Raw genomic sequence first — 230686 nt, 5'->3', positions numbered from 1 at the left:
CAGTCGGAAGATACGGAAGAAACGAGTCACCGAATTTTAGATTTGTCAGATCAAATGGACTCACTCGCTATTCTATCAAATGACATGAACGTATTATCAAAACAAACAGGTCAATCAACTATACAAGGAATGACAGAAGTAAAAAAACTGCGTGAACATAATGAAGCTACGAACGACATGAATGAAAAGGTACAGCAACAAATTGAAACACTGACCACTAAAATAGCGGAAATAAATCAAGTTATTGCATCGATTCACGGCATCACTGCACAAACGAATTTGCTTGCACTCAATGCTAGTATTGAAGCTGCACGTGCTGGTGAGCATGGAAAAGGCTTCGCTGTCGTAGCGGAGGAAGTACGAAAACTTGCCGAGCAGTCTCGCTTAGAAACAGATGTTATTCAACAAACGGTTCAAGAAATATTACTAGAGTCACAGCAGACTGTTTCTATTATTACAGCGAATATTCAATTGATGGAAGGCCAAAACGAATCTGTATCAAGTACAGAATCTTCCTTTACCCGCAATGCGGAACTTGCTGAACAGATGGGTGGTTCAATAGACGAGTTAGCCACTAAACTCGCCGATATGATGGAACATAAAGACCAAGCGATGTTGGCAATTCAGAGTGTCTCCGCTATTTCGGAAGAAACTGCTGCTTCAGCTGAACAAGTCAGCGCCTCAGCCGCCGCGCAACAGGGTGAGCTTGAACGCGTCGCAGAATCGACCAATCATATGAATAAAATTGCTCAAGAACTGCAAGAAGTCGTCGATCGATTTAAATTATCATAATCAAGGACCTAAATAAGATTTGCCTGCCCAGTCAAGATTGTTTCTGGGCAGGCTTTTTAGATGGGTGTCATTAACGTGATTCCCAGCTATATAGTCGGCACTTAACAAATAGATTTTTTCCAACACCGCTTTGTCGCTAGATTTGTTCGTTATACTGGCGAGTTATACCACCTAGTTAACCCCAAATAAGTAGTGTCAAATATATACTGTGTATGTTGAAATAATGAATACCCACTGAATTCGCTACGGCGCTCGGGGATACCTCCGGTTAACCCTGTAAGGCGCCTTCGCTCAGTTTATATATAGCGTTAAATCTATCTATCGATTTATCGTTGTAGGCATACTACTTACCTTCGAATCTTTTTCCATCATCCATTTCAACGTTGCCTTTATTCCCTCTTGATATGGCGTTGTAGGCACCGGACCAATTTCAGTTTCATATTTCTTACCACTTAATATAACGGGTGTTTCTGTTAAATACATCATTTCCACCATTTCTTTCATGAACGGCTGAAACATTCCTAGGAAACGAATCATCGTTTTTGATACTGTCCTAATCGATTTTTGGTATCCCGTTTCTTCACGTATCATCTTAATCACTTCTCCGCCCGTTATCGGATATACTGCCGGGATATTCCAATTTTGATTGTAAGCATCATCTCGCAGTGCGAGCTCCACCATTGCCTTCGCGCCATCGAACGTGTATAGATATTCCCTCGCTACCTGAACGCCGCCAACGAAATTCGCCGACTTATTTCGAACAACATTCTTAAGTGTTTCGTAAAGCATCGTATTTTCTGCATAAGGTCCATAAAAATCTGGAAAATGAACAATTAAAGAAGGGACATTACTGTCTTTCAATTTATCTTCCATCGCTAGACGAATCTCCCCCTTTTTCGTATGTGGCTCTTTCTGTGCATCTTCCGAAATTTTTTCTTTATGTTGCGCCCCGTATGCATAAATATTATCCACTAGCGCAATTTTTGCTTGCTGCGCTTCCGCTATACGAATCAAAATATCCATACATATAAGATGTGTGACATTCCAAACCGGGTAAGGAAAATTTATGGCGTGAAAAATGACATCCACTCCTTGAGCCGCCTGAGATACTTCACCTTCTGTTAATACATCCCCAGCATAGATCGTTACCTTTGACTCCTTCTCAAAAAGTGCTTTCATCTTTTCTTTTCCTCTAGCAAAAGCGACAACATCGACTCCTCGAGAAACCAATTCCCTCACCAATGCGTACCCCATTCCCCCTGATGCCCCTAACACTAATGCCTTCTTCATACACATTCCCTCCCCCTCTATTAACCACTGGTCAATAATTATTAAAAAAAGTGTCATGCTCTATATCAATGTACGATGTAGAGCATTCACTTAGTTAAATAAGCCTTTTAAAATAAATTCCACATGTGATTCAGCCGATACTTTTGCTTCATCAAAATTGATAACGAATCCACGATGATGGACAACAAAACCATGAAGCGCAAGAAATGCAGACCATACGTCTTTCATAGCAAGCCTTTTCTTCGATAAATTTTGTACAGACTCAGCAAACTTTTGATAGCTAACATAGGCGGCCTCCTGAGACAGACTATCCACTTCAGCATATCTTGCTACGAACATGAATTCATACTGACTTTGATTGTTCAAACCAAATTCAATAAAGCGAAGAAATACATTGTTCAGCTTTACCAAGTCTTCTTCAGCACCTTGAGCAGTATCTTCCAAAAGATCATTCAGCCTAGAAAAATCGACTTTTACAATTGCATCAAACAATTCTACTTTATTTTTAAAATGGTAATAAAGTGCACCATGCGTGCAACCGACTTGCTTAGCGATGCTTCGCATAGAGACATCTTGAAAACCTTTTTCAATGAACAAGGCACGAGCTTGTTGTACAATCATTTCTTTTGTTAACTCTTGAGATGCGGATTTATGAGAAGACATCGTCTCGCCCCCCTTTTGACCACTGGTTAGTTGAAGTGTAACTCTGTTTAGCAATATTCACAAGTACTAACTAAACCAGATAATAAGAAATTTCCTGTTTCGACACCTATGGAGATATCCCTTTCATTACTGTATATGTTAGACAAATGAATATCTCTATGAACTAAGCGAAGGCGCCTTACAAGGGGCAGCCGAAGCCCTAAGACTGGCGGCAATGCTGCTTGGCTTAGGGGGGGAGGCATCCCCTAGCGCCGAAGAGAATTCAATGGAATACTTTATTTCAACATATATAATATTGTAATTCCAATCCTCCCGCAACACTCTTGTAATCTACCTGTAACACAAATGTAATTTAACAGTCTATTGTTCTAGTTCTATTAATCAGATAGAATACATATATAGAACTGTTTGTCGTGGAGAGGGGAAAATAGATGCAAAAGAGAGCTTTTTCGGTGCTGGCAGCGTTTGCCCTAGCGGCGTTTATCTCAGTCGGGAGCGCGGATGCAGCAACTGAATCATACACCGTCAAGCCCGGTGACACGCTATGGCAAATTGCTACAAAGCATAAATTAACTGTGGACGAACTTAAAAGTCTAAACAGTCTTGCTTCCGATTCGATTAAAACCAATCAAAAATTGGCCGTTTCTGCAAAAAATGCGGTTGGTCAAAAATCTGGAGTAGTCAGTTCACCTCCAGTAAAAACAGCAAATACGAAAGTTACCACTGTACTAAAGGAGACTTCTTCCACTAACTCATGGAAGAATGCCGTTGCAACAACTGTGAAGCCAAAAGAGTTGAATCTTCCCTCTAAAAAGGTATTACTTAATGCCGTCGAAGTTTCACTTCCACTTTTGGATACACCGTATGTTTGGGCTGGCGCAACTAAAGAAGGCTTCGATTGCAGCGGGTTCATTTATTATGTATTTAACGAGGCAGGACTTACTATACCAAGACTAGATACAATTGGTATGCATACCAATTCTTTTAATGTGGACAAGCCTATACCGGGCGATTTGGTGTTTTTCGCAAATACATACCGTAGTGGCATTTCGCACGCTGGAATTTATTTAGGTGAAGGTAAATTCATCCATGCCGCTACGCAAAAAGTTGAAGTTTCTTCAATTGATTCAGTTTACTGGAAAGACAAATTCACAGGCTTCAAACGTTTTAATCAGCTTAATTGATAGTTAACAGCTTTCCTATTAGTGGGGAAGCTGTTTTTTTACATTGCGTTAGTGTCGTACAGTTCGTCCTTCTTCTTGTACAATCTTCGACTTTTTTCATCCCATCGAAAATTCTATCTATTCCCTAAGCCAAATGTAAGTTATAATTGAATTGACACCTGTCAAGACACACCATTATACATTGTGTCGTTCTGGGCATATGCCTCATACGATAAAAAAAGGGGGAACTAATTCATGAAGAAAAACAGCATGTGGTCGCTTAACTTCACGACTGCCGCACTCGTCCTTATTCCAGCAGCTATCGGCATCAACTACCTTGGAAAGTTGTTTGCTGGTCTGCTTAAATTGCCGCTATGGCTCGATTCAATTGGCACAGTGCTTGCTAGTATGCTAGCAGGTCCGATTATCGGTGCCATTGCAGGGATTGTGAACAATATTATTTACGGCTTCACTGCCGATCCGATTTCATTCGTCTATGCAATTACATCGGCAGTCATCGGTCTTGTCGTGGGAATCATGGCGTATAAAGGGTGGATAGCAAACGTAGGAAAAGCACTTGTCCTCGGACTTGTCGTCGGCTTAATCGCTGCCACAGTCTCAACTCCGCTTAATATCATGTTTTGGGGTGGGCAAACCGGGAATGTATGGGGTGATGCACTTTTTGCAACAATGATGGCACAAGACATGCCGCTTTGGTTTGCATCATTCGCAGACAGCATTGTCGTTGACGTGCCTGATAAAATGGCAACGGTTCTAATCAGTTTCCTTCTCTTCAAAGGATTGCCTAAAAATTTGACGCATATGTACGACAACCGTTCGGAAATAGAACGTCTTTAAGGACTATGTAAGCGGCCTGCTTCACTGGGCCGCTTACACTAGATTATACTGTTAGGAGGATTCCCGTGAAAAACATGACACTGTATGTAGATAAAGATTCGTTCATCCACAACATCGATCCGCTTACTAAGCTCTTATTCGTCTTCATATCAATCGCATTGACATATATCCTCCCGACTCATTTATTCGTCATCTGTGTCTTGGCATTTACGCTTCTTCTTCTACTTACCGGCAAAGTGTTCAAGTACATTTTGCCGGTTATTGGTGTCAGCCTGCTGTTGATTGTTTCTATCATCATTGTTCAAGGTTTCTTCCATCCCGACCGTGCTACACTTCTTTTTGAAATTGGACCTCTTCCTATTTATAAGGAAGGATTCGCATTCGCACTGCTACTTACCCTCCGTATCATTAATATGGTGTGTGCGTTCGGTGTTCTCATTTTGACGACGAAACCAGATGACCTTGTCGAATCACTTATCGATAAGGGAATGTCTCCTAAAATCGGCTACGTTTTTCTATCAGTTTTACAAATTATCCCGCAAATGATTGCAATGACTAGTAAAATTACCGATGCTCAGCGGGCACGTGGAATGGAAACAGAAGGGAATTTACTTACGCGTATCAAGTCATTTATCCCACTTCTCGGTCCAGTTGTTCTCAATTCATTAAACGATACGCGTGAAAGGTCTATTGCGCTTGAAATACGCGGCTTCAATGCGAAAGGAACAAAAACATTTTTGAATGAATCCTTTCATTATAAATACGGTCTCCTCTTGAAAATTATACTTGTCATCCTATTAATCGCCGCTATCGTCTGGAGGGTTGCCTTATGAACAGTATCCGTGTCGAAAATCTAAAATATAAATACCCGAACACCGATACTTTCGCGCTTGACGGTATTTCATTCACAGTTAAAAAAGGAGAATTCGTTGGTATAGCCGGCATGAATACTGCAGGAAAAACGACACTATGTTATGCACTCAGTGGCCTGGTTCCCCATTTTTTCAAAGGTGCGTATGGTGGGGATGTTTTCATTGGCGACATGGACGTGCTTGCACATGAAATCAGCGACATTACAGCGAAAGTTGGACTCGTTTTTGAAAACCCATTTTCACAAATGACTGGTGCAAAATTCACGGTTTACGATGAAATCGCCTTCGGACTCGAAAACTTAGGCATCCCTCGTGACGAAATGCATAGGCGTATTAAGGAAAGTATGCAATTTCTCGATATCGAAGCTTTACGGGATAAAAATCCGTTCTCCTTATCTGGCGGGCAAATGCAACGTGTCGCAATCGCCAGTGTTATCGCCATGAAACCGGATATTTTAATACTTGACGAACCGACATCCCAGCTCGATCCTCAAGGTTCTGAGGAAGTTTTCCGCATCGTTGAAAAACTGTCGAGAGAAGGTATGACGATACTAATGGTTGAGCAGAAAATGGAGAAACTTGCCGCCTATTCCGATCGTATTTTTCTCATGCACGAAGGTAAATTGATAGATTCTGGACCGCCTGCTGAAATATTTTCACGTGATGATTTACAGACTTTCGGAGTCGAACCACCTGTTTATACTTCAGTCGCAAAAGCGCTTCATTTAAAAAACGAGTTGACTGGCCTCTATCCGATTTCACTCGAAGAAATGCCTGCAAGTGGAATTACGAGTGGGGATATACGAGCAGTCACCGAATCCTCAACTTCAACAAAAATGGCTAGTCCTGAAATCTCCGTAAAGGATCTACAGTTCAGCTATAACAAGGATACCCCAATATTGCGCGGAATTAGCGTGATGTTAAGTGGTGAACCTACAGCCATTATTGGACAAAACGGTGCGGGAAAAACCACTTTCGTCAAATTATTGAAAGCTTTATTAAAGCCAAACGCTGGCGAAATCATCATAAATGGCTCGAATACGAAAGACACAACCGCGGCAAAACTTGCGGGCACTATCGGACTCATTTTCCAAAATCCAAATGACCAGATTTTCAAAAATAATGTCTTGGATGAAGTAATGTTCGGGCCGCTCAATGTTGGACAAACGCCTGAAATTGCACGTGTGAATGCCGAAAAAATGCTTAACCGCGTTGGACTATTAACTAAAGCAGAAGAAAATCCATATGATTTAAGTCTAGCCGAGCGAAAAATGATTGCTGTTGCATCCATTCTTGCAATGGATACAGATATCGTTATTTTCGATGAACCGACAATGGGGCAAGATGCAAGCGGTAAGGCGATGCTAAAAGAAATTATCCATGAGTTGCATGCGCAAGGTAAACTTGTGCTTTGTATTTTGCATGATATGGATTTTGTCGCTGAAACATTTGGTCGAACGATTATAGTGAGTAATGGACAGTTGTTGTTCGACGGCCCGACTCGCATTGCTTTTTCAGAAGAGGCTATTCTCCACACTGCTCGTCTTGAACAGCCTCATATTACCCAACTTGCTCATAAGATGGGCTATGATGAGATTTTATTAAAAGAAAATGAATTGATTAACGAATAAGTAAAAGACCGCGTCGCCAACTACTAGGCGACGCGGTCTTTTACTTTATAATCGAAATCTTGATATCGTTGCGTTCAAATCATCGGTCAGTTCGCGAAGGGCTGTCACCTTGTCCACTACTTTCCCGATAGACTCTAGTTGCTCTTCTGCTGAAGCGGAAATCTCCTCACTACCTGCCGCCGTTTGTTCCACAACCGCACTAATATTTTCGGTATTCTCAAGCACCGTAACATTGAACTGCTTCGAATTATTCACGCCTGTAACGAGCTCTGTCAACGCTTCCGTAATATTTCTCATTCTATTTTCGATGTTTGCAAATGTATCGAGTGTTCGGGTTACATTGCCATCTTGCGCTTCGGCAATTTCAACGCCTTTTCCAACTGATTCAGAAATTGAGCCAAGTCCGCCTTTGATTAGATTAACCATATCGAATATCTGTGCAGTTGCGGTTGTAGATTCATCAGCTAGTTTCCTTACTTCCGAGGCAACTACTGCAAATCCTTTCCCCGCTTCCCCCGCACGCGCAGCTTCTATTGCAGCATTTAGCGCAAGTAAGTTTGTCTGCGAAGCAATGTTAGAAACCGCCTTGGCCATATCTTCGATTCTTATTGCATAGTGCGTAAATTGCTCAGTCGCATCTTTAATCGATTCCGATGCGACATTATTACTATCGATCAGTTCCCGCTGTTCATTGATGGCGCGACGCCCTTCCACAATTGCCTCGTTAGCCATAGCTGCAGAATCAGCCGAATTTCTTGCCCGGTCGACATTAAATTCGAATTCCTCATTCATCTGCTCTATGAGCTCTACGGAATTTTGCAAGTCCTCGGAGATGCTTTGGGTTCCCTTTGCAAGTTCTTCCGTCGATAATGTCACCTGGTTGCTCGCTTCGGTAAGATAACGATTTTCCACCTCAAGCTCTTTTGTGTAGTCATCCACTTTTCGGCTTGCCCCGTCAATGGATTGCAATAATGTCCGCAGATGATTGGTCATGGATGTAAATGAGTGATTCAATTGCCCGAGTTCATCTTTTTTATCATACTGAATCGGCTCGACGACCAAATTGCCCGCTGCAATTTCTTCGGCGTTCATCGCCAGCTTCTTAAGTGGATTTGTAATTGCGTTTGCCAGTCGGATAATGATTACCATTGTCCCCATTATGACAAATACACTACCTATTATTGCGAATGTAATGATGCCTTTAATTTTAGCAGCTAGTGATTCTTGTAAATAATCATAGTGTGCGGATGTATAGAGATCTACCATATAAATGTCATTGACAATCCCTACGTTGCGAAGCGATTGTCGATTGATTTCCGCGGAGTTATTTTCCTCAACAGCTGCAAGTGCTTGCTCTTTCAATAAATGAAATTTCTCTTGCGCCTTCAAAAGAATTGTCCGCGGCTCTTTCTCCTTAACAAGGCTTTCCGCAACGGAGAATTTTTCAGCGGTCGACTCCAGTTGTTGACGAACATTGTCTTTATTGGCGTCCGTCATGTTATAAGCAAGTGTATTCAAACTCTGCATTGACGCTTTCGTTTCTGCATTTACGTCATGAACAGCTAACAGCACGTTCAAGTAATCATTACTCGTATTTTGAATCGCCAGCATTCTGACAATAATAATCGCGATCATCAGAATTGATAGGCCAAGCATGAAAAGTGAATTGATCACTATTTTTTTCTTTATTGTCATTTCAACTTTCCCTCCTATCATTTCAGTTTTGATGCGGCTTGTTCAATGAGCGCATCTAACTTACCTTGTTCAACGTCCGTCAGTTCTAGCACTCGAAATGGTGCAAGACCTACTCCGTTTTCCGCCAACCCCAGTTCGACATGACCGGATTGGATTGCTCCCGACTCCTTATAGGAAAGGATGATATCAAACAACGCACTATCAATATTTTTCATCATGGATGTAATGACGGCCTGTTCTGCATAAAAGTATTGATCACTATCTACACCGATTGCGTAAATACCCTTTTTTTCAGCTTCTTTCAGCATGCCCACTCCTGTGAAACCGGCAGCAGCGTATAGAACATCCGCCTTGTCGTCAATCATCTTCGAAGCAATCTCTGCTCCTAAGCCATCGTCATCAAAGTTATTGGCATATTCATTGAGAATAACAATATCAGGGTTAACCGACTTTGCTCCTTGGATGAACCCTTGCTCGAACCGTTGAATAACTGGGACCTCCATACCACCGATAAAACCGATTACCTGTGAATTTGAAACAGTTGCCGCTACAATTCCTGCAAGCATACTTCCCTCGTCTTCCTTAAATGTAATCGATGTGATATTCGCAACTTCCGAAACCGCATCAACGAGAACGAATTTTTGATCCGGAAAGTCCAGAGCTACCTTTTCCAACTCCTGCTGACCGGTGAAACCCAGCGCAAATACTAATTCATTACCACTTTCCACAAGTTCTCTAAATCCTTTTTCATAAGTCCCTGTTTCCGCAAGTTCCAAGTATTCGACAACAATATCCTCTTCATCCCGCGCCTTCGTCAAACCCTTGAATGCCAAATCTGAAAATGACTGATCTCCAAGACCATTTTCCGAAAGCATAACACCCACTTTCACTTTTCCATCAAGCGGATTTTTTTCCTCAAGGCCACAGCCTGTAAGTATGAGTAAAGCTGTCGTAAGAACAATCAGTAGTTTTAATTTCATCCCTATCACTCGCTTTCATTTACCTTTTCCCTTATATTACATCGGATATAATTTTGATTTGTTGATAAAAAACAGCTAATGTCGTCTGATGTCTTACAACTGCATATTTTCAGACTATACTAGCGAACGATAGCGTGGTGCGACCTACTGTATGTAAACGCCAAACGAGCATATATCTCGCTAAACAAGCAGAAGCTCCGCGCAAACGATCATATGTCTCGCAAATCAAGCATAAGCGCTGCACGAACGATCATATATCTCGAAAACCGAGCATAAGCGCAGCGTGAACAATCATATATTTCACAAACCGAGCAGAAGCACAGCGCGAACGAGCATATATCTCGCTAAACAAGCAGAAGCGCTGCGCGGACAATCATATATCCACCCCTAAATCGCGGAATATCAGCATCCGATGTTTCTCCATTGTCCAAGCACTTTATAATTTCCTACTACAACGAAAAATAGACCGTCACGGATTAAATCCATGACGGTCTGTTTTATTTCCTATATACATACGCTTCATTAGGGAAGTTATCTAGCAGAGTATCCGCCATCAATAACAAGTTCTGCACCTGTAATGTATGCAGCTTCGTCTGATGCCAAGAAAAGAACCGCGTTTGCAACGTCTTCAGGTTTTCCAAGACGGGCAAGTGGTGTCATTCTCACAAGTGCTGTTACTACATCTTTTGACGATTCAAGACCTTTCGTCATCGGTGTTTCAATGATTCCTGGGAAGATGGTGTTAACACGTACACCAAATTGTCCGAAGTCCGCTGCAGCTGCTCGTGAAATTGCGCGAACTGCTCCTTTTGATGCAGAATAAGGGTTCAATCCCATTCCGATAAGTGCTGTATAGGAAGAGATATTGACGATTGAACCTTTAGCTGCTTCTTTCATATAAGGAAGTACATGTTTCATACCAAGGAATGGACCGAAACTATTGATATCCGACAGCCTGCGCCAGTCTTCAATTGTAATTTCATTCATTCCTTTTTCCGTAGAAATACCAGCATTGTTAATTAAAATATCGATTTCCCCAAATTTAGCAACAACTTTTTCAACAGCCGCTTTCCACTCTTCATCGGAAGTGACATTCAATTTAACAGTCATAACTTTTTCATTGTTGCCCCACTTTTCTTCCAGTGCTGCTTCATTAATGTCTGCTGCAATTACAGTAGCACCTTCAGCAGTAAACATTTTGACCATCATTTCGCCCATACCTGACGCACCACCTGTTACGAATGCAACTTTATCTTGTAATCTACCCATTATGACCACCCCATCTTAATATAATTTAACGTCTAAATAATAATCCCCTTTAGATCCACTTGCAATCTATTTGCTTTGATAAGTATGTTGAATTCTACAAATCATTCTTTTCATTGAATACATCTGTATTAATCTCAAACCCTTGTTACTACAGCATTTTAGGAATACACTAGAAAGAGGAAGTTTTTGTATTAAGATCCTGAAAGAAGTGAATCGAATGTTCAAGGATAACCGATATCTTGATTACAATGGAGCCGGATTCCGCAAAGATCTGATTGCAGGAATTACTGTTGGTATTGTAGCCATTCCGCTCGGGATGGCTTTTGCAATTGCTTCAGGCGTAAAACCGGAATATGGACTTTATACAACAATTATCGCTGGGCTTATCGTTGCATTATTAGGCGGATCTCGTTTTCAAATCGCGGGACCGACTGGAGCATTCATCCCGATATTGCTCGCAATTGTTCTACAATATGGCTATGAAGATCTGCTTATTGCCGGATTTCTAGCAGGTATTTTTCTCGTTATTATGAGTTTTCTCGGTGTAAGTAATCTAATTCATTTCGTCCCAAGATCTGTAACCATAGGCTTTACTACGGGGATTGCGGTCATTATCTTTACAGGCCAACTAGGCAATTTCTTTGGAATTACCGGCTTAGAAAAAAAAGAGTTTTTCCACGAAAACATGATTGATCTTGTCAATCAGTTTCACACGGTGAACGTCTTCAGCATAGTCACTGCCTTAATCGGGCTCATCGTACTATTCATATTGCCTAAAATAGCGCCGCGTGTCCCATTACTGCTAATTGCACTACTTATTCCGACCCTCATTTCGATTTTTCTATTTCCGAGTAAAGTTGAAACGATCGGAACAGCCTTCGGTGGTATTCCCAACTCACTCCCGAATTTTCATTTTCCACAAATCACATTGGAGAAGTTGGTCAATTTGTGGCAACCCGCCCTTATTATTGCCGCACTTGGTGCAATTGAATCATTGTTATCTGCTGTTGTTGCAGATGGTATGAAAAGCGGTGAAAAGCATGATTCGAAACGTGAGTTATTCGGTCAAGGAATCGCCAATATGATAACGCCATTATTCGGCGGTATCCCTGCTACAGGAGCCATTGCCCGTACAGCTACCAATATTCGATCTGGAGCAGTCAGCCCAATATCAGGAGTTGTACAAAGTGTTTTCGTTCTTGCCTTTTTGCTCCTTTTGGCGCCTTATGCCTCTTATATTCCATTAGCTGCGATGGCGCCGATTCTTATGTATGTCGCCTGGAATATGAGTGCACGTAAATCATTCACGCATATTTTAATGATCCGGTCGGGGGACTCACTGGTTTTATTAACGACGTTCCTTTTGACGATTTTCATCGACTTAACGATTGCCGTTCAGGTTGGAATTTTGCTTGCTGCCCTGTCATTCTTACGTAAAATGAGTGGTAAACTCGATATTAAAGAAGCGACCCTTTCCGATGTTGAAATCATTAAGTTCAGTGATAGCGATACATCTTCATTAGCAAAATATACAGTGGACGGCCCTATTTTCTTCGGTACCGCAAAAGTATTCGAAGACAAATATCCTGCAATTTTCCTAACAGGCGCGAGGAAAATCATTCTCGATTTGGAACACCTATCCGTTATCGATGCGACAGGTGAAGCAGCGCTCTATGCACTACTTGACGATGCCGATAAAGCAGGTATCAAAATCATTATCAAACGCTTGCCCAAAGAAAAGTTGCCCCTGTTCAAAAAGAGCGGATTGTATAACCGAATTGGCGAGGCTAATTTTTTCATGTAACTATCCACAAATCAAAAACATCGCATTGAGCGATGTTTTTTTGTTTAGTCATTTAACATAATTAAACCAATATTTCCAATTAACGAAACTTTATCGATACGAAGTCGTAGAAGTAGTAGTAGTTTCATATTTAACTTTTGGCTAAACGTCGAAGAACAAGTTAAAAAGAGGTGGTATCATTATGAATCTTAGATTTATTAATAACTATTCTTCATTCCTTGTTAAAAAGAGCGTCCGACGGAAAATTGAAGTCATTCTCTTTGTTATTCTTCTTAGTTCGTTGGTTACGGGCTGTTCTCAAACTGAACCCGTGGATAAAAATGTTGTTGCGATTCAAACTGTTCTTGAACATGAATTTAATGCACCCGATAAAGAGTATATTCGAATGAAGAACGACCCAAGTAACATGACAATCGCAGACCAAAACGGCCTAGTGTCAGCTCCAGAAGAAGATAATGAACTCGAGACTTACCTGGAAGATAATTTCAGGCCCTATTTCACTGATTTTGGATATAGTGGCAAGGTTCTCTTCCTAACTTTACATTCACCGGCTGACGACAACGGCTATCAAATCGTCGTCGACAAGATTAATGTGGAACCAGTCGATGGTAGACCGCGGGATTATGACTTTACCGTTCATGTCACGTATCAAAAAGACGGTGGCGATAAAATGAAAGCAGAGATAACGGGTCTCGCAACTTGTCCGGAAGAAGGGAAAATAGGGAAAATCCGCTACAATAAAGATCATTTTCTATTTGGAGAAATTTTAAGAGGCAAATAAAAATAGAAATGGATAATGTGAAAAAAGAGCTAAAACCATTATGGTTTATAGCTCTTTTTTTATTGATTCTAAACGGCGAGTACTTTGGGATTATCTCTTCATGTCTGTTCTTCAGAATAAATACTAGTGAAAGCTCCCGGGTTTACATTAAACATTTGTTTATCAATTATTTAAGACAAGTAGTTGATTGCCCGTCCCTCTATCTATAGCTCGAATAGGATGTTATAGAAAGGTGGTGAAAAAATGAAATTTTACGAAGATACTAATCATAGATGCAGTAAATGTACAAGCGACTGTTGCCCTAATCAAAAAACATGCAGAAGATGCTGCGAAGGAGACAGAGGACCTACGGGCGCTACCGGCGCTACTGGGGATATAGGGCCTACTGGACCTACCGGTGTTACTGGTGCTACGGGCGATACTGGTGCAACCGGTGCTACGGGGGCTACGGGGGCTACGGGCGATACTGGCACTACCGGTGCTACTGGTGCTACGGGCGATACTGGCGCTACCGGTGCTACGGGGGCTACGGGGGCTACGGGCGACACTGGCGATACTGGCGCTACCGGTGCTACGGGAGCACCCGGCGGATTATACGGGTATATTTACAATCTAGGTGCTCAGACCGTGGCTATAGAAGCTGATATTACGTTTGATACAAATGGAATAATTACGGCTGGAATTACGCACATCCCCGGAACCTCACAAGTTTTCTTTCTAACTACAGGAGACTATCTGGTTAATTTCTCCGTGACGGGTGTAGAACCCGGTCAATTCGCACTGTTTTTAAATGGTTCGGTGGTTGCCGGTACACTCTATGGTACAGAAGCAGGCACGCAACAAAACAATGGTCAGGCTATAATTTTTATAGCAGCAGGTGATGTTCTTACACTCCGAAATCATACTTCTGCAACAGCAGTTATCCTACAGACTTTAGCAGGAGGCATGCAAACAAACATAAACGCTTCTATTGTAATTACAAAATTAAACTAGTTTTGTAAAGATAGGAGACTCTCGCAATTGCAACGAATAATTGTAAAGCGTTTTTCTAGCTTTCGATTCTTATTGTAGAGTTATAGGATAAAATGCTACGAATTGGATACACTTCAACTTTCCAAATAAAAAAATTTCTAGAGCTACAAAAATAAAAGAGATCTTCTTTCCACTATAATTGTAGCGGTGTAAGAAGGTCTCTTTCTTTCATCTATTTTTTTAGTTATTCAACAATGATGCTTTTTTCAACGTTTCCGCCAATACACGCGCTCCAATATCAAGCGCTTCCTTGTTGAACGTCATATCTGGATGATGAAGCCCTGGGCTAAGATCGGCTCCGATACCAATCATTGCGGCTTTTAAGTTCGGATTATTACGTAAAATGAGTGCAAAGCTCGATATAAAAGAAGCGATACTTTCCTCTCTTGAAATCATTAAGTTCAGTGAAAGTGATTTATCTTCATTAGCAAAATATACCTTGGAGGGCCCTATTTTCTTTGGTACTACAAAAGTATCCAAAGACAAATACCCTACTATTTTCCTAACAGACGTAAAAAATCATTCTCGATTTAGATTACCTATCCGTTATTGATGAGACAGGTGAAGCAGCAATCTACGCACTTCTTGACGATACTGATAAATCGGGGATCCAAATTATTATCAAACGCTTGCTAAAAGAAAAAAATTCACGTCTCAAAAAGGCGAATTGTATGACAGATTTGGGGAGGTTAACTTTTTCATGTAACTCATCCACCAAAAAGGAAGACTCCCCCCATTCCAAGGATAGTCTTCCTTTTCAAAAAATCTATTCCACATTGTTTACAAGCACTGTCGCAATTTCCGGGAAAAATGACAAGACGACTATGAAGACAAGCATAATGATGGCATATGGTATGACACCTTTAACAATTTCACTAATTGTATTCGATTTATCCAGCCCTTTCAACACGAATAGATTCAGACCTACAGGAGGGGAAATCAATGCCAGCTCCATATTTATTATCATAATAATCGCAAACCAGATTGGATCGAAGCCGAGTGCTATGATAATTGGATAAAGAATTGGCAGCGTAATAACAAGAATTGAAACCGTCTCAAGAAACATCCCTAATATCAAAAGTACGATATTTATCATTATGAAAATTAACCATGGATTAATATCCTGTGACGTTGCAAAGCTTACAATTGATTGTGGTATTTGTAAAATCGTCAGGATAAATCCTAGGAGCATTGCACCAATTATGATAAATAAAATCATCGTGTTTGTTTTAACTGTTGCTAACATGATTTCTTTTAAGTTGCTAATTGTCAAATTTTTATAAACAAATGCAGCAATTGCGAAACTGAAAACGACCCCCACTGCGGCTGCTTCTGTCGGTGTAAAAATACCTGCATAGATTCCACCGATAATGACGACAGGCAATAATAGTCCCCATATCGCTTTCCTCGATGCCTCAAGCCGTTCGCCCCATGTAGCAGGCACATCTTTAATATGTCTCGTTTGATAGGCTGAAAAGATCATAAATGCTATCGTTAAAATAATTCCCGGAATAATTCCCGCAATGAAAAGTTTTCCAACGGATTCACCTGTTACTGATCCATAGATTATCATTGGAATACTTGGTGGAATCAAAATACCTAATGTTCCACCTGCTGCAAGCAGCCCTAATACATGGCGCTTATTATAGCCTCTCCTCACCATTTCAGGAAGCGCAACGGACCCTACAGTTACCGCGGTTGCGACACTTGAGCCGGATATCGCGGAAAAAATCGTACAACAGAAGAGCGTTGCAATTGCGAGTCCTCCAGGAAAATGACGGAACCATCTACTTGCCATTTCGTATAAATCCCGCCCGACACCACTAATCACCAATACTTGGCTCATTAATACGTACATAGGAAGCGCTGTTAGCGTAAAGTCATCCAACGACTTATAGGCGATTATAGGGACTTGCATAAAAGCGAATGTGCCTCCGTTAAAGAAAAACATGCCCGCTACCGCTAATAATCCAAGGGTGAATGCGACGGGAAGACCGAGCACTAGAAGGATACCCATTCCTCCAGTAAAAAAGAAACTCATATGTTCTCCCCCCCTTTATGTATGCCGCCATCAATAATTTGCATGATAAATGCAATACATAGCAGCGTCCCTCCTACCGGGAGAAATAACTCCGGTAGGTACATAGGGACACGCAGTAAGGATGCAGATGTCACTCCCAGTTCGAATGTTTTCGCAACGTGGAAAAAGCTATACAATGTAAAAATCACGCTAAATACTAATCCTAATGCGTTTGAAATATATGCTAGAACCGTTTTCAGGCGGTCATTCACATTGTTAATCAATAAATCTACTGTTATATGAGAATAGGTCCTAACTGCAAAGGCACTTCCCAAAAAACAGCTTCCTATTATTCCATATATTGATAATTCTGTTGCCCATGAGGTCGGCTTATGAAAAAACGATCGTGAAATTACTTCATAAAATGTCATTACCGTCGTAATAAGAATTAAAATCCCGGCAATATACGCTCCCCATCTAATTAAATGATCAAAAAAGTTGTAAACCCTTTTCACAAGCACTTTCCTCCTTTAAATAAGAATACTTTTATTTCTTATCTGTCATTTCAAGCAACTCTTTACCCAGATCCCCCGTGTGTTTCGTGAATGCTTCCCGAACCGGGTCTGCAGCTTCTTTCCATTCGGTCAAATCTTCTTCCGGAACGACGTAGACTTCCATCCCCTTCTCTTCTAGCGCTTTAGCTGATTTAGAATCTTCTTTTTCTGCCTGCTCGCGAATCCAAATTTCAGTTTCCTTTGCAGTTTCTTCAATTAATTCTTGTGTCTTTTCAGGTAAACCATCCCAATAATCTTTATTGGCTGCCAATAAGAATTCGAGGTATGCGTAATTGTTAATTGTCAAATACTTTGTTACTTCATCATATTTACGCTGTAACATTGCGGTAGTACCTGATGTTGCACCGTCAACTGTGTCGCGTTGAAGGGCCATGTAAACTTCGCCACCACCCATAAACACTGGAGATGCTCCATAAGCTTTTATCAGTTCGGATGGCAAATCACCAATACTTCTAATTTTCAGTCCTTCAAAGTCAGACGGTGATTTTAGTGGACGTTTATTATTTGCAAACTGGACATAACCATAGTCAGCAAACATTAACACTTTCGCACCTTTTTCTTCCATCGCACCTCGTAGCTTATCTCCAAATTCACCGTTCACGGCTTCGCCTACTGCTGAATAATCATTAAAGACGTAAGGAACGTCGAATATCCCCATTGCAGGAACGGTTGATGCCCATAAAGTCGAGGAATTCACGACCATTTCAACCCCGCCTGACAACAAGGACTGATTCATATCCTTATCACTTAATAATTGGCCGGCCGGATATACTTGCATTTCCACTTTGCCTCCCGATTTTTCGGTAACATCTTTTGCAAACTTTTCAATTCCAATAGAAATATGATGATCTTGAGGCAGATTATAAGCTAGACGGATTTTCGTTGCTTCATATCCCTCGTCTCCCGTAGCTGCTTCCGTTTCCAATGTTTTACCACCTGATTCACTACATCCTGCTAACAACAATACTGCTATAATCGAGTAAATCATCATTGTCATCCACTTCTTCATTTTTTCATCCTCTTTTCTGTTTTTCGTTCAACGTGCCGAATGCGTCCCAGCGGATTTTTTGAAGATAAACTTGCCGCAAAGTCTGCTGCATCAAGTAGCTTTTCAAAATTCACTCCTGTACTAATATTCATCCGTTCAAATAGATAGACTAAGTCTTCTGTTGCTAGATTCCCTGCTGCCCCTGGTGCGAACGGACAGCCACCTATACCACTTGCTGCCGTTTCAAATATTTTCACCCCTGCTTGATAAGCAGAGTATGCATTAGCCGAACCGAGCCCTCTTGTATCGTGCAAGTGGATAGCAACCGGTGTATCGCCTGCTATCTGTAATACTTTCCCCATTAAACGTTCTACTTGATCCGGAGTGGCTATACCGATTGTATCCGCAATACCAATGCGATCCGCTCCTGCCTCTTTAGCCTTCTGGACAAGGGCAAGTACCTGCTCTTCCGAGACATCTCCTTCATACGGACAGCCGAAACTGACCGCAATAGAAAAACAGGTTTTTACTCCATCACTTTTTGCTTGTTTAACAACAGTCTTAAACTGATCCAAATTGTCCTCTATCGACATACCTATATTTTTGTTATTGAATGTCTCTGTTGCAGAACTCACCCAGTTAATCTCCGAAAGCTGATGGATTCGTGCACGCTCATACCCTTTTAAATTCGGTATAAGTGCAATCGGTTCTAATCCTTTAAATAAAGATACTGCCTTTATGACAGCAGACGCATCGGCCATTTGTGGAACTTTTTCTGGGTGAACAAATGATGTTACTTCGACTTTTGAAACTCCAGATTCAACCAGCATTTGTACAAGAGTCGCTTTTTCCTCCGTCGATACAGACTTCGGATCATTTTGTAAACCGTCTCGCGGACTGACGTCAATTATTGTTACATCCGGCATTTAAACGACTCCCTGCTCTTTTAGTCTTTTAAAGTCTTCAATAGAGAATTTCATGAATTCCGTATATATCTCTTCGTTATGTTCCCCAAGAGTGGGTCCGTTCCACTCAATTCCACCTGGTGTACCAGACAATTTCGGTACGATGCCAGGTACTAAAACTTTTCCTCCATTCGGCAACTCAACTTCACACAACATGTCACGAGCTTTATAATGTTCATCCTCAACAATTTCTTGGATTCCATAAATAGGTCCTACAGGCACTGACACTTCATCCAGTATTCTTTGCACTTCTTTTAGCGAGTGCTGTTTCGTCCATTCTTCGATTGTCTCATCAATGAACGTTACATCGTCCGCACGTCCTTGATTGGATCCGTAGTTAGAATCGTTGGCAAGGTCTTCCCTTCCAATGGCAGTCATGAGACGCTGAAATATCTTATCTCCGTTTCCGCCAATCACTACGTGTTTTCCATCAGCACATAAATACGTATTGGACGGCGCGATGCCTGGCAACGTAGTGCCTGTTCTCTCTCGAACATGTCCGGTAAGATCGTATTCCGGAAGAATTCCCTCAAGTAAACTAAAAACAGATTCATATAATGCTACGTCTACAACTTGCCCTTTCTTTTCAGAATCTTCATCCCTCGCCCGCAGTGACATTAGCGTACCTATAACTGCATACAAACCAGCCACCATATCACCAAGTGCAATGCCAACACGTACCGGTGGAAGTTCCGGATACCCCGTCAAATACCGGAGACCTCCAATCGCTTCTGCGACACTACCGAACCCTGGCTTTTCTTTATATGGTCCCGTTTGTCCGTATCCTGAAATACGTGTAAGGATAATGGAAGGATTGATTTTCTGCATCTCCTCGAATCCAAGTCCCCATTTTTCCAACGTACCCGGTTTAAAGTTTTCGAGAACTACATCCACTTTTCCGATAAGGGTTTTCACGATGTCCTGTCCCTGTTTTTCTCGCATGTTTACAGTGATTGACTTTTTATTTCTACCTTGGACGTACCACCAGACTGACGTATCCTTATCCATAACACGCCAATTCCGAAGTGGATCACCATTCGTTGGTTCTTCCACCTTAATTACTTCCGCTCCAAACTCTGCAAGTATTTTCCCAGCAAATGGTGCTGCAACTATATTTCCTAATTCCAGAATTCTAATTCCATCTAATGGTTTTCTAGTCATTTTTTTGAACCTCCTACTATTGCATTGCTGACTTCATAAATAATGTATAATCGTCTTCAATATGTTGTTTCATCAGTTTTCTAGCACTTATGTTATCTTGGTCAACAATTGCTTGATAAATTTGTCGATGCTCCGCACTTGCATCTACCACGCGCTTCGGATCGAATTCAAGTATAGCTTTCCGATAAAAACTGTTCACACCTCTTAATTGCGAAGTCATTGAGATAAGAAATGGGTTACCACTTGCACGGACGATTGATTCATGAAAACTGACGTTAACATCATGCACATTTTTCAAGGAATTATCGGACGTTACTTTCTCCATTTTCAATATATTCATACGAATTTCTTCTAACTGTTCCGATGAGCGCCTCTCTGCCGCGTAATAGGCGGCGAGTGACTCCATCTCAACCCTACATTCATACAAGTATTTGAAATCTTCAATTGAAGGTTCTACAACTGTCACTCCACCTGATTTGTTGACAGACAACAGACCATCTTTTTCGAGCATCCTAACGGCTTCTCGAATTGGACTTCGACTCACTTGCAGTTCTTCAGCAACTTTTTCTTCTATGAGCCTTTCCCCCGGTTTAATGCGCCCGAGAATAATATCTTCTTTTAAATACTCATAAACTTGCGATTTTAAAGTTGATTTCTTAATCTCAATTTTTGTCATAAGCTAATTCCTCTTTCCGTCGACTGTATACAATTATCTCTATAGTCAGAATAGGGTTATTATTTTAATTAGTCAACACTATTTTAATATAGTTAACTACCAGTATCTTTATGAACTATAAACATATTACAAACTAAAAAGACCTTCTTACACTGCCGCAATTGGCACAGTGCAAGAAAGTCTTTTTAGTTATTCAAACATGATGCTTTTTTCAACGTTTCCGCCAATACACGCGCTCCAATATCAAGCGCTTCCTTGTTGAACGTCATGTCTGGATGATGAAGCCCTGGGCTAAGATCGGCTCCAATACCAATCATTGCGGCTTTTAGGTTCGGATTATGGATCGTGTAGAAATGGAAATCATCACTGCCTGATGTAATGACGTCAGGTGCGTATCCCTCTTCCCCAACTGTTGCCAAGATAGCTTCGCGTGCAACAGTTGCAGCTTCTTCAGACACTTCTGCAGCCGGTGTATAGTCACTCCATGCCAATTCAATTTCCACGCCGTGCATCTGTCCAATTGCTTGGATTCCCCGGGAAATACGTTCCTTTAGCTCTCCCAACACCACATTCGATTGTGCTCTAGCATCGATTGCAAACGTTGCAGTTCCCGGAATGATATTAAGACTATCTCCGCCCGCCTGCACTTTTGTCAGTTTTGCTGAGTACGCTTCGTAAGGTGAAAAATGGATTGTTTTCACAAACTGGGCAATCGCAAATAACGGATCGAGTGCATTGTTTCCTTGCTGAGGACGTGCACCATGCGCATCGTCGCCAATGATTTTGCCTTCAAGGAATACCGCCGCCCCGTGATGAATTGCCGGTGTCACTTTTCCATATGGAATTTCTTCCTGTGGACGCAAATGCACACCAAACAAATATGAAACGTCGTCGACCGCTCCTCGCTCAATCATCGAGTTTGCACCATTGCCCTTTTCTTCTGCTGGTTGGAAAATAAATCGGATTCGGCTGCCCAGTTCCTCCTGTTGCAAATAACTAAGCGCACCTAACACCATGGATATATTCGCATCATGCCCACAAGAATGATTCGCCTTATAGACACCCCCGACTTCCTGCCACAATGCATCAATGTCGGCGCGTACCGCGATAATCCTATCGCCTTCACCGATTTCCGCGACAACACCCGTTACATCGTCAAATGTATGATGTTTTACATTCATTTCAGTTAATATTTCTGCTAGTTTTGCAGTCGTCTCTACTTCTTTCCAACTCACTTCTGGATAGGCATGAAAATGTTCAAACCATTTTCCAATTTGCTCTTTGATTACCAATTAAAACACTCCAATCATTCTATGTTTCACCGTTATATTATTAAATACTTCACATCTTTCAGAATAACCTATTTTCTATAAAATATAAAGGGGTGTTGGAGATAGTTATGCTCGGTTAGCATGCCGTTATGATTGGCTCAGCGCTGTATACGCTCGGTTAGCACGCCGTTATGATTGGGGCAGCGATATATATGCTCGGTCGGCGGAATTTATGATCGGGGCAGCAACATATATGCTCGGTTAGCGGAATATACGATCGGGGCAGCAACATATATGCTCGGTTAGCGGAATATACGATCGGGGCAGCGCCATATATGCTCGGTCGGCGAAATATATGATCGGGGCAGCAACATATATGATCGGTCGGCGAAATATATGATCGGGGCAGCAACATATATGATCGGTCGGCACGCCGTTATGATCGTTTCAGCCCATAAATGATTGCTCTCTCTAAAAACCAATTAAAAAAGTTGCCCCAAATATTCCGGGGCAACTCCATCACACTATTAAATTACAATTTCCATTTCACTCTCGCATAAATAGCGAGCATTACGAAGTTCGCCGCGGCACTAATGACTGTACCGTATGCAATTGCTGAAGCACCGTGCGAGTCAATCATCAAATAAATAACTCCGAGATTAATCGCAAAGACACTTATCAAACTGAATATGACAGGCACCACGGAATTAGCTTTGGCATAATAGAATCGTGTTATATAAGTATTCGCTGCAAGGAAAAACATCGACAGTGTAAATACGCGGAAAATCGGCACGATTAGCAGGATTGACGACTCCGTGGATGCACCATGTCCAAAAACGAGACGGACAAGCGGCTCTGCAAAAAAGTAAGCGATCACAGTTGCCGGTACAAGTAGCGCAACTAGATAGAGCATTCCTTTTTTATAAAGCGCACGGATTGTTTCCATATCGCCTTCCCCTTGCTTTTTACTAAGAAGAGGATAGATAACTGTCGTCACTGCAGTCATCATGATTGCTTGAGGGAAACCCGTCAATTTAGATGCATAATTGACCGCGGAAATTGTTCCTTCCCCAAATCCATCCGCTACAATCCGATGAATAACAAAATAAAATTGCAATGAGGCGCCACCAAACAAGATTGGCAATGCAATTACCCATAAACGTTTCGTATCAATAGACATGGCAAATGAAGGCTTCAAAGAATAGAGTTTTGATTTTCGAAGTCCTACATATAAGAACACACCCATAAATAACGCACCAACCAGTGCACCAATCCCATACGATTCAGGACCAAAATAACTCGTTAGTACAACAGCGATTCCGACAAAAGATGCATTATATAGAAGGACTGCTAGACTGGACAAGTTAAACTTGCCGTTAACATTCAATACACCGCTCATCCATGTCGATAAAACAAGAATAATAGAAGACGGCATCATCCATAGGTAAAGAGTACGCGTCATCGCAAATTCTTCAGCAGTCATATTTTTGAAAAACAAACGCAAGAGTGGATCTGTAAAGACCATCAATACAGTCGTAATCGCAACTGCAGCTACAAGAACTGTCGTAAATGATTTTCGAACAAACAACGCTTTATCCGTCCTTGTCGAGTGATAGACAGATATGAAGGCTGTCGTTAACGCCCCACCAACCACAAGGTAAATGAAATTCGGTATTGTATAAGCAGTTATTATTGCATCTGCAGTTTTTGATGTACCGTATTGATTACTAATCGCCATTTCTCTAACGAATCCGAACAGCCTAGCAACAATATTAATAATCGCAACAGCGCCGATAATTTTCATCATTTTATTCATTATGATCAACCTGACCTTTCTCGGCTGAACGATAAATCGACAATAAGTCCTCTAAAATCGTCTCATATGAATGTTGTGCGATTTTTGCCTGCACTACTGTTTCATCAATGACATTAGAATTCTCATCGAGCGCACTCCATAAACCTTTCGCCAATGAATCCGGATTTTTCGGTTCAACCAAAATACCTGCCCGGTCTTTCAACAAATAAGAAAGCCCTCCAACGTCCGTTGCGACAACTTTCGTTCCAGCCGACATTGCTTCGAGCGCAACCAATCCGAACCCTTCATGATAGGAAGGAAGTACAAGCGCATCAGCCGCCGACATCCATAGTGCCAAATCCGCTTGACCAAGAGGTTCTTTGAAATGAATATCTTCAACATCCTTTTCACGAATGAACGACCGTAACTCCTCGACAAATTGACCGTCTTTCTGCGAACCAATTACGTACAACGAACTATCAGGAAACGACATTTTCAGTGAATCAAACGCTTCGACAAGTTCAAGAAGGCCTTTTGCTTGAATCACATTTCCGACAAAGATCAATATCTTCTCTTCTATAGGAAGAGTAAGTTTTTCCCTCGCCTCTACTTTAGCTACATAGTTAAAAATGGATGTATCGACCCCCATACTCATGACATGAACATTCGCTTCCGGAACATCGAAGTTATTTATCACATCTTCCCGAAGTTTGTCGCCAACAACGATGACCGATTCCGCTTGTCGTAAAATGTTTTTTGTCATATCAGCAATGCGCTGACTCCTCGCAGCCATTTTATCGATATCTCCACCATGAACAGTCACAACGTAAGGAATACCAAACATCTTTTTCCCAATCAATGAAATAATTCCTGTTGGAAATGCATAATGCGCATGTGTTAAGGATAATTTCTTACGATTTTTCATCATGTATAAAACAGAACGGAAAAACCATGTCATGTATTTTTTCAATGCCTGTATTTTCCCTTTTCCAGGATTCTGAATAGCAACCACATCGACATCAAGACCAGCAGACTGAAGAAGGCCAACCTGATTTTTCACAAAAAGACCGTATGTTGGATGTTGCATTGACGGATACATATTGCTGAAAACGACTATTTTTCTCATTTCATTTCTCAACCCCATCTTTCAATAACCTAACGAGCTAGACCTTTATTTAGATTCAATAATTATAGCATAACATCTTACATTCGACCTCTTGACAGCCAATACTGCAATCCAACACTATTTACTAACCACAACAAAAACACCATTTGATAGAATAGAATCCCGTCAAATGGTGTTTTAAGACTACTTAAGAGTATAATACTAGCCTTGTAATGCTATTGTAATGTAACTGTAACCGAATTACAGGTTTAGCTATGCTAAGATGTTGAAAGATAAAGCACACGCTATTATATGTGCGAAAGGGGAAATTGAGAAAAGAATGAAACGTTTTTTATTATTAATTTTTGCAAGCATACTATTTTCAACGTCCATCCCGTCCATGGCTTCGGCAGATTCTGCAACTAATCTCGTAAACACAGCTCGATCATATATAGGTACACCTTATTCATATGGAGGGACAACCACTTCCGGTTTCGACTGCTCAGGATATACGCAATATGTATTTAAACAACAAGGAATTTCCATTCCTAGAACAGCTAGCCAACAGTATGCTATGGGAACATCTGTTGCAAAAAACGAGTTGAAAACAGGCGACATTGTATTCTTCAATACAAGCGGCAGTGGAGTTTCACATAATGGAATTTACATTGGGTCCGGTCAATTCATCCATTCGTCTACAAGCAAGGGTGTTATGATTTCTTCCATAAACGACCCTGCCTACTGGGGTAGCCGTTATATCGGTGCTAAACGAGTGAATGATTTCACACCAGGTTCTCTCGTCGCATCGGCTGATGTACCAACAGCAGTTAAAAAAGCAGTTACATACGCATCTCGTGCTGAGATTGCACAAACACTTGTCGATGAACTCGGCTTGAAAAAAACGAGCACTAAATCATCTTTTTCTGACGTAGCTACAAATCACCCACAACTTGATGCTATCATTGCAGTATCAGATGCAGGTATCTTCTCAGGAAATGACGGCAAATTTGATCCTAGTGGTGAAATGACACGTGCACAACTTGCTAAAGTACTTGTAGAAGCATTTAATCTTAAAGGATCTACAGTTACTTCCTTCAAAGATGTTCCAAAAGATCATTGGGCAAGTGAATATATTAACATTCTTTATCACAATGAAATTACGACCGGTTATGGTGATGGTAATTACGGTCTAAGTGATAAAGTTACTGCAAGTCAGTTCAAGAAGTTCACTGATCGTCTCACTAATTAATTTCTCATTCACCGGATGTTCCACTTAAAGGAACATTCGGTTTTTTTATATAAAAATTCAATTATAGTTATTTATTAGTATAGCAATAATTGGACATCACTGTTAAAATGAATCTACAACTCTAGTAATACAAGGGAGGACACAATGAAAACAATTAAGTGGGCAGCAGTGGTAATGATGATTTTCACACTCGTTTCCATGGTCCCGGGACAATCTTTCGCTAAAACTCAATTCACGGACGTAACAACTGATAAGGAATACTATGAACAGGTCAATTACATAGCTGATCTTGATATTATTAAAGGATACTTAGAAAATGGGGTTTCAAAATTTAAACCGGGTAATAACTTAACACGTGCCCAGGCCGCTAAAATGCTAGTCATTGCTGCAAAAAAGCAGAACATCCCTGCCCCGTCTTTACAGTTCAAAGACGTTAAGCCTGGTACCGAGCAATATGAGTATATAAGCCGCGCCGTTTCACTTGGCTATTTTAAAGCGGGATCTAACGGAAGCTTCAAACCAAACGAAAACTTAAAGCGTGGCGAGATGGGTAATGCACTCGCGGTTGCTTTCAATCTTTCAGAAAAGATTTCAACTGAAAAACCAATGATGCTTACAGATATGAAGAGTCATCAATACGCTGAACGTATCAATGGACTTTATTATGCTGGAGTAACAAAAGGTGATGCTGGAAAGTTCCTGCCTAACGATTTCTTAACTCGTTCACAGTTCTCTCTATTCCTAGCTCGCGCAATGAATGATAAGTATGCTTTACCCGTTAAACTACCAGATCAAACTTCAAGTACGTATTTTGCAAGAGTGGCAACAAGTGGAGAAACGCTGAACGTACGCTCACTTCCATCAGTGAATGGGAATATCGTTGCACAGCTAAATAATAAAGATATCGTTGAAGTTGTCGGTAAAACAGGAGACTGGTTACTAATCCTTCTGGATGACGGTGAAGGCTATATCAACGGTAAATATACTGTAGAAGCTGGAACGGAAACACCCGATGACAATGTTGTTACACCTGAAAAACCGACAATTCCTGAAGAGCCCAGCGTGACTGGCGACCTAATCGGAAAAGTAACGGTGAAAAGCCTAAACATGCGACAAGCTGCTGGCACTAGCTCCCCTGTTATCGCTGCGTTAACACTAGGGCAAAAAGTTGAAGTGCTATCACTCGATGGTAACTGGGCAAAAATTCGTGTGAATTCTAAAACAGGGTTCGTTAGTAAAACATATTTAAAACTACTCAACCAAAAAGGCAATCCACTTGCTAATCGCATCATCATCTTAGACCCGGGTCACGGTGCTCATGATCCTGGTGCATCAAAAAATAGTGTGTCAGAAAAAACCATCACGTTAAAAGTTGGTAAACTTGTAGAAGCAAAATTGAAAAAAGCAGGCGCAAAAGTAATTATGACACGTTCAAATGACACGTTCCTTTCACTTGAACAACGCACTGAATTTGCCAAGAAAAATTTTGCCGAAACATTTGTATCGATTCACGTAAATTCAGCCGCTGCGACATCAGCAAAAGGAACTGAGACGTACTTCGACTCATCTTCGAATGCTAACTCAGTAGAAAGTAAATCTTTAGCAACTTACATTCAAAATAATATTGTTAAAAGAGCAAATATGGTTAACCGCGGTGTGAAAGACAATCGTTTTTATGTCATTAAGAACAACAATATCGCAGCTGTCCTCGTCGAACTTGCTTTCATCTCAAATGCAGATGACTTTAAAAAGCTGACGAGTGATGCCTATCTGGAAATATATGCTGAATCAATCTATCAAGGTCTAGTACAATACTATTCAGCTCAATAATAATATATACCGAAGAGAGTGAAACTACTCTCTTCGGTATTTTTTTGTGAATTTACACAAAATTGTTTTGTCCATTACTGAGCCTAATGGTACAATTGGATTACAGACTATTTCGTCATTACTTCATATATTTATATGATGATAAAATAGTATAAAAAAAGGAAAAGAGGGTTGTACTTTGTCTATTAAATACTCTAAAAGTGCTACAGCAGCTATGCTTCTATTAAGCTCAATTGCTATTACGCCTGTCATGGCTGCAGAAACACCCGTTGCTGCAACTGGGGACTTCTCGATGACGGTGCTCCACACGAATGACACGCATGCAAACCTTGCTACGACTGCGGAACGTGCAGCACTCGTCAAAAAAATTCGTGAAGAAAAGCCTTACAATGTCCTACTTGATGCAGGCGATGTTTTTTCTGGAACACTTTACTTCAACGAGTTTGAAGGACAAGCTGACCTCGCTGTTATGAATTATCTTGGGTACGATGCCATGACATTCGGCAACCACGAGTTTGACCTTGGCTCCTCTGCAGAAGGGCACAAAGCGCTAGTAGATTTCATCAAAGGTGCGAAATTCCCATTCATTAGTGCGAATACTGATTTCTCGGCAGACCCGCTTTTCGATGGTCTTCAATCTAAAACAGTCGAAGCAAAAGCCGAAGACGGTAAAATCTATAACGGAATTATCAAAGAAGTGAATGGTGAGAAAGTAGGTATTTTCGGACTAACGACTGAAGAAACAAAAGACATTTCGAGCCCTGAGAAAGTGATATTTACGAACTATATTGTGGAAGCGAAAGAAGCGGTCGCTGCATTTGAAAAAGCCGGTGTGAACAAAATCATCGCACTTACTCATATCGGATATAATGACTCTGACAATGTCGACAACGATCTTCTTCTTGCTAAAAATGTGCCAGGTATCGACATTATCGTCGGGGGTCACACGCATGTTAAACTTGACGAACCTTTCGTAGTTAATAAGGATACTGAACCTGTGCTTATCGTTCAAGCGAATGAGTACAATAAATTCTTAGGTCAGCTTGACATCACTTTCGATGATAAAGGTGTCATCAAAGATTATAGCGGTGTCCTTCATGCTGTCGGCGGTGAAAATGCCGCAACGGATGCGGACGCAGCAGAACTTATCAAACCTTTTTCTGATAAAGTAAAAGAAACTATGGAAAAACCAACTGGTGCCACGGCTGGCGTATTCCTTAGCGGTCTCCGTGATCTAGGCGGTGTTCGTGCAGGTGAAACCAATCTAGGAAATATCATCACGGACGGTATGCTCGCTAAGGCGAAAGAAATCGATCCTTCGACTGTTATCGCATTCCAAAATGGCGGCGGTATCCGGACTTCAATTCCACAAGGTCCGATTACATACGGTCAGGCAATTTCTGTACTGCCATTTGGTAATACACTTGCATTGATGGAACTAAGCGGTGCAGAATTAAAATCTGTTTTTGAAAGATCTGTCGAGAAGTACCCAGAGGAAGATGGTGGCTTCCTTCACGTTTCTGGAATGAAACTGATTTTCAATCCAGCAGCTGAAATCGGCAATCGTGTCATCTCAATGGCAATCGATGGCAAGGAAATTGAAGCTGACAAAACATATAAAATCACAACTAACGTCTTCACTGCTCAAGGCGGCGACAACTATGAAGTTCTAAAAAAAGCATATGCAGATGGACGTGCCAGTGAACCAGGTTTCTCCGACTGGGAGAATTTCGCAGATCATATGAAATCCATCGGCACAATCAACTCTGGAATTGAAGGCCGTATCCTAGCAAAAGTCCCTTATAGTGACGTTGCCTATGATAGCTGGGCTTATCCTTATGTATCGGATCTATATTACCGCGGAATTTTGAAAGGTACAGATGCGACATATGGTCCAGAAAAAGAAATGACACGTGCACAAGCTGCTTCTTGGATTGTCCGCGCACTTGACCTGAAAGCTGAAGGTACCGCACCATTTAACGACATCGAAAACTATGCTGCTGATACAAAAGCGGAAATTGTTGCAGCATACGAAAATGGATTGATTAAAGGCGTTAACGGCAAGTTCATGCCTAGTGAAAAAGTGACGCGTGCACAATTCGCGTTGATGCTAGAACGCGCGTATGAAAATTACACAGGTAAAAAATACACAGCAGCTGCAAAAGCACCATATGCAGATTTTGGTAACTATGGCTCGGAAGCAGTGAACGCTATCTCTATGCTTCACGAACTCGGAATCACTACTGGGTCTGACGGTAAATTTATGCCTGGTCAATCGACATCACGGGAACATGCAGCGAAAATTGTCTCGAACTTCATTTACAATGTAAAACAAGCAAAGAAGGCTGAATAAGAAAAGCGACATTCAGCCTCGGAGGGGTTAGCGCCTGAAGTCTAGGTACTGCTCGAGGTTGAAAAAATTATACTGTCTTTTAATTACGGGTTTAAAAGCGTTCTTGTACACTTCTCATAGTGTGCAAGAACGCTTTTTCTGTTCATTAAAATGATGGAAGACCTACTTGTGATTCGACCCACCCTTCGTTATACATTCCATCCAATTCCGCATCTTTTAGTGGAACAACAATGTACTTTCTGTTGCTATCTCTTATAACGGCAGTAGGGAAAAATTCAGCCTCCCCTATTCCTATGTATTGCTTCCCTGCGAACTTCGTATGATCCACAGAAACTCTTGCGATACCACCTACATTCGTCGAGTCAAACTGCTGCGCTGAATAAAAGTTACCAAGTGAATAAAACACTTTCGTTTTCCCTACCTCATCGTATTTTTGCAACACATGTGGATGATGGCCGAAAATTATATCCGCACCAGCATCAGCAATGAGTCCCGCAATCTCCTCTTGCGCTTCCGATATTGTTAATTGATATTCTGTCCCCCAATGCATGGAAACAACCAATACGTCCACCAGGCTTCTAAGTTGGACAATTTCCTCGCGCATCTGTTGCTGCTCAGTGACGGAGACTAAATATTCTTTCGCCTGCGGAATTGGGTTGCCATTCGTGTTGTGCGTATAGCTTAGAATGCCAATCCGAACGCCATCAACTTCCACAATTCGATCTTTCTCCTTGTCTTCACTAGATGTATATGCGCCAACATAGGGCATGCCATACTCTTTAATATTGCTGATTGCTTTCCGCAGACCCGCTTCTTTCAAGTCAATTGTATGATTATTCGCGATCGATACCATATCAACGCCGGTCTTTTTCAAATCTCGGATAATATGTTTTGGACTGTTAAAGCTCGGATAACCAGATAGTCCTAGATCCACACCACCCGGCATTGACTCCTGGTTAGCCAGCAAGAAATCAATACCTGTCAGTCGGTCTTTCACGGCCGCAAATGCAAAATCATAATTATTGTAAGTATAGAGCGGATTATGAAGAAGAATATCGCCAATCATACCAATGGTTACCGTCTTCATATCAATCTTTATATCTAGCGTGACCGGTATACTGCGTTCTGCAAAATCGGCAGGAACGGTAATCTCAGTGGACTTCTCCCCCATATAATCACGTAGGCTAAACCCACTTAGAATAAACATTGTAATCACTAGCACAACTATTTTCCTTTTCACTAAACTATCCCCTGTCTTGCTAATTTTAGAGTTTCACTACTATATATGTTGAACAAATGAATACGGCGTATACGCTTTATAAGGGATTTTGGGTGGCTACTGAAAAAGCCCTAGTAATTGGAATCAATTAGGATTCCCACTAATACCGCTTCGACGCTTTGTGGATGCCTCCCGCGATAAGCCAGAAAGGAGACCCCTTTCAGTCTTATCGCTCCGGCTACCACGAAGACGCGCCGGCGCTGGATGGTCTATGTGTGAAAGAGCTTTTCATTATCTGTGATGAAATCTGCAAGTTGGAGCACGTCTTTCTTGAATATAAGTAGTATCAAAATGTAATCACCTTATAATCTCAGCATATACATCTCAAAATCACTTTTCTCTCGATAATGAACAACCTAGCGCAGGCGCGGCAAAGGGGTCGCCGAAGCCGTAAGACTGGATGCGAAGCGCTAATCCAGGCTTGCGGCGAGAGGCATCCCCAAAGCGCCAAGCGTTCTTCAATCCACACCCCGAATTACACCTCTCTCATTATGGTGCACCACAGCAAATTCAATGGGATTCTTTAATTCAACATATATATCTAATTCATTATAGACCGGAAGTTAACGTTGAATAGCGTTTCGTAGAAACTAAAAGACTATGGTAGAGAAAAATGAGACACTTTGGGGCAGTGTCTCATTAATTATATTACTTATCTTTCTTGCCATTTTCTGCAGTATCCTTAAATTGTTCAACTTGCTTTTCTTCACTCGTTTTTGGCTCGAAGTCTGGAAACGGCTTCTCTTCTGGCATTCCCGTAAATCCATTGTTATTTTCTTTTTTCGAATCTTGCTTCTTTTTTTCAGACATTAAAAGCACTCCTTTTTATCGATAGTATTATTAATACCCTAAATGCTCCTTTTTCAAGCTAAAAAGACTTAGTTTAAGAATACTCAAAACTAATATACAGAAAAGCGAACAACGAGTCCGGAGACTTGGTGTTCGCTTTGACTAGCTCTTTTTACTATTTATACTCTAAAATGCTTCATTTCCATTTGGAGATCTTCGGCAAGTTTTGCCAGTGCTTGCGCGCTAGATGAAATCTCTTCATTGACCGCCAACTGTTCTTCTGTTGCTGCGCTTGTATCCCCCGCAGACGCAGCTGCCTCGCCACTCAGCTGGGCGATTTCACCAGCACCATAGCTCACTTCTTCTGCCATCGCCTGGATTTCTTCAATTGCAGCAGATACTGTCTCGACTTTTGTTGCAACATCGCCGACTGCGTTTTGAATTTCTTCAAAGACCAGACGCGACTGCTCCGTTGCAGCGATACCGATATCTACACGCTCACTGCCAGCGTTAATGGAAGTCACTGCCCGTTTGGACGCGTTTTGAATCATGCTTACCATTGTGCCGATTTCTGTAGCAGAGGTCTTCGATTGTTCTGCCAGTTTTCGGACTTCCTCTGCTACAACTGCAAAGCCTTTGCCGTATTCTCCTGCACGCGCGGCTTCGATTGCCGCATTAAGTGCAAGCAAGTTCGTCTGCTCCGCAATAGAGGTGATGAGAGTCGTAATTTTCTGTATTTCATTTGAATGCTGCGCCATTTCCTCCATGATTACGGAAGATTCCTGGATTGTCGTATGAATTGTTGTCATTTGAACTGATACTTCCCCGACTACACTTGAACCCGTAGTAACAAGTTTTGATACAGTTTCCGTTGATTGCAACATTTCTTCATTATTGCTTGCAATTTCTGCAACCCCTAATGATAGTTCTTCCATCGACGAACTGGATTGTTCAATAATTCTCTGTTGCTTTTCACTGCCCATTAACTGATTCTCAGCAGTTTTAGCAACCATTTCAGAAGATGCTAAACTTTCTTCTGAGCTTGCGGACAATTCTTCTGACTGAACCGCTAACTGTGTCGCAGAAAGATTGATTTTACGTACCATATTTGCTACATCTGTCCCCATTTTGTTGAATGCAGCCGCCATATCCCCAATTTCATCTTTGTTTTTAACTTTTAGTAAATCAATTGTTAAGTTTCCTGATGCAATTTCATTCAACCCATCCGTTACCACACGAACAGGACGCGCGATACCCCGGCTGATGAATGTTGAAATGACAATACCTAGAAGCGTTGCAAAAATAATAATTCCAATTACAAAGATAATTGTAGCCATCATGAAACTTTCCAGCTCAGCACGAGTTTTCTTTTGCTCCTCAAATTGATCCGCTTTGATGATTTCTGCATTTTCCAGAACAAGAGCGCCCACATTTGCCGAAGCTCGTCCAAGTTCCGTCGCTTTACGATCTTTTCCTTCTTGGACATTCAGTACAATCTCATCTTGCAGGTTTAAATATTTCGTACGTGCTACCTCAAGATCTTCCAGTAAGGCTTTATGTTTTCCTGTCTGAAGTAAGACGGTTAATTCTTGATACAATTCGTTGAAACGGTTAACATTTTCTGTCCGCGATTCCAAATGCTTATCGTCTTGGAAAAGCATAAAGCCACGCACATCATCTTGGATTTGATTGTGTTTCAAGATGAATTCATCTACCAACTCTACTTTTTTTACACGATCATCCAATAAAAAAGTATAATCTGAGCCAATCCGAATTGTTGACCATAAACTCAGGCCCCCCACAATGACAAGTAATGTCAATATCGTTGCAAAACCCATCCATAATTTTTTCGCTACAGTAAATTTCATCATTTCCCCCCACGATCTTTTAGCCTATTCAAATTATATAACTATTGACGGATAATAGCATTACTTATATACTAATTCGGAATAATTAGAATAATATACCTACTATCTTTTCAGATTAATTTAACACCACTACTTGTTCCAGTGAATTATACATATATACTAGTTCCTAAACGTAGTTTACTTTGCGAAATACGTTGTCTTCATTCGCAATTTCATTGTTTTTCCAGTATCCGTCTCAGCCAACCATTCGCTAATTAACAAAAGCGCAAGCGCCTTTCTAGACCCGAAAATTTCTAAGGGCCTTATGGTAAAGGAAGACGATTTAAATTCATGACTTCGCGTGGATACAGGGATTGCGGGTTAGGGGTCTAGATGTAAATCTCTTCGTTACAACTTATCACCAGTACGAAATTTGATAATTTCCTAGGCAATAAAAAACGTACAAAGGAATTTCCCCCCTTTGTACGTTTTCATTCAGTACATTATTTCTGTTTCAATGAATACTTCGCGAAACCTTCTTCAGTTGGAGACAGATATTCAATACCGCTTCCTTGTGGGATGATTTCTTTCGCTTTTCCAGACGTTTCAAATGTAACATTGATACTTTCATTCAATGGTGCGAATGCCCAGTTGCTGTCTGCAGACGGGTCAATTGTACCTACATCAATCATGTAGTCCATGATTGCCTGGCGATTTTCATAAGCGTAATCGATTGAATCTGTAGCATTGCGTACACCTGGGAAATCTCCGCTTGCACGATAGTTATTCGTCACTACGAGGAATTTTTGTTTTGAATCAATCGGTTTTCCATCATACTGCAAATTGACAACTCGATTAGCTGAGTCATTAATCGTTTTTCCATCGTAATCATATTTAGCAGGTTGAGTGACGTCAAAATCATATGTGACTCCATCGATCACATCGAAGTTATACGTACGGAACTCTTCGTTAATTAAGTTTTGTTGTTCTTTAGATGACGGGTCGATTTGGTTAAATTGGCCTGCCGACATTTCAAGCCATTCTTTAACATCTGCGCCTGTCATAACAAGCGCGAACACTGTATTGTCGAATACATAAAGGTCTGCCACGTTTTTAATGGCAATTTCACCTGTTGGAATTTCAGTGTAATAGTTTGCTCCATTACGACCGCCTGCTTTAAATGGGGCACCCGATGATAGAACAGGCAGTTTCTCGTATTCAGTGCCCTTAATCTTATCTTCAACGAACCATTTTTGTGCATTTGTCACAATTTGAATTGAAGGATCGTCTTTCACGAGAGCAAAGTAACTATTAATTGGTGCCGTAGTTTTACCTACTGGACTGCGCACATACTCGATTGTTCCCTCATGTGCTTCTTTTACTGCATCGATTACTTTTTGAACAACTTTATCTGATTTTTTATCAATTTCACGCACTGCACCTTTACCTTTGATAACAGCCCATTGATCGCCTGATTTTTTCAGTTCAAGATCAATGACGCCCAAGTGACTACCAAATTTACCTGGCATCACGACAGGTGTTCCGTTCACTGTTCCCTGTTCCATATCAATATTTTTAAGATCCCCAAAATCCCCAGGGAATACTGCATGGTTATGACCTGTCAAAATTGCATCTACACCATCTAGTTGTGAAATTTGATACGTTACATCATCTTCATCAACAGTATGGATTTCATCTCCCATTCCTGAGTGTGACAAGACCACGATAATATCAGCGCCTTGCCCCTTCATCTCGGGGATGAATTTCTCAACTGTATTCGCTGCATCTTCTACAGTCACTTTACCGTCAAGTAGTGCACGGTCCCAACGAACGATTCCCGGTGCAACAACACCGATAACGCCAACTTTCAACGTATGCGTTTCGCCTATACCATCGACAACTTCTTTATCGAAAATAGCATAAGGTGTGTAGCGATTGTTCTTCGTTTTTGCATCATAGACATTGGCATTCAATACCGGGAATGGCGCTTCCTCCAATACCGAATCCAAATAATCCAAACCATAGTTGAACTCATGATTGCCTAATGTACTTGCATCATAATTAAGTGACTCGAGGGCAGCCAGTGCCGGATGAAGTTCACCTTTTTCAAGCTTGTCTACGGTTACTTTATAACCACCAAGTGGCGTTCCTTGGATTAAATCTCCGTTATCAAACAGGAGATTGTTTGGCTTTTCTGCACGCGCTTCTTCAATTAAGACCGCTGTTTTCGCAAGTCCTACTTCATTCGATACTTTGTCCTGATAATAATCATAGTTAACAAAGTTCGTATGCAAATCAGATGTTCCTAAAATGCGCAGTGAAACTGAATTCGTTGGCGGTTCCACATTATATGCACGTAACAATCGATCAATAATTTTAGTAACTTGTACTTTTGTTACGAGCTTCTGAGGTTTTGCCGTGCCGTCTTCAAACCCTTGTAACAACCCGAGTCCGACACTTCTTGAAAGCTCCACAAATTCGTTTGTCTTAAATGAACTTTTGTCTTTGAATTTATCAAGCAAATCAGTAGAAAAAACTTCTTCTGACTTGATGGCCCGCGACGCAATCAGAAATGCGTGCTCACGTGTCAGCTTTTGACTCGGCTTGAAAGTTGTTGAAGTAGCTCCTTTGATGATGCCCATTTTCTGTGCGGCTTCCACGTAAGGCGCCAATTGTGCATCTACATCTGTAAATTCGAGCGTCTCGCCGTCACTTAATTCAAATTCAAGTGCTTTAACGATTGCTGTGATATATTCACCCCGGGTTACATCTTGCGTTTTCGTAGCTGCATTCGCTTGAGGTGTAAATAATAACCCACTGAATGTGAGTGCCAAAATAACAATCCACAACCCCGTCTTTTTTAATAAAGACATTCGTCCATCTCCCTTATTTTGTATTCATTTCCGTGCGACTACACGGAATGACAAAGTTGTTCTAGTAAGCTAGCCAACTCACTTTCTAGCATATCACGGAATCCGAAATATCCCGCACTGATTACACTCACTTTTTCGAATAATACGAAATAAGCCCCTATTTTATTTTGTTCAAATAGGGGCTTATTATCTATAGTTCTATTTCTTCGTTTTATTGGCAATCTCCATTGCTCGGTTTGTTCCTTCAGCTGCTTTATCAAGTACTTCTTGTGGGTCTTTTCCTTGATAAAGATCTTCCAATGCAGTGACAATCTGCTGGCGTGATTCCGGGAAGACTGAAATGAGCGCTCCTTGTGTCGCGAGGCCCGGCACTGTGTCTTGCAACTGATCTACCGTTACTTTGTACTGCGGGAATTCCGCCCACTTCTCTTTTACGTTCTCTTCGTCATACGCTTTCGGATTGATAGCGAAATAGCCAGTATCCAAATGCCATTTTGCCTGCACTTCTGGAGTCGTCATATATTTCATGAACTCCCAGGCTGCTTCTTGTTCTTCTTCAGCGATTCCTTTGGACATCCAAAGTGAAGCACCACCAATAACAACACCGTTTCGCTTCACTTCATCCGCATGCGGAATATAGGCAACACCTACGTCAAATGGCGCATTGGTAATGGCTCCTGCTACTCCTGCTGATGAATCCATGTACATAGCAACTTTTCCGGATGCGAATGCTGCGCGAATATCATCCCAGTTCGTTCCGAAGTTACCGAATGTATCAGCTTTGTTCATAGTATCCAAGAAGCTAAAGACATTAAGTCCTTCTGGCCCGTTAAAGAGCGCTTCCGTTGCGTCACCTGAACGGCCATTGTCTTCATCGACATATAATCCGCCTTGCGTTGCAACAAGCTGTTCGAAGAACCAACCATACGTCAACATGGAGAATCCATACATCTCACCCTTTTTCAGTTTTGCTGCCGCATCAATTACTTCTGAAAACGTTTCGGGTGCTTTTTCAGGGTCAAGTCCAGCTTCCTTGAACGCATCTTTGTTATAGACCATTACCGGCGTCGATGAGTTGAATGGCATCGAATAGAGCTCACCGTCAACTTTATAGTAATTTAAAATATTCTCTTCAAGCTGAGATAAATCATAATTATCTTTGTCGATGAACTTCTGCATTGGCTCAATATATCCGCTGTCGATCATGTATTTTGTACCGACTTCGAATACTTGCGTAATAGCTGGAGCATCTTTTGTCCCACCGACACCACGTAACTTTGTCAGCGATTCTTCATAGGTACCTTGGAATTCGGCTACCACTTCATACTTATCTTGTGAGTCATTAAAACCTTTGACGATTGAATCGAGTGACTCCTGTCCTGTACCGGACATTGCATGCCAAAATTCAATGGACACTTTTTCATCGCTTTCTTCCGTTTCTGTTCCTTCGCTAGTAGCAGGTTTGGACGTTTCGGTCTCATCATCTTTTGTACTACTATCACTGTTCGTACACGCTGCGAGAACGGCCAAACTCAAAATAAGAAGCCAAACGAACGATAATTTCAACATTTTCATCCTACTGAGCACCCCTTTGTCATAATAGTAATCATTATTTTAAAGCACCTTGAGATAAACCTTTCTGCAATTGCTTCTGCCCGATAAATAACAATAATAATGTCGGAATAATTACTACGATAACACCTGCCATAACCACCCCCCATTCAGTTCCCGTTTCTTGGGATTGTAATTGCTTTAAACCGATTTGAACGGTTCGCACAGATGTATTTGTCGTGATAAGTAACGGCCATAAATACATATTCCAAGTCGTTAAAAAGCCATATGCACCAAGCGTGACAAGACTCGTTTTTGAGACAGGCAAAATCACACGTCGGAAAAAGGCGAATTTACTTAAACCAGCAATTTGAGAGGCTTCGTGCAACTCTTTCGGAATTGTTTTGAAATGTTGCCGTAGCAGGAATGTCCCAAATGCCAGTGCAAAAAAGGGTAACGTCAGCCCTTGATACGTATTGAGCCAATCGAGTTTTTGGATTGTGAATTTATTTGGAATCATTGTTGCTTCCCATGGGATCATCATTGTCGATATGAACAGGAAGAAGATGAAATCGCGCCCTTTGAACTGGATGAAAACGAAGGCATAAGCAGCAAGACTACACACCGCCAGTTGCCCAAGCATCACGCTTACGGAAACGATGAAACTGTTCAATAAGTAATTCAACAACGGCAACCTATCAAACACTTTAATATAGTTATCCAAACTAAATGACTGTGGTAGAAACTTCCCCTGCAATAGTTCGGGTCCTGTCATAAATGAAATCAAAAACGCATACATAACTGGAAAGAATACAAGAAATGACGTAATAATTAGCAGGAAATAGATCCAAATCTTTTTAGGAAGGCTTGTTGTCATTGGTAATGAACCCTCCTTTCCCCTAGTTTAAATTGAAGAATAGTCACAATCAGAATTATGATAAACAATGTGACTGCCTGTGCACTCGCCGTTCCAAACTGGTAATTGATAAAGGCTTCACGGTAAATGGAGTAAACAATTAGATTCGTCGATGCCGACGGACCGCCTTGCGTCAAAATATCAATCTGTCCAAACGATTGGAACGCATTAATGAGTGAAATAGTAATGATGAAAAACAAAGTTGGTGACAACATCGGAAGCGTAATCCGACGCAATCGGTAAAAGTATCCTGCCCCATCAATCCTGGAACTTTCATAGAGATGTTCATCAATATTTTGTAACCCTCCGAGTAAAATGAGAAACGAAAAGCCGATGTTCATCCAAATCGTCGAAATGGAGACGGATAGAAGTGCCCACTCCGGATCAAGCAGCCACTGTATTTGTGGCAAATTCAGCATGCTCAACATCCGATTGAACATCCCCATACTTGGATTAAACATGAATAACCAAATCACGGATGACGCTGCAACAGAAATTCCCATTGTTGACGAATATACTGTTCGAAAGAATCCTATCCCTTTCAGTTTTTCATTCGCTAACAAGGCAAAAAATAACGCTAAGATGATGCCAATAGGAACTGTGTATAAGACAAACAACCCGGTTGCTTTCATACTATTGAGAAATGCTGTGGACTCTAGTAAATACGTATAGTTTTCAAAACCTACCCATATCGCGGCGTTTCCATTTTGGTCTGTTAAGAAAAAACTTAAGTAAATTGTTCTAAACATCGGATAAAAGACAAACACTGAAAAAAGGACTATCGATGGCAGTAAATAAAGAAGCGCTGTTCTGCCATTCGTCGTCTTTTTCCAGATTCCCGGCTTTTCAAGCGAAGTCATACAAGCACCTCTTTGCCGAATACGAAGTTTCCAAGGTCCGTCGGCTTTTTGATTAAATCACCAGTTCTAGCTTCAAAGAGACAGAATGCGCCGTAGTCAATAAGGATTGGAATTGAATCTCCAATGTCGATATGCCATTGTCCACTCCATTTGGCCATCCATTCATTGGTACCCAATTTAAATGAAAACACGGTTTCATTGCCCAAAATTTCAACGTTCGTTACGACAACATACAGCTTATCCTTTTCTGGCGTATCTTTTAAGGCTGGTCGTAAATGTTCCGGTCGGATGCCCGCAACAAGTTGATACTCAGGGATACCAATAACTTCCTCAGACGGTACGGGCAAACGCAGTATATCTCCAATGACGATTGCTGAAGCTTTTTTATCGACATCGGAATATGCTAAATTCATTGGTGGTGAACCGATGAACGTGGCGACAAATGGATTGGCCGGATTGTTGTAAATATCAATCGGTTTTCCGACTTGTTGGATCTTCCCTTCATGAAGGATCATAATACGGTCCCCCATCGTCATTGCCTCAACTTGGTCATGCGTCACATAAATCATTGTAATACCTAGCTTCCGCTGGATCCGTCTGATTTCCGTACGCATATGAGCCCGCAACTTCGCATCCAAATTAGATAACGGTTCATCCATCAGACAAATCGGCGATTCACTCACAATAGCCCGGGCAAGCGCAACTCGCTGCCGCTGACCACCTGATAGTTCACGTGGCTTCCTTTTTAAGTAATCGGTGAGCCCCAACATCTTCGCCACTTCAGTTGCCCGTTCTCGCTGTACAGCTTTCTTCACTTTTTTCACGTCGAGTCCAAACGTAATATTTTGTTGAACTGTCAAATGTGGATAAAGCGCATAGTTTTGGAATACCATTGAAAGGTCACGCTTATCGGGTGATAAGTGGTTGGCAACCTGATCACCGATTTTAAGCGTGCCACTCGTAATATTCTCAAGACCCGCAATCATCCGGAGCATCGTACTTTTCCCACAACCGGAAGGACCGACAAGGACAAAAAACTCGCCAGGCTCAATGGTTACGTTTATATTGGAGATAACATCCACTTGTTTATCGTATGACTTTGACAAATTAATAAGCTCCACTTTTTTCATAAATTCAATCCCTTTCATCGGAAAAACCAATTATTTTTCAATAATTTAAAAGGCGATAAGTTCAGCTCTCTGGTATACCTTTCGATAAAAAGGCGCTATTCCCTTCATTATTAACTGAATCTTTACAAACATTTACATTTGCCATTCAAATAAGGAGTGATTGCGATGAAAAGAGTAATGGTGGTGCTTCTATTGCTTTTATTGTCATCTGGTTCTACGAAGCCCACTGTTGAACGTGCGTCTTTACCTGATGATGAATTCCTTGTCATCGCCCATCGCGGGGCATCCGCATATGCACCTCCTCACACGTTAGCCGCCTATGAGTTGGCTGTGCAGATGGGTTCAGACTATATCGAACTTGATTTACACATGACAAAGGACGGAAAACTCGTTGCCTTACATGACTCCTATTTAATGTTTCAGGATACTGAACAAGCTGTTGCTGATGTGACATTTAATGAACTTCAACTCTATTTGCCGGGTGAGGAATTTAATGAAACGAATCCTCGGTATGCTTCACCTATTTATAAGCAATTGCGCATTGTTGAATTAGAGGATATCTTTCTCCATTTCGGTGACTCGGTCAATTACTATATTGAAATGAAATCGCCCAATAAGTATCCAGGTATCGAAAAAGAACTCCTTCGGCAGCTTCGGGCAAATAATCTTCTTTCCAGTGATGATCGTATACCAAAAGTAATCATTCAATCATTCAGTGAAAATAGTTTGAAGAACATATTCGACATGGAACCATCTATTCCGCTTATCAAATTATATTCATTCGACAAGGAAGCACATCTTTCAAAAAAGAAAGTACGGCAGCTACTAAAGTATGCATCAGGTGTAGGTTTGAACGTGGATTCAGTGACAAAGAAATTTATAGACGCGATGCATAAAGAAGGATTGGACGTCCATCCTTTCACCGTCAACGACGAAAAAACAATCCGTAAACTTATAAAACTTGGAGCAGATGGTGTGTTCACAGATAAACCTGATATCGCCGTTCGTGTAAAAAATGAAGAAAGCAGTTTGGATGCCGACTAGGGTCCAAACTGCTTTTCATATTCACATATGTTGAGTAACCAAAAACAACCAGTAAATAACCGAATGAAACATTAGGCACTTCTTGTACAATTACTTTTAGATTGCTTTGGATTGAACGACCTCTATACGTTTACCGAGATGTCTTGATGTGTAGGAATGCGACTTCGTCGCATTCCTACACATTTTTTCGGTAATCGTATGGTGCTTATTCATCCGTCGCGCTCCAAATGCATGCATAAGCAAAGTGCTAAAACTTTTCGGGACGAAAGAATAGCGGGGCTTCTTATCTGGATAATAGCCACCAAAGATACAATTTTGGCAGCTGAAGCCTTCTCCATAGTCTTGTCAATTTTAGGTAAGGAAGAGTCACTTTTTTATAGATCATCGCATGATAAGAAGCATACTATTTGCTAAAAGTTAGTAAGAATCACATTAAACAACGTGCTAGAGTGCCCGAAATTGTATCTTCGGGCACTTAAAGCCTTTATAAAAAGTCATCTATTCTTTTTAAAAAACAGCTGTATTTTTCACTTGAACGTTGTAGGAACGCGACAAGCAACTATTCGTAACAGGATTACTGAAAAGGGTGTGGCCCCTCGGTAAAGGTGTCATGAATAGTTCGCTGAAAGCGGACCGAAAATGAACCAGTGAAAATGGCGTTTTTCAAGCCTTGCTTACCTGCTCTTTATGCAAGAAAGTGGTTAATTAACGCATGTGTTTCATATTATATGTTGACTGGGTCTCTAAGTATTGTTTTCAACACTTTTCCGCTGGCATTCCGCGGGAGTGTGTCGAGAAATTCGATAGCAGATGGTATTTTAAAGGAGGCCAGCTGGCTTTTACAAAAATCGATAACTGCTTGTTCAGTAAGCTTATTCCCTTCTTTTAATACGATGTACGCTTTCGCAACCTCTCCGTAAATTTCATGAGGAATACCAACGACTGCTGCCTCGAGTACCTCTGGAATGGCATATAACACTTCTTCCACTTCTACCGGATATACGTTTTCTCCCCCGCGGATGATCATATCCTTTTTACGATCCACAATATAAAGCAGTCCGTCTTCATCAAAACGACCGAGATCACCACTGTACATCCAACCATCTTTTATCGTTCGTGCAGTTTCTTCTTCATTTTTCAAATACCCTTTCATCACTTGAGGGCCTTTCACAGCGATTTCACCCACCTGCCCCGTCGGAAGCGGCTCACCAAACTCATCCATTACCTGTACTTCGGTTTGTGGCAATGGTTCGCCTACAGAACCGATTTTTGACAATGCATGTTGATCTTTCAACGTCGTCGCACCCGGTGAATTTTCCGTCTGCCCATACAAGTTTTGTACGTTGACGTCCGGGAACAACGCTTTCACTTTTTTCACAAGTTCATAAGGCATCGGCGCTGCTCCATAACAGAACAGTCGTAAATTGGATAGATCCGCCTTTTCCAGCGACGGCGTATTCAGAAGAATACTGTACATGGCCGGCACACCGAAGAATATCGTCGCGCGTTGTTGCTCCATCGTACGAATTGTTGCTTCTGGAGAAAACGCTTCCTCAATGATGACCATTCCACCTTGGTAAATGACGGGTATGCTAAATACATGACTTGCCGCACAATGGAAAAGCGGAGCCACAATATGCATGCGATCATCCTGATCCATTTCCATCGATTCACTCCATATTTCAGCGATTGCAGCAACATTTCTGTTGGTTAGCATAACGCCTTTTGGCCGACCGGTTGTTCCAGATGTGTAAAAGACAACCGCTGTATCAGCATCTAATCCTTCCCGTCGTTCGACATGACGGTGTTCGCCGTCGATAATCGCTTCGAATTCATGATTGATCACCATTTTATGTTGTAACGCGGGTAATTTCCCTTCGAGTAAATCAAACACAGATGCCAGCCGCTCATCATAAATGAGTCCTTTCGCTTCTGAATGTGCTAAAATGTAGTTCATTTCCGGTGCAGTTAACTTTGTATTGATGGGTAGCGCTGTAAATCCGCCTATTTGGCATGCATAGTAGCCTATTAAAAAGGAATCCGAATTCATCAGACAGAATGCTAAAATGTCATCTTTCACATAACCTAAATCTTGAAAATGCCCTGCTAGATTCTCAGCTTTACGATAGAATTCCCCGTATGAAAGTTCTTTTCCATTAAACGATGTAATAACTCTTTCTGGATATGCCTCGGAAATAATCTTCAGTTTCTCTGCAATAAACATCGCCAAGCCCCCTTTAATGTCCCTCATTAATTATTAGATAATTATAAATAGTAAAACACCTTAATGCAAGATAATTGGTAGTAAGTACAAATCCTTTAGTATGTTGAAAATGTATTATAGGATAGTAATAGTCTGATTTTATTATGAATACGACTACATGAGCTGAGATAAAGATTCCCTTAAAGTTCGCTTCGGGGCTTGGGGATGTCTTCGCTTTGTTTTCACCTGTAATATCTATGCTCAATATATAGAAACAGAAAGGGGCGATAAGAGTGGCATCTGCGCTAAATAAAATATTTTGGGGGACACTCCTCGTTTTTCTAGATTTTCATATTAATCATTTCGATATATTTCCTGATTTTCTCGGTTATCTATTCATCTACCTAGGTTTAGCAGGATTAGTCTCCTATTCGATCCACTTTTCGAAAGCTAAACTTTATGCATTACTACTCGCAGTAGTGTCTGTTCCGTTAATCTACCAATTCGAAGAAACTTTTGTGGGACAGCCGCAATTGACGACAACTACTTTTCTGCTAATGGGCATGTTTACAGTCATCACGCTTATCCACTTGGGATTCGTCTATCACCTTATGCGCGGGCTACTAGAAATCACACAAGAAGTCTCATTCCAACCACTTGAGAAGAAAACGGACCATTTGTTGCGTTTCTATATCATTCTGACAGTCAGCTCGCAAATTATTCCACTTTTTATATTTATCTTACCCGAAGTGGCTTTGTTGCCAATCATACTCGTACTAGCGATTGTGTCCTTTATTGTCGAAATCATGTTACTTGTGTTGATTCGTCAATTTCGGTCAAAAAGCTTAGAACAAGACATGAATTGAAAAAATCCTGTAAGAAGTTATTTCACTTCTTACAGGATTTTTTGTATGGGTTACTTAGTTGGATAATCTTTGTTCAATTTTGTTGGTTTGTCTTTTTAGACCTTCAACTTCTCTAAATAAAAGATCAACGTCAGCCTGGGTGCTGTGATTTTTATCGCGTATATCTTTGCGGATTTCAGTAAAGTTCTCTGTTGTTAACGTAATACTGTGTCGAATTGTGGCTTTAATTTCTTCTTGCCCTTTTTCCACACTGTCGAATCGTTTATTAATACTGTCCAATTGTTTATCGACACCAGTAAATTTTTCATCCACATCACTTCTGAATTCCTTGAGTTCGACCATCAATTGTTTCAAAAGTTCTTCCATATATACAACACCTCATTTCGCTAGATAATAGTTCTTTTATTATACCACGTTTGAGGTTGGCCTTCCATTCCTTAAGACCTCCTACAACTAATCTAAAGGCTTTCAAAGTTGTCTACATTCGATACACAAACCGAATGGTACCACCGTTTTTCAATTGGGCCACTTTCGGCAAATCAGCTTTCGCAACCGTACCGATTGTCGCATATCCTCCCGTCGTTTGAGCATCTGCCATTAGAATAATTGGCTGACCATTCGTCGGGACCTGCACAGTCCCAAACTGAGTCGCTTCGCTGACAATGTCTCCACTCTCAATAAACTCAAGTGGGGGCCCGTTGAAATAATACCCCATTCGATCTCCCCCGCGATACGTATAGCTGGAGTTTAGAAATGTATTCACACTCGATTTTTCAAATAGGTCCATATGCGGACTTTTGAACAATTCAATCGTAATGTCTTCAGTATAATTCGGGATTTTATCAACAAGTAAACCACGGTTCAAGCGCTTTTGTTTTAATGAATTCGCATAAAGGAGAGTCTCTTTTTTGACGGTCTTACCAATTAACCCCCTCGGATAACTGGAACTGCTACCCAAAATCTCCTTAACAGCATACCCACCATCCGGAATGATGTACGCAATCGCACCGCTAATCGGTTTAGTAAATGAAATCGTTTGCCCTTTCCAAATCTGAAACGTTTTCCAAAGTGGTGCTGGCGTTTCTCCGTCAATCATTGCACCTAAATCTGCTCCTGCAATGACAATTTTATGATCGGTTAATACCTCTATCATTAAGCCGCCTAAGAAAAGTTCTAGCGCATTTGTGCCTTCATCATTCCCAATAATATCTTGGCCTAACTGGAATGCCTCTCTATCCATTGGTCCTGCAACTGGCATACCGAAACGCCGGAAACCGAATCTACCTTGGTCCTGTATCGTAGCATAGACGCCAGATTTGACGACCCGAAATAACGGAATCATATCGCGTCTCCTAGTGCACTAACACGAACATTAACAGACGCCAACGCTCGACGAATTTGACGGGCATGGGACGCCACACCCTGTCCATCGCCATGGAAACAAATTGTATCTGCTTGTAATGAAATCATTTCTCCAGTTATTGTTTGCACCTGCTTGTTTAACACAATATCCATCACTTGTTTTTCAATTTCTTCATATGTATGGAGGACAGCTTCCGGCAATAACCTGGAGCACAATGTACCTTCTGCCGTATACCTGCGATCTGCAAATGCTTCACCCGCCGTTTTTAGGCCGATTTTATTCCCAGCCTGCAATAACTCACTATTACAAAGCCCATATAAATACGCATTCGGTACAGCATCATAAACGGCTTCTGCAATTGCATCAGCAACAGTCCGGTTAATCGTAGCAGTATTATAAAGGGCACCATGCGGCTTCACATGGTTCAACGTAACACCTTGTATGTCGCAAAATTGTTTGAGTGCACCGATTTGATAGACGACTGCATTGTAAATTTCACGGGGGGACATCATCAGCTCTCTTCTTCCAAATCCCTGTAAATCAGGATATCCGGGATGTGCGCCAATTGAAACCTTTTGTCTAGCCGCTTGTTCTACCGTTTTCTGCATAACATTAAAGTCACCGGCATGAAATCCGCACGCAACATTGGCAGATGTTATCGAGCTGAAAAGGGCTTCATCTTCCCCAACCTTAAATTGACCAAAACTTTCACCGACATCTGCATTTAGATCAATTCGCATTATAATCCCTCCTTTACAAACTGCATTATCATTTCAGGTTCACGCGCTAACTCTTCTTTCATCTCATTAAAGGTTTCAAGAGATATAGAACGAAATTTCAATTGATCACCGGCACGTATTAAAAACGGTTCAATGCGTTTCAAACAATATAGATCGAGTGGTGTCCGCCCAATTATATTCCAACCTCCAGGAGACTCTATTGGGTAAATACCTGTCTGCGTGCCTCCAATTCCTACGGTCCCTTTAGGTACGCTTAATCGTGGCTTTTTCAAACGCGGGACATGGAGTACCTCCGGCAATTCCCCGAGGTACGGAAATCCTGGTAAAAAACCAATCATATACACCTTATAACTTGTGCCTGTATGTATGGCGATTACCTCTTCACGTGTCAGCCCTGTATGGTCGCAAATCCGCGGTATATCTTCACTAAACATGGTGTCATAACAGACTGGTATTTCAATGGTACGCGTGTTTACACTCAATATACTGTCAGTTCTGTTCACCCACTTTTCCAGTAATTGTTCAATGATTACACTAGGGTTCACAAGTTCTTTGCGATAAAAAACAGTTACCGTTTTATTACTCGGTACGACCTCTTCAAGTAAATGATTCCTGTCACTTTCAACAACCTGACAAAATTGCTGGATTGTGTGATAGATTTCTCGGCTCGTCTCCGGGCCAAAGTCGAAACGTATTGTTTGTTCGTTCACCACCATTGCACGGGGAATAATTTGCTTGTTAGGATTCATCAGCAGATAGCACTTCGATGCATACGGCGACGCCTTTTTTCAAATCTTCATGTGACCAGCTTGGAATTTTGCCATGTTCAATCGCCAATTCATGTGAAGCAGGTATATGAAGAAAACCCGATTTCAACGTTGGGCGTTGTGTTGCTGCATAATGCAGTCCTTCATACATGACGTTGTTGCATAGATATGTGCCTGCAGTATTTGAAACTTCAGCCGGCAGCCCTTCTTCTAGTAATCGATTCACCATTGCGCGAACTGGTAGTGTTGACATATATCCCGCTTCACCTTGCACTTGAATCTGTTCATCAACAGGCGTATTACCATTATTATCAGGCTCGCCGTCTTTCACATTAATCGCAATCCGTTCAGGCGTCATTTTAAAACGGCCTCCCGCAAGCCCCAGTGAAATCACTGCATCTGGTTTTAGCGCTTCAATATGAGTAAGTAGTTGCTCGCCGGATGATTGAAAGTCTACCGTCAATACTTCACTGTGAATTTTGTAATTGCCGATCACTTTGCCATGCAGTTCTTCTACGATTTTCATCGTCGGATTAACAGTGAATTTTAAAAAGGGCTCAAATCCTGTGAGTAAGAGTGTTTTCATTATGATGACCTGCTTTCTTATAATTGGATAGGACGTTGACGACTCATTCTGAGACCTGCCCTTTCTATCTGCACCTGCGCTTGGAATAAGGTATCGATAATCGCCAAATCAAAAACTTTATGCGCATTGATACAGTCCAAAAGCGCTTCTCCATTGACGATTTCATCGGCTGCTTCTGAAATAATATCTGCCGCAACCCATTCAGGATAACGCATAATCCCAACAGATTTATACGTTGGTGTCACAGTTGTTTCTGTATAGAAATGGATTCCTTCCGCTTCTTCAATTGGGAAAATCTCAGGAAGCCACTGATTTCCATATTTAATAAAACGCTGTTGCCAATAGTCATTCTCCATTGCGATTTTGGTATCTTTTATAAATCCACTTACATTGCTAACGATTTTATCCAAATTCCTTTGGTGCAGTAAATGGTTTACCTCCGGAGAAGTGCGGCCAATGCCGTAAATCTTAGCGCTCGGGAGAAAATAGGATACTGGAAATCTAGGTGGACTATTGTAACCTGCAAAAGGTTGAACCCATTCATGTGCTGGTATTCCGTGATCATCAACGATAATGTCCGGTGCCCATTTCCGCATAATTTCGGGGTAAACATTCGCTTCACCAAACATTGTTTTTTGAAAACGAATATGCGCAAACTCCAAACCGACTGCATTATACCTTGCTGCGTGGTGCTTCCATTCGGGGTGTTCATACATTAACTCTTTAACCAGTTCATAACCATCCGGGTTAGCCAATGGTATTACAACAACATTCATTTCCTTATAAAGATCTTTAAATTGAAGATCCAAATTGTCTACTAATTCCAAGATGGCAGGTATACTCGAAATTTCATTCGCATGATGGCCTGCTTCTATAAATATTGTCTTTTTCATTAATGTCATTTTCAATGTGGATTCAAATACTTCACCTGTCGGCTCATAACACTCGATGACTGGAATGGCATGTCCATTATAAGAATGAGCCGGATAAACTACCATGTAACTTTTTTGTTCTTTTAACCACATATTTACCTCTTCATGAATATGTTTAGTCGGGAAATTAAATCGTTCAATTCGCTTGCAAATCACTTTGTTATCCACATTCATTGACGCTTGGTCAAAGGCACCATCAGCAGTAAATGTGACACTGGAAGTGGTTACATCTACGGTATGTTTATCATCCCATTGATAGATACGAATCCTCGCTTCCGGTTTCTCCCCTATGCGTACATGCATATAGGGATGGACGCCACCGGGTGCATTAAACGGTTTACCTTCTACTTCAATACCCATTTGTGCAAAATAGTCGAGCGTATTAAAATACAAATCCTCATGTAATGCTTCAAGTGATGAAATGCGTTCTTCATCAACTGGAAGTTTCTGTTCTTCTTCACTCATCCAGACGTCAAGTTCAATCCGATCAAATAACGGACGTACATGCCCTTGTCCTTCATTGTAGAGTTCAACAGATTTTCGAAGTTTCGGTAAAATTTCTTCCGTATAATAGCGGTAAAACTGTGCCCGATCTGTTTCGATGATTTGTTCTTCAATTACCTCACCATGACGAATGATACGGACCGCACTTGTTGATGGATAAACAACATGTTCACCATCAACATAGTTCATTTTCGATACAGGTACTTGCAGCTTGCCAAGTAGTTTTTTTACGTTATTCTGTAACATACCGTACACGGCGTAAGTACCTTCTAATTCGCTATTTAAGGTAAATGTAACATCATCAGCACGGATAGCCGTTATTTCTTCGATGTATCTATCAATCGGATAGATTTCTTGAATCCAACGTATTGGTAACTCCAAAGCTTGTGCACGCTCTTCTTTTTGTACTTCAATGACCAGTTCTCGGATGTCCTCAGTTAGTTCCGAAATCAGTTCTTCCTGTATCCAATGAAACCCCGTTTTAAATGACGATCTAACTCGGATTGAGTTCATTGCAGGATAATCCGACTTCAATTGTGCAGCCAGCTGTTCACGGATTTCACGCGGCTCAGATAGATACACTTCAACATCCGCATGCTCTAAGTTTGTTAAAGATTGCATTGCACGTATCACACGTTCAATTTCCCCTTCATCCGACCAACTTTCTTCTATTAATAATGGGGACTGTGGCTTGTCATCAATAACGTGTTGCTCCCAGTGACCAAATGCACCGCCCTCACTCCAATGGTTGCTTTCTGCCAATGTGCGAAGGGCATTCGGTACATCTGTTTTCGTACCCGCCAATCGAATTCGATTCTTTTCTTCCAACGTCAATACTGATTGCTCTCCGGATGCAACTGTAAACTGGATATGTGCCCCATCCTGTCCAGTTAAAGCGTGTTGGATTTCAGTGCTATGTAAAGCAGTTCTTGCCGCAAAATGACACAATTCTTTCAACAATAATGTTGTCATCATCTGCTCTTCTACTGTGATTTGTAAGCTAAGTGTCCTAGTTGGTGATGCTTCTGTATGTTGACCAAAACCTGAGAAACTCCAGATGTCACTTATGCTTTCAACATCAGTATAAAAATGTTCGTTCTTTTTATCCGTTAAATCAAACTCACCAAATGCTAACTCTCGTAACAATGACGACAGTTCCTGTTCATTTTTATAGGTTAAGAGCAGTTTTCCATCCAAAAATGTAGCTGTTGTCGTTTCTTCTGAATACTCAAATGACATCGTCACTTTCTGTCCAACTTCTTCAAAAAACGTAAATGACAGCGCTGTTGTTTCAAACCCCGCTCTTGCGCAAAAATCGATAAGTCCTTCTGGCATTAAGCCTTCGGGTAAATCAATGAACAAAGATATACCATCCACGACGCCGTCTCTATTTTTATCAACAAGCATGCCCTCTAGTGACCATAGTGCGGAAATCTGACTCATTTGCTCATCCCCTACATTTTCATATTCGGATCATACTTATCACGAAGCCAATCTCCAAGTAAATTAAAGCCAAGCACTGTTAGCATAATTGCTATACCTGGAAATACGGATGTCCACCATGCCGATGTTATGTAGTTTCTGCTATCTGCAAGCATACCGCCCCATGACGGAATCGTTGGATCTACACCTAGACCAAGAAACGTAAGCGATGCCTCGAGTAAAATGAACTCTGCAATATACATTGTTCCCAGTACTAAGATAGAGGACATAACGTTCGGTAAAATATGTTTCCGTATTATTGTAAAGTTTGTTCCTCCAATTGCCTTTGCTGCATGAACGAATTCCTGCTCTTTCAACGAAATAACTTGACCCCTAATTAGTCGAGCAAAACCTACCCAATATGTTATTCCTAAAATAATAATAATCTTCCAAACGCCCGTCCCAAGAACACTCATAATTACGATAGCAAACAAAATGAATGGGAATGCGAGTTGAATATCTGCAACACGCATAATTAAATCATCCAACCATTTACCAAAGAATCCTGAAATCAGCCCCATTATTGTACCGATAACAAGGGATATTAAGACCCCAAAAAATCCAACCATCAATGAAATTCGTGCACCATAAATGATGCGGCTAAATAAATCCCGGCCAAGCTGATCAGCTCCAAGGAAAAACGTTGATTCTCCTGATGGATCGGCCCAAAATGGAGGATCTAATCGAGAGGTCAGACTTGCTTTAGACGGATCGAACGATACAATCCACGGAGCGAATAGTGCCGAACCGACCGCTAGAAACACTAGAATCATTCCAACAAAGCCAGCAGGGTTTTTCTTAACAAAACGGAAAAAACGTTGCAATATTGTTTTCTCTGGACGCGTTTCAACTTCTTCGATTTGCAACTTCGTCATGATTTACCACCTCTTCCAGCTTTAATCCGAGGGTCTATCAATGTATAACTTAAATCTACAATTAAATTAACAACAACCATGATAATCGCAAGGAAAATCACTCCACCTTGAATGACCGGATAATCTCGTTGATTGATGGCATCAATGATTAAACGTCCGATGCCTGGCCACGAAAATACTTGTTCAACAATAACTGTTCCACCAAGTAATGAACCGAACTGTAACCCTAAAAATGTAATTGTCGGCAATAAAGCATTCCGGAATCCGTGTTTGATAATGACGGACCATTCACTAATTCCTTTCGACCTCGCAGTAGACATATATTGCTGATTCATCACTTCCAACATTGATGATCGGATTAATCTAGCCAAAATACCCGATAAAATCATTCCGAGTGTAATTGACGGCAGGATAAGTGATGAAAGACCATCGAATCCTGAAGACGGCAACCATTTTAAATTTACAGCAAATATCAAAATCAACATTATCCCAAGCCAAAAGTTAGGGAAAGATATACCTATTAATGAAAATATTCTTCCAAAGAAATCAACAGGGGTTCCACGTTTAACAGCCGATATTATTCCAACTGGAAACGCAATCAAAACCGCAACAATTATTCCACCAAGTGCTAACACTAGTGTAGCCCCAAGCCTTTCAAAGATTAATCCTATAACCGGTGTGCCGCTTCGGAATGATTCACCAAAGTCCAATGTGACTATACCTTTTAGAAAGATACCATATTGCACGTACAATGGTTTATCCAATCCGAGTGCAGTTCTGACTTCGGCTATCGCTTCTTTAGATGGTTCACCTGCTGAAAACATGACGGACACAGGATCCCCGGTCAATCGTATTGAGAAAAATATAATAACGGAAATAGCTAAAACGACTAGAACTGTATGAAATAGCCTCCGGGTAAGGTATGCAATCATTTTCTTTCCTCCGTCCTCTTTAAAAGAAAGAGATAGTATGAGGACCATACTATCTCTATATGAATTGGTTATTGCCTAGCGGTAACCAGCTTATTTGACAGTAACTTCTTCAAGACGCATACGATCTTCATGCGGTGGTTGGAAGTTTTCCAAACGCTCGTTTACTGCATATAAATCTACTGCTTGATACAAGTTCACTTCAGGTGCTAAATCATACAAGAGTGTTGTCAATTCCATGAAAATTTTATGTCTCTCATCTTGGTCAACTGTTGCTCGCTGTGCAGCCAATAATTCTTCTACTTTTTCATCTTTAAAAGATGGGTTCCATTGTTCGCCTTCGTGGTACATTAAGTACGCTGTATTATCGAAGTCCAATGTCCAACCACCCCAGCCTTGGCGGTACATATGGCCTGCTTTACCGTTTGGAATTAAATCTGAAATTAACGTTGTATTATCTACACTGTTTATATTCATTTTCAATCCGACTTCTTCCAGATAAAATGCAACTGCCTGTGTGATTTCTTTAAAGTTTCCATCATTCCCAGGAATGAATACATCTAGTTCTGTTCCTTCAGCAACTCCAGCTGCTTTTAACATTTCTTTTGCTTTTTCAGGGTCATATGCATACGGTTTCAAATCTGGATTATTACCAAATGACAATTCACTTTGATACGTACTGATTGGAATACCATAGCCACCTAGAATTTCTTCAATAATTTCATCTTTGTTAATTGCGTAGTTAATCGCTTGTCTTACTTCTTTTTTATCAAGAGGTGCATTTGCTGTATCAAAACGTAAAGAGAATACAGTCGGTGTTCCAACTTCTTCAAGCTTCAAAAAGTCTGTGTCTTTCACTGTTTTTGTTTGCGCAACTTCAACACGTTTCATAATATCAATTTTTCCTGTTTGCAGTTCTGCAAGTCGTGTAGAAGCCTCAGGTATAATTTTGAAGGTTACTTTATCAAGTTTTGGAAGTCCTTCTTTCCAATAGTCTTCATTTTTCTCCAGAACTACTTCTTGATCACGCTTATAACCTGTCATTTTAAATGGACCTGTACCTACCGGTTTATCATTAAACTCTTCATCCGAAACTTCTGTCACATAACCTGGTGGTACAATGACTGCTCCATATCCGGCTAGTTTGGTAAGCAAAACTGGATCTGGGGAATTCAACTTCATTGTAATTGTGTATTCATCTTTTACTTCGACAGAGTCAATAGAGGTATAGTTTGAATACTGAGGCCCTTTTTGTCCCTCTTCACCCAGTAATCGATCGAACGTAAACTTCACCGCTTCTGCATTGAATGGTTCTCCATTATGAAACACAACGCCTCGACGTAATTTGAACTCTAGCGTACTGTCATCTAAGTATTCCCAGCTTTCTGCAAGTCCCGGTTGCAACTCCAAATCAAGGTCCCTTTCTACTAGTCCTTCGAATACTGATATTGCAACAGTACTCCAGTCTAGCAAGAACGTATCGATAGGATCCCAACTTTGTGGATCGCTATTAATACCAACGACTATTTCATTTCCGCGATCAGCCGCGGGATTCTTCCCATTAGCTTCTTTCTTAGTTCCTTCTGTTTTGTCGTTTCCGCCGCCTGAACAAGCTGCTAACACAAGCATTACTACCAATAACAATGAAACAACTAGATTTTTATTCTTCGTCATAATTTCTCCCCCATACTATGATTTTTTAAGTGCATTTCTATACGGATACAGATCGGTATAGCCTATTTTCTCCGATATATTTGCCGCTGCATCCCAAAGAGATTGTAAGAAGTGATTCGCGTTCTCTTTAGGCAGGGATACAGGAAACCCTGCAATACTGATTGAGTATTCTACCTCGCCATGACGATTAAATATTGGAACTGCAATCGAAACAGTTCCTTCTTCAAGCTCCGACAGACTATAAGCGTATCCTTCACTTCTAACTTGCTTAATCAAGGACCATACTTCTTCTGCCGACTTTGGAGTCTGGCTGGCATAATTCGTAAGAGGCATTGATAATATCGCGTCTATTTCTTCATCTGGCAAAAATGATAGTAATGTCCTCGTGCATGCTCCTGCATAAAGCGGGGCATGTCTGCCGACACGCGTGTACAATCTAACTGGCCGAGTGCTCTCCACTTTTTCAATGTAAACGCCATTATTATTTTCCCGTGTAATCAGTTGAACAGCCTCATTGAACTGCATTTGCAATTGCCGCATAAAAGGAAGTGCAATATTTCTTATTTCCAAACCGCTTGCCACACGTTCGCCTAGCTGTAGTAACTTCAAACCAAGCGAATAGCTGTCACCATCTATTATGGCGCCGTTCCTTTCAACAGGTGTCCGCTGTAAGAAACCTGCCTCTACCAATGTCCTCAAAAGTCTTAGTGCTGTTGGTTTCGGAATTTCTGTATAAGCTGAAATTTCATCTAACCGCCAGTAGGGATGATCTTCTGTAAATAAATCAAGCAATTGCAACCCTTTTTCCATCGTTTTACTCATACATGCTCTACCTCGGCAGTCTTGTATAAATGACAAGAAACTGAATGATTTTCATCCATAAGTTGAAGTTCCGGCTTCACCGTTTTACAGACCTCCATACAAGAAAAACATCTTGGATGGAATGTGCAGCCATTCGGTGGACTCGCTGGACTCGGAACATCCCCCCTTAAAATAATTCGTTCTTTTTTCTGAAGTGGGTGCGGACTAGGAAGCGCTGATAACAAAGCTTTTGAATAAGGATGCAGTGGATCGTCGTATAACTTATTCTTCTCTGAAACTTCCACCATCTTACCTAAATACATAACACCAATACGATCACAAAAATGCTTAATGACGCTTAAATCATGGGATATGAAAATATAAGTCAAGCCAAATTCTTTTTGTAAGTCTTTCATAAGATTCAATACTTGTGACTGGATAGAAACGTCCAATGCGGAAACCGGTTCATCCGCTATAATGAGTTTTGGTTTAGAAATTAAAGCACGTGCAATTCCAATTCGTTGACGCTGACCACCCGAAAATTCATGCGGTAATCTTTTCAATTGTGCCTGTGATAACCCGACTTGGTCAGCAACTTCAAGCACGCGTCTATGCCTTTCTGCTTTATCCGTTATACCAAAATTGATTAACGGTTCTTCAATAATCTTATAGACACGCATTCTTGGATTTAATGATGCATACGGATCTTGAAAAACAATTTGGATATCTTTCCGCAACTTTCGCATTTCATCTTTATTAATATTCGTAATATCTTGTCCTTGGAAAAAAATTTTCCCTTCTGTCGGTTCCATCATTCGCATGATTGTTCGGCCAGCTGTACTTTTACCACAACCCGACTCACCAACAATTCCGAATGTCTCCCCCTTCTTCACGTTGAATGTAATTCCATCTACCGCTTTTACATGTTGTGTCGTCGTGTTGCCAAATACTCCCCCTTTAATGGGGAAGTATTTCTTCAAGTTTTCAACTCGGAGTAGTTCTTCCCGTTCAATCATTTGGTCATCACCTCCAGTTTTGCTTCATCATATAACCAGCATCTCACTTTGTTTTTATTTTCAGTTTCAATTAGCGGTGGGCTTTGTGTACATCTTTCATGGACCATTGAGCAGCGTGGTGCAAAACGACACCCACTAGACATACTACCTGGTGCAGGCACCATTCCTGGAATAGAAGATAGATATTCTTGTTGTTCATTAATATCAGGCAATGATGCAAGCAACCCTTTCGTATAGGGATGCTTCGGCTGATCAAATAAATCGACAATTTTTGCCTCTTCTATAATTTCTCCCGCATACATAACGATGACACGGTCACACATTTCAGCAACAACGCCCAAGTCATGTGTAATTAGCACAATTGACATATTCAACTGTTGCTGCAGTTTTTTCATCAGTTCCAAAATCTGTGCTTGAATCGTAACGTCCAATGCGGTCGTAGGTTCATCCGCAATTAAAATTTCCGGATTACAAGACATGGCAATCGCAATCATTACACGCTGACGCATCCCACCTGACAACTGGTGTGGATATTCATCCAGCACTTGTTCAGGTCTCGGTATTCCCACTAATTGCAACATTTCAAGCGCACGGGCCCTCGCTTGCTTTTTATCGATATTTTCATGATTTAAAATCATTTCTATTATTTGCTTTCCGACTGTATAGACCGGATTCAAGGAACTCATCGGTTCTTGGAAAATCATCGATACTTTCTTCCCTCTAACTTTACGCCAGTCTTTTTTACTGAAGTCTTTAAAATGAAGATCATTCAAATGAATATCCCCACTTTGCCATTCAACTCCCGGTGGCAGCAACCCCATAAGTGAAAGCGCTGTCATACTTTTTCCACAACCTGATTCACCTACGATTCCAAGCGTCTCACCTTCATTCAATTGAAAACTAATTCCATTGACAATCGCAGTCTTTATTCCATCATCTTGAATACCAACTTGTAATTTATCTACTTCCATTAATGTTCGAACCATTAATACACCCCTCAATGGTTTCATTATTTGAAACGCAGTTTCATTTATCTGATTCTTAACATTGTAACTATAATTCCGTCACTTCGCAATAGTCTTTCAATATTTATTTATTCACATTTTTTGGATACGATTGTATACGGTCGGTTACCTCTTCACACAATAAAAAAAGCTGAACTCTTGTGAGTCAGCTTTTTTCATGTCTGTTGATTAACCACTTTTTTGCTTAAGTTACTTGTAAGGTTGGCGCAAAATTCTTCATTTGGACTAGTGCGTTTTCTACTCGCTTTCGGCTAAATTAATCACGACAGTTTTACTGAGGAGAAGAGGAGGGTTGCCTGTCGCGTATCTACAACGTTTAAGTGAAAACTGCAGTTGTTTTAAAATTAAGAATCGATGACTTTTCACAGAAGTTATAAGTGCCCGAAGATACAATTTCGGGCACGTTTGCATTTTCTACAATGCGTTCCTTACTTATCTTTCAGCAAAATCACACTTGTTATTACGTGATATCCTGTAGAAATTACCATTTCCTTAAAATAAAAAAGAAAAACCATAGAGAAGGAGTAAGCAGCCAAAATTGTATTTTTGACTGCCTTTATCCAACTAAGAAGCCAACTATTCTTTCATCCCAAAAAGCTTTAGAACTTCGTGTACTTATACCTTTGGAGAACGACAGATGAACGACCACCATGCGATTATCGAAAAAAAAGATCTATGGGGATGCGACTGCGTCGCATCCCCATAGATCAAAATATCTCGGTAATCGGATAAGAGTCGTTCAATCCAAAGTGATCTAAAAGCAACTGTACACTGAACGCCTAGTGTTTGATAAGGTTTTTTTCCATTTGATTCAAACCTGTTTTTTCAACTTCCAGATCTCTGTCGCATAATCTTGGATTGTTCGGTCGCTGGAAAACTTTCCTGAGTGAGCAACATTCGTGACACTCTTATGGAGCCAGGATAATTTATCACGGTACGTCTGCTCCACTAGTTCGTGAGTTTCAAGATAAGGCTCAAAATCTTTTAAGACAAAATAAGGATCATTTTGGGATAGAATATTGTAATAAATATCTTTGAACTCAATTTCATGCGATCCAAATTCACCCTGATTTAATTGGTCTAAAATCCGGCTAATCCTGTCATCCGTATTATAAATATCCGTAGCATTATAACCGCCATGTTGATGGAAATTCAATACTTCATCCGCTTTTAAACCGAAAATGAAAATATTTTCATTGCCAACAGCCTCTTTAATTTCAACATTTGCACCATCTAGTGTACCAATTGTTAAAGCGCCGTTCATCATCATTTTCATGTTGCCCGTACCTGATGCTTCCTTACTCGCAGTTGATATCTGTTCACTAACATCGGCTGCTGGTATAATTTTTTCAGCAAGGCTAACATTATAGTTTTCTAAAAAAACAACTTTTAGTTTACCCTGAATAGCCGCATCGTGGTTCACAATCGAGGCGACCTTATTAATAAGCTTGATTACTTCTTTCGCTAAATGGTAACTCGGTGCGGCCTTTGCCCCGAATATAAATGTGCGAGGAATCATATCTAGATTTGGATTTTCTTTTAATTCATTGTATAAATAAATAATGTGGAAAATGTTAAGTAACTGACGTTTGTATTCATGAAGTCGTTTAATTTGTACATCAAAAATTGATTGATCATCTACTAAAATACCCGTGCGCTCATGAATGAGGTTCGCTAATATTTGCTTATTGTCATGCTTCACTTGATGAAATTTCTCTAAAAATGAAGCATCCTTCGAATATTTTAATAAGCTAATAAGCTGTTTGGGGCGTTGTATCCACTGTGGACCAATTGACTCTGTTATAAGTCCCGATAATTTAGGATTTGCTTGCAACAGCCAACGGCGATGGGTGATTCCGTTCGTCTTATTATTAAAACGATCCGGGAAAAGTTCATAAAAATTCTTCATTTCCTTTTCCTTTAAAATATCCGTATGAATTTGCGCGACACCATTCACACTGAAGCTCCCAACAATTGCGAGCCGTGCCATATGGATTTGCTCATCAGCGATAATGGCTAGTTCCGGAATTTTCTCTCTAAGCTCCTGATGATCAAACCAGAGTCCTTTGCAAAAACGCTCGTTGATTTCATCAATAATCATATAAATACGCGGAAGTAGATGCTCCATCATGCCTTTCGGCCAGGTTTCAAGCGCTTCACTCAATGTTGTATGATTCGTGTAGGCAATTACTTTCGTCGTTACTTCCCAAGCACTGTCCCAACTGAAGTGCTCTTCATCCATAAGTATTCTCATTAGTTCAGGGATTGCTAAAGTTGGGTGCGTATCATTCACTTGAATAACCACTTTTTCAGGTAAATACTTCAACGATTTTTGATGGTTCTTTTTAAAGTCCTTAATGATATTTTGTATACTGGAAGAAACAAGGAAATACTGTTGCTTTAAGCGCAACTCTTTTCCTTCATACTTCGAATCGTCAGGGTATAAGTATCCTGAAATTTGTTCAATCGAATGCTTATGATCAAGATCATGGTAATAATGCATTCCTTCTTCTGATGAGCCGTCCCGATCTAGACCAACTGATTCTGCACTCCAAAGACGAAGTGTATTGATCACTTCATTTTTATAGCCAACAATAGGAATATCATAAGGTATCGCCATTACCTTATCTGTATTTTCATGTTTAAATTCAATATTTCCATCATTCCGCTGAAACATATGTACGTTTCCGTGATAATGAATGCAAATAGCTTCGTCTTCTTTTCGTGTTTCCCAAGCGTACTGATCCTTTAACCAATAATCCGGAAGCTCAACCTGGTTACCATGGATAATTCGCTGTTCGAATAACCCGTAACGATAACGTATTCCAAAACCATGTCCAGGATATTTAAGTGAGGCTAATGAATCGAGAAAGCAAGCCGCTAATCGGCCTAACCCGCCATTGCCTAAACCAGCATCATGCTCTTGGGCATAGATGTTATCAGGGTCGAACCCTAACTGCTTCAGCGCCTCATTTGACTGTTCAAGCATCCCACAATTAAGCAGGTTACTTTCAATTAAACTGCCCACTAAAAACTCCATCGATAAATAATAAACTTGTTTACAGCTTTTCTCGTTATATCTTTTTTTAGTCGATTGCCAATGCGGTAGAATCTCCTCATTGACAATTGAAGCAATCACATAATAAATTTCTTTATTGGTCGCATCTGCTACTTCTTTGCTTTTGTCTTTTTGTAATTTGCTTATGATCCGCTCTTTAAACTCATCCACAGTTAGTTCAAGCAAGATTCTGCCCCCTATACACTTATTGTCGTTAACTGGTCATAAATGGTTGCATAATCTCGAGCTGAACTCTTCCAACTGAACTGACTTTTATTCACATTTTTCACCACTACTGGCCACTGAATAGGATCATGATAAATTCTTAAAGAATAGCGTAATGTAGCCAATAAATCATCAGCATTGTAATTTGTAAAACTAAATCCATTTCCTTCACCAGTTAGTTCGTTAAACGGTAGAACTGTATCCCTCAATCCCCCTGTCTCCCGCACAATTGGTACCGTTTTGTATTGTAAGGCAATGAGTTGGGCTAATCCACAAGGTTCAAACTTTGAAGGCATGACAAAGAAATCGGCACTTGCATATAATTGGCGCGCTACTCCTTCATCAAAAGCCAACAAGGTCACAAGTTTATTGGGATGACTTTCAGCAGCTTTCGCAAAATACGTTTCAAATTCTTCATCCCCGGTTCCTAAGATTATGAATTGAACATCTTCGTGGAGAAAATCATCTAAAATATGTTGAACAAGATGCAAGCCTTTTTGTTCAACAAGCCGAGTAATAATAATATAGAGCGGCTTTTCAGCTATGATTGGCAATCCTAGTTTTTCTTGAAGTATAAGTTTATTCTCCTTCTTTTTAGCTCTTGAAGAACGGTAGTTAACTGCAATTGCCGGATCCGTTTGAGGATTATAATCTTTAGTATCAATACCATTAAGCACACCGATTAAATCAGCGGACCGTTCCAAAAGAAATGGGTGAAGTTCTTCACCATAGTAAGGATCTTTTATTTCTTCTCCATAACTCGGACTGACCGTTGTGATTTTATCTGCATGAAACAAGCCGCTTTTCAAACAGTTCAGCATTCCATTCCATTCAAAACCACCGATATGCTCCCGTGACATATCAAAGAAATCCTCAAATATGTCGATTGGCATCAGCCCTTGGTACTTAATATTATGAATTGTCATGACGGTTTTCATATCGACTATTGGCTGAATAATTTTGGCAAGAGCAACAGCCATACCTGCTTGCCAATCATGTGCGTGAAGTACGTCCGGTTTAAAATCTAGATGGGTTAATGCTTCAATAACAGCACGACTAAAAAACAAAAATCGTTCACCATCATCGTAATACCCGTATACCCCTTTACGGGTGAAATAATACTCATTTGAAACGAAGTAATAAATGATATTGTTATATTCTAATGAATACATACTTGCTTCCGAATTACGCCAGCCAAGCGGTACATTAAAGCTCATGACATACTCCATTTTATCTCGCCATTCTAGCGGTATTTCATCATAAAGTGGAAGAATCACTCGCACCTCGACTCCTTCATTCTCTTTCAATGCTTGTGGAAGTGACCCGATCACATCTGCTAATCCACCGGTTTTAATAAAAGGTGTGCATTCCGAAGCTACAAATAATACATTTCTCATATGAAATCTTCCCTTTCCAACCAACGATTTCTTTTTTTACATGACTTGTCTTTTTGCAACGACATAGGGTTTATCCTTTGATCCGATTAATTGTTGATTTGCGGTCACATGAACGTCTTTATCTAATATCACATTCTCCAAATGGACACCTGCTTCAATTTTACAACGCTGCATGATAATCGAGTTTTTTACCGTTGCACCTTCTTCTACGGTTACACCTCGAAACAAAACACTGCCCTCTACCTCGCCAGCAATAATACAACCATTTGCCAGAATTGATTTTTTGACATTCGCTTCATTACGATATTTCGTAGGTGGCTGATTCCCAACCTTCGTCCGAATAAATGGTAGTTTATAAAATAATGCCTTATAATTCTCCTCTGATAATAGATTCATATTATGTCGATAATAACTCTCGATTGAATTGATAAACACACCGTAACCATTGTTTTTATACGTTTGAATCTTTAACGTAGCAAGATTCTCTTTAATGCCATGGACAAAAAAATGATCTTGGTGGTGTGCAATACATTGATCAACTAACGTCATTAATAAGTCTTTGTTGATAATATAAACACCCGTGAAAAGGTCATTTTCTTGCTTATCATTCGTGATAGTAGTGACCCAGCCATCTTCGTCTGCTTCAATTCGAAAAGCAGAATCATGTTCAGTATTTAACGTCTCGATATGAGTAGTAATCAGCGTTACATCTGCTTTATTAGCAAGATGACTTTTAAATGCATCTTGATAATCTGTATTTGTTATAAATTGACTTCCGCTAATTAGTACATAGGAAGATTTTCCACGAGCAAAATAATCACGGTTATTATGAAAAAAACTCAAATCGCCTTTTGAAATATCAGATGGATCGTTCCAATCCGGTGGAAGAATAAACAGGCCACCATTGCGCTCATCCATCTCCCAGCTACCACCTGTTTGAAGATGATCCATTAAGGATCTATATTTATTGCGGGTAAAAATAGCCACTGACTCTACATTAGAATTCCCCATATTCGAAAGTGGAAAATCAATCAAACGATAACGACCTGCAAAAGGAATTGTGGCACCACTACGAAAATATGTTAATTCATGAAAATAATGATGCTCGTGTTCCAGATTAATAAGGCCCATCATTGTGTTCATCTATTTTCCCCCTTTAAATTGTCTAGCTAAGTTGAACTAAAGATTCCATTCAAATCCGCTGCGGCGTTCGGGGATGCCTCCCGCCCTAAGCCAGGCAGCTTCACTCAGTTAATATAGGTATTCATTTGTTCAACATCCAATGTGGTGATTAACCAAAGTTGACCAGTAATTGACTGCTTACTTTGGTGATAAAACACTAGGCGCCCTATGTACAGGTGCTTTCGGATTGCTTTGGACTGAACGACTACTTTACTATTATCGGGATTTCTAGCTGCGTAGGAATGCGACTTTGTCGCATTCCTACGCAGCTTTTTCGTTAATCGTATGGTAGGCGTTCGTCCGTCGCTCTCCAAAGATACAGGTACATGAAGTGCTAAAGCTTTTGGGAACGAGTGAATAACCACTTTGCTATCCATAGGGGAGTAGCCAAAGATGCAATTTTGGCTACTTACTCCTTCTTTAGAGCATTTCCTTTTCGAATTTAAGGCGGTATCACTTTCTGCAAAGCGTCACACTATTACTTGTATGATATTTGCTAAAATAAGCGAATAAGCTTTATTAAAAGAGGTGAGTGCCCGAAATTTAATCTTCGGGCACTTGCAACCTTTCTAGAAAGGTTGTAATTCTTTCATTTACCAAAGCAGTTGCATTTTGTACTTGAACATTGTAGGTACGCGGCGGACGGATAGTAGCAACAGGATGACTAAGGAGGAATGAACTTCAATTCCTCCCCAAAGGGGGTGTTTGGAAATGACTCCGTCATTTCCAGACACCTTTAACCCGCAGTAAAGGTGTTGCGAGCATTTCGTCCAAAGCTAGCCGAAAATGTACAAGTGCAACTGTAGACTTTTATGCTTTTCTTACTGGCGTTTCATTTAAGTAAATGGTTATCTAGCAAATGTCGTGCAAAATATATGGTACCGATGTTCACAACGTCATTTCACTGAACAGTCCAACAAGCTATGGTACTTCTATTACTTATCCGATATAACTTAACGCTAAAATCCCACTCAGTGTGTCTTGATTGATCACGAGCGGCTCTTCAGTAAGTCCAATGCTAATATGTGTGCCTTCAGGGATCTTTGTATTTTCCATTACAATTACTCGTTCTAGAATCGAGTTCTTCCCTACTTCTACGCCTGGGTACAAGATGGATTGTTTAACCATGCTATCAGGGTGAATCACTACATTCTCAAACAATACAGAACTGTCAACTGTTCCACACACCCAACATCCAGAATTGATCAATGACTGCTTCACAACTGCAGTTTCTCCGATATACTCTGGGGGAATGTTCGTTTCGTTGGTGTATATTCTCCAGTTTTCATTATTTAACAAGAGACTCCAATCTTTATCCAACAGGTCCATATTGGCTTCCCAATAACTTTCGATTGTACCGACATCCTTCCAATAACCTTCGAAACGATACGCATACAAACGAAGATTATTATTAACCATCGATGGAATAATATCCTTTCCGAAATCATGACTGGATTGACTATTTTCAGCATCCTCCAACAAATAGGATCGTAATGTTGCCCATGAAAATATATAAACGCCCATAGACGCTAAATTACTTTTTGGATTTTGCGGTTTTTCATCAAATTCGTAGATGCGCATGTCATCAGTTGTATTCAAAACTCCAAACCGCGATGCTTCTTCCCAAGCCACTGGAATTGCGGAAATGGTGACATCAGCGCCCGTTTGTTTATGTTCTTCCAACATTGCTGCGTAATCCATTTGATAAATATGATCACCCGAAATGACAAGGACATATTCTGGGTCATGCCGGTCGATAAAATGAATGTTTTGATAGATTGCATCAGCCGTACCAGAATACCAGTCGCCTCCGTCTTTTGCGGTATAAGGGGAAAGTATCGTCACACCAGTGTTTTGCCGATTCAAGTTCCACGGTTTTCCATTTCCAATATGTTTGTTTAATTCAAGTGGTGAATATTGAGTCATCACGCCCAATGTCTGAAGTCCTGAGTTGGCACAATTACTTAACGTGAAGTCAATAATTCGATACTTACCTCCGAAGTGCACTGCTGGTTTCGCTAAGTTGTTCGTTAATTTGCCTAAACGTTTCCCTTCTCCACCAGCCAACAACATGCCTACACAATTTTTCATTAATTAGCCTCCTCAATAAATTCAGGTACTTTTTTGCGTTTAAAAATTGCGATAGCTAAAGGTGGTACCTTTATTTTTATATGCTGTAATAATCTGTGCCATTCTTGCGGAATGCTAAAATGGTCAGCATCGTTTACCTGTCCAGATCCCCCGAATTGACTAGCATCTGAATTAAAAATTTCTTGATAAGTCCCAGGAGTGGGCACACCAATTTTATAGTCAAAAAGGACTTCCGGGGTAAAATTGCAGACAACGATTAGTTCTTCCCCTGGGCTTGTACTACGTCTACGAAAAGCAATCACACTTTGATCGATATTATGAGGATCAATCCACTCAAACCCTTCAGTATTATGGTCTAATTCATAAAGTTCAGGATATTCCAGATAGAAATGATTGAGCGCTTTAACATAGTTAAAAATCGCTTTATGAAGTGGATAATCTAAAAGTTGCCAATCCAATTGTTCTTGATCCTTCCATTCAGCATACTGTGCTAGCTCACCTCCCATAAATAATAACTTTTTACCAGGGTGCGCCATCATATAGCCATAAAGCAATCTCAGGTTTGCAAACTGCCGCCACTGGTCACCAGGCATTTTATCGAGCAATGATTTTTTACCATGAACGACTTCATCGTGTGACAGCGGTAGTAGAAAGTTTTCTGTATGTGTATACATAAATGGGAAGGTTAGTAGATTGTGATGCCATTTTCGATACACTGGATCTGCTTCCATATAGGTAAGCGTGTCGTTCATCCAGCCCATATTCCATTTGAAATTAAAACCAAGCCCACCTACATGTGTAGGTGCCGTAACAAGTGGTAAATCTGAACTGTCTTCAGCCATCATCATTGCCCCAGGCTCATATGAAAAAATAACTTCATTTAATTTGCGGATAAAGGCATATGCTTCAAGATTTTCATCTCCACCGTATGAATTGTAGATTTTATCCTTGTCTTCCGATTTATCGAAGTTAAGATAGAGCATACTAGCTACTGCATCTACACGAATCCCATCGATATGATATTCTTCCAGCCAAAAAAGTGCATTAGAGATTAAAAAGCTTTGTACTTCAGGTCGTCCAAAGTCGAAGGTTAATGTTCCCCACAACTTTTTTTCAGCTTTACGAGGATCGGCATATTCATATAATGCCTCCCCATCAAATTGACGAAGTGCAAAATCATCCTTACAAAAGTGACCAGGAACCCAGTCCATAATTACACCGATGTTCTGTTGATGGCACTGATCAACAAAGTATTTAAATTCATCACGTGGACCATAACGAGACGTGACAGAAAAATAACCAGTTATTTGATAACCCCACGACAGATCAAATGGATGCTCCGCAAGTGGGAGTAATTCAATATGTGTATAACCTAGCGATTTTACATAAGGAACCATTTGGTCAGCAAGTTCGCGATATGAATAAAATTCACCGTCTACATTTGTTTTCCAAGAGCCTAGATGAACTTCATAAATCGATACGGGTGATGAATAAACATCAAACGTTTTCTTTTCTTCTTGCCAATCATCATCACTCCACTCATATCCGGATAGAATCGGGGTTAAAGATGCCGTTTTAGGTCGAAGCTCAGATTGAAGAGCATATGGATCTGCTTTCAGTAGCACTTGACCATTGTCCGATTCAATTTCATATTTATAAGGGATGTTTTCGGGAATGTCCGTATAAAAACCAATCCATAACCCTTCGTTCGTGATTCTCTTTAATGGGTGTAAATTGCCTTTCCATTGATTAAAGTCACCAACTACATGAATTTCTTTAGCGTTAGGTGCCCACACTACAAATCGATAGCCTTGAGTACCTTCCCATTCAATCGTATGGCAACCTAATAATTGGTGACTATGATAATTAGTACCTTGGTGAAATAAAAATAGTTCCTGTTCTGAAATATTGTAATACATCGTGCTGACTCCTTTCTTGAGCCAATTAAGATTATATTCAGGATGGTATACGAATATGACTAGTTCTTCTTTGTCATGGATCTTTTATTATTCACTTCTTTGTAATAGCTCGATATAAAAAGAATCAACTTTCACAATCTAAAGCAGCTACAAACGCTACGTAGAAACCTTATTGCTAAGGGTTATACCAAATTCTATGTTAGCAGATTATTATGTAAATGAATGTTAAATCGTTCTACAAATTTCTTTTATTGGTAAATTTAATGTAAATTAATGTCGAATGAATGACTTAACTCTGACTCCACATCCATATAGAAATCAATTGCATTTCCTAATTTCTGAATAATGTGACAACTGTTTTCGGGGAAATATATTAATTCCTGGTTAAAAATCAAGTAAGTTTCTTAAAATAGGGGTAGAACATATACTAGGAATAAGCAAGTATGAATGGCAAAAGCGGAGGTAGGTTTTAGGTATTGGCAATAGAGAACACGGCGTCCATACGTCTTGTATGTTAGATTCAAACAAGAAAAGGGGTTGCTTTTGTGGAAACTCATGTAGCTTGGATCGATGATGTTCACGTGTTAACCGTTATCGTGAACGATATATCTATATTGCTGCACACGGAAGAACCTCCCGTCATTTATTGGGCAGCAAAAGAGAAGTATTTTTCGACAAAGATTGAAAAAGTAAATGCCGATTCTACCGTAAGAATTATTCTTTTAGAAGAACTGCCAATCGGAGAAAGTCTTGTACTCTTATGGGGCACAGCGAAGGTCCCTGTTTACCCTAGAGCAATCGTCCGAACGGATTGGTTTGATCAGCACTATGCTGATTTGACTACTAAATTAGGGACTGACTATGAAGACTCCGCAACAACATTCTCTATTTGGGCCCCGACAGCTACTTCTGTAAAGTTAAATTTAGATAATCGTGATTTTTTATTAAATCGACAAAAAAGTGGTCTATGGCAACTAAAAATTGACGGTGATTGGCATGGTTTTGCTTATGATTATAAGGTTATCGTCAATGGACAAACGACACGTTTGAATGACCCCTATGCGAAAGCTATGCTTGCTAACAGTGAAAAAAGCGTGATTATAGACCCTGCTAGAACTGACCCACCTAACTTTAACAAACGAAACAGGCCCAAACTTCAGAATTTACAAGATGCAATTATCTATGAATTACATGTAAGAGACGCGACCAATCAAGAAGAAAGCGGTGTCGTTAATCGAGGTAAATATTTAGGTTTGACCGAAACAGCTACAACGACAAAAAATGGTTTTTCAACAGCGCTCACTTATATGAAAGAATTAGGTTGCACGCATGTTCAACTTTTACCAATTAATGATTTTGCACGCGTAGATGAGACTAGTCCGAACGATGACTATAATTGGGGGTACGATCCATTATACTTTCAAGTACCAGAAGGCAGTTATTCCCTGACACCTAATGACCCCGTGGCAAGAATCATTGAATGTAAAAAGATGATTCAAGCGTTTCATCAGGAAGAAATCGCGGTCATCCTTGATGTCGTTTATAATCATGTTTTTATCATGGAAGAATCACCATTTGAAAAACTTGTTCCAGGCTATTACTTCCGTTATCACAGTGATGGAAGCCTTAGCAACGGAACTGGGGTAGGTAATGATTTTGCAACAGAGCGAGCAATGGCCCGGAAATTCATTTTAGATACGATTGATTTTTGGCTGAATGACTATCATGTAGATGGATTCCGGTTCGATTTAATGGGGGCCATCGATATCGAGACAATGAACCAAATTCATGAGCGCTGTAAAGAAGAATCAGTGCCAATTATGCTTTTAGGAGAAGGTTGGGATCTTCCAACAGCATTAGCTTCCGAAAAGAAAGCTACTTCCATCCACTCCAATCAATTAACAGGTCTTAAATTTTTCAATGACTACTTCCGCGATTCACTCAAAGGTCAGTTATTTAACAAACATGAAACTGGTTATGTAAATGGTCAAGGTCGTTTCATCGAAAGGCTGCCCCACCTCGTATCTGGGACCACTTTAGAAGAATTTGGTACACCATTTGTGTCCGAGGTCAACCAAACGATTAACTACGTCGAATGTCACGATAACCATACATTATGGGATCGGCTTCTACTTAGCAATGATCAAGACAGCGATTTGACGCGTAAGAAAATGCATCAACTTGCTTCAGGAATCACGTTATTAAGCCAAGGGATTCCGTTTATCCATGCTGGTCAAGAATGGTTTAGAACTAAACAGGGCGATGAGAATAGCTATATTTCCAGTGATTGGATCAATCAATTAGATTGGCGGAAAAGAGAAGTAGAAAATGACTATGTTGAATTTATTAAAACGCTGATTGCGCTTCGAAAAAAATATGATGTATTTCGCCTTACTTCTAACCAAGATATTAGGAGAAGATTATATATATTAGACACGCCCGCTCCTGTTTTTGGCTTCACATTACTTGGAGATAACGAAGATTTTGCAATCTATATTAATCCAACAACAAAATCCTATGAGTTGCGCTTACCTTCATCGGCAATATGGAGAGTGATGGCGAATAATAATTTTGATAAGAATACAGCGCAACAGGAAGTAAAAGGTGAATTTACTTCTGTTGATGCTTACGAGTTAGTCGTCTTAAAGAAATCACGGGAGATCGAATAAGCAAAAAGGGATAGGTAAACTCCGTTTTCACTTGATCATTTCCGTCCCGCTTTCGGCGAACTATTCATGACTGATTTACTGAGGGGACCACGTATAGCTAGATGTGATACTGTTACGAATAGTTGCCTGTCGCGTACCTGCACTGTTTAAGTGAAAAATGCGTTTGCTCTGGAAGAAATGAATAGATGATATTCTATACAGATTGTAAGTGCCCGAAGATGCAATTTCGGGCACTCTTGCACGTTTTACAATGCGTTCCTTTCTTACGTTTAGCAAAGAGTATGCATCTAATCATGTGATGCCTTATAGAAATTTACAGCCGCCAAAATTGCATCTTTGGCGGCTTTTATCCAGGTAAGAAGCTAGCTATTCTTTAGTTCCCAAAAGCCTTAGCACTTCGTGTACCTATGCCTTTGGAGAGCGACGGATGAAGGACCACCTTACGATTACCGAAACAAATATGTAGCGACAAGTAGGTGATCATGTTATTTACGGGTTGTTTTTTGTTAATCAACACGTGTTACAGTACATCACTGAAATATTTCACGCTACTCTTCACTTCACCAATCGTTCGTTCAGGCCAATTCGTTTCGATGAAAATCTCCATCAACTTTTCATGTCGACCTCCATGTTGTTCCGCCCATTCAAGCGCAACGACCCCTTCATAAAGTAAAGCCATAGTACGCATTAATCCCTTTGCCTCGATTGTTTGGTTGTCAGGGTTCAAACTTGCGAATATCGTGAGGTCTTTTGCTAGTGTCTCCACTGCATTGGATATCCGTAGTTTCCATAAGCTTTCGGGAACAGAATCTAGTCTTTCTGTCATTTCGTCAATGAATAACAAGTGTACACTGAATTTATTGTCGAGCCTGAGGAGCTCCAATCCTAAAATATTCGCGGTCCCCTCCCAAACCGTTAATACTTGTGCATCGCGAAGTAACCGCGGTGTGACGAAGTCTTCTATATAGCCATTTCCACCATGCATTTCAATTGCTTCATGAGCGAAATGGATTGCCTGTTCTGCGGTTTCTTTTTTTACGAGCGCAATCTTCAGGCGGTTCAATGCAGTTTCTTCGTCAGATGCATTGCCAGAAGTTACTTTATCAAAGAGCTTAATGAGATCGAATGTTGTTGCCAGTTCGACTTCAAGCTTCGATTTCATAGTCGCTAAACTCTCCTGGATCATCGGAAAGTCAGTCAACTTTTTGCCAAATGCATTGCGTCTTTCTGCATACATCAAGGCCTCGTTGAACGCACGGCGCATGATGCCAAGTGACGCGACGGCATTACAAATTCGTGATAAATTCAACGCTTCCATCATATAATAGAAGCCCTTTTTGGGATCACCCACGACATAAGCTAGAGCACCATCAAACTCCACTTCACCCGATGGCACTGCCCGCACGCCAAGCTTATCTTTCAATCTCCGAATCTTAATACCATTTAGTGAACCGTCGTCTTGTCGCCAAGGCACCGCAAATAAACTTAGTCCGCGCGAGCCTTCTGCTGAACCTTCCATTCTAGCAAGAACCATCGTGACGCCTGCCATTCCAGCATTGGATGCAAAATACTTTTCTCCGAATAAACGATAGTTTTCACCGTCTGCCACCGCCTTCACGACATTAGCACCTACGTCTGAACCTCCTTGTCTCTCCGTTAAAAATGTCGCGCCTTCAAATAACTCCGTATCACCCGTTGCACAAACATGAGGCAGGAACTTCTCTTTTACTGCTTCATTAGCATAATGATCGAGCAAATATGCCGTGGCTTGCGTCAACGTCACAGGACAATGGAATCCCGGTTCTGCTTGTGATAATAAGTAGCCTTGCGCAAAGCTGTAGAGGTAGTTTCCTTTATGGCCGAGTTCCGGGATATCTTTATGAACATAGCCCACAATCCCTGTCCGATACGTTTCTTCCACTGTTTTTTTATAGCCTTCATTGACCCAGACATGTGAACAATCATCTCCGTACTTGTCATACTTCTCAAGACGGGGTTGCCCTTCACGGTCCGTATGTTTGGCACGTTCATCGATTTCATTGGCAACCAGTGAACCAAATTTCGTTAATTCTGAATGGGCATAATCGTAAAACTTAGGAGACAAAGATTCTTTTAATAGTGTTTGTAATGTTTCATCGTGCTCATAGAAATTCAATGGTGTTTCAATTTCCGACCTTTGCTGTAAGACCATTTACTTCGCCTTCTCTCAATGGTTGTTTTAATATCTTCCCAGATGCATTACGCGGCAACGCTTCGACTTGTTCATACAAACGCGGTACTTTATACTGCGCAAGCTGCTCTTTCGCAAATTGTTTAACCTCTTCCAGATCAAGCACCTCACTGGCCGCAAAATAGGCTTTAACCGTTTCGCCCCATTCCGGATGCGGCACGCCAACTACTGCCACTTCATTAATTGCCGAATGTGTAATAAGTACTTCTTCAACTTCTTTCGGGTAAATATTGACTCCACCGGAAATGATCAGATCTTTTTTCCGGTCGACAACCCAAATGTAACCGTCTTCATCTATTTTCGCCAAGTCACCTGTTTTCAACCAGTCGCCTATGAATGTTTCAGCAGTTGCTTCTATATTGTTATAGTAGCCAAGCATATTGCCTTCCCCGCGTAAAAGAATTTCCCCCACTTCGCCTTGTTGTACGTCTTCCCCGTTCGGATTAACAATCCTAAACTCTGCATGAAGTGCCGCCCGTTTTCCAATACTGCCTGCTTTCGTTTTATGTTCACTTGCGCTCAATAACGTGCCGTTTGGACCCGCTTCTGTCAGTCCATAGACACAGATGAAGTTATTCGATTTGAACTTTTTCTGCACAAATTCAACTTCCGGTTGCGATAAAGGCGCGCTGCCGTAAATCCACCATTTCATTGAAGACAAATCAGCTGTTTCCATCTTCGGATTCTTCGCTGTCAATAAATAAACGACGGGTGCCCCGAAGAAGTGCGTTGTTTTTTCTTGTTCAACAGTATCAATTAAAAGATCAGGTGTGAATGTTGGTGTTAAGACGCTAGTCGCACCAACTAGTAGCCCCGCCATGAAAAACAGATGGAGCGGTGCAGAATGACTAAGCGGCATCATGATGAGCAAGCGGCTCTCCGGTTTAATTTCCATCTCAACACAAATCATTTGCGCAACTGTTAGGATGTTTTTATAACTGAATAACACGCCCTTCGGTTTACCTGTTGTGCCGGAAGTATATAAAATGGTCGATTCACTGGAATCGGGTAAATTGCATTCAATTGAGGAATCATTATCATTGAGTACTGTTTCAAAACTGATCCACTTATCGTCTAGGGGGGCTCCTGTTTTGATTAACACTAAATTGCTATCCAGGTTTTTCACTGATTCAAACAGCAAATCATGTGCAATGAAGGCTTTTGCATCAGAATTCTCAAGTACATATTCGACTTCTGACAGCGTCATCTTGGCATTTATCGGGACAATGATTGCCCCAAGCCGCTGAACTGCAAAATAGGCGATAACAAATTCCGGAACGTTTGGCATATATAGAACAGCTTTGTCTCCTCGCCCAATTCCAAGAAGCTTGAGGCCGTGCGCAAAACGATTCACAAGCTGATCAAGTTCTTTATACGTATAGCGTTTCCCCATTCCAATAACCGCTTCAGTCTTAGGATATTTCCTTGCATTGCGTTCCAACAATTGCGAACTGTTCATTTCCTTAATCCCCCTTTAAATTGGTTAGTTTTTCGGCGAATTGCATAAGCAGCTGTTCCATTTCCATCTTCATTTCCGTGAGCTCCTGAATTTTGTCTTCTACTTGTCCGATTTTTTCATTGCCAAAATCGATTGTCCGCTCCAATTGTTTTATCCCAGTCCGATCTTTGTCAAAAAGTAAAATCATCTCCTTTATTTCTTCCAGCGTGAATCCGTACCTTTTTCCGCGCAAAATCAGTCGCAGCTTTACGACCTCTGCTTTCGGGTAAATCCTTATATTGCCTGCGGTCCTGTCCGGTTTCAACAAACCAAGTTCCTCATAGTACCGGATTGTACGGGTCGACACATCATATGCCTGGGCAACTTCAGTAATATCCTTCACTTTAGCTCCCCCTTTGAAGTGTTGGAATTTTCAACTATATGAGTAGTTTAACATTGACGTTAACGTTAATGGCAAGTGGGGTATGGAAGTTTATTAATAGAGTTAGCTGGTGGATATGATTGGTTGTCGGGTTATATAATCGGTAAGCACTCGGATATGATCGGTTGCCTGGTTTTATGATCGGGGCGCACGCGGATATGATCGATTACCGGGTTATATGATTGGGACGCACTCGGATATGATCGATTACCTGGTTATATGATCGGGACGCACTCGGATATGATTGGGTGTCTGATGATAGGATCGGGGCGCACGCGGATATGATCGATTACCTGGTTATATGATCGGGACGCACTCCGATATGATCGATTACCTGGTTATATGATTGAGTCGCACGCGGATATGATCGGTTGCCGGGTTATATGATCGGGGCGCACACGGATATGATCGCTTACCAGGTTATATGATCGGGGCGCTCGCGGATATGATCGGGACGCACGCGGATATGATCGGTTGGCGGGTTATATGATCGGGACGCACTCGGATATGATCGGTTACCAGGTTTTATGATCGGGGCGCACGGGGATATGATCGGTTGTCGGGTTATATGATCGGGCCGCACTCCGATATGATCGGTTGCCGGATTATATGATCGCTCTCCCCTTTTTCCAATAAAAAAAGGCTACCCGTTAAAGGATAGCCCCATCTCAAACACCCACACGTACTTCTTGCTTAAAGCGCTCAACTGCCTTCGCCGAATCAACTGGATGACCCATTTCATTCAACGTGTCACCAATTAATTCAACCGCTTGTTCCAACATTTCCTCTGTTGTGTTCCCCATATGCCCAATGCGGAACGCTTTTCCTGCTAAATGAGCAAGTGAACCTGCTACAATGACACCTTTTTTACCAAGCGTTGCGCGGAATTCCGAGTCGCCGACACCATCAGGATAGAGGATACAGCTCAATGTTGATGCTGCTACATTTTCATCAGCAATTGCTTTCATGCCATATTCAGAAAGCGCGGCTCGCACCGCTTTACCGAATGCCGTATGGCGAATTATTCTTGTCGGCAAACCTTCCGCGTGAACAAGTCTCATTCCTTCATCATAGGCGTAAATCAAGTTCACTGGCGGTGTTGCAAAATATTTGGAAGGATCATTCATGACAGGAATCCAATTGTAGATATCGCAATAATAGGCCGGAACGCGTTCAATCTTCTCCCTAGCAGCCAATGCGGTTTTGTTAAAGGCGACAATCGCTAATCCCGGTGGAACGCCAATTGCTTTTTGAGAGCCAGTCAAAATAACATCAATTTTATAGTCCGGATGGCCGTATGTTTTACTCATATCTTCTTCCATCGCTGCCGTTGCACAAACACCATCTAAAATGACAAGTGCACCATGTTTTTTCACGATTGGTACAAGTGCTTCGAGATCAGCTGCAACACCAGTCGATGTGTCTGCATGCGTAATTGTTACTGCTTTATAATGCCCTTCAGCAAGTTTCGCTTCCACTTCTTCAGGCGTAACTTGCTTGCCCCATTCCGATTGAAGCACATCCACCTCAATGCCAAAAGCTTGCCCTAATTTAATGAACCGGTCACCGAAATAACCTTGGCTGACAACTAATATCTTTTCCCCAGCCGCGACTGTGTTAACGAGCGCCATTTCCATTGCAATCGTTCCTGATCCAGCAACGACAAAAACTTCCCCGTCTGTTTGCAACATTTCACGTGTTTGCTCAATGGCATTTTTGTAAATTGCAACAAATCTCGGGTCAGTATGTCCTCTTGTTTCACTCGCCAGCGCATCATAAATGGAATCGACAACAGGCGTCGGTCCAGGTATCAGTAACATTTCTTCGTTTCTCATTCTATTTCCCCCTACCTATTTTCAAAATACAATTACTAGCTCTAGTACTACTTCCATACTTGTAGCGTAAATCCTCTTATAGTTAATCAAAGCAAGTAAAAACGGCTTTATTCCACTTGTAGGAATAGAGCCGTTGCTATGTCACTCTTCATTCGAACCAATACACCGCTCGCACTCAAACAATGGGGATTCAATCTGCTCGACAATTTCACATCCACATTCACGACAAATCTTTCTCGGCAATTCTTTCCTATTGTTGTTTGTTTGCATATAAATCTCCTCCACTTTCATATTTTTTACCTCCATTTGTAAATCAATTTAATTTTTCATACCCCGGCAGTGTCAAAAATTCAACGAAGTCATCTTGCACGATTAATGCTGAAAACAGTTCTGCAGCTGCTTCATATTTATCAGTAGTGAACGCAGTGTCACCAACAGTCTGTTTGATTAATTCCAGTTCCTCTTGCAATACTTTTGCAACCAATTTCTCTGTAATATCCGGCCCATCGCTAAGTTTACCTTGTGGATGACGGATGCATTGCCACACTTGTGATCTGGAGATTTCAGCTGTCGCCGCGTCTTCCATCAAATTATTAATAGGAGCTGCCCCGTTCCCTCTGAGCCAAGAAGCAATATATTGAACGCCTACACTGCAATTCATTCGCAAGCCTTGTTCCGTAATCGTTCCTTTTGGGACTTCCAGCAGGTCATCAGCGGTAACTTTGACATCTTCTCGTTTACGACCAATCTGATTCGGTGTCGGCATATGCTCGTTGAACTGCTCCATCGCAACCGCGACAAGTCCTGGGTGCGCTACCCACGTTCCGTCATGTCCATCCGTCGCTTCACGGCGTTTATCGTCACTTACTTTGCCAAATGCTGCTGCGTTTGCTTCTGGGTCATTTTTAATTGGAATTTGTGCAGCCATCCCACCGACTGCCGGTGCATTGCGCTTATGACAGGTTTGAATACAAAGCAATGTATAAGCCCGCATGAATGGCGATGTCATCGTTACTTGCCCACGATCAGGCAAGATAACGTCCGGTTGATTGCGCAGCCGTTTAATATAGCTGAAAATATAATCCCAGCGTCCACAATTGAGACCTGCTGAATGGTCCCGAAGTTCATATAGAATTTCGTCCATTTCAAATGCCGCCGCAATCGTTTCGATTAACACCGTTGCCCGAATTGTACCGGTTGGAATTCCAAGTTGCTGCTGCGCAAAGACAAACACATCGTTCCACAATCTTGCTTCCAAATGACTTTCAAGCTTAGGTAGGTAGAAATATGGCCCAGATCCGCGAGCGATTAATTCCTTGGCATTATGGAAAAAGTACAATCCGAAGTCAAAGAAACTTCCTGCAATCGACTCTCCATCAATTACGACATTCTTTTCCAGCAGATGCAATCCGCGCGGCCGTATCATGAGCACCGCGGGTTCATCGTTCAACTTGTATGTCTTGCCAGTGGAATGCTGTTCAAACTCAATCGTCCGCCGAACGGCATCTTTCATATTGAGCTGTCCTTCCAACATGTTTGCCCATGTGGGAGATGTTGCATCTTCAAAACAAGCCATGAATGTTTTTGCTCCTGAATTCAATGCATTGATGACCATCTTCCGACCGACAGGACCTGTAATTTCCACTCGTCTGTCCTGCAGATCATGCGGGAGGGATGCAATTGTCCAATCCCCATCCCGTATATATTGTGTTTCGGCTAAGAAATCCAGTTTTATTCCACTGTCGATGCTACTTTGACGCTGTTGCCGGTTAGCCAAAAGCTCTCTCCGTCTTTCATCAAAGTTATCATGAAGAGATTGTAGGAATGCAAGTGCTTCCGGCGATAAAATCTCTTCACTTTCAGCAGTCAGTTCGCCTAAAACGTTTATAGTATGAGATGTCACTTGATTCGTAGACAGATTGATCACCCTCCCCGATTGTTGTTGGTGTCCAGTTACCGATACCATTCATACCCCTCGAATTGTGGCAGCAACTGGCACCGAAAGATCAAACAAATTGCGCGGTTTCCGTCGAGCCTTTCATCGCGGTTGTAGAAGATGTACCGCCAGAAATGATCTGTGACACTTCATCGAAGTAACCTGTTCCAACTTCACGTTGGTGTCTAGTCGCTGTGTACCCTTTGTCTTCATTAGCAAATTCAGCCTGTTGCAGTTTTGAATAGGCCGCCATTCCATTGTCTTTATAGTCATGTGCAAGGTTAAACATGCTGTGGTTCAATGAATGGAAGCCTGCAAGTGTAACGAACTGGAATTTGTAGCCCATTTTACCGAGTTCCACTTGGTATTTCGCGATTGTCGCTTCATCCAGATTCGCTTCCCAGTTGAATGAAGGCGAGCAATTGTAAGCAAGCATTTTCCCAGGGAATTTCGCATGGATTGCATCTGCAAACTGTTGTGCCTCTTCCAGGGATGGATGCGATGTTTCACACCAGACAAGGTCCGCATAAGGCGCATAAGCCAATCCACGTGCAATCGCTTGATCGATACCAGGTTTTGACTTGTAGAACCCTTCAGGCGTGCGTTCTCCAGTAAGGAATTCCGCGTCTAGTGGATCAATGTCGCTCGTGACCATATCTGCTGCATCTGCATCTGTACGTGAGATAAGAACAGTTGGTACGCCTAGAACGTCAGCCGCAAGTCTTGCAGCTACTAGGTTACGGATTGCATTTTGTGTTGGAAGCAATACTTTACCGCCCAAGTGTCCACATTTCTTTTCAGATGCAAGTTGGTCTTCAAGGTGAACGCCTGCTGCTCCAGCTTCTATCATGCCTTTCATTAATTCGAATACGTTAAGTGGTCCACCAAAACCTGCTTCAGCGTCTGCAATAATTGGTGCGAACCAGTCAAAACCGTCTACGCGTCCTTCTGAGTGGTCGATTTGGTCAGCCCGTTGAAGTGCTTGGTTGATACGTTTGACGACAGAAGGAACACTATTTGCCGGATATAAGCTTTGGTCCGGATACATTTGACCCGAAAGGTTTGCATCTGCCGCCACTTGCCAACCACTTAGATAGATTGCTTGAAGTCCAGCTTTTACTTGTTGAACAGCTTGATTTCCTGTTAGAGCACCAAGGGCATTGATGAAATCTTCTTCGTGCAATGAACTCCATAAGCGAGTTGCGCCTTTTGTTGCCAGTGTTTGTTCGATTAAAACGGATCCACGCAGTTTCACAACATCTTCGGCAGTGTAAGGACGTTCAATTCCTTTCCATCTGCTATCCTCCGCCCAGCTTTTCTCCAATTGTTTAATCTGCTCTTGTCTAGTCATATCTACAGTCACACCTTCCAGTTTTTTATGTTCAGCCCGTTTTGAAATTAATTCTTTTGTACTGTTTCATAACAGCTGAAGTTGTTATACAGTAATATATAACAGAAGATACAAAGTTGTCTGTACTTTCCGACGAAAGGGCATTATTTTAGGATGAACTCGATTTTACGATGACGAAGTAGTTTGTTATTTTAGAGTTTCATAGAAAACAAGGGGGTAACAGATTTGAGGATTACAAGAGAAACGTTAGAACAATATGTTTCTATACTAGGTGATTGGATACCGAAAGACGCCGCAATCGCGATTGCCATGGGCGACCGCTACATTTATTATGTGGAAGGCATTCAAGATATCCAACTAATAGAAGGGCAACCTGTTGCACCCGGCAGCATTGCGGATAAAGTAATTAATAAACGACTCAAAGTTGATAAAGTTATGGATAACACATTGTTTGGGTCTCCGTATTATGGTATCGGTTATCCGATTGTCCTCCAAGGCGAGCCCGCTGCACTACTTGTCATCTTGCCTTCAAACTATCATGTTCTGAAACAAGAACCCTTTCGTTTCCTCACGGGCAAACAGAAAGAAGAATGGTGTCCGGTTCCAATTGAAGAGATCGCATATATAGAAAGCTTGCAAAAGAAAACTTGGTTTTATGTTGCGAGTGAACAATTCTGTATCAGCTACACGCTGAAAGATTTACAATTACGACTCCCAAAGACGTTTCTACGTATCCATCGGTCTTATATTGTTAACATCCCATCTATCCAGCGCATTTCCAGGGACATTACTTCTAATCTAGTACTTACATTGAGAGATGGGACAGAGTTGCCTGTTGGTCAGACGTATATGGCCGATGTTAGGAAAGCGCTTGGATTTTAGGGTGATTAGGGGCGGGGTTGAGTGTTGGTCGTTTGGATATGCTTGGTTGGCGGGGTTATATAATTGGTTTGACTGTGGATATGCTCGGTTTCAGTGGGATATGATCGCTTTGACTGTGGTATGCTCGGTTTCATTGGGATATGATCGGTTGGACAGTGGTATGCTCGGTTTCATGGGTATATGATCGCTTTGACTGTGGATATGCTCGATGTCTTTGGGATATGATCGCTTTGACTGCGGATATGCTCGGTTTCATTGGGATATGATCGGTTGGACAGTGGTATGCTCGGTTTCATGGGTATATGATCGCTTTGACTGTGGATATGCTCGATGTCTTTGGGATATGATCGCTTGGACAGTGGATATGCTCGGTTTCAGTGAGATATGATCGCTTTGACTGCGGATATGCTCGGTTTCATTGATATATGATCACTTTGACTGCGGCTATGCTCGGTTTCAGCGGGATATGATCACTTTGACTGTGGATATGCTTGGTGTCATGGGTATATGATCGCTTTGACAGTGGTATGCTCGGTGTCATTGGGATATGATCGGTTGGACAGTGGTATGCTCGGTTTCATGGGTATATGATCGCTTTGACTGTGGATATGCTCGATGTCTTTGGGATATGATCGCTTTGACTGCGGATATGCTCGGTCTCATTGGGATATGATCGCTTTGACTGCGGATATGCTCGGTTTCATTGTTATATGATCGCTTTGACAGTGGATACGCTCGGTGTCACGCCTATATGATCGCTTGGACTGTGGGCATGCTCGGTTGGTGGAATTATATGATTGGTCTACACACTAATTTAGACACTCAAAGGAATAAAAAAAGCCGCCCGGAATTTAATCTAGGGCGGCTTTCGCAATTCATTAGCATATTATTTCTTGATTAATTCCAATTCAACTGGAATTGACGCTTCCACTGTTTCACCTTTGAGTGATAGAACAGCTGCTTCTACTGCTTTTTTACCGATAAGGTCCGGTTTTTGAGCGACAGTTCCAGCCAATTTGCCTGCTTCGACTGATTTTACTGCATCATCTGTTGCATCGAATCCAACAACTTTAACGTCTTTCCCTGCGGCCTCAATTGCTTCAAGTGCGCCAAGTGCCATCTCGTCATTATGCGCGAACACGCCTTTAATGTCAGGGTTTGCTTGCATGATATTCTCCATAACTGTCAATCCTTCAGCACGGTTGAAATTCGCTGTTTGTTTAGCAACGATATCCAATTTACCTTTTACTATTTCATTGAAGCCCATTCCACGGTCACGTGCAGCCGAAGAACCAGCGATTCCTTCCAATTCTACAACTTTTGCTCCATCGCCAACTAACTCAGCTAAGAACTGACCAGCTAATTCTCCGCCTGCTTTATTATCTGAAGCGATATGAGAAACAACGTCTCCGCCTTCAGAGCTTCGGTCGACTGTGATAACAGGAATTCCTGCATTGTTTGCAGATTCAACCGCGGCTACAACTGCGCTAGAATCCGTCGGGTTAATCAAAATCAAGTCCACGCCTTGTTGGATTAAATCCTCTACATCACTCGCTTGTTTTGCTGCATCATCCTGTGCATCGATAACTGTTAACGTTGCATCCATTTCTTTCGCTTGCTCTTTTGCTCCTTCGCTCAATGTTACGAAGAACGGGTTATTCAACGTTGAAATGGAGAAACCAATTTTATAACTACCTTCTCCACCTTTAGTTTCTTCATCTTTCTTGGCTCCTGGTGCCTCTGTTGAACATGCTGCAAGTACGAGCATAATTGCCATGATTAATGCTAATTTCACTTTTTTCATTTCTCAACATCCCCTTAAGCTGTTTTTTTACGATCCAATAGAACCGCGACCAATATAACTGCACCCTTCACCACTTGTTGGAAGAAGGAGGATACACCGATAAGATTAAGACCATTATTCAAAACACCAATAATGAGTGCACCAATCAACGTCCCCACAATCCAACCACGTCCACCCGTCAAACTTGTCCCCCCAAGGACAACTGCCGCAATGGCGTCAAGTTCAAACATGTTACCCGCAGTTGGTTGAGCGGAATTTAACCTTGATGTTAAAATCAATGCAGCAAGTGCCGCTAGCATTCCCGTCAGTGCATAAACGTAAATTTTAATACGATCTACGCTGATTCCAGAAAGTCGTGAAGCTTCTTCATTGCCGCCTACTGCGTATACGCGGCGACCAAATGTAGTCTTTTTCAAAATGAAATACAAAATCCCAAAAGTAATGGCCATCGTTATAACAGGGACAGGAATTCCGAAGAAGTACCCTTTCCCTAGCAACTGAAACGCTTGTGAATCACCAAGTCCTGAAATTGGTTTTCCTTCTGTGTATACAAGAGTCAATCCACGGTAAATCGTCATCGTCGCAAGTGTTGCGATGAACGGAGCAACTTTTCCTTTGGCAATAATAACGCCGTTAATTGCACCAAGAACAGCTCCTAGAAGTAATCCGAGGAACATTGCGAGAAGCGGGTCCATTCCACCAGACATTAATCCGGCAGTCACCGCTCCCGTTAAAGCTAATATCGACCCAACAGATAAATCGATGCCGCCTGTCAAAATGACGAAGGTCATCCCAAATGCTATGAGCGCATTTATCGACACTTGTCTTAAAACATTGAGTAAGTTATTAAGCGTAAGAAAATTCGGACTCATGATTGAAATGATAATGACAATTAATAAGAGCCCAATAAGGGGTCCGATTTTTTGCAGTACCGACTGTGTATTAGATTTGAGCAACTTTGTCACCTCCCGTAGCATAATGCATAATTCGTTCTTGCGTCATTTCAGCTTTTTGCAGTTCGGCTGTAAGAGTACCTTCATGCATGACAAGTACCCGATCTGCCATGCCAATAATTTCGGGAAGTTCTGACGAAATCATCAAAATCGCGACACCTTTTTCGGCAAGTTCATTAATGATCGAGTAAATTTCTTTTTTTGCTCCGACGTCGACACCCCGGGTCGGCTCATCTAAAATCAGCACATTCGGTTCGATACCCAGCCATTTCGCAATAACGACTTTCTGCTGGTTTCCCCCGCTAAGCGATTTGGCAGCTTGGTTGGGACCCGACGTTCGGACACCCAACCGTTTAACCATTGTTTCGTACAACACTTTCTCTTCATTCGCTTTGATGATGCCATTGCTTGAAACTTTATTGAAATTCGTTAAGCTTAAATTGTCTTTTACCGAGAAATCTACGATAAGGCCTTCCGACTTGCGGTCTTCCGTAACATAGCCGAAACCTAGTTTTTTCGCTTGTAGTGGACTGCTGATTTTCACAGGTTTTCCATTAAGTGAAATAGTTCCCTTTTGCAGTTTTTTATAACCGAATAAGGATTGAGCAACTTCGGTTCTTCCCGCTCCCATCAAACCTGCAATACCGAGAACTTCACCTTTACGCAACTCAAACGATATATCCTCGAAATGCCCGTTGCGTGTCAAGCCACTTGCGGTCAATTTCACATCACCAATTGTAGCGTTACGCTCTGGGAATCGTTCACCCAGTTCGCGTCCGACCATCATCTGAACAATTTCATCAAATGACGTTTCTTTAATCTCTTTAACGCCAACATAATTGCCATCACGTAAAATGGTAATTCGGTCACATAATGAAAAAATCTCTTCCATACGGTGGGATATGTAAACAAACGATACACCGTTCGATTGAAGGGCTCTGATTGTTTCAAACAACGATACGATTTCTCGCTCAGTTAGTGCAGCTGTCGGCTCGTCCATAACAATCACTTCTGCATTCGATGACATCGCTTTGGCAATCTCAATGATTTGCTGTTTACCTACCGAAAGTTCCCGGGCAACTGTTTTTACGTCGACATCCAGTCCGAGTTCTCCCAAAATCACCTTTGCTTTCTTATTCATTTCTTTGGTTTTTAAAATACCACTTTTACCAAACGTCTTTTCATTCCCCAAAAACAAGTTTTCAGCGACCGTCAAATCTGGCAATATATTTAGTTCCTGATGTATAACTGCAATTCCAGCATGTTCTGCTTCTTTCGGGTTTTTGAAATCGACTAGCTTGCCCCTGACTTTGACTTCACCTGTATCACGTGCATAAATACCGGTTAGTATTTTCATTAGCGTTGATTTCCCCGCACCATTCTCACCCATTAAGGCATGAATCTCTCCCTTTTTCACGGAGAATTCCACATTAGTAAGAACGGAGTTCCCATCAAAAGACTTTGAAATCCCAGTCATTTCAATCATACTTCTTCACCCACTTTCATTTAGCAATCTTTGACGGTGACAGTCACCCAGATTTCCGAGCTCTCTTAAAATATGACGCCCGACTGCAGAACAATATTTGCAAAAGGCGTTGCTTCGCCGGTGCGAATGATTACTTTTGAGTTGTGCGTCAATTGCTTTAAATCTTCATGTGGCAGCTTTGTAATACTTGGCAATTTAGTGCAAAGGCTTTCATACACTTCAGTATTACGACTCTCTATTTCACTCGCAATAAATGCATGTTCTACTTCCAAATCTTCCAAAACCACACCTACTATTTCAATAAAAGAAGGTTTTCCAATCGTATAGGAAAGATCGATACAATGGACGCCATCTGGTATAGGCAATCCGCAATCCGCTATTGTCACTTGATCGGTATGACCAAGCTTTGCAAAAACGGCAGCCAGTTCACGATTCAATATGCCATGTTTTTTCATCGCCACTCACTCCCGAGTCGCAGTTCTACGTCAGCGCGCGCCGGCATACCACCTTGTGCACCAAATTTCTCGACGGATAAAGATGCGGCAGCATTTGCAAACGTAACCGCTTCAGTCAATTCAAATCCTTCAACAATCGCATACGCAAATGCACCGTTGAACGTGTCTCCCGCTCCTGTCGTATCGACAACGTCTGTCTTAAAACCTTCTATGATGACATGTTTTTCACCATCATAATAACGAGCTCCTGCACTGCCGAGTGTAACAATTAATTGATTTGGATAACTTTCTAACGCAACCTCCATATCCGGTCCAAAAATTTGTTCACATTCTGTCTCATTCGGTGTTAGGTACGTCAGATATGACATAAATTCATTTTGGAAACCTCCAGCAGGTGCCGGATTCAATAACACAGGAACATTCAGATCAGCGCAGATTTTCAACGTATGTATAATTGTCGGTATCGGAATTTCGAGTTGCAGTAAAACAAGTTTACTTGCTCGAATCGTTTCTTTCATTTCATCAATGCATGCAGGCGTCAGTTCATAATTCGCACCTGGTACGACGATGATTCGGTTATCTCCATCCGACAACAATATATTGGCAATGCCAGATGCTATCCCCTTACTCTCCGTTACTCCGGAAACGTCTACTGAGTTGCCCTTCAAGTTTTCCAGTAATTCCTCACCAAAACCATCATTTCCGACATTTGCCACCATATGGACATTCCCGCCAAGACGGGCTGCAGCCACTGCTTGATTGGCTCCTTTGCCTCCTGGTACCGTGGTGAATAATTGGCCTAAAACTGTTTCACCTTGTTTTGGGAATACATCTGTTTGCACAACTAAATCCATATTGACGCTACCGACAACCGTAATCATCATTGTTCACTCCTCGTTGTCCCTCGAATAATCAGTTTAACTGGAACTTGAATTTCTTTTTCTTCGAGCTCTATTTCTTCAATTAACTTAATAAGCATTCGTGTAACGAGTGCACCCAGCTTATATATATCTTGCGCTACTGTCGTTAGCCCAGGTGATAACATACCGCCAAGTGCTATACCGTCAAACCCGACAATTTGCAACTCATCAGGTACGATAATTCCTAGTGAATGTGCTGCTTTCAACACGCCTGCCGCCGAGACATCGCTACTTGCAAAAACCCCATCAATTCCTTTGTGCTCCGACAGAAATTTTCTCGCTATCTCTTCTGACTGCTCAAAATGAAATGGACACTCAATAATATGCGTCACTATTTCCTTACCTTCTACAGCCTCTAAAAAACCGTCTAATCGGTCATCCGCCGGTCCAAGCCCTGTCGGTCCACGCATGCAGACGATATGTTGACAACCTTGTTCGATTAAATGGGCAGTTCCTAACCGTGCACCTTCTTTGTTGTTCGATGAAACTGTCGGTATCGAAGCATCTATCGTACGATCCAGTGCAACCACTGGTATATCCAAATTTTGATAATGACTCGCTTGCAACTGATTCGTTGTGACGATGAAACCAGCTACATATTTTTGCCTTAATGTCTCAATATAGTGGATTTCTTTTTCTGCTTTTTCATCCGAATTGCACAACACGACCGTATAATCATAAGTTAGTGCAACATCTTCCACTGCACGAGCAAGCTCTGGGAAAAACGGATTCATAATATCCGGTACAATTAAGCCAATAAGTTTCGTTTGCTTCGTACTTAATGATCGTGCAACAAGATTCGGCTTATAATCCAATTCTTTGATTGCCCGTCCAATAACCTCTTTTGCTTCTTTACTAACATATCCTTTTTGGTTTATAAAGCGTGAAACAGTCGCAACTGAAACACCGGACTTCTTTGCTACATCCCGAATATTGGCCAACTATTTCACCCTTTTCTATTATGTGTAACCGGTTACACACATAATACCAATCTATTGATTTGTTTGTCAACAACAGTTTCATTCCATTCATTCACAATACGCAAACAGCCACAAAAGTAAGATTCACTTTTGTGGCTGTTTTTATGTCATTTACTGTTTCTTTATTGCTGAAACAAACTGCTCTGTTCCTTTCATCGATTCATCATACAAGTCCTGGGACAGTTTTTTCGTACTTTCAACCGTCGCGGGCCAGTTTTCTTTCATGTCGTTGAATGCATCCAGGAATAGTGTTTGTTGTTTGTTGATGTCTCCGATTGGAAATGCGTACTTTTCCAGGTTGGCAAGTTTCATGAAATCATTCACTTTATGATGATAAGAAATTGCCATGACAGGTGTTTCAGTGCATGTCGCCAAAATCAGGGAATGGAGTCTCGTCCCAATAATAATGTCTTGCTGTGCTGTCACATCAAGGATCATAGTTGGTAGTAGATTATCATCGATGATTGTCGTCTTATCTTTATGTGTCATTTTCTTCTGAATATCTTTTGTAACATCTGCATCTTGTGGGAATTTTGTCGCGAAAAATGTCAGTTCAACATTGTCTTGTGCAGCTAGATTGTCCAGATTCTTTGCCATGCCTTCAATATAATCGTTATAGATAGCAGGATTCCCTTCAGGCCAATAGCCTGCATTGTAATAAGGAACAGCTGTGATACCGATTTTCGTCGGAACTGTCGATTTCTCAACACCCGTTTGACGCAGGGAAAATGCTGGATCGCCGATAGTCAGAACGTGTTCTTTCACACCGATTGACTTCAACAGTTCAACAGATTCGGGATCGCGCACCGAGATACTTTCCGCATGTTTAGCCATATAGCGAATGAACCATTTTCCTATACCGCTGCTTAGCGGACCCGCGCCGCATCCGTAAACAACATAAGGCGTCTTCGAATTTTTAGCCATCATTGCATATGACCCAAATAATGGCGCTTCCCTTTTATATAAATCCATTAAGATTCCGCCGCCACCAATAATCAGCAAATCAAACGTCTTTACGATTCTCTTATTATTTTGGTACGTTTTAAAAAATGTCTTTACTGCGTTGCCATTTTTATAATACAGTGGAAAACTAGTCACTCCATACCGTTCTGCTGTTTGTTTAGGATTATTACTAAACACCGTTAAATCATTACTGTCTATCTTGAACGTTGACGTCACTTGTTTAATAATGCTGAATAAGATCGCTTCGTCCCCGTTATTATCGTTGCCATAATTGCCTACAATACCTATTTTCATTAGCCGACTTCCTCTACTACATGATGAATTTAGTATAACATAGCTGTGCTACTCGATGAAAATGGAACCCTTTAGCCTGAAGTTGCACTTGTACATTTCCGGCTCGCTTTGGACGATGAAAGAATAACAACCTTTCTATAGAGGTTACACGTGCCCGAAGATGAAATTTCGGGCACTTCACCGCTTTTAATAAAGCAAAGATCATACAAGTAACAGTGTGACGCTAGTTAGAAAGTGACACTGCCTTTCATTCGAAAAGGAAACGCTGTTAAAAAGAAGTAAGCAGCCAAAATTGCATCTTTGGCTGCTCCTTTATAAATAGGTGAGTGGTTATTCACTTGTTCCCAAAAGTTTTAGCACTTCGTGTAGCTGTAACTTTGGAGAGCGACGGACGAACGGTCACCATACGGTTAACGGAAAAAACTGCGTAGGGATACGACTTTGTCGCATCCCTACGCAGTAAGTAATCCCAATAATTGTATAGTAGCCGTTCAGTCCAAAGCGATTCAAAAGCACCTGTACATAGGGCATCTAGTATCTTGCGCTTTTCTTACTGTCTAGCTCCAGGCACCAGCCCCTCGAGTCGCTTCAGTCTTGCTGAAAAGGCAAAGCACGCCTTTATCATCAAGACTTCCAGCGCTTTTCGGGGCTAAAACGGCGCCTTCCGCTTTTCTTATTTATTAATACTGCGGTATAGGAATGCGCTGAATTGCGCGCGGTTCACAGGTTTATTTGGCTCGAAATTGCCTTTTTCATTCCCTGTTGTGATCCCGCTATTTGCTAGAATATGAACTTGTTTATATGCCCAGTGACTTGTAGGGACGTCTTTGAATTTCTTAGTCGACTCGTCCGATAGTTTGTAGGCTTTCACAAGGATCGCTGCCATTTGGGCACGTGTCAACTGGCCAGCTGGGTCGAATGTTCCGTCCCCTTTACCGCCTACTAGATTCGCACTTGCAATGGCATTGATTTCATTGTAATAACGGTGTTTGTTAGGTACGTCTTTAAACTGTTGTGTACTCGTACCAGATGTATCCAAGTTGAACACACGACTTAAAATGACTGCCGCATGTTCCCGCGACAATGTATTTCCTGGGTTAAACTTACCATCCAAGTCTCCTTGAATATAGCCTAGATTTTTCAGGAAACTTATTTCTGTATAGTATGCGTAAGTGGAAGGTATATCAGAAAACGCCGGTGTGTCATCAGACAAAACGATAGGAATGCTTGTCGTTTTCGATCCGAGTGTCACATTTACTGACCCCTTGCCTGCTTTATTAACAGCTTTAAAGGCCCCAGCCGATGTAATCGTTCCGATATCACCTGTAACGCTCCACTTCACTTGTTCTGGAGAATAAATGATTGGCTTTCCTAGTGCATCCGTTGCATTAGCTTTATAAGTCACGCTTGCACCTGGTTTCACTTTCGTTGTAGAAGGTACGATTGTTAACTTAGCCGGTGCATCGACAACTGATACAGGGAATGACTGCTTCGCATTTCCATATTGCACGGAAACTCGATCTTCCCCAGCTTTTACGGCGCTGTACGTTAGTCCAGAACCAGCAACGCTACCTTTTTCTGCTGTCACTTGAATCTGACTGTTGTCCACTTTTAATGGATTGTAATAAGCATCCAGTAAGTAATTCACTGTCAAAGTTGTTTTTGAACCTACAAGCATCGTACCAACTTGATTACGCGAAACGCTAAGTTGTGCAGGTTCACTTACAGGTGCTGTACTGATTGCTTCCATGATTGCTGACACTTGGCGTTCCGAAGAGTCTGACGTCCGGTTTGCCAGCACGACCGTATTACTGCCATGATTCCGTACACCCATTGCTGTTGAACCGCCACCATCGAAATTGAGTGCCCGATCATAGCCTTGTGCTGCTAAATAATTTGCAAATTGCGTAAGCGACATCCCGTTGCTATAGCCTCTAACGTTGTCTACTGTAACAAGATGCACTTGTTTCTTATCTTTACTAATAGCAATTGCTGTACGCGCGGTAAGTGCAGTAGCTCGTGAATTAGATGTATTCATCGTAATATTCACCTTGCCATCTTTCAATAACATCGGACCGCTCGCCAACATGAACTCAGAATCCATCCATTTATCATCGATAGTCAATGCAAGGGATACATCTTCCCCCACTTGCATATTTTTGAATTTCTCAAGTCCTTTTGCGCCATGGACAGAAAGAACGAATCCTGTTTTAGGTATTTCTACTTTCTCTTTCGATCCATAACCTCGTACTTTCACAACTTTGCCCGTCAGTTTCTGGCCGTATTGTGTATTTGTAATTGGCTTTCCTGTGTCGATCACTATTTCAATTCCGTACTGATTGGAATTCGTATGTGTCTCAATATTCTGTGGTGTAAAAATGATTGTTTCATCATCTTGACGCTGACGATTTAACCCCGTCAATAGATGGTTCGTTCCTTTGTAATCCATACGAACACCAAAATTAAACTGATCGATTTCAGCACGTCCATCTTTCGTCACACCAAATGCAATCGGTTGACTTACATAATTGCTCGTTGAATCTGAGATGACGCCGCCATTAACAATCTCGTTCCCCTGTGAAATCAAATACATCGGCAAGCCGTTTTTCATGTCGAAAAATGAAGCATTAATCGCCCCAACGACACGGTTGCCATCTTTTGAATCGCGATTTGCGAGCACAGTTGTTGCTTGTCTCTTCGCAATCGGTGAAGGAAGACCAACTTGTAATTTGGTATATGGATCTCCTAAATTGACAGATAGATGATTTATGTATTTTGAAGCTGATTGCGTATATTGAGAATAAGTTACACCCGATGATACCGGATAACTCTTCACCGCATTCTGATTGGCCGAGGCACTTGCTGGTACAGTCCAAAGAAGCGTGGCTGCTACCGCTGTCATTGCGACTTGTTTACTGAAACGTTTCATTGAAGCTACTTTACTAGTGATAAAACGACACTCTCCCTTCCTATGAATATACAGCTTACCAAAGGATTCGATATATTACCATAATCCATAAGAAGGAAATTAAGAGGAACGCAGACACAAAAAAATAACCAGTAAATAAATTGATCACACACTGGGTGCTACGTGCATAGTTACACTTGGATTGAACGACTACTTTACCATTATCGAGATGTCTGGATATGTAGGGATGCGACTTTGTCGCATCCTACATATTTTTTTCGATAATCGCATGGTGATCCTTCATCCGCCGCGCTCCAAATTCATAAGTACACGTAGTTCTGAAGCTTATTGGAACGAAAGAATAGCTAGCATCTTAACTGAAGAAAAGCCGCCGAAGATGCAATTTTGGCGGCTGAAAATTTATATATATATATGTTGAACAAATGAATACGGCGTATACGCTTTACAAGGGCTTTTGGGAGGCCACTGAAAAAGCCCTTGTACTTGGAATGGTTTAAGATACCCACTAATACCGCTTCGACGCTTTGTGGATGCCTCCCGCGATAAGCCAGAAAGAAGACCACTTTCGGTCTTATCGCTCCGGCTACCACGAAGTCGCGCCTTCGCTAGATGGTCTATGGGAGAAAGAGCATTTCATTATCTGTGCTGAAATCTGCAAGCTGGAGTACGTCTTTCTTGACTATAAGTAGTATCAACTAGTAATCACCTTATAATCTCGGCATATACATCTCAAAATTACATTTCTCTCGATAATGAACACCCTAGCGCAGGCGCTGCAAAGGCATCCCCAAAGCGCCAAGCGTTCTACAATCCACACCCCGAATTACACCTCTCTCATTATTGAGCACCACAGCAGATTCAATGGAATTCTTTAATTCAACATATATAGTTTTTTCTTTTTTTAGTAATGAAGTGTCACTTTCTATAAGACATCACATGATTAGATGCATACTCTTTGTTAAAAGTAAGCAAGATGCACATTATACAATGTGTAAGAGTGCCCGAAATTGCATCTTCGGGCACTGACACTCTTTATAGAAAGTCATCTATTCTTTTCTTTCAAAGCAACCGCATTTTTCACTTGAATAGTATAGGAACGCGACAGGCAATTATTCACAACAGGACTACTGAAAAAAGTGTGGCAAGAAGTGATGGAGTCACTTCTTGCCACACTTTGATCTCTCAGTAAATCTGTAATAAATAGTTAGCCGAAAATGTACTAGTGAAAATGAAGGTTCTCAGGCTCTTTTCACTAGTTTCTTATACAAATAAATGGCTACTCAACAGAACCGCTCTATTATAAGTCTTTAATTTTAAACTTCACATATTGACTTGTATAAGATGCGAACACTCCAAAGATGATGAAATAGAACATCGTATAGAATTTCAATTCCCAAATATTATAGTAGAATCCTGAGAATCCGGTCGCAAACCAGAAGGCAATCATGAACTTGCCGAATACTGTTTTACGTTCTTTCCAGAACAGCGCAAACATTCCTAGAAGAAACGCTGAGAATAGGGCAACACCTGCAACACCAGTTTCAGCAATTACTTGAATGTACTGATTATCCGAGTAGAAATACTTTCCGCCGTAGATGTCTGAACGAATTCCATAAAACTTATAGATTGGCGATCCGTATGACAATGTCGCAGACCCGCCGAATGAACCGAATCCTGCTCCTGCAACCGGATAGTCTTTAAATACTTCAAACCCTTTATTAATATAGAAGAAACGACCACTTTCCGTCATGAGCGCCAAGTTTTTTTGATCGAACGTCTCTCCAAATCGTTCTGCGATGCTTCCTGGACTGGTGTTTGGTGCAGCAACAAGACCAAGCTCTTTGAAGTACTGTACACCGAGATTGACTGGTATATAAACAAGGATGATGGAGGCCACTCCCGCAATCACAAGTCGTTTCATAAGATGCCAGTTTTTCGACATGATAATGAAAATCACACCGAGGATAAATGCTGAAATCCAAGTTCCCCTTGAATAGGTGAGGATGAATACACCAAGGAACAAGACAAGATTAATCGTTAAGAACCATTTATATTTCTCGGTTTTGTAGATTGATTGAAGGAACAGCACAGCAATAATTCCGAACAGCAGCAATAACGCCAGTGAATTCGGATTTCCTGGTAATCCATAGATTCTTACCAAGTTTGTCGCCGATAACGTTTTATATTTCCATACATCTGGCAATAGGAACTGCCTCATAGATAGCTTTTCGATTATGCCATGAACTGACACGATAAGGCTTGTCCATACGGTTACCCATGCAAGCCGTTGGAACCATCCTTCCGGTAACAGCATCCGTGAAACAGTATAGTAAAGCAAATACATAATAATAAATGTCCGTAGTTGAAAAATGACCGCAGAAGGTAAAACGCCTTGGACCAGTCCACTGATAGCCCCGAACAATAGGAAAGCAAAAAATGCCCATTCAAACCATTTGAACGAAAACAGAGACTTCCAATTCTTTCTACCCGCAATGAGTACTTTTGCAAATGCGATGAACGTAATGAGATCCCCGATTAGTTTGAGGCCCGGATTCACTTCGACAAGAAATGGACGGATACTAACATAGACTACGAGGAAAAGTAGGCTTTGTTGCGGTCTGAAAAATGCGAATAACGCAAAGAACAGGGAAGATAGAACAAGTGCAATCGACGATGGGAGCATCAATGCTACGCCGATGACTGCCAATGCTGCAATGAAATACATTGTTTCTTTATCTTTTAAATTTTCTTTTATAGTTGTCATGAAATATTTTCCCTTTCTACGACTAAATCGTCTCATAATAATGAACAAAGTCCTCCGTAATTATAGCATCTTATAAGACGTTGTGGCTTATTCTTTAGTTTCATATTTATTACAAATTCTACTTATGCAAATTGAACCTTATTATTCTAGCAAACTTCTGATACTATTAAGTAAGATTATAGAAGGAGGTTTACGAGTGAAAAAATTAATTACTTTCACTTTACTCATACTACTCATGTTCTCCCCTGTCTTCCAGATACAAGCACAGGCGAGTGACATTAAAGGCCATCAGATGGAAAGCGACTTAAATTATTGGATTGGAAAAAACGTCATTCGTGCAGACGCAAAAGGAAATTACTATCCCAATAGAGCCGTTACGAGAGGCGAATTTGCTTCGTACATTGCACGTGCTCTTAAATTACCTGTTTCCACAAAGTACACATTCAAAGACTTGAAGGCAAACATGGGTCTTACAATTGAAATCCAAAACGCGGCTGGTGCAGGTATTCTTTCGGGCTATCCCGATGGCACATTCAAAGCCAGCGAAAAAATTACTCGTCAACAAATGGCAGGAATGATGTATAAAGCGATGCGTTATATGGACCTTCCTGCACAAAAGACAGCTTTGAAATTTAAAGATTCAAAAAAGATTTCAGCTAACTTTGTTGACGCCGTCTCAACTGCCGTAAACTTGAACATTATTCGAGGGGATCACCGAAAAGATGGTGTTTATTTCAACCCTAAAGATAACGCAACGATTGCACACGCTTCAGCATTCCTATTCAGATTATTCGCTGCCGCGGAAGTGTTAAAACCGACAGAACCGAGTGAGCCGAATCCAAACGAACCAGGTAAACCCGAAGTTCCTTCTGTACCCGACGTTGATCCTGAAGTATACAAAGTAAGTACAATTTCAGGTGGAAAACTCCTTCCCACAACGGCACTCTATAAAACTTATGAAGATGCATTGGCTGCTTACAATGCATCTTCATCTGTTAAGGCCATTGGAAAAAATAATAGGATCATTAAAATAAAAGCTGGACGAGCTTTTGGTTCAGAAAACCCTAAACAATATACATCTCTCTACAGCGATTCCACTTTTCGGACTGAAGTAACATATATTCAAAAAGGTTATGAAATGAACTATATCGGAAGTAGTGAGAATCATGTTATTTTGGAAGTTGGTGGGTTAACTTTCTACGCGAAACCTATCGAAGTCGATCTTGTTCCAACAGAACTTGTCACGGGCAACAGCTTTTATGAAGTAGGCACAGATGGTGTCTTATATCATGATACGTATAACAACTTGACTAAAACACGTGGGGTTTATTCTATCGGTCCTGCAGCTTCATCCATGAAAAATGGGAAAAGGTATACAAGTCTTGATGGCGTTCATTTTGATGAAGTAGGTACGAAAAACACAATTACACATTACCCATACTTCCAATTCCAATCCGTCCGTCAACCCTCTTCATACAGCGGTGCAGAACTTGATTACTTTATCACTGAGATTTTGAAAGACCGTCAGAAAACCGGTCTCGCTCGTTACAAAGATGCTCCGACAAAATCGAAGTTGATTGGTCTTGGTAACTATCTAAAAGCAATTGAAGAAACACATCGTGTCAACGCATTGTTCATTCTTGCGACAGCCATCCACGAAAGTGATTACGGAATAAGCGGAAATTCACTAACGAAAAATAATATTTTCGGTATTAAAGTGTTTGATTCTAGTCCGGAATCAGGTGGAACATACAAACATCCCAACAATAGTGTCGATGCATTTATTAACGAATACATGAACAAAAATTACGCTAACCCGCTAGGTGGATATTCGTATGGAGCAGTTCCAGGCAATAAAATAGTTGGCTTTAATGTCAGGTACGCTTCTGATCCAAACTGGGGAAGTAAAATCGCCGGTCATATGTGGAGAATCGATACATTCCTTGGCAAGAAAGATTACAAACAAGCGAATCTCGGTCGCATCATTTATACCGGTCCCGTAGGTGTCAATGTACGGACAAGCCCTGATCCGCTAAGTGCTAAACTATTCTCTTACAAACAGAAAGATCCCGGTGCCAATGCCGCATTCGGCTATCCAGTAGTTATTGTCGATGAATCAGTCGGTAGCGACGGTTTCAAATGGTATAAGGTAATTGCAGATAGCAATCCTCCTGCAGACTACGGCTGGATTCGTTCAGACCTTATAGAACGAATTACGGAGTAATATAGGTAAATCCTGTCCACTGGTGTTTAAGTGGACAGGATTTTTTTTACGCAATTGGCCTCTTCTAGTTAATGTGACATTGGTCATAATTTGATTGAAAAATTTCTGGGCACCACTTGTAACTGTAATGGTAAATGACTAAACTCTCATGGCTTCGCCCGTAACTACGCTAGCTAAATATATAATCAAGATAACAATCCCCTTTCCCCCATCAAAAAATCCCCCGCACTGAATGATTCCAGTGCGAGGGATTTCATATTTCAATCACTTTACCTCAAAGTGCGTCCGTATGTTCACTACCTGCCGGAAGAATATCCGACATGTTGATACGCTCAAGGCCTTTTTTAATCTTCGTCGTATAACCTAACTTGTTTTCGTTCAAATAACCCGCTTTGGAACGAATCATTTCTTCAAAGATAGGCAACTTCGATTCATCGATTGCCGACCACAATTCATAAGAATTGATCAAATCTTCCAAAGTTAAATGAACATAATCGCGTCCAGAGAATTCACGTTCCGGCGAAATTTTATACCAAATGTCACCGTCAGGACGGATCCACTTATTCTTTTCTTTTACGATCGCTGTCTGGATACTCGTTGCAGTAGCTAAATATGCAGGATCGTTTAACTCTTGATAAGCCATTAAAAGAATGTTCATTCCACCAAGCGCATGGTTCATGGACGTATGTGTCTTCACTTTTTGCGCCCCAGGGAAGTAATCAGAAATATAGTAGGACTCGTTGTCCACCTTGATGATATTCCCTTTTTCCTTTTGCGATACAAGCAAATTGGCATAGTTTTTCAGACCGACATTGTAGTCCTTATGTCCAAACGCTTTGCCGCCATTATACATGAATAATGCAATTTGTTCGTTGAATCGAGTATCGACGAACGGAGCCGTTATACCGTACAAGCTTTTCAGATACGTGCTTGTTACTTCTGTCTCCCAATACGTCGATTTCCCTCTGAATACGTCCAAATTAGCAAATGAATTATATAGAAGGTTTTCATAATACCGTGCACCAGTTTCGGAGTAAAGGGCCATAACTCGATCCTCTTTCACAAGAAGAAGATTACGACCATACCCTCTACCCGACTTCGGCATTGGTTCAACCGTTACCGCCATCTTATTGTATGGACCTTCGGCTGTGTACCATTTATTTCGTTTTTTATAATTAACTGCTGACTCAAGCATCCAAGCGTCCATTTGCTTCCGATCCTCAAACAATCGTTCTTCAGAAGCTAGGAGCCATTGGTCAACAACATCAAAACCTCTTGACTGTAATCTGTAAACGGAAAGTTGCGTTTCTCCAAGCATAACGCCACTAAATGCTTCGCTTTCCTGATGTAATTCCCTAGTATGACTTTCTGCGCCTGTAGGGTATTTCTGGTTCAGTTCAGTTGACTGGTATGACTTCCCAATCATCCGCTGAGATACTTTACCGTCTGTTTGTATTTTTTCGAAAATACCTGTGGGGTACGTCATCAAGTCATAGCCAAATGTCTCATCCACACTTTTCTTGATTGGGAATCGACTATACTCGTGAAGCACTGCTTTCGATAATCCTTCTTCTGTCTGGATAACATCAACAGTTACCGGTATGTTCTGAGGATTTCTCAGTTCGTTGAATAAAAAATAATCGCCGTTAGGCAGTTCCCTTTTCGTCATTTTCACCGTGACGGACGGAAAACCACTTATACGGTATGTGTAAATTAAATCTGTTGCATGCGCATGTTTGACGGTTTTCTCTCCCGCAAACTGCATGATATAGTTCGAACGCAAATAGGTTTTTGCAGTAGTCGAAAGTGGTACTTCGACAAATTGTTGCTCATGTCGGACGGTATCAAACGTACCGTACGTATTTGGCTCCGTGAATTCTGTTGCAGGCAATTTCTCTATTAGCTTATTTTGCAGCATTGCCCTGTGTAGAAATACGACATATGTCGCGCGGTTGACAGCTGTTTTCGGATCGAATGTCCCGTCTTCCTTACCAGTTGTGATACCGTGTTGCGCAAGTACTTTTACACCTAATTTATGAGATTCACTGATTTTATTATCGTCTTTGAACGTGATTTCTTCTCCTGTATCTTGCAATTTGAAAGCCCGAACGATGACAGTCGCCATCTGTTCACGTGTCAAAGAGTCACCAACGCCAAACGTCCCGTCTTCTTTCCCTAAGAAAATACCGGCTTCATATGTAGCCATGGCACCTTTCAAATGAGACGACTTTGCACTGACATCTTTAAAAATCGGCTTGTAGGATGAAAATGGCAACTCGAGTGCGTTCGTTATCAAGTTTGCTGCTTGTGCCCGTGATACCTCTAAACTTGGTCTGAACTGCTTGTCCGGATAACCGTTAATAATTTTTAAGTCGACAAGTTGTGTTACTTCATCTTTTGCCCAGAAATCATTATGTACGTCCGTAAAGCTTGGACTAATTGGATTCGCGCTAGCATTCAATATACCAAAGCCAAACAGTGAAAGAACTACGACAATAAGTCCGACTTTCATTGGACCTTTCATTTTTTTCTTGTGTAACATTTACAAATATCCTCCCTCTCCTTACTTAATCTGTACAGTCATCCATCTATAATACCATATATGGGCATAGAAAAACCTCCCATTTACCAGGAGGCTGATTCGTTACTCTATTGTCTCTTGTACAAACGTTTCGCCATTTTTACGTGCTTGAACATCGATTTTATAATCCGGATATTCTACTTTCAATTTTTCAGCAAACTTTTCGACAAGTTCTTTTGCTTTCTCTTCTTTCATATCAGCAGCAACATCAAAATCGAGTAGAACGAAGCCACCGCTATCTTCTGTCACGATAATACCGACCGAAGAAACACCTTCTTCTTTACCAAACTCTTCTTTTAAGTCATCGTCCGATTTTGCCGTTTCTGATTTATCGACAGCTCCTTGTTCCTTAAGATCTTTTTCAACTGCCTCACTTTTCTTCTCTTCATCAGTTTTCGGCTCATCTTTCTTATCCGACTCCCCGCATGCACCAAGCAAAAGAGCTGATCCTAACAATGCTGCAAACAATAATGATTTTTTCATATTAGGTTCTCCTCCTATATCTATCTACCGTATATATTATCCTAACATAAAAAAGTGTGAGCGGTAAGGCTCACACTTTTTGATAGTTCTGCTGTTCGGCATTCTTTGCTAGTCGGTCGAGTAAAAAATCCTGTGCTCTTTTTGTTTAAACAATTGTTCAATAATCGTCGTTGCACTGAACTGTTGGATAATCTGTTCAGCTTGCATTACAACTGCTTTATTTACAGTGGGTTTTACTAGCTCTTGTACCGTTTCTATCGGCGAACTACTTAAAGTCTTCTCCATATCTTTTACAGTCTCTTCAATAACTGCTTCCGTAATCGATTGTGTAGCCTTTGCCGTGAATGATGTCGAGGCAACATTTCGTTCATATGCACCTTTATTGATTTGAGCGGCAATTTTAGCGATTTCGGGTCTGGATTCTTTCACCGATTCCATTGCAAATGTCAGTTCTTTAGGATTGTCGATGAAATACGGATTATCGTACCAATTCTGATTTTCAAATTGACCTTGTGATGCTACAAGCGGATTATTATAAGGTGAGTTATACCAATCATTAGATGGTTTTCCAATCCCGTGCTCTTCCGCAAGTGCTGGGTCTGTAATGAATGCGATGACATGCGGCACCTCACCAGGTGCTTTCTTGAAATCAGAAATTAACTCATTCAAATATGCTTTACGTTTCGCAATTTCTGTTTCATCGCCAGACTGAATTGCTTCTTTCAACGAACGATTTTGTACATCAATCAGATTGCTGTAATACATCTTATTTTGTTTAAATTCACCATTTATTTTGTCGTACCAAGCAGGTTGTTGTTTTGCTTGGAAATCATGATAATTAGACCAATCATTCGTTCGAATCGATTCAAGAATCAAGCCATTACGACCGTGGTTGACAGCCGCCAACGGATTTACTGCAGCTGCCTCTTTACCAAATACCTTACGCCACGTATCATCCGATGTGCTATTCGCATCACGAACTTGCATAGAGAACGATTGCTGGTTACTTATTGAAGAAACAAACACAAATACACCTCTTATATATAGTTTTCATTCAAATTCATATGACGTCTAGATAATACCATTATATATCATTATCGGCATAATCCCAAAGTTATTTAGTAGTTTATGAGAACCACTATTTTCATTATCTGCACTTTAACAAATTAAGTGATTGAATAACTGCATTTATACAGTACTAAACAGAAGATATCGGATAATTTACTGGAGGAATTTAAATGGGCGGCGCTATATGGCACGTCATGATGGTCATAAAGTCTCGAAACTCGCCCTTTTCGGAGCAGCCGCACCTGCATTCACGATACGACTAGATTTCCCTTACGGAAAAACAGTCGAAGAAGTTAACAAATTACATAGAAGGTACTTGTGCAGACCGACCAAATATGCGGCGTGGGTTTGGCAATATTTTCTTCGCCCGTTTCCTGACAACTAGCTTTACCGGCTCGTTCCAAGGGCTTGGATTAGAAGCCTCTGCAACGCAACAGCAAGATGGTTAGTTTATCTCCGTGACGAAGTCCTACGGCACTACCTCCCCTTGATTCAGGTCCCTACAGCTATATTTCATAGTATACAAGATAAAGTATGTCCTTTCGTTTTAGCAGAGTAAATGCAAAAAGGTATCAAAATCTCCACGCTCATCCCCTTCTACTACAGCGGCCATGGATTATTCTATTACGAAAAAGAAAAATTCAACAAAGAACCCGCGCAATTTATCGGTTGACTGCCATTCAGTAATAAAACAGGGCCCCATTGCTGTCATTCGACGGCAGTGACCCTGTTTCATTACGCTTTTCTATTCAACCATTTATATTTAATTGCCATCAGATAAATAACGAATGCAAATGCAAATGTGATAGCAACAAAGACAAATCCTTGTGAGTTCAATACAAGCATCGGAGCGAATGTCACGAGCATAATTTCAACCGGCGCAATTGGTATATAGGCCAAGCTGTAATCATCCAGCGTCTTGCTTTCCGATTTCGGATCTACGATTCTAAGTAGCGCCATACCCATAGCGACCGTTCCTGTTGTCCAGCCCCATGTGAATATCCCTTTTTCAAACCAGTATTCCGGGAAAAACTTCTTCGAAAATACTGCGAAGAATAAAAATGCATACACAAGACCAAACACAAATAACAAAATTAACGGAACAGCATAATCAAGTACGACTGAAATACTAATTGAACCAATTCCGAATGCAACGAGAATATCCGTTGCACTTCCACTAATTCTTGACACAACATCCTTACTGACATATTTATCCGTATCCGTCGAATTCAATATCTTCTTCACGAACAATCCAACAAGAAATGCCAGTGAAAATGCCGGTATAACAACGCTTGGTAATAGAGTTGCACCTAATTGACTTAAATAATACCCGCCCATGGCGATAATCGTAATGATAGATAGGTGAAATACATATGGATCAATCGAAATCGACGATACCGTATCTGTTTCAGATTTCGTTCTAGATTCTGGCGGGATTAATCCCGTTCTAAGCTCGTCTGGTAAATCTTTAAATGAAGCGAGGAATGATGTATGTCCTTTTGATGAACCCCATTTAATGAAGACAATCCCAATTAGAATAGCACTCAAAATTCCTACAGTGGCAGATGTCATAGCCAAAGAAGTCGCTTCTTCCCAGCCATTTTGCGCAAACGTTGCACCAATAGCCGCCGCAGTTCCGTGTCCTCCTACAAAACCGGATGCAAGTAACAAACCGAAGCCGTCATGCACATCCCAAAATGGATTAATCAGTAGAAGTGCGAATAACAATCCTCCACCCCACATTAATACCATTGCAAGTTGAGAGTACGACCACATGCTTCCGACTCTCGTCTTAATCGCATTCCAGTCAATCCGTGGTGACAGTAAAGGCAGCGTTCCAAAGATTACTGCTATTAAGATGGCCGGATAGACTTCCATTTGATCTGAAAACGGCAAAAGCTCTAAACCGTTCGGCCCCAACAGTAAAGCCAGAAGCCCCGCAATAATACTAGCCGGCAAAAATATTTGCTGGATGAACTTAACCTTCGCTCGAATAATCGTCCCTACAAGCAGAAGCAATGATATCAAACCGATATCCGTAAATAAAACCCATGGTGAAAAATCCATATAACTATTCTCCTAATCTATACATTATTTTTTTGCTGAATTAAATGCCCCTTTCTTAACATCTATGTAACCGATTACACGAATATAAAAAGCATATTTTTTATCAACTTATACTACAATAACATTTATTAAAGTTCTAGTAAACTTAACGGACAACTTAGAATTCCTTAATGAATTCACAATTGGAAACTAACTAAAAACTCTTTTAAATAAAGAAATATATTCATCATCATTAAATGACTTTCAAGAATATTTCCTACATAAAATATATATATATTCGTAACATTCGACAGCAATTTGTTCGTCAAAATTTTAGAGACTGCATATAAATAGAAGGAAGCTTGGAGGGATAAAAAGTGATAACGATAAGTTTGTGTATGATTGTGAAAAATGAAGAGGAAGTAATAGGCAGATGTTTAGATTCTATTTGCGAGTTAGTGGATGAAATCAATATTGTGGATACAGGGTCTGACGACCGAACAAAAGAAATCGTAAATAAGTACACCAATCGAATTTTTGATTTTCAGTGGATTGACGATTTTTCAGCTGCACGGAATTTCTCATTCCAACAAGCAACAATGGATTATGTTCTTTGGCTCGATGCGGATGATGTATTTACAGCTGAAGATCAGGAAAAGTTCAAGTTATTGAAACAATCCTTACAACCAACGATTGATGCTGTTTCAATGAATTACCATTTAAGTTTTGATCATGAAGGCAACGTGACCTCCCTTTTGAGGAGATATCGTCTAGTAAAAAAAGTAAATGAGTTTAAATGGATAGGAGCGGTACACGAGTTTCTTTCCGTGTCAGGTAATCTATTCGATAGTGATGTAGCAGTTACCCACTCCCCTTTAAGTCATGATAGTGGACGTAATATCACGATCTATAAAAAGTTGTTAGCTTCAGGGAAAACATTGTCCCCCCGTGATACATTCTATTACGCCAATGAATTGATGGATCATAGTGATTTTGAAACAGCAGTCCTTTACTATGAGGAGTTTTTAGATTCGAAACTGGGCTGGATTGAAGACAATATTAGGGCGTGTTTCAGACTGGCTGACTGCTACCATAAATTAAATGACAAGAATAAAGAACTTAGTTCTACCTTACGAACCCTTGCCTATGACGTTCCTCGTCCCGAAGCGTGTTGCCGACTTGGGTATTACTTTATGGAACAATTTAAAAACCACGAGGCTATCCACTGGTATAGTCAAGCGTTCCTTTATGAAAATCATCAACAGATAGGCTTTCAAAACACCTCATTTTCCACTTGGCTACCCAATCTTCAATTATGTGTTCTTTACGATCGCTTAAAACAGTACGACAAAGCCTATCATCATAACGAATTAGCCCGAAAATACAAACCAAATAATGACAGTATAATGAAAAATAAAACGTATTTAGATGAAGTAATTAAAAATAATCAGGAGAAAATTTAAGAGTCAATACACATAGCCAGCAGAACGAGTATTTGTGTAGCCTACAGTTGAAATTCATTTAAGAACTACTTTCAGTAGCTTCATATATCTAACTAACTAACTAGCCGTTTCGACAACTTGTCGGAGCGGCTAGTTAGTTGGGGGCATCAGCGTCCAAGATGGCGAGCATATTCAAAACCAAATCCCTTTCCTTAATAAAACTGGATAAATATCAAATAAATCTCTCGCCCTCTCTGTGACATTTCCTAATCTATTATTTTATGCACGTAGTTGATTGCCCGTCCCCCCAACTATTGCTCGAATAGGATGTTACAGAAAGGGGGTGAATAAATGAATTATTATGATTACAATAAACGAAAATGTAAATGTAGTAAATGTAGTAAGTGCAATGAATGTATCAAACCCGATAAATGTAATTACGATCCATGTTGTTGCAAAAGGGGACCTATAGGACCAACTGGGGCTACTGGATCTACTGGATCTACTGGTGCTACTGGCGCAACGGGCGCTACTGGTGCTACTGGTGCGACTGGAGCGACTGGGGCTACCGGAGCGACTGGTGCGACTGGATCTACCGGAGCTACTGGATCTACTGGCGCAACGGGCGCTACTGGATCTACTGGTGCTACTGGAGCGACTGGTGCTACTGGAGCGACTGGGGCTACCGGAGCGACTGGTGCTACTGGCGCTACTGGCGCTACTGGTGCTACTGGTGCTACTGGATCTATCGGAGCTACTGGCGCGACTGGTGCTTCTGGATCTACCGGAGCTACTGGATCTACTGGATCTACTGGCGCGACTGGTGCTTCTGGATCTACCGGAGCTACTGGCGCGACTGGTGCGACTGGATCTACCGGAGCTACTGGCGCGACTGGATCTACCGGAGCTACTGGATCTGCTGGCGCGACTGGAGCTACTGGCGCTACCGGATCTACTGGATCTACCGGAGCTACTGGCGCGACTGGATCTACCGGAGCTACTGGAGCTACTGGATCTGCTGGCGCGACTGGAGCTACTGGCGCTACCGGATCTACTGGATCTACTGGATCTGCTGGCGCGACTGGAGCTACTGGCGCTACTGGTGCTACTGGATCTACCGGAGCGACTGGAGCTACTGGCGCTACTGGAGCTACTGGAGCTACTGGCGCGACTGGATCTACCGGAGCTACTGGATCTACTGGCGCGACTGGATCTACCGGAGCTACTGGATCTACTGGCGCGACTGGATCTACCGGAGCTACTGGATCTACTGGCGCGACTGGATCTACCGGAGCTCTGGATCTACTGGCGCGACTGGATCTACCGGAGCTACTGGATCTACTGGCGCGACTGGATCTACCGGAGCTACTGGATCTACTGGCGCGACTGGATCTACCGGAGCTACTGGATCTACTGGCGCGACTGGATCTACCGGAGCTACTGGATCTACTGGCGCGACTGGATCTACCGGAGCTACTGGATCTACTGGCGCGACTGGATCTACCGGAGCTACTGGATCTACTGGCGCGACTGGATCTACCGGAGCTACTGGATCTACTGGCGCGACTGGATCTACCGGAGCTACTGGATCTACTGGCGCGACTGGATCTACCGGAGCTACTGGATCTACTGGCGCGACTGGATCTACCGGAGCTACTGGATCTACTGGCGCGACTGGATCTACCGGAGCTACTGGATCTACTGGCGCGACTGGATCTACCGGAGCTACTGGATCTACTGGCGCGACTGGATCTACCGGAGCTACTGGATCTACTGGCGCGACTGGATCTACCGGAGCTACTGGATCTACTGGCGCGACTGGATCTACCGGAGCTACTGGATCTACTGGCGCGACTGGATCTACCGGAGCTACTGGATCTACTGGCGCGACTGGATCTACCGGAGCTACTGGATCTACTGGCGCGACTGGATCTACCGGAGCTACTGGATCTACTGGCGCGACTGGATCTACTACTGGATCTACTGGCGCGACTGGATCTACCGGAGCTACTGGATCTACTGGCGCGACTGGATCTACCGGAGCTACTGGATCTACTGGCGCGACTGGATCTACCGGAGCTACTGGATCTACTGGCGCGACTGGAGCTACTGGTACCGCTGGATTGATTGGATCTACTGGATCTACTGGAGCTACTGGTGCTACTGGCGCTACTGGCACCGCTGGATTGATTGGACCAACTGGTGCTACTGGCGCTACTGGTGCTACCGGATCTACTGGTGCTACTGGCGCTACTGGATCTACTGGATCTACTGGATCTACTGGATCTACTGGATCTACTGGATCTACTGGAGCTACTGGGACTACTGGGGCTGCTGGGGCTACTGGATCTACTGGATCTACTGGCGCGACTGGATCTACCGGATCTACTGGTGCTACTGGCGCTACTGGTGCCGCTGGATTGATTGGACCAACTGGGACTACTGGATCTACTGGCGCGACTGGAGCGACTGGATCTACCGGATCTACCGGATCTACTGGGGCTACTGGCGCGACTGGCGCGACTGGCGCGACTGGATCTACCGGAGCTACTGGCGCGACTGGAGTTAATGGAGCTACTGGGGCTACTGGTACCGCCGGACTGATCGGAACAACTGGGGCTACCGGAGCTACTGGATCTACTGGCGCGACTGGTGCTACTGGAGCTACCGGATCTACTGGCGCGACTGGTGCGACTGGAGCTACTGGTGCGACTGGTGCTACTGGTGCGACTGGTGCTACCGGAGCTACCGGAGCGACTGGCGCGACTGGTGCTACTGGAGCTACCGGATCTACTGGCGCGACTGGGGCTACTGGAGCTACTGGAGCTACCGGATCTACTGGCGCGACTGGGGCTACTGGTACCGCCGGACTGATTGGAACAACTGGGGCTACCGGAGCTACTGGCGCTACCGGATCTACTGGAGCGACTGGCGCTACTGGTACCGCTGGATTGATTGGACCAACTGGGACTACTGGTGCTACCGGAGCTACTGGATCTACTGGCGCGACTGGTGCTACTGGAGCTACCGGATCTACTGGCGCGACTGGTGCTACTGGAGCTACTGGAGCTACCGGAGCGACTGGTGCTACTGGCGCGACTGGAGCTACTGGAGCTACCGGAGCTACTGGGGCTACTGGGGCTACTGGAGCTACCGGATCTACTGGCGCGACTGGAGCTACTGGAGCTACCGCACCAACTGGGGCTACTGGGGCTACTGGTATCGCTGGACTGATTGGAGCAACTGGGGCTACTGGTGCTACTGGTATCGCTGGACTGATTGGAGCAACTGGTGCTACTGGTACCGCTGGACTGATTGGAGCAACTGGGGCTACTGGTGCAAGTGCGGTAATACCATTCGCATCAGGAACTTCAGTTGTCACTTTGAACACACTCGCCTTGGGATTAGTTGGTACTCCGGCTCTTGTAGGATTCGGGAGTTCCATTCCAGGTGTAACAATTGCCGGAGGTTCATTCACGCTTCCAGCTCTTAGTAACTTTGCTTTTATGGTTCCTCGTGCAGGAACCCTGACAAATATTTCTGCATACTTTATTAGTACTGTGGGATTAAGCTTACCACTGTCAACAGTAACTGTTCGTGCAGAAGTATACCGCGCAACAGGTAATAGCAATGTCTTTACCGCAACTGGTGTTGCCGTAAATCTACCATTCACAGGAACAATCTCAGTTGGAACCATACAAACTGGCTCTGCTGGCGGTTTCTCACAAGCGGTAAACGCGGGAGATCGTTTGCTAATGGTATTTTCTGCAAATGCATCTGGAGTCAATCTAGTAAACACTTTAACTGGTGCTGCAAGTGCAGGATTAACGATTAACTAAGACACTAATTGAAAAATAAATATAATTCTAAAGCTAGCTTTTAGAAGATAGACACTAAAAACCCCTTTCATAATAGTGAAAGGGGGTTTTTCAATTCGACATGCTGTATTCAATCTACATAGCATATCATTCTAGCTGTTTGCTATAGAACGGAATTGATCTTTTGGAGATTAATCAATCTTCATTTTAAAAATTAAGTACCGAGTCATTACAATTCTCAATACACTTCCCCAACTTTGCCACATCGAAATTTCCGCCTGAGACGATTACACCGATACGCGCAGATGAAGTCGGTAGTTTCTTATTCAGGACAGCAGCAATCGCTGCACCAGCTGCACCTTCAACTAGCACCTTCTCACGTTCTAGCATGAATAAAATAGCTGATGAAATTTCCTGTTCTGACACTGTAATCATATCATCTACATAATTATGAATGATATCCATCGTTACTTTACCTGGTTCTCTAACGCAAATTCCTTCTGCAATCGTTGGTAAAAAGTGGGTCGGATTATTTTTCCTGCCATGAAAAGATGAAACGATAGCAGGTGCATTTGCGGCCTGAACGCCAATCACTTTTACCGAAGGCCGTATTGTTTTCACGGCAAGTGCAGTCCCTGCTAATAGTCCTCCACCACCTGCCGGTACAACAATTGTATCCAAGTCCGGTTGCTGTTGCAGCATTTCCATCGCAACCGTTGCCTGCCCCTCAATAATTGTTATATCATCGAAAGGATGGATAAACGTTGCACCTGTTGCCAGTTGTTCAGTACGAGCCGCTTTATAAGCCTCATCGAAATTTTTCCCAACTAGCTTAACAGTTGCCCCGTATTTCCGGGTAGCAGCCACTTTTGCCGCTGGAGTCGTTTCAGGCATGAATATTGTAACTCTGGCGCCCACTTTCCGTCCTGCCAATGCAACACCTTGTGCATGATTTCCCGCAGAAGCCGCAAGTAAACCTTTCGCACATTCTTCTGCTGTCAGTTGAGAAATTTTGTTGAACGCGCCGCGTACTTTAAACGACCCTGTCTTCTGTAAGTTTTCAAGTTTCAAATACACTTCGGATTGTGTCCATTCATTCAATGTCTCCGATTGTTTAATAGGTGTGCGGTGAACAATTTCAGTTAAGCGTTCAAATGCTTCGAATAAGCGCGCTGTTTCATACAAATTCCCAATTACACCATCTCCCTTTTAAGTTAATATTTACGCGTTTTGATGTTGTTTTTCATAGTTAGCAATTTGTTCTTCGTATTGGAAAGTCAAGGATATTTCATCCCAACCATTTAATAACATTTCTTTATAGTACGGGTCGATATCAAACGAATAGGACTTGCCATCCTGCCCTGTCACCGACTGTTTAACAAGATTAACTTCTACTGAGTAAGGATCTTTTTGCCCATTTGCCAACAACTCTTCTACTTCCGACATTGTTAATTTAATTGGAAGCAAACCGTTTTTCATGCAGTTATTATAGAAGATATCCGCATAGCTTGGCGCGATGACGACATTGAATCCATAGTCTAAAATCGACCAGGGTGCATGTTCGCGAGAGGAGCCGCACCCAAAATTTTCTTGAGCCACGAGGATTTTAGATCCTTTGAACCGCTCATCATTCAAAACGAATTCTTGAACTTCGCTTCCATCGGCATGATGTCGCCAGTGATAAAACAGATATTTCCCGAACCCTGTACGCTCAATTCGTTTCAAGAACTCTTTCGAAATAATCTGGTCAGTATCGACGTTTTTACGATCGAGCGGCGTTATGACGCTAACAACTTCATTAATCGGTTCCATCTAATCATCCTTTCCTCCATTATGAATGAACAGCTTCCAATTCCCGTACATCTACAAAATGGCCTGCAATTGCTGAAGCTGCCGCCATGGCCGGACTTACAAGATGTGTCCGTGCCCCTGCCCCTTGTCGTCCTTCGAAATTCCGGTTAGATGTTGAAGCGCACCGTTCACCTACAGGAACTACATCGTCATTCATCGCTAGGCACATACTGCAACCCGATTCCCGCCACTCGAATCCAGCTTCAAGAAATACCGAATCTAATCCTTCATCCTCTGCCTGTTTTTTAACAGTCCGTGAACCAGGTACGACAATTGCCGTGACAGAAGAATGAACCTTTTTACCTACAATTACTTTTGCCGCTGCACGTAAATCACTCAATCTTGCATTTGTACATGAACCGATGAAGACATGCTGAATGTCAATTGATTTCAGCGGTGCACCTTCTTCAAGCCCCATATACGTTAGTGCTTGTTTCAATGCATCTTTATCCGATTCTGATTCAAAATCTTTCGCATAGGGAACGTTCGCTGAAATACCAGAACCCATTGAAGGGTTAGTTCCCCAAGTCACAAATGGTTCGATTTCATCTGCATTCATTTCAAGAATCGTGTCATAGGCTGCGTCTTCATCTGTTGCAAGTGATAGCCAGTGTGCAGCTGCCTCTTCAAATTCTTGGCCTTCGGGAACATATTTGCGTCCTTTTAAGTAAGCAACAGTTGTTTCATCTGGACTGATTAAACCTGCTTTTGCCCCTGCTTCAATAGACATATTACAAACGGTCATCCGTTCTTCCATCGTCAAATCACGGATTGCTTCACCCGTAAATTCAACAATATGACCTGTGCCCATATCAATTCCGAATTTGGCGATAATCGCTAAAATGACATCTTTTGCGGTAACACCGAATCCAAGTTTTCCGTTAATGCGGATTTCCATTGTTTTCGGTTTTGATTGCCACAATGTTTGTGTCGAAAGGACATGTTCAACTTCACTAGTTCCGATGCCAAATGCAATTGCTCCGAACGCCCCGTGTGTGGATGTATGGCTATCGCCGCAGACAATTGTTTTACCAGGCTGTGTTAGTCCAAGTTCTGGCCCGATTATATGGACAATTCCTTGGTCTGGATGATCCATATTTGCAAGTGGGATTCCAAATTCATCACAATTTGTTTGTAATGTGTTGATTTGTTTCCGAGCAATTGGATCTTTAATCTCATCACGGTTTCGTGTCGGTACGTTATGATCCATCGTTGCAAAACAGAGATCGGGTTTGCGCACGGTACGATTCGCAAGTCGCAGCCCTTCAAACGCCTGCGGAGAAGTCACTTCATGTAGTAAATGAAGATCGATATAGAGCAAATCAGGCTTCCCTTGTTCTTCGTAGACGATATGCTGATTCCAGATTTTCTCGATGATATTTTTCGCCATATGGCAGCCCTTCCTCTCTGATCAATTGAATATGGTTAAACGTATGAAAACATAATGCTATTCGAGACGAATTGTGTATCAAGTTCGTCAATGACTTTGTCCGTCCACTCTTTTGTCGATAAAACCCGTTTACCCGGTTCTACAAGATCGGCTGTGAAGAAACCGTCTTCGAACACTGTGTTAACTGCTTCTTCAATCGCTGATGCTTCCGTGTCTAGGTTGAATGAATACTTCAACATCATTGCAACGGATAGAATCGCTGCAGCTGGATTTGCTAAACCAAGTCCTGCAATTTCGGGCGCGGAACCGTGGACTGGTTCGTATAATCCAAAACCATCCGAACGGATACTTGCTGACGGAAGTACGCCAAGTGACCCTGTGATTACAGATGCCTCATCACTTAGAATGTCTCCAAACATATTTTCCGTTACGACAACGTCAAATGCTGCCGGATTTGTAATCAATTTCATAGCAGTGGAATCGACTAACATATGCTCCACTTCAATATCTGGATATGCTTTCTTCTTTTCTTCAACAACCTCACGCCATAGCTTACTCGTTTCAAGTACATTTGCTTTATCAACAGAAGCTACTTTCCCTCTACGTAAGCGAGCAATTTCAAACGCTTTAACAACAATACGTTCAATCTCTTCGCGTGTATAAACGAGTGAATCCACTGCGGCATCTGCCGTCCGACGACTTGGTTCTCCGAAATACAGACCACCTGTCAATTCCCGGACGATCATCATATCTACATCTTTTGCCACTTCTTCTTTTAGAGGAGATGCATGGAGTAAGGATGGTACAGCTTTCACAGGCCGAAGATTAGCAAACAAGTCGAAATGTTTCCGAATCGCAAGTAGTCCTTTTTCCGGTCTCAACGCTGATGGATTTTGGTCCCATTTCGGACCCCCTACAGCACCGAGAAGTACCGCGTCACTCGCTTCACATAGTGCTACCGTTTCATCTGGAAGTGGATTTTGATGTTTGTCAATTGCAACGCCGCCGATTACACCGTACTCTACATGGAAGGTGTGGCTAAAACGTCTTGCAATCACTTCAAGTACCTTCACTGCTGCTTCAGTCACTTCTGGGCCGATTCCATCACCTGGTAATACTGCTACTTTCTTCTCCATAGAACTTCTCCTCCTTATTGTTTTTAAATCTATTTACGCTGACAATCTAAATTGAAATGAAAAATCCCATTGAATTCGCTACGGCGCTAGGGGATGCCTCCCGCCCTAAGCCTGACCGCTTCGCTATCAGTCTTAGGGCTTCGGCTACCCCTTGTAAGGCGCCTTCGCTTAATTTATGCAGATATTTATATGTTCAATGTATATCGTTAAACCGCATTCACTTTTATTTTGGAAACCTTTTTAATCAATTGTCTGTTGATGGCATTAAAATATGCTTTGGCAGATGCACCCAATACGTCCTGTGCGACATCGCGTCCAATAGATACTTCACCGTTAATACTTAGATTAACTACCGCTTCGCCGAGTGCATCGCGTCCTTTTCCAATCGATGTTACACGGTAATCTAGAATGTGAACTTCGCCTTCAACAAGCAGTTCTAGTGTATTGAAAATGGCTTCAACTGATCCCGAACCTGTTGCTGTCGCAGTGACCGTTTCCCCGTCCGGATTAACAGCCGTGACGGTTGCAGATGGAACATTCGCAGTTGCATACTGAACTTGAACATCTTTAAATTTATAAACAGGTACATCATTATTTTGAATTTGTTGATCTGTAAATAATACAAATAGATCATCTTCTGTAATTTCTTTTTTACGGTCTGCAAGTTTCTTAAATTCAACAAACGCTTCATTTAACTTCTCAGCACTAAGTTCGAAGCCCATTGAAATAGCACGGTCACTAAATGCATGTCGGCCAGAGTGTTTCCCAAGCGCAAGTGGTTCAGTTTTATCTCCAATTAATTCAGGCGTAATGATTTCATATGTTTGGCGATTTTTTAGGTAGCCATCCTGGTGAATCCCTGACTCATGCGCAAATGCATTCTTCCCAACAATTGCTTTATTTGGCTGGATGACAACGCCTGTCAATTGGCTGACAAGCTGGCTTGTGCGTTTAATTTCATGTAAATTAATACCTGTTTCCAATCCGTAATAATCTTTGCGGATATGGAGTGCAACAGCAATTTCCTCAAGTGCAGCATTTCCTGCACGCTCACCAATACCATTGATTGTACCTTCGACTTGGTCGGCACCATTTTCAATCGCTGCGATTGAGTTGGCTACAGCAAAGCCTAAGTCATCATGACAATGTGCAGAAAGCTTCACTTTATCGATACCGGTCACGTTTTCTTTCAAAAACTTGAATAATGCACCGTATTCTTGAGGTGTTGCGTAGCCGACCGTATCAGGAATGTTGATAACTGATGCGCCAGCTGCAATTACTTGATTGATGATGCGTACTAAGTACTCCCGATCTGAACGGAATGCATCTTCCGCAGACCATTGAACTTGCGGGAAGAACTTGCGGGCATATTTTACAGCTTCTACTGCAATTTCGACGACCTGGTCAGGTGTTTTCTGAAGCTTATATTCCATATGGATAGGTGAAGTTGCTAAAAACACATGTAGATGAGGTTGTTCCGCACCGCGAAGTGCTTCCCAAGATGTTTCGATATCGCTTTTCATTGCGCGGGCAAGACCAGTTACCGTCGACTTTTTCACTATATTTGCAATACGTTGCACTGCTTCAAAATCACCGGGGGATGAAGCAGGAAACCCTGCTTCAATGATTGTTGCCCCGAATTTTTCAAGCTGTCGTGCAATTTCTAATTTCTCCGCTGTATTTAGGTTAATACCTGCAGATTGTTCACCGTCCCGAAGAGTTGTGTCAAATATGTCAATTTTTCGCACTACCCACCACTTCTTCCTCTTTTGATTTCGCACCTTCGTTGACGAAAGGCATCATTGCGCGAAGCTTTTTGCCAACTACTTCAATTTCATGTTGTGCTTCTGTTTCTTCAAATCGATTGAAGTTTGGACGCCCATTTTCATTTTCTGCAATCCATTCTCTCGCAAATTTACCTGATTGAATGTCTGTTAGTACATCTTTCATACGCGCTTTTGTATCTGCGTCAACAATACGGGGTCCTGAAACGAAATCTCCCCACTCAGCTGTATCTGAGATTGAGTAGCGCATGCCTGCCATTCCGCCTTCATACATAAGGTCGACAATCAGTTTTGTTTCGTGCAATGTTTCGAAGTAAGCAAGTTCTGGTTGGTAACCTGCTTCTACTAGTGTTTCAAAACCTGCTTTAACAAGTGAAGTCAACCCGCCACATAGTACCGCTTGTTCGCCGAATAGATCTGTTTCAGTTTCTTCTTTGAACGTCGTTTCAAGTACGCCGCCACGTGCTGATCCAATCGCTTTTGCATACGCAAGAGCTACGTCTTTCGCTTGGCCTGAAACGTCTTGATACACTGCGAACAATGCTGGAACACCTGCGCCTGCTTCGAATGTTCTACGAACGAGATGTCCAGGTCCTTTTGGTGCAACTAGGAATACGTCAACATCAGCAGGTGGAACGATTTGACCGAAGTGAACGTTGAATCCGTGTGCGAAAACAAGTGATTTACCTGCTTTAAGTGCCGGTTCGATTTCTTCGTCATAGACTTGTTTTTGTCTTTCATCCGGAAGTAGAATCATAATAACGTCCGCTTTTTCAGCAGCTTCACGCACAGTCAATACGTTTAGTCCGTCTTGTTTTGCCTGATCAAATGATTTACCTGGGCGAACACCCACAACAACATTAAATCCAGAATCGTTTAGGTTTTGCGCATGTGCATGACCTTGTGATCCGTACCCGATGATTGCTACTAGTTTATCTTTCAAAAGTCCTTCGTTGATATCTTGGTTATAATACATTTTAGCCATAATTGTTTTCCTCCTAATAGTTGGTTTTTTTAGTTTAATATTGCTGTCTAGATATGTTGTAATACAGAATTTCATTGAATCGGCTACCCCTTGAAAGGCGCCTTCACTGTTTTTCTTACTTTAATATAGATAACTGAGGTAATTGGACTTTCTGTGTTTCACGAACAAATGCCGTAGCACCTGTTCTTGTCAATTCTTTAATGCCATATGGTCTGAGCAAATCGATAAACGCCTCAATCTTTTCCGGATTTCCAATCACTTGGTACGTAACGACATTTTTTCCAGTGTCGATAACCGTTGCCCGGAATGGTTCGATGATGCTGTTCATTTCACTTCTAACATGCGGAGGTGAAATGACTTTTACTAGAGCAAGCTCCCGCATAACGATTGCTTTATCCGTTATGTCATTAACTTTAAGTACATCGATTTGTTTTTGCAGCTGTTTGACGAGCTGTTCAATTTTCCGTTCGTCTTCTACATTGACGATGAACGTCATTTTCGATCTGCCTGCTATTTCGGTGTGACCAACTGTGATACTTTCGATATTGAACTGCCTTTTCATCAGCAAGCCGGTCACCCTATTGAGCACGCCACTTTGGTTGATAACAGTTACCGTAATAACTCGTTTCATAGTTTACTCACCCCGATCATTTCATGTAGTCCTCTACCTGGTGCAACCATCGGATAGACGTTTTCCAGTTGTTTCACACGGCAGTCGATGAGAACGGGTTCATCAGACAACAGTGCTTCTTGGAATACCGCTTCCGCTTCTTCCAATGTGTCAATCCGATAGCCTTTAATGTCATACGCCTCTGCTAATTTCACAAAGTTTGGCTGAACCGGCATCAATGATTGTGAGTAACGCTTTTCGTAAAACGTCTCTTGCCATTGACGAACCATTCCCAGACAGCCATTGTTGAGAATGATAATTTTCACAGGAATGCGCATTTCTTGTAACAGCGACAGCTCTTGCGCTGTCATTTGAAATCCAGCGTCTCCTACAATTGCAATGACACACGCATCCGGCTTGGCGATTTGTGCACCAATTGCCGCCGGGAACCCAAAGCCCATTGTGCCAAGTCCACCTGAGGTTACCCAATGATCCGGATTATTCAGTGAATAGTACTGAGCCGTCCACATCTGATGCTGTCCTACATCCGTTGTGACGATTGCATCGCCTTTCGTAATACGATGAATGATTTCAAGGGCTTGTTGCGGAAGAATTGTTCCTTCATCATCGTTGTCATACCACAGCGGAAACTTCTTGGCGGATTCTTTTAAGTATGTCAGCCAAGTCTCTGTTTCTGGTGACTTGAATTGTTGTTTCAGCAACGCTTGTAATGCTTCTTTGGCGTCTGCCACGATTGGAATTTCTGTCGGTACATTTTTGCCGATCTCAGCAGGGTCGATATCGATGTGGATAATTTTTGCGTTCGGTGCGAATGATGCCAGATTGCCTGTCAGTCTGTCGTCGAAACGCGCGCCGATATTGACAAGTACATCACACTCACTAATAGCCATATTGGATGTCACTGTTCCATGCATACCAGCCATCCCTAGGAATAGTTCATGGTCTCCGCGGATACCGCCAAGGCCAAGAAGTGTATTTGTTACGGGAATCTGATGTTTCTCAACGAGTTCTTTCAATTCATCCATCGCCTGTGCATGCAAGATACCTGCACCTGCTAGGATCAGTGGTTTTTTCGCTTGTGAAATGGCTTCTGCTGCTTTTTGTATTTGTAAATAGTTCGGAGTCGTTGTCGGCTGATAACCTGGTAAATCTACTTCCGCGTCCAAGTCTCCGGTTGGAATGAAGAGCCCCGTTGCAATATTTTTAGGAATATCAACGAGTACCGGTCCCGGACGTCCTGTTGAAGCAATGTGGAATGCCTCTTTGATAATTCTTGGGAAGTCAGATACATCATTCACTTGGTAGTTATGCTTTGTGATTGGCTGCGTGATCCCAATAATATCCGCTTCTTGGAACGCATCAGTACCAATGACTGTATTGGCAACTTGCCCAGTGAAAATAACAAGTGGCAGTGAATCCATCATTGCATCCGTAATTCCAGTTACCAAGTTTGTCGCGCCAGGTCCAGATGTCGCAATGACGACGCCAGGTTTTCCTGAAACACGAGCATATCCCTCAGCCGCATGAATTGCGCCTTGTTCGTGACGTGCAAGTATGTGGGAAATAGGGTTTTGATACAATGCATCATAAATCGGTAGTACAGCTCCTCCAGGATAACCGAAAATAACTTCGACACCCTGATCCTTCAAAGCTTGAATGAGTACAGCAGACCCATCTTTCGGTTGTTTGGTCTGTTGTGGCTCTTGCACAGTCTCTGGCGCCATTTCCTCTACTGCTTGCTTCGTTTGAACTTCAGCATTCATCTATAAACTCCTCCTTACTTCTACTTTTGAATAATCAATCTTCTTGTCGAAAAAAAAAGCCTTTTCATCCCACGCAAAGAACTTCTCCTTTACATAGGGATGAAAAAACTTTTCATGGTACCACCCTTGTTCGCAGCAATCTAGCCGCCTCATGAATAGACTAGGTCTATTCTTTATATAACGAGCGCCGATTTCTCTACGCCCGGGATTGCCTACTATAATTTCAGCAATCCACTCCGGGGTGATGTCGCAACTAGTTGTATTACCGGCTTCCAGCATTACCGGCTCTCTGTGAATACAGGTTCTAATTACTTTTGCCCCATCATTGATTTTCTCTATTAAATTTTCATAACTCCGCCTGTACTTGCAGATGTGACAAGCGCTGAATATCTAGCTAGATAGCCTTTTTTAATTTTAGGTTCGAATGGTTTTAAGTGTGCTCTTCGTTTTTCTAGTTCTTCATCGGAAACTTCAAGTTCAATTGTCCGATTTGTTAAATCGATTGAGATGATATCACCATTTTCGACTAGTGCGATAGGTCCGCCTTCAGCCGCTTCAGGTGAAATGTGGCCAATCGAGATACCACGAGATGCCCCTGAGAAACGTCCGTCTGTAATGAGTGCTACCTTCGTTGCCAGCCCACGTCCTGCAATTGCTGCAGTAGGTGCGAGCATTTCTGGCATTCCCGGTCCACCTTTCGGACCTTCGTAACGAATAACAACAACATCACCCGCTTTTACTGTTCCGTTGTCGATACCTTCTTGTGTATCTTCCTGAGATTCAAACACAATGGCTTTTCCTCTGAACTCTGTAATCGATGGGTCAACGGCTCCTACTTTGATGACGCCGCCGTCCGGTGCAATATTACCGAATAGAACGGACAAGCCACCTACAGGACTGTATGCATTATCGTGACGTCGAATGACTTCATCATTGAGAATATGAGAATCTTTTACGTTTTCATAAAGCGATTTTCCAGTAATCGTCATCCGGTTTGGACTGACGGCTCCTTCGATTTCACAGAGCTCTTTAATAATTGCACTGACACCGCCTGCAAGATGAACATCATGCATTGTGTAGTCAGAAGATGGACTAATTTTGGATAAATAAGGAATACGTTCAGCAACTTTGTTGATATCACGAACATCGTATTCGATTTCTGCTTCGTGTGCGATTGCCAGTGTATGGAGGACTGTGTTTGTAGAACCGCCCATTGCCATATCAAGTGCAAATGCATCGTCGATTGTTTCTTTCGTTATAATGTCACGCGGTTTAACATCTTCTTTCACCATGCGAACAAGATGTTCCGCTGCTTCTTTAATGAGTCTATGTCTTTCATCCGAAGTGGCAACGATCGTTCCGTTACCCGGAACTGTCACTCCCAGCATTTCCATTAACGAGTTCATGGAATTCGCTGTGAACATTCCTGAACAAGATCCGCATGTAGGACATGCACTCTGTTCAATGTCTAGCAGCTCTTCAGCTGTCATCGTACCTTGTTTGTAAGCTCCAACACCCTCGAATACCGAAACGAGTGATAAAGGCTTACCAGTCGATGATACGCCGCCTTCCATCGGTCCGCCTGAGACGAATACGGATGGAACGTTCGTGCGAACTGCTGCCATCAACATGCCTGGCGTAATTTTGTCGCAGTTTGGAATGTAGAATACGCCGTCGAACCAGTGAGCGTTGATAACCGTTTCTGCAGAGTCTGCGATGAGTTCACGGCTTGGTAATGAATAACGCATACCAATATGTCCCATTGCAATCCCATCATCAACACCGATTGTGTTGAACTCGAACGGGATACCGCCTGCTTCACGAATCGCCTCTTTGACGACTTCCGCGAATTTGTTCAAATGCATATGACCTGGAATAATATCAATATATGAGTTACATACACCGATGAAAGGTTTATGCATATCTTTCATTCTAACGCCCGTTGCGTACAGCAGACTTCTATGCGGTGCACGGTCTACACCTTTTTTAATCATGTCACTTCTCATTGGTTTTTCCATTGTACTCACCCCTAATCAAATCACTTACATGTTTACATCTGTTTATCTAGTTGTCTAGGTTATGTAGTTTGTGAATTGAATCACGAACTGAATTGGATTGATGTCATCATATCTTGGATACCCACTGGAGTCAACAGTGTTTTTAAAATTGTTAGCCAATTATGAATAGTAGATTTAAATGTATCCGCTTACACGTCAGTTATACAGCGATATATCACATATAGCACATTTAAAAAACTTTTAAATTTATTTTTTATGAATTCAATTTTCAATGATTTTTTCCGATATGAGTACTTTTCTAAAAGCTTAAAAAGCACAATCGCCTACTCAGCACGATGGGGTTGTTCATTAGTGAGAGAGTGCGGTTCGGAGTGTGGATTGTAGATTGCTTGACGCTTTGGGGATGCCTCTTGCCATGAGCCTGAATTGGCGCTTCGCATCCAATCTCACGGCTTCGGCTACCCCTTTACCGCACCTGCGCTAGTGCTTGCGTTATTGAGAGAGTGTGATTCGGAGTGTAGATTGTAGATCGCTTGGCGCTTTGGGGATGCCTGCGCTAGTGCTCGCGTTATTGGGAGAGTGCGGGTCGGAGTATAGATTGTAGATCGCTTGGCGCTTTGGGGATGCTTCTCGCCATGAGCCTGGATTGGCGCTTCGCATCCAGTCTCATGGCTTCGGCTACCCCTTTGCCGCGCCTGCGCTAGTGCTCGCGTTATTGGGAGAGTGCGGGTCGGAGTGTGGATTGTAGATCGCTTGACGCTTTGGGGATGCCTCTCGCCATGAGCCTGGATTGGCGCTTCGCATCCAGTCTCACGGCTTCGGCTACCCCTTTGCCCGCCTGCGCTAGCGTTAGTTCATTAGTGAGTGTTTTGTGATTCGGAGGGTAGATCGCTTGACGCTCTAGGGATGCCTTTGCCATGCCCTCGCTGGTGTGTTCATTATCGAGGGTGTGTGATTCGGAGTGTATATGCCAAGATTATAATGTGATTATATTTTGATAGTGATTTAATTCAAGAAAGACGCACTAGAGATTGCAGGTCTCATTCCGATAACGAAATGCTCTTTCTCACATAGTCCATCCAGCGAAGGCGCGACTTCGTGGTAGCCGGAGCGATAAGACTGAAAGTGGTCTTCTTTCTGGCTTATCGCGGGAGGCATCCACAAAGCGCAGAAGCGGTATTAGCAGGATTTCTGATTCGTTCTAGATATTGCGACTGTTGTTAAATGCATTCCCATGTTTGAAGCAAACCGTACTTCTAGATGTCATACCGATACCGAAATACGCTTTCTACATTGACCACCCAGCGCAGGCGCGTCTTCGTGGTGGCCGGAGCGATAAGACTGAAAGCGATCTCCTTTCTGGCTTATCGCGGGAGGCATCCACAAAGCGCAGAAGTGATATTAGCAGGATTTCTGATTCATTCCCTATATTGCGACTGTTGTTAAATGCATTCCCATGTTTGAAGCAAACCGTTCTTCTAGTTGTCGTACCGATACCGAAATACGCTTTCTACATAGACCATCCAGCGAAGGCGCGACTTCGTGGTAGCCGGAGCGATAAGACCGAAAGTGGTCTCCTTTCTGGCTTATCGCGGGAGGCATCCACAAAGCGCAGAAGCGATATTAGCAGGATTTCTGATTCGTTCCATATATTGCGACTGTTGTTAAATGCGTTCCCATGTATGAAGTAAACCGTACTTCTAGATGTCATACCGATACCGAAATGCGCTTTCTACATAGACTATCTTGCGAAGGCGCGACTTCGTGATAGCTGAAGCGATAAGACGGAAAGCGGTTTTCTTTCTGGCTTATCGCGGGAGGCATTCACAAAGCGCAGAAGCGATATTAGCAGGATTTCTGATTCGTTCCCCATATATTGGAACTTTTCCAGTTGTCACTGACCCGTTTCCTGTGGGCTCAGGGGCTAGCGGCTTGTGTCTAGACAATAAAAAACCACTCCAGAGGCGTTTACTGGAGTGGTTACTTATGAGGACGACAGTCACCTACGTGAGTCAAATCCCTATTGGAATGATGTACATACCTGTTTCTTTATCGTTTTTCACAACAACATCAACCCCGTAAATTTCTTTTACAGTTTGAACGGTGATAACTTCACTAGGTGTACCTTTGGCAACGATTTTACCATCTTTCATCGCAATAATGATGTCACTATAACGTATCGCCTGATTAATATCGTGTAAAACCATGACGATTGACATACCATGTGTGCGATTCAAGCCCTTAATCAGTTCCAACAATTCATATTGGTAGTAAATATCAAGATAAGTCGTCGGTTCATCTAATAGGAGGAAGGGCGTTTTTTGCGCTAGCGCCATCGCAATCCAAACGCGCTGCATTTGACCTCCAGACAATTCGTCTATTGGTACTGTTCGCTTATCTGTCAGATTGGTACACGCGAGCGCCCACTCAATTGCCTGTTGGTCGTCATCTGTCGCTGAAGTGAACAAACTCTTATATGGAATCCGGCCATAACCTGTTAGTTTTTCGACGGTCATATCGGATGGGGCATTATTTTGCTGATGCACAACGGCTAATTTTTTCGCCAGTTCTTTCGGTTTAAAATCGGCAAGTGCTTTTCCCTCTAATAGAACTTGTCCACTTTGCGGATGATTATTATTGGCCATCACACTAAGTAATGTCGATTTCCCACAACCATTTGGCCCGATAATCGTCGTCACTTTCCCACTATCAATCGTACTGTTGACGCCATGCAACGTATTTACTTTTTTATCGTAGGAGAAAGTAATAGCCTTAATGTCCATAAATACGATCACTCTTTCTCAGCAAGAATATGAGGAAAGGTCCCCCGATGACAGCCATAATGATAGATGCCGGGATTTCATTGGGTGCTATAATCGTTCGGCCTAACGTATCCGCCGTTAAGATCAGCAAGGCCCCTGCCAGTGCTGAAAATGGAATTAGCACTTTGTGGTCCGTTCCCACCAATGACCGTCCAATATGAGGTATAAGCAAGCCAACAAAAGCAAATAGACCTGCAACTGCAGTTGCAACTGAAGCAAGCAGAACAGCCACTAACGAAATCACTAATCTCGCTAGATTTACATTAACCCCTAAATTTTTTGCTGTCTTATCATCTAACGCCAAGTAATTGCACCACGAATAAACGACAAAAGCCAACACGAGGCCAATCGTTCCATATAAAATGAGTACATCGACATCACTCCACTTTTTCATCGTAAGCGTTGAGGTCATCACTTGACTCATCGATTGTGTAAGTGCACTTCCGCTAAAACCAAGTCCTTGACTTAGCCCTGTGAATAAGGCATTCACCGCTATTCCGATTAAAATCATGCGCAGTGGATCAAGCCCGGATCTCCAGGACAATGAGTAAACGAGGAAAAATGCCAAAGCTCCGCCCAAGAAAGCAAAAAGGGGAACGAAAAAGTACAGTGTCGGGAAAAAAGCGACAACAACTATGGACATAAACCCGGCACCCGCAGAAACACCAATTATTCCTGGGTCTGCTAATGGGTTACGCATTACTGCTTGCAATAGTACACCCGCCACGGATAAAGCTGCTCCTGCAAATAGAGCGATTATAATTCGTGGAAGCCGTAAATCCTTAATGATAGCAACCTGATCATTTGTCCCCGTTATTAGTCCATGAATCAATTCGTACGGCGTGACTTTAATACTTCCCATTAGTGCAGATTGAATGCTAACTAGTATGAGTAGAATAATGACGCTGATAAAACTGAGCGCCTTTTTATTTTTCCGTAACATTATTATCCCTGCCTTTAGTTTGGATACAACATTTTTTGCAGTTCGCGCAATGCTTCGACTGCTGCTAAACTGCCTGTTGTTCCAAATAGAAGTTCGTCTAAATCATAGACACGGTCATTTTTAACAGCTTCGAAATGTTGCCAAACGTCATTCGATTTGAACTCATCGTCAAACATTTGAATGACCTGTTCTGGCATACCATGTGAAGCTCTTAAAATGATATCTGGTTTTGCTTGCTGTAAGTATTCTGTATTAGAAGAAAGAAACTCTACTTTTTCTCCCTGAATGACATTTTTACCGCCGCTTCGCTTCACGAGGTCCCCTATATAGGAATGTTCTGTCGCAACTAGATAACTCCCTGGAATACCAAGCAAAATGAGCACGGACGGCTGAGCTTTGCCTTCTGACAGCTTATCAATTTCAGCAACTTTCTCTTCGAATTGATCGACAATCGCTTTCGCTTGTTCTTCGCGATCGTACTTCTCGCCTAAATGTAAGATTTCGCTGTGCATTGCGTCTATACTTTCCAAATTTACATAAGTCATATCGATGTCACGTTCGTCAAACATCTCTTGCAAATCATATTTCAGCGTTGTCACAGACAGTATTTCTGTCGGTTTCAGTGACAGTAGCATTTCCATATCGGGGCTCATCGGATTCCCGACCTCTTGTACATCGGTGTAGCGTTTCGGCAAGTCTTTGTAACTTGATGGTATCCCGACTAAATCGATTTCTAGGGCATCCATAATTTCCGTCAACGCAACCGTTGTAGCAACGATCCGCTCACCTGCTGGTTCGGTATTTTCTTCATTAGATGAAGTGCCTTTTTGGGACGAACAACCAGCTAGAACTACAGTAGCTAGAAGTATATAGAAAAGATTACGTGCTTTTCGCATGTTCATTAACAGCTCCTTGTAGCTTATGTAAAAAAGGGTCTCGCTTTCGTTCTCAAGACCCGACTACCATGTACCTCTTACTTTTCAGTCCCTGTGCGCTGTCTCACAGCAAAGACAATAACTCCACCAAGAATAAGTATCGAGAAAATGACGATATACCATATAGATTTCGAATTCGACTCAGATGTTGAATCTGCTTCAACCTGAGCTTCGTTTGCTTCATTCGTTACTTCAGATGACTCTTCTTCTTTTTCTGCCGCTGCTTGATCTTCGGCAACGATTTCTTCTTCACTCGCCACAGACTCAGCTTCTTCTTTCGATTGCTCAGTTTCAACAGTCGCTTTTTCTTCTGCTGTTGTAGCTGACTTTTCACTTGCAACTTCTTTAGATTCTACTGGTTTCGCTTCGTTTTTTTCTTCAGTTTTCGTTTCTATTTTTGTTACAGCCTGTTTGTTTTCACCTGGCTTAGGTGTTGCAGTCGCCTTTTCCGTTACTGAAGGTTTGGGCGTTGGTTTCGGTGTTGGTTGTACTGGTTTAGGTGTTGGTTTAGACGCTGGAGGTGTTGCGGGCTGCGCGGCGACAGGCGCTAAAGGGATATTGGAACTGTTAAATTTGAAGCGGATATCGTATTTGTTGTCATATGTAAAACCGGGTATGCCCGTTACAATGACATGAATTTTGGCATTTACCAATTGCTCAATGTCTGTTACTTCAAATTTCACAACGCGTTTATCATTTGCCGTATCATTACTTACTACTTGCACATCGGCAAATCCACCGCCTGCTTGCACTTTAAAGTATTGCCACCAAGAACTGTTTTTCAATGTAACTACGGCATACGTCTTACCGTTTTGAACGATTACTTTCGCCGGACTAACCATATAGTCAGCTGTCGTCGATTGCTCATTACCTGTATCTTTTAACACTGTAAACGGTACCGTGTACTCGCCATCGGCATATTTGGAAGCCGCAGCTGCTTTGTCAGGCGCAAGTGTGGGAAGTATCGTAAATAAAGCGAATAATACTGTCATCATAAATACGGATTTTTTTTTCAAATCATTATCTCCTTTACCGAAAACATTTTAATCAGTACAACGCCGGCTGTCACGAATGGTGCAGTGACGCCGGCATTGATTGATTGTATAAAATTATTTTTGAAGTGTTTCGAGTAAGTAATAAACCATTTTAGAAGCATGTGCGCGTGTCGCGTTTGCTTTTGGTTCGAATAGTTGTTTACCTTTTACTTCTTTACCGCCAATGATACCAAGACCAGCTGCCAAGTCGACAGATGTTTTTGCATATGCAGTAATGTCTTTCGCATCTGCAAACGCAACATCATTTTTCACGCCTTCTAGTACACTTGCATCTTTGTATTCAATTGCACGGATAATCATAGTAGCCATTTGTTGACGTGTGATTGCTTCATTCGGACGGAATTTCCCATCAGTTACGCTGATGATGCCTGCACGGCTTGCCGCTTCAGCTTCGTAAACGATCCAGTCCATGTTTTTTGTTACGTCAGAGAATGTTCCTTTATAATCTTGTTTCGGAAGTTCAAGTGCACGTGACAATAGGATTGCAAATTGTGCTCTTGTAATTTGATCATTTGGAGCAAACGTTGTAGCCGTTTTTCCTTTAACGATTTGTTTTGATGCAAGTGACTCGATGTAAGGTTTTGCCCATGTTTTGTCAATATCTTTAAATGTTACGGGTACTTCTTCAACAGGCGTTTCTACTTCTTCACCAGGTACTTCTTCTGTTACAACTGGTTTAATAGTTGCTTTGTCAAAAGCAAGACGTACAGTATAGTTCCCTGTGTGGTTCGCTGCTGCTACAAATACTGTGAATTTAGCATTGATAATTGTTGATAAATCAGCAACTTCAAATTCAACAACTCTTGTGTTTGCTTCTACATCTGTTTTTACAACAGTTGTATCCACGAATTTACCAGCTTGTTCTACTTGGAAAGCTGTAATTTGTTCATTGTTCGTAAGTGTCATTGTAACGAGGTTTTTACCGTCTTTCACAGAAAGTGCTGCTGGTGTTTCAAGGTATCTAGTCATTGATGAATCTTTATCTTCTTCTTCATGCAATGCTTTGTAATCGATTGTATATGCTCCGTCTTTAATTACTTCTGGTGCTGGTGTTACAGGTACTTCGGGAGTCTCCGGTTTTTCAGGAGTTACTTCCGGTACTTCTGGTACTACCGGAGTTTTGCTGTCATCGAATTTCAAACGGATATCATAGCTGTGGTCATACTCGCCTAGGCCTGGTACACCTGTTACGATAATATGGATTTTAGCATTCAATTCTTTACTAAGATCTTGAACTTCAAATTTAACAAGTCTAGTATCCGCTGCCTTATCTTCACTGATTACTTCTGCATCTGCGAAGTTTGTTTCTTTAAATGTACCTGGTTGTTTTGTTTGGACTTTCAGTGACTGCCACCATTTACTGCTTAATAATGTTACGTATGCGAAAGTTTTGCCGTCTTCAACAACAATTTTCGCAGGGCTTTTCACATATTGTGCTGTTGCTGATTTATCATCATTTTCAACTTGCAATATATCAAGAGGTAGTTCAAATTCTTGTTTCGCCGGTGTAGTTACTTCAGCTGCTTCGAATTGGCTAGCAGGTAGTACAGTAAATAGAACGAGTAGTGCTGAAAATAACATCAGTAGTTGCTTTTTCATTCGTTAATCCCCTTTTAATGGTTTATTTTTTTACTTTCTTCGCGGAACTGAACTTGCGCACAAAAATAATCGCAATGATAGCAATTATTGCGAGCAATACATAAATAAGTGCTGTGCTACTTGTTGGCTCATCTTTCTTTTCAATCGTGTCAACAGATTTTGATTCGGCAACAGGTGTATTAACAACAACCGCAGGAGCGTCTGTCAATTCCATCGTTTCTACATCTAGATTTAAACGGACCGAGTACTTGTGATCATACGACGGCTCCATCTCTTCAATGACAACATGCATTTGTAACAGCAACGGGTCTGAAATATCTCCGTCTACTTTAAATGCAATGACGCGCTTATCATTTTCAAGATCTTCACTGACCATATTCACGTCAGCAAATGATTCACCATTTGCCGATTTTATGAATTTAATCCATTTAGCATGGTTCACTGTGAATTGTAAATACTGCCCGTCCTTATCAATCGTCAGCGTTGCCGGTTTTTCAAAGTAATCATTTGCAATCGATACGGAATCATTCTCAGCTTGCAACATTTCGTAGTCGACAACATATGTACCATCCGAGAGTTCGGCTGCGTGAGCTTTAGGTGTATAAGAACCAAAAATAACACTAAAAAAAATGAGAAATGAAAGTGGTATGGCTAAACGATGTTTCAAAACACAATACCTCCTCCCTCCACACGGGAAGAATCCATAGTGAGAACAATTATCATCTATTACTCTTCCTATAATAGCTTATAGATTTGTGTTGTCAAACAACTTGCAAAGGCTTTCACAAACTGTTCACATGTGTGGTGACAGTCATCACAACAATCCTGACACAATTCAAAGAAAAACCCCCTTATTGTCAACTATGTGACATTAAGGGGGTTACTGAATTCTAAGGTTCGTTATGGTGTCACCGCATCCACTCTCTTCGCTTGGACTACAAGTCTATATTTGTTCGAGTTCGCAGGATAGCACGTAATTAGCGAGAGCAGCGCGACACCTTTTTTTCGATCAAGGACATTCACTTCATTCGGCTTGACCACTTTCACATCAAAAACTTCGAATTCCATGGATTCTTCAACTGTTTCATAAATGAAGCGAGTACCAACTTCAACTTCATGAAGACGATTAAAGAACGCACCAAACACATGGGCTTGGTGACCTGCGATAGCATAACTGCCATCTAACTCACCTGGCTCATCCATATCTGCTACGGCACCCAACGCTTTACTTAGGCTAACCGGATCGGCTCCATACAGCACTGGTGATTCTAGATCGATGACAGGAATGGACAATACCCCCTCAATTTCACGGGATTCTTGTTTTTCCCCACCGAAAGGCCCTTGTTCATCAGCTGGTATAGTCCTTTCAAAATCGGCTTCTGCCTTGACCGAATCGAAAGCATCTAAAAGGTGGCTTTGCTGCTGTTTGCTAGTCATATTTCCCGCAATCAACCACACCAGCAAAAAAATGCTCGTCATAATCATAATGTTTCCTAGCCATTTCATTGTTTTTTTCATCTACGCATCCGCTCCCTTGCTCTTGAAATCACTTGGATTAATGAGCAAATCGACGGATACCCAGTCCAGTTGCAAGAAGAAGCAAGGCTAGTAAAGAAAGGATTATACTATCGAAAAACCCTCCCGTTTTCGGCAATACTTGTCCCATTCCATTGCTGAATGGAGGATTTTGGTTCACGCCAATTGTATCCATTGCAATAGCTTCTGACATTGCATTAGAACCAGTTGCGTCCCATACTATACCATCAGTTTCCTCCTCTGATAGTGAACTGGAACTGTTTCCACTGTGTGTTATTCCGACTGTGTCGTCACTTATGCCTTCCGCATTTTCATTGAGTGTAATTCCATCGGTCACAGTACTCGGCGTTTGCTCCTCTATATTTACATTGGGTGACACACCACCTGCGTCAGTGCCTGGTTTTAAACCGGTAACATCTTCAGTCTTTGGTGGTGAGACTGTTTCTTCATTTGGGGTTGCGCCGTCTCCACCTTCATCTGGCGTTAAGCCAGTTGCATCATCTATAGGTGGAGTCAGTTCAGTATCTCCTTCGGTTGATCCGGGCTGCATAGTTTCATTTGTTAGGATATCGACGTTGATATTTCCAATTGCATCGTTGCCAACAATTAATGAAACAGCGCTATGTTTAGTAGTTATCATATTTCCATCTGTGTTCCTGTCTAACGTAAGAACATCAACTGAAGTTTCATCTAATAACCCATCATCTAAATCGGCTTGTAGCAAACCAGATGACAATGATGTACTTTCCTCAGCGTTTTTATAGTGACTATCCAAAACGCCTGCATGTACTTCTCCGAGTACTGGCAGATTTTCTGCATTCAACTCTACTAATCCACCATCATACGATGAGGTTTCATCGCCTGATTGAGCATCTGAAAGAAGAACATCCAACTCCACTTCGTTTGTAATTGGTGTCGATAAGTTGACCGATGCGAGTGAGCTTTTGCTTGCGCCAAAGTTCTCATTTGGCATACTGCTTTGTTCCATGACGGAGACATTCAGATCGTCGATTAGTCCACCAAGTGAATCGTCATCGGCTTTGACAGATGCTAAAGCCGTTGATTGTTGACTACTTTCCTCATTCATGGATTTATCCACAGAGAGGACATCAACTGAAGTTTCATCCAATAACCCATCATCTAAATCGGCTTGGATCAAACCGGATGACAATGATGTACTTTCCTCAGCGTTTTTATAGTGACTATCCAAAACGCCTGCATGTACTTCTCCAAGGACTGGCAGATCTTCTGCATTCAACTCTACTAATCCACCATCATACGATGAGGTTTCATCGCCTGATTGTACATCTGAAAGAAGAACATCCAACTCGACTTCGTTTGTGATCGGCGTCGATAAGTTGACCGATGCGAGTGAGCTTTTGCTTGCAGCAAAGTTCTCGTCTCGCATACTGCTTTGCTCCACGACAGAGACATCCAGATCGTCGATTAACCCATCTGGATTGGTCAATTCGATTGTTGCAAGGGCAGATTTCTGTTGATTATCCTCTCCTACATCGCTGGTATTCGCAGAGACTGGACTTTTTGCTGGAATCTGTGCTTTCAGGTCTCCTAAAATCGGAATATTATCCGCTTGAATATCCACAATTGTGGCCTTATCTTCCTTGTCATTCAGTAGGTTAATATCCAAATTCAACGAGTTATCTTCTCCTGTTTCATCCGCATTCACAAATGAGGGGAAGAAGCTCAGTGTCAAGCACATCCCTAAAGTCACCCCAGCATACTTCATCCAATTGTTTTTCATTATTATTCCTCTCCTTTTTTATAATGTTTGTTTCACATTTAAAAAAGGAGTTTGTTGCGGCGGTTGCCCTGGAGGAGCATGTGTCCATTGAATCATCGCATGGTCATCTGATGGCATCCATTGCCTACCATTTGAAATAAGTAATAAAAATACATCAACTACTACCCCAAAACCTAAATCATTGTGTCCACTTATTTGTAATGGAGAAGTTGCTATTGAGGACATGGACGATGTTATGGTAGCTACCGAAAGATCTTTCCATTTTTGTCGGGGTTCGGTTGGCAGAGTAGACTTTTGATCCACCTCTTTTTGGAAGTTAACAGCGTCACCACCCGTATAATTTGTTAGTTGTAGCGCTACTATTTTCATAGAAACGGGATTTGAAGTAGCTTTTGAAATAGGAAGAGCACTAACTATTTCCGCTTCATCAGGAAGTCTATTCGGTCTATCACTAAGGCCTGACTGTTCTTCCATTACAGGGTCCTCCTGTTTAATCAAATCAGTTGTTTCTTCCACTAGAATTATACGTGTTGCGTTTATTTGTCTTTGGTAGGATTTATCGCTCTCCATACTCATTGTCCCGCTATCATTTTGTGGTTCTTTACTTACCGTCTCGTTAGTCTCTACAACTGCATCTATTGGAATACTGTCCGAATTTTTTTCTGTTTCATTCGCAACTGGTTTTACCTGATTTGGTTGAACCGCAGAAACCGTCTCCTTAACCGTATCTCCAACTTCCTTTACAACCGGGGTAACAACAGGGACAGTCGGCAATTCAGCTACAACAGAATCCACTGTCAGATTGACCGTTTTAAGTACTTCAGTCGTTGTTTGCTTCCCTAATTCTTTTACTCCTTCAACAACTGGAGTGACCACAGGCATTTCCGGTAATTCATTTACGATAGAATCTACAGTATTCGTTACTTCAGTTGACGTAGTTCTAATCGTTTCAGTTACTGCTTCAGTCGTTTTTTCCACAACAGGTAAAGTGTTGCCAACCGTGTTTTCTAGTAAACTTTTTGTATTTTTTAGTAGTGATGACTCAGTCTCACTGTTCGCTGGCTCAGACAACCTCTTAACAGTCTGTTCTGTAAAAACAACTGTGTCTTTAACTGTTTCTCCAGCGCCATGCACCGGCTCCTCTACTACCATTCCAATTGACTCTGTTGTGGTTTTTAACTCTGCACCGACATTCTTCAAAGTACCAGCCAATAAGCCTTCAGACTTTTCTATCGGCATTTTCTCACCATGAACAAAAGTTGGTGATACGAGATAGAATGTTATACAAGTCACACAAACAATAAATATTCTCTTCACTCAATTCACCGCCTTTCCAGAAACGACTTAGAGTTTTTTAATAATTCATTTATATATCGATACCCTTTGTTAAATCTATCAAACTACTTAAACGACAATAATAAATTCAGATTAATTTCGTAATAAGTGAAACCTTTCTGGAATATACTCGTAAATGGTAGTATACTTACAACTTAGTAGGTTTTTTACCAATAATTTGATGGGGGTTTTATTTCAATGAAGAAAATTATTACATGGGCATTGGCGTTCGTTTTCGCACTATCGTTCGCATTGCCACACGGATCAGCGGCTGCACAATCATCCGCAATGAAGTTAGTAGTAGATGGCGTCGAGGTTACTAGCTACGAGCAACCCTTTATGTCACACGATCAAGTTTTAATTCCGGTGGAAGATTTGTTTAAGGAAGCTGGCTATAAAGTTGCTAAGGACAAATCAGGTAAAGTTAACGTAACAAACACGTACTTGACTGTTGATTTCAATGCAGCTGCAAGTTCAATTGAAGTAGACGGCAAGAAAGCGGACACTGAATTCCCTCTTACTTTGCAAAACGCAGGAAACTATGTTTCTGGTGAGTTTTTAGCAACTTTAGAAGGTTTTGAAGTTGAAGTTTCTGAAGATCAAAAAACGGTTACCGTTACGACAAACCGTGTACAAGACGTCGCTGCATTCTTAGCGAAATCTGCTGCAGCAGACTTGAAAAGTGTTTCTTCAGCATTAACAATGGACATGAAAATGGAGTCATCTCTTGAAGAAAATGAAGCAATTAGCATGCTTATGGATATCAAGATGGACCAAATCAACGAGCCACTATCATTCTATACAATTACTAAAGCATCAACAGACTTTGCAGGAGAAGCAATTGAAGATGTTTCTTCTATGTACCTCACAAAAGATGGTTATTTCCAACAAATCGGTGATGTATGGGTCAAGCATGATGATGAACTAACAAAAGGTTTACTTGATCTTTCAACACAAACAGATCTACTTGCACAATTAGAAGAGCTACAAAAGAAATTCACTAAAGGCGTTAACATCTTTGAATACGATGATGTATATGTAATGACACAAACTATTTCTAACGAAGAATTCGCTTCTATGATGGAAGAAGTAACTTCTTTACTTCTAGGATCAGGCTTAACTGAACCAGTAGTATCAGAAGATGTAAAAGCTACTCCTGTAACTGAAGAAGCTAAAACTGAAGAAACGAAAGTTATCGAAGAAGTAGCTGTAGAAGCTACTGAAGAAGCAGTTGTTGAAGAAACTGTTACTGATGAAGCAGTTGTCGTTGAAGAAGAGGCTACTGAGGGAGAAATTACTGAAGAAGTAATTGGTCTTGAGGGTCTAGATTTCAACATCGAGGAATTCTATGTTGTTTCTACAATCGATAAAAAGACATTGTTCCCACTTGATACATCTGCAGTTGCAAATATTACAATGACGGTGGATGAGGATACAATCTCTATTAAATTACTTCTTGAAGGAACGTTCAGCAACTTTAACGCAGTTAAAGAAATCAAAGTTCCTGCTGATGTTATCAAAAAAGCAATCAGCATGGAAGAGTATATGAAACAATTAGAGTTAGAGTTTGAAAAAGCTGAGGCTTTGAAGAAGTAAGTAGGTAGATTTGAAAAAGCGGAACGAGCTCAGGGATGAGCTTGTTCCGCTTTTTTTGTACATATAAGTTGACGCAAAGATTTCCTTGAATTACGCATCGGCGCTTTTGGGATGCCTCCGTTAAAGGACCTGCGCTAAGTTTTTCAAACAGAAAAAAATCCTCCCAAGTTGTCAAATACTTGAGAGGATTTCCCTAACCTTAATATTAATTCCCACTCATGATTAAGTAGATAGTTATTTGAATCGTGTTGGAACCAAATACTAGCAACTTATCTCAATCGCGTTAGTTAATGTTACTTAAACTTATTTTGCGGATACAGTAACACCAGTTTTAAGAACATTGGTTGATACATCTGTAGTCGTAGTTCCAGTTGAAACTGTAGAAACAGTTACCGAACTAATTATTGGTGAAGTACTATATTTGAATCCAACAGCAGGACCATCTGCAATTTTAACATCAATTGTAGATTCATATATGCCGTTATTATTAACGTCGATATAAGATGGAGTTGCAGCTTCGTCATCTTCTGTTCCTAGTTTTGCATCAGCTCCTGCTACAGCAGCTGTACCTTGACGTACTAATGCATCAAAGTTCACAACATATTTTCCAGCATCAGAACCTGTACCAGTAATCAAAGCAAGGTCAGCAGGTGCTTGTAATGTAGCAAGTGTTGTTACAGTTTTACCATTAATTTTAAATACCAATTCTTCTATGCCAGGAGTCGAAGCAAGTGTTTCATTGAAACCGAATGTTAATTTATTATCTGCCGTTAATGAAGCCGTGTTTAATAATGGTTGAACATTATCATCAACTTTAACTGTACCAGTATAAGTTTTTAATGTTTTACCAGAAGTAGACTGGATGTTTGCTACCGTAAACACAGCTGCTTGATCAGCCTTCTCAACAGAATCAGTTGGCAAAGTAATTGTTGCTACCGTCTGAACTCCATTTAATGTAATTGTTGTTCCAGCCGGTAGTGGCTTACCAGCTAATGTGTAGTTAGCTAGATCTGTCGCAGAGTTTGCAACAGCTCCACCTTTAACAGCTTCTGGGAATGTTACTTTAATCACATTTTTTTCTGCTTCAACTGATTTTAATTCAAATGAAGTTGCAGTTTCTGCTTGTCCAAAATCAATTGTGTAGTTGAATGCGTCTGATTTGTTTGCAGTCTCCGCTTGGTCAGTAACTAAGTCTTTCCCAAATGATAATGCATATTTGCCAGACACTACAGCTGGAGTTTTAGCAGTATAAACTACTTTTGTATCTCCTGCTTTAACTGTTGTAGTGAATCCACCAAGGAAGTTCGATACAGCTACACCATTTTCGCTAACGATTGTTGGTGATGCAGGTGTTCCTGCAGCTAATCCTTCGCTGAAGTCAACTTCAACTGAAGTAACTTTACCAGCGTCGTTTTTGATTACTTTATAGCCAGTTGCTACTGGTTTCACAGTGTCTTTTGTAAGTGTTACGTTCTGTGTAGTAGCTGTGATTTTATTACCTAATTTATCTTTGTTTGCATCTGTCAATACGACAGTGAACGATCTGCTAGCTTTATCAGCATAGATAGCATCAGTTACTGGAATCAAGAACTGCGTATCATTAGAATCAGCAACTACTTTTACTTCCCCCGTTGTTACAGGTGCAAGTGATTCATTTTTAACTGAGCCGTTTTTCAATGCTTCTTTTACAGATGCTACGTTCATTGATTTATTGAAAGTAACAAGAATCTCTTTTTCACCTTTTGCAGTAAGTGTAACCGCTGGTACAGTTGCATCAACACTTACAGTGAAATTAGTTGAAGTTGAAACTGTTTTGTTACCAGCCAAGTCTTCAATGTTAATCAGTTCGATTGTATGTGTTTTTCCCGCTTCAAGAGTAAGGCCTGCAATTGTAGCAGTATTCGTACCAGCAAAGTTTGCAGTTACATACTCACCGTTAACTTTAACGAGTCCTGTATTGGCTTTAAGCGGTTCTGAAGCTTTTACAGTAAGGCTTGTTGCAACGTTACCGCTTGTTTTCGCTTCAACATTTGCAATTGTCGGAGCTACTTCATCTTTATAAGTAATTGTGGATACATATTTATCTGTTTTAACTTTTGCATCTGCTTTTGTTTTAATCGGTTCAACAACAACTGTTGCTTTTGTAGCGTTAACTGGTTTCTCAGCAGTTAATGAAAGAGTTTTACCATCTTGTGACAAAGACTGAGAAGTGAACTTCACGCCTTGTATAGATACTTTGTTAGCAATGTCACTAGCATCTACAGCTGCGCTGAATTTAACTTCAACTTGTGTAGCGTTCAATGCATTAACTTCAGTAACAAAGCGATCGTCTGCTGCGAAGTCAAATGTTACAGCGATAGTTTTCTCTGCTTTTGCTTCACCTTTAGTAAGTGTCACAACATATTCTCCAGCAGTTTTACCAGCTACTACTGTTGCTACTACGTCTTTTTCAGTTACAAGTGAGTTAACATATGCTTCTACTGCTGCTTGTTTGTTAGCATCAGTTGCAAAGTTCCCGCGAGCAACAGTGACTGCGCCAGCTTTAACTTGTTCAGCTGCTGCATCCACTGCAACTTTATCAACATCTACTACAGGTGCTTTAACTTCAGAGAAGTCTGTTTTAATAGTTTTGTGTAAGAACGTAGCAAACTGTCCACGAGTTGTTGTGGCTTTAGGGTTGAAAGCAGGTGCAGCTGGGTTCGTGATATCGAAGAAATCAAGAACGTCGATTGCTGTACGAGCTTCAGCTTTTGCTTTTGCTAGATCAGTAACGTCTTTTTTGAAGTCTTGATCTTTAACATATTTTACGAGTTCTATGTCTTCAACTGTATCAAAAGCACGAACGATAACAACAGCCATGTTTTCACGAGTGATGTTGTCGCCTGCTAATAGATTACCGTTACTCCCGTTAAATACGCCATTTTCTTTTACGACTGCAGCATATTGTAATAGCTCATCATTTGATGTTGGTTTCAAGTCTTTGAAACGCATGTTAGTTTTATAGTCTGTCGGTACTTTATAACCTTCAGATACAAGCCATTTACCCATCAATTTCACAACGTCAGAACGAGTCAACGTTTTGTTTGGCAAGAATGAACCGTCTGGATAGCCTGTGATAACACCTGCATCAGATAGTGCGTCGATTGCTGTTTCGTGTGTGTTACCTTTCGTATCGTTGAAATCTTTCGCGCTTGCTACTGGTGCTACCGCAGACGCTACCAATGCTGCAGATGCAGCACCTACTATAAACTTTTTGTACTTCGCTGATTGATTACTAGACATAAAATAATTTCCTCCTCTTAAAAACTATGGTATCGCATGTGAATTACCAAATATTAGTGGTACTGCTTATGTACCTTTTTGTTGCACCCTTATCGTAGCATGTAGTTTGAAGTCTATCATGGTCCAATTTATGGGTATAGTTGTTTGCTAGATTAGAAGGTGCAAACAGATTAAGCAGTACTGGAACAACGTAAATAGGATGAATTAAACAGCAACCGACATCGCCTAGAACGAGGAGCGCTTCATTCACCTATAGTATTCTATACCCGTTAACCGGACGCTTAAAACAGTCTACCATACTTCTATCTCCCAACCCGTCGAGTGCCATTGTTAAAAATATAGCTCTATAATAGAAGGAACTCATTACAAATCGTAAAAATCATACAAATGCACCACAGAAAAAAACACCATTTGAACTATCAAAATGGTGTCTTTCCTATTTCCCGACTACTTATATCTCAAATTGTACCCCGATGCCTTGATCATTCGCTTTTCGATAGACGCCTTTCGCAACGGCCAAATCGAAATATGCCGCACCTACAGATTTGAAGAAAGTAATCTCTTCATCATTCGTGCGAGCATCTAACTTTCCGATAACAACATCCATTAACTCCCCGTGAATCTTTTCGAATCCCCAGTTGGGCTCATTAGCAGCGTGAATCAATTCCCCAGCCTCTTCTGTTACACCTTCCAGATCATCAACGACAATTTTACTGGCACGTTGAATGAATTCGAAATCTACTTCTCTCATATGTGGTAAATACGATCCAACCCCATTAACATGCGTCCCTGGCTTAACGTCGTTTCCGTTGAAAACTGGTGTAGTAGACCGAGTGCTGCAACAAATGATATCTGCACGACGAACCGCGTCAGCTACATCCCTTACAATAGTGATTTGAATTGCATCGTTAATTCCATATGCTTGAAGTCTTTCTCCAAACTTCACCGCTTTTTCTTCTGTCGGATTAACAAGGAGAATCTCTTTGATATCGCGAACTGCTAGAACACCAAGAACTTGTTCAAATGCCATTCCACCCGTCCCTATAACTGTTAGAACAGTTGAATTCAACTTTGACAATTTCGCTGTCGCCAATCCGCTAAGTGCACCCGTGCGCAATCTCGTCAAATACGATGCATTCATTAATGCAAGATGCTCACCGTTTTGTGCATCCGTCACGAGTACGACTCCTTGAGTTGTCGGCTTTCCAACTGCTGGATTATTCGGGAAAATTGTAACCGTTTTCACAGTAACTACTTCTTCTACTAGATCAGCACTAGGCATGTACAATGAAGATGCGTTATGCTCTGGGAATTCAACGACTGTCCGTGGCGGATTCTTTATCTTCCCTTCCACCTTAGAACGTAAAACCTTTTCGATGTCTACTAATGCTTCTTTCATTCCATAAATAGATTGAATCTCATTTTCATTCAATAAAAGCATGTTTATACCACCTTTTTTAATTTATGCGTCCAACTCTTGACCTTTACGATCTTTTACAGCCCAAACCGCTAACAATGAAACGACTGCAGTAAAGATAATATACAGTGCGACTGGGACATATGAGTTGTTGAACTTAAGTAAAAGTGCCGTTGCAACAAGTGGTGCTGTTCCTCCAGCTAATGCTGCACCAATCTGATAACCGAGTGAAATACCCGTATAACGGACTTCTGCAGAGAAAATTTCTGATAACATTGTGCCAAGAACTGCGGTAATCGGTGCCCAAATGACGCCCAGTCCAATTACTGTTGCAATAACTAGAAGTGTTACCGAACCTTGTTTCACTAACCAGAAGTATGGGAACGCATACAATGCCATGGCGATTGTGCCGAATACATACAATGGTTTTCTACCAACACGGTCAGACAAAGCGCCCATAATCGGTATTAAGATCGTTGTAACAATTGTTCCGACCATAACCGCACTTAATGTTGCTGTCCGAGTGAACCCAAGATTTGTCGTTGCATAAGATACAACAAATGTACTGAAAATATAAAATGGTGCAGTTTCAACAACTTTTGCACCAATTGCGATGAGTACTTCACGCCAGTGATATTTTAACGTATGGAATAGCGGTACTTTCGGAATTTCCCCTTTTTCCTGTACTGCCTTAAACGACGGTGTTTCGTCAATTCCTTTACGAATCCATAACCCAAACACAACAAGCAACGCACTCAAGATGAATGGAACTCGCCATCCCCATGTCATAAATGAATCTTCCGGAAGAAGTGTCATAATCGAAAGTGCAATTGTTCCAAGTAACATCCCAATTGTAATTCCCATTTGTGGTACACTGCCATAAAGTCCACGTTTTTCTTTTGGTGCATATTCGACAGCGAGCAGTAACGCTCCACCCCATTCTCCGCCGATTCCTAACCCTTGAATCAAGCGTAGTGTAATCAGTAGAATCGGCGCCCAAATACCGATTGCTTGGTATGTTGGCAATAGCCCCATTCCGAATGTTGCAACACCCATCAGCGAAAGTGTTAGGACAAGTGTTTTCTTTCTTCCTATCCGGTCACCAATATGACTAAAAATAATTCCCCCGAACGGACGGATGAAGAATGCGAGTGCAAACGATGCATACGCTAGTATTAGCCCGACTGACGGGTCTTCGGTAACAAAAAATACTTGATTAAAAACAAGTGCCGCTACCGTTCCGTATAAAAAGTAATCGAACCATTCAATAGAGCTCCCTATAAGACTCGCAAGCAATACGCGATTCATCTTTCTTTTATCCATACCAAACTCCCCTTTGTTTGTTAACTAAATTGAAGTGTCACTTCAATTTAGATTAATTCTATCATATTGATAATAAAATTTTCTGTCAACATTTTTTTAAAGGAGTGATTAAATGCAAGATAGTAACTTGGGTATTAAAATAAAGGAAATTCGAACAAAAAGACGTATGACATTGAAAGTCCTAGCTGAAATGACCGGGTTTTCCATTAGCTTTTTATCTCAACTGGAACGCGGGAAATCGTCAGCAACACTGGAGTCCCTTAAAAAGATTTCCATTGCTCTCGAAGTGAATCCAAGTTACTTTTTCATCGACCCAAACGAAGAAAAAGAAGTAGTGCATCGGAATTCAACCGTTCCAATGCGGACGAATGAACATAATATTTATTACAAAGATTTGAGCGGTGAGATGAATCAACCAGCATTTACACCACTCCTTGTTGTCATGAAACCTGATCAAAATGAAGGTGATCCCATCACACACGAAGGACAGGAGTTTTTATATGTTCTCGAGGGACAATTGACAGTACAAATCGGAGAAAAACTACATACACTCGATGCCTTCGACTCCATTATGGTTGATTCCCGAGACCTGCATTATTGGTATAATTATACTGATAACAATGTGCGTTTTTTATGTATTTCGTATGATGAAAAATAACACAAATAACCTCTAACCAGCAATTGGTCGGAGGTTATTTATCTTTTCTCATGTCATTTCCAGCATGAAAATGTATTGCACTAACTTTCATGCTCGTTTTGGAGTTGAGTAGGTGACTGTCTTCAAGCCTTACCCCAATCAGTTTTAAATGTTGCCAACTGAATTTCTGCATCAATAATTCTACGTTCTTTATCATTTAGCCAATGCATTGCTTCTTTCGTAAACTCTTTCGACTGTTCAAGTGAAGCTTTCATCGTTTCCGCGGAAGGTCCACCGTAGATCGTTCGTATAGCTACGAAATGTTGCGGACGTAACGTTTTATAGAAATCCTCTTCAGTGATCAGTAAGTCTTTATTCAAAACAAGCTGTGCCTGGTCATTCGCCAGTTGCCACGTAAGGCTCATTAACGATTCCTCGCCTGAGATTACCAACTTCTTCACACAATTACTGACGATTAGATGGGATTGTCTGAAGGTAATCTGCTCCGAACGAACCAATGTATCAGCCAGTTCTGTCACGTTCGCAAAACTGCTTTCCGCCCGTTCAAGTAACTTTTTCTTATTTACTTTCATTGTTAGGACGACACTGCCGAACAATTGGTAGATTCCAATCAGCCGATCAATCGCTTTCCACAAAAAAGGCTGCATATCGTCTTCCGTGTCCACAATATCCCCAAACGGTGTGTTGTGCACCATCGTCAACACTGTATTCGTATCACCCACAACTGCTGACAATAAAGAACGCATATGTTCAATCGACACCGGGTTGCGTTTTTGAGGCATGATCGAACTTATTTGGACATATGGATCAGCCAAAGTGAAAACATTAAACTCCTGCGTCGCCCATGTTAGAAAGTCTTGAACAGTACGCCCTAAATTTAACGCGGACAACTGGACTGCACTCGCCGACTCCGTAATGTAATCCGCGCCGGCCACCGCATCCCATGAATTCTCGATAATATCGTCAAACGCCAGCAAATCTCGCATTCGTTCACGGCTGATTGCAAAACCCGTTGTCGTCAGTGCAGCCGCTCCCATACTGCTTCGATTTACAGTTCCAAACGCCGACTGAACGCGCTTGAAATCTCTGCCGAGTTGATCTATAACCGCTTTTAAATAATGGGCGAGCGTAGTCGGTTGCGCTTGTTGCGTATGGGTATAACCAATCATCACCGTATCGACATGCTCTTCACAAAATGCAATCAGTGCATCTTTTAACGCTAGCATCTCACTCATTAGTTCAAGTAGCTTTTTACGAAGCGTCATCCGATAAATAGCAATTCCCATATCATTCCGGCTTCGCGCAATATGCAAATTCCCCGCAATCTCTCCCGCATCTTCAATCAAATCATGCTCAATGCGGAAAAAGAGATCTTCAAACAGCGGATTGTAATGGTCCGTACTGTAATAATCCACATCGAGTGTCTGGATTGCTTTTCCAATCGTCATAGCATCTTCTTGACTGACAATACCTTGCTCTTCCAACATTTTTAAATGTGCGGTATGAATCTGGATCATCGAATGTAAAAAGTACTTCTTCGCTTCATCATAAGCAGGTTGCAAAACCATTTTCCGATATGTTTTAGACGGAAACTCTTCTCCTTCGACTTCATTGATACGATCTTTGAAGCTCCTAATCATTAGGTAATCCACCCTTTCATTCGGAATTAAGTAATTAAATCGCCGAACCAGCAGTTCCTTTAGATAATTTTTCAGAAATCGTCAACACAATGAGGATTAAAATGATTTGCAACACACCATATGCGCAGGCTGTTCCAAATTTAAAGGCATACATCTTTTGGAAAATGGCTACTGATAATGGCATCGTTGACGTACTATAAATGAGGATCGACGCCACAAACTCCCCAATACTTTGAACAAATGCAAGAAGTGTTCCTGCTAAAATTCCCGTCAATGTCAATGGTAAAACGATTTTTCGGAACGTCATCCACCAACCAGCGCCAAGACTCCTCGAAGCCTCCTCTATCGATTGGTCCATCTGCATTAACGACGCCGATGTCGAACGGAAAACGAGTGGCAAGTGGCGAATGAAATAAGCGAGTGGCAATATCCAAAACGTCCCTATCAACACTTGATTGAAAGCGAAAATATTTTCTTCACTGAATGCTGCAATCAAATTCACTGCTACAACAGTACCAGGAAGCGCCCACGGAACCATGATTAAAATATCAAGCAATGTCTTCCCTTTGAAATTAAGCCTTACCATCGCATACGCCGCTGCGACACCGAACACGATGTTACCAAGCGTTGCCACAAAGCCCATTTGCAACGAGTTCCAAATTGGTCGCCATGTCCTTTCATCCGTGAATAATGCTTTATAATGGTCAAACGTATATTCAGGTGGCAACACTTGAGTCGTCCACGTGCCATCCACAGATAACGATATGAGAATGAGCGTCAAAATCGGCAATAACAAGATGAGAACGCCAACAAAAGATAGAATGACGGAAACCACTTTCATCGCCTTCGACTTCACTTCCGAACGATGGACACTAATTCCTTTGCTTAAGTTTTGGTAATTACGCCTATTTTGGTACCATCTCATGATGATTAAAAATGAAATTGATACAAATGATAATATTGTCGATTGTGTTGCGGCCATATCCAAGTTGCCATTCGTTCTCGATAAATAGATTTGCATCGTCATCGTCCGCTCCACTCCAAAAATGAGCGGTGCTGTGTATGACGCCATCGAAATCATGAACACGAGAAGCGCCGCGGCCACAATGGAAGGCGTCAGCATCGGTAAAATGATTTTTCGCCATATCCGAATTCTGCTCGCACCTAGGTTTGTCGCCGCTTCTTCGAGTGACGGATCGAGTCCCTTAATCGCCGCCGACGCGGTCAAATAGAAGTACGTATACATCGTAAACGTATGGACCACAATAACGCCCCATACCCCTTTTAGCTTGAAAGGCACTTGCTCTAAGTTGAATAAATGCTGGATACCACGTGGAATAATCCCACTTTCTCCATATAAAAACGTAAACGACAGCACACCAACTAACGGCGGCAACGCCATTGGCACTAAAACGAGAATGGACAACACACGCCGCCCTGGAAAGTCATACCGCTCCAGTAAAAAAGCCATCAACACGCCGACAATCGCACACGTAATAACACTAATTACTGAAATGTACACACTCGTCCAGAGTGCTTCCAGATTGGATGTACTCTCCAAACTGAAAAACTTTTTATAATTGTTCAGTCCTGTCTCACTACCGAAGCTTTGGATGAACGTTTGGTAAAACGGAAAAATAACATATCCAAACAAAATGAGGAACAATGGTGATATAAGAACATAGATAAATGAAGGGGACCGCGTAATACGTGCCCACAAACTATCTTGAGACGAGTAGATTGTCTGTTTTTTCATAAGTCTAGCCCCCTATTCCCCAAGAAAGTAAAGGCTTCGAGACGGGATAGACAACTGAATGGAATCCCCGATTTGCAACAGTTTTCCGCCTGTATTAATAATCATTACTTTGAGCGTAATACCAGGAATCTTCACGATATAATTGACACTTAGACCGGTAAATTCAACAAATGTAATTTCTCCTGTCAGTGTGTTTTCCCCATCTCCCTGAAGAATTGATTCTGGACGAATTGACACATGAATCTTTCCCCCTTTATTCATCGGAGCAAGCGGAGAACTGTTTTCAAGAAGTCCCGTCAGCGTGACACCTTGTTCATTTTTCACAACGACTTTTTCACTGTCGATCGACATGATAGTCATTTCTAGCGTATTCGATTCGCCAATGAACGATGAAACGAATCGATTCACTGGACGATTGTAAATTTCCTGCGGCGTACCAATCTGTTGTACATAGCCGTTTTCCATCACCATAATGCGATCAGACATCGCCATCGCTTCCGTCTGATCATGTGTAACATAGACCGTCGTCACACCAAGTTCCGCTTGCAGCCTTTTTATTTCAATACGTGTTTCTTCGCGCAACTTGGCATCCAAGTTCGATAACGGTTCATCCAACAGTAAAATATCCGGTTTAATGACGAGCGCCCGAGCTAATGCGACACGTTGCTGCTGACCGCCAGAAAGCTCATTGATTTTTCGCCCACCGTATTGTTCAAGCCGCACAAGGCCCCTCACTTCATCTACCTTTGCTTTTATATCCTCTTTCGAAAACTTCCTCACTTCTAAGCCAAACGCAATGTTTTCATTTACCGTCATATGCGGGAAAAGTGCATAGTTTTGAAACACCATACCAATGTCTCGCTTATTTGGCTGCAACCTCGTTACATCACGTTCATCGAAAAAAATCTTCCCATCCGTTGGGTAATAAAATCCTGCAATCATACGAAGCGTCGTCGTCTTTCCGCATCCGCTCGGACCAAGAAATGTGAAAAATTCACCAGGTTGAATGTCGATATTCAACTCTTTCACACCGTGAACTTTTCCGAACGTTTTCGTTATATCTTGTAATCGAACACCCTTCATCCCGTCACCCCTTCACTCAAATCTATATAGGTTGAAATAAAAAATTCCATTGAAACCGCTACGGCGCTAGGGGATGCCTCCCGCCCTAAGCCAAGTAATTTTCAAGGCTTCAGCCACCCCTTAGAAGGCGCCCTTGCTCAGTTTATATAGATGTTCATTTGTCAATACAGTCACTATGTAATGGAAAGACCCCGAGATTGATTACCCGAGGTCTCGATGAAAAGCGCAGGGCGCCTAGTCATTATTCCATGTAGAAAAGGTATACTTATCTTTCAACTACAATTACTTCCCTTTACCCTTGATATTTGAATCCCAATGCTCCATCCATTCCGCTTCTTTGTCAGCCATCACTTCCCAATCGATATCAAGTGCCTTCAAATCAAGGTCTTGATACCAATCCGGCATATCTTCTTTGGCAATATCCGAGCGTGTCGGAATCTGATAAAGTTCTTCCGCAAGTTCTGCACGTACTTCTGGATCAAAGAGGAATTCGTAGAATAATTTCGCATTCGCTTCATTTTTCGCATCGTTGACAATACCGACCGCATCTACCAGAATCGGCGCACCACTTTTCGGATAAATATAGTCAAACGGTTGGTTGTTCAATTTACTTTGCAGCAAGATGTCTTGCAAATTCCACAACGACACCGTTCCTTCTTGACGCACCAGCTTCAAATAGAGATTCGTCGGATCTTGCGCATAATCTTTCGTGTTTGCATCTAAGCCTTTAAGCCATTCGTAGCCTTTTTCAGGATCATCCGCACCTTGACGATAAATCATTGATGAGTAAATTGTACGCATCGTACCAGACGCTAGAACGCCGCGGATAACAATTTTATCTTTCCATTCCGGCTTCAACAAATCATCCCAATCTTGCGGACCCGTTTCCGGTGTTAATACATCGCTATTGATCATAATGACTTCCGGCAATAGCATTTCTCCGTACCATCTGCCTTCAGCATCTTTATAGTCGGCCGCAATCGCCTCGTCAAATGACGGCTTGAACGGCATAAGCAGATCTTCATCCGCCGCCACCATCATTGCGGATTGTGTACCGCCCCACCAGAAGTCCGCTTGAGGATTCGCTTTCTCACCGCGGACACGCTCCAGTATTTGTTGTGCCCCCATCGTCAAATTATCAACTTGAATGTCAGGGTATTTTTCATTGAACATTCCAACGACCTTCTCAACAACACTTTCATCACGCCCTGTGTAAATAACGAGCTTGCCTGAAGCGCCTTCTTCTTTCACTACGTCATCGTCCTTTTTGGTGTCGCCTTCCCCTTTATCATTACCACACGCTGCGGCAACAAGGAGAAACAGGACAAGCAACATACTAAAGATTCCTTTTTTCTTCAATAAAATGACCCCCCTTTTAGTTATATAAACGATTGCAAGGTACCGAGGAATTAACTATCACTCTGTTACTATATGGTTCCCCAACCAGAGATGTTTCATTTAGTTTAAAATGGAAATTCATTCAAGTCAAATTTATCGGTATTTTCTAAATACGATTTATAACCGTAACTATTTTCATTAAACAAAAAAGAACCCCTTCAAGCACTTTAATGCTTGAAAAGGTCGCTTCATTATTTCATGTTCATCCAAATGGATAGGCGTGTACGGTATTCCCCATTCGTCCCGTAGTCGTCACTGCTTGTGACAATGAATTTAAAATCGCTTCCTCTGTAACATCTGATGCACCTGAAAAAAGATCATTCATAATCGGATGATCTTCTCTTAGCTCAAGCCTTGTTTCAACAGTATCCGAAGTGGAATGCGGTATTTTATGAGCCGTCGAAAAAGCGATGACAATGTCACCACTGCCATTGCTAAAATGACTACCCGTTCTCCCCAACCCGATACCACATCTTTTCGCCAGCCGCTTTAACTGCCTACTACCCAGTGGTGCATCTGTAGCCAAGACAATCATGATAGATCCATCAGCTGGTTTAGGATATGTAGGCACGTTCTGATTGTCACTCAGTTTATATCTGTCCATTTGAAAATCTTCTTTTCTTCCAAAATTACTAAGGACTAAGCAGCCAATTGTATAAGTCTCTCCACTTGCGCTATCTTTGATGATTCGTGATGAAGAGCCGATTCCCCCCTTATAACCGAAACAAATCATGCCTTTTCCAGCTCCAATCGCCCCTTCTAGGGAAGACTCAGTGGAAGCTTCTTTAATAGAAGCAATCGCGTGACTTGGTTGAATCGGTAGCTCGCGGATGGAGTTAAGCCTGCTGTCATTACATTCCCCGACAACCAAATTTATGGTTCCAGTTGTATCTCCAATCTCAGGGTTTTGTTCTAACATATACTGCAAGGCTCCTTGTGTAACCGCTGGAACACCAAACGTATTGGTTAGCATAATCGGTGACTCAATCAGCCCTAATTCATCAACCTGGACGAGTCCTGTTGTCTTTCCAAAACCATTCAATACATAGCTCGCACCCACTACCTTATTCATAAACAGATTGTCCCCATGCGGTAATATAGCAGTCACGCCAGTAGCGGCGTATTCAGCCCCCTGCAGTGGATTATCCAGTGTGACATGCCCAACTTTCACACCCTCTACATCCGTAATACAATTCTTTATCCCGACCGGAAGACGACCAATCGTAATACCTCTATCTCTAATTTTTTTCGGCTGTTGTAGCTTCAATTTTAATCACTCCAGGTAATAATGGTTTTTAGTGGTCAGCCAAAGAATGTTTTCACTGCATATCCTAGTATCTTTCGACAATAAATCACATCATTCTATAGTGTGGATAAAGTTATTAACACTAACCTAACCGAGTTATCTGTATTTATTAATAATTCTAACAGGTTACTCACATGATATCCACCGCTTTTGTGGATAAGTTTTGATTATTCTATGTTTTCAATAAGCTGACTGTCGCCAATACAATTCGGAAACAATGAAAGCTCTCCGAAGAACGTAAACTACCTGATGCCAATAGAAATTCGGCATCAGGTAGTTGAAGTGTTCTATTTAAATTTCATTATATAACATTGCTTCAAATCGAGAAGTCTTCCGGAATGAAAACACGAAGTTGATTCGGTTTGATATATACATCTTCACCTGCTTTCACATTTAGCTCCCGATATCTGTCTTTCGTCAATTCTGCTTCTAGAAATTGATCATTGTCTTGTCGTTTTAGTTCCACTTGCACAGTGCGCCCCACGACATGTATATGGATAATTTTCGCTTTAACTGCTTCCGTATCTGTACTTTCTCGTTCAATCGTCACATCATGTGGCCTAACATAACCAATAGCCAACTTATTTTCAGCTCTTTCAAGATCTACCGCATCCAAATCGACCTGTACATTGAGTAGCTTGCCATTTTGCAAGCGCCCATGAAAAATATTCACATTTCCTAGAAAATCATACACAAATGGACTGTTTGGATGATCGTAAACTTCTTCCGGGCTACCTATCTGTTCAATCTTCCCTTCATTCATAACAACAATTCGGTCCGCCACGTCAAGAGCCTCTTCCTGATCATGCGTCACAAATATACTCGTAATATGAAAATCATCATGCAATCTTCGCAACCAACGTCGCAGTTCTTTCCGCACTTTTGCATCGAGCGCACCAAATGGTTCATCAAGTAACAGTACTTTTGGTTCCACTGCAAGCGCTCGCGCTAGTGCAACACGCTGCCTTTGCCCCCCCGATAGTTGAGATGGATAACGAGTAGCAAATGCTTCTAACTTTACAAGTCCTAGTAATTCATTTACTTTCGCAGCAATTTCTTTTTTAGTTGGCCGTTCTTTTTTGGATCGTACTTTCAATCCATATGCAACATTATCAAAAACCGTCATATGTTTAAACAGGGCATAATGCTGAAAAACGAAGCCAACCTTTCGTTCTGTCGTGCGAATATGGGTCATGTCTTCCTCACCGAATAAGACAACCCCATGATCCGCTTCTTCAAGTCCTGCAATTATGCGTAGTAGCGATGTTTTGCCCGATCCAGATGGTCCAAGCAACGCCACGAGCTCTCCTGTTTTAATGTCGAGGTTAATATCTTTCAGTGCATCAAACGAGCCAAACCTCTTCGACACTTCTTTTATTTGAATACTCATGTGGTAACCTCCTGTTCTATCCTTGCTGACTTGTTTTCCATTCAATGAAGTTTTTCAAAACTAGCGTAATAATCGCTAAAATGGACATAAGAGATGCAACAGCGAACGCTGCGGAAAATTGATATTCATTGTACAAAATTTCAATATGTAACGGCATCGTGTTCGTAAGACCGCGAATATGCCCCGAAACAATCGAGACAGCGCCAAATTCGCCGACTGCACGCGCATTACAAAGAATGACACCGTATAATAATCCCCACTTGATATTCGGCAGCGTGACATGCAAGAATGTTTTAAATCCACCTGCTCCAAGTGTTAAGGAGGCTTCTTCTTCTGCCGTTCCTTGCGCCTGCATAAGTGGGATCAACTCACGTGCAACAAACGGGAATGTCACAAACAATGTGGCAAGCACAATGCCTGGGACGGCGAAAAGAATTTTAATATCATTTGCAAATAAAAATTCACCGAACAACCCGTGGGCACTGAATAATAAAACAAACACGAGACCTGCAATAACTGGTGAAATTGCAAACGGCAAGTCAATCAGGGTAATTAAAAGACTCTTCCCTTTAAATTCAAACTTGGTAATAGCCCAGGCAGCTGCAATTCCAAAAATCGCGTTTAGTGGTACCGTAAGTATGGCGACAAGTAATGTTAGTTTGATTGCTGATAGTGCATCCGGATCTGTAATTGCAGCTACATAGACGCCTGCTCCCTTTTCAAAAGCTTTTATAAAGATTGCGACAAGCGGTAATACTAGAAATAGCAATAGAAATCCGAGTGCAATCGCAATTAGCGGAATACGAACCCAAGGCTGCTCTTCTGTAGTCCGCTTACTCCCATTCTTACTAACTGACTGCACCTGACTCTGTTTTGCCATGGAATCCCCTCCTAATTATGAACAAATTTCCGATTAGTCCACCACTGCAATCCGTTAATAAATAACAAGATAACAAATGAGAAAATGAGCATGACTGCCCCAATTGCTGTAGCAGCAGCATAATCATATTGTTCAAGTTTTGTCATAATAATGAGCGGTGTTATCTCAGTCTTCATCGGCATATTACCCGCAATGAAGACCACCGAGCCATACTCGCCAATCGCACGGGCAAATGCTAACGCAAAACCTGTCATAGCTGCTGGCAAAATTTCTGGAACAATTACTCTAACAAACGTTTGAAAACGATTTGCGCCTAAAATAGCAGATGCCTCTTCCATTTCCCGTTCAAGGTTTTGAAGAACCGGCTGCACCATTCGGACGACGAATGGCAAGCCGATAAATGTTAATGCAATCGTAATACCGAGAGGCGTAAACGCAACTTTAAACGATAAAAACTGACCAATCCAACCCTTTTCCGTATACAGTGTTGTTAATGCGATACCTGCAACAGCTGTTGGGAGTGCAAATGGTAAATCTACCAATCCATCAATGATTCGCTTGCCAGGGAACGAATAGCGAACGAGTACCCAGGCAATCAATACACCAAATAGCAGATTAATGCAGGCTGCTGCAAATGCGGTACCAAAACTTACTTTGTACGATGCAATGACGCGCGGTTCCGTTACCGTTGCCCAAAAATCTGACCACCCCATTGATGAGGTATTAATGAATATCATGGAGAGTGGAAGTAAAACGAGCAAGCTGAGATACAGCATCGTGAATCCGAGCGATAGCCCGAATCCCGGCAATATACTATGTTTCTTTAATCTCCATTTCTTCGCCATTGCTTCACCTTCACTTCTGTAGTTAACTGTTTTTAACGCCTCTAATCCTAGATATCAATTGGATTCTTTACTTAGACACCACTACGGTAAGTAAATTTCATCGAAGGTGCCGCCGTCATTAAAGTGTTTTTCCTGTGCTTCTTTCCAACCACCGAAATCATCGTCAATTGTAACGAAGTTAATGTCTGGGAATTGATCTGCATATTTTTTTAATACCTCTGGGTCACGGGGACGATAGTAGTTTTTCGCAGCAATTTCCTGTCCAGTTTCTGTATACAGGTATTCCAGATAGGCCTGTGCGACTTCATCTGTGCCTTTCTTCTTGACGATTTTATCCACAACTGCAACTGGCGGCTCTGCTAAAATACTGAGTGATGGGACGATAATTTCAAATTCACCTTTTCCAAGTTCATTTAACGTTAAGAAGGCTTCATTCTCCCATGCAAGCAATACATCCCCAATACCCCGTTCAACAAAAGTTGTCGTTGAACCGCGAGCCCCAGAATCTAGTACTTCAACGTTTTTATAAAGATCGCCAACAAATTCTTTCACTTTCGTTTCATCCCCATTAAATTTCTTATCCGCATAAGCCCAAGCCGCCAAGTAATTCCAACGAGCACCGCCTGATGTTTTCGGATTTGGTGTTATAACCGAAACACCTTTTTTCGTTAAGTCATCCCAATCTTTAATGCCTTGTGGATTGTCTTTTCGAACTAGGAAAACAATCGTTGACGTGTATGGTGTTGAGTTATTTTCCAATCTAGTTTGCCAGTTTTCTGCTAGCAAGTCACGGGCGGCGGCGACTTCGTCAATATCGTAAGCAAGGGCCAGTGTGACAACGTCTGCTTCTAGACCGTCAATTACTGCTCGACCTTGTTTTCCTGATCCACCATGCGACTGCTGAATAGTCACTTCCTGTCCGGTTTCATCTTTCCAATGTGCAGCAAATTCTTTATTAAACTCCTCGTATAACTCACGCGTTGGATCGTAGGATACATTTAACAGCTCAACTGAATTCTTCTTTTCGGCAGAGGCAGTTTGATTTCCACTTTTTTCAGTACCACCACATCCTGTTAAAATCCCCACCGTTGCAGTGATACCTACTAAAAACTTGATTATTGTCGTATTTTTCTTCATCCTATTAACCTCCACTTCTATTTTCATTTCTTTATAAGAACCCTTTTTGATTGGTTTATGATTGTATCTTCATTTGTCTTCATTGCTCAGATTGTTGGCTTTTTAAAGAAAACCGTCTCTTTTCCAGCCGATCAATGTGCTTAATTTGCGAGTCATGAATAACGATTTCCACCGATCCGCATTTGATTTCTTTCACTGACAGTACAATACACTCAATCCATTGCTCATCAATTTGTTTTTCTACCATGTGAGGCCTCCTATTTTCATTTTTAATATCTCAGCTAATGTAGTCGATTATTATAATAAAAGGCTCCAAGAAGCCTATATTCACAAGAATAATAGATTTCAAGGAGCCTTCAATTGTCTGATCAGCAGCCTTTTATATGCAGTTTTCATGTCTGAGTAAACGAATTAGCCTTTTTATGGAGAGGGACGTTTAGGACATTTAAGATGCGAAACATAACTATACTGCACAATAAAAACCTCCCATTATATTTCTTTCGTCCACATACTTTCCTTACGTGGCTGACACTGTCTATGATTTTTTAACAAACGAAAAGGCTCTCAACATTAAATTCGGTTGAGAGCCTTCGGTTTTCCGATCAGCTACTATCTTTTTACTATGAAAGACCAAGGGAGAGGTTCCTATACCTATTCTTTCTCTGGCCTTATTAAATTCATTTCAACGACTGGATAACTTGCTCCAAACACTAATCAGTAACGGTTTTACGCACTTCCTCAATAACCAAGTAACTCGATATGTTTTATTAGATTAATAAGATTATAGCGTATCCTTTCTAATCTGTCTAGACGCATTTTTAAAATAAAGGAGTGAATTACAATTAACCCGTATAATTACAACGAATTACCTAGTTATGTTGACATAAAGAATCCTCTCAACAACGCTCGGCACTTGGGGTAGCCTTCGCTGGAGATTATATAGAATCATTAGTTCAACATATATAGGTAAGAAAAAAAGATTCCATTATAAAGCGCCATCGCTCAGTTTGTATAGCTATTCATTTGCTTATCATATGTTGATTATTCAAAGTTCACCCGTAAATGACTGCTTATTTTTGTATAAAACACTATATACCCTATGTACACGTGGCTGTGGATAAAGTTACTAACACCATCCAGACCGAATTATCTGTATTTATTAACACTTCAAACAACTTACTCACAGGATATCCACCGCTTTTGTTGATAAGTTTGATTATTCTATACTTATTATTTAATTCAACTACACCTTGCTAGTTTCTCCCAATCTATCTATCATAGAGATAGAAACTAGAATAAAGGGGCATACTTAAGATTGAAGAAATTTATACTGTTTTTCCTACTATTACTTGTAGCATTTCCAACTTTCACAGAAGCAACTGAAGCATCTACTGTAAAATCGATAAAAATTACCGAAACCACTCCTGTTTTCGATGACTACCAGAAGGTCGCTGTATTCCTAAAAGGTACTTCACACACCGTGGTAAATGAATCAAACCTTTTTTATCATACGTTCATTGGAAACGATCAAGTTAAACTCTCGAAAAAGAAAGCTGTAATTATTAAGGACCCACCGAATAACTGGAAAGCTGCACATCCAGTTCGAGCCAAGACTTCAAAGCCTGTACAAATCTTGGATCGCCCAGCAGTTAAAGCGAATAGCATTGGACACATCCAACCGAATATGACGATTAATGTACAAAGATTAAAGGGTAATTATTACCCCGTCTTAATAGGTGGTAAAACGGGGTATATACATAAGAACGAGCTGCTAATCGAACCTGGTATCCCTGTCTTGATGTATCACGATCTTGTGCGTAGTAAAACCGACCAAAATGCATCAACATTAGAAATTGCTAAGTTTAAAGAGCAGATGGACTATTTGAAGGCAAACAACTGGACGACAATCACTCCACAACAGTTAGAATCTTGGGTTGCTAAAAAGGGGACACTCCCAAAGAAGTCTGTTCTTATCACATTCGATGACGGCTACAAATCGACAATTGACTTAGCCTATCCTATTTTGAAAAGTCACGGATTCCAAGCTACTTCTTTCCTGATTACAAGTCGTATCGATCGAATTAGCACGGTTTCAGAACAAGATATCATTCAGACACAGGATGTCTATTCCTATCAAAACCACACACATTTATTCCATATGTTTAATTCATTTACCAACCTTAGCCTGTTACAATATGAATCGGAACTAGCAATCTTTGAGGACATCCAAACAGCAAATGAAACCATCGAACAAATTATTGGCGGGGACTATCAAGTTATGGCCCACGCATACCCGTATGGAAAACGCAGTTTGGCGGCAATTTACGCCTTACAATCCGCCGGGATAACGAGTGCGTATACAATTGATGAGGGCAATGTCTTCCAGGGAGATTCCCTCTTCGATCTAAAACGTCAGCGCATTCACTCCAACATGAACTTGAAGCAATTTGCGGATAAATTGCAAGGAAGATAAAAATTCTCTGCTAGATGACAGCCATCCGGGACTCTGTTCTTATAATCAAAAAAGATGAAACCTTTCCCAACTCACGGGAAGGTTTCATCTTTTATTTCTTATATTCCGGAAGTTTACTTATACGCCAACCTGATTTCCTCACGTATTCGTACGTAACTTCGAACGTATCAAATTCGCCTGTATAGCCTACGGGTACCCTCACTTCGAATACGCTTTTATTCTTTTTCGATTTCACCAATTTTGCTGTCGCCTCACTCCACTGAAGAAGCGATTCACCGTCAACCTCTACCTGCGCCAACCTCCTTTGTTGTTTAATAAAATTTTGGTCCTTCATAAATTGTTTGGCAACTTTTTTTGTTACTGACTTCTCTAATTCGACCCTCATTTCCTTCTTCGTATCCAAGTGGCTAGCCATGTAGCGATATGTCTTACCTTTATAGTTGAACCTCATATATTCCCCTTCTATATAAACCCCACCTGCTTGCACAAGACTCGCCGTCGCCGCCCAACTTGCAGCAATCTCCACCGCTTTCTCCGAATGAACTTCACTTTCTTCCACCTCGGCAACAGCCGATTGCTGGCAAGCAGTACATAACAACAGCAATAGCGACAAGCTAAATAGCCACAACTTTTTCAATTCCATGCCACCTCTCATATATTTATAACTTTCAAGTCGTATGTATATTGAACAAATAAAAGTCTATATAATCTTAGGTGGGAGGCATCCCCTAGCACCGTAACGAATTCAACCTACATATGTTGAACAAATGAATACGGCGCATGCGCTTTACAAGGGCTTTTAGGAGGCCTTTGAAAAAGTCCCAATACTTAGAACTAATTAGAAGTCGCGCCTTCGCTGGATGGTCTATGTGAGGAAGAGCATTTCATTAGCTGTGAAGAAATCTGCAACCTGGAGTGCGTCTTTCCTAAATATAGTTAGTATCACATAATAATCATCTTACAATCTCGTCATTTACATCTCAAATTCACATTTCTCACGATAATGAACACTCTAGCGCATGCGCGACAAAGGGGTCGCCGAAGCTGTAAGACTGGATGCGAAGCGCTAATCCAGGCTTATGGCGAAAGGCATCCCAAAGCGCCAAGCGTTCTACAATCCACAACGAATTACAATTCTCTCCTTATTAAGCGCTACCGTAGATTCAATGGGATTCCTAAATTCAGCATATATATATAGCTGTAAGTCCTACCAATTATGTATATGCGAGTAAAGGGAATGATACGTATTGAATTTAAGAAAAGCGCTGGAGTCTAGACAATGAAAAAAAAACGCAATACGCTTTGAAGTCTGCGCATTGCGTTTTACTTTTCAGTGTTGTTAAATCACATGAAAGTTTCTCCACTGTCATAATTAAATTGCCAAATAATCCCGAACTTGTCCGTTAATTGGCCGTAGGATTTGCTCCAGGGTGTCTCTTGGAGTTCCATAACTACTTTGCCGCCTTCTTTCAGTTTACTAAATGCAGATGTAATCTCTTCTAAATCCTTACTAACGATTGCGAGGCTAATGTTGTTGCCTTCAATAAATGGCATTCCAGGAAACACATCTGAAAACATAACATTGCTTCCGCTAATATTTAGACGGGAGTGCATAACAAGATCTTTCGCTTCTTCTGGAAGTGGATATTCCGGATTAGGCGGCATTTCTCCGAATGTCATTATTTTCGGGTTTTCTATTCCAAATACCTCTGCATAGAAATTCACCACTTCACGACAATTCCCGTTAAAATTAAGATAAACATCAACAGCCATTACCATCACTCCTTCGATTTTTAACTAATCTTTATTGTTAAGTGTCTTGTCCCAATAGTGTAACACTTCTTTTGTTTCGGTGTCATGCGAGGTACTTTCACGCAGTCAAATCGGAAACCGCTCCGACAACTTGATTACCAAATAGTGTCACTATATATGTTTACCAAATGAATACGGCGTACGTGCTTTACAAGTACTTTTGGGCGGCCGCTGAAAAAAAACTAGTACTTGGAATGAATTAGAATTCCCACTAATACCGCTTCCGCTGGATGATCTATGTGAGAAAGAGCTTTTCATTATCTGTGATGAAATCTGCAACCTGGAGTGTGTCTTTCTTGAATAGAATTAATATCAAAAAGTAATCACATTATAATCTTATATACACAACTCGAAATCACATTTCTCTCGATAATGAACGTCCTAGCGCGGGCGCCGCAAAGGGGTCGCCGAAACCGTAAGACTGGATGCGAAGCGATAATCCAGGCTTACGGCGAGAGGCATCCCCAAAGCGCCAAGCGTTCTACAATCCACACCCCGAATTAATACTCTCTCCTTATTAAGCGCTACAGCAGATTCAAGTAGACATCACATGAATTAGATGCATACTCTTTACTAAGAGTATGCAAAGAACGCATTATACAACGTGCAAGAGTGCCCGAAATTGCATCTTCGGGCACTTACACACTACATAGAATGTCATCTATTTTTTCTTCCAAGTCTACTGCATTTTTCACTTGAATAGTTAGCCGAAAATAGTCCAGTGAAAATCAAGGTCATCAAGCCCTTCTCACCAGAATTTTATGTAAATAAATAGTTAATCAACAGACCGGAATGAAACATTAAAAAGCAGCATCCCCGAACCTATAACCAGTTCGGAAATGCTATTTTTTATCCGTTCACCATTCACAGTTTGCCTACCATCCACCCATTCAACACATCAACAATTAAAGAACCTTCTAAAAGAAAAAGGTAGATCGAAAAAGCAATTCCAAAAATGACAATATAGGCGAGGACGCAGTACAGCGGATCAATCCCCTCTTCTGCTTTGGTCAGTAATTTTATTAGAATATACAGCGGTATGATAAAAAATGCAAATAGGAGTGCAAACGATAGAAGAAAGTTACTGTAGGTGTACGCTTTTAATAGGAGCAAAATAAAGGATATCAATACGAGGAATGTGGATGGGATAAGATGCGTTCCGTAAATGCCAGCGATACTTTTGAATGAGTGTTCAGAACCGAGAAACTTAATCGTTAGGAACAATGATGCGATAATAATTGCTGTGCTGATAAACACAAATAATAAAGAACTACCAATCACTGAGGTAAATGACAGTTCGTGCGAAGCTCCAAGAAATGACGATGCAACACGTTTCATGGAGGTAAATAAAAATAAGCCAATAATAAATGCCATGGTTACTATATTTATTATGCCATTCAAAAACTCCTTTTCCCCTTGTTTAAGCGCCAGTGAAGGTTGCCTCAAATAGTTCAGGAAATAGTTCCAGTACATTTTAGATGCATTTTTAACCTTTTCGATGTATTCATTTGATTGTTGGTTATATCTTGCAGATGACCGATTTCTAGTTTGCTCCCCTTCAATCAGAATGTCGCCCAAAACCACGCCACAAACCGCACAGAATTTACCTTCACTTTGTTCATGTCCGCAATTTATGCAGTGCAATCCATGCCCTCCCATTCTTAGTCATTAATAAAATTCACTTTTCACTAATTACCACACAGCAACTTGATTATTCTACTCTATTCCTTCAACCCGTACTTATATTCTTAAAAACCTATTTTTAATGCAATTACCGAAATAACGTAAAGGGATTCGCCTAATCAGGACAGATAGAATGCATATTACTCAAATATTCATGTTTATTCTGTTTGTTTTAGAAAAGACATAATAACTATTTCGCACTAAAATTCATCAGAAATCCAAAAAAATGTTTCGACAAAATCTGCGTTTTTAACATCTGTGGATAAAGTTGCTAACGTTATACCCACCACTCCCTATGTATCCGTAGCCATTACAAACATATTAACCACAGCTTATCCACCGTCAACTGTGGATAAAGGAACAGTTGTTCTTAATCCGAATCTTTGGTAGATTAAGAGTACAACCTTGTTACATATCATCTTATGCATACACATTTCAATATAGTACACATAATCTATAATCTATAATCTATACGATTGGAGGTGGAACCCCAGATGAGTAAATTACCTGATGACTTGTTGATTGAATCCTATTTCAAGGCAAAAGACATCAAACTATGCCCTCACTTTATTCAATTGTTAGAAGCGGAAATTCGTCGACGCTCTTTACACTATGAAGTTCAACTTTCTTCTTGATTTTATAAATTTCTTAAAATGAATTTCATATTCCAAGAAAAAAAGCACCAGGTTTCACCCAACTTTATATTTCTTAAAGTCGACGAAAACCCGGTGCTTATTTATTTAACCGATACTTCTAAGTATACACCTTGTTTCATCGGTTTATTTTGCGTATTTTTATAAAGCGGATGAATCACAAGTACATATCTACTTCCCGCTATCAATGGTTTATTCGGAACAACAGTAACTGTAGTTGCATTCACAACCTTTATAGAAGCCCCGATTTCTTGTCCTCCCAATTGGATAAGTTGAACCGTTTTTTTATCGATGTTTTTCCAATTCATTGTTGTATTCATTTCAACCGTAAAATTCTTGCTGACGGGGACATTCACAAGTTCAGGAAGCTGTTTGTATCCCTTCAGCTTTTTAAGTAACTGATCATGATGGGACACTTCGAGCTCAGCCTCTTTTTTGGTTATGACATCCGGCTTAACACCCACTTTATCCACTGATTGCCCGCCCGGCGAATAAAATCTTGCAGTCGTCATTTTCAACACACTGCCATCATCAAATCCATACATCGCTTGCATCGTACCTTTACCGTAGCTCGTTTGACCGTATAAAGTAGCCGTCTTTTGCTCTTTTACTGTCGCAGAGACCATTTCCGAAGCACTCGCACTGTATTCATTAATCAAAACATGCGTTGGTCCGTTAAACTTTCTTGGTTGAATTGTCGACGGATAAGTCATCGGCTTACTGTTCTTTTCCCTTAATTGAAACGCGTTGACTGTATTTGGAAAGAATCCCGCAATGTCCTGTGCAGCTGTTATGTAACCGCCGCCGTTGTTACGCAAATCAACAATCCATCCATCTGCTCCGTTTAAAGATTGAATTGCTTTGTTCATTTCTTTCGAGGATTCCATCGCAAAACTGTTCAGTCGAATATAGGCAATATTGCCGCCAAGCATTTCATATTCAACATTCGGCAGCGAAATCTCTTCCCGCGTAATTTTTTTAGTGATTGAAGCTCGTTGGCCAATCCGGTCAATCGTTACTGTAACCACTGTTTTTTCTTCTCCGCTAATTAACGATATCGCAGTCTGAATTGACTTCCCTACGATGCTTTTCCCATTTACATGTGTAATCACATCACCCGGTTGTATTTCCGCTCTCGCTGCAGGCCCTTCCGGAATAACCGAAATGACTTTGACACCTTTCAAATCCTCTTCTAGCACAACACCAATTCCAACAATCCGCTGCTCAATCCCATTTACGAATCCTTGGTACTCCTTCGCACTCATATAGACGGAATGGGGATCGAGATGCTTTGTAATCTCCTTAACTGTGCCCTTAGACAACACCGATTCCGGCACGTCATCGACATAGAAATCACGCACCAATTGCCGGATTTCATCAAGCGGTTCTGCTGACGCGGAAGTTACCTGTGGAAGTAATACGAATAGCATGGCAAATAACAACACAAATGATTTCAGGCTTATCTTCACGCTGATTAATCCCTCCTATTAATTTCAACTTTCTTCTATTATACGCTTTTCATTGATGGGCTCCAAGTTAGATTAAAAGTATTCGAATCATTTTGTAATCATCCATATAATGAAGTGAAATGTTTATTTATCTAGTGGCTGACACCACCAATGTCCTGTATAGTTGAATGCACAACAACCCAATAAATGGAGGTACCAATATGCAAAAGTGGATACCACGAACAGCCATCCTGCTTCTCGCAATCATTGTAACGGGATGCAGCCCCGACAAAGATCAGATTCCCAGTGGAAAAACTGATCCAGTAGAAAATCCGACACCTACTAACGAAACCGTCTCCGAAAGCCCTTGGAATGGAGAATGGTTTTTCCTAAGTGACAACATACTGGGCACGCTGTACATTACGGAGAACGCTGAATCTGAATTCGACTACAAAATAAGCGGCTTACAGCCAACTACCGAAAACTCTTCTCCGAAGTCACTTACCTTTGAAGGGAACGGAACAATTGATGGCAATCAAGCCGAAGCTACTTGCGAGGCTACCGCTAACTGCAAAATGATCATCAAGATGGACGGCTCAGCTCTTCAGCTCACCATCAATGATGAAATTACTGACGGATCTGAGTTAATACTCAGCGGTGAATACAAAAAATCTACTTCAATAGAAGAAACACCTATGTTCCGTATGAAAAATGATCAATTCCTAATCTACGGCGTTCTACAAGGCGACAAACCGTCGGCAGTGAAAGCAAAGCTTGGCAATCCAGAATCTGAAGGTCCTGATGAAATGATACAAAATTACTGGATTCAACAATACCCCGTGAAAGAATTACTCGTCACGTATTACGACGATTGGGTAGAAACAATTTCTTTCACAACAACAAAAGAGGCTCTTGAGGCGGAAATTGCAGAGCACTTTGAAGGCGAACGATATCGCAATAAAGACGGTACCGACTATTTACTAGTACCGCAAAATCAAGATCTTTTACTGTATCGACCAAACGATGAGGACCCCTCCACAATCAATGTTCTCGTTACAGTAGCTGACGAAAACTTTTATTATAGTTTGGAGCACGGTGAAATTTCTAAGGTGGAGTAAACAACAAAAAAGTCAGCCAACTTTGAGAGTAACCCGTTCATTTGATTGGTTCAAAAAAGTAACAAGTAGCACCGTTAATCGTGGTGCTATTTTCGGTCTAAATGACATTAATACTAACACGATAATGTCAACTTACATTAATTAACGCAAGTCATTCGATTCATCCGCTATTTGAACTGCTAAAACGAGCGTTATTTCCCTATAAACATTGATATTAAGGCATTTAAAAGACTACTATTTCATATTTAATTTCCTTTTTTTATTATTGTACCGAACAGGTTACATTCATGTGGTTAGGTCTTTCTTGTGTACTTATTTATATATATATAATTAACGGAGTGTTGGTTCAAAGCTAGTATGCGATTTTACAATTACTGTGTTGTAAATGAAGTGAGGAGAAAAAGCATGGAGCAAGGTATAGGAATCGTGATTATTAGAAAACTGTTAACCACATTTGTTGCCACCATTACTTTTTCAGGGTTGATGGTGTATGGCATGATTTTTAGTTATGGTGAGTTTGAATATAACAAAGGGAATTCTTTTCTAGGGTGGTTGTTGGTTTATTGTATATATGTGGGAGTCGTTATTTTACTGTATGGGAACGTTGTGTCACTAATTCTGGATGCCATGCAACGGAAATGGTTTTTGAAAAAAGATTGGTTAACAATACTCATTTTAGGTGCTTTTGGATTGGTAAACGGATTGTTTTTTCAAGAAAGTACGTTAATGTGGTTCGGTATGGTTGCGGCTATCCTGTACGGGGTTATTGATAAATGGCTCTACAAAAGACAAAGTAAAGGAAAAAGTTTAAAAATGTTTGTACTAATACCTATTACTTTTATTTTTCTGTCGTGGTTATTTTTGCAATGGACATCGCCACCTCAACCTCCTTTCACAAAAGACGATGCGATAACCACTGCAACTGCTGGGGTAGGAACTCTCATCGATTATTTCCCGAAAAAAGTAGGGTTGCAAGAAGAAACAATTGATGGGTATAAAGTTGTGAGAGAAACAAGTGTAAAAGAAATAGGGAAAGAAAAATATATCGTGACCTTCAAAGAAGACTGGCAAATAGGAAATTCGAAAAATGCTTGGCTAATGTCCTACATTGTTAAAAGAGGAACATCAACGTTGTATGAGTATGAAGGTGTTGAACCTTCGTACTATAAAAATAAATAAAATAAGTACCTGTGAGATAAAAATAACCCGTTCAATTGGGTGGTATATAATTCAAAGTAACTGAACAAATCGCAAGACTTTTATTACTATGGTTTTAACAGAGAGTTCCCAACAATCCTTCTACATTTTTTGGTTGAATAAATATCATCTCTTTCATCTAAATTCACATTCAAATTAACCACTGAGTAAGCAATGGTATTAACACAATAATGTCACCTTACAATAATTATTGTAAGTCGTTTAATTCATCTTTCAATTCAATTGTTAAAACAAGTGCTATTTGTTTATAAACGTGATGTATAGGCATTTTAAAGACCGCTAATTCATGTACGAATTAACGGTCTTTTTCGTGCTTTAATTTGTATTTTGTACAACTCAACGGCTCTTACGCTCTTTTGGTGAATACATCTTTTCAATACTTTTCGGGTATAGGAATACTAAAAAGGAAAGGTTGTTGAATGAGATGAAATTACTCCATTTAGACGAAAGTGTTCGCATCCTTCATGAAGAACGGACGAATGAAGAACTCTTTTTTATCGTTGAAGTCGATTCATCATCAGCACGGTGCCCTTCTTGTCAGACATTGTCCTCTCGTGCGCACAGCCGTTACTGCCGTCATGTTGATGACTTACCGATTTCAAATCGACATGTTCATTTTCAAATTCTACTCCATAAGTGGTTTTGCGACATGTCTGATTGTCCAGTGGTCGTTTTTACTGAACGCTTATCTTGGCTACAGTCTTATAAAAGAAAGACCAATCGATTGGAGTCGGTCATCGAAAAAATAGCCTTTTCCACGAATTGTCTAACGGCAGAAAAAGTTTGCAAGGCGCTTCATATCCCTATTAGCCATGACACACTTCTTAGAAGAGTTAAAGCAGTTACCTTCGACAAGAAGTCCTCTCCCTTTCGTAGGCATCGATGATTTTGCTTTCAAAAAACGAATGACCTACGGCACAATTTTCATTGATTTGCAGACGAAAAGACCAGTAGATTTATTGGAAACACGCAACCAAATTCCCGTAACTGAGTGGCTCAACAATCATCCCGAAATTAAATTGATTACGCGCGATGGATCCAAAACCTATGCGAAAGCCGTCACAGAAGCTTCTTCGTCAATACTTCAGGTCGGTGACCGTTGGCATATACTTCACCAGCTTTTCGAAGCGATAAAAAAACTGTTTTCAGTCTCATACCAGCGAAATGGACACCTATTCCGATTGACAAAATAGTTGTTAAAGAAGAAAAGGAAAAACCTTTTCGCAAGAGCGATTACCAACGATTACAGAATGAAGAAAAAAGATGGGCGCGCATTCAACATGTCCACTCGTTATATAAACAGGGCTATAAGATAGCCGCCATCAAGAGGAAACTTCATCTTTCCCGTGGTACTGTTTATGCAGATTTGCGGCTGACAGAAAAACCGAACCACCAAAAAGATTCGCTCTATCAACACTATCATCCCCTCATTCACGCCTTGGTTTTAGACAGTCAAACGGGTGACCAAATTGAGCAAGCCTGTCATTCGGAAGGTTATAGAGGTTCTCGCTCTACTTTAAACAAAATGATTGCCGAGGAACGACGCAACATTGGACGAGGCAAGACGAAAGCATTTTCATTTCGTCAAAAAATCATTCAGGTGATTTGGGATCTTAAAAAAGGTGATCATATGGAGCGAATTCACCAATTGCATCCCAAGCTTTTAGAGGGATTTCCAAAAATCAAAGAACTCGATGAACTCGTTCAAAACTTCCGAAATTTGTTTACGGAAAAGAGAAGTGAAAAATTAGTAGATTGGCTAGAGAAATATGAACAAATTGATTATCCGTATATACAATCTTTCATTCGGGGTATCCAACAGGATATGGATGCTGTCACGTTAAGTATTCAAGAACCATGGAGTAACGGCCCCGTAGAAGGGCATGTCAATCGATTAAAAACAATCAAACGAATGATGTATGGTAGAGCAGGTTTTCAAGTGTTGAAAAATCGTGTTCTTTATGAATTTTAATTATGTGAAAATAATGGTTGATTCTACTAAAGAGACGGAACAAATTGATTCCCCAAAAGAGCGTAAGAGCCAACTCAACTTAACGGATTGAGATTTGGCTGATTTTTTTCACTTCAATTGATTAGGTGAAATCATAACCGTTTTTTCACTCTTATCTGTCTGACGAAATTTCGGATAACCAATTAAAATGGCAACAACACCACAAATTCCGATTAAGACAGGATAAAATGAATAAGGGATAATACTAACCGGTGATATTGCTGCTAGTCCAGCAGCCGCAAGCATTTGCCCTCCATAAGGCAATATCCCCTGCCAGCTACTTGCGAACATATCAAGTAAACTAGCCGACTTCCTTGGGTCAATTTCATATTCATCCGCGATACTTTTTGCTAATGGCCCAGTAATAATAATCGATATCGTATTATTCGCGGTGGCGATATTAGCCATACTAACTAAACCGGCAATCCCAAACTCAGCCCCTTTTTTCGATTTAATTTTGCTCGTAATAACATATAAAAGATAATCAATACCGCCGTTATGTTTGATAATCTCAACGACGCCACCGATTAAGATAGCAATGATTGCTAAATCCTCCATACTAATAATCCCTTCAGCAACTAGTTGTAAAAAACCACCGAAACTGTAAGACCCATCAATCATCCCGATAATTCCAGCAAATAGCGTTCCACCAAGCAAAACGACCAGCACATGTGCACCTAATAACGCCGCTACAAATACCGCGATATAAGGGAGTATTTTAAACAACTCATACTGATAGTCCCCACTCAAATCAGCTACATTACCTCGTGTGATTATACCTAGAATAAGCGCTGTAGCAATTGCCCCAGGCAAAACAATCAAAAAATTCACTTTAAACTTGTCTTTCATTTTTATATTTTGTGTCCTAACCGCCGCAATTGTCGTGTCTGAAATCATCGACAAGTTATCACCAAACATTGCACCGCCGATTACCGTCGCCATCGCCAATGCAAGCGGGATACCCGTTTGACTCGCAATCCCTATTCCAATCGGAGCCAATGCAACAACGGTCCCCATTGACGTTCCCATTGAAATCGAAATAAAGCAGCCAATAACGAACAATCCAACCATCAACAAATTCGTTGGTAATAGGGATAAGCCAAGGTTAACAGTAGATTCGACCGCTCCCATTCCGCTAGCAACTGCAGAAAATGCACCCGCTAAAATAAAGATGACAGCCATTAATATAATATTCGGATGGCCAGCGCCCTTAGTAAATGTCTCCACTTTACTGGACAACTTTTCTTTTCTATTCATCATCAAAGCGATAGCGGCTGCGATTAGTATCGCTACATTCAATGGCATATTTGAAAAGTCTTTTGTAAAAATTCCCGTGCCTATAAATAACAACACAAAAACAAGTAATGGAAAAAGCGCAAAGGGATTTCCCTTTTTCACTTTAAGTTTTGTCATAAATATTCCTCCTAGTAGTCTGTCGAAATCCCAGAACTTACTGAAAACATAGTATTTCTATATGAATTACAATAACTAATCGTATCCTGCTTTCTTACTGCTGTCAACAGAGCTATTTGTAGTTATCAGAATTAACATATAAATTAGTTTACATAGCTAGTTAAAGTGTGATAGGTTAGATGACAAACCTGAGAGGATGATTAAAATGGCAGTAGTGGAAAGCTTTTTATTGGATCACACGATAGTAAAAGCCCCTTATGTACGCTTGGCGGGTACGGAACAACACGAGAAAGGCAGTACTCTTCAAAAATATGACTTACGATTTTTACAACCCAACCAGGACGCAATGCCAACTTCAGCTGTTCATACGCTAGAACATTTACTTGCGACTTACCTACGCGACGAACTGACAGGGATCGTCGACGTATCACCAATGGGATGCAGAACAGGATTTTACATGATTATTTGGAATGAACATGAGCCTAAAGAAGTTGCCGCCGCTTTAACAACAGTGCTCGAAAAAGTAGTAACGACCGAACACATTCCCGCCGTTTCTGCACTCGAATGTGGCAATTATAAAGATCATTCGCTATTTGCAGCACAAGAGTATGCAAAGTTAGTGCTTGAAGCGGGACTAAGTGACGATCCGTTCCGCGATTAAGCATATTAAATTACGTACAATTATGATTGTCATTCTATAATTTAGCACCTGAAAACAACAGTAGAGGTCGCCCCAACGTTGAATTTGGGGCAACCTCTTTTTTGTTTGCAATCCTTGACTTCTTGTACTATATGAGTTGTAGGCTAATGTTCTGCCAACTAATTTGGTGAGCAGTGAGTTTGTTGGAGATTTTTCTATTTTTGTTGGACACTCCAATGATTTGATTGCACACACCACTGACTTCGTTGCACAATTCTCATAGTTGGTTGGACACTTCTCCGTTCGTTGCACACTTCACTTGTTTCGTTGGACACTCCAATGATTTGGTTGCACACTCTGCCGACTTCGTTGCACACTTCTCATAGTTGGTTGGACGCTTCGCCGTTCGTTGCACACTTCACTTGTTTCGTTGAACACTCCAATGATTTGGTTGCACACTCTGCCGACTTTGTTGCACACTTCTCATAGTTGGTTGGACACTTCGCCGTTCGTTGCACACTTCACTTGTTTTGTTGGACACTCGGATGATTTGATTGCACACTCCACTGACTTCGTTGCACACTTCACTTGTTTCGTTGGACACTCAGATGATTTGGTTGCACACTCCACCGACTTCGTTGCACACTTCTCATAGTTGGTTGGACACTTCGCCGTTCGTTGCACACTTCACTTGTTTCGTTGGACACTCAGATGATTTGATTGCACACTCCACTGACTTCGTTGCACACTTCTCATAGTTGGTTGGACACTTCGCCGTTCGTTGCACACTTCACTTGTTTGGTTGGACACTCAGATGATTTCGTTGCACACTCTACCGACTTCGTTGGACACCCAGATAATCTACTTAAACACTCCAATGATTTCCTCTCACAATCCAAAAACGTCAAACAAAAAAGATCTGCCTCCTGCTTAGATGGCTGATCTTCACATTATCTTTATAAGAATGCAGTCATTTCTCTAAATATGATCCTACACGGTTACTTGAAACGAGTTCTTTTATTTTTGCTGAGTGATAATCTCTTTTTACTTTAATTTTAGTTTTCATTTCGTGACATAAACAATCCTTCATAATTACATCATTATAATTATAGCTCAACGAATGCCAAAAAAGCGCTACTTTTTTACGCATGTTTACATTACCGCCCCTGTTTATATTCGTACGGAGGTCCGTTCTGGTAACTGGCTGGCATAGTCAAAAACATTAGCCCCTTTAGTTTTGCGTCACTACTTTTCACTAGTTTTGCCCTCATACGTTCTGCCTAATTAGTATAGCCTATATAACAGTCTTAATACACAGTCAATTAATTGGTTAATTCACTCCAGAACTACCGTTACATCTCAATCTGTTCCAACTATTGAATAGCATCCACTTCCCAATTGGGTATATTATTCACCCCTTCAATATAGTTCTTAGGTGCAAGATATATTAGGATTTTCCATGTTCTAAGGAGCCGTTTCTATATAAAAAACCACCACTAAATCATTGTTTTGAACAAGTAAATGTATCGGGTAAAGCATTTTGAATACATGTAAAGTTTTATGGCAGCCTTTAATTATGCAATTTTACGAACAATGGAATTAAGGTAAACTCAATATCCCATCACATTTCTTTTTTATGTTTTCGTTAATATATGCTAGATATCGTTAAGTTATTCCATTTATAATTTTACGGTTCAATAGGAGGAAACCTAACAAACAAGTCCCAGTTCTCGCTTCAATAAACATGCTCCAACATAAAGACCAGACATTTAGGTACATGTCTGGTCTTTGCTTTAATCAGTATGCAATTACAGTGTGTTTTCTAGCTGTTATAGTGTGCAGGTATCTAAAAGCTCTTATAACCCCTTGAAGTAAGTTGCCACATTTTCTGTTACAAATGAATGTCCGATTAAGAGAGGATCCTTTTTTAACTGCAATTGAAATTGGTTGAAATTCTTAATCAAGTAGTCTCTTTGCTTCTCATCGACTATGAATTTAACGCCGTATCGGTAGAGATCTCCTTGTTCCTCATCAAATACAATTGTCCCATAAAGCGTCATTTCCTCGTCAATTATTGTTGTTTGAAACTTCAATACAATGTCCGATCTTGTAGGAAGTTTAATGTTTGATACGAAACGTAATCCACCCGGTCCTATGTTTTCAACTACCACTTTTGTATTTCCTAATTGTACCTTCTTTCCATTTAATTCTGCCACCGTCATAAATGCTTCAAGCGGATATTGGAGGTCAATTCTAAAATATTTTCTTTTTTCTTTTATAGGCACAGATTCAATTTCAGAATTCGATTTTCCGGCTAATAACTTTAGAATGTTTTCTTCTGAAACAGGTCTGCTAAATAAATACCCCTGAATCCAATCGCATTGTAAATTAGATACAAACTCTCGCTGTTCTATCGTTTCGACACCTTCCGCTACGACTTCTATTGAGAGTCTATGTGCTAATTGAATAATTGAGGTTACTATTTCGCCGCTATCCTTATCAGATGGAATGTCCTTTATTAAGCTCCTATCTATTTTCAATATATCCGGTTTTATGTCTCTTAAACTTTTAAAGGATGCATAGCCTGTCCCAAAATCGTCAAGTGAGATTTGTATACCCAACCCACGCAACTTCTCTATTTTCCCTAATACTTTTTCTTCCTGCTCCATCATCGTACTTTCCGTGATTTCAATGTTAAGCCATTTTGGATCAAGTTCATTTTCTTGTAAAATGCTAGATATCATAGCGACTAAACCTGTTTGTAAAAACTGCACAAGTGACAAATTGACTGAAGCCTGAATAAAGTACCCAGCATTATGCCATAAACGCACATTTTTGCAAACTGTCCGCAATACCCATTCACCAATTGGAGTGATCAATCCCGACTCCTCAGCCAGCGGAATAAATTCATCCGGTGAAACAATTCCCCAAACTGGATGATTCCAACGTAGTAGCGCTTCTACACTAACAATTTGATTCGTCCCCGTATGAACAATCGGTTGGTAATAGACAAGAAATTGATTGTCATGCAACGCTTGCTTGAGCTCATTTCTTAAAGAAAAAACCTTATATGTAGCGACATTGGCCGTTGGTGAATAAATTTGATAATTATTATTTCCCGCTTTTTCTGCAAGGTACAATGCTAAGCCTGTATTTTTCATGAGTGAAGCAGTATCATCTCCCGATTCAGGATAAATACTAATACCAATACTCGTCGTAATGAAAAGATTATAACCTTTAATGTCAAATGATTGTTCAAAAACTTGCAATGCATCCTTCGCGATTTGTTCAATTGAATGAATGTCTTGAAGGTTTGTAGTTAAAATTGCGAATTCATCTCCACTTATTCTGGCCATCATTTTTATATTTTTATTAAGTGTATTTTTTAACTTCCTCGCAATTTCAATTAATAACAGATCACCGACCTCATGACCTAATGAATCATTTAAAAACTTAAATCCGTCTAGATTAAGGAACAAAACGGCGAACTTTCTCTTATCAATATTCGCTAGTCTTATTTCAAGATCCACTCCATTTTCAAATGCTCGTCGATTTGGTAACTCAGTTAAATAATCATGGTAAGCCATATATTGAATTTCGCGCTGTTGCTTTTTCAGTTCAGAAATGTCATGTAAGTTACAAATAACCCCATTCACACTTGGGGCATGGAGTAGATTCGTATAGATAACTTCAAAGTCACGCCATTCTCCATTTTTATGCTTTAATCGCAGCTCTACTGTGAACGGAGTATTAGGCCGCTTGAGAATCTCTTTGAATTTACTCTTCTTCAGTTGATGGTCATCTGGATGTATCAGGTCAAAAAAATTTGTCCCAGTAATCTCCTCCACTTTATACCCAAGAACAGCCTCAATTGCTGGGCTTTCAAAGACAATTGTTCCTTTTGAATCGAGGATGCCAATAATTTCATGAGAATAATGAATTAATGATTGAAGTTTTTCGCGCATTTCTTGAATATCCTGCTTCAATTCTTGTGCAACAGTAATATTACTTGTTAATCCGTAAAGACCCAATACTTCGTTATTCTCCATTTGAATAGGTGTCAGCGTTACATCAATATGACTGACTCCACCATGTTCATTAATGACTCGATATTTTACATATTGAGCTTCTCCGTTTAAAACTTTGGCGAAGTAGCCTTTTACCATTTCTAAATCTTCTTCATAAACAAAGTTACTATACTTTTCCCCTATGCATTCTTCTACTTTAGTTCCAGTTATCAGTTCACTCCCTCCACGTATACTGACGATGACCCCTTTTCGATCAACAACGAAGAGAAGTATATCAGGTGAATTTTCAAATATTTGCGGATAAGAGTTTTTTTCCTCGTTCAGATAAGCCATTAATCTTTTCCTTTTATTAATTCTTGTTAGCAATTATACTCCCCCTTTATAAAAAACGATTAGATAATACCGCGGTAATCGTTTCAGAGTCGAACTGGTGACTGTTCATTTCACCGATCAACTTATTGAATAAAAATACAAAAAAAAAGACCAGACATTCACCAAGTGTCTAATCTTCATTCTATTATTATACAAGCGTAGTGTATTTTCTGAAAATTGTCACGTAGAGGCACTTTTCATGCACTGTCTATTCTTGATCAAACAATCCGCTATGTGGATAGAAAAAGGTATTGAAACTCCCTTCTTCAGTTTCCACTAGCATTCGGTACACAAGGCGACGATAATCCTGGTCCGTATATGGATCATATACATCGGCATACTTGGTGGTAAGAAAAGTCACTCGTACCGGCGACGATGCATAGCTAGCATACTCATTTTTCACAATTTGAAGCGCTTCCTCTTTGGTAAGGTCAAAGCTTCCTGCCCCGACGTGATCCCAGTCGAATATTGACAGTTTCCACATGCCCGATTGTTTTTCAAACCCATACTCCAAATAAACAGCGTCTTCAAGCGGAGCATCAAAGGAAACCGTACGAATCCTAACTAAATTTGGCGTGTTTTCAAGAATTTCAAATCGGTAATCTGTTTCATTCGCTAGAGATGGAAAAAGACCCATATCACAATACGTACACATATTTGCATAGTAATTCTTCAAGTCTGAGTCCACTAACGGTTGCGTTGCAGTTTCCAATAGTTCCGTACGAACCGCGCTAAACGGGGACGACTGTAACTTAGAATTATTAATAGTAGTTTCAACTGTAACAGGCAATCTATAGACTAAATTTAGTATTTCCTCTTTCGTCGGCGGGAGGTTCGGATTAGGGATTGGAACCTTAGGCATTTTTAACGCACGGTGCAGAAATGCCGCATAATGGGCACGTGTCACGGGCTCATTCGGTTTAAAATAGCCCTTATTTCCAACTGTAATCCCATTTGAATTGAGGGCCTGTATGTGCAGAAACCCCCAATTATTTTTACCTACATCTCGAAAATGGCTGAAGGATTTAATATTTAATTCAAACGCCAGATCCAGTACTTTAGCCATCTGTACCCGTGTGATGGGTGCGTTAGGATTAAAGTTCCCATTAACGTCTCCACTGAAAATTCCTGCTTGTGAAACTTTTAAAATCGCATTTGAGTAAGGATGATTCGTAGGCACATCCTTGTAACGAATAACGGCGTCTGTCTTCGCTTCTAACGCTAATGCTTTATCCAATAAATGAGCAACATGCTGACGTGAAATTGTTTCGTCTGGTCTGAACGAGCCATCCGGATAGCCATTAATCAGCCCCCTTACTTTCATGTTCTGAATTATTTCTCGAAAAGGGTGGTTTTGCGAGACATCTTTAAACGATTGAGATAAAGCTTTTGTTTGCCCACTGAGAGACACAACTGCCACAACAACAATGCAGCTAAGCCATTGCCATATCCAACGGTTTTTCATCTAATACCATCTCCTTTTTGCTTCGTAATCCTTAAACATCTCATAAAGAACTAAAATAACAAAATAAATGAGTAGGTTCCATTTGTATCTCTTTGATAGACGCAATTTCACGAATAATTCACTTTAATAATGCTCGACTACTGATTCGCTAAAGAACCTCTTGCCTCTAGCAGTTTGTCTAAGTAATCCGATGCAGCTACAACCAAATTATCATCTGATAGTGGTTGCATTATTTGATTACGATTACTATATAATTCAACATTCAACTACCGTACCCAATAAAACGATAAAATCAATTGATCGCACTAACCTTTTAGTCGAACCAATAGGTCCATTGACAATTTTAAGTAACTAAAAAGACACCTCATTCTTTTGTGTAGTGGGATTAACTAGAAATCACTGCAAAATAGAAGAGGCGCCTACTAATATGATAGACCATATCCCCTCTGCTAATCAACTGCCAAAAGAACTTCTCTCTGTTTTTTCTGAACTAGAATTTTTTTAACACTTACGCAATATGGACATTATAAAAGCTGTCGGTTTCAGTTGTTCCTACTTATTTCAACTTGTTTTTTTGCTTAACTTTCCAACACAGAAACTGGTTCTCTCTTTAGAGTCAGTGAAAGCTGATCGTTAACCAATCAAGGATGCCGTATATCGGTTCATAAATCAATCTTCGTTCAATATCAGTATGGTAAAAATAACAAAACAGTGCTATTCGGTTGGTTGATTTAAAGTAACTTTATAGTTTGGCGCAGCCTGTTAAAGATAATAAGAGCATTCTTCGTTCCATACATTGTGTAATGTCAAACGAGGCACGAGTAAAAATTGATTTCATTCAAAATCGAATAGAAAAGTGAATGGTTAGCACAGAATGCGCGCTTCCAAACAAGAAATTGCCGGTGTGCCTAGTTATATCAAGGCTTAGTTGCCTATTTTTTTATGAATAACTGTCACGAAATTAAAAACGTAAGTTATTAGCGGCCTCTCACGAAGAGGCTGTTTTTTGTACCCATTACAAACACTCTGGTTAATACCAGAACTATGTTAGTGACTACCAAGAAATTAATTCCAGATTTCTTTCATTCTCGAGTCAATACTGTTACGTCGTTATAAAAACCTAATATAGGGGTATACAATAAAAAAGATTAGTTTCTGTGAGGAGTAGTTTTATGAATAAGAAGCGTTTATCCTGGGTGGATGTCACGAAAGGGTTTTTAATGGTCCTTGTAGTTATTGGACATTATCCCGGACAACTTGATTTTCCTCTTTCGAAATATATCTACTGGTTTCATATGCCGGCTTTTTTCATTTTGAGTGGTTTGTTTTTTAAGCCCGTTGTGGAAAAAGGCCTACTAAAAATTTCAATTCACAAACGTTTTATGCAACTGATTGTCCCCTATTTATTTTTCTTAATAAGTATTACGCTGATCCGCTACGGCATAGAAATCGGTTCAGGCAATATGGACTTATCTTGGTATATAAATGATTTGTGGACACTTGCCGTGGGAGGTCGTTTTGCACGTGGTGCTTATGGTGTCTTCTGGTTTGTGACAACATTATTCTTTACGTATCTATTTTTCTTATGGCTGACAAAATACTTTAACCGTACAAAACAAGTTGTTATTCTGTCGATCTTTTACATAATAGCCCACTTTGAAAGTATTATTGCAATGCATGTGATTGGCGGAAAACCTTCCGAAGCCTCGCAAGCGATTCCGATGATTTGGAACATCGATGTTGCACTCATGGCGGTCGTCTATTTTGCCTTCGGTTATTACATGAAGGATATTTGGCAAAATGTCACGAAACGCTGGATGATTGCTGGAATGGTTGTCAGTGTAACAATGGTCTTGCTTGATAACTGGAATGTAATTGACTATCGATTAAGCATGAAATTTTTGCGATACGATCATTTCATTCTAGATTTGGTCATCCCCCTGTCATTCACACTGGTAGTGGTGGGAGGATTTCAATTCATCACTTCCCGAATGTCATTGAATTGGCTGCAAAATATAGAGAAACACTCACTAACCATTATGTACTTGCATATTTTCACAGATATTTTGTTAAATGATTATTTCACATATGGTATTATTGGATTCACAGCATTTGGATTAGTCATTCCAATCATTGTTTCCATTATCATTCAAAAAATGTTGCCTAACGGGAAACTATTTCTTGGTGGATTCTCACCTAAAAAAAATGCTACTACTCCAGTTATTAATTAGAAAAAGCTGAACTCCGTGATGACACGGGGTTCAGCTTTTTTATTGAATTTCTTTAAATGGAACCAGCTATGTTCAACTTTCAGAATTGTACGCGGACTGAAATGGTGACCCCGCAATTATTTCCGTCTAAGAGCATCCATCCAAACCTTGTACCCTTCCCCATTTAAGTGGATACCGTCAATTGTGAATTTCTCATCTAACTGACCGTTTTGATCCACGAAACTAGAATGTAAATCAATGTATTCGATTCCGTTTTCTTCAGCAATCCTTTGTAATATTTCATTAAATTGTTTTACTTTTTTATTAGATACTTCATTACCAAACAGCTCGTTATTTACTGGAAGTATGGATTGTATAAAGAGTTTACTGTTTTCACCTTTGAAAGACTTCACAATTGCAGTTATGTGTTTTTCGAAATTCTTACTACCTTTGGAGTATCGAATATCGTTAACGCCAATCATAAGGTATGCCTCTTTAGGGTTCCGATTAACCACTTCCTGTATTCGATTCAATACACCTTTTGACACGTCGTTTCTGATTCCTCTATTTAGTACAACCTCATTAGGGAAGTATTCCTGAAACTCTCCGTAATCTGTAATGCTGTCCCCAATGAATATTTTATGGACATCTTTAACATCGGACTGATCGAGGATACTTTTTTTCGTGAAGTAATAATCTGAAGTTCCTTTTCCTGAAGGTGCCGGTTGCATTTGTTTTTTAATGAATTCAATGCCGCCTATTTTCTGCACTACAATACTTCCCATTCCAACCAACAGGAAATTTAAAAACAAAGATATAACTAACAAAGACTTAATATTTTTCAAAATTCGCACTCCTTATTCTTAAAACTATTTCTTTATGGATTGAGCTTATTACAATATATCTATACCCCAATTTTCAACAAGTAATGTTTTGTTTCATCTCATATTTTGAGTTCAATTTCCTCCGTAGTAAGGCACTTCTTCTAAGTTTTTTAGAATTGTAGTGGTAACAGTCATCACAAACAGCAGAAGTATTCACCAAATTTGTTCCCTTAGCTTAACTAGGCACTCCTCGAAATGAGCACGCATTCAATTCCAACTAGGAATTCCACTTTTTATCCAAGTATTCCAACACCTCTTATGGTACACTTTTCATATGAAAAAACTTCTCATTTTGATCATCCTACTTAGCATTCTATTCTTTTCTTCTGGACAAAGCCCTGAGCAGCAATCGCTCATACCTACGTTGGAAAAATGGTTGCCCGGAGAGCCATTCAAATCATCACTTTCTAAACTGCACGTGCCGTATTGGGGCATAATAGTTTCGATCGATGAACGAGGTTATTATCCTTTTGTTGAATTCCTTGTCAGAAAAAGTGCTCATTTCTTCACTTTTGGCTTTATTGCCTCCATCATCTATTTAATTTTACCTAAACACATGTTTCGCATATTGACCGCCACATGGATAACACTTTTACTGGCCGCTGGGGATGAATATCACCAATCGCTGACAAGCGGACGGACACCAACGCTTCAAGACGTCATTCTCGATATGGCAGGAGCCATTACATTTCTCATTATTTTACGGTTTATTTTATTACTGAAACGCCCCAAAAAAGCAAGAAAGCGCTAGGATTTACACAGCGATTTCTTGCTTTTTTCATCGATAACTCTAGATATGCTTCAAAACTACTTGTGCATTGATTTAAGTTTTGCGGTAGCATCATCTGAACAGAAAACACAAGCAGTTGTACTTTCTTGAACATATTAAGAAGTCACAATGTTTTTCGGTTCTTCTTACTCCTTAAGATGATCCCCTTACCGACATGTTACACAGGCATTTTTTTCAGTATCCGGTTCATTACATCCATTTCATTTGAAACTTAGATCCACCATACATATACTGTAGCAATAACCGATCATCTTCCTTTATTCGTCCAATCACATTAACTTTTTTATCGGCTGGAAGATCTCGTTTTGCAATTTGAATCTCTCCCTGATAGCGTTCATACTTTTCGTTATCTACGGTAATCGTACCAAGTGGTCTTGCTACCGTATTGAATGTTTTAACGGGACGGGTGCCAATTAGTCCGTATTCTCTTGATTCCATCGATCGGATGCAATCTCGAGCAGCATCTAAACGATTTGTCTGTACGGCTCCCACTATTTCAAGCAGAGATTTGTCGTGGATTGCCTGTTCAGCTCGCAATAAAAAAATCCCTTGTTTATAAGAAGCAAATTGCTCTAGCGATTGTTCAGTCAGTGTAAGATCACCGACCAAGACCTTGTCCACACAGCCATTTTCAATTAAGTCTAGAAAGGCGGAAAAAGGTGAGATACTTCGATGGTCTTCCAATGTCGGCAATCTTTCATAGAGCGGTCCGCGCAATGATCCATCTCCTGGAATGAAGGCCATCACTGTGACCCCTTCCTGTTTCAGCCACTCATTCACCTTGCGAAATTCATCACGATCGAGTCCTGTTTCGGGTCGCGGATAAAAGTTATGCCACGCCTCAATAGATTCCGTTTGTAACCCTGCCCGTTTCATATTTTCCAAGCTATCTTTAGTCAGCGTGCTTGCATTCAGTGCCACTTTCATTTTCTTGGATAACCTGACAATTGTGGCTTCTGAAATACCATAGTCCACCCGTAAACCCGTTAGCCCCCACTCGAGGAGACCTTCTGCATTTTCCCATGTGAAACCAAGATGTCCAAGTGACTTTGGCGAAATATCTGCCATTAACTCCATATTATATTGTTTTGCAGTTGCCCCTAGCTTTTGAAGGCGTTCTTTATAAAGCTGCGGATCCTCCTCGGGGATATGAAGCGATGTGAAAATAGAAGTAAAACCGATTTCTCTTACCTTTTTAAGATAAAATTCAAATTCCTCATTCAAATCATTTCCTAGATAAACGGAAATTCCAAGCATGCAATCAGCTCCTTTGTAAGTTTAAGAAAAGCGCAAGACGCCGCATTAGACGTGCCTCGAGCTAGATCATTCTTTTCATCAAAAAAAGGAGGCAAGCCCCCCTTTTTTAAATACCGTCCGCCATTTCTTCCTTGAATCCAAACAAGTACGTGAATAGGAAACCGAATATATAAGCAATTAATAGACCAAAGAAATAAAACAAGAATTTATTGTCTGCAATAAGTGGTATTAACGAAATACCAGATACGCCGATACCAGATGCAGCAACTTTCATGACTGCCTGGAAGGCGCCGCCGACTGCTGCACCCATACAAGCAGTAAGGAATGGGCGGCCTAGAGGAAGCGTGACCCCGTAAAGTAGTGGTTCTCCGATTCCTAGGAAGCCTACTGGTAGCGCCCCTTTAATTATATTACGCAATCTTTTGTTTTTAGTTTTCACAAATATCGCGATGGCTGCACCAACTTGACCCGCGCCTGCCATTGCCAATATTGGTAATAATGCAGTGTAGCCAACAGAATTGATCAATTCTAGATGAATGGGCGTCAAACCATGATGAAGTCCGACCATAACCAGCGGCAGGAAGAAACCTGCGAGAACCGCACCTGCAACAACACCACCGACATCCAAAATGACATTGATTCCAGAAGTAATACCATCAGATAGAACACCAGCAACTGGTACTACTGCATAGAGTGAAAAGAAACCTACTGCTAATACGGTAATTAAAGGTGTAACTATAATATCAATCGAATCATGCATAACAGATCGAACACGCTTTTCAACCCAAGTCATTAACCAAGCTGCAAAGATGACACCAAATAATCCGCCTCGACCTACTACTAATGCCTCACCGTAAATTGTAATATCTGCAAGCGCAGGGTTGAACAAAAATGCCCCAGCAATTGCACCAAGTACTGGTGTGCCCCCAAACTCCTTAGCTGTATTCCAACCCACCAAAATCGCAAGATACATGAAAATACCGCTTCCAAGTAGAAGAAGAATTTGCATCCATGTTACCGTCGGATCCACACCCGCGTTTTTCGCGAAGTTTGCCCCTCCGTTAATTAGACCTGATGCAACAAGACCTGGGATTAGTGGAATGAAGATACTACCAATTCGGCGAAGTAGCATTTTTATAGGTGTTTTATTCTTCTCCTTCAGATTGGCTTGATTTCTTGCTGCTTTTTCGCTAAAAGTTAAATCATTTTCATCCAAGGCTGCCTCTTCCCCAATTGACAGCCCTGTGACTTTGCTCATTTCTGCAGCGACTTTATTGACCGTCCCCGGCCCCACTACGATTTGCAAAGTATCATCTTCAATGACACCCATTACGCCATCGACTTTTTTCAACGTGTCAATATTCGCCTTACTATCATCTTTTAATACCAAGCGCAAACGAGTCATACAGTGGGATAACCGCTGAATATTTTCCTTACCGCCGATATTCGCAAAAATATCTTTGGCCATACGCTCTTCCTTTTTCATTCCAATCCCCCCATTTCACTATTTATATAGACTTTCGGACAAAGCCGCCTGTTTGTTCCAATTTTTCGACCGCTTCTTCATAAGTACTTTGCAGTAAAATCATGACTATAGCGGTTTTCACCTGCTGTTGGGCTTTTTCGTAATAGTTCTCGGCTGTCTCATAGTCAACTTGAGTGGCTTCCATAATGATTCTTTTGGAGCGCTCTGTTAACTTTTCATTAGTAGATTGGACATCGACCATAAGATTTTCATATACTTTCCCAATTCCAATCATGGATGCCGTAGAAATCATATTTAGCACTAACTTTTGGGCTGTTCCCGCTTTTAATCTCGTTGACCCTGTTAAAATTTCAGGACCAGTCTCAACTTCAATTACCATTTCGGCATGCTTGCTTATTTCAGCGCCTTTATTACATGAAATTGCTACCGTTTTGGCCCCTTTTTCTCGTGCATAATCTAAAGCACCTATGACATATGGAGTTCTACCGCTCGCGGCTATTCCAATGACAGTATCCTTATCGCAAACTGAAGCAGATTCCATATCTAGTGCCCCCATATTTACACTGTCTTCGGCACCCTCAACCGCAGTTGTAAACGCTTCCATTCCTCCGGCAATGAAACCTCGAACCATTTCAGGAGAAACCCCAAACGTTGGGACACATTCAACAGCGTCAAGAATCCCCAATCTTCCGCTCGTTCCCGCACCAGCATAAATGAGTCGGCCTCCTGTTTGGAACGATTGGACAACAGATTCAACAACTTTTTCAATATGATCTAGCTCGTTTTTGATGGTAGTAGGAACTGAACTATCCTCTCGATTCATCGCTTCTAGAATTCCCCTGACAGACATTTCATCGAGTTGCATCGTCTTGCTATTTCTCTTTTCTGTAGCTAATTTTTCAAGCATTCTATCGCCCCTCTTAAACTAATACTTTATAATCCAATTGTACTCACAAGAAACTATATGTCAAGATTATTCGAATTATTACTGAATCTTAATTTCATAAGAGAATAAAAAAAAGGAAACCCTTATTCGGTTTCCTCATCTCCGTAATTTCTCCATCTCACTTCTTGCTTCCTGATATTGTTTGATTACCTTTTCTCCGACATGATGAAAAATGCTCATATATAAGGTATCAATGACCGTCAGCTGCGTCATTCTGGAAGGTATGCTTCCAATTCTAAAATCCTGTTCCACATTCGGGGTGCAAAGTCTGATATCCGCTGTTCTGTATAAGGGTGACTTATCCAGATTCGTAATTGCGATTACAATTGCCCCTTTCTTTTGAGCAAACTGGGCAAGTTCCAATACATCCCTCGTTTTTCCCGATGTACTGATTGCAACAAAAATATCATTTTTAGTTAAATAAGGAATAACCGTAAGCATGTAATGAAAATCCAAAGAGGTAATAGAATGATACCCCAGCCTTGTAAATTTATAGTGTGCATCAAGTGCTGCAGTCGATGATCCGCCAACACCAAAGAAAACAATTTTTTTTGCGTCTTTTATGGCATCTACTGCTTTCAATAACTCCTTCTTATCCATTGAGTCCGTACAAGATTCAATTGCGAATTTATTTACCTGTATGACCTTTTGAAATGAGTCATAGGGGGTATCCTTTTGCTGCAAAATTGAAAAATCCGTTAAGTTCATTTCTGTTAACGTTAAATCCTTAACAAGCGCAAGTTTAAATGACTTGAAGCTACCCATTCCAATCGATTTGCAAAAGCGAATTACACTCGCTTCACTTACACCTATCTTTTTTGACAACTCTTTTGTCGTCATATTGGGAATTAACTCCGAATGCAAAATTATGTATTCACCTACTTTTCTTTCAGCAGCAGATAAAATAGCCAAGCCTTGTTTAATTTTATCGATTAATGATTTCATTTCCACACCTCCAACACCTTTAGTATATACGACACCAGGATTGTTGAACACTTCGCGGGATTTGTTGGAGGCTTTGCCGATTTTGGGGGAGATTCCACCGCGTTTGTTGGGCACTTCGATAGTTTGGTTGGACACCTCAGCAATCACATCCAATTCCCCAACTAACCAACTAGTACCATTTCCGTTAAGTACTAGAAGTCCAGCTTAACTCTATAATTAGTTCATATATTGAGTTATCATTCTAAATAGGATTATGCTATAGTTTCTTTGTGTCTTAAAATCCATATTATTGCCATATAAGTTTAACTATTGGAGGGAATTACATCAAAATGAGCAATTTACGAAGAAAGATATATGCGGCTACTGTTTCTGTGGCAGTTGTCTTGGGAGTGATTGTTACTGCAGTACCTGTCACTACCGATGCGGCTGGTACTTCATTTACAGATGTAAAGTCGACTCTTGACCATTATGATCCGATTATGAATCTTGCGGGGCGTGGAATTGTCAAAGGCTATTCAGATGGTACATATCGTCCGGACAATGAGCTTACGCGTGGTCAAGCTTCGAAAATACTTGCGCTCGCATTGAAGTTGGATACGAGAAACGTCAGAAATCCGGGCTTTAAAGACGTCGACAACACGAATGGCTTCTATAAGTATGTAGCAGCACTTGAAAATGCAGGGCTCATTTCAGGATTCGAAGACAACACGTTCAAACCGAATGCATCCATGACGCGTGCCCATATGGCGAAAGCAATCGATCTCGGATTCAAACTCGAAGGTAAATCTACCGTAAATCCATTCAGAGATGTAAGTAATTCTGCGTGGTACGTGGATCATGTCAAGGCACTCGTCTCTAACAAGGTGACGAAAGGAAAGACGCCAACAACTTTCGATCCGAATTCTAGCATCACACGTGCCCAAATGGCATCATTTGTTGTACGTACCGAGAATATCAAAGTCGCATCTAATCCAATCGAAAAGGCGCGTGCTGAAATCAGAAAAGTCGTTACGCAAAATGGTGTCATTGAAGTAGGCGTTAAAAAAGTTGCCGAATCAAGATTTAATAGCAGGACAAATACAGTAACGATGACTGCCTATGATATTGACGAAGGGATTAAAGGGTTGACCGGAATTGGTGTTTTCTCTAGTAAATTGCGAGCGCTCGGCGTTAAAAAAATTAGCATAGGTAATGCTAAAGCTGTCGACCTCTCGCGACCCACTGCAAAAGATACGCTGAAAGAAGACTTCTTGGCCCTCTTGAAACCAAGTACTAAACCTTCAACGGACAGCGATGTATCTGCAGAGGACGTCCAAGTTACACTTTACGCTGACAAAAACGACATTCAATTCCGAGAAACTTTTAATGTTAACTTCCACGTGTTTGTTCCAAGCACTAATTGACAGTCCCCCTATCCAAATCCGGATGGGGGGATTTTTCTTTATTAATGAAAAGAAGTGCAGACCAATTAAGGTCTACACTTCTTTTTGTTGTTCATCTCAATGAATCGGCGCTTTAAACTGTCCGCCGTGTGCTTCTTGCGTGTTCATGATTGTTAAAAATGCATTTGCATCGACTTCATGGACAATTTGTTTTAATTTACTTATTTCTAGACGTGTGACAACTACGTAAATGACATCTTTGTCACTATTATTATAGCCGCCGCTTCCCTTAAGGTTCGTAATGCTTCTACCGAGGCGTTCATTAATGGCAATTCCGAGTTCCTCGTATTCATCCGACACGATAATCACCGCTTTTGTTTCATCCAAACCTTGGATAACAGCATCGATTGTTTTCGAAGCGATATAATACGTCAGAATCGAATACATGGCTTGCTCCCAGCCGAGTACAAAGCCTGCCCAGCCGAAAATGAAGATATTGAAAAACATCACAAATTCGCCTACAGAGAATGGAATCTTTTTAGTCAATAAAATACCAAGTATCTCAGTCCCATCTAAAGCACCGCCATTACGAATGACAAGCCCGACGCCCGCTCCGAGCAAGAGCCCTCCGAAGACAGTCGCAAGAAGCGGATCCGTCACAAAAGGGTCAACCGCCTTAAGTGGAATTTCCACAAGCGCAAGTACAACGATTGCAAAAGAGGAAGATATGAAAAAGTTCTTCCCGATATACTTATAGCCAAAGAAAAGGAATGGCAAGTTGATCAGCAGTATGAGTAAACCGAATGGGATACCCGTTAAAAAAGTTAGAATTAGTGAAATCCCGATGATTCCACCATCTATAATAGAGTTTGGAACAAGAAATAGTTCAATCGCTACCGCCGCCATAGTCGCCCCTATCATAATGAATAGATAACGGAATATAAAATGTGTACGTGTTTCTCTTTTGTGCTGTTTTTTCATAAGTGAAATACAGTCCTTCGACATTAAATTATTTTGTAATACTATTATCCCTCTTTCTGCATTCCATGTAAATAATAAAAGATCAGCTCGGAGCAAAATAATAATTTGCACGATTTCTTTGCTTTTGTCACCGCTTATTCGGCAGTTTTCAATTTGACTGGGTGACTGTCACCGACAATCAGATATAAGCGCATACGTATAGAAGAGGATGTAGTTTTAGTGAAAGGTCTGCCTATATATGTTGAATTAAAGACTCCCATTGAATCTGCTGTGGTTCTCGATAATGAGAGTGCTGTAATTTGGGGTGTGGATTGTAGAACACTTGGCGCTTTGGGGATGCTTCTCACCGTAAGCCTGGATTAGCGCTTCGCATCCAGGCTTACAGCTTCGGCGACCCCTTTGCCGCACCTGCGCTAGGGTGTTCATAATCGAGAGAAATGTCATTTTGAGATGTATATGGCGAGATTGTAAGGTGATTACTAGTTGATACTATATAAATTGGAATAAAGAATTCCACTGAACCGCTACGGCGCTCGGGGATGCCTCCCGCCCTAAGCCAAGCAGCTTCGCCGCCAGTCTTATGGCTTCGGCTACCCCTGTTAAGGCGCCTTCGCTCAGTATATATACCGGATTCAACATATATAATTATCTGGGATGAAATGCGCTATCTCAAATAGATCATCCAGCGAAGGCGCGACTTCGTGGTAGCCGGAGCGATAAGACTGAAAGCGGTCTCCTTTCTGGCTTATCGCGGGAGGCATCCACAAAGCGTCGTAGCGGTATTGGCAGGAGTTCTATTTCATTCAAAGTACTAAGTCTTTTTCAGCGGCCTCCCAAAAGCCCTTGTAAAGCGTATACGCCGTATTCATTTGTTCAACATATCTAGCAAACTCCCCCAAACAACTTTAAAGTAAATCTCGAAACAATAAGGTATGCTAAAGGAATAATTTCCTGATTTATTGCACATTTAAAAATCCACATGAAGTTGCTCTAGTACTACAGTTACTAGAAATTTTGCATGATAACCCAAATTTAAATAGAAGGAATGATTGTATGTTGAATTTGAAACTGGAACCAAAAATCCTTGACGTATTGAAAGATAAAATACAAATGATCCCCACAGATGAAGGCGCCATCTACTTGGTCGGACCAATCCAACTCCCTGTCAATCTGCATGGAGAAACAGTTGTTTTTCAATGGTATTGCTGGCTTAACCGATGCCAAGTAACGGACAATTACTTAGAAATTATCGAACAGTTGTCATCTGCGAATTTGGCGGAATACCAACAGTCAAGCGTGCTCGTCTACGGAGATTTCGAACATGCGGATGATGCGTTAATTCGCATGCATTCAATTTGCCATACTGGCGATATATTTGGTAGTAAAAGATGCGATTGCGGCTATCAGCTCAAGCAATCGATGCAGAATATTGCGGATCACGGGACGGGTGCGCTGTTTTATTTAGCGAATCATGAAGGGCGTGGTATTGGTTTATTCAGCAAAGCAATGGCCTATGTGTTGCAGGAAAATGGCTACGATACAGTGGAAGCCAACGAAAGCCTTGGTTTTGTCGACGATTCCAGAAATTATGATGATGCAATTCAGGTACTCAAGACGCTACGTACAAAACCTGTTAAGCTCATGACAAATAATCCAAAGAAACTGGATGCGCTGAAAAATGCTGGGCTTCCTGTATCCGGAAGAGAACCTTTATGGGGCGATAAATCAGAGTTCAATGAAGGTTATTTGCAGACAAAGATTGATCGTTCAGGCCATTTAGATGAAAAAGGAATTCATCCAAATGACTAATCATGAATTTTACATGAATTTAGCCCTAAGCAATGCGCGCGCAATGAAAGGACAGACGGATCCAAACCCACTCGTCGGTTCGGTTATCGTCAATGACAATCGAGTGGTTGGCATCGGAACACATTTAAAAGCTGGAGAACCGCATGCGGAAATACACGCCATTCGGATGGCTGGTGATATGGCAAAAGGCGGCACGATTTATGTGACCCTTGAGCCATGCTCACATTACGGGCGAACGGGTCCTTGTGCACTTGCCATTGTTGAAGCTGGGATTAACAAAGTTGTTATCGCTACGCTTGATCCAAATCCTGTCGTTGCCGGTAACGGTGTCAAGATTTTGGAAGATGCCGGAATTGAGGTCATCGTCGGCATAATGGAAGAGGAATCTCGCCAGATGAATGAAGTATTTAACAAGTTCATCGTCGAACAAAAGCCTTTCATGACGATGAAAGCAGGAAGCACATTGGACGGAAAAATCGCAACACATACTGCCGACAGTAAGTGGATTACATCCAACGAAGCTAGGCATGACGGGCATGTACTGCGCAATGAAAATATGGCTATTTTAGTTGGCGTCAATACAGTAATTGAGGATGATCCCGAATTAACTACACGGATCCCTAATGGAAGGAATCCGATTCGCGTCATTTTAGATTCCACACTGCGAATTCCACTGGATTCAAAGGTCGTTACCGACGGACAGGCACCCACTTGGATTTTTACTGCACAAGAGGTTGACCAGGTAGCTAAACAGAAGCTAGAAGAACAAGGCATTTTAATCTTCCCAACTTCCGGAGTGAAACAGGTGAACCCAAATGACGTCGTCCGCATTCTTGGTGAAAAGCTTATTTCCTCCGTCTTGATTGAAGGAGGCGGTTCCATTCATGCTGCTTTCCTTGAAAATCAGCTGGTCGACAAAGTTGAAATTTATATCGCACCTAAATTAGTCGGTGGCACCCATGCACCCACATTTCTTGAAGGTACAGGCGTAGAATTAATGCGGGATGCTATAGACTTGGCGGATCTTCGGATTACCCCCGTCGGCAAAGATTTCAAGTTCACGGGCTATCCACGGTATACCGCAAATGAATAGAGGTTATGGAAAATGAAATTCGGTTTTGACATAGATGATACATTGATTAATTTAAGGGAACATGCTTTTCAACTTTACAACACGAAGTTGAATCGGACAGTGGCGGTGGATCTCTTCCACGCGTTGGATAAGGTTGAAATTCATGAGCTTTTTGACATGACTGCTGAACAAGGTAGTCAAATGTGGAATCGTTCATTGGAAGAAATCTATTTCACATCGTGCCCTCCCTATCCAGATGCAGTGGAAACCCTGCAAAGGTTGGATAGAGAAGGTCATGAAATTTATTATATTACGGCGAGACCCGACATGCATGGCAAGCGTACAATCGAGTGGATGATTGAAAATGGGTTTCCTGTTGACAAAGATAAGTTTTATTACGGCATGAAAGACGAAGACAAAGTCAACATCATCAAGGATCTGAACCTAGACTATTATTTCGATGACAAGCCTGCGGTTCTTGAGACGTTGAGGAATCAACCTATTAAATTGTTTGCCAAAAGCCAGTCGTATAATCGACACCTGGATTTCCCACGGATTACTGATTGGTCGGAGTTGTTTGGTTTGCTGATTGGCGAGAAGAATTAGGGATTGTTTTAGGTGTTAGACATAGAGAAATCCAGCCATTTGTGAATTTGGCTGGATTTTTTTGTTGTTCAATTGGTGCCGCTGTTTCCGGTTCAGTTGTTAGCTCAGGTTTCGTTTCTATATTCGATTCAGATGGCAACACTGGTTGTGTCCCCCAATTCCCCACTCGAGAAGAGTCGGATGAGGTATATGATTGGTTGACGGGATATATGATCGGTTGCGCGGCGGTTATGATCGCTTGGCAGGATATATGATCGACAGACGGGTGGTTATGATCGGTTAGTGGGATATATGATCGGCAGCCCGCCGGTTATGATCGGTTGGCAGGATATATGATCGGTAGCAGGGTGGTTATGATTGGTGAGAAGAAATAGGGATTGTTTTAGGTGATAAACATACAGAAATCCAGCCATTAACGTACTTGGCTGGATTTTTGTCGTTCAATAGAGCTTGATTGCATCTGATTTGCAGGGATTCATTGTCACTAACCCACGCCTGCAAGTTATTCTGAAGTCGGCTCCGTTATTGGCGCTGTTTCCGGTTCAGATGCTGGCTCGGGTTTCGGTTCTGTATCCGATTCAGATGGCAACACTGGTTGTGTCTCCAATTCAGGTTCTGGCGTTGGCTCCGGTTTCACTTCTGCCCCCGGCTCTGGAGCTGGTTCCGGTTTTACTCCTGGTTTTGGTGTTGGATTGATTGGAGCCGCTGGGTTTTCCAAGTCTTCGATGGCTTGCTTATGTTCTGCATCCAACTCGGCAATAATCGCCTCTTTTTCTTTAGTGAGGTCGATTTCTATATTCGCTTTTAAATTAGCGGCGAATTTCTGCAATTCACTTGTACGGATTTGTTTTTGTTCTTCAGTGAATTTCGCCAATTCGTCTTCGGCACTTTGCTTAGCTTCTTGCAAAGCTATTTTCAACTCGCCCATAAGTTTGTCTTTTTCTACAGTAATTGCCCCGGATATTTCTTGTTCAGATACTGTCCTCTTGGCTCCAAACCAATTTATTAATGAACTTCCGGCATCCTCGCCAGCAAATGCATTATTCATGCCGCTTCCTAGACCTATCGTTAACAGGAGAGCCCCGAGTAAGAGGCCTATCTTTTTAAAACTGAAGTTACTTTTATACCTTTTGAATTTATTCGACATAGTTGCACCTCCATTTAAAACAATAAGGACCTCACTGGATGAGGTCCTTATTGAGCATTAGTACTTATTTATTAATGCCATCTACCAAATCTTGCATTGCCTTTTCAGCTTCAAGTTGAAGTCCTTTTACTGTGAAAGTAATAAGTTTTTCCTGTTCTTTAACTAAATCATTTTTCATTTTAGTGATTTTAGTGCGGAGGTCAGTAATTTTCGCGTCGATTAAACCTTTAATTTCAGTAACGGTTAAACCCGTTTCCTTATCTAATTTAGTTTGAAGATCTGCTTTCGCCGCATTAATTGCATCTTCCAAGTCTTTAACAGCTTGATTAGTTACGGCTTTTACGTCCGTTTTAACTTTTTCATTCGCGGCATTTCCCGCAGCTCCTGTGTATTCCCCTAAATCATTTTTCGCATATTGAAGGGCGTCATCACCAGCTTGATTAATTAAACCGTTAGCAAAATTGGATAAGCTATCAAATTGACCAGACAAATAAGTGTTGATATGTGCTTGTTCTTCTTTTATTGCATCAATATGTTCTCGGCTTAGTGTCTCAGTATTTTTGTTTGCTACACCTGCTTGGGCTACGCCCTTTGCATTAATACTGTTTGTAGCATCTGTTTTCAGGCCATTATATTCAACCGCCAATCCGTCAACTTTACCGCCAGCGTATGCTGCAACTTGTTCTGCTACATTTGTGGATGCCTTCCCAAATTGCCCGTCATACCAATTTTTGAGGTTTGTGCCTGCATCTGTTGCACCGAACGCTACTCCTGCACCTGTTACGAGTCCAAATACCATTGTTCCTGCGATTACTTTACCTTTTACTGTTTTGAACATTTAATTATCCCCTTTTATCATATTGGTTTGTATGAGTGCTTATTCGCTAAATACGTCCTCTACCATCTGATCGAATTCCTGATCAATTTGTGCTTCAATGTTCTGCTTGTCCACGTAATCATCGAAGTTTACGTTTTCAAGTTGGACAACCGTAGCGTTCAGACTATTTATCGTGTCAGCCTGATACTTTTCGATGCCAGACTCCGCTTCTTTCACCTTATCGTCGCGGAAACTTCCCAATGCATCATCAATGCTTTTTTTTGATTCTTTCACAAAAATATTGACCTCTTTCAAGACCAATATCATACCGGTTGCAGTAGCTGCACCCAACTTTTCGCTTTCTTTATGGAATGCATTCTTATACCATTCGGAAAGGTTCTGTCCTGGATTGCCACTTGCATAAATTGTTCCTGCGCCTACTAAGAGAGTAAACACCAGAAAAATCCCAAGAATTTTTTTCAACGTGAACACCTCTTTAGTATGTTTCATACTTCTTCATTCAAAAATCTCCTCCAATAACTTTTTCGGCTTGTTGCCGTTTTTGTAACTACTTTTAGTATAGGAGTATTCCTGTCTGGCATCCTCACTCTAAAGAGTAATTTTCTAATATCGATTGTCTACTTCGGTTTTCTACTTTAGTGGAGAGCCGGTGCACTTTTGTACCAGTTCACATCTACTTCGATGAACAGCTCTATCTTATAGAAGTAACCTTGTATATTGATTTACTGATGGGCAGTAAGTAACTGAAAAGTCTTAATTCGCTAAAATACAAGTTAATAACAAAAAAAAAGAACCTCTTCAACCGCAGGAGATGACGTCATATTCAATGTAATTTGGTTATACTGAACTATATAAAAGAATATAATTTACGGAAACTGTGAAATACATCCTCTATATGGGCACCTGGGATGTATGGAGTTATTGGTGCAACCGACCTAATTATACTTGGACATTATGTTCAAGTTGATTGGGTTTTTATTATGAAATGAGAGGGAGTGACAGTAATCAGAAAGATTCTGGCTGATATATTAGAAGGATACACTCAGAAAGCTTCTACTTTGGATTTGGTACAAGCATGCGCTAATAATAACCCCATCGAAACGAATGATACCTATCTAGATACATTGAAGCACGGTATATCGCTGTTCCACCTAATGGATAATTCAAGCCCTCAAATGATAATGAAAGAAATAATAGCATTTATCATCAAGCTTACACATAGTGATGAAGCATTCTTTTGGTTAACGGACGTAAATCATCAAAATAGCTACCTAGCATCTTCTACGAGTAATCCCCATATTGAAACTGGCCTAAAAAAAGAATGGAATACTATACGTCTGGAGAATGAACTGTTTGTCAGTAAAATTAACGAGGATTGGTACGGGATGAAAGTCATTAGAACCTCCACTACTATCGGAGTTATTGGCGTTAAGATTTCCGGTTCAAGTGAGGCTAGAGAAACATTACTCTTCAATCGCCCTTTTGAGTTCTTAGCCGAACTTAGTGAAATAATGCTCGAAAGAATTCATACAGATTCAATGAAGGAGCAAATGATTGTAAGTAAGGAACAAAATCGTATCTCCAATGAAATCCACGACAGTGTTTCGCAAAGATTGGTCGGTATTGTTTATTCTCTGCACAGTTTGCAAACAAAAAGTAGAGGTATGACTAGTACTGAATTGAATGATGAATATCAATTCCTTTCACAATCTGCCAACACTACATTAAAGGAACTACGGTCGACGATATACGGTCTCAACTCGACGAAGAATGACGAAAAATCTTTTCAAGTTTGGCTGCAAAACTATTTTGACGAGTACGCACGGTTAAGTGATATACGAATTGATTGTCAAATAACGGGTGATGAAGCTTTACTATCCAGCGAATTAAAACAAGCACTCTATAGAATTATTTGTGAAGCTTGCGGAAATGCCGTTCGCCACGGCCAGTGCACGGCTATTGAACTCAGATTATCTATACTGGACGAGAAAACTGTATTGGAAATTCATGATAATGGAATCGGAATTAATTCGCATATATCCGAAGGCCAGCAGGAAAAAGGAATCGGTCTTTTCAATATGAGACGTCTTGTCAGTACTTTGGCAGGAACGTTTTTGATAAGTGGATTACACGGGATAGGGACAGAAATACAAATCGAAATTCCAACCGCAAAAATACTTGAGAAGGTCCAGGTGATTGGCTAATGCAAATTGTTATTGTCGACGATCATCCATTAGTAAGAAAAGGATTAACATCTATCCTTACTATAGATGGAGCAATTGAAATCCTAGGTGAAGCAGCAAATAGAAAGGACGCGCTAACTCTATTCCATGACACTACACCTGATTTGGCGATAGTGGATCTTCGCTTAGCTAATGAATCCGGTTTGGAATTAATTACAGAAGCGAAACAACAAGGAATAACCTGTAAATTCGTTGTGCTAACTTCATCGACGGAAGAGCACGACTTTAAACAGGCAAAAGAAATAGGAGTCGATGGCTATATATTAAAAGAGGCATTACCTGAAGAACTGATCCATGCCCTCGGAGTTATCGGCAGAGGTAGAAAGTATTATGATCCAGGGGTGTTTGATTTGGTGATAAAATCGAAGGAAAGCCCTTTTGAAAATGATAGGCATATCGAACAGCTAACACCGAAGGAAAAGGAGATATTACTCGAACTCGGGATGGGCCATTCAAATAAACAAATTTCACAGGCTTTATATATTACAGAGTTTACTGTAAAAAAACATGTCAGTCAGGTATTAGCAAAGTTAGATCTGGCCGATCGAACAAACGCGGCATTGTATGCCAACGCTAAGGGCTTGGTGGCGTATAGTGTGAATTGAATGTATGATATGTGCTAAAAACTCCCATGATTAGTAACTTCGTGGGAGTTTTTCTGTTGAATAGGTTTTTAGTAATCCGCTTTTCCACTCGAATAGAGACTGACGAGAGAGATATGATTGGTTGATGCTGTAACTTTATGCTCGATTGGCTTTAGATATAATCGGAGAATATCCGATATGCTCGGTCGGCCAATAGATATGATCGGTTATACAACTGTATGCTCGGTCGGCCGATGGATATGATCGGATGATGCAACTTTATGATCGGTCGCCCAAATATATGCTCGGTCATGCCGCATTCAACTTGTTTCCTGTTATTTTTCCACAGGCCAAACTACCGAACAAACACAGATTGGTTGGTTGGTGTTGAATAGGATGCCTTGCACTCCTCTATAATTGAGTCAACACTAATAAGATTACGATGATGGATGCTTACATGATTGAAACGCTTCGTGGCAATGGCTTATCAGATGATGAAATCATTACCAAAATTGCGCAGAAAGATATCGACTTTTGGGAGAACATGAAACCTGCTTACGATTTCAATGAACTTATTAAACTTTATGATCAAGATCCGCAAAAGTTCTTATCTATACTTTCAAATGGATATACTGTGAAATTCATCACAATAAACGGGTTGCATAACTTATTGAAACTGAAATTCGATAAAATCAAGGACCACGATTATCAACTTACGGATAGCGGCATCTCACACCTAAAAATTGAGCAACGAATATACCCTGTATTGAAACAGATGTTATCTAAAAACTGGGTTATTCACGAACTATCTGAGCAAAATAGCGACCAGCCGACTAAAGATATCAGTATTCTACTTGTGTGAGACACCCATCTTCACGTTTCATCATAGTTACCGCTTTTCGAATTGATAATAAAAAGTGCCTTCAGACTTTCAAACTGAAGGCACTTCACTATCAAAATATGACGAAATCTATTTCACCTTAATTACATTACCGAATATCGCATTAATCCCTTGGTGATTTTGGACGGGTGAATTATTATCGTGAATGAGTTTGACTGATAAATTACCTAAAGTGTTTAAATTCACTGGAATTGAATTCGTTACATTTGAAGAATAGTTTCCAGTATATAAATAGATGTCATCTGTATCATAGTTCCCGTTGCCGTTATTATCCAAATAATAGATACTTTGATTTGATCCACTAACCGTGGCCACCGAAGCATTGATACCTGTAACAAATACATTTGGATTTGCATTAGAATTGTAGACAGGAACAACTGAAGCAATTACATTTTTGTTTAAATGCTTACCATCCAGCATAATTTCTAAATCGTTCACATCCAAATTCCGAACAGCTTCATTAAAACTAAGCACTAATGAAGTACCATAAGCGTCAATATAGGCCTGGCTCAATTCCGGACCATATTGGTAACCGCCATATAGATAAATACTTTCCACTGCAGCTGATGCAATTGCGTTGTCTGCATTGTCCCGAATGCTATTGATGGAGAATAGCGCTTGTTTACTTGCTGGAATTCCAGTAGATGGGATATGGATTGTGACAGTAACAGTTGTTGCTTTATCTACCGCCCCTGTAAAATCAGTTGTCACAAAAGAACCCCATGGTAATGGGCTATTGTCCCATGTATAGTTATTCATTTCTTGCAAAGAGATCAAGTTTACGCCACTATCAAAATCTGTCACAGTATAAGTGACTGTTTGCTCAGCTCCATTTATTGCTGGATTGCTCTTGATTGCGCCAATAACGGGGCGAGTGCTATCCGCAGACAATGTATTTTGAACACCAAACGGCAGCATATCTGTTTTATTCGGATTTGGTGTGCTCGCTTTATCGACAACTGTATAAGCAGGTAGATGCAATTGATACGCTCCATTTGGCAAGTATCCAGAAATTGTCAACGTATTAGTAGTAATCCCTGCATTGCTAGAGTTCAAGGAAACCAGAGTAGATTTCCCCGTTTTCTGATCAATAACTGTCACGGAGTTCTGTCTACCTAGTACAATATCCTCTGTAAAACTAGCAACAATTTTGCCTTCCTTATACTCTACTGATGTCAATACAGGTGCAATAACATCCTTGCTTAGCGTAATGTTAGATGAATAAAGCGCCGTACCATTGCCGACAGTATCCTTGACATCAGCATCAATAAATAAGATTGCATTATAATTATTAGTAACAGGTAATCCTGTACCCGTTAAAATCACTGTATTGGCATTAGTACCCGCCGTCGCAGTTAGGTTTGTCACCGTTCCGTTCGAATAAACCAGACGTGCTCTTCCCGCGAATGAAGTAATACTCATATTTTTATCGTACGTAATCTCTACTCTATTTTCTCCTGTAACATTTACATTCGTCACAGTTGGCGCAACTGTATCTGCGGAAATTGTCACTGTTGTTTCTAACGGATTTGGCGTTAGAAGGTTGTTATTATAATCCTTAACATTCGTCAATTTAATTGTGGCAGTTGTGCCTGCTATGACCTGGATGTTAGAAGTGACATCCAAACGATTTGGATTCGTAGGATTATTAGCAACAGTTGCTGATCCATTATTGACATAAGCGACGACTCCAGCGGCATTCACTGGTTCGTCGAAAAATAGAGCAAAAGAATTCGTAGATGTCTTCGCAGCCGCTGATCCCGAAACGAGTTTCGGTGCTACTTTATCATTCGCTTTAACAATGGCAGTATGCTCCTCGAACTTTTCACCGGTTGCTGCTTTAATTGTTGCCACTGATTTGAACGCATACTCGCCGTCAAAGACCCAATTTGCAGTAATCGTCAATATTTTACCATCTTCGGACAATGAGCCATTCAGTTTTCCAGGGTTTACTGTTGCGCCCGTGACCATTGTAAATGCCATATTTTGAACTTCACCTGAAGTGTTTAATATCGTTGACTTCATAACAGGTGTTGCAAATTTAACTTCAACTTGTTTCGCGTTAATCGCTGTCACCTCGGTAACAAAACGATCATCCGCTGCATAGCCAAATGTGATGGCAATCGTTTTTTCTGCCTTCGCTTGTCCTTTTGTTAAAGTCACTACATAATTTCCAGCTGTTGTGCTTGCCACCGTTTTTGCTGTAACACCTTTTTCAGTAACAAGTGAAGTGACATAGGCTTGAACCGCCGCAAGTTTGTTGGCATCCGTCGCATCATTGCCGCGTGAAACAGTGACTGCCCCGGCTTTTAACTGGTTGAGTGCTACTTCCACTGCTACTTTATCTACATCTACAGGTATCGGTTTCGGCGCTACCATCGCTTCACTTCTGAAGACGAATGAAGCCATTTGGCCACGCGTCACAAGTGCATTAGGCGAGAACTTTGTAGGTGTTGTACCTGTTGTAATTTCGTTTGCACAAAGTGCTCGGACATAGTCAATATGCCATTGCTTATCATTGATATCACTAAACGGTAGTTTGACAGATTTCGTTCCTTCGAATTCGAATCCAAGCACAATGATTTTTGCCATTTGTGCCCTAGAAAGACTCGCGCTCGGTTTAAATGTGTTATCTTCATAACCGGAAATAACGCCTGCCTCAACAAGCGCTGCAATGTATCCATAATAGGGGCTCGTTTTGCTAACATCTTTAAATCCTGGATTTTTGACGTTCACTGTATCTAACTCTAGTGCAAGAGCTAATAACTTTGCAGCATCTTGACGGGTAATATTTTGGCCTGGTTTGAATGTGCCATCTGGATAGCCACTCATCATGCCCTTTGCAGTATAATTTGTAACCGCTTTATAAAAATGATGAGTTGGGATGTCCTTGACATCAGAAAACGCCGAGGTCGCCGCCTCTGTATTTACAGGCACTACAGCAACAAAAGCCCCAGTTGCAACTGTTGTTGCCAACATAGCTTTGAATGCTTTTTCATAACTTGATTTTCTCATTTTTAAACCCCCATGTAGTGTTGTCGTGTCCCCAAGTTACCATTCGATGTTGCTCACTCATAGTAATTTGTTAGGTTTTTATTAATTACTAGATTAAAAAAGAACAGTTCATTCCTAATTATCAGTATAATTTAATTGGAATTTTTGTGCAACTAACCCCTTATTATACTTCAGCTAAAGTTATTGGCGAACTATGACTTTTATATAAAAATTACGTCATAATCAGAGAAGTGTTTCATAAAAAGTTCTATTGTCTATGATTCCTATCAAATCCCCCCGAAAATTATCAGTTATATCCCACTCCCCTCTAACATTCTAGCCATTCACTCCGATATACTAGATATAAACCTACTATTATACATAGGCTCATGCTGCTAGTAGAATTTTTCACAATGGGGGTCTCACATTTGTTTAAAAACAACTCTTTTTTAATCGCTATTTTCGTTTTACTCTTTTCAAGCTTTTTCCTAGCTAATCCAGTCTTGGCCGATTCATCCGTTATAGGAACGTTTGTCAACGTCACGTATGACGAAGTGCAGATAGACAAAAACCTAACGGAAAGAAGATTGAGTAGCATCACCATCAAAAACGAACAAGGTCGTACGATGACTTTGTCGATTGACAAGTTTGCAACGCTTTCTGTCGATTCAGTTTCAACGACAATCGATGCATTTAAGTTCGGGATGGAAGTCGAACTAGACGTCAATTTACGCCGTGTAAAAGCGATGCGTGGTTCAACTGGAACTGCCCCTGCCAAAATTGAACAGCGCGATAAAGTGGTAACTGGGACTGTCAATCAGATTGACCCAAATGGTACGTTCCTATCGATTCGACTCGATAATGGACAGTCGAAAACCTACTATTTAAATAGTCAAACTGAGGTTGTCAAAGGAACCACATTTGTCGACTTAAGTGTGTTGTATGAAGGAGATCGCGTGAAATTGACTTTCTCTGAATATAATACGAACTCCATTCATTCCATTGAAATCAACGTACAAGGCATCAAAGTTGAAGCTCTCTACAAAGGGACCATCCAACGCATCGAACCGACAAGTAACAAAGTCATTATGAAAGATGAACAAAAGTTTTTGGATTGGAGATGGCAACCCAATACAGCACTTGGCATCAATGGCTTTAGCAATAGTAGCTACAGCTACTCGGCCAAAACACCAATTTACGTTGGCACTAAACTGATTCAACCTGATCGTCTTCGCCAGTATGCCAATCACGACGTTTACTTCGTCACTGTCGGTCAATTTGGCAAAGAAGTCATTGAAAAAATGGTTATTAAACAAAAGAATGAACGTACTTTTTATGAACCTATGACATTCGTCAATACAACTTCCAAATTGATTGGCCTTCAAAAAGCAGGATCCATTCGTTATCATGATGGGACCATTTTGATTCGTAATGGTCGTTTAGTTGACGCAACTAGTTTGCTAGCTAGCGGAACAGCTTTCGTTGCAACAGAAGGTAGCCAACAAAGCGAGTTCGCCAATGTTGTGCATATTTCGAATGACGGCTTTCAAAGCCCGAATTTAACGAATCACGGTATCTATTTCGGTCAGATTCATACAGCCGACGCCTACAACCTAACACTTACGAACGCAATGCTATTATCGAAAAATAATTACTGGCAACCTGAGTCAATGCCTACACTATCCTTCAGTAACGATACGGTAGCTGTAGAAGATTCAAAGGGCTCCATACGAACAATCATTCCACAACAAAACGAAATGCAAGACTATGCGAATAAAGGAAAATACGGTTATTTCTATGTGGAAAACAATCAAATCGTTGCAGCCCACATCATTGAACCGACTGCTCCAACAGCGACGATGGTCTCTGTCGGTAGAATAGAAGGCATTACACAATTTAATCCTGCGATTATCAGAATTCGCAATGTCAGCCAATGGCAGGATGGAATGTGGAAAGAAGCTGGCTTCATCTCAAGTATGAATATTGAGCAAGCAACGATTATCAAAGATGGCAAAGTCATCTCTGCGAAAGACTTACGCGTCAATGACCGTCTCTATCTGCTTCATGAATCGAAAGTAAAAGGCCGTATTCTGTTGGTCAATTAATTACGTGGAAGCGGGTGCCCAGTATCCGCTTCCACCAGAAAAGGATGATTCACTATTCAACAGTTAATGAAAAAACAAGCAATTTTTATGAGTGCGCTGATCATCTCGTTCCTGCTCATCGCACCTCGTGCCGAAGCAAAACCACCCGATTTCAATGGTGGCGTCCTAAACGAGTATACGTATGAAGAAGTATTCTTTTTAACAGGCTATCCCATTAAATTCACGGGAAAAGCAACTGTCTCTGAAAAAGAAGGCAAAGGACAACTAACCTCTACCTACAAAGTGACATTAACCAGTCCAGCCGGTGATAAACTGACCCGTAGTGCTGTCTACGTATCTGACCTAGACAAACGGGAGGATAAAGGGCAAACGACTGCCCAAACGTCTATTAAAAGTTTTTCTGAGAAAGTCACGGTTGGTACAATCACCTATACATTAGATGATTATCAATTTTCGCAAGGGGCTGTCAGCGACAACCGCCCCGCTTCAGATTATTATTCTGGTAATATTGTCGGCCGCAAAATTTATAAACTAACATCGAAGGATAAAACAAAAAAACTTGAAGACATTACTGTTCATGTGAGTGGACGCAATATGGGCTATGAAAACTTCTGGGGCGCCACAGAAACACAAATCATGGACAATGAAATTGTGACGCAATACGGGCAGGCTTTTGTCACAAGTAAAGTTTCAGATAGCAAATCGAAAACATTACAATACGAAGCACATAATCCTTCCCTATCCAGCTTTACGGGCGGACATGCTGTCATCAGTAAGTCAAATATGATTGGTGAGTATACGTATGATATCCCTTATGGTGCGGGTAAAGGAACAATTCATTTATCCCAAGAAAACGTACCCAAAATTGAACGACTTATCGTTCCAAAATTCCGCGACTTATCAAAACATTGGGCAAAAGATAATATAGAACGCTTGTATTCTCTAGGCGTATTTGATGAAAAATCACAATTTTTCTCGCCAAATACACCGATGCAACGCTATCAATATACAATCGGTGTATTAAAAGCTGTGGATATTCGTGTATTGGAACAACCTAAAAAGAGTAAGGTACCTAAAAAAGCCATTTTTAATGATTTAAATGCGAAAGATCTTGATTATCCATACATTGAAAGTGCTGTGGAAAAAGGAATTATCACAGGGGTTACGCCTAATCTATTTAACCCGGATGGGCCGATTACCCGAGCACAAGGCGTGGCAATTCTTATCCGCGCATTAGGCATGGAGGGCCGGGCACCAAGCCCAGGCTACAGAACAAATTATGTCGATAACAATAAAATTCCTAGTTGGGCAAAAGATAGTGTCTATGTAGCAACTGAACTTGGATTTGTCTCGGGAGATAACTCTAATCGTTTTAATCCCCATGATCCACTAACAAGAGCCCAGGCATCTGCACTACTTGTGCGTTTCCTTGATTTCCTGGAAAGTGATTTAAAACAAAACTATCGTGATGATATACTCTTTTTTGAGTAAAGAAAGGACGACGGTACATGACTTATTTAACAAAAAAGACGATTGCTCTTTTCTTTACACTCGCGTTTGTTATAGCCGCTTTCCCTGTTCTTGTTAGTGCAGCAAGCCCATTTAAAGATGTAAAAACGAACCACCCAGCCTACTCATCCATTGAATGGGCCTATAAGGAAGGCCTCACAAAAGGCTTTCCAAACGGCATTTTCATACCGGATCGGACGGTAACAGAAGCAGAATTTGTCAATATGCTTATCCGATTTGATTGTTCAGCGGCAGATTCTTCCAAGGCATCTACTGCTAACAATTATCGTTACTTACAAACCAAAAATATGCCTGTTAACGGCTCTAGTAATGTAAAAGCACGGGATTTATCGATTACCAAAGGGCAAGTTGCACGTATTGCAGCTGCCTTCCAAGGAGTCGATTTAAGCGAACAACGCGCCGTTCAGTATATGTATATCAATGATTTGGCGAATGGCGCCACTGGTAAAAATGATTATAAAGATTATGGCGCCAATCTCTCCATGACGCGGGCAGATGCCGTTGTTTTCCTAAACCGTTTGTCAGACGCAGGAAATTGCGAAATGGTTGGACTCAGCTATCGCGCGACGGGTAGCGATGACAAAACCATTACACTCCCACCTGCTTTTCTAGGTACTGGGACATCGGTGACGTTTAAGCCACCGACAGTCACTACACAACCACCAGTCGTCACACAGCCTACTGTTCCTCCTGTGTCAAATGTAGCTGTCGATATTGATGTTGACAAACCAAAATTAATTGCTAATGGAATTGATTCGACATTTGTTACCGTCTCATTGAAAGGCTGTACAAACGGCGGGACGATTGACTACGGGGACTCGCTGTCCTTCACAGTCAAATCAGCGCTTGGTGCACGGATTGATAGTGGGCAAACTGCTATTGAGCCGAAATACAATTTAGAAGAAGCCATACTGAATGCAGATGTGGCAGAGCTTAGATTTATAGCAGCACGAAATGAATTCCAGAACGCAGGAGCCAATCTCAAGTACTGGCAATCCGTGTTAGGTAATGGTGGAGGAACTGCACAAGATGTCGTTAGAGCACAGGAACGCTTGGGGGAAGCTCAGCGTTTGGCAACGATCGCGCAAACACAAGAAGAATCGGCACGTACCTATTTAGCAGAAGCTCGTGCGGAAGCTAACAATAGGCCTAGTAGTACAAGTGCTGTGAACATGACAGATGGTCCCGATATGATTGTCAAAGTCACTGCACCTAGATCCAGTCAATATCGTACGGACACGCTGACATTCCAGCTGAACCAGTCCAACATAAACTGTGATAACAAGCCCATTACAGTTAACTTGGATTATGCGCCACAAGCAGAATTAAGGCTTGAGATAATCTCTGGCAACACAGCATTCAATGGCACGCTACCGGCTAACGGGGCAACAGCCACACTGAAAGCAACCGTTGTCGCTCCTGGTGGACAAACCATTCAGGGCTACACTGGACGCGTTCGATTCCATTCCGTTCATGGTACTGCATTAACAAATGAGTATGTGTGGTTCTCAAATGGAGTAGCGACGACAACCATCACCTCTCCAAACACTACCTACTCGATTTCGGATGAAATCACTGCCGAACTCGAGGTTGTGGATCCATGGTATAAAGACAATGTCTCCTCTTTAGTGAACACAGTACATCGCATAAAAGTGCTTTATGAACCAAGGCTGCAAGCCGATACAAGTTGTAGCTCGATAGTTCCAGAAGTAGCATTCATCATCGACTCTTCGGGCAGTATGAGAGCTAGCGATCCATACGGCAAACGTATTACGAAATCACAAGAGTTAATGAAAGCACTCAATGCACAGAGAAATATTGCAGCACAATTTAATTCAAGTGGTCAATTACTACACCCTCAAGCTGATATTGTAGAATACGTGGCACCAACATTGGATAAAGTAGGGCAATCGGGCGGCACCAATATTTTAAATGGGCTAAGAACTGCATTCAACAAGTTCGAGCCAGGCAATGCACCGAAAGTCGCTATCCTGCTCACTGATGGGAAATCAAACGCAAAACAAACGTTGAATATAATTGCTGATGCCAAGCAGAAAAATATCAAAATTTACACCATCGGCTTGGGCAATAAAAAGCAGTTAAACGAAGCGCTATTACAGCAAATCGCTAAGGATACGGGCGGTCATTATTATCATGTAGCAGAAAGCAGTGAATTAGGTGCGGCCTACCAGTCCATCCTATCTGCCATTACATGTGACATCCCACCCGGCCCAACTTGTGCGCTATCTAGCCAAGTATTTACATCACCAACGCTAGAAACAGTAGGCAATGAATTTTTCATGAACACGTATATCAACGACAACTGTGGACAAATTACCCGCGTCGTATTACGTTTCAATTCCTCTGAAGGAAACATTGATTATGAATTAGCGAATCGAAATTTAGCTCTAGGATACTTCTCCCTTAAAAAAGGAATTTATGAAATCAACAATTTCCACCTGCTCCAAGAAGGCGTCTTCCTCGCTTATAATGCTAAAGGTGAGTTGGTTGGCGAAAAACGTGTTCAGATGACAAGATGATAAATGATAGAAATGAAATGACAAGAAGTGTAGACCGAATTTATCGGTCTGCACTTCTTTTTTGATTACTTTTAGCAAGCTTATTGCGTGAGGCCAACAACTGTCAAGAGATGATAATTTCATTGAATTCATGCATATACAGAAAAAAAGGAGCTTAGTCATAATGAATATGACTGAGCTCCTTTTATTCAATTGTCGTTTACTTGCTAGAAAACGACATTATAAGAATGCGATTTAAAAGTCAAACTATTCATACTTGTGCTGTTTCGTTCCAAGACTTTTACCACTTTCATCATAGGCGTAGATAGTAACCGTCGAGCCTGGTTTAGCATCGAAGAGCGTAGCCTGGTAACGATTATTTCCTTTGTAGCGCATCTCTTCAGTACCCACTTTTACTTTGTGGACATCCGGACTTCCCGTTACCGTGAGGGTCGTAAGATAACCGCTCGTTAGACTTTGAACCGCTATAATTTTTTCAGTCGGATTGACGACTCGGAATGGCACTTCGACAGACGTTTTTAATGCCTTACCCTCATTTGCCCTGACAGCTCCCGTAATCATCAGCATATACTGCTTACCCACTTCGTAAGGAACTTTCGGAGATACTTGTACCGTATTCCCATTGCCCGTTAACTGTAGTGTTACGGGGTGCTTACCTTTTCCATCTAGTATATAGACACTATCAGTCGTTAAGGAGCTGCCATCTAAAGGTATGTTGAATTTGATTTCCCATGCCTTGTTGACGTCATCGATTGGTTCAAAATCCCACTCTTTAGCAATCCCTAACTGACTCGATGTTAACAAAACGATAAACATCGCCAAAAAAGCGACTAGCTTTCTTCTTTTTTGTTTCAAGTTTTTTACCCCTTTCTTACTGTGTAACTTTTAGCTCGTCAATTGAATAATACTTTAAAATTTCTTTCAGCAAGGACTTGTCTGTCAAAATATCGTAGACCAAGTAAGAGCCTGTGTAATCTTTTTTAGGTATCTCATTATACGTTTTACTACCATTGCCGATTTTCTTGTAAATGTCTGCTTGTAATGGCTTGGAACTACTATCGAATACCGAAACTTTCAATTCGCTGTTTTTGGGAAGGTTCTTATAAACAACAGTATATTTATTACCGGCCTTTACCACCGTTTCTACAGGTTGTCCCGTAATAGTTAGCTCAATTTTTGACACATCGCTAGCTGTAGTCACTTCAATTGTTGTAATGCTTGGTTTTACTTTATCTGAACTTGGGAGTTCAATAGAGTTTACATAAATGGTTTCTACTTTTTTATTGGGAACAATGACTCGTTTTTTAGTCGTTATTGCATCCGCAAGTTCTACAGCATTTAGTTCACCTAGGGATTTGTCACTTGCTGTATTAGTTGGTAGGGTAATCGTCAATTTACTTGTGGCTGCTATATCCGTTTTATAATCCACCAAGATGGACTTTGGAATCACAACATCTACTACCTGGTTTCGAATGATTGAATAGCCAGGGACAGCAGGTAATGTAATCTTTAATACATTGGAAGAAGTCAATTCAAATTTTGCTTTCGAGCTGATTTCCTTGCTAAGGAGTGCCCATTCTTTTGTTTGATCTGTGACAGTGAAGCCTTTTAAAAGGGCAGTCTTTTTACTATTGTTCGATGTTAGAGTTGGGTCCCATGTGGTACCAGTCAAAGTGATTGACAATGTCCCGTTTCCTGCTTTGATTTGATCATTGGAAAATGAATTGTTGGTAAGGTTCGCTGTAGCAACTGCTCCAGTTGTAATTTCTCCATCAACCGCTATAGTTTTACTTCCCGCGTGATTGATAACCCAATCCGGAACATTCAATTTAATCGTGTCCACTGTATTAGAATTGTAATCAGGTACAGGAGGTAATTTTATAGTTATTTTATCCTTCGTAATCTTAATACTACTTTTCGGGTCGGTTTTCAACGCATTCTCTATCTTAAGCCACTCTGAACTGTTACTATCAAAAAGATCATTTATTAGGGTAACTTTCGTAGTTCCTTCAATATCTAGTTTGTCATTTAACGTTGCATTTTTCAACGTAATCGTGATTGTTTTGCCGCCCTTTTTAATATCTTCCTTATCAAGAGCCAGGTCTTTTCCACTCGGTAGTTCGGCTTTTACTGCTGAGATTTTGAATGCTGATTTAACAGGGATTGGGTTACTTGAAACAGACAATAATTCGGCAGGAATATCCAATTCAGCTATTGCATCATCTTTCAATGAGAAGCCGGCATCGGCACCTAATGTAATCGTCATGACGGTATCACTTGTTCTTACGACTGTCGTCGGAGTCGAAGGCAAAATAGCCGTATTACTTTCATCTTTATTTAATGACAGGATTCCTGCTGCATCGTTCAGAGTGAATTTACTCATTAGTAGGTTCACAGTATTCCCGGGTGAGACTTTCTGTGTAGCTGCATCTTTCGCCCAGATATCGTTTTTCAGTGTAATGGTAATGACCTTGCCACCTTCGACAATGTCGAATTCATTGGTGTTGGAAAGAATCGTGCCTGAAATTGTTGGGGTTTGAGTTTTAACTGCTGTGACGGTGAAAGCATCAAATTCAGTCAAATAAGGTGTAGAAACAGGTAATCCGCCCGTATTTGGGTTAAATTTAATGACTTCTGAAGTACCTGGCACTTTAAATCCAGCAACCGGCGGTAATGTAATGGTTACGACTTCACTACTTGTTCTTACTACATTTGCCCCTGCATCTATGATTGCTGTGGCTGTTGTATTAGTAGTTCCCCAATTAAAACCACTAAGCAGTTTTTCACGCTTCACCTTATTTGTTGCTATGTCATCTTCCCATTTCTCATTAACCATTGTAACAATAATGGTCTTGCCACCTTTTATGATATCCGCTTGGGACACATTAGCTGTGACAGTTCCTGAAATGAGTGCTTTTGGTGTTGCTTTAATTTCAAAACTCACTGAATTCAAGTCCACATTATCTTCTAATAGTTGATGAGGGACTGTGAGTGAAATTTTTTGGTTAGCAGTTAGGTAGTAATCTTTGACTTCTGGAAGAACAATACCTACCTCTTTATCACTTATTCTTGTTACATTAGTACTTTTTAAAGCCTCTTTAATCATTTTCCATTGCTCCGGCTGACTTTCCGCTACAAGAGCATCGATTAGAGCATTTTTCTTTTGGTCTGTAAGGGTGCTATCCCACTTCGCATTACCATTTAGCTTTAGAACGATTGTTGGATACAGCGTCGTAGACAACGGCTGCGACTTTATTTCTGCTTCATCAATTTGTTTTTGAATTGGAATTGGAATTGGAATTGGGCTTAAACCTGTAATTATCTCAAGACTTGAAGCAGTACTTGGTTTAATATTAAAAGTCATCTGGCCAATAACTTCAGTAAGCGTGTTCCCAATTTTCTCATTCTCTACTTCATCGAAAGTAATCCCGTTATTCAAACTACTAACTACATCAACCAATTTAAGAGATTTAAGAGTAACTACCTCCGCGTCTAGACCACTAGGAAACGCCGGTAGAACAATTCTCAAGGTGCGGTCTCCATTTACCAAATAGACAACATTATTCGGATTTTCTTTTTTAAGTTCTTTAGCAATATTTGATACTGTTCCACCAGGAGTTTCTAAAGCATCTAGTATGGAATTCCATCCAGAAATCGTTCGTACTACTGTCTCGTCCCATTTTGCATTTATCAAGTTGAGCTCTATTGCTTTACCGCCTTTTTGTATATCTGTTGGAGTCGAATTTAATATGCTGCCCCCTACAGAAATTTTTGGTTTTGCATAGATTGTGAAATTTACTTGCTCAACAGATCCGTACCAGTTTTCAATTAAAACTGGTGAAATATCCATAGTCACAACTTGATTGTCTTCAATTAAATAAGTACTTTGTTTTGGTACAGTAATTGTTAAAGTGTCTGTTCCACCACCTGTAATAGCTATTACTGAATTTAATAAAAGAGACAACATTCCGGGTTTTTGATTTGTTGTCATTCCTTGCAAAAGTATACTTTTAAGTTCTGTATTACTGTCGATTCCAGCAACCCATTTGTTTCCCGTCAATTTCAACACTATCTGGATATCATCTACTGAACTATTAATTTTCCCCTCAGTTATTACCTTGCTAGTACCAACTTTCGTCTCAAGTGTAACACCTATCGTCCCTCCATCTGCTGCAAACGTCATTGACGGTAGTACCGTAGATAGTACGAGCATAAATGCAAATAGTGGTAACAGGATGGTGCTTAATCGTTTTTTAGTATTCTTGATTGTTTTCATTTGTTTGCTCCTCTTTTTCATAGTGTGTGGTGGTAAGGTTGCTTCGTCTCCAAGGGAAATGATATGTATGTAATATCTTAGTACCCAGTTCATCTCCTATCTAGTTCATCGGTAATTATTCCTAGTTATTAAGATAAAATCCCATATTTCATTTTTATTAGTGGAATCCCAAACGGGTTAAGTTCAAAATTCAAAAGAAATTCATCTTTTTCATGTGAAGCCAAAAACGCGTATCCCTTATTTTTAGGGATACGCGTTTTAGTATTCGGTGAACAACTTATACCTCACCCGTATAACGAACAATTCTAGCGAAGGAGCGACAAGTGTGAGCCGATGCAATGAGACCGACAGTGGTCTTCTGGCGGGCTTATTGCATAAGGCCATCACCAAGCGACTAAGCGGTATTGGAAGAACATTCCACTTCTTATTCGAAAATGATTCAAGACCGAACGAGGGCCTTAAACGGTTTATCATTTTACGACGAATGGCATGACAACACCTTTTGTTAATGCTTTTCCTGTATTGGATCTGATACTATTTTCTATGACGACAAAATAGCGATTTCCTAGTGAAAAGCTACCGTTGTTCTGCAGTTGAATAAATTGTTGATTTTCGACAACCGGTTTGATGAACGACAAGTAATTTCCTTCCGCATCTACGATATAGACAGCTTGATTGTTCACCGTCGAATTATTGACTGGTGCATTCATCTTAATAAGCCATTCTTTTTTCAAATCCGTCGTTTCTTTTTCATCCCACATCTCGTACTTAGCCGGATCAAATGTAATGGCACTACTAATTTTCACTTTTTCCAGTGAACCATCTTTTGAAGTGAAATACAAATATGGTTGTTCGATATAGAGATTGGTTGAACTCGTTTTGTTCAGTTCCTTTACATTAGTCCCATCCGTCCCTATCTCTGTCAAGTGCGCGCCATTGGAATAGTTGCTAAAGTAAACCTTTCCACCAAATGCTGTGATATATTGAGCCATACTATCAGTCAACTTTGTTTTTTCTTGCGTCAACAAATCCACTTTATACAGCTTATTACCGTCTGTTTCATCGCTATAATAAACTACATCATTTAATGTATAAGCGGAAGTGACACTGTGCATAAAAGAATATTCCGTACTTGTTGCGACAGGGAAATCCCCTTGCTTCCATGAATGATCTTTCTTTAACTGATTGTCCGTAACAAGAAAGTAATTATAGTAAACTTGTGCTTTTCGATTCGGAGTAGGGTCATTCCATGTTGTATCAAGGTTGTACCATTTCCCATCAACCTTGACGAGATTCCACGCATGTCCAATCCCCCCCGCTTCCCCCGTTACATAATGTACATCAAACCCAAGATTATTGAGCATTTTATAAGCGAGAAGAGCATAAGCCTGGCAAACACCCTGTTGTTCATTCAGTATCGCATACACACTATGCGGGCTTGCCGCTGTATCGAAGCTATATGCTGTATTGAGGACGATAAAGTCATTGACCGCTTTCACTTTTTGAAACTCGTTCATGCTCGGTTCGGTGATTTCACCAAGTATCCTTGCAATTTCACTATCTACGAATTGCTCCTGCTGTTTATTTGTTAGGTAGCTGTTTGAAAAATTGATTGTCACATCATTTACATAACCTTTATAGGTCCAGCTCCAGCTTGCAAGTGTTCCATGCAGATATTCATCCTCCACGAGTATCTCGTCTAATATGGATTGCAGATCCGCTTTCAAATTCGCTGTATCCCCTTTGTAATTAATCGAAAATCTTTGCTCATAATTTTTGAATCCGCTGTAAACAGCAGCCTTCAAATCTGACAAACTATCAGCAGTATTATTACTTTCAATTAAAGCTGCAACACGATATGTCGGCTCGTCCACACTTGGTGAAATTACATTGTCATCTGTCCAGTTATCCGAAGCGGTAATAATCTCTTTATCTGAATCCGCAAAAATAGAAGCTGGCATCCATACGAGTAGAGCCATTGTAACTATCAGTAGTTTAATTAATATCTTCATTCTTCCATCATCTCCCTTAGATACATTATACCTATTCCTCGCGAATAATTAAGCCTAAAGAAGTTTCTTCTGTTTCTATCAATAAATATACAAGGCATACATAATCTCTCGCCCAGCTATTCACCAAACATAACGGCGTCACCAGACATTCGTATTAACCATTCAAAATAGAAAGTTCCCCGTAATAAATTTAGTAAATATCCCAGGTATTTCTACCTTTCTTTCATTCCCGAGTCAATTCTGTTACATTCCGTTTCCAACTACTGATACGTTGTACACTAGATATACGTCAATTTTCTTGTGGAGTTTGATTATGAATAAGAAACGTTTATCCTGGGTGGATGTCACCAAAGGATTTTTAATGATTCTTGTCGTCATTGGTCATTATCCTGGACAGCTCGATTTCCCACTGGCGAAGTATATCTATTGGTTTCACATGCCAGCATTCTTTATTTTAAGTGGTTTGTTTTTTAAGCCTGTTATAGAAAAGGGCTTAATGAAACTTTCAATTCAAAAACGGTTTATGCAATTGATTGTCCCCTATTTGTTTTTCCTCGTCAGTATTACGCTGATTCGTTACGGGATAGAAATTGGTTCAGGCAATATGGATCTATCATGGTATGTAAATGATTTGTGGACACTCGCTGTCGGCGGACGTTTTGCACGTGGTGCATATGGTGTATTCTGGTTTGTAACTACGCTATTCTTTACGTATTTGTTCTTCTTATGGATGACAAAATACTTTAGTCGTACGAAACAAATTATTATTTTGGCTATCTTTTATAGTATTGCCCATTTAGAAAGTTTGTTTGCAATGCGCGTCATTGGTGGATCACCAGATACTGCGTCTCAAACAATCCCAATGATTTGGAACATCGATGTTGCACTCATGGCAGTCGTCTATTTTTCACTCGGTTATTATATGAAGAGTATTTGGATGAACGTTTCGAAAAGATGGTTAACCGCGGGATTGATCGGTAGTGTGACAGCAGTTTTACTTGATAACTTTAATGTAATTGACTATCATTTGAGCATGAAATTTTTGCGTTATGAACATTTCGTTTTAGATTTGATCATTCCACTTTCATTCACACTTGTATTGGTGGGCGTATTCCAACTCATCGCTACTCAACTGTCACTCAATTGGCTGCAAAGGATCGAGAAGCACTCCCTAACGATTATGTACTTGCACATCTTTACAGATATTTTGTTAAATGATTACTTCACATATGGCATTATTGGATTCACAGCATTTGGATTAGTCATTCCAATCGTAGTTTCAATTATCATTCAAAAATTGATACCACATGGAAAGCTACTCCTTGGTGGATTTTCTCAAAAAAGGCCACTACCCATTCAGCAGTAGCACACTAAAATCCGTACTAGATAGTCGGCACTGTACAAATAGAATATTATTCCAATACCGCTTTGTCGCTTTGTGATGGCCTCACGCAATAAGCCCGTCAGAAGATCACTGTCGGTCTTATTGCTCCGGCTCACACTCGTCGCTCCTTCGCTAGATTTGTTCGATATGCCGGTGAGGTATACCACCTAGTTAATTCTAAATAAGTAGTACCGAATATATAGTGCGCGATCAACAGGTATATCTCTAGGCATTCGCGCATATACTGCTAATCACAGAGAGGCGGCACTCCTCTGTCCCGCACGGGGGCACTTTCGACGGAAGGTGAAAAAGAATACCAAGCATAATCTGACTGGAGATTGTCCAGTAGTGCCGCGTAATACATAGCTTAGGAACAGCAAAACCAGCCATTTACGATCTTGGCTGGTTTTGCTTTGTACTTTATATTATTTAGTTAACACGTCTGATGATTAACCATTCATCTACCTAAAATGCTGGCGAAAGGGCTTGAAAACAGCCATTTTCACTGGACTATTTCTGGCGCGTCCCTACACTATTCAAGTGAAAAATGCAGTTGCTTTGAAAGAAAAGAATAGATAACTATCTATAGAGTCGATAAGTGCCCGAAGATGTAATTTCGGGCTCTTTAGCACGTCGTAGATTATATCCTTTACTAACTTTTGCAAAGATAATGTGATGCTCTATTAGAAAGTGAACCTCCCTTAATATAAAAGTAGAGATATTAGATACCATAAGTATACATTGGAACATCCAGCGTAAGCGCGTCTTAGTGGTAGCCGGAGCGATAAGACTGAAAGCGATCTTCTTTCTGGCTTATCGAGGGAGGCATCCACAAAGCGCCAAAGCGTGTAGATTAGGGATTTCTGAATCTATCCATCATAATAGGACTTTTATTCATCTCCACCGCAATTATAGATAAAGTAATGTGATTTCGACATAGACCATCCAGCGCCGAAGCGTGTAGAGTGAGGAATTCTTAGTCCAGTCCATGGCAGGATTCATTTGCACCCTATGTAATTGAACCAGATAGTTACTAAGGAAACGTTACCACAAGATTCCCTTTGATATTCACACCCTCACTCAATTCCTCATTAAACAAATTTGGTGTATCATTGTTGTCCTGTGGTTTATTGCCTCGTAGCTATTCTTGACCGATAAAACCTTAAAAGTAAAAAAGAGTAGCAGGTTACAAAATAATTCAAAATTACTTCACACTCTCCAACAAAAGAGGCCCAGCAACTTTCACTCTAACCAAGATTGCTTCCCCTGGAATATAAGCCAATGGAAAGTCTTCCAACTGGATAATATCGATTTGATCAGGATCTGCGCCTGCCGTAATAGCCGCTTGGATTGCTTCTTGTTTTGCTTCTTCAATCACTTCATGGTGATCGCGATTTTCGAGCAAATAAATTTTTTCACATGTACCGCTAATGTCGCCAAGTGCTGCACCAATTGCATTTGCCACTCCCGCGTGTTCGGGTCGGATAATACGACTCGCACCTTTTAATGTGGCAGGCATCAAGGCTGCACCACCACCAACCAGCACGACTGACACGTCATCCCCGCTTGTTTTCATGCGATCAATTGCTTTTTCTACCATTTCAACAATATGTGGGTAAATTTCTTGTGTAGGAATGGAAAGAAGTTTTTCTTCTTGCGCATTCTCCATCTGCATCATGCCTACTCCTACAGCAACATCCGTCACAGTTAGTGTTTCACCACCGAAGATGAGTGCTTTCTCGGGCAATTGATAACCCACACTTTCAGGACCAATTTTCCATGCACTGTCTTCTAAAGTTACTTGAGTACCGCCCCCTAAACCAAGTGAGTAGATATCAGGCATGCGATAATTGGTACGGACACCACCCACTTCAACGGCAAGAGACGTTTGTCTCGGGAATCCATTTGCTAATACACCGATATCGGTCGTCGTACCACCAATATCCACGACAATTGCATTGCGCTCTTTCGATAAAAATGAAGCCCCTCGGATTGAATTGGTTGGCCCACATGCGATGGTGAAAATCGGGTACTTTTGAGCAAAGACATTAGTCATCAGTGTACCGTCATTTTGACCGAAATAAATTTTTGCATGAATGCTTTCATTAACCAATGCCTGCTCAAAGCCTTCTGATACATGCTTTATGACATTCTTAAGTGCAGCATTCAAAATGGTTGCATTTTCCCTTTCAATTAAACCAATCGTACCGATTTCACTTGAAAGGGAAATCGGAATATGCGGTAACTCCTGTTGGAAAAAAGCTGCTACTTCTTTTTCCTGTTCGGCTAGAACCGGAGAAAATACACCTGTAATAGCAATCGAATCTACTGAGTCTCTAAACAACTCGACAGTCTCTATTAATTCATCTCGTACAATACCAGTAATTGGGGAACCGTTAAATTCGTAACCTCCGTGAATCAAAGCGGTTTTAGCCTGTAATTTATCGACTAAATCTTCTGGCCAGTCGACAAGTGGAGGAACCGTTGTTCCAGAAGGAAGACAAATGCGAATGATTCCAATTCTATTTAATGATTTCCTCTCCACGATTGCATTTGTGCAATGCGTCGTTCCTAGCGTTGCTATTTTAATATCTCTGACATTGACCGCCGAACTAGCTAGTAGTTCTTTAATTGTCGTTTGAATCCCTGAAAAAACATTCTTTGTGGTGGGCGTTTTTGTACTGCAGATTACTTCATTTTTTGCATTCAACAGAACTCCGTCTGTATTGGTACCGCCAACGTCAATTCCTAACCGTATCATGAAAGCACAAACTCCTTTATCAGTATTTCTAATGGCGTATAGTCATATGGATACTTGAAATAACGCGGGCCTGCCGTCTCAATGCCAATTGGCGTCCGCCATCTCTCGTTCGCCGGGAAAGCTACAATGATAACGCGAGCTCCATATCTCAAACCTTCTGTTGTAATGGGCATGCCCGTTTCTTCATCTAAAACAGCAATTAAATCTGGTGTCATAGCAATCGGTTTGTTATTTATTTCAGCAAGAAGATGTTCATTTTGGAAAGATAGCACGCAAGAATCAAGATCATTTTCTTCGCTGCCTTCAAAAACAGCTTTCCCTCTCGTAAATCCACCCTCGATTCCCCTCTTGATTTCAACTGCTTTTCCTCTAAATAATTGATGTCCATTTAATAATGTAAGCATTTGTTCGATCGGATGCACTGCTCCATTTCGTGGCTGTTTCAGTATCTCGCCTATTTTTTGAGCAAGTGTCAATGTATCAGGAATGACGCTTTTTTTTGCTTGTGTACCCGTCACTCCATAATCAGCTACAATTGACGATCCTCCCATCGAGATCGTAATACTACGGGCAATTTTTTCACTCCAGTGTCCATCTGCCGGTTCAATCGTGACCGTGTTTCCTTTTTCATCTGCAATCGTGACCAATTCAGGTTTTAACCCATCAAGATGAAAAGTAACCATTTGAGCTTCTGGAAAAGCACGTCCCATTGCATCGCCGTCTAAAATCGGGATGCCTTTCATTGCTGCTACAGCCACGGGAATCAATGAGTTAACCCCACCAATTTCGATTGGCATAACGATATCTATTTTTTTCCCGCTCGCTTTTTCATACGCAAGCAAAGGTGCCATTAACATTTCGAATGAAGGAATTTTTTCGACGAGCACACTGGGGGACCCCATCCCGCTAATAGGAACAATCCAATGATCTTCTTTCAGCTCATCCATCGTAATTACTTGAACCGGCCCATATTTACGAATCGCATGAAGAGCCATTAATTTCCCTATATAGGGATCCCCGCCCCCACCTGTCCCAAGAACGGATGCTCCGATTGCAATGTGCTCGATATCTTCTTCATTTAACCACTTCATACTGATTCTCCTTCGTAAATTGACGTTTAATGACAAAACAAAAAATTCCCTGTGTAACAAAAGCGATGATGAAACTATCTAAAGATGGAATTGTTGTCAGTTTGAAAAGTTCCAGTCCAATTGGATTCTCCAGTGTCATCCAGCTCACTAACGTCCCCGTCCCCCAAGCGATCAACGGATATGCTTTGTACTTTGCAGAAGATTCAAATGACAGCATTTTTGCCCCACCTATATAGTAAATAGCCGTATACACACCGCCTATTGGCGCGATAAACATTGTAATAATACTTAGGAAGTTAATGAAGTTTCCATAAATCCCGAAAACGGCCATAAGCGTCCCAATTGTACCTGCCGCAAAAGTTAATTTCACTTTACTAGTCTTCGTAAAAATAACAGCTAAACCGAGTCCAGAAGAATAAGCATTACTCGTATTAGTTGTCCACTGCGCCAAAATCAAAACGAGAATACCCGGAATCCCAAGACCGACAGTCAGCATAATCGTCGTCAAATTATCTTCATTCATGACACGGGATAGAATCATCGCAATGACCAACATAAAACTATTGCCAATAAAGAAACCAAAGAAAGAAGCTAGAACTGCATCTTTTTTTGTTCGAGCCCAGCGTGAAATGTCCGGTGAAATTACCGCACCTACAACAAAGATACTAATCACTAGTGAGATTGCCATTCCTATCGAGAATGTATTTTCTACATGGGCCCCGATACTTGAAGTGCCAAATTTAGTGATCGCCATTCCAACCGCGAGAATCACTAATATGATTAATAGTGGTACAGACCAAGAACTGAGCCTCTCTATTGCACGGTATCCGAACATTGCCGTCAACATCATCAGCAATCCACCTATTCCAGCTAGAAGCGGAATGGGTAATTGAATTCCGATTGCCTCGGAGATAGCAACAGTTGCGTTTTCGGCAAAAAAACCAGCTTGTACACCAAACCACCCCATTAACGAGATAGCAAGAAAGGCTGAAACAATTTTCGCGCCTGAACTTCCGAAGGCGGAACGAGAAATCATAGACGTTGATAATCCAGTAGCCGCCCCAACGTATGCACAAAATGCAGCTAGAACACCCAATATCAGGGATCCGATTATCACAGACAGCAAGGCGTCATTAAAAGCCATTCCTGCCCCGAGTTGTGCGCCAAATAGCATAGCAGATAAATCAATTCCAACAGCAATCCAGATTAGACTGATGGAAAACCATTTCTTACGTTCATGCATCGGTACAACTTCTCGAGCATAATCATTTTGCATCTTCAATCCCCCTCAAAATTAGAGTTGTTAGATGGAAAGCATGTTGGAGTTGCTCAGACAAAGCATTTTCATCGTACATAGTCATTTCCCAAAAGATGCCGTCCATTAGTAAAAGAAATTGTTTTGTTACATTGATACTTTGTTGATCGGAAATGGATGGGTAATAATGCTTTAAAGAAGTGTTTAGCGATTGTATGAGCCAGTTATCAAATTGCTCCATATGATTTTTCAGAAACTGCTTTATCTCTGGCGGAGGAGAAGTGATCAATGAAATATAAGCCGCCGTTTCTTCTTCTTTTTCTTTATGGAATGAGACAGTACCATGCAGCAAACTACCGAAAATCTCTTCTATTGGGGAGTTTTCTACTTCATCCATAATTTTTTTCATCTGACTAAAGTGTTCTTCTAATAACTTCTGGAATGCTGCAATAAATAGAGCTTCTTTGTTTTGGTAAAAAAAGTAGATGGAAGCAGGCTTAATGCCAACTTCTGTAGCAATCTTTTGCATCGTTGCACCTTGATAACCGTAACGTGAATAATGATAAATAGCCGCTTTCAATAATTTTTCTCTCATTGTGTATCCCCACCTAATAAGTATTAGGTTAATAATACAACGATACTTTTTAATAATCAACAACATTCCGACTTATCATTTAATGGAACTTCTTAGCCTTTGAAATTTTGAAAGAGTTTTTTTATTCTTTGAGATAGTGATTTTCGAGCGCTTTTATGGATTATAATGTGCCTGTTTTGGGGGGTTCTATCGACAGAAAACAATTTGTGCGGGTGTGGGTGCGAGGAATAAAGTCAAATAAATCATGCGATTTCATAATAATACTAAGGTGTCAGGAAGAGGTCTGTAAATCTGATTGCCGCTGAATTTTCCGAATAGCTTCACGTAGTGTGGCACCTGAAATTCTTTATACTACAAAAATGCTTTTACAACGTTGCTGATCAAACCAACTTCAGCTTTGCCTGTTAGTTCAGACATTTCAAGACTCATCGCCTTGCCCATATCTTGCTTAACTGAAAAATACGGAAATCGCCGCGTAACCCACATCCTGTGGGCCTCCGAGCCGACTGGACATTATTCTAAGTCAAAAAAACGTATACTTTCTTAGCTATGAACAGCAAAACCAGCCATTTATAATCTTGGCTGGTTTTAGTTTAGATTTTATGTCATTGCACCAGAAAGTTATTCCGGAAACGTTATTACAAGATTTCCTTCGATGTTTACAACCTCAATTAGTTCCTCATTAAACAAATACGGTGTATCATTTTTGTCCTGTGGTGTTAATGCCTCGTAGCTATTCTTGACAGACAAAACTTGAAATGTAACAGGAATATAGCGGCCTTTGTTTAACGTCTTCATGTTCCCCATCAAAAATACTTCTTTGCTGGATACAGCAAAACTCAGATGTCCCACTACTTTATTCAGATTACCCGATACTAATTTTACGTCCTGCAATAAAGAAATCGTGCATAAAATGAAATCATTGATGATTTCAGCAGGTAACTTCTCAAAGCCATTTTTCAAAAACAGCGCGTTAAAACCATTCCTTATTTCTTTAAACGAGAAGATATCCTCAATTTTTTTAGCTTTGACCCCATTACCCAAATTTGCGATAACCTGTTTGCAGTCTCCTAGATACTCCCCTACATATCCCGAGCTCTTCTCCCTTAGCGCGATGAAATCAGCAAGCCCATTAACACTATCAATTCCATGCGTATCGTCTCGAACCAACATCATGAAACTATAGAAGTCCTTTTCATCAAAACTTCTTTCAACAAATTTGTCGTAGTAGTGTGCAAATAACTGTTGTTCTTTCTTATCCATGACGCTTCCACCCTTTTCACTATTCTTTTACGTATCTTTACTATAATCATAACATGCTTAGGAACATACTTTCTACAATGGGGTTGTAAATGTACACTCGAAATACGTTTTCTTGCTTTTTAACTAGCACGAAAAACCAGCCCTCACAATCCAGGCTGGTCCTCATTTAACATTACGCAATACTAACAAGCTTACTAGTTGCTAATAATTCCTGCTCTACTTTAACTTGTTCCTTGATAAACTGTATGGCTATTTGATTGAACTCTTTATGCTTCTCAATATTACAGACATGGCCGCATTGCTCAATAATATGCAATCTAGCGCTTTTATCCTTTATCGTATCTTCTTCAACGGGGCCAAGAAACATATAGTCTTGATCACCCATGATGTACATCTTGGGAATTTCATGTTTTTCACAATCAATTCGCGGATAAATTTCACATACCTTGGCAGCAAATCGATACCATTTAATAAACCCTTTTTGACGGATTTTCTTTGCTTCTAGGATGAAAACGTCCCTTGATTTCTTATGGTGTGCTTTAGGCATTAGGATACGTGCAAATGTTTTATACAACCACATGTAGGGGACCACACTTTTAAGCAAGTTTCCTGTTCTCAGAATCACTTTCGCAACACTTGTTAAACGGATAATTGCACCGCCTAAAATCATGCTTTTAATTCTACTTGGTGCGTAAATATGCATCGCATGTAAGACAACAGAACCCAAACTAATGCCGGCAAAGTGAGCCTTCTCAATAGAAAGGCAATCCATTACCTTTACGACATCTTTAGCTAAAATTTCAGGTGTATATGTTAGCATTTCAGGTTCATAATTAGCAGAACCGCCATGATCTCTTAAGTCAATGAAGAGCAGGTTGAAATGCTTCTTAAACTCTTTTATTTGTTTATACCATATATTTGAATTTCCACCCAAGCCATGGAGAAATACGACCCAATCATGCTGAGGACCTAAGTTATGCGTTTCATAATGTAACAAATGAAATTAACCCTCTTCCCTTTAGAGCAATCCACAAAAAACCTACTTTTTATCGAACTTTGTCGGTTTTTGTTATCTTATGAATACTATTGTAATTCATTCGTTTACAAAAGTCTTGTGCTAGCCTGAAAGAATCGCCTCGAATTTTCCCTCTGTACTTTTTGTTGTCACAAAAGAGAATTATCTCCTTGTGCACGCTGCCTATGGATTTTTTATCCATTGTCAGTTAAATGTTTATCCTCAATCACATTCGCCGCGTGAACGATCATATATTCCGCCAATCGATCAGTAATACCACACGAACAATCATATATCCTGCCAACCGATCATAACCCCGCATGAACGATCATATCCTCTGCCAACCAATCATAACGCCACACAAACGATCATATAATCCGACAACCAATCATAACGCCACACAAACGATCATATATCCTGCCAACCGATCAGTAACGCCACACAAACGATCATATATCCTACCAACCGATCAGTAACACCGCACGAACGATCATATAATCCTCCAACCGATCATAACGCTACACAAACGATCATATATCCTACCAACCAATCAGCAACACCACACGAACGATCATTTATCCCGCCAACCGATTATTACTACCTCACGCACGATCATATAACCTGCCAACCGATCAGTAACGCCACACAAACGATCATATATTCCCCCAACCGATCAGTAACGCCGCACGAATGGTATTCTGTCAAGAAAGTGGACATGAATTAATGAGCAGTTATTTTAAAAAGCCTACCGCGCTGCGCTTGCTGTACTTTCGTGGAAGAGCAGTTAAAAAGCCAACTGCTCTTCCACGAAAGTTGTGAGTGGTTTCTGGGCATTTTTCTCTTTCAATTCTTGATACTGTGACTCGAAAAAATTAGGGGAGACATAGTCTAACGTGGAATGGATGCGTTTCTCGTTATAAAACGAGATGATGTAATCCAACACTGCCGTCTCTGCTTCCTTTCGTGTCTTGAACTTCATTCGGTAAATCAGTTCCTTCTTGATTGTCGCATGGAAGGATTCAATACACGCATTGTCGTAACAGTCACCTCTACGACTCATGCTGATTTGGCACTGCTTCTCTTTAAGCAGTCCAGTATAAGCAACAGACGCATACTGGGAGCCCTGATCTGAATGGTGAATCAACCCTTCTTCTGGGGAACGGAAATGAAAAGCACGCTCCAGCGCCAGTTGAGGCAGCTGCGTGGATAAGGTGTTCGCTAAGTTAAAACCAATGATCTTACGAGAGAATAAATCCATCACCGTAGCCAGGTATAGCCACCCCTGACTTGTCCAGATATAGGTGATATCCACGACCCACACTTGATTGGGATGATCCGCATGGAAGTTTCGTTTTAACAAATTAGGATAAATCGGATGTTCATGATTAGATTGAGTTGTCACCGTATAGTGAAAAGGCACTGTAGCGCATAAGCTCAGCTCTCTCATATAGTTTGAGACAGTCTTCTCTGAAAGTGGTACCCCTTGTTTCTTCAGAATCCGTTGGATTCGGGGGCTTCCATAGACCTCCCGATTCTCGTAAAAAATTTGTTTGATTAACTTTAATGCCCCTTCTTTTTTCTTCTGCGAGGCACTTTGTACTTTTTCTCGCCATTTATAGTAGCCGCTCTTTGAAACCTTTAGAACTTCGCACATCCTATTCACGCGGTATTCTTCCCGGTGCTTTTCAATAAATGAATAGATCACTGCAGGTTTTTTGAAAAGATGTGCATGGCTTTTTTTAAGATTTCATTCTCTTCCTTCAGTTCCTGGATTTCTTTTTCAAGCGCTCGTTGCTGCCTTAGCCGCTCGGTAGAGGTTACAAATTCTTCCCCATTACGTTTTCCTTCCAGTTCTTTTCGATGTTGACTTACCCACTTTCGCAAGGTACTAACAGGCACATCCATCTCCCGTGAAATTTCAATCTGTTTTCTTCCGTCTTCCACCACCAGCTTGATCAAATGCTCTTTCAGCTGATTATCTATTCGTTTCTTCATAATGGACACGCTCCATTCAGTTAGTTTGTTCTCTCCATCCAAACACGCTCATTGGATTGTGTCCACTTTCTATACTACATTCACGAACGATCATATAACCTGCCAACCGACCATTACTACCTCACGAACGATCATATTTCCTACCAACCGATCATAACCCCCGCATAACCAAACACATACATCCCCCCAGCCCAATCATTTCCTATATACAAAAAAAGATCAGACATTTACTTACATGTCTGATCTTCATTTTATTAAGTTGTGGATTACTAAAGCTTACACCTGTTATAGAGCCGCTATTACATGCCCAGGTTTCTCCAACAATCTAAAGATATTGTTTTTATATTCTTCAACCCCTGGCTGGTCGAAAGGATTTAGGCCCTGCAAGTAAGCACTCATTGCACATGAAAGTTGGAAGAAATATATGAGATACCCAACATGATAGGCATCTTGTTTAGCCGCTTCAAGACGTAGTAAAGGTACGCCTCCATCTCGGTGCGCTTCCATTGCCCCATGCATCATTACTTCATTTATTTCATTTAATGTTTTATCCGATAGATAATTCAAGCCATCCAAGTTTTCTTTGGATGAAGGTATCGCACAATCCTCCGCTTCTTCTGTGAAATGGACAAACGTTTCAAAGAGCATCCGTTGACCATCTTGTATATATTGACCGAGGGAATGTAAGTCGGTAGGATATGCGACGGCGGCAGGGAAAATACCGTTTCCGCCTTTCCCTTCACTTTCACCAAAGAGCTGCTTCCACCACTCATGGAAAGTTTCAAAGGATGGGGAAAAGCTCGCTAAAATTTCGACATTGTAGCCTTCAGATAACAGTAGCGTTCGTAAAGCAGCATACTGATAAGCTATATTCGAATCTATATCTGCGTTCGAGAGATCATGAATGGCTTTTTTTGCTCCTGCAAGGAGTTGTTCAATATCGACACCAGCTACTGCAAGAGGGATTAAACCAACTGGCGTGAGAACGGAATAACGGCCCCCAATATCATTTGGTATGATGAAAGACGTAAATCCTGAACGGACAGCCATTTCCCTCAAGGCACCTTCTGATTTATCGGTAATCGCAACAATTCGTTCACTCGCGGATGAACCATAACGGTTTTCCATATATTCAAGCATAATCCGGAAAGCAATTGCAGGTTCCGTCGTTGTTCCAGATTTCGAAATAACAATAATGGCAACTTCTTTACTCCCCATATAGCTTAATAATTGTTTCATATACGCACCGCTCAAGTTTTGGCCAGCAAAGAGTACTTCAGGATCATCCGAGTTTTTTTCGAAATACGGTGATAGCGCATCTTGAATCGCTTTCGCTCCTAAATAAGAACCTCCGATACCTATGACAACAACCAAATCTGCATTTTCACGCAGTTTTTTCGCCGCCTTCAGAGCATCCTCTAATTCATTTGACGAAATCTCATTCGGGTAATTCTTCCACCCCAAATAATCAGCACCTTCAGAAGTACCTTTATTCATTTCTTGATGAATCGTTTTCACCTGTGTACCAAATACTTCCTCAAGCTTACTTATAGATACATGTGATTGATTTAGTGTTAACGGAATTACCAATTCGACATTCTCCCCTTCTAGGTGGTTTTATCAATTTAAGTCATAAATTACTATTCATCTAACATGTCCGACTTCTTTCTACGGGTTCAATAACAGTCTATCACTTTCAACTCCCACTCATCTTTTATCAAGATAGGGCAGTAACTCATTTCCCATTAGGTGAGCCTCTTCAGCTATCTCAATTAAAAATAGACCATCAAAGCTCTTCTTCTCTATTATGCCCAAGAAGCATCTTAACTTCAATTCTAAATTTCCATGGATGATTAAACAGTGGAAGATATATTATATGAAGGAATTTCCTTCAGTAACACTTTGTTATCGAAATGCAACTACCCCACTTACACAACATCAGTAATCCGTAACGAATAACTGTTATTTTAACCACTGCTAATGAACCATGATTTAATCATCTTGGAATACAATGTATCGTGCACGGTTTAGTGGCTCCCGTTATAGCTGAATGAATAAGTTATTAATCAGGCGTGCACTTGTTGTATAGGAAAGGATTTACACTCGCGGAATATGTGCGGTAATTCGGTATAAAAGTAGCTGGTATGAAGAAACATCGGGAGTGGATACTTATGAATTTGAAATAAGAATTAGGCTAACAACAACCAAGCCTAGCCAGACACTATAGTAAAAACAGCTCCTATCCATCTGGACTGAAGCTGTTTCGTTACTTTTATAGTTACTTTTCACACGCGATTAAATCTTTATCGCGGTCGCTTTTTTTGTTTGCATCATAGATTGCCTCAGATACAAATGGCTTGTACTTCGTTTTACCGCCTACATTTTTGATAGATGCAGATCTTGCTACGCCGCCTTTATACACTTTGTTTAACTCTGTGCAATTTTTATATGTCACGACTTTCGGGCTAGCCGCCTCCACATTCACCGAACTGAATGAGAAGCCTATCGCAATAGTAAATGCCAGCAAGACAGTAAATACTTTCTTCATAACAAAAACCTCCTTTTCAATTAACCCTCTTGGGTATGAACCTGTTTATAGGCATGAAAAAACGCCTTCTTGTATCCCAATCATTCATAGCGATCAGGCTGAAGGCATCCCTCTTGAACTATATAATTACCTTAACAGACTTTGAGTTTATTGAATACCCTGAAAAAACTGGTTGGGGCTGATATATGATCGGATTGCGTGTGGATATGATCGGTTCCAGCTAATATATGATTGGTTTGCTCGGGATATGATTGGTTGCCGTGGAGATATGATCGGGTCATCGTGGGATATGATCGGTTGCGCGGAGATATGATTGGGTCATCGGGGGATATGATCGGCGGCGCGGAGATATGATCGGTGCGCGTGGGATTTGACCGGCTGCGTCGAGATATGATTGGGCTGTGCGGGATATGATCGGTTAGCACGATATATGCTTGGGCCACGCGGGATATGATCGGACTCCGTGGGATATGATCGGTTCAAACCAGAACAACCTCCCGACCGATAATCTGGTCAGGAGGTTGTTTCGTTTGTAATTGATAATGGTGTTGTTACGGAACGATATTTCCAGCAGCTTTATAAATGTCGTACCATTCTTTTCTTGTTAACGTAATATCCGTGCTCTTACATGCATCTTTTAATCGCTGAGGATTCGTTGTTCCGAGTACGACTTGGATGTTAGCTGGATGGCGGCTAATCCAGGCGGTTGCGATTGCCGTGTTTGTTACGTCATAGTTGGCAGCAATTTCGTCAATCACTTTATTCAACTCTAAAAAATTCTCTAAGTCGCCAAGGAATGGACCAGCAAAGAACCCATTTTGAAATGGTGACCATGCTTGTAGCGTAATATCATGCAAACGACTGTATTCTAGTATACTGCTATCACGATTGATAGCTTGATCTATGTTCATATTTAACGCAATTCCCGCGTCAATCATCGGGGTGTGTGCAATACTAAACTGAATTTGGTTGACTACTAATTTATGTGGTGTATATTTTTGCAACAGTTCGATCTGTGCTGGGTTATGGTTCGACACCCCAAAATGTTTTACTTTTCCGCTGCTGTGTAATTTCTCAAATGCCTCGGCAACTTCAGCAGGCTCCATTAGTGGATCCGGACGATGAAGGAGCAGCAGGTCCAAGTAATCCGTGTTTAAACGCTTTAAAATACCGTCAACTGAGTCGAGGATATGTTCTTTGGAAAAATCAAAGTAGTTTTCTTGGCCTTTGATACCACATTTACTTTGCAAAATCATTTTTTCACGGATGCTTGGATTCATTTGGATTGCCTCAGCAAATAATTCTTCGCACCTACCTTGACCATAAATATCTGCATGATCAAAGAAGTTAATCCCTTCATCAAGTGCAGTGCGGATTAACTGCTCTATTTCCGTTAAAGAAAGCTGTGTCAAACGCATATTCCCCATAATAATGTTGGATGCGTTGAGTTCGGTATGTTTAATTTGCGTATATTTCATGGAAAAAAGCCTCCCTTAAATGTAGTCACACTATTTAGAATACCTCACAATCTAGGTAAAAGAACAATTTCATGCTTAGGTTGGAGGCTTTTCGAGAATGGTTGGAGGCTTACGGCGATTCGTTGGACACTTCGAGAGTTTTGTTGGACACTCCTTCGTTGGTTGGACGCTTTTCAAAATTGGTTGGAGGCTTACGGCGATTGGTTAGACACTTCGAGGGTTTTGTTGGACACTCCTTCGTTGGTTGGACACTTACGGCGATTGGTTGGACGCTTCGAAAGTTTTGTTGGACACTCATTCGTTGGTTGGACGCTTTTCAAAATTGGTTGGAGGCTTACGGCGATTGGTTGGACAATTCGAAAGTTTTGTTGGACACTCCTTCGTTGGTTGGACACTTTTCCAGAATGGTTGGAGACTTGCGGCGATTGGTTGGACACTTCACTGAGTTGGTTAGACACTTCGAGGGTTTTGTCTTACACTCCTTCGTTGATTAGACACTTTTCCAGAAATGGTTGGAGGCTTGCGGGGATTGGTTGGACACTTCACTGAGTTGGTTAGACACTTCGAGGTTTTTGTTGGACACTCATTCGTTGGTTGGAGGCTTTTCCAGAATGGTTGGACACTTGCGGCGATTCGTTGGACACTTCAAGGGCTCTACACTTATCGCCGTATAGGTCCGCCCCGCATAGTTTCTTTACTTATTCTTCATTATATAAGCTACCTCTCTTATTAAAATTAAAGCTTTTAAAGCAGAACTTGCAATAGGAATGCACTGGAAAATTCATTCCCCTTGAGGCACTTGAATCGAATGTGTTTTTAAATATTCCTTTTTAAAGCCGGAATAGTTTGAGGTCCAAATGCTATGTACAAAATATAAAAAGGGTAGCGCGGCTACTGGCAATAGAAATAACAAGAACCAATATGGGCTTTCCGTGATTCCTAGGATTGTGCCGCCTATGATACCAAACAGAATATAAATCATGGAAATAAAACAAAGACTTGCATAGACAAGAAAAAAACAGGTATTCATATAAACTAATACATACATTCTCATCTTTTTACTTCTTCCTTGTACGAGTTGACTAAACTTCCAAGTCGCCTTTATTTCCAAAGCAGTTTGTTTCAACACTTCCCATACGTTCCTTATTATTTTCTTCACGTTTTCTAGACCTCCCTACATACTTTAAACATAAAAGGCGCTACAACTTCGTAAAAAGCTGTAGCATGTTGACTTAGTTTTTTCAGATATACATTTCTTCAACATAAATTGTAAGTTATCATACTTCTTTTGTTGCAAGTAGTCTGAACAACTTTTTCCAGGAAGCTAGTTCACCTTCTATTTCGAACCCTTTTAATAAGACTTCCGCAATATCTTCGTGCTAAAAAATAGAACGGTATCTCCAACGATGCCGCACGTGTATGGGGTTATGGGCGCTCATAAACGATAATACGAACAACTAAAAGCGTTGCAATCAAAAGTAGCATTGCAACGCTTTCATTAATTTACTGAATCAAATTTAAAATTATCCATCTTCACGACTTGGTTATCTTGTTCAAGTGTGTCGATGAGTGCTTCTTGTTCAGGCGTTATGCTCAGAGAGAATGGAACTGCATGATTCGGTTGAATGATACCTGTTTCCTGCTCGGAAAGGTCCACTTCAACGCCCTCCCACACAAATGCACCATTATCATGACCTAATGTATAGTCGAACTTGATGTTTTTCATCGGTTCATCCAAACGATTAATGGCTAAGAAAAGCAATGAAGCGTTTTCTGTTCCACTGTCCACGATATCAATAATATTAATACTGAAATCATTGGCGAGTCCCATATCTGCATTTTCCGTAATCATTCGATTTAACTCTTTATAGACTTCGCTATTTTCAATCGTTACCCCGGCTTCTTCGTCTGCTTTCAATAATTGCAATGAAAGTGTCTCTTCCCCAACTTGTTGTTCAACTGTTTTATCCACTTTTTCTTCAGCCCCTTTTTCCCTATTATTATCCTTTGAGGCACATCCTGCCAATAGTAAAACTACTATCAAAAAAAATATGGTTTTTTTCATCTAAATCCTCCTAATCAAATTGCAAATAGTAACGCATCGCCTGTTCATCATTGCACGCCTACAGACATCTCCACATTGGTCTGCCCTGCATTCGTTTCTTTGAACTCTACGAATATAGGCGTTTTCCGACTCATTTCATGTTCTTCAATATAAGTGAGAAGCTCCCAAAACGTCACCTGTGACTGGGCATCAAAGTCATCTGTTAGTCGAGTCATAATCATGCGGTCGATCAGGAAATAACTGCTAAAATCAACTTCCTCTTCTTTAGGGATGGTGAAATCATTTTCTTCAATTGGAATAAACAGCTTGGCCGTCATCACTTCGGCAGTGGGATTGCTCATAATGGAAAAGAACATCTTTCCAACTGAATTATACCCATGTTCACTTAATATAGCATCAAAGTCTTGGATAGCTAGATCAATTTCTTCCGGGAGAAAATTGTAGTATTTAGAAGCCACATTTCTGTAGGCGATTTGATGATTTTCGACAATCATTCGTTACCACCCGCTTCTAGAATCGGGCAAAATAGATCAATGATGTAGTCATCATATAATTCATGTACAACGAAAAAGTATGTATCTTCCAATTTGATTTCATTGAAATCTGCATAATCTTTTAGTTTCTGTACAGCAACGTTAACGTCCATTACACCATCTGCCTGACGCAAAAACAATGCTTTTTCCAGTTTAAAGCTATCCTGGAAACTGAAATCCGTTTCTTCTGGCAATTGGACGGGTGAGTTGATAGGTAAATAATAGGTGAAATTCTCCTCTTGGTTGGAATTAACAGAGAAAAATATAGGGCCATTCTTGTAAATGTCTTGACTGACTATGAAATCTTCTAGCTTATTGAAGGGCTTCAGCCAATCTTCCTTCTTTTGTCTTGTTTCATAGCGCAAACAATTGTCAAATTGCAGTGAACGTATGACAATTTCCATTTCACAACTTCCTTCCTTTAGCTAAGTCTTCAGAATCCAAATAACCTCTTTTATTGAAATTAAAGCTTTTGAAGCGGAACTTACAATACAAGATGACGAGCTGCTCCGGCAACACAAAAATCATTGTATAGAATATTGTAAAGCAAATGAGTATAAGCATAATATCCTCGATATCAGCCAAATTGAATGTTCTAACGGCAAATTGAATGATGAATACAAGAGCGGTACTTCCAATAATAATGGCTGGAATATACGTTTTTGTTTCGAATTTTGCCCGGAGTTCATCTCGTTTAGAACCCTTGCGATATTTCCCTTTTCTCAATAAAATAGAAAATCGGATAACTATAGCTACCAATAACAAAGCACCTAAAAACAAGGTTACCATTGTAAATGTCACCAGTGAACTTTCTGAAACTTCCTGATTCTCTCCTATTAAAAATAACCCGCAGATGTAAAAGGATAATGTAAAAGCGTTTTGTGAAACTAAAATAGATAGTAGATATTGGGTTTTTTGACTTCTTTTATAAATAAATGGAATCGCATATATCACGGACAGGATAACTAAAATTACTGTAATCCAGAAATGAACTGTTAGTATCTGATCTTTATATGGGAAGTTCGTCACACTTCCCAGTACTGTATATTCTAGATAGTAAATCAGACTTTGCATGAAGGCCCCCAAAAAAAGTGCACCAGCGAGTGCATTGGGACTTTGCCTACCCGATACCAGTGGTTCACGTAGTACCGATACATCTTCAACAGTTAATTTTTTCAACAAAACAGGGTTTCCTCCATTCATCACCATTTGAAAAGACCTTTGAGTTTATCTAACTGCGAGTTTTTTTTCTCATTGCCATCCTCATCTTTTGATCTCCTATTTAAGAAGCCGTTGATTCCTAATCCCACAAGGACACCGACTGCGGTCCCGACTCCTGGGATTGGTATGAGCGCTGTACCTAGTGCTATACTAGCCGCTTGAACCGCTCCTCCGACAGCTGTATCGATTGCAGTGTCGACCGTAGCTTTAGTTGCAGCCTTCTCAGTGCTTAAACCAGCATCCTTCGCTTCATGATAGTTATTGTAATAGTTTAACCCCGCGCCCACGGGACCTAGTGCTTTTGCGGAACCTTTTAACCAACCACTCTTCGCAATACCTTTCACGTCAACAATATCCTTGAAGGAATTGCCTGCACCTTTAAGTGCTGCGGCTCCGACCGTTTTCCCTTTTTGGCCTAGTGTCGCCTCGGGATTCCAATAAGCAAGGGATGGGTGATTTTTCAATGCTTGTTCACCGACGCCGGACCAGCCACTTTGGCCTGGTTTTTGCGATGCGAACTTCAACGTCGTCTTATTGGTCGCTGCAATCTCATAATGTTTAGGTGACCATTTTTTGCCGCCTTTCGGCACTCTCGAATTGAAGTCACTTAGCGCACTTGCACTGGGTTTGACACGTAAATTATCTAATGCTTTTTGGCTTGCATTGATGCGGTAGGAATAGGCACCTGTTCGCAGATTAACGTGTTTTGAAGTACTTAAACCACCGGCTTTGCCCGCATTGAACAATCCATAACTTGAACGGAATCCAGATAAACCTGTATTTGCTTTTTTAGCCCACCCTACGACTTTCTTCAATAACAAAACTTGGTCATTGGCAGAAGCAGTTGATACCTCTCCCGTTTCATCCTCTGAACCGTCTTCGACAACGCCATTCATAACGTCAACTCGGTGTTGCAGTTCTGTTTTGAGCGGTTGGTTTTCCGATTGCTCCGCCCACTGTTCAGGTTGAAAATCTATATCGGTCAGGCCATTGCTCATCATACCTTCTATTTCAAGCAACCACAGTTCCATTGTCAGCAAATCCGCTTCAATCTGCGTTAATGCAGCTGTCTGCGTTGCATCGAATTCACGGAGATCAGTGACCGTTTTTTCCTGCTTCGTTTGTGCACTTTTCACGCCTTCATGTACTTCGCTGTCATTCAAATGCGGAAGAGCGACGATATCACGGACTTCATCAATGATAGCATTCGCTTCGTCCGTCAAAGTCAGCGTTAATTGGTCAATCGTTGTCAATCCTTTATTAACGTCCGCTTCGAGAAAACTTTCTTGGATGTAACCGTTCGAAGCCGGTTCCAGCGAATCCAGCGCGGACTTCATTTGGGTAAGTACGCTGTCGTAGGCGGTTTTAAACGTTGCGAAAAACTGTAAGAACGGCATATGACAATCGTTATAAAATGCTCGGATAGCGTTTCCGCCTTGCCCCTTTAGGGAATCATCCAGCGCAACGAGCCCTCCAACAGCAGTTTCAATTGCTTTCATCTCACCTTCCAAACGGCTGAGCATAGTAATATTGTTCTGCAAACCTTCTTCAAATGGGCTGACGTCCAGTACCTTCATTGTGACACCTGCTTCGGTCCTGCTAGTGTGCACTGCATGACAGATGCTACTTTTTCATCCGATTCACTCATAAACTTGACTGAATTGGACGTCGTTACACTATTCGCAAGAAGCACCGTTTGATAACTCGTTAATAACGTTTCTAGCTTAGTCGAGAGCTCCGTCAATTTCGTCACGACATCCAGTGTATTTCCTGTAATTGGGGGTTCCGCTTTCGGATTAAGCAATGTGGTTGCATTGCTCATGTCACTGATTTTACTTTCAACATCTGCATACACAATTTTCACTTCGGTCGTCATCTAGTTTTTGCCTCCTCTGCTTCTGCCTTTGCTTCCGCCTCAAGACGCGCAATGGTCTGTTCGATAGAAACGATTTCAGCGTTAAGCGAATTAATCTTGTCAGCAATTGCAGTAAACACGTTCGTGAACTGGGCTCCGGTTATTTCCAGGAAAGGTGTATGGATACCCGCTTCACGAATATCTTGAAAAGCAGTGGCCAGCGTACCGTGCCATGTACTCGCAGATAATTCTGGTTCCAGACATTTTTTTTCTTCCGATTGAAATTCCGTTTGTTTTATCCCTAAGTCTGATTGGCATTTGGTGAGACGCCTCACTTCTTCCAGCTTTTTCCGTAATAGTTCATTGTAATAAGCCAGCAAGTCTTTTCCTCCTATCCTGTTGTTTTATCACTCCGTAGATTTCGTTTATCCCCTTCAGAAGTGTTGACTAGCTTTGGCAAGAAAAACGTAAACAAGGTAACGAGTCCAGCCACAATAATGGCCAACAAAATCAGTGTCCGCGGCGTATTAGTAGCGGTATTCTCTTCTATGATCTTGACAGCGTCGGTTTTCTTTCCACTCTTTTCAGCACTTGTAAAGAGACCGAGTTCGGCTGTTTTTGCTGCGACAGTACTTTTCACTCCACGTTCCTTCGTCTGGAAAAGATAGGCTCCATTGCTTCTCTTCGGTAATTGCCTTCTACCATCAAAGTAAATATCAAACTGTTTAACAGGAATTGTATTTTTCATTTCAACCTTTTTACTGTCATGCAAATAATCGGTGTTTTTCTTGAACTTTAGTTTTTCATAAACAACTGGTTCCAAATCGAGATTGGGTTCATCATCCGGAGCTGCTTGGACGGTACTATGACCCGCCGTCCAAGCGATTAACAGGATTACAAGTAGCAGCCAAGTCGATTTAGTTGTCATGAGCTTGTTCTGCCGTTGACGTGTCATTTGTTTTGTATTTATTGATCAAATAAGAAATCATAATCATCGCAATCGCAATGATTCCTGTAAGTACCGCTCCCCATATGAAGTTCGTTTCAGGTTCATATTTTATGGACATATAAACAGTCGATAAAATATCTGGAATGTTTATTTCAGGTACTGCAAGGATCAGCAGCGGCGTAATGTATAGACACATCAGTACGACACTCGCAATCCATCCTGCTGTTTGACCGAATTCAAGTGCTGCACGAATAACCGCGGCACTAGCCAATAGGAGAAGGATGGTGAATACTGTCCATTCAACTGCACGTTGGTCATTCAGCACATACATATTTATGCTGTAGAGACTGATAATAAGACCTACGAGTAAAGACAGCATGCAAGTCAATCCTAAACGGAAGCCAATTGGACCTTCTTTAATTTGATAACTAAAGAAACCAATTAACAGGCTACTAATAAGCAAAATGAGTAGTAGAATAACAGGCGGTACTTTCCTCACTTCATCCGCAAATGCGGCCTCTCCTTTTACCTGGAGTGGATTGACAAAATGATTGAACACATAGCCATTCTCTTGGCCGTCAACATAGGTGTTACCAAGAAAGTCTTGAATATCCGTATCAAATGCTGACATTGCATCCACATTCGTTTCCCACTTATCGCTGAATGCGGTAGACGTTTCTTTCATATTATCCGCTTTTGCAGTTAGATCACTCGCGTAATTGACAAGACCTTTTTGCCTCTCTGACAATGAATCCATCATGCCGCTGAGCGAAACAAGTTGACTACTAACATTTCTTTGACTAGCAGCAACTTCG

The 230686-nt window shown here is 41.0% G+C and carries 174 protein-coding genes, 3 pseudogenes, 2 riboswitches and 1 other annotated feature (2 of these 180 cut by a window edge); of the genes and pseudogenes, 43 read left to right on the top strand and 134 right to left on the bottom strand.

Annotated elements, in window-relative coordinates:
* Positions 1-792: the 3' end of a methyl-accepting chemotaxis protein gene (locus MKZ26_RS19145; RefSeq protein ID WP_340767205.1), read on the top strand. Its footprint begins 1311 nt before the window's first position; only the last 792 of its 2103 coding nucleotides appear in the window; its start codon lies beyond the left edge, outside the window; its stop codon occupies positions 790-792.
* A 318-nt stretch (positions 793-1110) separates the two neighbouring features.
* On the opposite strand, the gene MKZ26_RS19140 is transcribed toward MKZ26_RS19145, so the two are convergent.
* Together MKZ26_RS19140 and MKZ26_RS19135 are read right to left on the bottom strand one after the other, a co-directional pair.
* Positions 1111-2082, bottom strand: coding sequence for an SDR family NAD(P)-dependent oxidoreductase (locus tag MKZ26_RS19140; RefSeq protein ID WP_340767204.1), 972 nt, complete (start codon positions 2080-2082; stop codon positions 1111-1113).
* Positions 2083-2172: 90 nt separating this feature from the next.
* Positions 2173-2745: a TetR/AcrR family transcriptional regulator gene (locus MKZ26_RS19135; protein WP_067212153.1), complete on the bottom strand. Its 573-nt coding sequence runs from the start codon at positions 2743-2745 to the stop codon at positions 2173-2175.
* Positions 2746-3176: 431 nt separating this feature from the next.
* Here MKZ26_RS19135 and MKZ26_RS19130 point away from each other — a divergent pair, with 431 nt between their 5' ends.
* From MKZ26_RS19130 to MKZ26_RS19115, 4 genes are all read left to right on the top strand, one after another.
* The gene (locus MKZ26_RS19130) at positions 3177-3929 is read left to right on the top strand and encodes a C40 family peptidase (RefSeq protein WP_338655446.1); all 753 of its coding nucleotides are present in this window, start codon (positions 3177-3179) and stop codon (positions 3927-3929) included.
* 234 nt (positions 3930-4163) lie between these two features.
* A complete protein-coding gene (locus MKZ26_RS19125) occupies positions 4164-4766 on the top strand; it encodes an ECF transporter S component (RefSeq protein ID WP_067212160.1) in 603 nt (200 codons plus the stop codon).
* A gap of 74 nt (positions 4767-4840) precedes the next feature.
* Positions 4841-5599, top strand: a complete 759-nt coding sequence (locus MKZ26_RS19120; RefSeq protein WP_340767692.1) for an energy-coupling factor transporter transmembrane component T family protein — start codon at positions 4841-4843, stop codon at positions 5597-5599.
* Complete coding sequence (locus tag MKZ26_RS19115; protein WP_340767203.1) at positions 5596-7269, top strand: ABC transporter ATP-binding protein; 1674 nt, start codon at positions 5596-5598, stop codon at positions 7267-7269. The genes MKZ26_RS19120 and MKZ26_RS19115 overlap by 4 nt, the downstream gene beginning before the upstream one ends.
* Positions 7270-7314: 45 nt before the next feature.
* On the opposite strand, the gene MKZ26_RS19110 is transcribed toward MKZ26_RS19115, so the two are convergent.
* The 3 genes from MKZ26_RS19110 to MKZ26_RS19100 form a co-directional block, all read right to left on the bottom strand.
* Positions 7315-8964, bottom strand: coding sequence for a methyl-accepting chemotaxis protein (locus MKZ26_RS19110; RefSeq protein ID WP_340767202.1), 1650 nt, complete (start codon positions 8962-8964; stop codon positions 7315-7317).
* A gap of 17 nt (positions 8965-8981) precedes the next feature.
* Positions 8982-9944 carry a BMP family lipoprotein gene (locus tag MKZ26_RS19105; protein ID WP_340767201.1) on the bottom strand — a complete coding sequence of 321 codons (963 nt, stop codon included), beginning with the start codon at positions 9942-9944 and terminating at the stop codon, positions 8982-8984.
* A 531-nt stretch (positions 9945-10475) separates the two neighbouring features.
* Positions 10476-11213, bottom strand: coding sequence for an SDR family NAD(P)-dependent oxidoreductase (locus MKZ26_RS19100; protein ID WP_340767200.1), 738 nt, complete (start codon positions 11211-11213; stop codon positions 10476-10478).
* Positions 11214-11430: 217 nt separating this feature from the next.
* On the opposite strand from MKZ26_RS19100, the gene MKZ26_RS19095 reads away from it, so the two are divergent.
* From MKZ26_RS19095 to MKZ26_RS19085, 3 genes are all read left to right on the top strand, one after another.
* Complete coding sequence (locus tag MKZ26_RS19095; protein ID WP_340767199.1) at positions 11431-13017, top strand: SulP family inorganic anion transporter; 1587 nt, start codon at positions 11431-11433, stop codon at positions 13015-13017.
* A 181-nt stretch (positions 13018-13198) separates the two neighbouring features.
* Positions 13199-13798 (top strand): hypothetical protein, encoded by a 600-nt coding sequence (locus tag MKZ26_RS19090; protein ID WP_340767198.1) that lies wholly within the window; start codon positions 13199-13201, stop codon positions 13796-13798.
* A gap of 243 nt (positions 13799-14041) precedes the next feature.
* Positions 14042-14791: a collagen-like protein gene (locus tag MKZ26_RS19085; RefSeq protein ID WP_340767197.1), complete on the top strand. Its 750-nt coding sequence runs from the start codon at positions 14042-14044 to the stop codon at positions 14789-14791.
* 219 nt (positions 14792-15010) lie between these two features.
* On the opposite strand, the pseudogene MKZ26_RS19080 reads toward MKZ26_RS19085, so the two are convergent.
* From MKZ26_RS19080 to MKZ26_RS19035, 10 genes and pseudogenes are all read right to left on the bottom strand, one after another.
* Positions 15011-15160: pseudogene (locus tag MKZ26_RS19080) on the bottom strand (amidohydrolase); the annotation flags it as partial.
* A 436-nt stretch (positions 15161-15596) separates the two neighbouring features.
* The gene (locus tag MKZ26_RS19075; protein ID WP_340767196.1) at positions 15597-16871 is read right to left on the bottom strand and encodes a TRAP transporter large permease; all 1275 of its coding nucleotides are present in this window, start codon (positions 16869-16871) and stop codon (positions 15597-15599) included.
* Complete coding sequence (locus tag MKZ26_RS19070; protein ID WP_340767195.1) at positions 16868-17365, bottom strand: TRAP transporter small permease; 498 nt, start codon at positions 17363-17365, stop codon at positions 16868-16870. The genes MKZ26_RS19075 and MKZ26_RS19070 overlap by 4 nt, the downstream gene beginning before the upstream one ends.
* 31 nt (positions 17366-17396) lie before the next feature.
* The gene (locus tag MKZ26_RS19065) at positions 17397-18434 is read right to left on the bottom strand and encodes a TRAP transporter substrate-binding protein (RefSeq protein WP_340767194.1); all 1038 of its coding nucleotides are present in this window, start codon (positions 18432-18434) and stop codon (positions 17397-17399) included.
* A complete protein-coding gene (locus tag MKZ26_RS19060; RefSeq protein ID WP_340767193.1) occupies positions 18431-19339 on the bottom strand; it encodes a hydroxymethylglutaryl-CoA lyase in 909 nt (302 codons plus the stop codon). The genes MKZ26_RS19065 and MKZ26_RS19060 overlap by 4 nt, the downstream gene beginning before the upstream one ends.
* Complete coding sequence (locus MKZ26_RS19055) at positions 19340-20539, bottom strand: CaiB/BaiF CoA transferase family protein (protein ID WP_187045635.1); 1200 nt, start codon at positions 20537-20539, stop codon at positions 19340-19342.
* A 16-nt stretch (positions 20540-20555) separates the two neighbouring features.
* Entirely contained in the window at positions 20556-21215 is a 660-nt protein-coding gene (locus MKZ26_RS19050; RefSeq protein WP_340767192.1) for a GntR family transcriptional regulator, read from the bottom strand.
* Positions 21216-21400: 185 nt separating this feature from the next.
* On the bottom strand, positions 21401-22507 hold the full coding sequence (locus MKZ26_RS19045) for an amidohydrolase (protein ID WP_340767191.1): 1107 nt from the start codon (positions 22505-22507) through the stop codon (positions 21401-21403).
* A 511-nt stretch (positions 22508-23018) separates the two neighbouring features.
* Positions 23019-24302, bottom strand: coding sequence for a murein biosynthesis integral membrane protein MurJ (murJ, locus tag MKZ26_RS19040; protein ID WP_340767190.1), 1284 nt, complete (start codon positions 24300-24302; stop codon positions 23019-23021).
* Positions 24295-25407 (bottom strand): glycosyltransferase, encoded by a 1113-nt coding sequence (locus MKZ26_RS19035; protein ID WP_340767189.1) that lies wholly within the window; start codon positions 25405-25407, stop codon positions 24295-24297. The genes murJ and MKZ26_RS19035 overlap by 8 nt, the downstream gene beginning before the upstream one ends.
* A 319-nt stretch (positions 25408-25726) precedes the next feature.
* Between MKZ26_RS19035 and MKZ26_RS19030 the strand changes: the two genes are divergently transcribed.
* The 3 genes from MKZ26_RS19030 to MKZ26_RS19020 all read left to right on the top strand — a co-directional run bounded on the left by MKZ26_RS19030 (position 25727) and on the right by MKZ26_RS19020 (position 30818).
* On the top strand, positions 25727-26635 hold the full coding sequence (locus MKZ26_RS19030; RefSeq protein ID WP_340767188.1) for a C40 family peptidase: 909 nt from the start codon (positions 25727-25729) through the stop codon (positions 26633-26635).
* A gap of 144 nt (positions 26636-26779) precedes the next feature.
* Positions 26780-28465, top strand: coding sequence for an N-acetylmuramoyl-L-alanine amidase (locus MKZ26_RS19025; protein ID WP_340767187.1), 1686 nt, complete (start codon positions 26780-26782; stop codon positions 28463-28465).
* A gap of 178 nt (positions 28466-28643) precedes the next feature.
* Positions 28644-30818 (top strand): 5'-nucleotidase C-terminal domain-containing protein, encoded by a 2175-nt coding sequence (locus tag MKZ26_RS19020; protein WP_340767186.1) that lies wholly within the window; start codon positions 28644-28646, stop codon positions 30816-30818.
* 145 nt (positions 30819-30963) lie between these two features.
* Here the strand turns inward: MKZ26_RS19020 and MKZ26_RS19015 are convergent, their stop codons facing one another.
* The 8 genes from MKZ26_RS19015 to MKZ26_RS18980 form a co-directional block, all read right to left on the bottom strand.
* The gene (locus MKZ26_RS19015; RefSeq protein ID WP_340767185.1) at positions 30964-32058 is read right to left on the bottom strand and encodes a CapA family protein; all 1095 of its coding nucleotides are present in this window, start codon (positions 32056-32058) and stop codon (positions 30964-30966) included.
* Between the two features lie 687 nt (positions 32059-32745).
* Positions 32746-32907, bottom strand: a complete 162-nt coding sequence (locus tag MKZ26_RS19010) for a hypothetical protein (protein WP_340740602.1) — start codon at positions 32905-32907, stop codon at positions 32746-32748.
* A 158-nt stretch (positions 32908-33065) separates the two neighbouring features.
* The gene (locus MKZ26_RS19005; RefSeq protein WP_340767184.1) at positions 33066-34754 is read right to left on the bottom strand and encodes a methyl-accepting chemotaxis protein; all 1689 of its coding nucleotides are present in this window, start codon (positions 34752-34754) and stop codon (positions 33066-33068) included.
* A 482-nt stretch (positions 34755-35236) separates the two neighbouring features.
* Positions 35237-37606 carry a bifunctional 2',3'-cyclic-nucleotide 2'-phosphodiesterase/3'-nucleotidase gene (locus tag MKZ26_RS19000; protein ID WP_340767183.1) on the bottom strand — a complete coding sequence of 790 codons (2370 nt, stop codon included), beginning with the start codon at positions 37604-37606 and terminating at the stop codon, positions 35237-35239.
* A 198-nt stretch (positions 37607-37804) separates the two neighbouring features.
* Complete coding sequence (locus tag MKZ26_RS18995; protein WP_445683439.1) at positions 37805-39181, bottom strand: ABC transporter substrate-binding protein; 1377 nt, start codon at positions 39179-39181, stop codon at positions 37805-37807.
* A gap of 34 nt (positions 39182-39215) precedes the next feature.
* Positions 39216-40034 carry a carbohydrate ABC transporter permease gene (locus MKZ26_RS18990; protein WP_340767182.1) on the bottom strand — a complete coding sequence of 273 codons (819 nt, stop codon included), beginning with the start codon at positions 40032-40034 and terminating at the stop codon, positions 39216-39218.
* Positions 40031-40933 (bottom strand): carbohydrate ABC transporter permease, encoded by a 903-nt coding sequence (locus tag MKZ26_RS18985; protein ID WP_067212202.1) that lies wholly within the window; start codon positions 40931-40933, stop codon positions 40031-40033. The genes MKZ26_RS18990 and MKZ26_RS18985 overlap by 4 nt, the downstream gene beginning before the upstream one ends.
* The gene (locus tag MKZ26_RS18980) at positions 40930-42063 is read right to left on the bottom strand and encodes an ABC transporter ATP-binding protein (RefSeq protein ID WP_187045645.1); all 1134 of its coding nucleotides are present in this window, start codon (positions 42061-42063) and stop codon (positions 40930-40932) included. Before MKZ26_RS18980 ends, MKZ26_RS18985 begins: the two co-directional genes overlap by 4 nt.
* Positions 42064-42228: 165 nt before the next feature.
* Between MKZ26_RS18980 and MKZ26_RS18975 the strand changes: the two genes are divergently transcribed.
* On the top strand, positions 42229-43107 hold the full coding sequence (locus MKZ26_RS18975; protein WP_340767181.1) for a glycerophosphodiester phosphodiesterase family protein: 879 nt from the start codon (positions 42229-42231) through the stop codon (positions 43105-43107).
* Positions 43108-43831: 724 nt separating this feature from the next.
* Here the strand turns inward: MKZ26_RS18975 and MKZ26_RS18970 are convergent.
* Entirely contained in the window at positions 43832-45331 is a 1500-nt protein-coding gene (locus MKZ26_RS18970) for a class I adenylate-forming enzyme family protein (protein ID WP_340767180.1), read from the bottom strand.
* Between the two features lie 272 nt (positions 45332-45603).
* On the opposite strand from MKZ26_RS18970, the gene MKZ26_RS18965 reads away from it, so the two are divergent.
* Complete coding sequence (locus tag MKZ26_RS18965; RefSeq protein WP_340767179.1) at positions 45604-46176, top strand: hypothetical protein; 573 nt, start codon at positions 45604-45606, stop codon at positions 46174-46176.
* A 54-nt stretch (positions 46177-46230) separates the two neighbouring features.
* Here the strand turns inward: MKZ26_RS18965 and MKZ26_RS18960 are convergent, their stop codons facing one another.
* The 17 genes from MKZ26_RS18960 to glgB form a co-directional block, all read right to left on the bottom strand.
* Entirely contained in the window at positions 46231-46542 is a 312-nt protein-coding gene (locus tag MKZ26_RS18960; RefSeq protein ID WP_067212212.1) for a hypothetical protein, read from the bottom strand.
* A gap of 112 nt (positions 46543-46654) precedes the next feature.
* On the bottom strand, positions 46655-47518 hold the full coding sequence (locus MKZ26_RS18955) for a 5-oxoprolinase subunit C family protein (RefSeq protein WP_340767178.1): 864 nt from the start codon (positions 47516-47518) through the stop codon (positions 46655-46657).
* Positions 47515-48282, bottom strand: a complete 768-nt coding sequence (locus MKZ26_RS18950) for a LamB/YcsF family protein (RefSeq protein WP_340767690.1) — start codon at positions 48280-48282, stop codon at positions 47515-47517. Before MKZ26_RS18950 ends, MKZ26_RS18955 begins: the two co-directional genes overlap by 4 nt.
* Positions 48279-49028: a 5-oxoprolinase subunit PxpB gene (gene pxpB / locus MKZ26_RS18945; protein ID WP_340767177.1), complete on the bottom strand. Its 750-nt coding sequence runs from the start codon at positions 49026-49028 to the stop codon at positions 48279-48281. The genes MKZ26_RS18950 and pxpB overlap by 4 nt, the downstream gene beginning before the upstream one ends.
* On the bottom strand, positions 49018-49632 hold the full coding sequence (locus tag MKZ26_RS18940; RefSeq protein WP_340767176.1) for a pyroglutamyl-peptidase I: 615 nt from the start codon (positions 49630-49632) through the stop codon (positions 49018-49020). The genes pxpB and MKZ26_RS18940 overlap by 11 nt, the downstream gene beginning before the upstream one ends.
* Positions 49633-49649: 17 nt before the next feature.
* Positions 49650-52511 (bottom strand): M14 family metallopeptidase, encoded by a 2862-nt coding sequence (locus tag MKZ26_RS18935; RefSeq protein ID WP_340767175.1) that lies wholly within the window; start codon positions 52509-52511, stop codon positions 49650-49652.
* Between the two features lie 11 nt (positions 52512-52522).
* On the bottom strand, positions 52523-53425 hold the full coding sequence (locus tag MKZ26_RS18930; RefSeq protein ID WP_187045653.1) for an ABC transporter permease: 903 nt from the start codon (positions 53423-53425) through the stop codon (positions 52523-52525).
* Positions 53422-54357: a nickel ABC transporter permease gene (nikB, locus tag MKZ26_RS18925; RefSeq protein WP_187045654.1), complete on the bottom strand. Its 936-nt coding sequence runs from the start codon at positions 54355-54357 to the stop codon at positions 53422-53424. Before nikB ends, MKZ26_RS18930 begins: the two co-directional genes overlap by 4 nt.
* A 90-nt stretch (positions 54358-54447) precedes the next feature.
* A complete protein-coding gene (locus tag MKZ26_RS18920; RefSeq protein WP_340767174.1) occupies positions 54448-56028 on the bottom strand; it encodes an ABC transporter substrate-binding protein in 1581 nt (526 codons plus the stop codon).
* Between the two features lie 15 nt (positions 56029-56043).
* Entirely contained in the window at positions 56044-56850 is an 807-nt protein-coding gene (locus MKZ26_RS18915) for an IclR family transcriptional regulator (protein WP_338655411.1), read from the bottom strand.
* Positions 56847-57845 (bottom strand): ABC transporter ATP-binding protein, encoded by a 999-nt coding sequence (locus MKZ26_RS18910; RefSeq protein WP_338655410.1) that lies wholly within the window; start codon positions 57843-57845, stop codon positions 56847-56849. Before MKZ26_RS18910 ends, MKZ26_RS18915 begins: the two co-directional genes overlap by 4 nt.
* Positions 57842-58831 (bottom strand): ABC transporter ATP-binding protein, encoded by a 990-nt coding sequence (locus tag MKZ26_RS18905; protein WP_340767173.1) that lies wholly within the window; start codon positions 58829-58831, stop codon positions 57842-57844. The genes MKZ26_RS18910 and MKZ26_RS18905 overlap by 4 nt, the downstream gene beginning before the upstream one ends.
* Positions 58832-59681: 850 nt before the next feature.
* Positions 59682-62114, bottom strand: coding sequence for a glycogen/starch/alpha-glucan phosphorylase (locus MKZ26_RS18900; protein ID WP_340767172.1), 2433 nt, complete (start codon positions 62112-62114; stop codon positions 59682-59684).
* A gap of 11 nt (positions 62115-62125) precedes the next feature.
* Positions 62126-63550 carry a glycogen synthase gene (locus tag MKZ26_RS18895; RefSeq protein ID WP_340767171.1) on the bottom strand — a complete coding sequence of 475 codons (1425 nt, stop codon included), beginning with the start codon at positions 63548-63550 and terminating at the stop codon, positions 62126-62128.
* A gap of 36 nt (positions 63551-63586) precedes the next feature.
* Complete coding sequence (gene glgD, locus MKZ26_RS18890; protein WP_340767170.1) at positions 63587-64693, bottom strand: glucose-1-phosphate adenylyltransferase subunit GlgD; 1107 nt, start codon at positions 64691-64693, stop codon at positions 63587-63589.
* 978 nt (positions 64694-65671) lie between these two features.
* On the bottom strand, positions 65672-66823 hold the full coding sequence (locus tag MKZ26_RS18885) for a glucose-1-phosphate adenylyltransferase (RefSeq protein ID WP_340767169.1): 1152 nt from the start codon (positions 66821-66823) through the stop codon (positions 65672-65674).
* Positions 66823-68742 carry a 1,4-alpha-glucan branching protein GlgB gene (gene glgB / locus MKZ26_RS18880; RefSeq protein WP_340767168.1) on the bottom strand — a complete coding sequence of 640 codons (1920 nt, stop codon included), beginning with the start codon at positions 68740-68742 and terminating at the stop codon, positions 66823-66825. Before glgB ends, MKZ26_RS18885 begins: the two co-directional genes overlap by 1 nt.
* A 545-nt stretch (positions 68743-69287) precedes the next feature.
* Between glgB and pulA the strand changes: the two genes are divergently transcribed.
* The gene (gene pulA, locus MKZ26_RS18875) at positions 69288-71411 is read left to right on the top strand and encodes a type I pullulanase (protein WP_340767167.1); all 2124 of its coding nucleotides are present in this window, start codon (positions 69288-69290) and stop codon (positions 71409-71411) included.
* Positions 71412-71931: 520 nt separating this feature from the next.
* Here the strand turns inward: pulA and MKZ26_RS18870 are convergent.
* From MKZ26_RS18870 to aceA, 7 genes are all read right to left on the bottom strand, one after another.
* Positions 71932-73602 carry an acyl-CoA dehydrogenase family protein gene (locus MKZ26_RS18870; protein WP_340767166.1) on the bottom strand — a complete coding sequence of 557 codons (1671 nt, stop codon included), beginning with the start codon at positions 73600-73602 and terminating at the stop codon, positions 71932-71934.
* Positions 73574-75100 (bottom strand): class I adenylate-forming enzyme family protein, encoded by a 1527-nt coding sequence (locus MKZ26_RS18865; RefSeq protein ID WP_340767165.1) that lies wholly within the window; start codon positions 75098-75100, stop codon positions 73574-73576. The genes MKZ26_RS18870 and MKZ26_RS18865 overlap by 29 nt, the downstream gene beginning before the upstream one ends.
* Positions 75101-75104: 4 nt before the next feature.
* Positions 75105-75482: a MerR family transcriptional regulator gene (locus MKZ26_RS18860; protein WP_340767164.1), complete on the bottom strand. Its 378-nt coding sequence runs from the start codon at positions 75480-75482 to the stop codon at positions 75105-75107.
* A 707-nt stretch (positions 75483-76189) separates the two neighbouring features.
* On the bottom strand, positions 76190-77356 hold the full coding sequence (locus MKZ26_RS18855; protein ID WP_340767163.1) for a pyridoxal-phosphate-dependent aminotransferase family protein: 1167 nt from the start codon (positions 77354-77356) through the stop codon (positions 76190-76192).
* A gap of 141 nt (positions 77357-77497) precedes the next feature.
* Positions 77498-77626: a protein YhfH gene (yhfH, locus tag MKZ26_RS18850; RefSeq protein WP_156476085.1), complete on the bottom strand. Its 129-nt coding sequence runs from the start codon at positions 77624-77626 to the stop codon at positions 77498-77500.
* 43 nt (positions 77627-77669) lie between these two features.
* The gene (gene aceB / locus MKZ26_RS18845) at positions 77670-79322 is read right to left on the bottom strand and encodes a malate synthase A (protein ID WP_340767162.1); all 1653 of its coding nucleotides are present in this window, start codon (positions 79320-79322) and stop codon (positions 77670-77672) included.
* A 40-nt stretch (positions 79323-79362) separates the two neighbouring features.
* Positions 79363-80643: an isocitrate lyase gene (gene aceA / locus MKZ26_RS18840; protein WP_340767161.1), complete on the bottom strand. Its 1281-nt coding sequence runs from the start codon at positions 80641-80643 to the stop codon at positions 79363-79365.
* Positions 80644-80868: 225 nt separating this feature from the next.
* On the opposite strand from aceA, the gene MKZ26_RS18835 reads away from it, so the two are divergent.
* Complete coding sequence (locus MKZ26_RS18835; protein WP_340767160.1) at positions 80869-81525, top strand: LytR/AlgR family response regulator transcription factor; 657 nt, start codon at positions 80869-80871, stop codon at positions 81523-81525.
* Between the two features lie 886 nt (positions 81526-82411).
* Here MKZ26_RS18835 and rbsB read toward each other — a convergent pair.
* From rbsB to MKZ26_RS18790, 9 genes are all read right to left on the bottom strand, one after another.
* Positions 82412-83329 (bottom strand): ribose ABC transporter substrate-binding protein RbsB, encoded by a 918-nt coding sequence (gene rbsB / locus MKZ26_RS18830; RefSeq protein ID WP_340767159.1) that lies wholly within the window; start codon positions 83327-83329, stop codon positions 82412-82414.
* Between the two features lie 14 nt (positions 83330-83343).
* Positions 83344-84306, bottom strand: coding sequence for a ribose ABC transporter permease (gene rbsC, locus MKZ26_RS18825; RefSeq protein ID WP_340767158.1), 963 nt, complete (start codon positions 84304-84306; stop codon positions 83344-83346).
* A complete protein-coding gene (locus MKZ26_RS18820; protein ID WP_340767157.1) occupies positions 84272-85768 on the bottom strand; it encodes a sugar ABC transporter ATP-binding protein in 1497 nt (498 codons plus the stop codon). The genes rbsC and MKZ26_RS18820 overlap by 35 nt, the downstream gene beginning before the upstream one ends.
* 65 nt (positions 85769-85833) lie before the next feature.
* Entirely contained in the window at positions 85834-86223 is a 390-nt protein-coding gene (rbsD, locus tag MKZ26_RS18815) for a D-ribose pyranase (RefSeq protein ID WP_340767156.1), read from the bottom strand.
* Positions 86220-87104, bottom strand: a complete 885-nt coding sequence (gene rbsK / locus MKZ26_RS18810; protein WP_340767689.1) for a ribokinase — start codon at positions 87102-87104, stop codon at positions 86220-86222. Before rbsK ends, rbsD begins: the two co-directional genes overlap by 4 nt.
* Complete coding sequence (locus MKZ26_RS18805; protein WP_340767155.1) at positions 87104-88084, bottom strand: LacI family DNA-binding transcriptional regulator; 981 nt, start codon at positions 88082-88084, stop codon at positions 87104-87106. The genes rbsK and MKZ26_RS18805 overlap by 1 nt, the downstream gene beginning before the upstream one ends.
* Positions 88085-88234: 150 nt before the next feature.
* Positions 88235-89380 (bottom strand): polysaccharide pyruvyl transferase family protein, encoded by a 1146-nt coding sequence (locus MKZ26_RS18800; protein WP_340767154.1) that lies wholly within the window; start codon positions 89378-89380, stop codon positions 88235-88237.
* Between the two features lie 673 nt (positions 89381-90053).
* Positions 90054-92309 (bottom strand): S-layer homology domain-containing protein, encoded by a 2256-nt coding sequence (locus tag MKZ26_RS18795; RefSeq protein WP_340767153.1) that lies wholly within the window; start codon positions 92307-92309, stop codon positions 90054-90056.
* A gap of 1297 nt (positions 92310-93606) precedes the next feature.
* Positions 93607-95073, bottom strand: a complete 1467-nt coding sequence (locus MKZ26_RS18790) for an O-antigen ligase family protein (protein ID WP_340767152.1) — start codon at positions 95071-95073, stop codon at positions 93607-93609.
* 196 nt (positions 95074-95269) lie between these two features.
* On the opposite strand from MKZ26_RS18790, the gene MKZ26_RS18785 reads away from it, so the two are divergent.
* Complete coding sequence (locus MKZ26_RS18785; protein WP_340767151.1) at positions 95270-97297, top strand: S-layer homology domain-containing protein; 2028 nt, start codon at positions 95270-95272, stop codon at positions 97295-97297.
* A gap of 274 nt (positions 97298-97571) precedes the next feature.
* Here the strand turns inward: MKZ26_RS18785 and MKZ26_RS18780 are convergent, their stop codons facing one another.
* The 4 genes from MKZ26_RS18780 to MKZ26_RS18765 all read right to left on the bottom strand — a co-directional run bounded on the left by MKZ26_RS18780 (position 97572) and on the right by MKZ26_RS18765 (position 103496).
* Complete coding sequence (locus MKZ26_RS18780; RefSeq protein ID WP_340767150.1) at positions 97572-99839, bottom strand: S-layer homology domain-containing protein; 2268 nt, start codon at positions 99837-99839, stop codon at positions 97572-97574.
* Positions 99840-99941: 102 nt separating this feature from the next.
* Positions 99942-100361 carry a hypothetical protein gene (locus MKZ26_RS18775; protein WP_340767149.1) on the bottom strand — a complete coding sequence of 140 codons (420 nt, stop codon included), beginning with the start codon at positions 100359-100361 and terminating at the stop codon, positions 99942-99944.
* Between the two features lie 108 nt (positions 100362-100469).
* A complete protein-coding gene (locus tag MKZ26_RS18770; protein ID WP_340767148.1) occupies positions 100470-101387 on the bottom strand; it encodes a hypothetical protein in 918 nt (305 codons plus the stop codon).
* A gap of 777 nt (positions 101388-102164) precedes the next feature.
* A complete protein-coding gene (locus MKZ26_RS18765; protein ID WP_340767147.1) occupies positions 102165-103496 on the bottom strand; it encodes a sodium/glutamate symporter in 1332 nt (443 codons plus the stop codon).
* Positions 103497-103852: 356 nt separating this feature from the next.
* Between MKZ26_RS18765 and MKZ26_RS18760 the strand changes: the two genes are divergently transcribed.
* Positions 103853-104938 (top strand): tetratricopeptide repeat-containing glycosyltransferase family 2 protein, encoded by a 1086-nt coding sequence (locus MKZ26_RS18760; protein WP_340767146.1) that lies wholly within the window; start codon positions 103853-103855, stop codon positions 104936-104938.
* Between the two features lie 2102 nt (positions 104939-107040).
* A complete protein-coding gene (locus MKZ26_RS22405) occupies positions 107041-108756 on the top strand; it encodes an exosporium glycoprotein BclB-related protein (RefSeq protein ID WP_445683438.1) in 1716 nt (571 codons plus the stop codon).
* A gap of 186 nt (positions 108757-108942) precedes the next feature.
* Here MKZ26_RS22405 and ilvA read toward each other — a convergent pair whose 3' ends face one another.
* The 18 genes from ilvA to MKZ26_RS18665 form a co-directional block, all read right to left on the bottom strand.
* A complete protein-coding gene (gene ilvA / locus MKZ26_RS18750) occupies positions 108943-109920 on the bottom strand; it encodes a threonine ammonia-lyase (protein WP_340767145.1) in 978 nt (325 codons plus the stop codon).
* Between the two features lie 36 nt (positions 109921-109956).
* The gene (leuD, locus tag MKZ26_RS18745) at positions 109957-110547 is read right to left on the bottom strand and encodes a 3-isopropylmalate dehydratase small subunit (RefSeq protein ID WP_340767144.1); all 591 of its coding nucleotides are present in this window, start codon (positions 110545-110547) and stop codon (positions 109957-109959) included.
* A 19-nt stretch (positions 110548-110566) separates the two neighbouring features.
* Positions 110567-111976, bottom strand: a complete 1410-nt coding sequence (gene leuC, locus MKZ26_RS18740) for a 3-isopropylmalate dehydratase large subunit (RefSeq protein WP_340767143.1) — start codon at positions 111974-111976, stop codon at positions 110567-110569.
* 35 nt (positions 111977-112011) lie between these two features.
* Entirely contained in the window at positions 112012-113112 is a 1101-nt protein-coding gene (gene leuB / locus MKZ26_RS18735) for a 3-isopropylmalate dehydrogenase (RefSeq protein ID WP_067212328.1), read from the bottom strand.
* Positions 113113-113318: 206 nt separating this feature from the next.
* Entirely contained in the window at positions 113319-114860 is a 1542-nt protein-coding gene (locus tag MKZ26_RS18730; protein WP_340767142.1) for a 2-isopropylmalate synthase, read from the bottom strand.
* On the bottom strand, positions 114847-115881 hold the full coding sequence (gene ilvC, locus MKZ26_RS18725) for a ketol-acid reductoisomerase (RefSeq protein WP_067212335.1): 1035 nt from the start codon (positions 115879-115881) through the stop codon (positions 114847-114849). The genes MKZ26_RS18730 and ilvC overlap by 14 nt, the downstream gene beginning before the upstream one ends.
* A gap of 115 nt (positions 115882-115996) precedes the next feature.
* A complete protein-coding gene (ilvN, locus tag MKZ26_RS18720; protein ID WP_067212339.1) occupies positions 115997-116512 on the bottom strand; it encodes an acetolactate synthase small subunit in 516 nt (171 codons plus the stop codon).
* A complete protein-coding gene (gene ilvB / locus MKZ26_RS18715) occupies positions 116509-118236 on the bottom strand; it encodes an acetolactate synthase large subunit (RefSeq protein WP_340767688.1) in 1728 nt (575 codons plus the stop codon). The genes ilvN and ilvB overlap by 4 nt, the downstream gene beginning before the upstream one ends.
* Before the next feature lie 131 nt (positions 118237-118367).
* Positions 118368-118610, bottom strand: a binding site (T-box leader).
* Positions 118611-118613: 3 nt separating this feature from the next.
* The gene (gene ilvD, locus MKZ26_RS18710; protein ID WP_067214050.1) at positions 118614-120281 is read right to left on the bottom strand and encodes a dihydroxy-acid dehydratase; all 1668 of its coding nucleotides are present in this window, start codon (positions 120279-120281) and stop codon (positions 118614-118616) included.
* 2024 nt (positions 120282-122305) lie between these two features.
* Positions 122306-123076 carry an ABC transporter ATP-binding protein gene (locus MKZ26_RS18705; protein WP_340767141.1) on the bottom strand — a complete coding sequence of 257 codons (771 nt, stop codon included), beginning with the start codon at positions 123074-123076 and terminating at the stop codon, positions 122306-122308.
* Entirely contained in the window at positions 123066-124058 is a 993-nt protein-coding gene (locus MKZ26_RS18700) for a FecCD family ABC transporter permease (RefSeq protein WP_340767140.1), read from the bottom strand. The genes MKZ26_RS18705 and MKZ26_RS18700 overlap by 11 nt, the downstream gene beginning before the upstream one ends.
* Before the next feature lie 14 nt (positions 124059-124072).
* Positions 124073-124960 carry a heme ABC transporter substrate-binding protein IsdE gene (gene isdE / locus MKZ26_RS18695; protein WP_340767139.1) on the bottom strand — a complete coding sequence of 296 codons (888 nt, stop codon included), beginning with the start codon at positions 124958-124960 and terminating at the stop codon, positions 124073-124075.
* 71 nt (positions 124961-125031) lie between these two features.
* On the bottom strand, positions 125032-126009 hold the full coding sequence (locus MKZ26_RS18690) for an NEAT domain-containing protein (RefSeq protein WP_340767138.1): 978 nt from the start codon (positions 126007-126009) through the stop codon (positions 125032-125034).
* A 93-nt stretch (positions 126010-126102) separates the two neighbouring features.
* On the bottom strand, positions 126103-127647 hold the full coding sequence (locus MKZ26_RS18685; protein WP_340767137.1) for an NEAT domain-containing protein: 1545 nt from the start codon (positions 127645-127647) through the stop codon (positions 126103-126105).
* A gap of 22 nt (positions 127648-127669) precedes the next feature.
* The gene (locus MKZ26_RS18680; protein ID WP_340767136.1) at positions 127670-128314 is read right to left on the bottom strand and encodes an NEAT domain-containing protein; all 645 of its coding nucleotides are present in this window, start codon (positions 128312-128314) and stop codon (positions 127670-127672) included.
* 233 nt (positions 128315-128547) lie between these two features.
* On the bottom strand, positions 128548-129165 hold the full coding sequence (locus MKZ26_RS18675) for a class D sortase (RefSeq protein ID WP_340767135.1): 618 nt from the start codon (positions 129163-129165) through the stop codon (positions 128548-128550).
* A 37-nt stretch (positions 129166-129202) separates the two neighbouring features.
* Positions 129203-130945: a hypothetical protein gene (locus MKZ26_RS18670; RefSeq protein ID WP_340767134.1), complete on the bottom strand. Its 1743-nt coding sequence runs from the start codon at positions 130943-130945 to the stop codon at positions 129203-129205.
* A gap of 18 nt (positions 130946-130963) precedes the next feature.
* The gene (locus MKZ26_RS18665) at positions 130964-132262 is read right to left on the bottom strand and encodes a hypothetical protein (protein ID WP_340767133.1); all 1299 of its coding nucleotides are present in this window, start codon (positions 132260-132262) and stop codon (positions 130964-130966) included.
* 216 nt (positions 132263-132478) lie between these two features.
* Here MKZ26_RS18665 and MKZ26_RS18660 point away from each other — a divergent pair, with 216 nt between their 5' ends.
* The gene (locus tag MKZ26_RS18660) at positions 132479-133876 is read left to right on the top strand and encodes a DUF6612 family protein (RefSeq protein ID WP_340767132.1); all 1398 of its coding nucleotides are present in this window, start codon (positions 132479-132481) and stop codon (positions 133874-133876) included.
* 303 nt (positions 133877-134179) lie between these two features.
* Here the strand turns inward: MKZ26_RS18660 and MKZ26_RS18655 are convergent, their stop codons facing one another.
* The 3 genes from MKZ26_RS18655 to MKZ26_RS18645 all read right to left on the bottom strand — a co-directional run bounded on the left by MKZ26_RS18655 (position 134180) and on the right by MKZ26_RS18645 (position 139898).
* Positions 134180-137158: an S-layer homology domain-containing protein gene (locus MKZ26_RS18655; RefSeq protein ID WP_340767131.1), complete on the bottom strand. Its 2979-nt coding sequence runs from the start codon at positions 137156-137158 to the stop codon at positions 134180-134182.
* 451 nt (positions 137159-137609) lie between these two features.
* Positions 137610-138599 carry an ornithine cyclodeaminase family protein gene (locus tag MKZ26_RS18650; protein ID WP_340767130.1) on the bottom strand — a complete coding sequence of 330 codons (990 nt, stop codon included), beginning with the start codon at positions 138597-138599 and terminating at the stop codon, positions 137610-137612.
* A gap of 21 nt (positions 138600-138620) precedes the next feature.
* Complete coding sequence (locus tag MKZ26_RS18645) at positions 138621-139898, bottom strand: MFS transporter (RefSeq protein ID WP_340740648.1); 1278 nt, start codon at positions 139896-139898, stop codon at positions 138621-138623.
* A 112-nt stretch (positions 139899-140010) separates the two neighbouring features.
* On the opposite strand from MKZ26_RS18645, the gene MKZ26_RS18640 reads away from it, so the two are divergent.
* Complete coding sequence (locus MKZ26_RS18640) at positions 140011-140556, top strand: helix-turn-helix domain-containing protein (RefSeq protein ID WP_340767129.1); 546 nt, start codon at positions 140011-140013, stop codon at positions 140554-140556.
* 122 nt (positions 140557-140678) lie between these two features.
* Here the strand turns inward: MKZ26_RS18640 and argH are convergent, their stop codons facing one another.
* The 10 genes from argH to MKZ26_RS18590 form a co-directional block, all read right to left on the bottom strand.
* Positions 140679-142196, bottom strand: coding sequence for an argininosuccinate lyase (gene argH / locus MKZ26_RS18635; RefSeq protein WP_340767128.1), 1518 nt, complete (start codon positions 142194-142196; stop codon positions 140679-140681).
* A gap of 34 nt (positions 142197-142230) precedes the next feature.
* Entirely contained in the window at positions 142231-143952 is a 1722-nt protein-coding gene (locus MKZ26_RS18630; protein ID WP_067212385.1) for an ABC transporter permease, read from the bottom strand.
* A 12-nt stretch (positions 143953-143964) separates the two neighbouring features.
* The gene (locus MKZ26_RS18625; RefSeq protein WP_340767127.1) at positions 143965-145035 is read right to left on the bottom strand and encodes an ABC transporter ATP-binding protein; all 1071 of its coding nucleotides are present in this window, start codon (positions 145033-145035) and stop codon (positions 143965-143967) included.
* A 282-nt stretch (positions 145036-145317) separates the two neighbouring features.
* Entirely contained in the window at positions 145318-146370 is a 1053-nt protein-coding gene (locus MKZ26_RS18620; protein ID WP_156476180.1) for an extracellular solute-binding protein, read from the bottom strand.
* A 265-nt stretch (positions 146371-146635) separates the two neighbouring features.
* Positions 146636-147700, bottom strand: a complete 1065-nt coding sequence (locus MKZ26_RS18615; RefSeq protein WP_340767126.1) for a DmpA family aminopeptidase — start codon at positions 147698-147700, stop codon at positions 146636-146638.
* 355 nt (positions 147701-148055) lie between these two features.
* Positions 148056-149129, bottom strand: a complete 1074-nt coding sequence (locus tag MKZ26_RS18610) for a sulfate/molybdate ABC transporter ATP-binding protein (protein WP_340767125.1) — start codon at positions 149127-149129, stop codon at positions 148056-148058.
* Positions 149130-149145: 16 nt separating this feature from the next.
* Positions 149146-150009, bottom strand: a complete 864-nt coding sequence (cysW, locus tag MKZ26_RS18605; protein ID WP_340767124.1) for a sulfate ABC transporter permease subunit CysW — start codon at positions 150007-150009, stop codon at positions 149146-149148.
* 11 nt (positions 150010-150020) lie between these two features.
* Positions 150021-150854 carry a sulfate ABC transporter permease subunit CysT gene (gene cysT / locus MKZ26_RS18600; protein WP_340767123.1) on the bottom strand — a complete coding sequence of 278 codons (834 nt, stop codon included), beginning with the start codon at positions 150852-150854 and terminating at the stop codon, positions 150021-150023.
* Positions 150855-150935: 81 nt separating this feature from the next.
* Positions 150936-151991 carry a sulfate ABC transporter substrate-binding protein gene (locus MKZ26_RS18595; protein WP_340767122.1) on the bottom strand — a complete coding sequence of 352 codons (1056 nt, stop codon included), beginning with the start codon at positions 151989-151991 and terminating at the stop codon, positions 150936-150938.
* A 79-nt stretch (positions 151992-152070) separates the two neighbouring features.
* Positions 152071-152238: a YezD family protein gene (locus MKZ26_RS18590; RefSeq protein ID WP_340767121.1), complete on the bottom strand. Its 168-nt coding sequence runs from the start codon at positions 152236-152238 to the stop codon at positions 152071-152073.
* Between the two features lie 1068 nt (positions 152239-153306).
* Here MKZ26_RS18590 and MKZ26_RS18585 point away from each other — a divergent pair.
* Positions 153307-154464: a polysaccharide deacetylase family protein gene (locus MKZ26_RS18585; RefSeq protein ID WP_338655336.1), complete on the top strand. Its 1158-nt coding sequence runs from the start codon at positions 153307-153309 to the stop codon at positions 154462-154464.
* A gap of 91 nt (positions 154465-154555) precedes the next feature.
* On the opposite strand, the gene MKZ26_RS18580 is transcribed toward MKZ26_RS18585, so the two are convergent.
* The 3 genes from MKZ26_RS18580 to MKZ26_RS18570 all read right to left on the bottom strand — a co-directional run bounded on the left by MKZ26_RS18580 (position 154556) and on the right by MKZ26_RS18570 (position 157920).
* A complete protein-coding gene (locus MKZ26_RS18580; protein WP_338655335.1) occupies positions 154556-155101 on the bottom strand; it encodes a DL-endopeptidase inhibitor IseA family protein in 546 nt (181 codons plus the stop codon).
* A gap of 707 nt (positions 155102-155808) precedes the next feature.
* The gene (locus MKZ26_RS18575; RefSeq protein ID WP_338655333.1) at positions 155809-156237 is read right to left on the bottom strand and encodes a VOC family protein; all 429 of its coding nucleotides are present in this window, start codon (positions 156235-156237) and stop codon (positions 155809-155811) included.
* A gap of 903 nt (positions 156238-157140) precedes the next feature.
* Positions 157141-157920 carry a hypothetical protein gene (locus MKZ26_RS18570; protein ID WP_340767120.1) on the bottom strand — a complete coding sequence of 260 codons (780 nt, stop codon included), beginning with the start codon at positions 157918-157920 and terminating at the stop codon, positions 157141-157143.
* Positions 157921-158453: 533 nt separating this feature from the next.
* On the opposite strand from MKZ26_RS18570, the gene MKZ26_RS18565 reads away from it, so the two are divergent.
* Entirely contained in the window at positions 158454-158594 is a 141-nt protein-coding gene (locus MKZ26_RS18565) for a sporulation histidine kinase inhibitor Sda (RefSeq protein ID WP_067212419.1), read from the top strand.
* Positions 158595-158695: 101 nt separating this feature from the next.
* Here the strand turns inward: MKZ26_RS18565 and MKZ26_RS18560 are convergent, their stop codons facing one another.
* Positions 158696-160081 carry a S41 family peptidase gene (locus tag MKZ26_RS18560; protein ID WP_340767119.1) on the bottom strand — a complete coding sequence of 462 codons (1386 nt, stop codon included), beginning with the start codon at positions 160079-160081 and terminating at the stop codon, positions 158696-158698.
* Between the two features lie 200 nt (positions 160082-160281).
* On the opposite strand from MKZ26_RS18560, the gene MKZ26_RS18555 reads away from it, so the two are divergent.
* The 5 genes from MKZ26_RS18555 (at position 160282) to MKZ26_RS18540 (ending at position 164368) form a co-directional block, all read left to right on the top strand.
* Positions 160282-161178: a hypothetical protein gene (locus MKZ26_RS18555; RefSeq protein WP_340767118.1), complete on the top strand. Its 897-nt coding sequence runs from the start codon at positions 160282-160284 to the stop codon at positions 161176-161178.
* 405 nt (positions 161179-161583) lie between these two features.
* On the top strand, positions 161584-162357 hold the full coding sequence (locus tag MKZ26_RS18550) for a hypothetical protein (protein ID WP_340767117.1): 774 nt from the start codon (positions 161584-161586) through the stop codon (positions 162355-162357).
* Between the two features lie 518 nt (positions 162358-162875).
* Positions 162876-163145: a hypothetical protein gene (locus tag MKZ26_RS18545; RefSeq protein ID WP_340767116.1), complete on the top strand. Its 270-nt coding sequence runs from the start codon at positions 162876-162878 to the stop codon at positions 163143-163145.
* A gap of 63 nt (positions 163146-163208) precedes the next feature.
* A complete protein-coding gene (locus MKZ26_RS22400) occupies positions 163209-163589 on the top strand; it encodes a transposase (RefSeq protein ID WP_445683437.1) in 381 nt (126 codons plus the stop codon).
* Between the two features lie 332 nt (positions 163590-163921).
* Positions 163922-164368 (top strand): transposase, encoded by a 447-nt coding sequence (locus MKZ26_RS18540; RefSeq protein WP_340767687.1) that lies wholly within the window; start codon positions 163922-163924, stop codon positions 164366-164368.
* 108 nt (positions 164369-164476) lie between these two features.
* Here MKZ26_RS18540 and MKZ26_RS18535 read toward each other — a convergent pair whose 3' ends face one another.
* Positions 164477-165820, bottom strand: coding sequence for a Na+/H+ antiporter NhaC family protein (locus MKZ26_RS18535; RefSeq protein ID WP_067212425.1), 1344 nt, complete (start codon positions 165818-165820; stop codon positions 164477-164479).
* Positions 165821-166025: 205 nt separating this feature from the next.
* Between MKZ26_RS18535 and MKZ26_RS18530 the strand changes: the two genes are divergently transcribed.
* Entirely contained in the window at positions 166026-166481 is a 456-nt protein-coding gene (locus MKZ26_RS18530) for an S-ribosylhomocysteine lyase (protein WP_067212432.1), read from the top strand.
* Between the two features lie 949 nt (positions 166482-167430).
* Here the strand turns inward: MKZ26_RS18530 and MKZ26_RS18525 are convergent.
* The 3 genes from MKZ26_RS18525 to MKZ26_RS18515 all read right to left on the bottom strand — a co-directional run bounded on the left by MKZ26_RS18525 (position 167431) and on the right by MKZ26_RS18515 (position 172325).
* Entirely contained in the window at positions 167431-167610 is a 180-nt protein-coding gene (locus MKZ26_RS18525; RefSeq protein WP_340767115.1) for a hypothetical protein, read from the bottom strand.
* 42 nt (positions 167611-167652) lie between these two features.
* Positions 167653-167736, bottom strand: a riboswitch (cyclic di-GMP riboswitch).
* Positions 167737-168316: 580 nt separating this feature from the next.
* Entirely contained in the window at positions 168317-170854 is a 2538-nt protein-coding gene (locus MKZ26_RS18520; RefSeq protein WP_340767114.1) for an EAL domain-containing protein, read from the bottom strand.
* 214 nt (positions 170855-171068) lie between these two features.
* Positions 171069-172325, bottom strand: a complete 1257-nt coding sequence (locus MKZ26_RS18515; RefSeq protein ID WP_340767113.1) for an S-layer homology domain-containing protein — start codon at positions 172323-172325, stop codon at positions 171069-171071.
* Between the two features lie 427 nt (positions 172326-172752).
* Between MKZ26_RS18515 and MKZ26_RS22395 the strand changes: the two are divergent.
* Positions 172753-172959, top strand: a pseudogene (locus MKZ26_RS22395) (IS4 family transposase); the annotation flags it as partial.
* Positions 172960-173497: 538 nt separating this feature from the next.
* Positions 173498-174556, top strand: a complete 1059-nt coding sequence (locus MKZ26_RS18510; RefSeq protein WP_340767112.1) for an acyltransferase family protein — start codon at positions 173498-173500, stop codon at positions 174554-174556.
* A gap of 116 nt (positions 174557-174672) precedes the next feature.
* On the opposite strand, the gene MKZ26_RS18505 is transcribed toward MKZ26_RS18510, so the two are convergent.
* Entirely contained in the window at positions 174673-175389 is a 717-nt protein-coding gene (locus MKZ26_RS18505) for a GDSL-type esterase/lipase family protein (RefSeq protein WP_340767111.1), read from the bottom strand.
* A gap of 304 nt (positions 175390-175693) precedes the next feature.
* Here MKZ26_RS18505 and MKZ26_RS18500 point away from each other — a divergent pair, with 304 nt between their 5' ends.
* A complete protein-coding gene (locus tag MKZ26_RS18500; protein ID WP_067212490.1) occupies positions 175694-176170 on the top strand; it encodes a VanZ family protein in 477 nt (158 codons plus the stop codon).
* Positions 176171-176398: 228 nt separating this feature from the next.
* On the opposite strand, the gene MKZ26_RS18495 is transcribed toward MKZ26_RS18500, so the two are convergent.
* From MKZ26_RS18495 to MKZ26_RS18480, 4 genes are all read right to left on the bottom strand, one after another.
* Positions 176399-177466 carry a DUF871 domain-containing protein gene (locus tag MKZ26_RS18495; protein ID WP_340767110.1) on the bottom strand — a complete coding sequence of 356 codons (1068 nt, stop codon included), beginning with the start codon at positions 177464-177466 and terminating at the stop codon, positions 176399-176401.
* Between the two features lie 106 nt (positions 177467-177572).
* Positions 177573-178952 carry a PTS transporter subunit EIIC gene (locus MKZ26_RS18490; protein ID WP_340767109.1) on the bottom strand — a complete coding sequence of 460 codons (1380 nt, stop codon included), beginning with the start codon at positions 178950-178952 and terminating at the stop codon, positions 177573-177575.
* A gap of 22 nt (positions 178953-178974) precedes the next feature.
* The gene (gene murQ / locus MKZ26_RS18485; protein ID WP_187045813.1) at positions 178975-179859 is read right to left on the bottom strand and encodes an N-acetylmuramic acid 6-phosphate etherase; all 885 of its coding nucleotides are present in this window, start codon (positions 179857-179859) and stop codon (positions 178975-178977) included.
* Between the two features lie 135 nt (positions 179860-179994).
* Positions 179995-180843, bottom strand: a complete 849-nt coding sequence (locus MKZ26_RS18480; RefSeq protein ID WP_340767108.1) for a MurR/RpiR family transcriptional regulator — start codon at positions 180841-180843, stop codon at positions 179995-179997.
* Positions 180844-181172: 329 nt separating this feature from the next.
* On the opposite strand from MKZ26_RS18480, the gene MKZ26_RS18475 reads away from it, so the two are divergent.
* Positions 181173-182246, top strand: coding sequence for an S-layer homology domain-containing protein (locus MKZ26_RS18475; RefSeq protein WP_340767107.1), 1074 nt, complete (start codon positions 181173-181175; stop codon positions 182244-182246).
* A 96-nt stretch (positions 182247-182342) separates the two neighbouring features.
* On the opposite strand, the gene MKZ26_RS18470 is transcribed toward MKZ26_RS18475, so the two are convergent.
* Positions 182343-183206, bottom strand: a complete 864-nt coding sequence (locus MKZ26_RS18470; RefSeq protein WP_340767106.1) for a YitT family protein — start codon at positions 183204-183206, stop codon at positions 182343-182345.
* 1053 nt (positions 183207-184259) lie between these two features.
* On the opposite strand from MKZ26_RS18470, the gene MKZ26_RS18465 reads away from it, so the two are divergent.
* The 4 genes from MKZ26_RS18465 to MKZ26_RS18450 are packed head-to-tail and all read left to right on the top strand — an operon-like array spanning position 184260 to position 186947.
* Complete coding sequence (locus MKZ26_RS18465) at positions 184260-185015, top strand: GTP cyclohydrolase II (RefSeq protein ID WP_340767105.1); 756 nt, start codon at positions 184260-184262, stop codon at positions 185013-185015.
* Positions 185008-186108 carry a bifunctional diaminohydroxyphosphoribosylaminopyrimidine deaminase/5-amino-6-(5-phosphoribosylamino)uracil reductase RibD gene (gene ribD / locus MKZ26_RS18460; protein WP_340767104.1) on the top strand — a complete coding sequence of 367 codons (1101 nt, stop codon included), beginning with the start codon at positions 185008-185010 and terminating at the stop codon, positions 186106-186108. Before MKZ26_RS18465 ends, ribD begins: the two co-directional genes overlap by 8 nt.
* Before the next feature lie 12 nt (positions 186109-186120).
* Complete coding sequence (locus tag MKZ26_RS18455; RefSeq protein ID WP_340767103.1) at positions 186121-186693, top strand: 5' nucleotidase, NT5C type; 573 nt, start codon at positions 186121-186123, stop codon at positions 186691-186693.
* Positions 186651-186947 (top strand): hypothetical protein, encoded by a 297-nt coding sequence (locus MKZ26_RS18450; protein ID WP_340767102.1) that lies wholly within the window; start codon positions 186651-186653, stop codon positions 186945-186947. The genes MKZ26_RS18455 and MKZ26_RS18450 overlap by 43 nt, the downstream gene beginning before the upstream one ends.
* A 248-nt stretch (positions 186948-187195) precedes the next feature.
* On the opposite strand, the gene MKZ26_RS18445 is transcribed toward MKZ26_RS18450, so the two are convergent.
* The 3 genes from MKZ26_RS18445 to MKZ26_RS18435 all read right to left on the bottom strand — a co-directional run bounded on the left by MKZ26_RS18445 (position 187196) and on the right by MKZ26_RS18435 (position 189140).
* Positions 187196-187840, bottom strand: coding sequence for a hypothetical protein (locus tag MKZ26_RS18445; RefSeq protein WP_340767101.1), 645 nt, complete (start codon positions 187838-187840; stop codon positions 187196-187198).
* Positions 187841-187904: 64 nt separating this feature from the next.
* Entirely contained in the window at positions 187905-188678 is a 774-nt protein-coding gene (locus MKZ26_RS18440; RefSeq protein ID WP_340767100.1) for a hypothetical protein, read from the bottom strand.
* A gap of 39 nt (positions 188679-188717) precedes the next feature.
* Positions 188718-189140 carry a hypothetical protein gene (locus tag MKZ26_RS18435; protein WP_340767099.1) on the bottom strand — a complete coding sequence of 141 codons (423 nt, stop codon included), beginning with the start codon at positions 189138-189140 and terminating at the stop codon, positions 188718-188720.
* 399 nt (positions 189141-189539) lie between these two features.
* Positions 189540-189621: riboswitch (cyclic di-GMP riboswitch) on the top strand.
* A gap of 115 nt (positions 189622-189736) precedes the next feature.
* On the opposite strand from MKZ26_RS18435, the gene MKZ26_RS18430 reads away from it, so the two are divergent.
* From MKZ26_RS18430 to MKZ26_RS18420, 3 genes are all read left to right on the top strand, one after another.
* Positions 189737-190882: a sensor histidine kinase gene (locus tag MKZ26_RS18430; RefSeq protein WP_340767098.1), complete on the top strand. Its 1146-nt coding sequence runs from the start codon at positions 189737-189739 to the stop codon at positions 190880-190882.
* Entirely contained in the window at positions 190882-191526 is a 645-nt protein-coding gene (locus MKZ26_RS18425) for a response regulator transcription factor (protein ID WP_338655113.1), read from the top strand. The genes MKZ26_RS18430 and MKZ26_RS18425 overlap by 1 nt, the downstream gene beginning before the upstream one ends.
* Before the next feature lie 436 nt (positions 191527-191962).
* Complete coding sequence (locus MKZ26_RS18420) at positions 191963-192367, top strand: hypothetical protein (RefSeq protein WP_340767097.1); 405 nt, start codon at positions 191963-191965, stop codon at positions 192365-192367.
* 108 nt (positions 192368-192475) lie between these two features.
* On the opposite strand, the gene MKZ26_RS18415 is transcribed toward MKZ26_RS18420, so the two are convergent.
* Positions 192476-195421, bottom strand: coding sequence for an S-layer homology domain-containing protein (locus MKZ26_RS18415; RefSeq protein WP_340767096.1), 2946 nt, complete (start codon positions 195419-195421; stop codon positions 192476-192478).
* Between the two features lie 407 nt (positions 195422-195828).
* Between MKZ26_RS18415 and MKZ26_RS18410 the strand changes: the two genes are divergently transcribed.
* From MKZ26_RS18410 to MKZ26_RS18400, 3 genes are all read left to right on the top strand, one after another.
* Positions 195829-197505, top strand: a complete 1677-nt coding sequence (locus tag MKZ26_RS18410) for a hypothetical protein (protein WP_340767095.1) — start codon at positions 195829-195831, stop codon at positions 197503-197505.
* Between the two features lie 66 nt (positions 197506-197571).
* On the top strand, positions 197572-198996 hold the full coding sequence (locus MKZ26_RS18405) for an S-layer homology domain-containing protein (RefSeq protein WP_340767094.1): 1425 nt from the start codon (positions 197572-197574) through the stop codon (positions 198994-198996).
* Positions 198997-199013: 17 nt separating this feature from the next.
* On the top strand, positions 199014-201575 hold the full coding sequence (locus MKZ26_RS18400) for a VWA domain-containing protein (protein ID WP_340767093.1): 2562 nt from the start codon (positions 199014-199016) through the stop codon (positions 201573-201575).
* 246 nt (positions 201576-201821) lie between these two features.
* Here the strand turns inward: MKZ26_RS18400 and MKZ26_RS18395 are convergent, their stop codons facing one another.
* The 3 genes from MKZ26_RS18395 to MKZ26_RS18385 form a co-directional block, all read right to left on the bottom strand.
* Positions 201822-202430 carry an Ig-like domain-containing protein gene (locus MKZ26_RS18395; protein ID WP_340767092.1) on the bottom strand — a complete coding sequence of 203 codons (609 nt, stop codon included), beginning with the start codon at positions 202428-202430 and terminating at the stop codon, positions 201822-201824.
* Positions 202431-202446: 16 nt separating this feature from the next.
* Positions 202447-205851: a hypothetical protein gene (locus MKZ26_RS18390; RefSeq protein WP_340767091.1), complete on the bottom strand. Its 3405-nt coding sequence runs from the start codon at positions 205849-205851 to the stop codon at positions 202447-202449.
* 470 nt (positions 205852-206321) lie between these two features.
* Positions 206322-207863: a transglutaminase domain-containing protein gene (locus tag MKZ26_RS18385; protein WP_340767090.1), complete on the bottom strand. Its 1542-nt coding sequence runs from the start codon at positions 207861-207863 to the stop codon at positions 206322-206324.
* 313 nt (positions 207864-208176) lie between these two features.
* Here MKZ26_RS18385 and MKZ26_RS18380 point away from each other — a divergent pair, with 313 nt between their 5' ends.
* The gene (locus tag MKZ26_RS18380; protein ID WP_340767089.1) at positions 208177-209229 is read left to right on the top strand and encodes an acyltransferase family protein; all 1053 of its coding nucleotides are present in this window, start codon (positions 208177-208179) and stop codon (positions 209227-209229) included.
* 1222 nt (positions 209230-210451) lie between these two features.
* On the opposite strand, the gene MKZ26_RS18375 is transcribed toward MKZ26_RS18380, so the two are convergent.
* From MKZ26_RS18375 to esaA, 21 genes and pseudogenes are all read right to left on the bottom strand, one after another.
* Positions 210452-212008 carry a hydantoinase/oxoprolinase family protein gene (locus MKZ26_RS18375; RefSeq protein ID WP_340767088.1) on the bottom strand — a complete coding sequence of 519 codons (1557 nt, stop codon included), beginning with the start codon at positions 212006-212008 and terminating at the stop codon, positions 210452-210454.
* On the bottom strand, positions 212005-213099 hold the full coding sequence (locus MKZ26_RS18370; protein ID WP_340767087.1) for a DUF917 domain-containing protein: 1095 nt from the start codon (positions 213097-213099) through the stop codon (positions 212005-212007). The genes MKZ26_RS18375 and MKZ26_RS18370 overlap by 4 nt, the downstream gene beginning before the upstream one ends.
* Complete coding sequence (locus MKZ26_RS18365) at positions 213083-214375, bottom strand: cytosine permease (protein ID WP_340767086.1); 1293 nt, start codon at positions 214373-214375, stop codon at positions 213083-213085. The genes MKZ26_RS18370 and MKZ26_RS18365 overlap by 17 nt, the downstream gene beginning before the upstream one ends.
* Positions 214365-214949, bottom strand: coding sequence for a TetR/AcrR family transcriptional regulator (locus MKZ26_RS18360; RefSeq protein WP_340767085.1), 585 nt, complete (start codon positions 214947-214949; stop codon positions 214365-214367). The genes MKZ26_RS18365 and MKZ26_RS18360 overlap by 11 nt, the downstream gene beginning before the upstream one ends.
* 351 nt (positions 214950-215300) lie before the next feature.
* A complete protein-coding gene (locus MKZ26_RS18355; RefSeq protein ID WP_340767084.1) occupies positions 215301-215435 on the bottom strand; it encodes a hypothetical protein in 135 nt (44 codons plus the stop codon).
* A gap of 135 nt (positions 215436-215570) precedes the next feature.
* Positions 215571-216212, bottom strand: a complete 642-nt coding sequence (locus tag MKZ26_RS18350; protein ID WP_340767083.1) for a hypothetical protein — start codon at positions 216210-216212, stop codon at positions 215571-215573.
* A gap of 172 nt (positions 216213-216384) precedes the next feature.
* On the bottom strand, positions 216385-217209 hold the full coding sequence (locus tag MKZ26_RS18345; RefSeq protein ID WP_340767082.1) for an alpha/beta fold hydrolase: 825 nt from the start codon (positions 217207-217209) through the stop codon (positions 216385-216387).
* A gap of 802 nt (positions 217210-218011) precedes the next feature.
* Positions 218012-219222 (bottom strand): annotated as a pseudogene (locus tag MKZ26_RS18340) (IS3 family transposase).
* A gap of 285 nt (positions 219223-219507) precedes the next feature.
* Positions 219508-220812: a glucose-6-phosphate isomerase gene (locus tag MKZ26_RS18330; protein ID WP_340767081.1), complete on the bottom strand. Its 1305-nt coding sequence runs from the start codon at positions 220810-220812 to the stop codon at positions 219508-219510.
* A 688-nt stretch (positions 220813-221500) separates the two neighbouring features.
* On the bottom strand, positions 221501-221770 hold the full coding sequence (locus tag MKZ26_RS18325) for an excalibur calcium-binding domain-containing protein (protein WP_340767080.1): 270 nt from the start codon (positions 221768-221770) through the stop codon (positions 221501-221503).
* 551 nt (positions 221771-222321) lie between these two features.
* Complete coding sequence (locus MKZ26_RS18320) at positions 222322-223248, bottom strand: aldo/keto reductase (protein WP_340767079.1); 927 nt, start codon at positions 223246-223248, stop codon at positions 222322-222324.
* Positions 223249-224029: 781 nt separating this feature from the next.
* Positions 224030-224407 (bottom strand): hypothetical protein, encoded by a 378-nt coding sequence (locus tag MKZ26_RS18315; RefSeq protein WP_340767078.1) that lies wholly within the window; start codon positions 224405-224407, stop codon positions 224030-224032.
* Positions 224408-224746: 339 nt separating this feature from the next.
* Complete coding sequence (locus MKZ26_RS18310; RefSeq protein ID WP_340767077.1) at positions 224747-225313, bottom strand: membrane lipoprotein lipid attachment site-containing protein; 567 nt, start codon at positions 225311-225313, stop codon at positions 224747-224749.
* Between the two features lie 47 nt (positions 225314-225360).
* Entirely contained in the window at positions 225361-225807 is a 447-nt protein-coding gene (locus MKZ26_RS18305; RefSeq protein WP_340767076.1) for a DUF5085 family protein, read from the bottom strand.
* Positions 225804-226250, bottom strand: a complete 447-nt coding sequence (locus MKZ26_RS18300; RefSeq protein ID WP_340767074.1) for a DUF5085 family protein — start codon at positions 226248-226250, stop codon at positions 225804-225806. Before MKZ26_RS18300 ends, MKZ26_RS18305 begins: the two co-directional genes overlap by 4 nt.
* A gap of 1 nt (position 226251) precedes the next feature.
* Positions 226252-227028, bottom strand: coding sequence for an ABC transporter ATPase (locus MKZ26_RS18295; RefSeq protein ID WP_340767073.1), 777 nt, complete (start codon positions 227026-227028; stop codon positions 226252-226254).
* Positions 227029-227048: 20 nt separating this feature from the next.
* Entirely contained in the window at positions 227049-228644 is a 1596-nt protein-coding gene (locus tag MKZ26_RS18290; protein WP_340767072.1) for a ribonuclease YeeF family protein, read from the bottom strand.
* A complete protein-coding gene (locus tag MKZ26_RS18285) occupies positions 228641-228943 on the bottom strand; it encodes a YwqI/YxiC family protein (protein ID WP_340767071.1) in 303 nt (100 codons plus the stop codon). Before MKZ26_RS18285 ends, MKZ26_RS18290 begins: the two co-directional genes overlap by 4 nt.
* Positions 228940-229302, bottom strand: a complete 363-nt coding sequence (locus MKZ26_RS18280; protein ID WP_340767070.1) for a DUF5082 domain-containing protein — start codon at positions 229300-229302, stop codon at positions 228940-228942. The genes MKZ26_RS18285 and MKZ26_RS18280 overlap by 4 nt, the downstream gene beginning before the upstream one ends.
* Positions 229303-229313: 11 nt before the next feature.
* On the bottom strand, positions 229314-229850 hold the full coding sequence (locus MKZ26_RS18275) for a type VII secretion EssA family protein (RefSeq protein ID WP_340767069.1): 537 nt from the start codon (positions 229848-229850) through the stop codon (positions 229314-229316).
* Positions 229840-230686, bottom strand: the 3' end of a protein-coding gene (gene esaA / locus MKZ26_RS18270; RefSeq protein ID WP_340767068.1) for a type VII secretion protein EsaA. Its footprint extends 1982 nt past the window's final position; 847 of the gene's 2829 nt are visible here — the last part of the coding sequence; its start codon lies off the right edge, out of view — the gene reads right to left on this strand; the stop codon is at positions 229840-229842. Before esaA ends, MKZ26_RS18275 begins: the two co-directional genes overlap by 11 nt.

It is taken from the genome of Sporosarcina sp. FSL K6-6792, from assembly GCF_038004885.1.
In the GTDB taxonomy this organism is placed as follows: Bacteria; Bacillota; Bacilli; order Bacillales_A; family Planococcaceae; genus Sporosarcina; species Sporosarcina psychrophila.
The sequence above is the reverse complement of the archived record's forward strand: the minus strand, read 5'-3'. Positions and strand labels throughout refer to the sequence as shown.

Coding starts and splice junctions, on each gene's coding strand:
- MKZ26_RS19140 (WP_340767204.1), bottom strand. CDS start 2,082: ATGAAGAAGGCATTAGTGTTAGGGGCATCAGGGGGAATGGGGTACGCA.
- MKZ26_RS19135 (WP_067212153.1), bottom strand. CDS start 2,745: ATGTCTTCTCATAAATCCGCATCTCAAGAGTTAACAAAAGAAATGATT.
- MKZ26_RS19130 (WP_338655446.1), top strand. CDS start 3,177: ATGCAAAAGAGAGCTTTTTCGGTGCTGGCAGCGTTTGCCCTAGCGGCG.
- MKZ26_RS19125 (WP_067212160.1), top strand. CDS start 4,164: ATGAAGAAAAACAGCATGTGGTCGCTTAACTTCACGACTGCCGCACTC.
- MKZ26_RS19120 (WP_340767692.1), top strand. CDS start 4,841: ATGACACTGTATGTAGATAAAGATTCGTTCATCCACAACATCGATCCG.
- MKZ26_RS19115 (WP_340767203.1), top strand. CDS start 5,596: ATGAACAGTATCCGTGTCGAAAATCTAAAATATAAATACCCGAACACC.
- MKZ26_RS19110 (WP_340767202.1), bottom strand. CDS start 8,964: ATGACAATAAAGAAAAAAATAGTGATCAATTCACTTTTCATGCTTGGC.
- MKZ26_RS19105 (WP_340767201.1), bottom strand. CDS start 9,944: ATGAAATTAAAACTACTGATTGTTCTTACGACAGCTTTACTCATACTT.
- MKZ26_RS19100 (WP_340767200.1), bottom strand. CDS start 11,213: ATGGGTAGATTACAAGATAAAGTTGCATTCGTAACAGGTGGTGCGTCA.
- MKZ26_RS19095 (WP_340767199.1), top strand. CDS start 11,431: ATGTTCAAGGATAACCGATATCTTGATTACAATGGAGCCGGATTCCGC.
- MKZ26_RS19090 (WP_340767198.1), top strand. CDS start 13,199: ATGAATCTTAGATTTATTAATAACTATTCTTCATTCCTTGTTAAAAAG.
- MKZ26_RS19085 (WP_340767197.1), top strand. CDS start 14,042: ATGAAATTTTACGAAGATACTAATCATAGATGCAGTAAATGTACAAGC.
- MKZ26_RS19075 (WP_340767196.1), bottom strand. CDS start 16,871: ATGAGTTTCTTTTTTACTGGAGGAATGGGTATCCTTCTAGTGCTCGGT.
- MKZ26_RS19065 (WP_340767194.1), bottom strand. CDS start 18,434: ATGAAGAAGTGGATGACAATGATGATTTACTCGATTATAGCAGTATTG.
- MKZ26_RS19060 (WP_340767193.1), bottom strand. CDS start 19,339: ATGCCGGATGTAACAATAATTGACGTCAGTCCGCGAGACGGTTTACAA.
- MKZ26_RS19055 (WP_187045635.1), bottom strand. CDS start 20,539: ATGACTAGAAAACCATTAGATGGAATTAGAATTCTGGAATTAGGAAAT.
- MKZ26_RS19050 (WP_340767192.1), bottom strand. CDS start 21,215: ATGACAAAAATTGAGATTAAGAAATCAACTTTAAAATCGCAAGTTTAT.
- murJ (WP_340767190.1), bottom strand. CDS start 24,302: ATGAATAAAATGATGAAAATTATCGGCGCTGTTGCGATTATTAATATT.
- MKZ26_RS19035 (WP_340767189.1), bottom strand. CDS start 25,407: ATGAGAAAAATAGTCGTTTTCAGCAATATGTATCCGTCAATGCAACAT.
- MKZ26_RS19030 (WP_340767188.1), top strand. CDS start 25,727: ATGAAACGTTTTTTATTATTAATTTTTGCAAGCATACTATTTTCAACG.
- MKZ26_RS19025 (WP_340767187.1), top strand. CDS start 26,780: ATGAAAACAATTAAGTGGGCAGCAGTGGTAATGATGATTTTCACACTC.
- MKZ26_RS19010 (WP_340740602.1), bottom strand. CDS start 32,907: ATGTCTGAAAAAAAGAAGCAAGATTCGAAAAAAGAAAATAACAATGGA.
- MKZ26_RS19005 (WP_340767184.1), bottom strand. CDS start 34,754: ATGAAATTTACTGTAGCGAAAAAATTATGGATGGGTTTTGCAACGATA.
- MKZ26_RS19000 (WP_340767183.1), bottom strand. CDS start 37,606: ATGTCTTTATTAAAAAAGACGGGGTTGTGGATTGTTATTTTGGCACTC.
- MKZ26_RS18995 (WP_445683439.1), bottom strand. CDS start 39,181: ATGAAAATGTTGAAATTATCGTTCGTTTGGCTTCTTATTTTGAGTTTG.
- MKZ26_RS18990 (WP_340767182.1), bottom strand. CDS start 40,034: ATGACAACAAGCCTTCCTAAAAAGATTTGGATCTATTTCCTGCTAATT.
- MKZ26_RS18985 (WP_067212202.1), bottom strand. CDS start 40,933: ATGACTTCGCTTGAAAAGCCGGGAATCTGGAAAAAGACGACGAATGGC.
- MKZ26_RS18980 (WP_187045645.1), bottom strand. CDS start 42,063: ATGAAAAAAGTGGAGCTTATTAATTTGTCAAAGTCATACGATAAACAA.
- MKZ26_RS18975 (WP_340767181.1), top strand. CDS start 42,229: ATGAAAAGAGTAATGGTGGTGCTTCTATTGCTTTTATTGTCATCTGGT.
- MKZ26_RS18970 (WP_340767180.1), bottom strand. CDS start 45,331: ATGTTTATTGCAGAGAAACTGAAGATTATTTCCGAGGCATATCCAGAA.
- MKZ26_RS18960 (WP_067212212.1), bottom strand. CDS start 46,542: ATGGAAGAACTTTTGAAACAATTGATGGTCGAACTCAAGGAATTCAGA.
- MKZ26_RS18955 (WP_340767178.1), bottom strand. CDS start 47,518: ATGATTCCGTTATTTCGGGTCGTCAAATCTGGCGTCTATGCTACGATA.
- pxpB (WP_340767177.1), bottom strand. CDS start 49,028: ATGAATCCTAACAAGCAAATTATTCCCCGTGCAATGGTGGTGAACGAA.
- MKZ26_RS18940 (WP_340767176.1), bottom strand. CDS start 49,632: ATGAAAACACTCTTACTCACAGGATTTGAGCCCTTTTTAAAATTCACT.
- MKZ26_RS18935 (WP_340767175.1), bottom strand. CDS start 52,511: ATGAGTCAGATTTCCGCACTATGGTCACTAGAGGGCATGCTTGTTGAT.
- MKZ26_RS18930 (WP_187045653.1), bottom strand. CDS start 53,425: ATGACGAAGTTGCAAATCGAAGAAGTTGAAACGCGTCCAGAGAAAACA.
- nikB (WP_187045654.1), bottom strand. CDS start 54,357: ATGATTGCATACCTTACCCGGAGGCTATTTCATACAGTTCTAGTCGTT.
- MKZ26_RS18920 (WP_340767174.1), bottom strand. CDS start 56,028: ATGACGAAGAATAAAAATCTAGTTGTTTCATTGTTATTGGTAGTAATG.
- MKZ26_RS18915 (WP_338655411.1), bottom strand. CDS start 56,850: ATGAGTAAAACGATGGAAAAAGGGTTGCAATTGCTTGATTTATTTACA.
- MKZ26_RS18910 (WP_338655410.1), bottom strand. CDS start 57,845: ATGATTGAACGGGAAGAACTACTCCGAGTTGAAAACTTGAAGAAATAC.
- MKZ26_RS18905 (WP_340767173.1), bottom strand. CDS start 58,831: ATGGTTCGAACATTAATGGAAGTAGATAAATTACAAGTTGGTATTCAA.
- MKZ26_RS18895 (WP_340767171.1), bottom strand. CDS start 63,550: ATGAGAAATGTATTATTTGTAGCTTCGGAATGCACACCTTTTATTAAA.
- glgD (WP_340767170.1), bottom strand. CDS start 64,693: ATGAACACAATGATGGGCCTTATTAATCTGGAACACGAGCATCATTAT.
- MKZ26_RS18885 (WP_340767169.1), bottom strand. CDS start 66,823: ATGAAAAATTGTGTAGGCATGTTGTTGGCTGGTGGAGAAGGGAAACGT.
- glgB (WP_340767168.1), bottom strand. CDS start 68,742: ATGTATTACAATATTTCAGAACAGGAACTATTTTTATTTCACCAAGGT.
- MKZ26_RS18870 (WP_340767166.1), bottom strand. CDS start 73,602: ATGGTCTTACAGCAAAGGTCGGAAATTGAAACACCATTGAATTTCTAT.
- MKZ26_RS18865 (WP_340767165.1), bottom strand. CDS start 75,100: ATGAACAGTTCGCAATTGTTGGAACGCAATGCAAGGAAATATCCTAAG.
- MKZ26_RS18855 (WP_340767163.1), bottom strand. CDS start 77,356: ATGAGAAACGAAGAAATGTTACTGATACCTGGACCGACGCCTGTTGTC.
- yhfH (WP_156476085.1), bottom strand. CDS start 77,626: ATGCAAACAAACAACAATAGGAAAGAATTGCCGAGAAAGATTTGTCGT.
- aceB (WP_340767162.1), bottom strand. CDS start 79,322: ATGGTATCGGTAACTGGACACCAACAACAATCGGGGAGGGTGATCAAT.
- aceA (WP_340767161.1), bottom strand. CDS start 80,643: ATGACTAGACAAGAGCAGATTAAACAATTGGAGAAAAGCTGGGCGGAG.
- rbsB (WP_340767159.1), bottom strand. CDS start 83,329: ATGAAAAAAGTGAAATTAGCATTAATCATGGCAATTATGCTCGTACTT.
- rbsC (WP_340767158.1), bottom strand. CDS start 84,306: ATGCTACGGGAGGTGACAAAGTTGCTCAAATCTAATACACAGTCGGTA.
- MKZ26_RS18820 (WP_340767157.1), bottom strand. CDS start 85,768: ATGATTGAAATGACTGGGATTTCAAAGTCTTTTGATGGGAACTCCGTT.
- rbsD (WP_340767156.1), bottom strand. CDS start 86,223: ATGAAAAAACATGGCATATTGAATCGTGAACTGGCTGCCGTTTTTGCA.
- rbsK (WP_340767689.1), bottom strand. CDS start 87,104: ATGATTACGGTTGTCGGTAGCGTCAATATGGATTTAGTTGTGCAAACA.
- MKZ26_RS18800 (WP_340767154.1), bottom strand. CDS start 89,380: ATGAAAATAGGTATTGTAGGCAATTATGGCAACGATAATAACGGGGAC.
- MKZ26_RS18795 (WP_340767153.1), bottom strand. CDS start 92,309: ATGAAACGTTTCAGTAAACAAGTCGCAATGACAGCGGTAGCAGCCACG.
- MKZ26_RS18790 (WP_340767152.1), bottom strand. CDS start 95,073: ATGACAACTATAAAAGAAAATTTAAAAGATAAAGAAACAATGTATTTC.
- MKZ26_RS18780 (WP_340767150.1), bottom strand. CDS start 99,839: ATGTTACACAAGAAAAAAATGAAAGGTCCAATGAAAGTCGGACTTATT.
- MKZ26_RS18775 (WP_340767149.1), bottom strand. CDS start 100,361: ATGAAAAAATCATTATTGTTTGCAGCATTGTTAGGATCAGCTCTTTTG.
- MKZ26_RS18765 (WP_340767147.1), bottom strand. CDS start 103,496: ATGGATTTTTCACCATGGGTTTTATTTACGGATATCGGTTTGATATCA.
- leuD (WP_340767144.1), bottom strand. CDS start 110,547: ATGGAACCGATTAATGAAGTTGTTAGCGTCATAACGCCGCTCGATCGT.
- leuC (WP_340767143.1), bottom strand. CDS start 111,976: ATGGCGAAAAATATCATCGAGAAAATCTGGAATCAGCATATCGTCTAC.
- leuB (WP_067212328.1), bottom strand. CDS start 113,112: ATGGAGAAGAAAGTAGCAGTATTACCAGGTGATGGAATCGGCCCAGAA.
- ilvC (WP_067212335.1), bottom strand. CDS start 115,881: ATGGCTAAAATGTATTATAACCAAGATATCAACGAAGGACTTTTGAAA.
- ilvN (WP_067212339.1), bottom strand. CDS start 116,512: ATGAAACGAGTTATTACGGTAACTGTTATCAACCAAAGTGGCGTGCTC.
- ilvB (WP_340767688.1), bottom strand. CDS start 118,236: ATGGCGCCAGAGACTGTGCAAGAGCCACAACAGACCAAACAACCGAAA.
- ilvD (WP_067214050.1), bottom strand. CDS start 120,281: ATGAGAAGTGACATGATTAAAAAAGGTGTAGACCGTGCACCGCATAGA.
- MKZ26_RS18705 (WP_340767141.1), bottom strand. CDS start 123,076: ATGGACATTAAGGCTATTACTTTCTCCTACGATAAAAAAGTAAATACG.
- MKZ26_RS18700 (WP_340767140.1), bottom strand. CDS start 124,058: ATGTTACGGAAAAATAAAAAGGCGCTCAGTTTTATCAGCGTCATTATT.
- isdE (WP_340767139.1), bottom strand. CDS start 124,960: ATGAACATGCGAAAAGCACGTAATCTTTTCTATATACTTCTAGCTACT.
- MKZ26_RS18685 (WP_340767137.1), bottom strand. CDS start 127,647: ATGAAAAAGCAACTACTGATGTTATTTTCAGCACTACTCGTTCTATTT.
- MKZ26_RS18675 (WP_340767135.1), bottom strand. CDS start 129,165: ATGAAAAAAACAATGAAATGGCTAGGAAACATTATGATTATGACGAGC.
- MKZ26_RS18670 (WP_340767134.1), bottom strand. CDS start 130,945: ATGAAAAACAATTGGATGAAGTATGCTGGGGTGACTTTAGGGATGTGC.
- MKZ26_RS18660 (WP_340767132.1), top strand. CDS start 132,479: ATGAAGAAAATTATTACATGGGCATTGGCGTTCGTTTTCGCACTATCG.
- MKZ26_RS18655 (WP_340767131.1), bottom strand. CDS start 137,158: ATGTCTAGTAATCAATCAGCGAAGTACAAAAAGTTTATAGTAGGTGCT.
- MKZ26_RS18650 (WP_340767130.1), bottom strand. CDS start 138,599: ATGCTTTTATTGAATGAAAATGAGATTCAATCTATTTATGGAATGAAA.
- MKZ26_RS18645 (WP_340740648.1), bottom strand. CDS start 139,898: ATGGATAAAAGAAAGATGAATCGCGTATTGCTTGCGAGTCTTATAGGG.
- MKZ26_RS18640 (WP_340767129.1), top strand. CDS start 140,011: ATGCAAGATAGTAACTTGGGTATTAAAATAAAGGAAATTCGAACAAAA.
- argH (WP_340767128.1), bottom strand. CDS start 142,196: ATGATTAGGAGCTTCAAAGATCGTATCAATGAAGTCGAAGGAGAAGAG.
- MKZ26_RS18630 (WP_067212385.1), bottom strand. CDS start 143,952: ATGAAAAAACAGACAATCTACTCGTCTCAAGATAGTTTGTGGGCACGT.
- MKZ26_RS18625 (WP_340767127.1), bottom strand. CDS start 145,035: ATGAAGGGTGTTCGATTACAAGATATAACGAAAACGTTCGGAAAAGTT.
- MKZ26_RS18620 (WP_156476180.1), bottom strand. CDS start 146,370: ATGTTGCTTGTCCTGTTTCTCCTTGTTGCCGCAGCGTGTGGTAATGAT.
- MKZ26_RS18610 (WP_340767125.1), bottom strand. CDS start 149,129: ATGAGTATTCAAATAAAAGAAGTGTCGAAGAGGTTTGGCTCGTTTGAT.
- cysW (WP_340767124.1), bottom strand. CDS start 150,009: ATGGCAAAACAGAGTCAGGTGCAGTCAGTTAGTAAGAATGGGAGTAAG.
- cysT (WP_340767123.1), bottom strand. CDS start 150,854: ATGGCGAAGAAATGGAGATTAAAGAAACATAGTATATTGCCGGGATTC.
- MKZ26_RS18595 (WP_340767122.1), bottom strand. CDS start 151,991: ATGAAGAAAAATACGACAATAATCAAGTTTTTAGTAGGTATCACTGCA.
- MKZ26_RS18590 (WP_340767121.1), bottom strand. CDS start 152,238: ATGGTAGAAAAACAAATTGATGAGCAATGGATTGAGTGTATTGTACTG.
- MKZ26_RS18575 (WP_338655333.1), bottom strand. CDS start 156,237: ATGGCTGTTGATGTTTATCTTAATTTTAACGGGAATTGTCGTGAAGTG.
- MKZ26_RS18565 (WP_067212419.1), top strand. CDS start 158,454: ATGAGTAAATTACCTGATGACTTGTTGATTGAATCCTATTTCAAGGCA.
- MKZ26_RS18555 (WP_340767118.1), top strand. CDS start 160,282: ATGCAAAAGTGGATACCACGAACAGCCATCCTGCTTCTCGCAATCATT.
- MKZ26_RS18550 (WP_340767117.1), top strand. CDS start 161,584: ATGGAGCAAGGTATAGGAATCGTGATTATTAGAAAACTGTTAACCACA.
- MKZ26_RS18545 (WP_340767116.1), top strand. CDS start 162,876: ATGAAGAACTCTTTTTTATCGTTGAAGTCGATTCATCATCAGCACGGT.
- MKZ26_RS22400 (WP_445683437.1), top strand. CDS start 163,209: ATGACACACTTCTTAGAAGAGTTAAAGCAGTTACCTTCGACAAGAAGT.
- MKZ26_RS18540 (WP_340767687.1), top strand. CDS start 163,922: ATGATTGCCGAGGAACGACGCAACATTGGACGAGGCAAGACGAAAGCA.
- MKZ26_RS18535 (WP_067212425.1), bottom strand. CDS start 165,820: ATGACAAAACTTAAAGTGAAAAAGGGAAATCCCTTTGCGCTTTTTCCA.
- MKZ26_RS18530 (WP_067212432.1), top strand. CDS start 166,026: ATGGCAGTAGTGGAAAGCTTTTTATTGGATCACACGATAGTAAAAGCC.
- MKZ26_RS18525 (WP_340767115.1), bottom strand. CDS start 167,610: ATGCGTAAAAAAGTAGCGCTTTTTTGGCATTCGTTGAGCTATAATTAT.
- MKZ26_RS18515 (WP_340767113.1), bottom strand. CDS start 172,325: ATGAAAAACCGTTGGATATGGCAATGGCTTAGCTGCATTGTTGTTGTG.
- MKZ26_RS18510 (WP_340767112.1), top strand. CDS start 173,498: ATGAATAAGAAGCGTTTATCCTGGGTGGATGTCACGAAAGGGTTTTTA.
- MKZ26_RS18500 (WP_067212490.1), top strand. CDS start 175,694: ATGAAAAAACTTCTCATTTTGATCATCCTACTTAGCATTCTATTCTTT.
- MKZ26_RS18495 (WP_340767110.1), bottom strand. CDS start 177,466: ATGCTTGGAATTTCCGTTTATCTAGGAAATGATTTGAATGAGGAATTT.
- MKZ26_RS18490 (WP_340767109.1), bottom strand. CDS start 178,952: ATGAAAAAGGAAGAGCGTATGGCCAAAGATATTTTTGCGAATATCGGC.
- murQ (WP_187045813.1), bottom strand. CDS start 179,859: ATGCTTGAAAAATTAGCTACAGAAAAGAGAAATAGCAAGACGATGCAA.
- MKZ26_RS18480 (WP_340767108.1), bottom strand. CDS start 180,843: ATGAAATCATTAATCGATAAAATTAAACAAGGCTTGGCTATTTTATCT.
- MKZ26_RS18475 (WP_340767107.1), top strand. CDS start 181,173: ATGAGCAATTTACGAAGAAAGATATATGCGGCTACTGTTTCTGTGGCA.
- MKZ26_RS18470 (WP_340767106.1), bottom strand. CDS start 183,206: ATGAAAAAACAGCACAAAAGAGAAACACGTACACATTTTATATTCCGT.
- MKZ26_RS18465 (WP_340767105.1), top strand. CDS start 184,260: ATGTTGAATTTGAAACTGGAACCAAAAATCCTTGACGTATTGAAAGAT.
- ribD (WP_340767104.1), top strand. CDS start 185,008: ATGACTAATCATGAATTTTACATGAATTTAGCCCTAAGCAATGCGCGC.
- MKZ26_RS18455 (WP_340767103.1), top strand. CDS start 186,121: ATGAAATTCGGTTTTGACATAGATGATACATTGATTAATTTAAGGGAA.
- MKZ26_RS18445 (WP_340767101.1), bottom strand. CDS start 187,840: ATGTCGAATAAATTCAAAAGGTATAAAAGTAACTTCAGTTTTAAAAAG.
- MKZ26_RS18440 (WP_340767100.1), bottom strand. CDS start 188,678: ATGTTCAAAACAGTAAAAGGTAAAGTAATCGCAGGAACAATGGTATTT.
- MKZ26_RS18425 (WP_338655113.1), top strand. CDS start 190,882: ATGCAAATTGTTATTGTCGACGATCATCCATTAGTAAGAAAAGGATTA.
- MKZ26_RS18420 (WP_340767097.1), top strand. CDS start 191,963: ATGATTGAAACGCTTCGTGGCAATGGCTTATCAGATGATGAAATCATT.
- MKZ26_RS18415 (WP_340767096.1), bottom strand. CDS start 195,421: ATGAGAAAATCAAGTTATGAAAAAGCATTCAAAGCTATGTTGGCAACA.
- MKZ26_RS18405 (WP_340767094.1), top strand. CDS start 197,572: ATGAAAAAACAAGCAATTTTTATGAGTGCGCTGATCATCTCGTTCCTG.
- MKZ26_RS18400 (WP_340767093.1), top strand. CDS start 199,014: ATGACTTATTTAACAAAAAAGACGATTGCTCTTTTCTTTACACTCGCG.
- MKZ26_RS18390 (WP_340767091.1), bottom strand. CDS start 205,851: ATGAAAACAATCAAGAATACTAAAAAACGATTAAGCACCATCCTGTTA.
- MKZ26_RS18385 (WP_340767090.1), bottom strand. CDS start 207,863: ATGAAGATATTAATTAAACTACTGATAGTTACAATGGCTCTACTCGTA.
- MKZ26_RS18380 (WP_340767089.1), top strand. CDS start 208,177: ATGAATAAGAAACGTTTATCCTGGGTGGATGTCACCAAAGGATTTTTA.
- MKZ26_RS18375 (WP_340767088.1), bottom strand. CDS start 212,008: ATGATACGGTTAGGAATTGACGTTGGCGGTACCAATACAGACGGAGTT.
- MKZ26_RS18370 (WP_340767087.1), bottom strand. CDS start 213,099: ATGAAGTGGTTAAATGAAGAAGATATCGAGCACATTGCAATCGGAGCA.
- MKZ26_RS18365 (WP_340767086.1), bottom strand. CDS start 214,375: ATGCAAAATGATTATGCTCGAGAAGTTGTACCGATGCATGAACGTAAG.
- MKZ26_RS18360 (WP_340767085.1), bottom strand. CDS start 214,949: ATGAGAGAAAAATTATTGAAAGCGGCTATTTATCATTATTCACGTTAC.
- MKZ26_RS18355 (WP_340767084.1), bottom strand. CDS start 215,435: ATGTGGGTTACGCGGCGATTTCCGTATTTTTCAGTTAAGCAAGATATG.
- MKZ26_RS18350 (WP_340767083.1), bottom strand. CDS start 216,212: ATGGATAAGAAAGAACAACAGTTATTTGCACACTACTACGACAAATTT.
- MKZ26_RS18325 (WP_340767080.1), bottom strand. CDS start 221,770: ATGAAGAAAGTATTTACTGTCTTGCTGGCATTTACTATTGCGATAGGC.
- MKZ26_RS18320 (WP_340767079.1), bottom strand. CDS start 223,248: ATGAAATATACGCAAATTAAACATACCGAACTCAACGCATCCAACATT.
- MKZ26_RS18310 (WP_340767077.1), bottom strand. CDS start 225,313: ATGAAAAAAACCATATTTTTTTTGATAGTAGTTTTACTATTGGCAGGA.
- MKZ26_RS18305 (WP_340767076.1), bottom strand. CDS start 225,807: ATGATTGTCGAAAATCATCAAATCGCCTACAGAAATGTGGCTTCTAAA.
- MKZ26_RS18300 (WP_340767074.1), bottom strand. CDS start 226,250: ATGGAAATTGTCATACGTTCACTGCAATTTGACAATTGTTTGCGCTAT.
- MKZ26_RS18290 (WP_340767072.1), bottom strand. CDS start 228,644: ATGAAGGTACTGGACGTCAGCCCATTTGAAGAAGGTTTGCAGAACAAT.
- MKZ26_RS18285 (WP_340767071.1), bottom strand. CDS start 228,943: ATGACGACCGAAGTGAAAATTGTGTATGCAGATGTTGAAAGTAAAATC.
- MKZ26_RS18275 (WP_340767069.1), bottom strand. CDS start 229,850: ATGACAACTAAATCGACTTGGCTGCTACTTGTAATCCTGTTAATCGCT.